Annotated in this window: 218 protein-coding genes, 1 tRNA gene, 3 rRNA genes, 3 pseudogenes and 1 riboswitch (2 of these 226 only partly in view); of the genes and pseudogenes, 115 read left to right on the top strand and 110 right to left on the bottom strand. The window is 71.3% G+C overall.

Annotated features, from left to right (window positions below; translation table 11 throughout):
- The 3 genes from DBP14_RS18180 to DBP14_RS18195 all read left to right on the top strand — a co-directional run.
- Window positions 1–749: the 3' portion of an asparagine synthase-related protein gene (locus DBP14_RS18180; RefSeq protein WP_129308233.1), read on the top strand. Its footprint begins 1420 nt before the window's first position; 749 of the gene's 2169 nt are visible here — the last part of the coding sequence; the start codon falls outside the window, past its left edge; it ends in the stop codon at window positions 747–749.
- Between the two features lie 435 nt (window positions 750–1184).
- On the top strand, window positions 1185–3422 hold the full coding sequence (locus tag DBP14_RS36100; protein WP_164992351.1) for an NEW3 domain-containing protein: 2238 nt from the start codon (window positions 1185–1187) through the stop codon (window positions 3420–3422).
- A gap of 861 nt (window positions 3423–4283) precedes the next feature.
- Window positions 4284–7598 carry a BTAD domain-containing putative transcriptional regulator gene (locus DBP14_RS18195; RefSeq protein WP_206739289.1) on the top strand — a complete coding sequence of 1105 codons (3315 nt, stop codon included), beginning with the start codon at window positions 4284–4286 and terminating at the stop codon, window positions 7596–7598.
- Here DBP14_RS18195 and DBP14_RS18200 read toward each other — a convergent pair.
- Entirely contained in the window at window positions 7595–9277 is a 1683-nt protein-coding gene (locus DBP14_RS18200) for a sigma-70 family RNA polymerase sigma factor (protein WP_241741255.1), read from the bottom strand. The two genes, DBP14_RS18195 and DBP14_RS18200, sit on opposite strands and share 4 nt — an antisense overlap.
- Before the next feature lie 141 nt (window positions 9278–9418).
- Here DBP14_RS18200 and DBP14_RS36105 point away from each other — a divergent pair, with 141 nt between their 5' ends.
- Complete coding sequence (locus DBP14_RS36105; RefSeq protein WP_164992352.1) at window positions 9419–9679, top strand: hypothetical protein; 261 nt, start codon at window positions 9419–9421, stop codon at window positions 9677–9679.
- A gap of 538 nt (window positions 9680–10217) precedes the next feature.
- On the opposite strand, the gene DBP14_RS18205 is transcribed toward DBP14_RS36105, so the two are convergent.
- Window positions 10218–11075 (bottom strand): helix-turn-helix domain-containing protein, encoded by an 858-nt coding sequence (locus DBP14_RS18205; protein ID WP_129308235.1) that lies wholly within the window; start codon window positions 11073–11075, stop codon window positions 10218–10220.
- 378 nt (window positions 11076–11453) lie between these two features.
- Between DBP14_RS18205 and DBP14_RS18210 the strand changes: the two genes are divergently transcribed.
- Both DBP14_RS18210 and DBP14_RS18215 read left to right on the top strand, forming a co-directional pair.
- Window positions 11454–12833 (top strand): NAD(P)/FAD-dependent oxidoreductase, encoded by a 1380-nt coding sequence (locus tag DBP14_RS18210; RefSeq protein WP_129308236.1) that lies wholly within the window; start codon window positions 11454–11456, stop codon window positions 12831–12833.
- 130 nt (window positions 12834–12963) lie between these two features.
- Window positions 12964–14700, top strand: a complete 1737-nt coding sequence (locus tag DBP14_RS18215) for a SpoIIE family protein phosphatase (protein WP_129308237.1) — start codon at window positions 12964–12966, stop codon at window positions 14698–14700.
- Between the two features lie 265 nt (window positions 14701–14965).
- Here the strand turns inward: DBP14_RS18215 and DBP14_RS18220 are convergent, their stop codons facing one another.
- Window positions 14966–16228, bottom strand: a complete 1263-nt coding sequence (locus DBP14_RS18220) for an MFS transporter (protein WP_206739455.1) — start codon at window positions 16226–16228, stop codon at window positions 14966–14968.
- 148 nt (window positions 16229–16376) lie between these two features.
- Here DBP14_RS18220 and DBP14_RS18225 point away from each other — a divergent pair, with 148 nt between their 5' ends.
- The 4 genes from DBP14_RS18225 (at window position 16377) to rrf (ending at window position 22742) form a co-directional block, all read left to right on the top strand.
- Window positions 16377–16925: a MarR family transcriptional regulator gene (locus DBP14_RS18225; RefSeq protein WP_129308239.1), complete on the top strand. Its 549-nt coding sequence runs from the start codon at window positions 16377–16379 to the stop codon at window positions 16923–16925.
- A gap of 662 nt (window positions 16926–17587) precedes the next feature.
- Window positions 17588–19115: ribosomal RNA gene (locus DBP14_RS18235) — 16S ribosomal RNA — on the top strand.
- Between the two features lie 283 nt (window positions 19116–19398).
- Window positions 19399–22536 (top strand): 23S ribosomal RNA (locus tag DBP14_RS18240).
- An 89-nt stretch (window positions 22537–22625) separates the two neighbouring features.
- A 5S ribosomal RNA gene (gene rrf / locus DBP14_RS18245) occupies window positions 22626–22742 on the top strand.
- Together the 16S, 23S and 5S rRNA genes form the textbook arrangement of a ribosomal RNA operon.
- Before the next feature lie 71 nt (window positions 22743–22813).
- Here rrf and DBP14_RS18250 read toward each other — a convergent pair.
- A complete protein-coding gene (locus DBP14_RS18250) occupies window positions 22814–23362 on the bottom strand; it encodes an isochorismatase family protein (RefSeq protein ID WP_129308240.1) in 549 nt (182 codons plus the stop codon).
- Between the two features lie 82 nt (window positions 23363–23444).
- Between DBP14_RS18250 and DBP14_RS18255 the strand changes: the two genes are divergently transcribed.
- Complete coding sequence (locus DBP14_RS18255; RefSeq protein WP_206739290.1) at window positions 23445–24005, top strand: GNAT family N-acetyltransferase; 561 nt, start codon at window positions 23445–23447, stop codon at window positions 24003–24005.
- A 29-nt stretch (window positions 24006–24034) separates the two neighbouring features.
- Here DBP14_RS18255 and DBP14_RS18260 read toward each other — a convergent pair whose 3' ends face one another.
- From DBP14_RS18260 to DBP14_RS18295, 8 genes are all read right to left on the bottom strand, one after another.
- On the bottom strand, window positions 24035–25582 hold the full coding sequence (locus DBP14_RS18260) for a type IV secretory system conjugative DNA transfer family protein (protein ID WP_129308241.1): 1548 nt from the start codon (window positions 25580–25582) through the stop codon (window positions 24035–24037).
- Between the two features lie 22 nt (window positions 25583–25604).
- A complete protein-coding gene (locus DBP14_RS18265; protein WP_129308242.1) occupies window positions 25605–27035 on the bottom strand; it encodes an ATP-binding protein in 1431 nt (476 codons plus the stop codon).
- Between the two features lie 6 nt (window positions 27036–27041).
- On the bottom strand, window positions 27042–28604 hold the full coding sequence (locus tag DBP14_RS18270) for an SCO6880 family protein (RefSeq protein WP_129308243.1): 1563 nt from the start codon (window positions 28602–28604) through the stop codon (window positions 27042–27044).
- On the bottom strand, window positions 28601–29932 hold the full coding sequence (locus DBP14_RS18275) for a hypothetical protein (protein WP_129308244.1): 1332 nt from the start codon (window positions 29930–29932) through the stop codon (window positions 28601–28603). The genes DBP14_RS18270 and DBP14_RS18275 overlap by 4 nt, the downstream gene beginning before the upstream one ends.
- On the bottom strand, window positions 29922–30755 hold the full coding sequence (locus DBP14_RS18280; protein ID WP_129308245.1) for a hypothetical protein: 834 nt from the start codon (window positions 30753–30755) through the stop codon (window positions 29922–29924). The genes DBP14_RS18275 and DBP14_RS18280 overlap by 11 nt, the downstream gene beginning before the upstream one ends.
- Before the next feature lie 156 nt (window positions 30756–30911).
- Complete coding sequence (locus DBP14_RS18285; protein ID WP_014673544.1) at window positions 30912–31220, bottom strand: hypothetical protein; 309 nt, start codon at window positions 31218–31220, stop codon at window positions 30912–30914.
- A 438-nt stretch (window positions 31221–31658) separates the two neighbouring features.
- Window positions 31659–32996 (bottom strand): S53 family peptidase, encoded by a 1338-nt coding sequence (locus DBP14_RS18290; protein ID WP_129311935.1) that lies wholly within the window; start codon window positions 32994–32996, stop codon window positions 31659–31661.
- A gap of 309 nt (window positions 32997–33305) precedes the next feature.
- A complete protein-coding gene (locus DBP14_RS18295) occupies window positions 33306–33908 on the bottom strand; it encodes a TetR/AcrR family transcriptional regulator (protein ID WP_129308246.1) in 603 nt (200 codons plus the stop codon).
- A gap of 62 nt (window positions 33909–33970) precedes the next feature.
- Between DBP14_RS18295 and DBP14_RS18300 the strand changes: the two genes are divergently transcribed.
- On the top strand, window positions 33971–34876 hold the full coding sequence (locus tag DBP14_RS18300) for an oxidoreductase (protein WP_129308247.1): 906 nt from the start codon (window positions 33971–33973) through the stop codon (window positions 34874–34876).
- Here the strand turns inward: DBP14_RS18300 and DBP14_RS18305 are convergent.
- Entirely contained in the window at window positions 34863–35312 is a 450-nt protein-coding gene (locus DBP14_RS18305) for a copper-binding protein (protein ID WP_129308248.1), read from the bottom strand. The genes DBP14_RS18300 and DBP14_RS18305 overlap by 14 nt on opposite strands.
- 181 nt (window positions 35313–35493) lie before the next feature.
- On the opposite strand from DBP14_RS18305, the gene DBP14_RS18310 reads away from it, so the two are divergent.
- Window positions 35494–36336, top strand: coding sequence for an SDR family oxidoreductase (locus DBP14_RS18310; RefSeq protein ID WP_129308249.1), 843 nt, complete (start codon window positions 35494–35496; stop codon window positions 36334–36336).
- 16 nt (window positions 36337–36352) lie between these two features.
- Here DBP14_RS18310 and DBP14_RS18315 read toward each other — a convergent pair whose 3' ends face one another.
- Window positions 36353–36661, bottom strand: a complete 309-nt coding sequence (locus DBP14_RS18315) for a hypothetical protein (RefSeq protein ID WP_241740961.1) — start codon at window positions 36659–36661, stop codon at window positions 36353–36355.
- The gene (locus tag DBP14_RS18320) at window positions 36655–36843 is read right to left on the bottom strand and encodes a toxin-antitoxin system HicB family antitoxin (RefSeq protein WP_129308250.1); all 189 of its coding nucleotides are present in this window, start codon (window positions 36841–36843) and stop codon (window positions 36655–36657) included. Before DBP14_RS18320 ends, DBP14_RS18315 begins: the two co-directional genes overlap by 7 nt.
- Before the next feature lie 185 nt (window positions 36844–37028).
- Here DBP14_RS18320 and DBP14_RS18325 point away from each other — a divergent pair, with 185 nt between their 5' ends.
- Both DBP14_RS18325 and DBP14_RS18330 read left to right on the top strand, forming a co-directional pair.
- Window positions 37029–38573 carry an MFS transporter gene (locus DBP14_RS18325; RefSeq protein WP_241741256.1) on the top strand — a complete coding sequence of 515 codons (1545 nt, stop codon included), beginning with the start codon at window positions 37029–37031 and terminating at the stop codon, window positions 38571–38573.
- A 22-nt stretch (window positions 38574–38595) separates the two neighbouring features.
- Entirely contained in the window at window positions 38596–38994 is a 399-nt protein-coding gene (locus DBP14_RS18330) for a nuclear transport factor 2 family protein (RefSeq protein WP_129308251.1), read from the top strand.
- 7 nt (window positions 38995–39001) lie between these two features.
- Here DBP14_RS18330 and DBP14_RS18335 read toward each other — a convergent pair whose 3' ends face one another.
- Both DBP14_RS18335 and DBP14_RS18340 read right to left on the bottom strand, forming a co-directional pair.
- The gene (locus DBP14_RS18335; protein WP_129308252.1) at window positions 39002–39328 is read right to left on the bottom strand and encodes a DUF397 domain-containing protein; all 327 of its coding nucleotides are present in this window, start codon (window positions 39326–39328) and stop codon (window positions 39002–39004) included.
- A gap of 11 nt (window positions 39329–39339) precedes the next feature.
- Window positions 39340–40182, bottom strand: a complete 843-nt coding sequence (locus DBP14_RS18340; protein ID WP_129308253.1) for a helix-turn-helix transcriptional regulator — start codon at window positions 40180–40182, stop codon at window positions 39340–39342.
- Between the two features lie 194 nt (window positions 40183–40376).
- On the opposite strand from DBP14_RS18340, the gene DBP14_RS18345 reads away from it, so the two are divergent.
- Both DBP14_RS18345 and DBP14_RS18350 read left to right on the top strand, forming a co-directional pair.
- Window positions 40377–40811 carry an ATP-binding protein gene (locus DBP14_RS18345; protein ID WP_129308254.1) on the top strand — a complete coding sequence of 145 codons (435 nt, stop codon included), beginning with the start codon at window positions 40377–40379 and terminating at the stop codon, window positions 40809–40811.
- Between the two features lie 176 nt (window positions 40812–40987).
- Window positions 40988–41761, top strand: a complete 774-nt coding sequence (locus DBP14_RS18350) for a serine protease (protein WP_129308255.1) — start codon at window positions 40988–40990, stop codon at window positions 41759–41761.
- Window positions 41762–41797: 36 nt separating this feature from the next.
- On the opposite strand, the gene DBP14_RS18355 is transcribed toward DBP14_RS18350, so the two are convergent.
- Window positions 41798–43201: a glycosyltransferase family 39 protein gene (locus tag DBP14_RS18355; protein ID WP_347239653.1), complete on the bottom strand. Its 1404-nt coding sequence runs from the start codon at window positions 43199–43201 to the stop codon at window positions 41798–41800.
- A gap of 528 nt (window positions 43202–43729) precedes the next feature.
- On the opposite strand from DBP14_RS18355, the gene DBP14_RS18360 reads away from it, so the two are divergent.
- A complete protein-coding gene (locus DBP14_RS18360) occupies window positions 43730–44674 on the top strand; it encodes a bifunctional lytic transglycosylase/C40 family peptidase (protein WP_277752709.1) in 945 nt (314 codons plus the stop codon).
- A gap of 174 nt (window positions 44675–44848) precedes the next feature.
- On the top strand, window positions 44849–45547 hold the full coding sequence (locus DBP14_RS18365; RefSeq protein ID WP_129308257.1) for a phosphatase PAP2 family protein: 699 nt from the start codon (window positions 44849–44851) through the stop codon (window positions 45545–45547).
- A gap of 299 nt (window positions 45548–45846) precedes the next feature.
- On the opposite strand, the gene DBP14_RS18370 is transcribed toward DBP14_RS18365, so the two are convergent.
- A complete protein-coding gene (locus tag DBP14_RS18370; protein WP_129308258.1) occupies window positions 45847–47412 on the bottom strand; it encodes an FAD-binding oxidoreductase in 1566 nt (521 codons plus the stop codon).
- A 277-nt stretch (window positions 47413–47689) separates the two neighbouring features.
- On the opposite strand from DBP14_RS18370, the gene pstS reads away from it, so the two are divergent.
- The 4 genes from pstS (at window position 47690) to pstB (ending at window position 51869) form a co-directional block, all read left to right on the top strand.
- Window positions 47690–48817 carry a phosphate ABC transporter substrate-binding protein PstS gene (pstS, locus tag DBP14_RS18375; protein ID WP_129308259.1) on the top strand — a complete coding sequence of 376 codons (1128 nt, stop codon included), beginning with the start codon at window positions 47690–47692 and terminating at the stop codon, window positions 48815–48817.
- 129 nt (window positions 48818–48946) lie between these two features.
- A complete protein-coding gene (gene pstC, locus DBP14_RS18380; RefSeq protein WP_129308260.1) occupies window positions 48947–50017 on the top strand; it encodes a phosphate ABC transporter permease subunit PstC in 1071 nt (356 codons plus the stop codon).
- Window positions 50014–51072, top strand: coding sequence for a phosphate ABC transporter permease PstA (pstA, locus tag DBP14_RS18385; RefSeq protein ID WP_129308261.1), 1059 nt, complete (start codon window positions 50014–50016; stop codon window positions 51070–51072). Before pstC ends, pstA begins: the two co-directional genes overlap by 4 nt.
- A 20-nt stretch (window positions 51073–51092) precedes the next feature.
- The gene (pstB, locus tag DBP14_RS18390) at window positions 51093–51869 is read left to right on the top strand and encodes a phosphate ABC transporter ATP-binding protein PstB (protein WP_129308262.1); all 777 of its coding nucleotides are present in this window, start codon (window positions 51093–51095) and stop codon (window positions 51867–51869) included.
- 125 nt (window positions 51870–51994) lie between these two features.
- Here the strand turns inward: pstB and DBP14_RS18395 are convergent, their stop codons facing one another.
- Together DBP14_RS18395 and DBP14_RS18400 are read right to left on the bottom strand one after the other, a co-directional pair.
- Entirely contained in the window at window positions 51995–52993 is a 999-nt protein-coding gene (locus DBP14_RS18395; RefSeq protein ID WP_129308263.1) for an inorganic phosphate transporter, read from the bottom strand.
- Window positions 52994–53000: 7 nt separating this feature from the next.
- Window positions 53001–53621 carry a DUF47 family protein gene (locus DBP14_RS18400; protein WP_129308264.1) on the bottom strand — a complete coding sequence of 207 codons (621 nt, stop codon included), beginning with the start codon at window positions 53619–53621 and terminating at the stop codon, window positions 53001–53003.
- A gap of 194 nt (window positions 53622–53815) precedes the next feature.
- On the opposite strand from DBP14_RS18400, the gene DBP14_RS18405 reads away from it, so the two are divergent.
- Window positions 53816–54139 carry a metal-sensitive transcriptional regulator gene (locus DBP14_RS18405; RefSeq protein WP_129308265.1) on the top strand — a complete coding sequence of 108 codons (324 nt, stop codon included), beginning with the start codon at window positions 53816–53818 and terminating at the stop codon, window positions 54137–54139.
- 331 nt (window positions 54140–54470) lie between these two features.
- Here DBP14_RS18405 and DBP14_RS18415 read toward each other — a convergent pair whose 3' ends face one another.
- A complete protein-coding gene (locus tag DBP14_RS18415) occupies window positions 54471–55334 on the bottom strand; it encodes a hypothetical protein (protein WP_129311939.1) in 864 nt (287 codons plus the stop codon).
- 115 nt (window positions 55335–55449) lie between these two features.
- On the opposite strand from DBP14_RS18415, the gene DBP14_RS36110 reads away from it, so the two are divergent.
- Window positions 55450–55590, top strand: a complete 141-nt coding sequence (locus DBP14_RS36110) for a hypothetical protein (RefSeq protein ID WP_164992210.1) — start codon at window positions 55450–55452, stop codon at window positions 55588–55590.
- 29 nt (window positions 55591–55619) lie between these two features.
- On the opposite strand, the gene DBP14_RS18420 is transcribed toward DBP14_RS36110, so the two are convergent.
- The 7 genes from DBP14_RS18420 to mshD all read right to left on the bottom strand — a co-directional run bounded on the left by DBP14_RS18420 (window position 55620) and on the right by mshD (window position 63448).
- Window positions 55620–56627 (bottom strand): CHAD domain-containing protein, encoded by a 1008-nt coding sequence (locus DBP14_RS18420; RefSeq protein ID WP_129308267.1) that lies wholly within the window; start codon window positions 56625–56627, stop codon window positions 55620–55622.
- Window positions 56608–58836: an RNA degradosome polyphosphate kinase gene (locus DBP14_RS18425; protein WP_241740962.1), complete on the bottom strand. Its 2229-nt coding sequence runs from the start codon at window positions 58834–58836 to the stop codon at window positions 56608–56610. The genes DBP14_RS18420 and DBP14_RS18425 overlap by 20 nt, the downstream gene beginning before the upstream one ends.
- A gap of 380 nt (window positions 58837–59216) precedes the next feature.
- On the bottom strand, window positions 59217–60077 hold the full coding sequence (locus tag DBP14_RS18430; protein ID WP_129308269.1) for a hypothetical protein: 861 nt from the start codon (window positions 60075–60077) through the stop codon (window positions 59217–59219).
- Window positions 60074–61138 carry an ABC transporter permease gene (locus tag DBP14_RS18435; protein ID WP_129308270.1) on the bottom strand — a complete coding sequence of 355 codons (1065 nt, stop codon included), beginning with the start codon at window positions 61136–61138 and terminating at the stop codon, window positions 60074–60076. The genes DBP14_RS18430 and DBP14_RS18435 overlap by 4 nt, the downstream gene beginning before the upstream one ends.
- Entirely contained in the window at window positions 61135–62037 is a 903-nt protein-coding gene (locus DBP14_RS18440; RefSeq protein WP_129308271.1) for an ABC transporter ATP-binding protein, read from the bottom strand. The genes DBP14_RS18435 and DBP14_RS18440 overlap by 4 nt, the downstream gene beginning before the upstream one ends.
- On the bottom strand, window positions 62034–62420 hold the full coding sequence (locus DBP14_RS18445; RefSeq protein ID WP_129308272.1) for a GntR family transcriptional regulator: 387 nt from the start codon (window positions 62418–62420) through the stop codon (window positions 62034–62036). Before DBP14_RS18445 ends, DBP14_RS18440 begins: the two co-directional genes overlap by 4 nt.
- Window positions 62421–62521: 101 nt before the next feature.
- Window positions 62522–63448: a mycothiol synthase gene (gene mshD, locus DBP14_RS18450; RefSeq protein ID WP_129308273.1), complete on the bottom strand. Its 927-nt coding sequence runs from the start codon at window positions 63446–63448 to the stop codon at window positions 62522–62524.
- A 105-nt stretch (window positions 63449–63553) separates the two neighbouring features.
- Here mshD and DBP14_RS18455 point away from each other — a divergent pair, with 105 nt between their 5' ends.
- From DBP14_RS18455 to DBP14_RS18470, 4 genes are all read left to right on the top strand, one after another.
- Complete coding sequence (locus tag DBP14_RS18455) at window positions 63554–63841, top strand: hypothetical protein (RefSeq protein ID WP_129308274.1); 288 nt, start codon at window positions 63554–63556, stop codon at window positions 63839–63841.
- On the top strand, window positions 63838–64236 hold the full coding sequence (locus DBP14_RS18460; RefSeq protein ID WP_129308275.1) for a hypothetical protein: 399 nt from the start codon (window positions 63838–63840) through the stop codon (window positions 64234–64236). The genes DBP14_RS18455 and DBP14_RS18460 overlap by 4 nt, the downstream gene beginning before the upstream one ends.
- Window positions 64237–64420: 184 nt before the next feature.
- On the top strand, window positions 64421–64771 hold the full coding sequence (locus tag DBP14_RS18465; RefSeq protein WP_129308276.1) for a DUF6247 family protein: 351 nt from the start codon (window positions 64421–64423) through the stop codon (window positions 64769–64771).
- Window positions 64768–65127: a hypothetical protein gene (locus tag DBP14_RS18470; protein WP_129308277.1), complete on the top strand. Its 360-nt coding sequence runs from the start codon at window positions 64768–64770 to the stop codon at window positions 65125–65127. The genes DBP14_RS18465 and DBP14_RS18470 overlap by 4 nt, the downstream gene beginning before the upstream one ends.
- Here DBP14_RS18470 and DBP14_RS18475 read toward each other — a convergent pair.
- From DBP14_RS18475 to DBP14_RS18500, 6 genes are all read right to left on the bottom strand, one after another.
- Window positions 65102–66559: a HAMP domain-containing sensor histidine kinase gene (locus tag DBP14_RS18475; RefSeq protein ID WP_129308278.1), complete on the bottom strand. Its 1458-nt coding sequence runs from the start codon at window positions 66557–66559 to the stop codon at window positions 65102–65104. The genes DBP14_RS18470 and DBP14_RS18475 overlap by 26 nt on opposite strands.
- The gene (locus tag DBP14_RS18480) at window positions 66556–67296 is read right to left on the bottom strand and encodes a response regulator transcription factor (protein WP_129308279.1); all 741 of its coding nucleotides are present in this window, start codon (window positions 67294–67296) and stop codon (window positions 66556–66558) included. The genes DBP14_RS18475 and DBP14_RS18480 overlap by 4 nt, the downstream gene beginning before the upstream one ends.
- A 125-nt stretch (window positions 67297–67421) precedes the next feature.
- Window positions 67422–67652 (bottom strand): hypothetical protein, encoded by a 231-nt coding sequence (locus tag DBP14_RS18485; protein WP_129308280.1) that lies wholly within the window; start codon window positions 67650–67652, stop codon window positions 67422–67424.
- Window positions 67653–67855: 203 nt separating this feature from the next.
- A complete protein-coding gene (locus DBP14_RS18490; protein ID WP_129308281.1) occupies window positions 67856–68875 on the bottom strand; it encodes a trypsin-like peptidase domain-containing protein in 1020 nt (339 codons plus the stop codon).
- A 207-nt stretch (window positions 68876–69082) separates the two neighbouring features.
- Window positions 69083–70102, bottom strand: coding sequence for a LacI family DNA-binding transcriptional regulator (locus tag DBP14_RS18495; RefSeq protein WP_129308282.1), 1020 nt, complete (start codon window positions 70100–70102; stop codon window positions 69083–69085).
- Window positions 70103–70209: 107 nt separating this feature from the next.
- Complete coding sequence (locus DBP14_RS18500; RefSeq protein ID WP_129308283.1) at window positions 70210–70989, bottom strand: response regulator transcription factor; 780 nt, start codon at window positions 70987–70989, stop codon at window positions 70210–70212.
- 93 nt (window positions 70990–71082) lie between these two features.
- On the opposite strand from DBP14_RS18500, the gene DBP14_RS18505 reads away from it, so the two are divergent.
- From DBP14_RS18505 to DBP14_RS18520, 4 genes are all read left to right on the top strand, one after another.
- Window positions 71083–71943, top strand: coding sequence for an alpha/beta fold hydrolase (locus tag DBP14_RS18505; protein WP_206739291.1), 861 nt, complete (start codon window positions 71083–71085; stop codon window positions 71941–71943).
- Window positions 71944–72024: 81 nt separating this feature from the next.
- Complete coding sequence (locus tag DBP14_RS18510; RefSeq protein ID WP_129308284.1) at window positions 72025–72279, top strand: MoaD/ThiS family protein; 255 nt, start codon at window positions 72025–72027, stop codon at window positions 72277–72279.
- A gap of 4 nt (window positions 72280–72283) precedes the next feature.
- Window positions 72284–73459, top strand: coding sequence for a hypothetical protein (locus DBP14_RS18515; RefSeq protein ID WP_129308285.1), 1176 nt, complete (start codon window positions 72284–72286; stop codon window positions 73457–73459).
- A gap of 112 nt (window positions 73460–73571) precedes the next feature.
- Complete coding sequence (locus DBP14_RS18520) at window positions 73572–74072, top strand: hypothetical protein (protein ID WP_129308286.1); 501 nt, start codon at window positions 73572–73574, stop codon at window positions 74070–74072.
- Window positions 74073–74098: 26 nt separating this feature from the next.
- On the opposite strand, the gene DBP14_RS18525 is transcribed toward DBP14_RS18520, so the two are convergent.
- The gene (locus DBP14_RS18525; protein WP_129308287.1) at window positions 74099–74482 is read right to left on the bottom strand and encodes a VOC family protein; all 384 of its coding nucleotides are present in this window, start codon (window positions 74480–74482) and stop codon (window positions 74099–74101) included.
- A 101-nt stretch (window positions 74483–74583) separates the two neighbouring features.
- On the opposite strand from DBP14_RS18525, the gene DBP14_RS18530 reads away from it, so the two are divergent.
- Genes DBP14_RS18530 through DBP14_RS18540 form a run of 3 tightly spaced genes read left to right on the top strand, consistent with a single transcriptional unit; the run spans window position 74584 to window position 76837 of the window.
- A complete protein-coding gene (locus tag DBP14_RS18530; protein WP_129308288.1) occupies window positions 74584–75519 on the top strand; it encodes an alpha/beta hydrolase in 936 nt (311 codons plus the stop codon).
- A gap of 10 nt (window positions 75520–75529) precedes the next feature.
- A complete protein-coding gene (locus DBP14_RS18535; protein ID WP_129308289.1) occupies window positions 75530–76294 on the top strand; it encodes a WYL domain-containing protein in 765 nt (254 codons plus the stop codon).
- Window positions 76295–76330: 36 nt separating this feature from the next.
- Window positions 76331–76837 carry a DUF4396 domain-containing protein gene (locus tag DBP14_RS18540; protein WP_129308290.1) on the top strand — a complete coding sequence of 169 codons (507 nt, stop codon included), beginning with the start codon at window positions 76331–76333 and terminating at the stop codon, window positions 76835–76837.
- Between the two features lie 22 nt (window positions 76838–76859).
- Here DBP14_RS18540 and DBP14_RS18545 read toward each other — a convergent pair whose 3' ends face one another.
- Genes DBP14_RS18545 through DBP14_RS18560 form a run of 4 tightly spaced genes read right to left on the bottom strand, consistent with a single transcriptional unit; the run spans window position 76860 to window position 81082 of the window.
- Entirely contained in the window at window positions 76860–77423 is a 564-nt protein-coding gene (locus DBP14_RS18545) for a 3'-5' exonuclease (RefSeq protein ID WP_129308291.1), read from the bottom strand.
- Window positions 77420–78700 (bottom strand): cation:proton antiporter, encoded by a 1281-nt coding sequence (locus DBP14_RS18550; protein ID WP_241740963.1) that lies wholly within the window; start codon window positions 78698–78700, stop codon window positions 77420–77422. The genes DBP14_RS18545 and DBP14_RS18550 overlap by 4 nt, the downstream gene beginning before the upstream one ends.
- Before the next feature lie 13 nt (window positions 78701–78713).
- Window positions 78714–79286, bottom strand: a complete 573-nt coding sequence (locus DBP14_RS18555; RefSeq protein ID WP_129308292.1) for a flavin reductase family protein — start codon at window positions 79284–79286, stop codon at window positions 78714–78716.
- Window positions 79287–79336: 50 nt separating this feature from the next.
- Complete coding sequence (locus tag DBP14_RS18560; RefSeq protein WP_164992354.1) at window positions 79337–81082, bottom strand: tryptophan 7-halogenase; 1746 nt, start codon at window positions 81080–81082, stop codon at window positions 79337–79339.
- A gap of 502 nt (window positions 81083–81584) precedes the next feature.
- Between DBP14_RS18560 and DBP14_RS18565 the strand changes: the two genes are divergently transcribed.
- On the top strand, window positions 81585–82577 hold the full coding sequence (locus tag DBP14_RS18565) for a LuxR C-terminal-related transcriptional regulator (protein WP_129308294.1): 993 nt from the start codon (window positions 81585–81587) through the stop codon (window positions 82575–82577).
- Window positions 82578–82590: 13 nt separating this feature from the next.
- On the opposite strand, the gene rsgA is transcribed toward DBP14_RS18565, so the two are convergent.
- From rsgA to DBP14_RS36115, 10 genes are all read right to left on the bottom strand, one after another.
- Window positions 82591–83712 carry a ribosome small subunit-dependent GTPase A gene (gene rsgA / locus DBP14_RS18570; RefSeq protein ID WP_129308295.1) on the bottom strand — a complete coding sequence of 374 codons (1122 nt, stop codon included), beginning with the start codon at window positions 83710–83712 and terminating at the stop codon, window positions 82591–82593.
- A complete protein-coding gene (locus DBP14_RS18575; protein WP_164992355.1) occupies window positions 83709–85064 on the bottom strand; it encodes an MFS transporter in 1356 nt (451 codons plus the stop codon). The genes rsgA and DBP14_RS18575 overlap by 4 nt, the downstream gene beginning before the upstream one ends.
- The gene (locus DBP14_RS18580) at window positions 85057–86088 is read right to left on the bottom strand and encodes a hypothetical protein (RefSeq protein ID WP_129308297.1); all 1032 of its coding nucleotides are present in this window, start codon (window positions 86086–86088) and stop codon (window positions 85057–85059) included. The genes DBP14_RS18575 and DBP14_RS18580 overlap by 8 nt, the downstream gene beginning before the upstream one ends.
- Entirely contained in the window at window positions 86085–86717 is a 633-nt protein-coding gene (locus DBP14_RS18585) for a class I SAM-dependent methyltransferase (RefSeq protein ID WP_164992356.1), read from the bottom strand. The genes DBP14_RS18580 and DBP14_RS18585 overlap by 4 nt, the downstream gene beginning before the upstream one ends.
- The gene (locus tag DBP14_RS18590; RefSeq protein WP_129308299.1) at window positions 86707–87540 is read right to left on the bottom strand and encodes a cupin-like domain-containing protein; all 834 of its coding nucleotides are present in this window, start codon (window positions 87538–87540) and stop codon (window positions 86707–86709) included. Before DBP14_RS18590 ends, DBP14_RS18585 begins: the two co-directional genes overlap by 11 nt.
- The gene (locus DBP14_RS18595) at window positions 87537–88721 is read right to left on the bottom strand and encodes a hypothetical protein (protein ID WP_129308300.1); all 1185 of its coding nucleotides are present in this window, start codon (window positions 88719–88721) and stop codon (window positions 87537–87539) included. Before DBP14_RS18595 ends, DBP14_RS18590 begins: the two co-directional genes overlap by 4 nt.
- Window positions 88722–88837: 116 nt before the next feature.
- Complete coding sequence (locus DBP14_RS18600) at window positions 88838–90043, bottom strand: arginase family protein (RefSeq protein ID WP_129308301.1); 1206 nt, start codon at window positions 90041–90043, stop codon at window positions 88838–88840.
- Window positions 90043–91242: a hypothetical protein gene (locus tag DBP14_RS18605; protein WP_129308302.1), complete on the bottom strand. Its 1200-nt coding sequence runs from the start codon at window positions 91240–91242 to the stop codon at window positions 90043–90045. The genes DBP14_RS18600 and DBP14_RS18605 overlap by 1 nt, the downstream gene beginning before the upstream one ends.
- Before the next feature lie 313 nt (window positions 91243–91555).
- Complete coding sequence (locus DBP14_RS37310; RefSeq protein WP_277752711.1) at window positions 91556–91687, bottom strand: hypothetical protein; 132 nt, start codon at window positions 91685–91687, stop codon at window positions 91556–91558.
- A gap of 2 nt (window positions 91688–91689) precedes the next feature.
- Window positions 91690–91851, bottom strand: coding sequence for a hypothetical protein (locus DBP14_RS36115; protein WP_164992357.1), 162 nt, complete (start codon window positions 91849–91851; stop codon window positions 91690–91692).
- A gap of 250 nt (window positions 91852–92101) precedes the next feature.
- Here DBP14_RS36115 and DBP14_RS18610 point away from each other — a divergent pair, with 250 nt between their 5' ends.
- Window positions 92102–94375: an FUSC family protein gene (locus DBP14_RS18610; protein ID WP_129308303.1), complete on the top strand. Its 2274-nt coding sequence runs from the start codon at window positions 92102–92104 to the stop codon at window positions 94373–94375.
- Between the two features lie 19 nt (window positions 94376–94394).
- Here DBP14_RS18610 and DBP14_RS18615 read toward each other — a convergent pair whose 3' ends face one another.
- Complete coding sequence (locus DBP14_RS18615; RefSeq protein ID WP_129308304.1) at window positions 94395–95681, bottom strand: transcriptional regulator; 1287 nt, start codon at window positions 95679–95681, stop codon at window positions 94395–94397.
- A gap of 169 nt (window positions 95682–95850) precedes the next feature.
- On the opposite strand from DBP14_RS18615, the gene DBP14_RS18620 reads away from it, so the two are divergent.
- Entirely contained in the window at window positions 95851–96615 is a 765-nt protein-coding gene (locus DBP14_RS18620) for a hypothetical protein (RefSeq protein ID WP_129308305.1), read from the top strand.
- On the opposite strand, the gene DBP14_RS18625 is transcribed toward DBP14_RS18620, so the two are convergent.
- The gene (locus DBP14_RS18625) at window positions 96581–96877 is read right to left on the bottom strand and encodes a DUF397 domain-containing protein (RefSeq protein ID WP_129308306.1); all 297 of its coding nucleotides are present in this window, start codon (window positions 96875–96877) and stop codon (window positions 96581–96583) included. The genes DBP14_RS18620 and DBP14_RS18625 overlap by 35 nt on opposite strands.
- Entirely contained in the window at window positions 96859–97701 is an 843-nt protein-coding gene (locus DBP14_RS18630; RefSeq protein ID WP_129308307.1) for a helix-turn-helix transcriptional regulator, read from the bottom strand. Before DBP14_RS18630 ends, DBP14_RS18625 begins: the two co-directional genes overlap by 19 nt.
- Before the next feature lie 188 nt (window positions 97702–97889).
- Between DBP14_RS18630 and DBP14_RS18635 the strand changes: the two genes are divergently transcribed.
- The 5 genes from DBP14_RS18635 to DBP14_RS18660 all read left to right on the top strand — a co-directional run bounded on the left by DBP14_RS18635 (window position 97890) and on the right by DBP14_RS18660 (window position 101103).
- Window positions 97890–98279 carry a hypothetical protein gene (locus DBP14_RS18635; protein ID WP_129308308.1) on the top strand — a complete coding sequence of 130 codons (390 nt, stop codon included), beginning with the start codon at window positions 97890–97892 and terminating at the stop codon, window positions 98277–98279.
- 105 nt (window positions 98280–98384) lie between these two features.
- The gene (locus DBP14_RS18640; protein ID WP_129308309.1) at window positions 98385–99122 is read left to right on the top strand and encodes a DUF2993 domain-containing protein; all 738 of its coding nucleotides are present in this window, start codon (window positions 98385–98387) and stop codon (window positions 99120–99122) included.
- Window positions 99123–99510: 388 nt separating this feature from the next.
- Window positions 99511–100356: a sulfurtransferase gene (locus DBP14_RS18650; RefSeq protein WP_129308310.1), complete on the top strand. Its 846-nt coding sequence runs from the start codon at window positions 99511–99513 to the stop codon at window positions 100354–100356.
- A gap of 81 nt (window positions 100357–100437) precedes the next feature.
- Window positions 100438–100725 carry a DUF1416 domain-containing protein gene (locus DBP14_RS18655; RefSeq protein ID WP_010351646.1) on the top strand — a complete coding sequence of 96 codons (288 nt, stop codon included), beginning with the start codon at window positions 100438–100440 and terminating at the stop codon, window positions 100723–100725.
- A gap of 120 nt (window positions 100726–100845) precedes the next feature.
- Window positions 100846–101103, top strand: coding sequence for a DUF3099 domain-containing protein (locus tag DBP14_RS18660; protein WP_129308311.1), 258 nt, complete (start codon window positions 100846–100848; stop codon window positions 101101–101103).
- A gap of 16 nt (window positions 101104–101119) precedes the next feature.
- Here the strand turns inward: DBP14_RS18660 and DBP14_RS18665 are convergent, their stop codons facing one another.
- Window positions 101120–101482 (bottom strand): DsrE family protein, encoded by a 363-nt coding sequence (locus DBP14_RS18665; RefSeq protein ID WP_129308312.1) that lies wholly within the window; start codon window positions 101480–101482, stop codon window positions 101120–101122.
- 117 nt (window positions 101483–101599) lie between these two features.
- On the opposite strand from DBP14_RS18665, the gene DBP14_RS18670 reads away from it, so the two are divergent.
- The 6 genes from DBP14_RS18670 (at window position 101600) to DBP14_RS18700 (ending at window position 106366) form a co-directional block, all read left to right on the top strand.
- On the top strand, window positions 101600–102355 hold the full coding sequence (locus DBP14_RS18670) for a hypothetical protein (RefSeq protein ID WP_241740964.1): 756 nt from the start codon (window positions 101600–101602) through the stop codon (window positions 102353–102355).
- Complete coding sequence (locus DBP14_RS18675; protein WP_241740965.1) at window positions 102352–103227, top strand: hypothetical protein; 876 nt, start codon at window positions 102352–102354, stop codon at window positions 103225–103227. Before DBP14_RS18670 ends, DBP14_RS18675 begins: the two co-directional genes overlap by 4 nt.
- The gene (locus DBP14_RS18680) at window positions 103224–104141 is read left to right on the top strand and encodes a hypothetical protein (RefSeq protein WP_241740966.1); all 918 of its coding nucleotides are present in this window, start codon (window positions 103224–103226) and stop codon (window positions 104139–104141) included. The genes DBP14_RS18675 and DBP14_RS18680 overlap by 4 nt, the downstream gene beginning before the upstream one ends.
- Before the next feature lie 219 nt (window positions 104142–104360).
- Window positions 104361–104936, top strand: a complete 576-nt coding sequence (locus DBP14_RS18690; protein ID WP_129308314.1) for an FABP family protein — start codon at window positions 104361–104363, stop codon at window positions 104934–104936.
- Between the two features lie 16 nt (window positions 104937–104952).
- Complete coding sequence (locus DBP14_RS18695; protein WP_129308315.1) at window positions 104953–105390, top strand: Fur family transcriptional regulator; 438 nt, start codon at window positions 104953–104955, stop codon at window positions 105388–105390.
- Window positions 105391–105400: 10 nt separating this feature from the next.
- A complete protein-coding gene (locus tag DBP14_RS18700) occupies window positions 105401–106366 on the top strand; it encodes a folate-binding protein YgfZ (protein ID WP_129308316.1) in 966 nt (321 codons plus the stop codon).
- Between the two features lie 394 nt (window positions 106367–106760).
- Here the strand turns inward: DBP14_RS18700 and dtd are convergent, their stop codons facing one another.
- Window positions 106761–107186 carry a D-aminoacyl-tRNA deacylase gene (gene dtd / locus DBP14_RS18705; RefSeq protein ID WP_129308317.1) on the bottom strand — a complete coding sequence of 142 codons (426 nt, stop codon included), beginning with the start codon at window positions 107184–107186 and terminating at the stop codon, window positions 106761–106763.
- Window positions 107187–107324: 138 nt separating this feature from the next.
- On the opposite strand from dtd, the gene DBP14_RS18710 reads away from it, so the two are divergent.
- The 3 genes from DBP14_RS18710 (at window position 107325) to DBP14_RS18720 (ending at window position 110536) form a co-directional block, all read left to right on the top strand.
- The gene (locus DBP14_RS18710) at window positions 107325–107978 is read left to right on the top strand and encodes an aerial mycelium formation protein (protein WP_129308318.1); all 654 of its coding nucleotides are present in this window, start codon (window positions 107325–107327) and stop codon (window positions 107976–107978) included.
- Between the two features lie 59 nt (window positions 107979–108037).
- Window positions 108038–109276 (top strand): GNAT family N-acetyltransferase, encoded by a 1239-nt coding sequence (locus DBP14_RS18715; protein WP_129308319.1) that lies wholly within the window; start codon window positions 108038–108040, stop codon window positions 109274–109276.
- A gap of 369 nt (window positions 109277–109645) precedes the next feature.
- Window positions 109646–110536, top strand: a complete 891-nt coding sequence (locus DBP14_RS18720) for a GntR family transcriptional regulator (RefSeq protein WP_241740967.1) — start codon at window positions 109646–109648, stop codon at window positions 110534–110536.
- Between the two features lie 9 nt (window positions 110537–110545).
- On the opposite strand, the gene DBP14_RS18725 is transcribed toward DBP14_RS18720, so the two are convergent.
- Complete coding sequence (locus DBP14_RS18725; protein ID WP_129308320.1) at window positions 110546–110734, bottom strand: hypothetical protein; 189 nt, start codon at window positions 110732–110734, stop codon at window positions 110546–110548.
- A 130-nt stretch (window positions 110735–110864) separates the two neighbouring features.
- Here DBP14_RS18725 and DBP14_RS18730 point away from each other — a divergent pair, with 130 nt between their 5' ends.
- The 6 genes from DBP14_RS18730 to DBP14_RS18755 all read left to right on the top strand — a co-directional run bounded on the left by DBP14_RS18730 (window position 110865) and on the right by DBP14_RS18755 (window position 119588).
- Window positions 110865–111743, top strand: coding sequence for a GntR family transcriptional regulator (locus tag DBP14_RS18730; protein WP_206739292.1), 879 nt, complete (start codon window positions 110865–110867; stop codon window positions 111741–111743).
- Between the two features lie 113 nt (window positions 111744–111856).
- Window positions 111857–112510: an HAD-IA family hydrolase gene (locus DBP14_RS18735; protein WP_129311945.1), complete on the top strand. Its 654-nt coding sequence runs from the start codon at window positions 111857–111859 to the stop codon at window positions 112508–112510.
- 536 nt (window positions 112511–113046) lie between these two features.
- The gene (locus DBP14_RS18740; protein ID WP_129308321.1) at window positions 113047–113520 is read left to right on the top strand and encodes a hypothetical protein; all 474 of its coding nucleotides are present in this window, start codon (window positions 113047–113049) and stop codon (window positions 113518–113520) included.
- A gap of 903 nt (window positions 113521–114423) precedes the next feature.
- Complete coding sequence (locus DBP14_RS18745; RefSeq protein ID WP_206739294.1) at window positions 114424–116826, top strand: phosphotransferase; 2403 nt, start codon at window positions 114424–114426, stop codon at window positions 116824–116826.
- A gap of 108 nt (window positions 116827–116934) precedes the next feature.
- Entirely contained in the window at window positions 116935–117519 is a 585-nt protein-coding gene (locus DBP14_RS18750; protein ID WP_241741257.1) for a TetR/AcrR family transcriptional regulator, read from the top strand.
- 41 nt (window positions 117520–117560) lie between these two features.
- The gene (locus tag DBP14_RS18755; RefSeq protein ID WP_129308323.1) at window positions 117561–119588 is read left to right on the top strand and encodes an AAA family ATPase; all 2028 of its coding nucleotides are present in this window, start codon (window positions 117561–117563) and stop codon (window positions 119586–119588) included.
- Between the two features lie 3 nt (window positions 119589–119591).
- Here DBP14_RS18755 and DBP14_RS36920 read toward each other — a convergent pair whose 3' ends face one another.
- On the bottom strand, window positions 119592–119804 hold the full coding sequence (locus tag DBP14_RS36920; RefSeq protein ID WP_241740968.1) for a hypothetical protein: 213 nt from the start codon (window positions 119802–119804) through the stop codon (window positions 119592–119594).
- A 171-nt stretch (window positions 119805–119975) separates the two neighbouring features.
- Between DBP14_RS36920 and DBP14_RS18765 the strand changes: the two genes are divergently transcribed.
- Both DBP14_RS18765 and DBP14_RS18775 read left to right on the top strand, forming a co-directional pair.
- Window positions 119976–120350, top strand: coding sequence for a VOC family protein (locus DBP14_RS18765; RefSeq protein ID WP_129308324.1), 375 nt, complete (start codon window positions 119976–119978; stop codon window positions 120348–120350).
- Window positions 120351–120709: 359 nt separating this feature from the next.
- Window positions 120710–121234, top strand: a complete 525-nt coding sequence (locus DBP14_RS18775; RefSeq protein WP_129308326.1) for a hypothetical protein — start codon at window positions 120710–120712, stop codon at window positions 121232–121234.
- 24 nt (window positions 121235–121258) lie between these two features.
- Here the strand turns inward: DBP14_RS18775 and DBP14_RS18780 are convergent, their stop codons facing one another.
- The 4 genes from DBP14_RS18780 to DBP14_RS18795 form a co-directional block, all read right to left on the bottom strand.
- Entirely contained in the window at window positions 121259–121669 is a 411-nt protein-coding gene (locus tag DBP14_RS18780; RefSeq protein ID WP_241740969.1) for a hypothetical protein, read from the bottom strand.
- Window positions 121670–121805: 136 nt separating this feature from the next.
- Entirely contained in the window at window positions 121806–122717 is a 912-nt protein-coding gene (locus DBP14_RS18785) for a GNAT family N-acetyltransferase (RefSeq protein WP_129308327.1), read from the bottom strand.
- 31 nt (window positions 122718–122748) lie between these two features.
- Window positions 122749–122943: a hypothetical protein gene (locus DBP14_RS18790; protein WP_347239654.1), complete on the bottom strand. Its 195-nt coding sequence runs from the start codon at window positions 122941–122943 to the stop codon at window positions 122749–122751.
- A gap of 62 nt (window positions 122944–123005) precedes the next feature.
- The gene (locus DBP14_RS18795; RefSeq protein WP_129308328.1) at window positions 123006–123686 is read right to left on the bottom strand and encodes a TetR/AcrR family transcriptional regulator; all 681 of its coding nucleotides are present in this window, start codon (window positions 123684–123686) and stop codon (window positions 123006–123008) included.
- A gap of 72 nt (window positions 123687–123758) precedes the next feature.
- On the opposite strand from DBP14_RS18795, the gene DBP14_RS18800 reads away from it, so the two are divergent.
- Complete coding sequence (locus DBP14_RS18800) at window positions 123759–124946, top strand: NAD(P)/FAD-dependent oxidoreductase (protein ID WP_129308329.1); 1188 nt, start codon at window positions 123759–123761, stop codon at window positions 124944–124946.
- A 36-nt stretch (window positions 124947–124982) separates the two neighbouring features.
- Here the strand turns inward: DBP14_RS18800 and DBP14_RS18805 are convergent, their stop codons facing one another.
- Window positions 124983–125501: an NUDIX domain-containing protein gene (locus tag DBP14_RS18805; RefSeq protein WP_241740970.1), complete on the bottom strand. Its 519-nt coding sequence runs from the start codon at window positions 125499–125501 to the stop codon at window positions 124983–124985.
- Between the two features lie 18 nt (window positions 125502–125519).
- Window positions 125520–126404, bottom strand: coding sequence for an aminoglycoside phosphotransferase family protein (locus tag DBP14_RS18810; RefSeq protein ID WP_129308330.1), 885 nt, complete (start codon window positions 126402–126404; stop codon window positions 125520–125522).
- A gap of 507 nt (window positions 126405–126911) precedes the next feature.
- Between DBP14_RS18810 and DBP14_RS18815 the strand changes: the two genes are divergently transcribed.
- From DBP14_RS18815 to DBP14_RS18825, 3 genes are all read left to right on the top strand, one after another.
- A complete protein-coding gene (locus DBP14_RS18815) occupies window positions 126912–127394 on the top strand; it encodes a helix-turn-helix transcriptional regulator (RefSeq protein WP_129308331.1) in 483 nt (160 codons plus the stop codon).
- A gap of 86 nt (window positions 127395–127480) precedes the next feature.
- Window positions 127481–128095: a hypothetical protein gene (locus DBP14_RS18820; RefSeq protein ID WP_129308332.1), complete on the top strand. Its 615-nt coding sequence runs from the start codon at window positions 127481–127483 to the stop codon at window positions 128093–128095.
- Between the two features lie 160 nt (window positions 128096–128255).
- The gene (locus DBP14_RS18825) at window positions 128256–128609 is read left to right on the top strand and encodes a DUF2516 family protein (RefSeq protein ID WP_129308333.1); all 354 of its coding nucleotides are present in this window, start codon (window positions 128256–128258) and stop codon (window positions 128607–128609) included.
- Window positions 128610–128818: 209 nt separating this feature from the next.
- Here DBP14_RS18825 and DBP14_RS18830 read toward each other — a convergent pair whose 3' ends face one another.
- From DBP14_RS18830 to DBP14_RS18840, 3 genes are all read right to left on the bottom strand, one after another.
- Complete coding sequence (locus DBP14_RS18830; RefSeq protein WP_129308334.1) at window positions 128819–130135, bottom strand: fused response regulator/phosphatase; 1317 nt, start codon at window positions 130133–130135, stop codon at window positions 128819–128821.
- 422 nt (window positions 130136–130557) lie between these two features.
- Window positions 130558–131673, bottom strand: a complete 1116-nt coding sequence (locus DBP14_RS18835) for a C40 family peptidase (RefSeq protein ID WP_129311950.1) — start codon at window positions 131671–131673, stop codon at window positions 130558–130560.
- 264 nt (window positions 131674–131937) lie between these two features.
- The gene (locus DBP14_RS18840) at window positions 131938–132732 is read right to left on the bottom strand and encodes a class I SAM-dependent methyltransferase (protein WP_206739295.1); all 795 of its coding nucleotides are present in this window, start codon (window positions 132730–132732) and stop codon (window positions 131938–131940) included.
- A gap of 1022 nt (window positions 132733–133754) precedes the next feature.
- Between DBP14_RS18840 and mshA the strand changes: the two genes are divergently transcribed.
- The 3 genes and pseudogenes from mshA to DBP14_RS36925 form a co-directional block, all read left to right on the top strand.
- Window positions 133755–135092 (top strand): D-inositol-3-phosphate glycosyltransferase, encoded by a 1338-nt coding sequence (mshA, locus tag DBP14_RS18845; RefSeq protein ID WP_129308336.1) that lies wholly within the window; start codon window positions 133755–133757, stop codon window positions 135090–135092.
- Between the two features lie 5 nt (window positions 135093–135097).
- On the top strand, window positions 135098–135598 hold the full coding sequence (locus DBP14_RS18850) for a YbjN domain-containing protein (RefSeq protein WP_129308337.1): 501 nt from the start codon (window positions 135098–135100) through the stop codon (window positions 135596–135598).
- A gap of 14 nt (window positions 135599–135612) precedes the next feature.
- A pseudogene (locus tag DBP14_RS36925) lies at window positions 135613–135850 on the top strand (hypothetical protein); the annotation flags it as partial.
- 70 nt (window positions 135851–135920) lie between these two features.
- Here the strand turns inward: DBP14_RS36925 and DBP14_RS18860 are convergent.
- Window positions 135921–136724 (bottom strand): AraC family transcriptional regulator, encoded by an 804-nt coding sequence (locus DBP14_RS18860; RefSeq protein ID WP_129308338.1) that lies wholly within the window; start codon window positions 136722–136724, stop codon window positions 135921–135923.
- 49 nt (window positions 136725–136773) lie between these two features.
- Here DBP14_RS18860 and DBP14_RS18865 point away from each other — a divergent pair, with 49 nt between their 5' ends.
- Window positions 136774–137223: a DUF2000 domain-containing protein gene (locus tag DBP14_RS18865; RefSeq protein WP_129308339.1), complete on the top strand. Its 450-nt coding sequence runs from the start codon at window positions 136774–136776 to the stop codon at window positions 137221–137223.
- Window positions 137224–137537: 314 nt separating this feature from the next.
- Entirely contained in the window at window positions 137538–137777 is a 240-nt protein-coding gene (locus DBP14_RS18870; protein WP_129308340.1) for a hypothetical protein, read from the top strand.
- An 83-nt stretch (window positions 137778–137860) separates the two neighbouring features.
- On the opposite strand, the gene DBP14_RS18875 is transcribed toward DBP14_RS18870, so the two are convergent.
- Window positions 137861–139141, bottom strand: a complete 1281-nt coding sequence (locus DBP14_RS18875) for an MFS transporter (RefSeq protein ID WP_206739296.1) — start codon at window positions 139139–139141, stop codon at window positions 137861–137863.
- A 516-nt stretch (window positions 139142–139657) separates the two neighbouring features.
- Between DBP14_RS18875 and DBP14_RS18880 the strand changes: the two genes are divergently transcribed.
- Both DBP14_RS18880 and DBP14_RS18890 read left to right on the top strand, forming a co-directional pair.
- Window positions 139658–140419, top strand: coding sequence for a phosphoglyceromutase (locus DBP14_RS18880; protein ID WP_129308341.1), 762 nt, complete (start codon window positions 139658–139660; stop codon window positions 140417–140419).
- Window positions 140420–140788: 369 nt separating this feature from the next.
- A complete protein-coding gene (locus DBP14_RS18890; protein ID WP_129308342.1) occupies window positions 140789–141136 on the top strand; it encodes a hypothetical protein in 348 nt (115 codons plus the stop codon).
- Between the two features lie 107 nt (window positions 141137–141243).
- On the opposite strand, the gene DBP14_RS18895 is transcribed toward DBP14_RS18890, so the two are convergent.
- Window positions 141244–142002 carry a hypothetical protein gene (locus tag DBP14_RS18895; RefSeq protein WP_129308343.1) on the bottom strand — a complete coding sequence of 253 codons (759 nt, stop codon included), beginning with the start codon at window positions 142000–142002 and terminating at the stop codon, window positions 141244–141246.
- A 179-nt stretch (window positions 142003–142181) separates the two neighbouring features.
- Here DBP14_RS18895 and DBP14_RS18900 point away from each other — a divergent pair, with 179 nt between their 5' ends.
- Window positions 142182–142634: a VOC family protein gene (locus DBP14_RS18900; RefSeq protein WP_206739297.1), complete on the top strand. Its 453-nt coding sequence runs from the start codon at window positions 142182–142184 to the stop codon at window positions 142632–142634.
- A 54-nt stretch (window positions 142635–142688) separates the two neighbouring features.
- Here the strand turns inward: DBP14_RS18900 and DBP14_RS18905 are convergent, their stop codons facing one another.
- From DBP14_RS18905 to phoU, 4 genes are all read right to left on the bottom strand, one after another.
- Window positions 142689–143000, bottom strand: a complete 312-nt coding sequence (locus DBP14_RS18905; RefSeq protein WP_241740971.1) for a cold shock domain-containing protein — start codon at window positions 142998–143000, stop codon at window positions 142689–142691.
- 72 nt (window positions 143001–143072) lie between these two features.
- Window positions 143073–143408 (bottom strand): hypothetical protein, encoded by a 336-nt coding sequence (locus DBP14_RS36420; protein WP_206739298.1) that lies wholly within the window; start codon window positions 143406–143408, stop codon window positions 143073–143075.
- Between the two features lie 50 nt (window positions 143409–143458).
- Window positions 143459–143995, bottom strand: a complete 537-nt coding sequence (locus DBP14_RS18915) for a DinB family protein (RefSeq protein ID WP_129308344.1) — start codon at window positions 143993–143995, stop codon at window positions 143459–143461.
- 503 nt (window positions 143996–144498) lie between these two features.
- A complete protein-coding gene (gene phoU / locus DBP14_RS18920; protein WP_129308345.1) occupies window positions 144499–145188 on the bottom strand; it encodes a phosphate signaling complex protein PhoU in 690 nt (229 codons plus the stop codon).
- A 249-nt stretch (window positions 145189–145437) separates the two neighbouring features.
- Here phoU and DBP14_RS18925 point away from each other — a divergent pair, with 249 nt between their 5' ends.
- On the top strand, window positions 145438–146793 hold the full coding sequence (locus DBP14_RS18925; protein WP_129308346.1) for an ATP-binding protein: 1356 nt from the start codon (window positions 145438–145440) through the stop codon (window positions 146791–146793).
- Window positions 146790–147470 (top strand): response regulator transcription factor, encoded by a 681-nt coding sequence (locus DBP14_RS18930; RefSeq protein ID WP_129308347.1) that lies wholly within the window; start codon window positions 146790–146792, stop codon window positions 147468–147470. The genes DBP14_RS18925 and DBP14_RS18930 overlap by 4 nt, the downstream gene beginning before the upstream one ends.
- 197 nt (window positions 147471–147667) lie before the next feature.
- On the opposite strand, the gene DBP14_RS18935 is transcribed toward DBP14_RS18930, so the two are convergent.
- A complete protein-coding gene (locus DBP14_RS18935; protein ID WP_129308348.1) occupies window positions 147668–148363 on the bottom strand; it encodes a DUF461 domain-containing protein in 696 nt (231 codons plus the stop codon).
- Window positions 148364–149237: 874 nt separating this feature from the next.
- On the opposite strand from DBP14_RS18935, the gene DBP14_RS18945 reads away from it, so the two are divergent.
- The 6 genes from DBP14_RS18945 (at window position 149238) to DBP14_RS18975 (ending at window position 155906) form a co-directional block, all read left to right on the top strand.
- Window positions 149238–149720: a CarD family transcriptional regulator gene (locus tag DBP14_RS18945; RefSeq protein WP_003953493.1), complete on the top strand. Its 483-nt coding sequence runs from the start codon at window positions 149238–149240 to the stop codon at window positions 149718–149720.
- Between the two features lie 343 nt (window positions 149721–150063).
- Window positions 150064–150912, top strand: coding sequence for a 2-C-methyl-D-erythritol 4-phosphate cytidylyltransferase (gene ispD, locus DBP14_RS18955; RefSeq protein WP_129308349.1), 849 nt, complete (start codon window positions 150064–150066; stop codon window positions 150910–150912).
- On the top strand, window positions 150902–151420 hold the full coding sequence (gene ispF / locus DBP14_RS18960; RefSeq protein ID WP_129308350.1) for a 2-C-methyl-D-erythritol 2,4-cyclodiphosphate synthase: 519 nt from the start codon (window positions 150902–150904) through the stop codon (window positions 151418–151420). Before ispD ends, ispF begins: the two co-directional genes overlap by 11 nt.
- 152 nt (window positions 151421–151572) lie before the next feature.
- Window positions 151573–152973: a cysteine--tRNA ligase gene (gene cysS / locus DBP14_RS18965; RefSeq protein WP_129308351.1), complete on the top strand. Its 1401-nt coding sequence runs from the start codon at window positions 151573–151575 to the stop codon at window positions 152971–152973.
- Between the two features lie 166 nt (window positions 152974–153139).
- The gene (gene rlmB / locus DBP14_RS18970; RefSeq protein ID WP_129308352.1) at window positions 153140–154081 is read left to right on the top strand and encodes a 23S rRNA (guanosine(2251)-2'-O)-methyltransferase RlmB; all 942 of its coding nucleotides are present in this window, start codon (window positions 153140–153142) and stop codon (window positions 154079–154081) included.
- 139 nt (window positions 154082–154220) lie between these two features.
- Entirely contained in the window at window positions 154221–155906 is a 1686-nt protein-coding gene (locus DBP14_RS18975; RefSeq protein WP_206739299.1) for a DoxX family protein, read from the top strand.
- 421 nt (window positions 155907–156327) lie between these two features.
- On the opposite strand, the gene DBP14_RS18980 is transcribed toward DBP14_RS18975, so the two are convergent.
- The 5 genes from DBP14_RS18980 to DBP14_RS19000 all read right to left on the bottom strand — a co-directional run bounded on the left by DBP14_RS18980 (window position 156328) and on the right by DBP14_RS19000 (window position 159944).
- Entirely contained in the window at window positions 156328–157059 is a 732-nt protein-coding gene (locus tag DBP14_RS18980) for a nucleotidyltransferase family protein (protein ID WP_129308353.1), read from the bottom strand.
- An 85-nt stretch (window positions 157060–157144) separates the two neighbouring features.
- Window positions 157145–157606, bottom strand: a complete 462-nt coding sequence (locus tag DBP14_RS18985) for a hypothetical protein (RefSeq protein WP_129308354.1) — start codon at window positions 157604–157606, stop codon at window positions 157145–157147.
- 259 nt (window positions 157607–157865) lie between these two features.
- Window positions 157866–159002 (bottom strand): sn-glycerol-3-phosphate ABC transporter ATP-binding protein UgpC, encoded by a 1137-nt coding sequence (gene ugpC / locus DBP14_RS18990; RefSeq protein ID WP_129308355.1) that lies wholly within the window; start codon window positions 159000–159002, stop codon window positions 157866–157868.
- A 347-nt stretch (window positions 159003–159349) separates the two neighbouring features.
- Window positions 159350–159655 (bottom strand): transposase, encoded by a 306-nt coding sequence (locus tag DBP14_RS18995; protein ID WP_241740972.1) that lies wholly within the window; start codon window positions 159653–159655, stop codon window positions 159350–159352.
- Between the two features lie 4 nt (window positions 159656–159659).
- Window positions 159660–159944: a helix-turn-helix domain-containing protein gene (locus DBP14_RS19000; protein ID WP_129308356.1), complete on the bottom strand. Its 285-nt coding sequence runs from the start codon at window positions 159942–159944 to the stop codon at window positions 159660–159662.
- Window positions 159945–160120: 176 nt separating this feature from the next.
- Between DBP14_RS19000 and DBP14_RS19005 the strand changes: the two genes are divergently transcribed.
- A tRNA-Thr gene (locus DBP14_RS19005) sits at window positions 160121–160196 on the top strand.
- A gap of 85 nt (window positions 160197–160281) precedes the next feature.
- Window positions 160282–160884, top strand: coding sequence for a HutD family protein (locus tag DBP14_RS19010; RefSeq protein ID WP_129308357.1), 603 nt, complete (start codon window positions 160282–160284; stop codon window positions 160882–160884).
- Between the two features lie 103 nt (window positions 160885–160987).
- Here DBP14_RS19010 and DBP14_RS19015 read toward each other — a convergent pair whose 3' ends face one another.
- Window positions 160988–162628, bottom strand: a complete 1641-nt coding sequence (locus DBP14_RS19015; protein ID WP_129308358.1) for an FAD-dependent monooxygenase — start codon at window positions 162626–162628, stop codon at window positions 160988–160990.
- Window positions 162629–162968: 340 nt separating this feature from the next.
- On the opposite strand from DBP14_RS19015, the gene DBP14_RS19020 reads away from it, so the two are divergent.
- The 7 genes from DBP14_RS19020 to DBP14_RS19050 all read left to right on the top strand — a co-directional run bounded on the left by DBP14_RS19020 (window position 162969) and on the right by DBP14_RS19050 (window position 168410).
- The gene (locus tag DBP14_RS19020) at window positions 162969–164060 is read left to right on the top strand and encodes a SchA/CurD-like domain-containing protein (protein ID WP_129308359.1); all 1092 of its coding nucleotides are present in this window, start codon (window positions 162969–162971) and stop codon (window positions 164058–164060) included.
- Window positions 164061–164266: 206 nt separating this feature from the next.
- A complete protein-coding gene (locus DBP14_RS19025; protein ID WP_129311956.1) occupies window positions 164267–164764 on the top strand; it encodes a cupin domain-containing protein in 498 nt (165 codons plus the stop codon).
- Entirely contained in the window at window positions 164761–166029 is a 1269-nt protein-coding gene (locus DBP14_RS19030) for a beta-ketoacyl-[acyl-carrier-protein] synthase family protein (RefSeq protein WP_129308360.1), read from the top strand. Before DBP14_RS19025 ends, DBP14_RS19030 begins: the two co-directional genes overlap by 4 nt.
- Window positions 166026–167291, top strand: coding sequence for a beta-ketoacyl synthase N-terminal-like domain-containing protein (locus DBP14_RS19035; RefSeq protein WP_129308361.1), 1266 nt, complete (start codon window positions 166026–166028; stop codon window positions 167289–167291). The genes DBP14_RS19030 and DBP14_RS19035 overlap by 4 nt, the downstream gene beginning before the upstream one ends.
- A gap of 22 nt (window positions 167292–167313) precedes the next feature.
- Complete coding sequence (locus tag DBP14_RS19040; RefSeq protein ID WP_129308362.1) at window positions 167314–167571, top strand: acyl carrier protein; 258 nt, start codon at window positions 167314–167316, stop codon at window positions 167569–167571.
- Between the two features lies 1 nt (window position 167572).
- The gene (locus DBP14_RS19045; protein WP_129308363.1) at window positions 167573–168061 is read left to right on the top strand and encodes an SRPBCC family protein; all 489 of its coding nucleotides are present in this window, start codon (window positions 167573–167575) and stop codon (window positions 168059–168061) included.
- 19 nt (window positions 168062–168080) lie between these two features.
- Entirely contained in the window at window positions 168081–168410 is a 330-nt protein-coding gene (locus DBP14_RS19050) for a TcmI family type II polyketide cyclase (RefSeq protein ID WP_129308364.1), read from the top strand.
- Window positions 168411–168514: 104 nt separating this feature from the next.
- Here the strand turns inward: DBP14_RS19050 and DBP14_RS19055 are convergent, their stop codons facing one another.
- Entirely contained in the window at window positions 168515–169543 is a 1029-nt protein-coding gene (locus tag DBP14_RS19055) for a methyltransferase (RefSeq protein ID WP_129308365.1), read from the bottom strand.
- Window positions 169544–169608: 65 nt separating this feature from the next.
- Complete coding sequence (locus DBP14_RS19060) at window positions 169609–170799, bottom strand: right-handed parallel beta-helix repeat-containing protein (RefSeq protein WP_129308366.1); 1191 nt, start codon at window positions 170797–170799, stop codon at window positions 169609–169611.
- 167 nt (window positions 170800–170966) lie between these two features.
- On the opposite strand from DBP14_RS19060, the gene DBP14_RS19065 reads away from it, so the two are divergent.
- Entirely contained in the window at window positions 170967–171632 is a 666-nt protein-coding gene (locus tag DBP14_RS19065) for a rhomboid-like protein (protein WP_206739300.1), read from the top strand.
- A 10-nt stretch (window positions 171633–171642) separates the two neighbouring features.
- Window positions 171643–173067 carry an FAD-dependent oxidoreductase gene (locus DBP14_RS19070; RefSeq protein WP_129308367.1) on the top strand — a complete coding sequence of 475 codons (1425 nt, stop codon included), beginning with the start codon at window positions 171643–171645 and terminating at the stop codon, window positions 173065–173067.
- 71 nt (window positions 173068–173138) lie between these two features.
- Here DBP14_RS19070 and DBP14_RS19075 read toward each other — a convergent pair whose 3' ends face one another.
- From DBP14_RS19075 to DBP14_RS19085, 3 genes are all read right to left on the bottom strand, one after another.
- Complete coding sequence (locus tag DBP14_RS19075; protein WP_129311958.1) at window positions 173139–174386, bottom strand: RNA-guided endonuclease TnpB family protein; 1248 nt, start codon at window positions 174384–174386, stop codon at window positions 173139–173141.
- A 180-nt stretch (window positions 174387–174566) separates the two neighbouring features.
- Window positions 174567–176000, bottom strand: coding sequence for an MFS transporter (locus DBP14_RS19080; RefSeq protein WP_277752714.1), 1434 nt, complete (start codon window positions 175998–176000; stop codon window positions 174567–174569).
- Window positions 176001–176278: 278 nt separating this feature from the next.
- Window positions 176279–177469, bottom strand: a complete 1191-nt coding sequence (locus DBP14_RS19085) for an NAD(P)-binding protein (protein WP_277752715.1) — start codon at window positions 177467–177469, stop codon at window positions 176279–176281.
- 101 nt (window positions 177470–177570) lie between these two features.
- Here DBP14_RS19085 and DBP14_RS19090 point away from each other — a divergent pair, with 101 nt between their 5' ends.
- On the top strand, window positions 177571–178278 hold the full coding sequence (locus DBP14_RS19090; RefSeq protein ID WP_129308370.1) for a pentapeptide repeat-containing protein: 708 nt from the start codon (window positions 177571–177573) through the stop codon (window positions 178276–178278).
- A gap of 123 nt (window positions 178279–178401) precedes the next feature.
- Here DBP14_RS19090 and DBP14_RS19095 read toward each other — a convergent pair whose 3' ends face one another.
- The gene (locus tag DBP14_RS19095) at window positions 178402–178806 is read right to left on the bottom strand and encodes an ATP-binding protein (protein ID WP_129308371.1); all 405 of its coding nucleotides are present in this window, start codon (window positions 178804–178806) and stop codon (window positions 178402–178404) included.
- Between the two features lie 203 nt (window positions 178807–179009).
- On the opposite strand from DBP14_RS19095, the gene DBP14_RS19100 reads away from it, so the two are divergent.
- The 5 genes and pseudogenes from DBP14_RS19100 to DBP14_RS19115 all read left to right on the top strand — a co-directional run bounded on the left by DBP14_RS19100 (window position 179010) and on the right by DBP14_RS19115 (window position 182885).
- Window positions 179010–179846: a helix-turn-helix transcriptional regulator gene (locus DBP14_RS19100; protein ID WP_129308372.1), complete on the top strand. Its 837-nt coding sequence runs from the start codon at window positions 179010–179012 to the stop codon at window positions 179844–179846.
- An 8-nt stretch (window positions 179847–179854) separates the two neighbouring features.
- A pseudogene (locus tag DBP14_RS36930) lies at window positions 179855–180022 on the top strand (DUF397 domain-containing protein); the annotation flags it as partial.
- A 21-nt stretch (window positions 180023–180043) separates the two neighbouring features.
- Window positions 180044–180478, top strand: a pseudogene (locus DBP14_RS19105) (NUDIX domain-containing protein); the annotation flags it as partial.
- A 7-nt stretch (window positions 180479–180485) separates the two neighbouring features.
- Window positions 180486–180956 (top strand): hypothetical protein, encoded by a 471-nt coding sequence (locus DBP14_RS19110; RefSeq protein WP_129308373.1) that lies wholly within the window; start codon window positions 180486–180488, stop codon window positions 180954–180956.
- A 342-nt stretch (window positions 180957–181298) separates the two neighbouring features.
- Complete coding sequence (locus tag DBP14_RS19115; protein WP_129311960.1) at window positions 181299–182885, top strand: M4 family metallopeptidase; 1587 nt, start codon at window positions 181299–181301, stop codon at window positions 182883–182885.
- Window positions 182886–182922: 37 nt separating this feature from the next.
- Here DBP14_RS19115 and DBP14_RS19120 read toward each other — a convergent pair whose 3' ends face one another.
- Window positions 182923–184332, bottom strand: a complete 1410-nt coding sequence (locus DBP14_RS19120) for a M1 family metallopeptidase (protein WP_129308374.1) — start codon at window positions 184330–184332, stop codon at window positions 182923–182925.
- Between the two features lie 66 nt (window positions 184333–184398).
- Here DBP14_RS19120 and DBP14_RS19125 point away from each other — a divergent pair, with 66 nt between their 5' ends.
- Window positions 184399–184896 (top strand): hypothetical protein, encoded by a 498-nt coding sequence (locus tag DBP14_RS19125; RefSeq protein ID WP_129308375.1) that lies wholly within the window; start codon window positions 184399–184401, stop codon window positions 184894–184896.
- 108 nt (window positions 184897–185004) lie between these two features.
- On the opposite strand, the gene DBP14_RS19130 is transcribed toward DBP14_RS19125, so the two are convergent.
- The gene (locus DBP14_RS19130; protein WP_129308376.1) at window positions 185005–185580 is read right to left on the bottom strand and encodes a TerD family protein; all 576 of its coding nucleotides are present in this window, start codon (window positions 185578–185580) and stop codon (window positions 185005–185007) included.
- A 188-nt stretch (window positions 185581–185768) separates the two neighbouring features.
- On the opposite strand from DBP14_RS19130, the gene arfB reads away from it, so the two are divergent.
- Window positions 185769–186206 carry an alternative ribosome rescue aminoacyl-tRNA hydrolase ArfB gene (gene arfB / locus DBP14_RS19135; protein ID WP_129308377.1) on the top strand — a complete coding sequence of 146 codons (438 nt, stop codon included), beginning with the start codon at window positions 185769–185771 and terminating at the stop codon, window positions 186204–186206.
- Between the two features lie 18 nt (window positions 186207–186224).
- Here arfB and DBP14_RS19140 read toward each other — a convergent pair whose 3' ends face one another.
- The 5 genes from DBP14_RS19140 to DBP14_RS19160 form a co-directional block, all read right to left on the bottom strand.
- Complete coding sequence (locus DBP14_RS19140; protein WP_129308378.1) at window positions 186225–188231, bottom strand: hypothetical protein; 2007 nt, start codon at window positions 188229–188231, stop codon at window positions 186225–186227.
- Window positions 188228–189046 (bottom strand): ATP-binding protein, encoded by an 819-nt coding sequence (locus DBP14_RS19145; protein ID WP_129308379.1) that lies wholly within the window; start codon window positions 189044–189046, stop codon window positions 188228–188230. The genes DBP14_RS19140 and DBP14_RS19145 overlap by 4 nt, the downstream gene beginning before the upstream one ends.
- A gap of 76 nt (window positions 189047–189122) precedes the next feature.
- Window positions 189123–189527 carry a hypothetical protein gene (locus DBP14_RS19150; protein ID WP_129308380.1) on the bottom strand — a complete coding sequence of 135 codons (405 nt, stop codon included), beginning with the start codon at window positions 189525–189527 and terminating at the stop codon, window positions 189123–189125.
- A 113-nt stretch (window positions 189528–189640) separates the two neighbouring features.
- Window positions 189641–190099: a GNAT family N-acetyltransferase gene (locus tag DBP14_RS19155; protein ID WP_129308381.1), complete on the bottom strand. Its 459-nt coding sequence runs from the start codon at window positions 190097–190099 to the stop codon at window positions 189641–189643.
- 84 nt (window positions 190100–190183) lie between these two features.
- Complete coding sequence (locus DBP14_RS19160) at window positions 190184–190756, bottom strand: flavin reductase family protein (RefSeq protein WP_129308382.1); 573 nt, start codon at window positions 190754–190756, stop codon at window positions 190184–190186.
- Between the two features lie 457 nt (window positions 190757–191213).
- On the opposite strand from DBP14_RS19160, the gene cdgB reads away from it, so the two are divergent.
- On the top strand, window positions 191214–192869 hold the full coding sequence (gene cdgB, locus DBP14_RS19165; protein ID WP_129308383.1) for a diguanylate cyclase CdgB: 1656 nt from the start codon (window positions 191214–191216) through the stop codon (window positions 192867–192869).
- Between the two features lie 129 nt (window positions 192870–192998).
- Window positions 192999–193967: a carbohydrate-binding protein gene (locus DBP14_RS19170; protein WP_129308384.1), complete on the top strand. Its 969-nt coding sequence runs from the start codon at window positions 192999–193001 to the stop codon at window positions 193965–193967.
- Window positions 193968–194081: 114 nt separating this feature from the next.
- Here the strand turns inward: DBP14_RS19170 and DBP14_RS19175 are convergent, their stop codons facing one another.
- The 3 genes from DBP14_RS19175 to DBP14_RS19185 form a co-directional block, all read right to left on the bottom strand.
- Window positions 194082–195020 carry a 1-phosphofructokinase family hexose kinase gene (locus tag DBP14_RS19175; protein ID WP_129308385.1) on the bottom strand — a complete coding sequence of 313 codons (939 nt, stop codon included), beginning with the start codon at window positions 195018–195020 and terminating at the stop codon, window positions 194082–194084.
- 131 nt (window positions 195021–195151) lie between these two features.
- Window positions 195152–196261 carry an N-acetylglucosamine-6-phosphate deacetylase gene (gene nagA / locus DBP14_RS19180; protein WP_347239655.1) on the bottom strand — a complete coding sequence of 370 codons (1110 nt, stop codon included), beginning with the start codon at window positions 196259–196261 and terminating at the stop codon, window positions 195152–195154.
- A gap of 104 nt (window positions 196262–196365) precedes the next feature.
- On the bottom strand, window positions 196366–197310 hold the full coding sequence (locus DBP14_RS19185) for an ROK family protein (RefSeq protein WP_241741259.1): 945 nt from the start codon (window positions 197308–197310) through the stop codon (window positions 196366–196368).
- 134 nt (window positions 197311–197444) lie between these two features.
- Between DBP14_RS19185 and DBP14_RS19190 the strand changes: the two genes are divergently transcribed.
- The 3 genes from DBP14_RS19190 (at window position 197445) to otsB (ending at window position 200034) form a co-directional block, all read left to right on the top strand.
- On the top strand, window positions 197445–198701 hold the full coding sequence (locus DBP14_RS19190; protein ID WP_206739458.1) for an extracellular solute-binding protein: 1257 nt from the start codon (window positions 197445–197447) through the stop codon (window positions 198699–198701).
- A 187-nt stretch (window positions 198702–198888) separates the two neighbouring features.
- Window positions 198889–199113, top strand: coding sequence for a DUF3263 domain-containing protein (locus DBP14_RS19195; RefSeq protein WP_129308389.1), 225 nt, complete (start codon window positions 198889–198891; stop codon window positions 199111–199113).
- Window positions 199114–199149: 36 nt separating this feature from the next.
- The gene (gene otsB, locus DBP14_RS19200; RefSeq protein WP_129308390.1) at window positions 199150–200034 is read left to right on the top strand and encodes a trehalose-phosphatase; all 885 of its coding nucleotides are present in this window, start codon (window positions 199150–199152) and stop codon (window positions 200032–200034) included.
- Window positions 200035–200115: 81 nt separating this feature from the next.
- On the opposite strand, the gene DBP14_RS19205 is transcribed toward otsB, so the two are convergent.
- Together DBP14_RS19205 and DBP14_RS19210 are read right to left on the bottom strand one after the other, a co-directional pair.
- Window positions 200116–201513 carry a trehalose-6-phosphate synthase gene (locus DBP14_RS19205; protein WP_129308391.1) on the bottom strand — a complete coding sequence of 466 codons (1398 nt, stop codon included), beginning with the start codon at window positions 201511–201513 and terminating at the stop codon, window positions 200116–200118.
- Between the two features lie 154 nt (window positions 201514–201667).
- Window positions 201668–202612 (bottom strand): glucosyl-3-phosphoglycerate synthase, encoded by a 945-nt coding sequence (locus DBP14_RS19210; protein WP_129311961.1) that lies wholly within the window; start codon window positions 202610–202612, stop codon window positions 201668–201670.
- A gap of 157 nt (window positions 202613–202769) precedes the next feature.
- Window positions 202770–202912: riboswitch (SAM riboswitch) on the top strand.
- Window positions 202913–202930: 18 nt separating this feature from the next.
- On the opposite strand from DBP14_RS19210, the gene thrC reads away from it, so the two are divergent.
- The 5 genes from thrC to DBP14_RS19235 all read left to right on the top strand — a co-directional run bounded on the left by thrC (window position 202931) and on the right by DBP14_RS19235 (window position 208661).
- Complete coding sequence (gene thrC / locus DBP14_RS19215) at window positions 202931–204232, top strand: threonine synthase (protein WP_129308392.1); 1302 nt, start codon at window positions 202931–202933, stop codon at window positions 204230–204232.
- Window positions 204229–204504: a MoaD/ThiS family protein gene (locus tag DBP14_RS19220; RefSeq protein ID WP_129308393.1), complete on the top strand. Its 276-nt coding sequence runs from the start codon at window positions 204229–204231 to the stop codon at window positions 204502–204504. The genes thrC and DBP14_RS19220 overlap by 4 nt, the downstream gene beginning before the upstream one ends.
- Before the next feature lie 467 nt (window positions 204505–204971).
- Entirely contained in the window at window positions 204972–205175 is a 204-nt protein-coding gene (locus tag DBP14_RS19225; RefSeq protein WP_009189266.1) for a cold-shock protein, read from the top strand.
- A 389-nt stretch (window positions 205176–205564) separates the two neighbouring features.
- The gene (gene groL / locus DBP14_RS19230; RefSeq protein WP_129308394.1) at window positions 205565–207187 is read left to right on the top strand and encodes a chaperonin GroEL; all 1623 of its coding nucleotides are present in this window, start codon (window positions 205565–205567) and stop codon (window positions 207185–207187) included.
- 310 nt (window positions 207188–207497) lie between these two features.
- Window positions 207498–208661 carry an NADH:flavin oxidoreductase gene (locus DBP14_RS19235; RefSeq protein WP_164992359.1) on the top strand — a complete coding sequence of 388 codons (1164 nt, stop codon included), beginning with the start codon at window positions 207498–207500 and terminating at the stop codon, window positions 208659–208661.
- Between the two features lie 38 nt (window positions 208662–208699).
- Here DBP14_RS19235 and DBP14_RS19240 read toward each other — a convergent pair whose 3' ends face one another.
- From DBP14_RS19240 to DBP14_RS19250, 3 genes are read right to left on the bottom strand one after another with little or no spacing between them, the layout of a single operon-like run.
- The gene (locus tag DBP14_RS19240) at window positions 208700–209269 is read right to left on the bottom strand and encodes a hypothetical protein (RefSeq protein ID WP_129308396.1); all 570 of its coding nucleotides are present in this window, start codon (window positions 209267–209269) and stop codon (window positions 208700–208702) included.
- A gap of 1 nt (window position 209270) precedes the next feature.
- Entirely contained in the window at window positions 209271–209951 is a 681-nt protein-coding gene (locus tag DBP14_RS19245; RefSeq protein ID WP_241740973.1) for a Uma2 family endonuclease, read from the bottom strand.
- Window positions 209952–210010: 59 nt separating this feature from the next.
- A complete protein-coding gene (locus DBP14_RS19250) occupies window positions 210011–210892 on the bottom strand; it encodes a hypothetical protein (RefSeq protein ID WP_129308397.1) in 882 nt (293 codons plus the stop codon).
- 252 nt (window positions 210893–211144) lie between these two features.
- Between DBP14_RS19250 and DBP14_RS19255 the strand changes: the two genes are divergently transcribed.
- Window positions 211145–211831 (top strand): class I SAM-dependent methyltransferase, encoded by a 687-nt coding sequence (locus tag DBP14_RS19255; RefSeq protein ID WP_129308398.1) that lies wholly within the window; start codon window positions 211145–211147, stop codon window positions 211829–211831.
- Here the strand turns inward: DBP14_RS19255 and DBP14_RS19260 are convergent.
- The 3 genes from DBP14_RS19260 to DBP14_RS19270 all read right to left on the bottom strand — a co-directional run bounded on the left by DBP14_RS19260 (window position 211815) and on the right by DBP14_RS19270 (window position 214135).
- Window positions 211815–212042, bottom strand: coding sequence for a hypothetical protein (locus tag DBP14_RS19260; RefSeq protein WP_129308399.1), 228 nt, complete (start codon window positions 212040–212042; stop codon window positions 211815–211817). The genes DBP14_RS19255 and DBP14_RS19260 overlap by 17 nt on opposite strands.
- Before the next feature lie 150 nt (window positions 212043–212192).
- Window positions 212193–213122, bottom strand: a complete 930-nt coding sequence (murQ, locus tag DBP14_RS19265; protein WP_129308400.1) for an N-acetylmuramic acid 6-phosphate etherase — start codon at window positions 213120–213122, stop codon at window positions 212193–212195.
- 113 nt (window positions 213123–213235) lie between these two features.
- Window positions 213236–214135 (bottom strand): MurR/RpiR family transcriptional regulator, encoded by a 900-nt coding sequence (locus DBP14_RS19270; RefSeq protein ID WP_129308401.1) that lies wholly within the window; start codon window positions 214133–214135, stop codon window positions 213236–213238.
- Between the two features lie 55 nt (window positions 214136–214190).
- Here DBP14_RS19270 and DBP14_RS19275 point away from each other — a divergent pair, with 55 nt between their 5' ends.
- The gene (locus DBP14_RS19275; protein ID WP_129308402.1) at window positions 214191–214571 is read left to right on the top strand and encodes a hypothetical protein; all 381 of its coding nucleotides are present in this window, start codon (window positions 214191–214193) and stop codon (window positions 214569–214571) included.
- 7 nt (window positions 214572–214578) lie between these two features.
- Window positions 214579–214863, top strand: coding sequence for a DUF4031 domain-containing protein (locus DBP14_RS19280; protein WP_129308403.1), 285 nt, complete (start codon window positions 214579–214581; stop codon window positions 214861–214863).
- A gap of 33 nt (window positions 214864–214896) precedes the next feature.
- Here the strand turns inward: DBP14_RS19280 and DBP14_RS37315 are convergent, their stop codons facing one another.
- The 3 genes from DBP14_RS37315 to DBP14_RS19295 all read right to left on the bottom strand — a co-directional run bounded on the left by DBP14_RS37315 (window position 214897) and on the right by DBP14_RS19295 (window position 217814).
- Window positions 214897–215916: a DUF2690 domain-containing protein gene (locus tag DBP14_RS37315; protein ID WP_164992360.1), complete on the bottom strand. Its 1020-nt coding sequence runs from the start codon at window positions 215914–215916 to the stop codon at window positions 214897–214899.
- 204 nt (window positions 215917–216120) lie between these two features.
- Window positions 216121–216492, bottom strand: coding sequence for a peptidoglycan-binding domain-containing protein (locus DBP14_RS19290; protein ID WP_129308405.1), 372 nt, complete (start codon window positions 216490–216492; stop codon window positions 216121–216123).
- 20 nt (window positions 216493–216512) lie between these two features.
- The gene (locus tag DBP14_RS19295) at window positions 216513–217814 is read right to left on the bottom strand and encodes a peptidoglycan-binding protein (RefSeq protein ID WP_164992361.1); all 1302 of its coding nucleotides are present in this window, start codon (window positions 217812–217814) and stop codon (window positions 216513–216515) included.
- Between the two features lie 489 nt (window positions 217815–218303).
- Between DBP14_RS19295 and DBP14_RS19300 the strand changes: the two genes are divergently transcribed.
- A complete protein-coding gene (locus tag DBP14_RS19300) occupies window positions 218304–218735 on the top strand; it encodes a peptidoglycan-binding domain-containing protein (protein ID WP_164992362.1) in 432 nt (143 codons plus the stop codon).
- Between the two features lie 25 nt (window positions 218736–218760).
- On the opposite strand, the gene DBP14_RS19305 is transcribed toward DBP14_RS19300, so the two are convergent.
- Together DBP14_RS19305 and DBP14_RS19310 are read right to left on the bottom strand one after the other, a co-directional pair.
- Window positions 218761–219855 carry a GNAT family N-acetyltransferase gene (locus DBP14_RS19305; RefSeq protein WP_206739459.1) on the bottom strand — a complete coding sequence of 365 codons (1095 nt, stop codon included), beginning with the start codon at window positions 219853–219855 and terminating at the stop codon, window positions 218761–218763.
- Window positions 219856–219917: 62 nt separating this feature from the next.
- On the bottom strand, window positions 219918–220517 hold the full coding sequence (locus tag DBP14_RS19310; RefSeq protein ID WP_241741261.1) for a hypothetical protein: 600 nt from the start codon (window positions 220515–220517) through the stop codon (window positions 219918–219920).
- A 393-nt stretch (window positions 220518–220910) separates the two neighbouring features.
- Between DBP14_RS19310 and DBP14_RS19315 the strand changes: the two genes are divergently transcribed.
- On the top strand, window positions 220911–221609 hold the full coding sequence (locus DBP14_RS19315) for a copper homeostasis protein CutC (RefSeq protein ID WP_129308408.1): 699 nt from the start codon (window positions 220911–220913) through the stop codon (window positions 221607–221609).
- 302 nt (window positions 221610–221911) lie between these two features.
- Here DBP14_RS19315 and DBP14_RS19320 read toward each other — a convergent pair whose 3' ends face one another.
- Window positions 221912–223001, bottom strand: partial view of a UvrD-helicase domain-containing protein gene (locus DBP14_RS19320; protein WP_129308409.1) — the 3' portion only. The gene runs 989 nt beyond the window's last position; only the last 1090 of its 2079 coding nucleotides appear in the window; its start codon lies beyond the right edge, outside the window — the gene reads right to left on this strand; it ends in the stop codon at window positions 221912–221914.

Raw genomic sequence — 223001 nt, forward strand, 5'->3', positions numbered from 1 at the left:
AGGCGCTCGCCGAGCGGCTGATGCGGCGCCGCTTCGACGAGCCGCACGGTGCGGTGGGCGCGTCCCTCGCCGCCCTGACCTGGGCGGGACCGGGTCCGGCCGCACGCTGGCTGACCGGGGAGGCGCTGGCTGAAGTATCGGTTCTGCTCCAGGGCTCGCTGAACCGGTCCGCGCTCGGCCCGGGACAGCGCCCCGGCGACTACCGCGCGCGGGCGGCCCTCGCCCGGTCCGCCGCCGACCTGCGCGTCCTGGAACAGGCCGCCGAGATCCGCTCCCAGCGTCTGCACTCGCCCTTCCTCGACAACCAGGTCGTCCGCGCCTGCCGCGCCCTCCCCGAGGCCCTGCGCGTCAAGCCCGGCGCCCGCTCCGCGATCCTCCGCACGGTCCTGCAGGGCGCCGGCGTCAGCGACCTCCCGCCCGGCTGGGGCACCCCGTCCCACGCGTCGTCGGCAGCGGCGGCACGCGCGGGCCTGCGGCTGGCCGCCGACACCCTGATGGACCTCTTCACCACGCCCCTGCTGGCGGAGGCCGGCCTGGTCGAGGCCCGCGTGGTCCGCCAGGCGGTACGGGCGACCGCCGACGGCGACCCGCTGCCCCACGACGGCCTCGCCGACCTCGTCTCCCTCGAACTCTGGCTGCGCCGCCTCCTCGCCCGCAGGGGCACCTGCTGGACCGGCACCCCGGCCCGCGCCCGAGCGGTCCCCTCCGGGATCACCCCGAGAAGGGGAGCGCTGGCACCGGGGGTGTGAGGGGCGCGTCCGCGGGTGTTGGAAGGGCGCCTCCGCGGGTGTCGGAGGGGCGCGTCCGCAGGTGTGAGGGCGCGTATCGGGCTGTGCCCGGGCCGCGTTCAGGAGTCCTGCCGCGCCCCCGAGCCGACGAAGCCTGCCCGGCGTCGGACCCGGGTGCCGCCCTGTCGGCGGAGCCTGCCCGGCGTCGGACCGGGTGCCGCCCTGTCGGCGGAGCCTGCCCGGCGTCGGACCCGGGTGCCGCCCTGTCGGCGGAGCCTGCCCGGCGCTGGACCGGTTGTCGGCCGTAACGGAGTCCGCGAGCCCCGAGCTGCACGTTGGCCACTTCATTCATGCTCGGTTCTGCGCGAAACGCGCTTGCTTATTGCATGTATGAGCGGCAGTGGAGCAGGATGTGGGCGCCATGTCGGTCCTGACGTGTCCCAGACGGGAGTTCCCGTGTTCGAGAGAGCCCGCACCACGCGCAGTCGTCCGCCCGCCCCGCCTCGCCCCGGCGCCGCGACACCGCCCCGCCGAACGGCCGGAGGCCGCCGGGCACTGGCGCTCGCGGCCGTCCTGTCCGCACTGACCCTCGGGGGCCTGGCCGGGCCGGCCGCAGCCGAGTCGCCGAAGGACGCCGCGTACCCGAACTTCGCACCGACGCCGCCCATGGGCTGGAACAACTGGTCGTACTACGGCTGCGACATCAGCGAGGCCACCGTCCTCGCCAACGCCCGCGCCCTGGTCTCCTCGGGACTGGCCGCCAAGGGCTACGACACCGTCACCACCGACGACTGCTGGATGAGCCACAGCCGGGACGCCGACGGCAACCTCGTCGCCGACCCCCAGCGCTTCCCGCACGGCATGGCCTACGTCGGCGAGCAACTGCACGCCATGGGGCTGAAGTTCGGCATCTACGAGGACGCCGGCACCTCCACCTGCGGCGGCTACCCCGGCAGTTACGGGCACATCCGGCAGGACGCCGACCTCTTCGCCGAGTGGAAGGTCGACTACCTGAAGCTGGACGGCTGCAACGTCCCCGTCCCCGCCGGGCAGAGCGCCGACGACGTGTACCACGGCATCTACGGCGACATGAGCCGGGCTCTGCTCGCCACGGGGCGCCCCATCGTCTTCTCGGTGTCCGCGCCCGCGTACTTCGAGGGCGGCAGCGACTGGCACCACGTCATCTCCTGGTCCGCGCAGGTCGGCAACCTGTGGCGGGAGGGCCGCGACATCGCCATGGAGCCCGGTTCGGCGCGCGGCAAGTGGTCGTCGATCAAGTACAACTACGGCTACAACGTCCAGCTGGCGGACCTGCAGAGTCCGGGCCGCTGGAACGACCCGGACTTCCTCCTCGCCGGCCAGTCCCGGCTCACCGGTGACGAGATCCGCAGCCAGATGTCCCTGTGGTCGGTGATGGCGGCCCCGCTCATCTCCAGCACCGATCTGACGAAGGCCTCGCCCGACGCCCTCTCGGTGCTCGGCAACGAGGACGTCATCGCGGTCGACCAGGACGCCAAGGGCCTGCAGGGCCGCATCGTGGGCCACGGCGACGGCTACGACGTGCTGTCCAAGCCCCTCGCGAACGGCGACCGCGCGGTCGCCCTGTTCAACTCCTCCGACGAGGCACGGACCATCACCACCACGGCCACCGAGGCGGGGCTGCCGGCCGGGACGTCGTACGTGCTCAAGGACCTCTGGTCGAAGAAGACCACGCAGACCACCGGCACCATCGCCGCGAACCTGCCCCCGCACGCCACCGCGCTGTACCGGGTCCACACCGGCACCGCGCACCGCGCGCAGCCCGCCACCGCGATCACCTGGACCCGGACCGGCGGGGACGGCACGGCCTCCACCTGGAAGGTGAGCCTCGCCGACCACGGCCCGACCGGTCTCACCCGGGCCAGGCTGACCGTGGACACGCCCGAGGGGTGGACCGTCAGCCCCTCGACGGCCTCCCTCGGCCGCGTCGCGCCCGGCACCGCGAAGAGCGTCACCGTCACCGTGACGGGCCCCGACGCCAAGCCCGGCACGACGGTCAGCACGCTGACCGCGAAGGCGGACTACCGCGCGGGCGGCGCCGGTACGGGGACCGCGTCCGGTCAGGCGTCCGTCGTCACCGACGTGCCCTACCCCAGCCTCGCCGCCGCCTTCGACAACACTGGCATCACCAGCGAGTCCGCGCCCCCGGCCCCGGGCAACTACACCACCGGCGACTTCGACGGGGACGGCGACACCTACTCGGCCCAGGCGCTCGCCGCGGCCGGTGCGACGCCGGGCGCCGAGATCAGCAAGAACGGTGTGACCTGGACCTTCCCCGACAGCGCGCCGGGCACCCCGGACAACGTCGCCGCCGCGGGGCAGTCCATCACCCTGACCGGCAGCGGCTCGGAACTGTGGTTCCTGGGCGCCGAGGCCGGGTTCACCTCCGGCCAGGTCAAGGTGACCTACACCGACGGCTCCACCAGTACCGGCAGCCTCGGCTTCCCCAACTGGTGCTGCACCGACGGCACGGAGTACGGCGCGACCACCGTCGTCACCACCGACCACCGCAACACCCCGGCCGGCCCGGCCAACTACGGCATCGGCTACAAGCTCTTCGGCAACCCGATCCCCCTGACCCCGGGCAAGACCGTACGCACCGTCACCCTCCCGGACGCCGACCAGATCCACGTGTTCGCGATCAGCGTGCGGTGAGGGGCACCTCGCGGTGAGCGGCCACCTGGCGGTGAGCGGCCACCTGGCGGTGAGCGGCCACCTGGCGGTGAGCGGCCACCTGGCGGTGAGCGGCCACCTAGCGGTGAGCTGAGCGCCGGGTGGTGAGCTGACCGTCTTGCCTCGGTGCCCCGGGTCCTCTGGATCGCAGGACGCCGGGGTGGCGGGTGGCCAAGGGGCGGCCAAGGGGTGGCCGAGGGGCGGCCAAGGGGTGGCCGAGGCGGGCAGCGGGCGGCCGAGGACGCCGTTACCCGCCGGACGGCCGGTATCCGTCCGTCCCCCGAGGCAGGCCGGACGGCCGTTCCCTCGCCGGACAGCCGTTCCCTCGCCGGACAGCCGGACAGCCGGACAGCCGGACAGCCGGACAGCCGGACAGCCGGACAGCCGGACAGCCGGACAGCCGGACAGCCGGACACCGGTATCCGGCGGACACCCCGGGCAGTCGGGCAGTCGGGCTGGACAGCCGGCCCCTCGCCCCCCGGCGGGCACCGGCCCCTCGCCCCGGGCGGGCACCGGCCCCTCGCCCCGGGCGGGCACCGGCCCCTCGCGCCGGGCGGGCACCGGCCCCTCGCGCCGGGCGGGCACCGGCCCCTCGCGCCGGGCGGGCACCGGCCCCTCGCGCCGGGCGGGCACCGGCCCCTCGCGCCGGGCGGGCACCGGCCCCTCGCGCCGGGCGGGTACCGGCCCCTCGCGCCGGGCGGGTACCGGCCTCGCGCCGGGCGGGTACCGGCCCCTCGCGCCGGGCGGGTACCGGCCTCGCGCCGGGCGGGTACCGGCCCCCGCGCCGGGACCCCCGCCGCAAACTCCCGTGCCCCATCCCCACCACCCGGTGACAATGGCCCCGTGCGGTACAGAATCCTGGGCGTGGCCCGAGCGACGGACGACCACGGCGACCCACTGTCCCTTGGCGGCCCCCGTCTCCGCGCCCTCCTCACCGCCCTGGCCCTGCGCCCCGGCCGCACCACCACGTCCGACACCCTGATCGACGAGATCTGGTCCGGCGACCCGCCCCAGGACGCCATCGCCGCCCTCCAGGCCCTCGTCGCCCGGCTCCGCCGTACCCTCGGCCGGGACACCGTCACCTCCACCCCGGGCGGCTATCGCTTCGAGGCCGCCGAGGACGACATCGACCTGCACGTCTTCGAACGCCTCGCCCGAACCGGCACGAAGGCCCTCGCCGCCGACGACCCGGCCACCGCCCACCGTGCCCTCACCGACGCCCTCGCCCTCTGGCAGGGACCGGCCCTCGCCGACCTCCCCGACCGCACGGCCGCCACCCGCCCCGAGGCGCTCCGCATGGAGGCGACCCGCGCGCGTGCCGCCGCGGCCCTCGACCTCGGCCGCGCCGGGGACGTCGTACCGGAGCTGACGGAACTGACCACGGCCCACCCCTACGACGAAGCCCTGCACGCCCTCCTCATCCGCGCCCTGCGGGACACCGGCCGGCCCGCCGACGCCCTCGCCGCGTACGAGTCCGCCCGCCGCACCCTCGCCGACGCCCTCGGCGCCGATCCCGGCCCGGAGCTCCAGTCCCTGCACGCTTCCTTGCTGCGCCCGCGGGCCCAGGGCACCCCCGCCGCCCCGCCGCTCGCCCCACCGCCCGAACGGACCGGCAATCTGCGTCCACGCCTTACCTCTTTCGTGGGGCGGGAACCCGAACTCGACGCCATTCGTTCCGATATGCACAGGGCCCGCCTCGTCACCCTCACCGGACCGGGCGGCTCAGGAAAGACCCGCCTCGCCGAGGAGGCCGCCGCAGGGCAGCCCCAGGCATGGCTGGTCGAGCTGGCCCCGCTCGACCGGCCTGAGGCGGTGCCCGGCGCGGTGGTCAGCGCGCTCGGTCTGCGCGAGACCGTGCTGCTGCCCCACGACCTGGCGACCCCGCAGGCCGACCCCACGGCCCTGCTCGTCGAGTACTGCGCAGCGCGCGGCCAGCTCCTGATCCTTGACAACTGCGAACACGTCATCGGCGCGGCAGCCGCCCTCGCCGAGACCCTCCTCACCCACTGCCCGGGGCTCACGATCCTCGCCACCAGCCGCGAACCCCTGGGCGTCCCCGGTGAGTCGGTGCGCCCGGTCGAACCTCTCGTCCCCGAGCAGGCGCACCGCCTCTTCACCGAGCGCGCCGCCGCCGTCCGTCCCGACGCCGAGGCCGTGCTCCGTGACACCGAGGCCGTGGCCGAGATCTGCCGCCGCCTGGACGGCCTGCCCCTCGCCATCGAACTGGCCGCGGCCCGGCTCCGGCTGCTCACCCCGCGGCAGATCGCCGACCGGCTCGACGACCGCTTCCGCCTCCTCACCTCCGGGAGCCGCACGGTCCTGCCCCGCCAGCAGACCCTGCGGGCCGTCGTCGACTGGTCCTGGGAGCTGCTCGACGAGCGGGAGCGCGGTGCGCTGCGCGAGGTCTCGGTGTTCGCCGGCGGCTGGGACCTCGCGGCGGCCGAGGCCGTGTGCACCGGCCCGGCGGCGGAGCTGATCGGCGCGCTCGTCGACAAGTCCCTCGTCGTCGCCGCCCCCGACGGCCCGGACAGCACCGGCGGCATGCGCTACCGCATGCTGGAGACCATCCACGAGTACGCCGCCGAGCGCGCGGCCGAACTCCCCGAGGCGTGCGCCGCCGCCGAACGGCGCCACCGCGCGTGGGTGCGCGCCCTCGTCGAGGAGGCGGAGCCCCGGCTGCGCTCGGCGGACCAACTGCCCTGGATCGACCGCCTGGAGAGCGAACTCGACAACATCCGCACGGCCCTGGACCGCGCGGTGCGCGACGGCGACGAGGCGGAGGCCGTCGCGATCGTCCTCGCCATGGGCTGGTTCTGGTGGCTGCGCAACTACCGCCAGGAGGCCGTGGAGTGGATCGACCTGGTGCTCCGCCTCGGCATCGCCCTGGACACCCGGCGCGGGCAAGCGCCCCCGGGGAGCTCGCTGTCGGAGCTGGTCGAGAGGGCCGACCAGGTCGGTGCCTTCCTCGCGGCGGACGACGATGCCGGTCATCCGCTGGCCGAGAGGCGCATGGACCTGCGGATGCTCTACCTCTTCATGACGTCCGAGACCGGCACCGCCGAACTGCTGAACGACCCGCGGGCCCCGGACTACATCGCGCGCGTGCGGGTCGCCTACGAGCGCGGCGGACCACAGGCCGCCCGGCTCCCGGGCATCGTCTGGCCGCTGACCGCCTACTACCTGGGCGGCCCGGCGGACGTCGGCCCCGACATGTCCGCGTCGGTCGCCAACTGCCGTACGCACGGCGGCGACTGGGAGGTCGGCGTCACCCTGATGTACCGCACGCACATGGTCGTCGACTCGCCTGGCAACCTGCGCGGCGTCGACGAGGACCTCGCCGAGCTGCGCTCGCTCAGCCGCCGCGTCGGAGACCGCTGGATGCGTGCCCAGGTGTGCAGCGCGGCCGGCGAGGCGGCCATGGCGCGCGGCAGGTTCGAGGACGCGCGTGGTGAGTACGAGGAGGCGCTGCGACTCGCCTACGAGGTGGGCGCGTACGCCGAGTCGCCGTTCCTGCTGGCCCGGCTCGCCGACGTGGCCCACCGCTCGGGTGACCGCCCGGCTGCCCTGGCCGCCCTGGACGAGGCGGGCTCGGCCGCCGACCGCTACGGGGTGGTGGAGTCCCGTGCCTTCGTCCAGCTGATGCGGGCGCGCATCGCCGTGCACGACGGTGACCTGCCGCTCGCGCGGGCGCTGTACGACGGAACCCGGGCGATGGCGGCCGCGGGCACGCCGCCCCCGCAGTTCGAGGCGGAGCTGTGCGGACTCGACGCCCTCATCACGGCCGGAGAGCTGGGCCCGGAACACGGTCTGTCCGTCGTGACCGCCGCGCTGCGGGGCGCGGTGGAGCAGCGGTGCGCCGAGGCGGTCACGGCGGCTCTGGCGGACATCGCGGCCGACCTGGTGGCCCGGACCGGCGATCTGCCGGGCGCGGTACGGCTGCTGGCGGCCGCCGACCACTGGCGGGACGGGAACCCGCGCCCCGAACCGGACCGCGCCCGTGCGGCCCGTGTTGACGCGGCAGCACGTGCGGCGATGCCCCCCGAGCGGTACGCGGCCGAACGCGCGCGCGGCACGGCGTCCGACCCGGCGGACGTCCTGCGGGACCTGGACCGTCCGGCGCCGCACCGGGCCGGCGGGGCGGCCGAGGACCGGCCCTAGCGGCAGGTGAAGCGGGAGTCGGCCCAGTCGGCGAGTGCCGCCCGGTCGAAGGCGTTGCTGTGCGGTGAGACGACGAGCGTCACGGTACGGCGACCGGTCAGGTCCACGTGCACCGGTACGGCCGGATCCCGGCCCTTGACCATGCCGGACTCCCACAGCCGCGCCCCGTCGGCGTACACGGAGAAGGAGACCTTGCCGAGCCCGAGGGTCATGTCGTCCACACCGGCGAGGGCGTCGTAGGCGGTGCACGAGCGGTTGAGATCGATGGTGACGGAGGAGTCGCCGCGGACGGTGACACCGCGCGCGTACTGCTTGCCGCCGATGGACATGCCGTAGCGCTGCCACACCCAGCTGCTCTCCCGCAGCCGCATCTCGGGCCGGGTCCCGTCACCACCGATGTCGTAGCGCAGGTCGCTCCACTGGTACACGGTGGGCGCCGGCGGGGGAGGCGGCGTCGGGGTCGGCGTGGGCGTGGGTGTCGGGGTGGGCGTGGGCTTCGGGGTCGGTGTCGGGGTGGGACTCGGGGTCGGCCGCGGCGTCGGCCTGGGCGGCGGGGTCGGGGTGGGCCGCGGGGCGAGGACCACCGGTTCGGGCCTCGGCGCGGCCTTCGGCGGGGCGGGCGGCTTCTTCGACGGCGTGGGCGCGGGGGGCGTCTGCCGGACGATCGGCGTGGGCGGCGCCGGCTCGGCCACCTTGGCCGGATGGCTGTCGTTCACCAGGGCCAGTGCCACCGCGGCGGCGGCCACCGTGACCACTCCGGCGGCGATGCCCGCCTTCACCGGCGCGCCCAGCGCCTCCGAGGCGACGGCACCGCCCGCGCCGCCGGCCCCGCCGGACGAGCCGCCGGCCGCGGCCGCAGCGCCCGCGGCGCCGACTCCGGCGCCACCGGCGACGAGCCCGAGCGCCTTCGCGTATCCGGCGGCCCCGAACCAGCCGATGACCGCGACCGGGACGACGGCGGGGATGCCGCTCGCCACTTCCTCGATCTGGGCGGCGGCCAGCCGGCACCGGGCGCATTCCTCCAGGTGCTTGCGCAGCCCCCGCTCGGCGCGGACGCGCAGCTTGCGACGGGCGTAGGTGCCGAGCTGGTCGGCGTAGCGGGCGCACTCCTCGTCGCCGGTGAGGGTGGCGCTGACGTGGGCCTGCAAATAGGCCTGTTTCAGGCCCTCGCGGGCGCGGCTGGCGAGCACGCGCGTGCCGTTGGCGTCCAGGCCGAACAGGACGGCGACCTCGCTCGGGGATTCGTCCTCCACCTCGGTGTGCCACAGCACGGCCTGCCAGCGTTCGGGCAGCGAGCGGAAGGCCCGCATGGCCATGGACTGCTCGGCCTCGTGCAGGGCGCGGACGTCGGCGCCGAGGTCCAGCGTGTCGTCGTCGGCCACCTCGGAGGGGCGGGTGGCCTGCTGGGCGAAGACGGCGAAGTCGTCGACGAGTTGTTCACGTCTGGCGGATTTCGTCCAGTGCGCGGCGACGCGGCGCACGGAGGTGAGGAGGTAGGCGCGCACGGCGTGCTGCGGACCGGATCCGCCGCGCACGGCCTGCAGCATGCCGGCGAAGACCTCGGCCGTCAGGTCGTCGGCGGTGTGCCCGTCCCGGCAGCAGGTGCGCGCATACCGCCGCACGGCGTCCGCGTGCCGCCGGTACAACTCCTCGTAGGCGGAGTCGTCCCCGCCCCGCATCCGCCCGACCAACTCCCCGTCCGCCGCCGGCACCTCCCGCGCCGGCGGCAACACACTCCCCTCCCGCTGAGCGGGAACACTCTCTTCCCCACTCCGACGAAGGGACTCCCGCCGCCCGGAGCCGCCTGGACCGAAGGAAGGTTGGTCATCGGCTGGCCCCCGCTGGCCGAAGGGGCGCTGGTCACTCGCAGGACCCTGCTCACCCGAAGGACGCCGGTCGTCCGCGGGACCCCGCTGACCGGAGACGGCACGGCCGTCGGCGGAATCCTGCTCACTGGAGGAACCGTGGCCATCGGCACGCTCCCGGGCACCGCCGGAGCCCGGTCCACGGGACGGTCCGCGTCCGCCCTGGCTGGGCACCTGCGGCGACCCCAGCCCGGATGCCTCACCCTCGCCGTGTGACTCGTCAACGCCCATCCCGGAAAGCCCCCGACACCGGCCCAGCCCAACCCATCACGGCTCAGCCTGCCACATCCCCCTCCCCCGGGACCCCCACTCCCACCCGCATCCACTCATCCGAGGACCCGCACCCCGCCCAGTACGGAAACCCACTCGAACGAGGACCCTCCGCCCGAAGCAGGCAGCCGCCAACGCCGCTCCCGCACCACGGGGGTCCCCGCACCCGCCCGTGAACGTCGCATCGCAACCGTCCCATGGGCACGCGGTCGCCGACGGACCGCCGTCCCCGAGCCGGCGGCCGCCGACGGCGTTCGCGCCCGGCAGGGGCCACCCGCACCCAACCGTGAGAGCCGCAACCGCCCCACGGGCTCGCCACGCCGACAGGCCGCCGTCCCGGATTTGGCAGCCGCCGAGATGCCGCCGTCCCCGAGCCGGCAGCCGCCGACGGTGATTGCGCCCCACAGGGGCCACCCGCACCCGACCGCGAATTTGCACGGGTGGTGCGGGTGGGAAACAGAATCCCGCCGAAGGCGGGCCGGCGTCAGGCGGGCCGGGACCGCAGGCCCTCCAGGAGGATGTCCAGGAGCCGTCCGGACGCCGCCGCCTGCTGCGCCGCATCCGGCAGGGAGGGCGCCGCCGTGGCGATCACGAGCAGCACGTCGGCCACGGACACGTCCGCCCGCAACGCCCCCGCGCCCCGAGCCCGGTCGACCAACTGCCCGACCACGTCGAGCAGCGCGGCGACCCCGCTGTCCTCGGCCTCCCCGCCCAGTTCCGCGCCGAGCACCGAAGGCTCCGGCACCAGCCGCAACTCGGCCGCCCCGGAAGCCCCCGGCTGCGACCGCTGCGCCGGCACCCGAGCCTCCTCGGCCCCGGCCTCGGCGCCCACCTCGGGCTCCGCCTCGGCGACACCGACCCGCAGCACCTGCGGCGGCAGCAACCGCCCCGCCCCCGACGCCACCGACGTCCGCAGGAACCGGGACAGCGCCGACCACGGCTCGTCCTCCTGCCCCAGCGCCGCCCGCGCCTGCTCGGTCAGCCGTGCGGTCTCCTCCTCGGCTATCCGCCGTACGAGGACGTCCTTGCTCGGGAAGCGCCGGTACACCGTGCCGACACCCACCCGGGCGCGCCGCGCCACATCCTCCATCGGCGCGCCGTATCCCAGCTCGCCGAACACCTCACGCGCCGCACGCAGCACGTGCTCCAGATTGCGCTGTGCGTCCACCCGCAGCGGCGTCGTCCGCGCGTCCGCGCGCCCGTTCCCCGCCGAGGCGACACCCGCCCCGGCGACTCCCGCCGAGGCGACATCCGCGGCGTGCACCGCCCGGCCGCCGCCGTCGCTCACCATGGCCGCCGTCGCCGTCGCGGATGCCCAATGCGTCGTGTCCTGAACATGCATGTGTTTCCCCCGGTACATGACGTCTCCCCCCGGAGACTCCCCGTCACTGAATCAGGGATGCGCGGAAAGCGGCATCGGTCCCGAGCGGATCCGCCCGTCGCGAACCCGTTCGACCACATTCCCTACACCCCGTCGACACACGAACATAGTTGAGAGGGGGTCAATTCAGAAGGGGGAGGTTCCGCACAGAGCGCCCCCCGATCGGAGTACGGGGCAGGTACGTCCCGATTCCACACCTTCGCTCCCCCTCGTCCGCCCCCGCTGACCTGCCCCCTTTCGTCCACCCCCGGCGCCCCGCCCGGCCACACGCACACACGCTCGCCGGTCACACAAATTGCCGGGGCTGTGGACAAACACCAGAGACGGGTGCGTCATGGGATGGTGAAGGAACGTGCGCGCATTCTCGTTGTCGGTGGCGGCTACGTCGGGATGTACACGGCGCTGCGGCTGCAACGGACGCTGAAGAACGAGCTCAGGCAGGGCACCGTCGACATCACTGTCGTCACTCCCGACCCCTATATGACGTACCAGCCGTTCCTTCCCGAAGCGGCCGCCGGTTCGATCTCCCCCCGCCATGTCGTCGTACCGCTGCGCCGCGTGCTGGACCAGTGCCACATCATCGTCGGCGAGGTGACCTCCATCGACCACGCGGTGCGCACCGCCGCCCTCAAGACACTCGCCACCGAGGAGGAGGGCCGGGCCACCGAGCTGATCACCTACGACGAACTCGTCCTCGCCCCCGGCTCGATCTCCCGCACCCTGCCCGTCCCCGGCCTCGCCGAGCACGGCATCGGCTTCAAGACCGTCGAAGAGGCCATCGGCCTGCGCAACCACGTCATCGAGCAGATGGACATCGCCTCCTCCACCCGCGACCCCGCGATCCGCGACGCAGCCCTCACCTTCGTGTTCGTCGGCGGCGGCTACGCCGGCGTGGAGGCGCTCGGCGAACTGGAGGACATGGCCCGCTACACCGCCCGCTACTACCACAACCTCCGCCCCGAGGACCTGAACTGGATCCTCGTGGAGGCCGCCGACCGCATCCTCCCCGAGGTCGGCGAGGAGATGGGCCGCTACACCGTCACCGAACTGCGCCGCCGCAACATCCAGGTCCTCCTCGGCACCCGCCTGGAGTCCTGCGTCGACCGGGTCGCCGTCCTCAGCGACGGCCGCCGCTTCCCGACCCGTACGGTCGTGTGGACCGCCGGCGTCAAACCGCACCCCCTGCTCGCCGCCACCGACCTGCCGCTCACCGACCACGGCCGGCTGAAGTGCACCGCCGAACTCACCGTCGACGGCGCCGCGCACGCCTGGGCCGCCGGCGACGCCGCCGCCGTCCCCGACGTCACCGCCACCGAGCCCGGCACGCTGACCGCGCCCAACGCGCAGCACGCCGTCCGCCAGGCCAAGGTCCTCGGCGACAACATCGCCCACGCACTGCGCGGCGAGCCCCTGGAGACGTACGCGCACAAATACGTCGGCTCCGTCGCCTCCCTCGGCCTGCACAAGGGCGTCGCCCAGGTCTACGGCCGCAAGCTGAAGGGCTACCCTGCGTGGTTCATGCACCGCGTCTACCACCTCAGCAGGGTGCCCACCTTCAACCGCAAGGCCCGCGTCCTCGCCGAATGGACCCTCGCCGGGCTGTTCAAACGGGAGATCGTCTCGCTCGGCTCACTCGAACATCCCCGAGCGGAGTTCGAACTCGCGGCCGGTGGAAAGCCTCCTCACAGCCCCTCGGACGACCCGAAGGGGTCGTCCTGACCGGACCGCGGAACTCCACGGCCCGCTGAGGCGTCTGACGGATGCCGCCGCGGCCCGCACCTGCCAGACTGCCCCACGACCTTGGACGGGCACCCGCCCGTTCCTCAGCACCCACGAGGCTTTCCCCACTGTGAACTTCACGCGCTGGAGCGCCCGGCTCCCCGGAACACAGCGCCGCGCCGCCGCGCGGACCGACGAGCAGGCGGTCCCTGCGGACCGGCGGGGAGAAGGCTCGGTACCCGCGGCCCGCGTCGAAAAGCTGACCGACATCGATATCGACCAGGGCGCCGGCACCGGCACCGCCATCGGCACCCTGCCGGCCGGTCCGGCCGTCGACCAGCTGCCCGCGCGCGACGTCCTCGACCGCGTACCCGCCCTGGTCGCCCTCGTCCACGGCCCCGACCACCGCATCGCCTACGTCAACGACGCCTACACGGCGGCCTTCGGCGTACGGCACCTGGGCGCGCCGGCCCGCGAGGCGCTCCCCGAACTCGCCGAACTCGGTCTGCTGCCGCTGCTCGACCAGGTGCTGCGCAGCGGCAAGCCGCGCACCCTGAAGTCCCGCAAGGCCGTCGACGGCCGCTCCTACACCTTCACCTGCACCCCCGCCGCCGACGGCACGGGCGGCACGGGCGGCACGGGCGGCGCCGGCGACAGCGGGGACCGGGCCGGGGGCGGGGCGGTGCTCGTCTTCGCCACCGACGTCACCGACCACGCCGAGGCCGCCGAACGCCTGCGCGCCAGCGAGCGCCGCCAGCGCGAGACGGCGGTCACCCTCCAGCGCTCCCTGCTCCCGCAGGAACTGGAACAACCCGACGACCTGCGCATCGCCGCGACCTACCAGCCCGGCGGCACCGAGGCCGCGGTCGGCGGCGACTGGTACGACGTCATCACCCTCGGCGGCGGCCGCACCGCGCTCGTCATCGGCGACGTCATGGGCCGCGGGGTGCGCGCCGCCGCGGTCATGGGCCAGCTCCGTACGGCGGTCCGCGCGTACGCCCGCCTCGACCTGCCCCCGCACGAGGTGCTCCAGCTCCTCGACGGCCTCGCCACCGAGATCGACGCCAACCAGATCGCCACCTGCGCGTACGCCATCCACGACCCCAACGAGGGCCGCCTGGTGTACGCCTCCGCCGGCCACCTCCCGATCCTCGTCCGCGACGAGAACGGCACGGTCCGGCGCGCCGACGAGCCCACCGGGCCGCCGCTCGGCACCGGGGGCTGGATGCACGCGTCCGGCTCGATCCCCCTCGGCCCCGGCGCGACGGCGGTCCTCTACACCGACGGCCTCGTCGAACGCCGCAACGAGGACCTGGACGAGGGCATCGCGGCGCTGGAGCGGGCCCTGTCGGGGGCGACGGGGAGCCCGCAGGTCGTCTGCGACCGGCTCGTCCGCTCGGCCGGCGTCACCGCCGACCACGACGACGACGTCGCCGTCCTCGTCCTGCAGCATCCCGCGCGGACCGGCCCCGAGGGCGAGCTGTTCCGCAACGCGGCGCTGGAACTCCTCGGCGGGGTGGAGGCGGCGCCGCGCGCGCGGGCGTTCGCCTCCGGCGTGCTGACCAGCTGGCGGTTCCCCGCCGAACTCCACGATCTGGGGGTGCTGGCCGCGAGTGAGCTGGTCGCCAACTCGCTTCAGCACGGGACGCCGCCCATGCGGTTGCGGCTCCGCCGCACCGATCGCCGTCTGATCATTGAGGTGACCGACGGCAACGATCATCTGCCCCGGCGCCGGCAGGCGGAACCGGCCGACGAGTCCGGGCGCGGGATCGCCATCGTCGCCACGATCGCCACCCACTGGGGTTCCCGCAGGACGCCTGGCGGCGGCAAGGCCGTCTGGTGCGAGTTCCTCCTGCCGAGAGCTTGACCACCCCGGGCGCGGATCCCTGCTCGGCCGCGGGCCCGTCGTGGCTTGTCGCGCAGTTCCCCGCGCCCCTGTCGGGGCGCTGCCCCGCTGGGTCCGTCCCCGGCTGCGGCACCGTCGTGGTCGCTCGCACAGTTCCCCGCGCCCCTTGAGGGGCTCGTCGTAGCTGCGGGCATGCGTGCCGCTAAGGGCGGCACGGGTGGGCGCAGCGGCACCTTGGCAGCGCCGGTAAGCGTTCCCACCCCCGGTCGGCACCGGCACCGGGTGCCTACGCCTCCGCGGTGACCGGTTCTGGTGCCGGGCCTCGGGCGATCACGCGGGTGCGGTGGTGCCAGGGCCTGTCCTGGGCCGGGGACAGGTGCCGCCCGAGGCGTATCGCGAGCGCGCTGATGCCCAGCGACACCAGCAGGAACGTCACGACGTACGGCCCGTGCAGGGATGCCGCCAGCGGACCCCCCACCGCCGGCCCCACGGCCAACGCCAACTGCTTGACCAGCGCGAACACCGAGTTGTACTGCCCGGCCAGCCCCTCCGGCGCCAGATCCGCCACCAACGGCGCGACCGTCGGAGACAACATCGCCTCACCCAGCCCGAACAACGCGTACGTCGACACGAACGCCGCCGTCGCCATCTCCTGGCTGCCGTGCCCGAGCCCCGCGTACCCCGCGGTCACCCAGGCCACCGCCCAGATCAGTCCCACACCGGCGATCACCCGCGACCGACGCCGCCGCTCGACGAACTTCAGCACCGCGAACTGCGCGACCACGATCATCATCGTGTTCGCCGCCAGCGCCGTCCCCAGCGCGGACGTCGATATCCCGGCCGCCTCGACCCCGTACGCGCTCAGACCCGACTCGAACTGGCCGTAGCACGCGAAGAACAGCACGAAGCCGAGCACACAGAGCTGCACCATCGCCCGGTTGCCGAGCAGCCGCTTCCAGCCGCCCTTCGCCGCCGACCCGGCCGGCGCGTCCTCGATCCGCGGCGAGTGCGGCATCCGCACCGTCGACATCACGACGACCAGCACCAGGAACATCGCCGCCTCGATCGCGAACAGCAGCGTGAAGGAGGAGACCCGCGTCGTGTCGACGAGGTGGCCGCCTATGAGCCCGCCCACGCCCAGGCCCAGGTTCTGCAGGAAGAACTGCGTCGCGAACGCCCGCGACCGGGTGTCCGCCGACGAGCAGTCCACGATCATCGTCGCGAGCGCGGGCTGCATCACGGCCTGCCCGGCCCCCAGCGCCGCCGCCGACAGCAGCACCGCCACGGCGTTCCCCGCGAGCCCCAGGCTCAGCGCACCCAGTGCGGCCAGGACCAGGGCGGCGAGCAGGACCGGCAGGGGGCCGCGCCGCACGATCGCCCGGCCGGCGAACGGCAGCACGATCAGCGCGGCCACGGCGAAGACGGCGAGAACCAGTCCCGCCGTCATGGCCCCCAGCCCCCGCACCTGCGCCACGTAGACGTACAGGTAGGGGACCGTGAAGCCGAGCCCGAAAGCGCTGAGTGCGTTGCCCACGTGGATCCGGCGCATCGCTGCGCCCATCGCCCTGGTCACGTTCACCTCTTCCACAAGTGAGTAGTGAAGCCTTAGGAGTGAAGACTTCAAAGCTAAAGTTCGAAGCTAAAGAGTACACACCGAAGGACTTCAAGGCAAAGTCGCCGCATGCGATACTTCGGCCATGGCCGAGACCCCCGGCGTCACGGAGCCGACGCTCGAAGAACAGATCGCCGCCTACCAGCGCGAGTTCCAGGACCTCGACCCCCAGGTCGAGAAGATCGTGTCGGCGCTGTCCCGCCTGAACCGCCGTATGAACGTCGCGTACGGCCGTCAGACCGCCGACCTCGGCATCAGCAACGCCGAGTGGGAGGTGCTCAAGGCCCTTGTGCTGTCCGGCGCCCCCTACCGCCTGGGTCCCAGCGACCTCGCCAAGCGGCTCGGCCTCACGCCCGCCGCCATGACGCACCGCATCGACCGCATGGTCACGGAGGGCCTCGTCACTCGTGAGCGCGACGAGTCCAACCGGGTCAGGGTCATCGTCGAGCTGACCCCGGAGGGCCGCGAGAAGTGGCTGGAGGCGATGCGCCTGGCGACCGTCTTCGAGGAGGACCTGCTCCAGGACCTGACCCCCGCCGAGCGCGCGGTCCTCGGCGAGGTCCTGACCAGGCTCCTGCGCCGCGTCGAGCACGCCCAGCCGGACGCCGGCGGGCGGCTCAGCGACCTGGACTGAGCCAGCGAAAAGATCTTGACAGGGGATGCTTGACACGCCTCTGCCTGATCCGTAGAGTTCTCCGGGTTGCCGCCGAGCCGTAACGGTTCTCCGGCAACACCTCCGCCGCATCGAGCGGCACCTCACACCATCAGCACGATCTCCCGACGGGATTGATTTCGGCGTGCCCGAATTCAATTCGAATAGGGAGCCGGCGGCCCGATTGGGAATCGTCGGCCGGATCCGCTAAGGTTTGAGACGTCGGAACGGCCCAACAGTCGCGAAGACAAGCCCCGCTGACTGGGGGTCAGGCCCGAAAGGATCTGATAGAGTCGGAACCGCCGGAAAGGAAACCGCGAGAGCGGAAACCTGGAAAGCACCGAGGAAATCGGATCGGAAAGATCTGATAGAGTCGGAAACGCAAGACCGAAGGGAAGCGCCCGGAGGAAAGCCGCGAGAGAGTCTCTCGGGTGAGTACAAAGGAAGCGACCGTTCCTTGAGAACTCAACAGCGTGCCAAAAATCAACGCCAGATATGTTGATACCCCGTCTCCGGTCATCACGACCGGGACGAGGTTCCTTTGAAATACACAGCGAGGATGCTGTGAACGGTCGGATCATTCCTCCGACTGTTCCGCTCTCGTGGTGCTCACCGGCTGAATTAATTTTCTGGCCGAGTAAACATTCACGGAGAGTTTGATCCTGGCTCAGGACGAACGCTGGCGGCGTGCTTAACACATGCAAGTCGAACGATGAACCTCCTTCGGGAGGGGATTAGTGGCGAACGGGTGAGTAACACGTGGGCAATCTGCCCTTCACTCTGGGACAAGCCCTGGAAACGGGGTCTAATACCGGATACGAGGTTCGGAGGCATCTTCGAACTTGGAAAGCTCCGGCGGTGAAGGATGAGCCCGCGGCCTATCAGCTTGTTGGTGAGGTAGTGGCTCACCAAGGCGACGACGGGTAGCCGGCCTGAGAGGGCGACCGGCCACACTGGGACTGAGACACGGCCCAGACTCCTACGGGAGGCAGCAGTGGGGAATATTGCACAATGGGCGAAAGCCTGATGCAGCGACGCCGCGTGAGGGATGACGGCCTTCGGGTTGTAAACCTCTTTCAGCAGGGAAGAAGCGAAAGTGACGGTACCTGCAGAAGAAGCGCCGGCTAACTACGTGCCAGCAGCCGCGGTAATACGTAGGGCGCAAGCGTTGTCCGGAATTATTGGGCGTAAAGAGCTCGTAGGCGGCTTGTCACGTCGATTGTGAAAGCCCGAGGCTTAACCTCGGGTCTGCAGTCGATACGGGCTAGCTAGAGTGTGGTAGGGGAGATCGGAATTCCTGGTGTAGCGGTGAAATGCGCAGATATCAGGAGGAACACCGGTGGCGAAGGCGGATCTCTGGGCCATTACTGACGCTGAGGAGCGAAAGCGTGGGGAGCGAACAGGATTAGATACCCTGGTAGTCCACGCCGTAAACGGTGGGAACTAGGTGTTGGCGACATTCCACGTCGTCGGTGCCGCAGCTAACGCATTAAGTTCCCCGCCTGGGGAGTACGGCCGCAAGGCTAAAACTCAAAGGAATTGACGGGGGCCCGCACAAGCGGCGGAGCATGTGGCTTAATTCGACGCAACGCGAAGAACCTTACCAAGGCTTGACATATACCGGAAACATCCAGAGATGGGTGCCCCCTTGTGGTCGGTATACAGGTGGTGCATGGCTGTCGTCAGCTCGTGTCGTGAGATGTTGGGTTAAGTCCCGCAACGAGCGCAACCCTTGTTCTGTGTTGCCAGCATGCCCTTCGGGGTGATGGGGACTCACAGGAGACCGCCGGGGTCAACTCGGAGGAAGGTGGGGACGACGTCAAGTCATCATGCCCCTTATGTCTTGGGCTGCACACGTGCTACAATGGCCGGTACAATGAGCTGCGATACCGTGAGGTGGAGCGAATCTCAAAAAGCCGGTCTCAGTTCGGATTGGGGTCTGCAACTCGACCCCATGAAGTCGGAGTCGCTAGTAATCGCAGATCAGCATTGCTGCGGTGAATACGTTCCCGGGCCTTGTACACACCGCCCGTCACGTCACGAAAGTCGGTAACACCCGAAGCCGGTGGCCCAACCCCTTGTGGGAGGGAGCTGTCGAAGGTGGGACTGGCGATTGGGACGAAGTCGTAACAAGGTAGCCGTACCGGAAGGTGCGGCTGGATCACCTCCTTTCTAAGGAGCACATAGCCGACTGCAAGCAAATGTCTTGCACGGTTGCTCATGGGTGGAACGTTGATTATTCGGCACCGGTCCTGAAATTCTCCTGCTAGTACTGCTTCGGCGTGGAACACAGAGGGAACGGACGGACGGTGCCGGGCACGCTGTTGGGTATCTGAAGGTACGGCCGATACGGCTGCCTTCAGCTGCCGGCCCCAGTGCACTCGAACCGTAAGAGTTCGGGGTGATGGGTGGCTGGTCGTTGTTTGAGAACTGCACAGTGGACGCGAGCATCTGTGGCCAAGTTTTTAAGGGCGCACGGTGGATGCCTTGGCACCAGGAACCGATGAAGGACGTGGGAGGCCGCGATAGTCCCCGGGGAGTCGTCAACCAGGCTTTGATCCGGGGGTTTCCGAATGGGGAAACCCGGCAGTCGTCATGGGCTGTCACCCACTGCTGAACACATAGGCAGTGTGGAGGGAACGAGGGGAAGTGAAACATCTCAGTACCCTCAGGAAGAGAAAACAACCGTGATTCCGGGAGTAGTGGCGAGCGAAACCGGATGAGGCCAAACCGTATGCGTGTGAGACCCGGCAGGGGTTGCGCGTGCGGGGTTGTGGGATCTCTCTTCTGTCGTCTGCCGGCGGCAGGACGAGTCAGAAACCGTTGATGTAGGCGAAGGACATGCGAAAGGTCCGGCGTAGAGGGTAAGACCCCCGTAGTCGAAACGTCAGCGGCTCGTTTGAGAGACACCCAAGTAGCACGGGGCCCGAGAAATCCCGTGTGAATCTGGCGGGACCACCCGCTAAGCCTAAATATTCCCTGGTGACCGATAGCGGATAGTACCGTGAGGGAATGGTGAAAAGTACCGCGGGAGCGGAGTGAAATAGTACCTGAAACCGTGTGCCTACAAGCCGTGGGAGCGTCGGAATGTGCTTGCACATTCTCGTGACTGCGTGCCTTTTGAAGAATGAGCCTGCGAGTTTGCGGTGTGTTGCGAGGTTAACCCGGGTGGGGAAGCCGTAGCGAAAGCGAGTCCGAACAGGGCGCCGTCTTTAATTAGACACTGAGTAGCACGCTCAAGACCCGAAGCGGAGTGATCTAGCCATGGGCAGGTTGAAGCGGAGGTAAGACTTCGTGGAGGACCGAACCCACCAGGGTTGAAAACCTGGGGGATGACCTGTGGTTAGGGGTGAAAGGCCAATCAAACTCCGTGATAGCTGGTTCTCCCCGAAATGCATTTAGGTGCAGCGTCGTGTGTTTCTTGCCGGAGGTAGAGCACTGGATAGGCGATGGGCCCTACCGGGTTACTGACCTTAGCCAAACTCCGAATGCCGGTAAGTGAGAGCGCGGCAGTGAGACTGTGGGGGATAAGCTCCATGGTCGAGAGGGAAACAGCCCAGAGCATCGACTAAGGCCCCTAAGCGTACGCTAAGTGGGAAAGGATGTGGAGTCGCAGAGACAACCAGGAGGTTGGCTTAGAAGCAGCCACCCTTGAAAGAGTGCGTAATAGCTCACTGGTCTAGTGATTCCGCGCCGACAATGTAGCGGGGCTCAAGCGTACCGCCGAAGTCGTGTCATTGCAGCATATACGCCCAACGGCGGCTGTGATGGGTAGGGGAGCGTCGTCTGCCGGGTGAAGCAGCACCGGAAGGTAGTTGTGGACGGTTGACGAGTGAGAATGCAGGCATGAGTAGCGATACAAACGTGAGAAACGTTTGCGCCGATTGACTAAGGGTTCCTGGGTCAAGCTGATCTGCCCAGGGTAAGTCGGGACCTAAGGCGAGGCCGACAGGCGTAGTCGATGGATAACCGGTTGATATTCCGGTACCCGCTGTGAAGCGTCAAACATCGAGCATCGTGATGCTAAGGCCGTGAAGCCGCCCTTGATCTCTTCGGAGTGATGGGGAGTGGTGGAGCCGCTGAACCAAGCGGTTAGTAGGTGAGTGATGGGGTGACGCAGGAAGGTAGTCCATCCCGGGCGGTGGTTGTCCCGGGGTAAGGGTGTAGCCCGAGTGGTAGGCAAATCCGCCACTCATGCAGGGTGAGACCTGATGCCGAGCCGATTGTGGTGAAGTGGATGATCCTATGCTGTCGAGAAAAGCCTCTAGCGAGTTTCATGGCGGCCCGTACCCTAAACCGACTCAGGTGGTCAGGTAGAGAATACCGAGGCGTTCGGGTGAACTATGGTTAAGGAACTCGGCAAAATGCCCCCGTAACTTCGGGAGAAGGGGGGCCACATCCGGTGACGAGTCTTGCACTCCGAGCTGGGGGTGGCCGCAGAGACCAGCGAGAAGCGACTGTTTACTAAAAACACAGGTCCGTGCGAAGCCGTAAGGCGATGTATACGGACTGACGCCTGCCCGGTGCTGGAACGTTAAGGGGACCGGTTAGCTCACTTTCGGGTGGGCGAAGCTGAGAACTTAAGCGCCAGTAAACGGCGGTGGTAACTATAACCATCCTAAGGTAGCGAAATTCCTTGTCGGGTAAGTTCCGACCTGCACGAATGGCGTAACGACTTCTCGACTGTCTCAACCATAGGCCCGGTGAAATTGCACTACGAGTAAAGATGCTCGTTTCGCGCAGCAGGACGGAAAGACCCCGGGACCTTTACTACAGTTTGATATTGGTGTTCGGTTCGGCTTGTGTAGGATAGCTGGGAGACTTTGAAGTTCACACGCCAGTGTGGGTGGAGTCGTCGTTGAAATACCAGTCTGGTCGTGCTGGATGTCTAACCTGGGTCCGTGATCCGGATCAGGGACAGTGTCTGATGGGTAGTTTAACTGGGGCGGTTGCCTCCTAAAGAGTAACGGAGGCGCCCAAAGGTTCCCTCAGCCTGGTTGGCAATCAGGTGTTGAGTGTAAGTGCACAAGGGAGCTTGACTGTGAGACCGACGGGTCGAGCAGGGACGAAAGTCGGGACTAGTGATCCGGCGGTGGCTTGTGGAAGCGCCGTCGCTCAACGGATAAAAGGTACCCCGGGGATAACAGGCTGATCTTCCCCAAGAGTCCATATCGACGGGATGGTTTGGCACCTCGATGTCGGCTCGTCGCATCCTGGGGCTGGAGTCGGTCCCAAGGGTTGGGCTGTTCGCCCATTAAAGCGGTACGCGAGCTGGGTTTAGAACGTCGTGAGACAGTTCGGTCCCTATCCGCTGTGCGCGTAGGAGTCTTGAGAAGGGCTGTCCCTAGTACGAGAGGACCGGGACGGACGAACCTCTGGTGTGCCAGTTGTTCTGCCAAGGGCATGGCTGGTTGGCTACGTTCGGGAGGGATAACCGCTGAAAGCATCTAAGCGGGAAGCCTGCTTCGAGATGAGGACTCCCACCCACTTGATGGGGTAAGGCTCCCAGTAGACGACTGGGTTGATAGGCCAGATATGGAAGCACCGTGAGGTGTGGAGTTGACTGGTACTAATAGGCCGAGGGCTTGTCCTCAGACGCTCGCGTTCACTGTGTTGGTTCTGAAACCACGAACAGCCCCATGCCTTTACCGGCATGGTGTGGCGTTCACAGTTTCATAGTGTTTCGGTGGTCATAGCGTGAGGGAAACGCCCGGTTACATTCCGAACCCGGAAGCTAAGCCTCACAGCGCCGATGGTACTGCAGGGGGGACCCTGTGGGAGAGTAGGACACCGCCGAACAAACTTTAAGAAAACCCCCGCATCGAAAGATGCGGGGGTTTTCTGCGTTTCAGGGGATTCGGGGAAACGTCTCAGAACGTCACCTCTGCCGTGTCCACTGTGCCGGCCTTGCGGCCCGGGGCCTCGTGCCATTTCCAGTACAGGTTGGTGTGCGCGATCACCAGGTCCGGGGACGGGGCGCCGTACTGGCTGAGATCCTCCGTGGTGTGGGCGTCGGCGATCAGCGTCGCGTCGTAGCCGCGGACGAAGGCGCCGTGCAGGGTGGAGCGGATGCAGACGTCCGTCTGGGCGCCGGTGACCATCAGCCGGCCGATCCCCCGCTCGGCCAGCACCGACTCCAGCTGGGTGTCCTCGAACGAGTCCGGGTAGTTCTTGTGGACCAGCGGCTCGCCGTCGTCGCGGACGAGTTCAGGGACGTACTCCCAGTTCTCCGTCCCCTCCTTCATCTCGTCGTCGGAGTGCTGGATCCAGATGACGGGTACGTCCGCCGCGCGAGCCTTGTCGACCATGGTGCTGATGTTCGCGATGACGCCGTCACGGTTGTGCGCTGAGGCCACCACCCCCTTCTGCACGTCGATCACGAGCAGTGCGGTGCGGGGTCGGTCAGGGAGCGTTGTCATACGGCCACAGTAGGACAGCCCTCCGACAACGGTCTCCGAATATGAGATGGAGGGGCCGCCCCACAGGGACTACCGTTCCTCCATGAGCACCCTGACCAGCGATGACTACGTCATCCGCGCCATACGGCCCGACGAGTGGACCGCGGTGAAGCAGCTTCGGCTCGACGCCCTGCGGGACCCGGTCGCGCACCTCGCCTTCCTGGAGACCTTCGAGAACGCCCAGTCGCAGCCGGACGGCTTCTGGCAGGACCGGGCCAAGGGTTCCGGTGAGGGCTCCACCAGCGCGCAGCAGTTCGTCGCCGAGACGGCCGACGGCTCGTGGGCCGGCACGGTGACCGTGCTCATCGAGGAGGCGGGGACGACCGACTGGGCCGGGGCTCCCGTCGAGCAGCGCCAGGGGCATGTGGTCGGTGTGTTCGTACGGCCCGAGCACCGGGGGAACGGGCTGATCAAGTCCCTGTTCGACGCCGGTGTGGCGTGGGCGTGGAAGCAGCGGGCCGAGCGGGTACGGCTGCTCGTGCACGAGGACAACGCGCGGGCGCAGGGCGCCTACCGGAAGATCGGGTTCGCGCCGAGCGGGGTGAGTGTGCCGCTCGCGTCGGACGAGGCCCAGAACGAGCTGGAGTTCGTGCTGATGCCGTAGCGTCCTCGGGCCGCCTGGAGGTCCTCCGCCTAGACCGGGAGTTCCTGGTTCGGCCAGCGGGAGCGGGCCTGTTCGCGGGAGCGGAGCAGGGCCAGGGTCGGCAGGCCCTGGGCGGTGCCCGTGGCGAGCAGCTCCGGGAGCTGGGGGATGGGGGCCACCGCGGCGATGTCGTCGAGGACGAGGGTGACTGGTGGGTCGAGCCGACCGGAGGATGACCGTGCGGCCATGCGCCGGCCGTGCTCGACCACGCTTGAGACGAGGGCCGTCAGGAGGGGCATCGCGCCGGGGTTGGTCCTGGGGTCCTCGATGGAATCTCCCACCACATAAAGCGTGCCCCCTTCGTGGACGAAGGAATCCAAGGCAAGGGCATCAGTTCGGTTGGGAGTGCATGCTTCGCGGATGTTGACCGTGAAGAGCGCGGCGAGGGCGCGTCCGGTCAACTCCTGTGCGATGTCCCGGCGTTCCGGGTGCGCGGTGAGAGCCGCTTCCAGCTCGCCGGCCGCGCCGGGGGCTGCCTTGGGGTGGGTGCGGAGGGTTCGTACGGCGTCCTGGATCTGGGTGCCCTGTGCCCAGCGGTGGACGTGCCGGATGGTGCGGGACTCCAGGGCGGCGGCGTGCAGGTAGCTGCGCAGGAGGATTATCGCCGTGTCGGCGACGGCCTGGTCGATCTTGGCGGTGGGCTGTACGGGGGTGAGAAGGGCGGTGGCTCTGGCGAGGGCCGTCGGCTTGTCCTCGCAGCCGGTCGTGGGGGACCAGTGGAGTCTGGCGGGGGTGTCGCAGCGGTGGGTGGGGTCGTAGAGGAGGGTGGGGCCGAGTTTGGCTCTGGCGTCCTTCGTGTCCTGCCAGAGGGCGGGGTTCGAGGTGACGACGAGGGCGGGGCCGGGGGCGTCCTGGAGGGCCTGGGCGGCGGTGGAGTGGCGGGCGGCGGGGGCGGCGGCGTAGAGGACCGCGGGGGTTTCCCACCTACCCACCCGTTCACCCTCGTTCGAAACCGCACCCGACCCCACCGGCACAGGCTCCGCCCGAGGCGCGGGCACCTCATGCGAAGCCTCAGGTACCTGCGCAGCCACCGCCACGTCTTGCTGGGGCTCGGGCATCCGCGCAGTCACCGGCACCTCCTGCTGGGGCTCCCGTGCCCGGACAGTCCTCGGCGTCTCCTGGGCAGGCCCAACGGCAGTGCCCTGGGCAGGTGCCGTAGCCGACGCCCGGCGTGCCCTCCCCGTTCTCCATCTCGTCAGTGCCCCCATCGTGAACAGGGCCGCGACGAAGAGGATCATGAGTTGGCCGATGAACAGGCCCCAGAAGAGGCCCCAGCCGGAGAGTTGGGCGGGTGGGGTGTCGGGCCAGGCGCCCGGCAGGTCGTGGGGTTCGCCGATGAGGTGGCGCATGGCCAGGGGCGTGCGGGTGAAGGTGACGGCGTCCGGCCAGCCGCCGTGGGCGAACCAGGCCGCCAGGCCCGTCGCCGACCACACCAGCAGGGTCATGCCGATCAGGAACGCGAGTATCCCGACCAGGAGGCCGTCAGGGATGCCGCCCTGGCTCTGGCCCTCCCGGCGGTCGCCGGTGCCCTGTCTCACCCGTGCCACCCTCCCCCTGCCCCTACGCCACCGTCGATTCGGAGTCGCCGAGAGGCTGTTCCATGTGCTGCTCCATGAAGGCCGCCGCCCGCTGCTCGGCCTCCAGTTCGGCGGCCCGCAGGGCGTCGTCGGCGGCGGCGAGGCGGTCGCTGGAGGACTCGGTCATCGCGCGGTCGGTGAAGACGAGGGGCCGTTCGGTCTCGGTGATGAGGTGTTTGACGACCTGGACGTTGCCGTTGACGTCCCAGACCGCGATGCCCGGCGTGAGGGTGGGGATGATCTCGACCGCCCATCGGGGCAGGCCCAGCACCCGGCCGGTCGCTCTGGCCTCGTCGGCCTTCTGGGCGTAGATCGTCCTGGTGGAGGCCATCTTCAGGATCGCCGCGGCCTCCTTGGCCGCCGCGCCGTCGACGACGTCGGACAGGTGGTGGACGACGGCGACGAAGGACAGGCCGAGCCGGCGCCCGAACTTCAGCAGCCGCTGGAACAGCTGGGCCACGAAGGGGCTGTTGATGATGTGCCAGGCCTCTTCGACCAGGAAGATGCGCTTCTTGCGGTCGGGGCGGATCCAGGTGTGCTCCAGCCAGACGCCGACGATGGCCATCAGGATCGGCATGGCGATGGAGTTGCGGTCGATGTGGGAGAGGTCGAAGACGATGAGAGGGGCGTCCAGGTCGATGCCGACCGTCGTCGGGCCGTCGAACATGCCGCGCAGGTCGCCGTCGACCAGGCGGTCCAGGACGAGGGCGACGTCGAGGCCCCACGCCCGTACGTCGTCTATGGCGACGTTCATCGCCTCGGCCGACTCGGGCTCCGGGTGCCGTAGCTGCTCGACGATGTCGGTGAGGACGGGCTGGCGGTCGAGGATGGTCTCGTTGACGTAGGAGTGGGCGACCTTGAGGGCGAAGCCGGAGCGCTCGTCCAGGCCGTGGCCCATCGCCACCTCGATGATGGTGCGCAGCAGCGCCAGCTGGCCCGTCGTGGTGATGGCGGGGTCCAGGGGGTTGAGGCGGATGCCGTGGTCCAGGGCGGCCGTCGGGTCGAGCCGGATGGGGGTTATCCCCAGCTCCTCCGCGATCAGGTTCCACTCGCCGACGCCGTCCTCGCCCTGTGCGTCGAGGACGACGACCTGGCGGTCGCGGAAGCGCAGCTGCCGCAGGACGTACGTCTTCTCCAGGGCGGACTTGCCGTTGCCGGACTCGCCGAGGACCAGCCAGTGCGGGGCGGGGAGCTGCTGGCCGTACAGCTGGAAGGGGTCGTAGATGTAGCCCTTCCCGGAGTACACCTCGCGGCCGATGATGACGCCGGAGTCGCCGAGGCCGGGGGCGGCGGTGGGCAGGTAGACCGCCTGGGCCTGGCCGGTGGAGGTGCGCACCGGCAGGCGGGTCGTCTCGACCTTGCCGAACAGGAAGGCCGTGAAGGCGTCGGTGAGGACGGACAGCGGATCCCGCATCAGGTCCTACCTCCGGATGCCGGTGGCGAAGGGCAGCGTGTTGACGAACGCGCGGTGGTGCTCACGGTCGCACCACTCCAGCTTGAGGTACGACTTTCCGGCGGAGGCCCTTATCGTCCGCTTGTCGCGGTTCAGGGCCTCGGGGGAGCGGGCGGACACGGTGATGTAGCCGACCAGGTTGACGCCGGCGGCGCCGCTGGCGAGGTCCTCGCCGCGCTGGTCGAGCCGGTTGTGCGCGGCGATGTCGCGCGGGTCGACGGTCCGGTTCATCTTGGCGGCGCGGGATGCCTCGGCCTCGTCGTTGGTCTTCTCGGTCAACATACGTTCGATGGCTACCTCGGTGGGTTCGAGATCCATCGTCACGGCGACCGTTCGGATGACGTCGGGGGTGTGGACGAGCAGCGGCGCCAGGAAGTTGACGCCGACTGGGGTCATCGGCCACTCCTTCACCCAGGCGGTGGCGTGGCACCAGGGCGCGCGGGTGCTGGACTCGCGGGTCTTGGCCTGGAGGTACGTCGGCTCCAGCGCGTCCAGTTCGGCCGGCCAGGCGTTGCGCTTGGTCATGGCCTGGATGTGGTCGATGGGGTGGTCCGGGTCGTACATGGAGTGGATGAGGGAGGACAGCCGGCCCTGGCCGAGGGGCTGGCGGACCCGGATGTCGGCCTCCTGGAGGCGGGAGCAGATGTCGGTCAGCTCGCGCGCCATGACGACGGCGAGCCCCGCGTCCTTGTCCAGCTTCCGGCCCGCCTGCGGGCGGGCCGCGCGGGCCATGGCGTGCGCCTCGGCGGCCAGGTCGCGGCTGTAGTGCATACAGGCGACGAGGTACGCGCGGTGCTGCTCACTGCTGGTGGACACCATCGACTGGAGCTGGTCGTAGGACCGGGCCAGCCAGTCGGGTGCCTTGTCGTCTCCGCGTACGGCGACGTCCTTGGCGTGCGCGTCCGGGTCGGCCGGCAGGGTGCGGGCGAGCATCTGGAGCCGGGTGACGAAGCCGTCGCCGTTGGCCACGTGCTTGAGGAGCGTGCCGAAGCGGTCGACGAGGGCTTCCTGGTCCTCGGAGTCGCGCAGGCCGACGCCCGGCCCCTCGATCTCGATCGCGGCCGTGACCGTACGGCGGTCGGCGTGCAGGAGTACGGCGATCTCGTCGGGCCCGAACGGGGCGGCGAGCCAGTTGATCCTGCCGATGCCGGGCGGCGGCCCGATCTCCACCTCTCGCCCGTCCAGGCTGGTGCCGGCCTCCATGACGGAGGAGCGGTAGACGGCGGCGCTGCCCTTGATGGTGCGCTTGTAGGAGCGGTTGATCTCGAACCACTTGTAGAACGTGCGGCGCTTGTACGGCACGTAGACCGCGGCCAGCGCGAGCAGCGGGAAGCCCATGAGCAGCACGATCCGCAGGCTCAGAACGGGGACGAGGAGCCCGCACATCATGCCGAGGAACGCGCCCGCGATGATCAGAACGATCTCGCCGGACTCGCGGTTGCGGCCGACGATCGCGTTCGGGCGGGCCCGGCCGATCAGATACGTACGGCGGGGCGTGACCGGATGGGACAGGTGGGACTCGGTCGTCAACGCCCTTCACCTCCCGAGCTGTTGGTGTTGCGGGTGTTGCTTGCGTGCGGGGTGTTGACGGGGCTGGGCGCGCGCGGCGCGGGCGCGGCGGAGGGGACGGCTCCACCGGCGGGCGCGGGCGCGGTCCCGCGGGTGCTGTGGGCGGCGACACCGCCGGAGAGGGGGTTGGCGGGCCGGGCACCGCCGCCGCTCTGGGCTCCGCCCCCGCCGCCGTTGTTGTCGGCGCGGGCGCTGTGCGTCTTGATGCCCTGGGCGACGAGGGAGGCGGGCGAGCTGATGACGGCCGCGGCCTTGCTCTCCGCGCCCTGCATGATGCGGTTGTTGCGGGAGCCGGCGATCTCGTCGCCGAAGCCGGGCACGAAGCGGTAGATCATCGCGCTGGCGAAGATGGCCAGCAGGATGATGGCGAGGCCGGAGACCACCGCCGAGAACGCGTCGGGGCCGTCGCCCGAGGACAGGGCGCCGGCCAGGCCCAGCACGATGACGATCACCGGTTTGACGAGGATCACCGCGATCATGATCCCGGCCCAGCGGCGGACGTGCCCCCACAGGTTCTTGTCGACCAGGCCCGCGTAGACGACCGTGCCGAGCAGCGCGCCGACGTACAGCAGGGCGGCGCGGATCACCAGCTCCAGCCAGAGGATGCCGGCGGCGAGGATGCTGACCAGGGAGACCACGATCAGCATGATCGGGCCGCCGCCGATGTCGTTGCCCTTGCTCAGGGCGCCGGAGAACGTACCGAAGAACGTGTCCGTCTGGTCGCCGGTCGCCTTCGCGAGCACGTCGGTGACGCCGTCCGTCGCCGAGACGACGGTGTAGAGGATCAGCGGGGTGAAGGCGGAGGCGAGGACGGTCAGCCAGAGGAAGCCGACGGCTTCGCTGATGGCGGTGGTGAGGGGCACGCCGCGTACGGCGCGCTTCGCTACCGCGAGGAGCCAGAGGAGCAGGGTGAGGATCGTCGAGGCCGCGAAGACCACCGCGTACTGCTGGAGGAACTTGTGGTTCGTGAAGTCGACGTTCGCGGTCTCCTTCACGGCGTCGCTCAGCTTGCCGATGGTCCAGGATGCGGCGTCGGCACAGCCCTTTCCCAGGGAGGAGAGGGGGTCGAGGGTGGAGGAGAGGGGGGTGTCGGGGGTGAGGGATTTATGGGAGGAGCCGCCTCCGCTGTCGCTCTCGCAGTACTGCTTGGCGGGGCCGACGATGAGGTCGCACTTGTTGGACGACGGTTTGGGGGCGGCGACGGCTCGCGTGGCCAGCAGGAGTACGGCGGTCTGTGCGGCGCCGACGGCTGCGGTGAGCTTGAGGACGCGGCGCGGGCTACCGGGCATAAGTGAAGCCTCCGAACTCCTGGACGGCCTTTGCCATCTGGTCGGCGCTGGATGCCTTGTCGTCACCGGGAACCGGGGCGGGGCCGTCCTTCTGCGAGAAGCTGTCGACCTTCCAGTCACCATCCGCCCAGCGCAGCTGCAGGGTCATGGTGAACCAGTCGCTGGTGACAGGGTTCGTCGTGTTCTCGCCGGCGGTTCCGAACACGCCGGTGCACCAGACTTCGACCGTGGCCGCGGAATCCGAGTAGCCCATGAGTTTGGTGCCGAGGGGGGCTGTGCGGGAGACATAGGTGTCCCCGGCAGGCGCGTTGCCGTTCTGGTCCAGGCCGATGCTGCTCAGGAACTGCTTGTCGTACGCCTTGTTGAACTTGTCCACCAGTGCCGCCTGCTTGTCGGCGACGAACACTTGTTTGATGACCTCGTTACGCCACACCGGTTTGAGAATGTCGGCCGACACCAGGACCACCGCGTAATTCGCCGCCGCACTTTGGGCACCCTGCCCACTCTGCGCGAACCCCGACGGGATCCCCCCGCTCTTCGTCTCCACGGGACGTGTCCCGGTCGCCGCGGTCGCGGCCGCCTTAGGCTTGTTCGCGGCGCTGGAGTCTCCTGACGAGCCGTCGGCGGACGATCCCCCCCTGTTCGCGAAGGCGATCGCGGCGATGAGGAGGACGACGACGCCGACCACGGTGACCAGGCTGCGGGGGGACGAGCGGCGGGGGCCCCGGCGGGGGGCGCCGCCGTAGGGGTCGTTCTCCGGCAGGCGGGTACGCGTCTGGCCCGAGTGGCTGTCGGTGTAGCCCTGCTCGTCTCCGGTGCTCATGCGGCGTACGCCCCTTCCCCCTCGTAGAGATACGACGGTAGCCGTGCTGGTTCCCGCGCGGGCGCGGTGTGGTGACTCGACATCAGGGAAACGCAACCTCAGCCGGTGGGCACGACGGGGAGAAGGGGGAGAGGAGGCAGGGGAGGAGACGGGGTGTCAGACCGCCATGCCGTACACGATCGTGAACAGGGTGCCGAGGGAGCCGATGATGAACACCCCGGTGAGGCCGGCGATGATCAGGCCCTTGCCCTGTTCCGCGCTGAACGTGTCGCGCAGCGCGGTCGCGCCGATCCGCTGTTTGGCCGCACCCCAGACCGCGATGCCGAGGCAGAGCAGGATGGCGACGGCCATCACCACCTCGATCATCACCTTGGCCTCGTTGCCCAGGCTGCCGAAGGGGCCCCAGTCCGGAGCGATCCCGCCGATGATGGTGTTGATGTCTCCCTTGTCGGCCGCAAAGAGCATGTAAGTCACCGCCCCTGATGGGTAGTTCCGCAACGGCCCCTGCGGCGTGCAGAGGTCAGGTCTCATTCTCGCCGACAACGTCGCCGTCGTATGTCGACTTGACGTCAATCACCGTCGGGTTTCGTACAAATGGCTTGTTCGGTCACTCTGTGTATCACGGCAGGTTACGCCGGGCAACGAGGTGGGAGCGGAACCTGTGTGTGGTTCCGTCGTTGACCTCTTTTACGACCCGCGCGGTTTCTGACGGCTGGTCGGGTGACGGTCGGTCCGGTCCGATGTTCTCACGCCGGGGTGACAGTGGAGCATGACGGAGGGGCCCCGGCGGTTGCCGGGGCCCCTCCTGTGTTGCCGCCGAGGGGACCCCACGTCCCCCTCATGCTGGCGGCTCCCCGTGACCCGACGGGGTGACTCGGTGTGCTGACCCGATGTGGTGACGGGTCAGCCGGTGAAGGCGCTGGTGCCCTCCGGGGTGCCTACGCCGGTGGGGCCGTCGTAGCCGGTCCGGGCGGTGCACAGGTAGCTGGTGGAGCAGGTGCCGTTGCTGCCGCTGGTGACGTCGTTCAGCGCGGCGGTGCCGGCGGCGGCGTACGGGTACTTGGCGGGGTAGTCGCCGCTGCCCGGGGTGCCGGCGAGGGCGTAGACGCCGGCGATGATCGGGGCGGAGGCGCTGGTGCCGCCGAAGGTGTACCAGCCGGCGGTGACGCCGTAGGAGTCGTAGACGGCGACGCCGGTCGCGGGGTCGGCGACGGCGGAGACGTCGGCGATGGTGCGCTTGGCGCAGCCGGTGTCGGTCTGCCAGGCGGGCTTGGTGTCGTAGGCGGAGCAGCCGGAGCCGGTGCCCTCGGTGGAACTGGTGTTCCAGACGGACTCGGTCCAGCCGCGGGCATTGGAGGAGGACTTCAGGGCGGTGCCGCCGACGGAGGTCACGTAGCGGGACGCGGCCGGGTACTCGGCGCCGTAGCCCTCGTCGCCCGCGGAGGCGGTGATGGCGACGCCCGGGTGGTTGTAGTACGAGGAGTCGTACGACGGGTCGGAGGATGACTCGGAGCCGCCGTAGCTGTTGGAGACGTACTTGGCGCCGAGCTTGACGGCCTCGTTGACGGCGGTGCCGAGGTTGGCGGTGGTCGCGGACTTGGCTTCGACCAGCGTGATGTGGCACTGCGGGCAGATGGCGGACGCCATGTCCAGGTCGAGGGACTCCTCCTCGGCCCAGCCGCTGTCGGCCCTCGGCAGGGAGGTGGTGGAGCCGGTCTGGCTCACCTTCTTGAAGCAGCCGTTGGCGGTCGTGCAGGCGGGCAGGCCGTAGTGGGAGCGGTAGGCGGCGAGGTCGGCGGCGGCGTTGGGGTCGTCGTAGGCGTCGACGATGGCGATGGTTCTGCCGGAGCCGTTGGAGGCCGCCGCGGAGGTGAGGCCGTAGGCGTTCTGGAGGTCGGCGGGGCCGTAGCCGGTGGGGCCGGCGGCGGCCGCGTCCGGGGTGACGGCCTGCGCCGTCCGGCCCGTCTTTGCGGCCTCGGCCTTCTGGAAGGCGGTGACGCCGCCGGTGACGCGGAGGGAGTCGCAGGCGAGTTCGCCCGTGTGCTTGGGGGTGGCGCAGGGGGTCGCCGTCCAGGTGGTCCTGGTGGGGGCGGTGGCCGCTCCTGTCGCGGCGGCTCCCGCGGCGTGCGCCTGGGCGGCGGTGCCGAGTCCGGTGAGCAGGAGTGCGGCGGTGGCCGCGGCGGCCCCGGCGATACGGCGCCGGGTGCGCGGGGCGCCGGATATGTGGGGGGAGGTGGGGATGGTCGGGGTGGTGGTGGGCAACGTACAGCCTCCTGTGAGGGGTGGGGAGAGGCCTGCGGTGTGGGGGACCACCGGTGGGTGACCGGCGGGGGCGGCGGCCCGCGACCGACCCTCGCTTGTTGAGTACGTGACAACAAGCAGGCTGATGGAATCCTGACTTCCGCATTACCGAAGGAGGTTGGTGTCTTACCGGGGGATGGGGAGGGGGTGGCGTCGCGGTGGGAACGGCTTGACCCGCGGCACAGGGCGGTCACAGTGAGGCGCGCCAGGTGGCTTGCGGGAAGGGGCGGCCGGGTGACCCTGTGGGCCCTATCGCGGCCGGAGTCCGTGCAGCAGCAGGTGGACGTGTTCCTCCAGGCCGGCCATGGCCTCGTCGGCGTCCAGGGCGCAGGAGGCGATGAGGGCGGCCAGCCCGTGCAGGCTCGCGGCCGCGACCATGGTGATCCGCTCGGGGTCGCCCGCGACGATCTCGCCCCGCTCCTGTGCCTCGGCCATCGTCCGCGTCAGTGAACCGAGGGAGCGGTCGACGGCTCCCGCGAGCTGGGCGGAGCTGTGCGGGTCGTGCTTGCGCGCGAACATCAGTTCAAGCAGCTCGGGGTGGTCGACGGCGAAGCCGAGGTAGGCGCGGGCGAGGGCGGTCATCCGCTCCTCGAAGGAGAGTCCGGGGCGGTCGGCACCGGACAGGGCCCCGTCGAGGCGGTCGTACCCGTCCAGCGCGAGCGCGTCGAGCAGGGCCTGCTTGTCCTTGAAGTGCCGGCCGGGCGCCGCGTGGCTGACGCCGACGTCCCGCGCCAGCTCGCGCAGCGACAGCGCGCCGACGCCCTTCTCCCGCAGGGTGCGCTCGGCGCTCTTGAGGAGGGCGGCGCGGAGGTCTCCGTGGTGGTAGGGGCGGGGAGGGGTCAGGCGCGGCATGCGGACCATCGTATCCCGATGTTGTCGTTGACAGCATTGTTGGCGTTGCCTACATTGGGGTCATGGCAACCAAGTGGAACGTGACCGACCTGCCCGACCTGTCCGGCCGTACGGCCGTGATCACCGGCGCGAACAGCGGCCTCGGCCTCGCCACCGCCCAGGCGCTGGCGGGCGCCGGCGCGCACGTGGTGTTCGCCGTACGGGACCTGGCGCGGGGCGGCGCCGCGGCGGCGCGGGTCGGCGGCAGCACGGAGGTGCGCCGCCTGGACCTCGCCGACCTGGCCTCGGTGCGGGAGTTCGCCGACGCCTGGGACGAGCGCCCGCTGGACCTGCTGATCAACAACGCGGGCGTGATGATGCTGCCGGAGCTGTGCACCAAGGACGGCTTCGAGATGCAGTTCGGCACCAACCACCTCGGGCACTTCGCGCTGACGAACCTGCTGCTGCCGTACGTCACGGACCGCGTGGTGACGGTGTCGTCCGGCCTGCACCGCAGCGGGGACGGGGTGATCAGCTTCGCCGACGTCAATCTGCGCGGCCGGTACAGCCCGACCCGCGCGTACGCCCAGTCCAAGCTGGCCAACCTGCTGTTCACGCTCGAACTCCAGCGCAGGCTGACCGAGGCCGGCTCACCGGTACGGTCCCTGGCCGCCCACCCCGGCTACGCCGCGACCAACCTGCAGAGCCACCACGCGAACCCCGTCGCGCGGGCGTTCCTGGGCCTCGGCAACAGGCTGCTCGCCCAGTCGGACCGCGCGGGTGCGCTGCCCACCCTCTACGCGGCGACGCGGGACCTGCCGGGCGCCGCGTACGTCGGCCCCGACGGCCTCGGTGAGATGCGGGGCGCGCCGGCGCTGGCGGGCCGCAGCGCGGCGGCGAGCGACCCGGAGGCGGCCCGCCGTCTGTGGACGCTGTCGGAGGAGCTGACGGGGGTGGACTGGGGGCTCGCCAAGGTCAGCCGACCGTGATGTGCTGGTCCATGCCGAGCTGTTTGTGGCTGTCGACGGGGCAGTAGATGTCGTAGTTGCCCTTCTTGAGGGTCACGGTCAGGGTGGCGTGCTGTCCGTGCTGGATGTTGCTGGTGTGCGCGTCCTCGACGCCGGGGCCGTCGATCGACAGGGCGTGTGTGACCTTGCCGGCGTTGTCGGAGACGAAGGTGTAGGTGCCGGGTGTGAAGTGGGACCGGGAGAGCTTGAGCGCGTACTCGGTCTCGGTGACCGTGACGCGGGTCCCGGAGACGTGCGCCTGACTGCTGCTGCTACTGCTGCTCTGGGTGCTGCCGCTACCGTTGTTGCTGTGGCCGCTTCCCCCGCCTCCGCCCCCGCCGCAGGCGGCGAGGGTGACGGCGGCGGTGCCGGCGACCGCCACCGCCCCGAGTGACCTGCGCAGTGCCGTAGGAACCATCCGACTCATCCCCTTACGAGCCTTCCAGGCGTGATGCCGCGGAATTCCGTCTTTGAGTGGTACGTGCGCGTACGCACCACCGTTCAGCGGTCCGGAGCCGACCGGATACGGTGACCTGCGGGACACCCGGACTCCGGGATTCCGCATAGGACCGAACCGAACCCTTTGGACGGCGGCAGGGATGGACGGCGTCGACGACGACGGCACGGGCGGCGACGCGGCCGGCGACGCGGGCCGGGGCACGGACGGGAGCGCAGGCCGCGCCGCGGCGCACGTGAGCTTCCGGCTGGACGGCCGTACGGCTCTCGTGACCGGCTCCGTCCGCGGCCTCGGCCTGGAGATGGCCCGGGGCCTGGCGCAGGCCGGCGCCCGCGTCGTCCTCAACGGCCGCAACCGCACCACGCTCGACGCGGTCGTCGCCCTGCTCCGCCGAGAGGGCTACGACGTGACCGGCGCGGCCTTCGACGTCACCGACCGGGAGGCGGCCGAGGAGGCGGTGAGCGCGCTCGGCGCCATCGACGTCCTGGTCAACAACGTCGGCCACCGCGACCGCCGGGGCGTGGCGGAGATGACCCCGGACGAGCTGGCCGCGATGCTCGACGTCCACCTGACCTCGGCGTACGCGCTGAGCCAGACGGTCGCCCGGGGACTGGCCGAGCGCGGCGTCCCGGGCCGGATCATCAACGTCTCCTCGGTGGTCGGCCAGCTCGGCCGCACCGGTGACGTCGCCTACGCCACCGCCAAGGCGGGCCTCGACGGCCTGACCCGCGCCCTCGCCGCCGACCTCGGCCCCAGCGGCACGACCGTCAACTCGGTCGCCCCCGGCACCTTCGCCACGGACGTCAACGAGGACCTGGTCCACGACGCCGACTGGACCCACTGGCTCCGCACCCGCACCGCCCTCGGCCGCTGGGGCCGCCCCGGCGAGATCGCGGGCATCGTCGTCTTCCTCGCGAGCGACGCGGCGTCCTTCATCACCGGCCAGACGATCCCGGTGGACGGCGGGATGACGACGACGTTCTGAACGTCGCCGCATCCGCTCAGAGGTCGAGGACCGCGCGCAGAGCCTGGTCGACGCGGGCGATCGCGTCCGGGCCGATGTTTCCGAGGTAGGTGCCGTCGTCGAAGCGGGCTGTCTTGAGCTGCGTGAGGTTGAGGGCCACGGCCACCGCTTCGACGGGCGCGGTCAGGCGGACGGACATGATCGTGTCCGGGTAGGCGCCCGGCGGATGCAGGACAAGGGCGAGGCAGGCGCCGAACGTCTCGTCCAGCCCGTCGAGGCTGACGACACAGACCGTCCGCTCGCCCTGCGCACCCTTCACCTGCCAGATGTCACCTTTGTTCACCACGCGTCGCCCTCACCGTCCAGATCCGGACGGTATCCGGCCGCCGCGAGCTGCTTCGCCGCGTCCAGGGTCATCTGCCGGCGGACGAGGCGGTCTATGAACGCGGATACGTTCCCCTCGGGGGCGTGAGCGCGAACGTAGCCGGCGGACACGTCGGACAGAGACACGGTGAGCTTCGTGGTCATACTCGCATCATACCCGAGTCATACCGCCGTGAGCTGGGGTGGTGGTCTGGCTCCCGGCCCCGGATGCGGGAGGCACCGCACGCTCGCAGACTGGTCGGATGAGTGCCATGCGCGCGGGACGTGAGCAGGGGGTCCGCTCGGTCGCGGGGCAGGGGCCGCCCCGGCAGACCCTGGCGCTGGCGGCGATGATGTTCGCCGTCGCCATGACGTTCATCGACCAGACGATCGTGGCCATCGCCACCCCCGACATCGTCGACGAACTCGGGCTGTCGACCTCCGGGATGCAGTGGGTCGTCAACGCCTACCTGCTGGCCCTCGCCGCCTTCTTCGCCCTCGGCGGGCGGCTCGCCGACCTGCTCGGCGCCCGCCGGATGGTCATGATCGGCACCCTCGTCTTCGTCGTCTCCTCGGTCCTGTGCGGCTGCGTACCCCGGGGCGGCTTCGCGCAGACCTGGCTGATCGTCTTCCGGGCCACGCAGGGCCTGGGCGCCGCCCTCCTCTTCCCGGCCGCCCTCGCCGTCGTCGTCGCCGTGTTTCCCGTCGACCGGCGCGGTCGCGCCCTCGCCCTGTTCTTCGGCATCTCCGGCGCGCTGACCGCCCTCGGCCCGCTGCTCGGCGGCTGGCTCACCGGCTGGACCTGGCGGGCCATCTTCTGGGTCAACGTGCCCGTCGCCCTCACCGCCCTGGTCCTCACGTATCTCGCCCGCATCCCCGACCGCCGCCGCGCGGAACGCCTGGACGTCGCCGGCGCCGCCCTCATCGCGGTCGGCATGGGCCTGAGCGTCCTCGGCTTCCAGCAGGCCTGGTCCTGGGGCTGGGACAGCGCCGCCACCTGGGGCTGCATCGCCGGCGGACTCCTCGTCCTCTACGGCTTCGTCCGCTACGAACGCGGCGTCCAGCACCCCCTGGTCAACCTGCGGATCTTCCGCGACAAGGCGTTCACCGCCGACACCGCGGTGCTGTTCTTCGCGATGCTCGCCTTCGTCCCCCTCTTCTTCTTCGCCTCCGTCTACGCCCAGATCTCCCTCAGCGCCTCCCCCAACCAGGCCGCCCTCTTCCTCCTCTACTTCTTCGCCGGGTTCGCCATCGCCTCCCAGTGGGGCGGCCGCATCCTCGACAAGCGGGGCGCCCGGCCCGCCCTCAAACTCGGCAGCCTCCTCGGCGCGCTCGGCTTCGCCCTGTGGGCCGGCCAGATGACCGACCTCTCCATGCACGACCAGTGGCCCTACGCCGCCCTCGCCGGCGCCGGCATCGGCTTCATCCTGGCCCCCGCCTCCACCGACGCGGTCAACCGGGCCATCGGCGCCTCCTACGGCGAGGTCACCGGCATCACCCAGACCGTCCGCAACTACGCCGCGAGCATCGGCCTCGCCGTCTACGGCACGATCCTCACCCACGTCACCAACGGCAACGTCGTCCACTCCCTGGAGTCCCGCGGCCTGTCCCCGGCCGTCTCCAAGGACATCTCCCGCCACATCACCGAGTCGATCACCGGCAGCGGCGACACCCGCGTCCCGCAGGGCAGCGGCCAGGCCGCCTCCGTCATGCGGGACACCATGAACACGATCCGCATGGACTTCGCCGAGGCCAACCAGTGGGTCTTCTACGGCATGGCCATCGCCCTCGGCCTCGCCTACCTCGCCGCCCTGCGCCACCCCGGCGGCCGGGTCACGGCACCCCCGGAAGCGGAGCAGCAGCGCGCCCCAGCGGAGGAGCAGCACCGCGTGTGACTCCCTCGGCTAGAGTCCGCCCATGTCCAAGGCCGAGATAGACGCGCTCACCGCCGAGTTCTTCGGCGCCTTCGACAACCGGGGCGGCCGGCCGGCCGACGTGGCGCGACTCCGCCGCCTGCTCCTCCCCGAGGCGGTCATCGTCGTCACCCGCCCCGACTTCACCGTCTCCACCCTCGACGAGTTCATCGAACCCCGCGAACGCCTCCTCGCCGACGGCCGGTTGACCGAGTTCTCCGAGTGGGAGACCTCCGAGCGGACCGAGATCGCCGGGGACGTCGCCTGCCGCGTCGCCGAGTACCGCAAGTCCGGCCTCATGAACGGCGAGCCCTACGAGGGCGGCGGCGTGAAGACCCTCCAATACGTCCGCACACCCGACGGCTGGCGGATCTCGTCCTTCGCCTGGTACGACCACCCCTGAGCAGCCGTCACCCCGCGAACCGGTCGAACTCCCCCGCCCGCACCCCGAGTACGAAGGCGTCCCACCGGGGGCGCGTGGTCGTGACGACTCCGCCGGCCGCTTTGAGCCGCACAGCATCCCCCTCGCCGAAGGCGACCTCGATGGGCGCGGGCGCCTGCCTCTCTCCCTTGAGTACGGCGAGAAGGGCGCCGAAGGCGGCGGGCGTGGCCGTGAGTATCGCTCCGCTGGGGTCGGCGGATTCGGTTATGTGGACTTCGTCGGGTGATTCGGCTACGTGGATGCAGGAGTTGCCTTCCGGGCAGTACGACGACTTCTGCCAGGTGAACAAGGGCATGCTGGGCTTCCTCACAGGTCCTTCAGGATGGTGTGGATGAAGTTCTGCGACTCCTCCGGGGTGAGGGCCGCCGCTTCGAGCCGGTCGAGTGTGACGCGGTACTTGCTCAACTGAGCCTCCGCGTCCAGGAAAACGGGGCCGTGCGACTGGTCGAGGTTCACCGTGTCGAGTTGCGGTACGGCGCCCTCGGCGTAGTAGACGGACTGGCCGGAACCGGCGAAGGTGCCCGCGGCGAACGGGATGACGTGGATCGCGACGTGCTCACGCTGGTTCATCTCCAGCAGGTGCGTGAGCTGGTTCCGGGTGACCCGGGTGCCGCCGAACCTCATCCGCAGCGCCGCCTCATGGATGATCACCTGCTGTGGTGTGGGTGGGTTCCGGAAGAGGACAGCCTGGCGCTTCACCCGGAACGAGACCCGGTGCTCGATGTCCGGCGGGGACAGGTCGGGGACGCCTTGACGGAAGATCTCGCGGGCGTAGTCGGTCGTCTGGAAGAGGCCGGGGATGTGCACGGTCACCGCTGTGCGCAGACGCGTTGCGTAGTGCTCCAGCTCGGCGAGATCCAGGAGCGCGGTGGGCAGTATCTCCCGGTACTCCTCCCACCAGCCGCGTGACCGCTCGCCCGTCATGTCGCACAGGGCATCGACGAGCCCGGTGTCCGGACAGTCGTAATGGGTGGCCATGGTCCGCATCCGCTCCGGGCTCACGCCCACCCGGCCGGCTTCAAGGTTGCTGACCTGCGCCTGCTTGATGCCGAGGAGTTGACCGGCCTCGGTGGAGCTGAGCCCCGCCCGTTCGCGGAGTTTGCGCAGCTCCGCGCCGAACCGCAGCTGGCGACCCGTTGGATTCCTCACGGGCTTGCCGCCTCCTTGCCGTCACTCACTCGGGTGGTAGTGAAGGAGATTCCCGCATAACAGTGAATACCTTCACCGAACGCCGCTACCTTACAACTGGGCCCCCGCCCAGAAGTGCCCCGCTCGACGGAGCGGCGACGGCCACTGGGCAACCGAAGCTGCACGCAACCCACTTCAGTGATCGGAGACTCGCCATGCCCACCGTATCCCCGCCCTGGACCTACACCCTCCAACTCCCGCGCGATCCACGCGCACCGGGGATCGCGAGGGCCACCCTCCGTACCGTCCTCGCGGCGCACGACCTCGGCACGCTCACGCCCACCGCCGAGCTGCTGGCGGCGGAACTGCTGGCGAACGCCCAGTTGCACACCACCGGTCCCTATGCCCTGCGGCTGCTCGGGCGGCAGTCGGGGCGGCTGACGGTGGCCGTGTGGGACACGGACCCGCGGGTGCCGCCGGGCTTCACGGCCGACGCGGCACCAGCCGACGTAGTGCCGGACGAGGACGCGGAGAGCGGGCGCGGGCTGCACCTGGTGAAGGCGTGCGCGGATTCCTGGGGCGTCTCGGTGCTGCGGCAACTGGGCGCGTCGCGGGGCGGGAAACTGCTGTGGGCCGACTGCCAGGGGTGATGACCTGGGGTGACGGATGAAGAGGCGGAGGTGAGGGCAGGACAGTACCGTGGAGGGATCGTCATATGAGATACGTGTTCAGGCTGACCTCTCCGTCCGCGCTCAGGGAGGTTCACAGGTAATTCTCAGTGAAGTCGGGGAGGCATTCTCACCTTCTTGCGACAGAGTGAGGCCTGATGAAGCGCAGCTCACGCATCTCGGTCAGCTCGCGTCCCGCGTTGCTCGGGGCGGTGATCATGCTGGCGCTGACGTCCGCGTCGGTGGCCGCCGCCGACGACGGGCGCGGGCCGCTCGGGGTCACCGTGGTGACCGGGGTGAGTCGGCAGAGCATGCGGGTGGGCGCGCTGTTCGGGACGGAGAACGCCGACGACCTGGCCGGCCACCACTTCTGCACCGCCTCCGTCGTGCACAGCCCGCAGGGCAATCTGATCGCGACGGCCGCGCACTGCGTGGGCGGGACCGAGGGCGACCGGGTCTTCGTGCCGGGGTACCGGGACGGGAAGGCGCCGTACGGGGTGTGGAAGGTGACGAAGCGGTTCATGCCGGACGCGTGGGCGAGCGGGGAGGACGAGGACAGCGACGTCGCCTTCGCCTACGTGGAGGAGCTGGACGGCGGGGGACGTCGGATCGAGGACCTGGTCGGCGCCAACCGGTTCGCGGCCGGGACGGTCACGGGGTCGACGCCGGTGACGCTCACCGGCTACCCGAGCTCCCTCGACGTGCCCATCAGGTGCACCAACAAGCCGGGCCGGCAGAGCCCTACGCAGCAGCGCATCGACTGCCCCGCCTTCACGAGCGGCACCAGCGGCAGCCCGTGGGTGAACGGAAGCGGACAGCTCGTCGGCGTCCTCGGCGGCCACGAGCGGGGCGGCTCGACCCCGGACGTCTCCTACAGCGTGGCTTTCGGCCGCCCGGCGGCGGAACTGTACGCGGACGCGACGTCGGGCTGAAGGGAGCTGTGGCGCAGGTGTCCGAGGTGCCGGTGTTCAACGCGCCGACGCGAGCCGTTCGTAGACCGTCACCCGCCGGCCGCGCACCTGCTGGTCGGCCACGGCCCGGAAGTACCTCTTCAGCACGGACGCCTTCATCCTGTCCCGCTCGGCTTGCGGGGGCTTTGCCACGCCGGTCGCGTCGGTGACCAGCAGGATGCGTGTGCGAGCCAGCATCGCCGCCCGTATTCGGTCCGGTGCGGATTCCACACCCTTGAGCGTTCCGGACTTCTCCGGACTCTCGGCCAGGGCGATATCCCGCAGACCCGAGAAGTCGGCCGGACAGACGGATTTGGTGTCCCGTCGGGCCGACGGGATGAAGAGCACGCCGTCACCCGTCTTCTTCATCCACCGCACATCAGAGGAGACCGCCAGGACGTCGTCCACCCGGCTTGAGGGAGACCGCTTGGCGAGCGACTGCGGCAACAGGGCTGCCGTCGCCACCGCGATCACGGTGGGGAGGACCCATATCGACGCCCCCGGGTGCCGCTGCCGCACGGCCGTGACGACGGCGCCGACGATCCTGCCGATGAGCAGGGCCAGACCCAGCATGCTGAAGAGGACGTACCGGTCCAGGAACAGCGGCTGGACCAGGGAGAGACCGATGAGGCCGGTCTGCGGCACCGCCAGCAGCGGCAGACCGACGGCGGCCACGGACAGCTCGCCTGCTCGGGGCCGGTCCAGGAGAGCACCGGCCCCGCCGATCGCGAGCAGGATCGCCGGGCCGATGAGCATGTGCCAGGTCAGCGGGGGTATCCACGACACCTGCGCGGACTGGGTTCGGCTGAAAAGGATCAGGGGCAGCACACAGGCCGTGGCCGCGCCGGAGGAAACCGCCCACCGAAGCCAAATCCGCCGGCTCGCCCGGGTCCAGACGAGAGTCGCGAGATGCGCGGGCAGCACCATGAGCGAGAGCCAGTTCAGCAGCCCGCTCAGCAGCACCGTGCTGCCGTAGAAGGCCCAGTACAGCGTGCGACCTCGGTCGCGCAGCAGCAGCTTGGTGAGGAGCAGGGTGGAGGCTGCGGCGCCGACCGCGACCAGTGCGTACGGGCGTCCTTCCTGGAGATAGAACTGCACGGCGGGAAGCAGCCCGAAGGCCATTCCCCCGGCCAACCCGGTCCAGAAACCCGCCAGCTGCCGACCGATGGCGCCGACACATCCGGCAGCGGCCGCCATGGCCAGGACCGACGGCAACCGCAGCGTCGTGGTACTGGGCCCGAAGGTCTCGAACAGGGCGTGCATCAACAGGTAGTAGCACCCGTGCACGACGTCGACGTGGGCCAGCATGTGCCAGATCTCAGCCGTGGACCGCTGGGCCACCTGCCACGTCGCGGCCTCGTCCCGCCACACGCTGTTCTGCCGCGACAGCCCCCACAGCCCGAGGCCCACGGTCCACAGCACGGGTATCAGCCACACCAGAGTCCGGCCGTGCCCACGAGGGACGGAAGACGCCTCGGAAGCCGTCCTCGTCCTCGCGCCCTGACGGCGCGACGACGACCGAAAAGCATGGGTCATAGGCATGAAGGAAAGCTTCCGCAAAGGCTGTTGATGACAGCCCCGTTGGAAGCTGACGCGACAAACAATGCCATCAGCGTATTCGGGTGTCGCACCGCTTTTCGCTCGAATTGAGTCAGTGAACGGCTGAAACGCGCGCAACCGAATTCCGCGTTTACCCGTCCGTGCGCACCGTGCACTACGCCCTGGTCGCGAGCATCGACGAGAATCCGGATGTCGCGACCGGGCTGCGCCGGCGCCCTGGCTCAGCCGCCGACCCACCGGCGTTGGCTGAAAAGAGCGCGGACACGGCGTGAAATGACGCCACATCACGCGAGGGTGCTGTCGAACCGGGCCTCGGTGAGGGAAAGTTGTCCCGTGCGGAAGGTATGGGTGTTCGGTGGGGCGGCTGTCGGGCTTGGGCTGAGTTTCGTCATGCTGCTGGTCGTCGGCGTGTACGTCGTCGCCGGGAACCTGCTGAACGGGGTCACCTCGGGGGGCCGGGGGCTGGCCAAGGGGGCGGTGCCGGCGGCGTACACGACGCTCGTGGCGCGGTGGGGGAACCTGTGCCCGGCGCTGACGCCGGCCCTGCTCGCCGCCCAGCTGTACCAGGAGAGCGGCTGGAATCCGACCGTCGTGAGTCCGGCCGACGCGCGCGGCATCGCCCAGTTCATCCCGAGCACCTGGGCGACGCACGGAATCGACGGGAACGGCGACGGCAAGCGGGACATCTGGGACCCGAATGACGCGATTCCGTCGGCCGCGTCCTATGACTGCGAACTCGCCAAGTACGTCAAGGACGTCCCTGGGAACACCTCCGACAACATGCTCGCGGCGTACAACGCGGGCGCCTACCGGGTCATCAAGGCGGGCGGTGTCCCGGCCATCAGCGAGACGCAGAACTACGTCAAGCGGATCCGCAGCCTGTCCAGGAGTTTCGCCGCGCCGAGCGGGCGGCTCAGCCCCAGCCGGCAGGCCGCCGGAGCCATCGCGTTCGCCCAGAAGAAGCTCGGCACGCCCTACCTGTGGGGCGGCGAGGGCACCGCTGACCAGGGAGGACGCTTCGACTGCTCGGGTCTGACCCAGGCCGCGTACGCGAGCGTCGGCATCACGCTTCCCCGGGTCGCCAACGACCAGTACAACGCCGGGCCGCACCCCTCGCGGGACCAGTTGCTGCCGGGCGACCTCGTCTTCTTCTCGCACGACCCGAGCGACTCCCGGGCGATCCACCATGTGGGCATCTACGTCGGCGGCGGGTACATGATCGACGCGCCCCGGACCGGGGCCGTGATCCGGTTCGACCCCATCGACGGCGCGGACTACTTCGGAGCGACCCGGGTGACCGAAGATGGCGCGAAAGCATTGCCCACAACGGTGTGAACCGTACGTGAACCTGCCCCCTGAGCTGCGAGAATGAGTCTCTCTTCGATAACGTCTGCGTGATCGTTCCGTGGAGACAGGAACGTATGGACAGGGGCCGTGCGTTCCTGTTGGCGGGGGCAGTAGCGACGCACACGAGGTGCGTCCGGTAGACGAGGAAGGAGCCGCAGCACCATGGCTGTACTCGCCGAATCCGGATCCAACCCCGACGTCGACCTGCTGTACGACATCAATGGCCTGGCCAAGGACGCGCCGCACTGGTTCGACCGGGTCATGGAGTTCGTCGGTGAGTACGGGCTGCTGGTCGCGATGGTGCTGCTGGTGGTGTGGTGCTGGTGGAGTGTGCGGCGGCGGGGGGACGAGAACGCGCCGTCCTCCGTGGCCGCGCTGGTGTGGGCGCCGCTCGCCGCGGGGATCGCGGTGCTGGTGAACGTGCCGATCCGGGGGTTCGTGGAACGGCCCCGGCCGTTCGTCGACCATCAGGGGCTCGATGTCCTCGTCTCCGGCAAGACGGACTTCTCCTTTGTGAGCGACCACGCGACCATCACCATGGCGTTGGGGGTCGGGCTGTTCGTCGCCAACCGGCGGTTCGGGTTGGTGGGGATCGGGCTGGCGCTGCTGGAGGGGTTCTGCCGGGTGTACATGGGCGTGCACTATCCGACTGATGTGGTGGGTGGGTTCGCGCTCGGTACGGCTGTTGCTCTGCTGTTGTCGCCGTTGGCCATGGCTCTGCTCACTCCGCTGATGCGGGCGGTGGAGCGGTCTTCCCGGGCCGGGTGGCTCGTGCGGCGCCGGTCCGTCCCTTCCGCCGACCCCGCGCTTCCCGGTGCCCGGCAGCCGGCGACCTCAGAGGAACGCGACTTGGCGGCGTAACCGGCGTCGGTGCGGGCCGGGGGGCGTTTCGCTTACCGGCGCTACCAGGGCGCCGCTGCGCCCACCCGTGCCGCCCCTAGCGGCACGCATGCCCGCAGCTGGGTGGGCAGGGTCGGCGCGTCGCCGTCTGCCGCCGGCTGGAACGCGCCCCAAAGGGGCGCGGGGAACTGCGCGAGTGGCCACGATGCGCCCGCAGTCGGCGACGGAGCTCGGGGGGCAGTGCCCCGTTAGGGGCGCGGGGAACTGCGCGAACGGCCCCCGCCGGGCCGCAGTAGGCGACGGGCCGTAACTGCCCCGGGCTAGACGCCCTGGGCGTAGGAGAAGAACCTCGTCGGGTCGTACTGCTTCTTCACTGCCGCCAGGCGCGACGCCCCCGCCCCGTAGTACGCCTTGCGCCAGTCCCGGAGGGTGGGGTCCGTGTAGTTCTGGTAGGCCGCGCCGGAGGCGTACCCGCGCATGGCGGTGTGGGCCGAGGTGAGCCAGGACTGGGCTGAGGTGCCGGAGGCCCCCGCCGGCCAGGAGGCTATGTACTGGGCCAGCATGCGCGAGCGGCGGTGGACGAAGGCCGTGGCCGTCGGGGAGACCCGGTTGACCGCGCCGCCGAGTGCGGTGAGGGCGATGCTGCCCGCACCCCCGCGCACGGAGCCGATCTGGTGGAGGAGGGTCTGGATGCCCGAGGGAGACAGGGAGCGGTCGAAGAAGTCCGAGCGGGCCGAGTATGTTTCGCGGCCGAGACGGCCCTGCGGGGAGCGGCCCGGGGTCGTGCCGGGCAGGTGGCACTGGGGTTCCGTGGCGAAGGACGAGCAGCCGGCGTAGATCTCCATCGCCTCCTCGTACCCGTGGCGGTGCAGCGAGACCGAGGACGCGTTGGCGCCGGCCGCGTGGGCCAGGCGGTCCACCGCGTTCTTCAAGTCGCCGTAGGAACCGAGGGAGAAGGTGGCCAAGGAGATCGTGGGAGTCCCGCCCGCGCTCGCCAGGTGGAGCGACGACCAGATCTCGTCCGGCTGGGACGGCCCCCACTCCTGCCACGCCTTGACGACCGCCGCCGCCTTCGACCACGGCCAGGTCAGGTACCCGGTCACCCCCTGTCGCAGCGGATGCGTCCGGAAGCGCAGCTCGGTGACGACGCCGAAGTTTCCGTTGCCGCCGCCGCGCAGCGCCCAGAACAGGTCGGCGTGATGGGTGGCGTCGGCGGTGAGCTGGGTGCCGTCGGCGGTGACGATCGTCGCCTGGGTGAGGCTGTCGCAGGTCAGGCCGTATGCCCGGGACGCGACCCCGTGGCCGCCGCCCAGCGTCAGGCCGGAGACGCCGACCGTGGGGCAGGAGCCCGCCGGGATCGTCACGCCCTTCGCGGCCAGCCCCCGGTAGACGTCGATCAGTTTCGAGCCGGCGCCGACGACCGCCTGCCCGCCGCTCACCCGGATCCGGTTCAGCCTGGACACGTCCAGGATCAGCCGGTGGTCCCCGGAGGAGTAACCCGCGTACGAGTGGCCGCCGTTGCGGATCGACACGGGTATGTGGTGGGCGTGGGCGTACGCCAGCGTCGTACGGATGTCGTCGGTGTGGGCGACGTACGCCACCGCGGCCGGTTTCAGGCCGTCGAAGCGGGTGTTGTACAGCTGGTGGGCGGTCTTCCAGGCCGCGTCGCCGGGGCGCACCAGCGTGCCGTCGAGGTCGCGGGCGAGGGCAGTCCAGTTCGCCGCGGCCGCCTGACTGGTCGTTCGCATCGCCGGCGCGGAGGAGCCGGCAGCAGCGGCCGGGGAGGGCGAGTCGGCGCCGGGCGAGCCGTCGCCGGCGCCGCACCCGGCCAGCGCCGTCGCGGCCAGGGCGGCCGCCCCGCCCGAGATGAACGTACGCCGTTCCATGTCCCTCGTCCCTCCACGCCCGCTCCGGACCCCGCACGGAAGCCCGGCTCTCTTCGTACGAGACGACGATGCGCCCGCGCGGGTTCCCCGCCGGTTCCGTGAGCGTTCCGTGACCTCACCGCACTGACGGCAGGGGTTCACTCCGCGTTCACTTCGGGCCATCGGCGGCTTCACCTGTTCTGCCTAGTTTCGGCCGTGCCCGGTGCGGCGAGGATTGCGCACCGACCTGACTTCGCACGCCGCCGACAGCGGCGGCTCCTGGAAGGAACACCCGAACGTGAAGCTTCAGCGCAAGAACCGGCTGCGCGCCCTGTCCCTCGGTGCTGTCGCCGTCTCCGGCGCCCTGGCCCTGACGGCGTGCGGCTCCGACGACACGGGCGGCAAGACGTCGGGCGGTGCCTCGTCCACCGCCAACGCGAGCTCCGTCAAGTGCGACGGCGCCAAGGGGCAGCTGCTGTCCGACGGCTCCTCCGCGCAGAAGAACGCGATCGACGCCTGGGTGAAGACCTTCTCCCAGGCCTGCGGCGTGCAGATCAACTACAAGGCGGGCGGCTCCGGCGCCGGTGTCACCTCCTTCACCCAGGGCCAGATCCCGTGGGCCGGCTCCGACTCGGCGCTGAAGCCGGAGGAGGTCACCGCCTCGCAGAAGGTCTGCAAGGGCGGCCAGGGCATCGACCTGCCGATGGTCGGCGGCCCGATCGCCGTCGGCTACAACGTCGAGGGCGTGGACAACCTGGTCCTGGACGCGCCGACCCTCGCCAAGATCTTCGACGGCAAGATCACCAACTGGAACGACCCCGAGATCAAGAAGCTGAACCCCAAGGCGAAGCTGCCCGACCTGAAGATCCAGGCGTTCCACCGCTCGGACGACTCCGGTACGACGGACAACTTCACCAAGTACCTGATCGCCACCACCCCGGACAACTGGAAGTACTCCGGCGGCAAGACCTGGCAGGCCAAGGGCGGCCAGTCCGCCGCGCAGTCCTCCGGTGTGGCCCAGCAGGTCAAGCAGACCAACGGCGCCATCGGCTACTTCGAGCTGTCCTACGTCGGCGACGGCGTCAAGGCGGTCAGCATCGACACCGGTGCCGCCGCGCCGGTCGCCCCCACCACCGACAGCGCCACCAAGGCCATCGCCGACGCCAAGATCACCGGCACCGGCAAGGACCTGTCGCTCCAGCTCAACTACAAGACCCAGGCGGACGGGGCCTACCCGATCACCCTGGTGACGTACGAGATCGTCTGCGACAAGGGCAACAAGGCCGACACGCTGCCCGCGACCAAGGCGTTCCTGCGCTACATCGCCTCCGAGGACGGCCAGAAGAACCTCAGCGGCATCGACTACGCCCCGATGCCCGAGGAGATCATCACCAAGGTCCGCAGCACCATCGAGGGCCTGAGCTGACCTGACCGATCCCGTGCGCGGCCCGTCCACCTCCTCCCGGGGCGGACCGGGCCCGCGCCGTCCGGTGCACCGCCGCCATGAGCCGTCGTACGCCCGGGAGGGCCGCGGCTCCGCAGACCGGAGAACCCGATGGACATACCGACGCAGACACCCGACGCATCCCCGCCCCAGCCGACACCCCAGCCGACACCCGCGCCGGCGCCGACACCCACGCCGTCGCCGGCCCCGGCGCCTGCGACCGGCCCCGACGAGCCCCGGCACGCCGCCGTCCGGAGCGTGACCCGCCCCGGCGACCGCGTCTTCCTCGGCCTCTCCCGTGGCTCCGGCATCCTGCTGCTGGTGATCATGGCCGCGATCGCGGTCTTCCTCACCTACCGCGCCTCACTCGCGATCAGCACGGACCACGGCAACTTCCTGACCGGCTTCGAGTGGAACACCAACATCGACCCGCCGGTCTTCGGCATCGCCGTGCTGGCCTTCGGCACGGTGGTCTCCTCGGTCATCGCGATGGCCCTCGCCGTCCCGGTCGCCGTCGCCATCGCGCTGTTCCTCACGCACTACGCCCCGCGCCGGCTGAGCGGCCCCATCGCCTACGTGGTCGACCTGCTCGCCGCCGTGCCGTCCATCGTCTACGGCCTCTGGGGCGCGCTGATCCTCGTACCGCACATGACCGGCCTCTTCGGCTGGCTCGACACCTATCTCGGCTGGACCGGGCTGTTCTCCTGGGAGGGCGGCGCGCCCCGGTCGATGCTCACCGTGGGCATCCTGCTCGCGATCATGATCCTGCCGATCATCACCAACGTCAGCCGTGAGGTGTTCCGGCAGGTCCCGCGCATGCACGAGGAGGCGGCCCTCGCCCTCGGCGCCACCCGCTGGGAGGTGGTCCGCACGGCCGTGCTGCCGTTCGGCCGCTCCGGTGTGATCTCCGCGTCGATGCTGGGCCTCGGCCGCGCGCTCGGCGAGACGATGGCCGTCGCCACCGTCCTGTCGCCGACGTTCGACATCCAGGCCAGCCTCCTCGACCCGGGCGGCGGCACCTTCGCGCAGAACATCGCCGCCAAGTTCGGCGAGGCCACCGAGTCGGGCCGGGACGCGCTGATCGCCTCCGGTCTCGTCCTGTTCGTCATCACCCTGCTGGTCAACGGAGCGGCCCGGGCGATCATCGCCCGCCGCGAGGAGTACTCGGGGGCGGCCGCATGAGCGCGATCACCGACAACGTGCCCGCGCGCGGCGGTAGCCTTCAGGGCGCCCGGCTCCCGAAGTGGTCGCCGTGGGCGATCGCCGCCGGGTCCGCGGCCGGCGCCGCCGGCATCGGGGTGGCGGCCGGGATGGACAGCAAGGTGGAGTGGGGGCTGATCGCCGCGCTCCTCTTCGTCCTCGGCACGTACGTCCTCGCCGCCCGCGTCGAGGGCCGCCGGCAGGCCAAGGACCGGATCGCGACCTCGCTGGTGTGGGTGGCGTTCCTGCTCGCCGTCGTGCCGCTGGTCTCACTGATCTGGACGACCGTGCAGCGCGGGGTGAAGGTCCTCGACGTCTACTTCCTGACCCACTCCATGGGCGTGGTCGCCGACTCCGAGCCGGGCGGCGGCATCTACCACGCCATCCTCGGCAGCCTGGAGCAGGTGGGCCTCGCGACCGCGATCGGCGCGCCGGTGGGGGTGCTCACCGCGATCTACCTCGTGGAGTACGGCGGGCGGGGACGGCTCGCCAAGGCGATCACGTTCTTCGTGGACGTCATGACCGGTATCCCGTCGATCGTCGCGGGCCTGTTCATCCTCAGCCTGATGCTGATGGCCGACATGCAGCCCTTCGGGTTCGCGGGCTCGCTCGCCCTGGCGATCCTGATGATGCCGGTCGTGGTCCGCTCCACGGAGGAGATGCTCAAGCTCGTCCCGAACGAGCTGCGGGAGGCGTCGCTGGCCCTCGGCGTGCCGAAGTGGCGCACCATCCTGCGGGTGGTGCTGCCGACCTCCGCCGGCGGCATCGTCACCGGCGTCATGCTGGCGATCGCCCGCATCGCCGGGGAGACCGCGCCGGTGCTGCTGCTGGTGTGGGGCAACCCGTTCATCAACGCGAACCCCTTCGAGGGCGCCCAGGCGTCGCTGCCGCTCTACATCTACCAGCAGTACTCGCAGAGTTCGGGCTCGACGGCGGCGTACGACCGCGCCTGGGCGGCGTCCCTCACGCTGATCGCCTTCGTGATGATCCTCAACCTGGTGGCCCGCGGCATCGCCCGCCGCAGGTCGCCGCGCTAGTCGGAAGTGACGTGACAATCATGGCCAAGCGAATCGACGTGAGCGGGCTGACCGCCTACTACGGCTCCCACAAGGCGATCGAGGACATCTCGATGACGGTCGAGCCGCGTTCGGTGACGGCGTTCATCGGGCCGTCCGGCTGCGGCAAGTCGACGTTCCTGCGCACGCTGAACCGCATGCACGAGGTGACGCCCGGCGGGCGCGTCGAGGGCAAGGTGATGCTCGACGCCGAGGACCTGTACGGCACGGGCGTCGATCCGGTGTCGGTGCGGCGCGAGGTCGGCATGGTGTTCCAGCGGCCGAACCCGTTCCCCACCATGTCGATCTTCGAGAACGTGGCGGCGGGGCTGCGGCTGAACGGCACCGCGAAGAAGAGCGAGCTGGGCGACATCGTGGAGAAGTCGCTGCGCGGGGCGAACCTGTGGAACGAGGTCAAGGACCGGCTGAACAAGCCGGGGGCCGGGCTGTCCGGCGGTCAGCAGCAGCGGCTGTGCATCGCGCGGGCGATCGCCGTGGAGCCGAAGGTGCTGCTGATGGACGAGCCGTGCTCGGCGCTGGACCCGATCTCCACGCTCGCCATCGAGGACCTGATCGGTGAGCTGAAGGAACGGTTCACGATCGTCATCGTGACGCACAACATGCAGCAGGCGGCGCGCGTGTCGGACCGTACGGCGTTCTTCAACCTGGCGGCCGTGGGGCAGCCGGGCCGGCTGGTCGAGATCGACGAGACCGCCCGGATCTTCGCCAACCCCTCGGTCCAGGCGACGGAGGACTACATCTCGGGCCGCTTCGGCTGAGCCACCTCCCTCGGCTGCCCCTCCCGGACTCCTCGCGGTGCTGCATGGCGGTGCCACCCCGGGGACCAGAAAGGCCCACCCCCCCCGCGCGGGGGGGTGGGCCTTTCCCGTACCGGACTACGGCGTCACAGCACGGCCAGGTCGATGATCCCGAAGGCCGCCGCCGCGACCAGGGCGGCCGCCGGCATGGTGATGAACCAGCCGAGGACGATGTTCTTGGCCACGCCCCAGCGGACCGCGTTGACCCGCTTGGTCGCGCCCACACCCATGATCGCCGAGGTGATGACGTGGGTCGTGGAGATCGGCGCCTTGAAGACGAACGCCGTGGTGAACATGATCGACGCGCCGGTCGCCTCGGCCGCGAAGCCCTGCGGCGGGTCCAGCTCGATGATCTTGCGGCCCAGCGTGCGCATGATGCGCCAGCCGCCCGCGTAGGTGCCCAGCGACAGCATCAGCGCGCAGACGATCTTCACCCAGACCGGGATCGGGTCGCCGTACGTCTCGTGGCCCGAGATGACCAGGGCCATCACCACGACACCCATGGTCTTCTGGGCGTCCTGGAGGCCGTGCCCGAGCGCCATGCCGGCCGCGGACACGGTCTGCGCGATGCGGAAGCCGCGCTTGGCCTTGTGCGGGTTGGCGCGGCGGAAGATCCACATGATCGCCGTCATCACCAGGTAGCCGACGATCAGGCCGACCACCGGGGACAGGAACATCGGGATGACGACCTTGTCGAGCACCCCGCTCCAGTGCACCGTCGTGCTGCCCGCCAGCGCGGCGCCCACCAGCCCGCCGAACAGCGCGTGGGACGAGGAGGAGGGCAGGCCGAAGTACCAGGTGGCCAGGTTCCAGACGATCGCGCCGACGAGCGCCGCGAACAGGATGCCCATGCCGGTGGAGCCGGACGGCGTCTCGATCAGGCCCTCGCTGACGGTCTTGGCGACCCCGGAGCCCAGGAAGGCGCCCGCGAGGTTCATCACGGCGGCCATGGCGAGCGCCGCCCGCGGGGTCAGCGCCCGCGTCGATACCGACGTCGCGATCGCGTTCGCCGAGTCGTGGAAACCGTTCGTGTACGTGAAGAAGAGCGCGACCGCGATGGTCACGACCAGGGCGAAGGTGTCCATCGACGCCTCAGGACTCCTTGACCGCGATGGTCTCCACCGTGTTCGCCACGTGCTCGAACGCGTCCGCCGCCTCTTCCAGGACATCCACGATCTGCTTGAGCTTCAGCACCTCGATGGCGTCGTACTTGCCGTTGAACAGGTGGGCCAGGAGCTTGCGGTGGATCTGGTCCGCCTGGTTCTCCAGCCGGTTCACCTCGATCCAGTACTCGGTGAGGTTGGCCATGGTCCGCAGGTTCGGCATGGCCTCGGCGGTCAGCTCGGCCGCCCGCGCGAGCACCTCGATCTGCTGCTCGACGCCCTTGGGCAGTTCCTCGACGTTGTAGAGGACGACCAGGTCGACGGCCTCCTCCATGAAGTCCATGATGTCGTCGAGGGAGCCCGCGAGGGAGTAGATGTCCTCACGGTCGAACGGCGTGATGAACGAGGAGTTCAGCTGGTGGAAGATCGCGTGCGTGGCGTCGTCACCGGCGTGTTCCGCGGCCCGCATACGCTCTGCGATCTCGGCCCGGGCGGAGGAGTCCGCCCCGAGCAGTTCCATCAGGAGCTTGGAGCCCGTGACGATGTTGTCCGCGGACGCGGCGAACATGTCGTAGAAGCTCGTCTCCCTGGGGGTCAGACGAAAGCGCACGTGGGGTCCTCGGGGTGCTTCGGTTTCGGTCAGGCTGATGCTAGGCGCATCATCCGGCCACGGCTATCGGGCCGCCAACCAGTGTCGCCCATCGGCCGCAGTGCTCGGCACGGGGGCAGGGCAAGAGGCGCCTACCGGGCAGAATTCGGTACCATATACCCACCAGGGGTATATGTGTCATACGGGAGGACGCGATGACGACGACCGAGGCCGGCGCGGCGCCCTCCGGGCCGACGACGCACGGTTACCACAAGCAGAAGGACGAGCACCTCAAGCGGCTGCGGCGGATCGAGGGGCAGATCCGGGGGTTGCAGCGGATGGTCGAGGAGGACACGTACTGCATCGACATACTCACGCAGGTGTCCGCGTCCACGAAGGCGCTGCAGTCCTTCGCGCTGCAGCTGCTGGAGGAGCATCTGCGGCACTGTGTCGCTGACGCGGCGGTCAAGGGGGGCGAGGAGATCGATGTGAAGGTGGAGGAGGCTACGAAGGCGATTGCGCGCCTGCTAAGGACGTAGGACGTGAGGGGCGGTACGGGTCGTTGTTCGGCTGCGGCGCCGTCGTGGCTGGTCGCGCAGTTCCCCGCGCCCCTTCGGGGCGCACCCTCAGCACCTCGTCGATGCTTTCCAGGCTCAGGCGGTCTTCTGCTTCGGAGGCGGCGATGATGAGTTCGCCGCAGAGTTCGATCTCGGCGAGGGCCACGTGGTCCTGTACCGCCGTGCCGCCGACCGGAGCCACTCGCCTCACCTCTCCTCTGCCGTCACCGACTTCCTAGAGTAGGGAGCGGTCTACACACCGCGCATGGCACGGACGGGCTAGTTCAGGGGTGGCGTCAAGCGGCCCGGCGGACTAGTGCGCGGGGTCGTCCGTCTCGTCTTCGGCGATGCGGCCGGCGTAGATGTCCCGGGGGTGCGGGAGCGTGATGTCGACGGGGGTGCCGAAGGCGTACAGCAGGGTGGTGGAGGCGACTGCCACCGGGGCCTTCTGGCGGCCGTTGACGAAGGCGAAGCTCTGCCGGAGCTTGCGGATGCGGCCCTCGTCGTCGAGGTAGGCGTCGAAGGGGACGTAGGCGGTGGCGAAGCCCTTGGCGGCCGCGCGGAGGGCGGCCCGGTCCTCCGCGGGGGCGCCGCGTGCCGCGAGGGCCAGGTCGGCGGTCCCACGGTAGTGCCGTACGTCGATCCCGCCGACCTCGGTCCGGCCCACGTACGTCGCCGTGTGCGCCCCGCGCAGGATCTCCGCCGCCTCGTACGGGTCGGTCGCGCCGCCGGTGACGAGATTGCCGTCGGAAAGGGTCGCGGTGTCCACCCGGACCCACTTGTCGGCGGGCACCCCGGCGCCGCGGTTCTTCATGTAGAGGGCGCCCGGGGCGAGGAGTTCGGTGATCGGGCGGTGCTCGGGAGTGCCGGCGGGGTCGTCGGGCAGGACGACGCTCAGTCGGCCGAGCCGGCGCCGGTAGTCGTAGACGCCCCGGCCGCGGATGGTGACGCGGGTGCCGCCGGTCGCCATCTCCATCGCCGTACTGGCCTTGGAGGTGCCCGCCGCGCGGAGCGCGCCCGCGGCCCGGTGCAGCGCGCCCACCGGGTCGGCGGCGCCGCCCGCGTCATCGGCGGCTGCGCCCCGGCCCGCGCACCCGGTGGCGCACACGCCGAGCCCGAACAGGATGCCCATCGCGACGACTGTTCTGCCCGCGCGCGTGTGCTGCCGCCGCTCCATCGCCTGCCTACCCCCAGCCGGTACGTCCGTCACGGGCCGTCTGTCGTTCCGGTTAACGACGGGTAGGAGGTGCCGTCACGCGGCCCGCCCGACCGGGCTCGGTACGGTGGGCGGCGTGGCGCAGGAGGAACACCGCACGACGACGGACGAAAAGGGCCGGTTCTGCGTGGCCCGGTGCAGCTGCGGCTGGCGCGGCCCCGCCCGCCGGGCCCGGAGCCAGGCCCGTACGGACGCGGAGCGGCACGGCGCGGGTTAGCCCGGCGGAGGCTGGGGTGCCGGGGGCGCTCAGTGGGGGGCCGGGGCCACCGGCCGCTGTCGCCAGGCCTGTTGGAAGGCGAAGCGGCACGCCTCGACCTCGTGGCGCTGGTCGGCATGGAGGACGCCGAGGGTGTAGGCCGTGGCCGGGGCGATGCGGGGGGTGCGGGCCGCCTGGGCCGCCGCGCCGGCCGCCTCGGCGGCGTCCCGGTGCCGGTTCAGGGCGAGGGCGGCGGTGCGGAGCCGGGGGTGGGGGGAGCCGTCGCCGTCGCTGTCCAGGACCTCCTGGGCGTACCGGTGCAGGCGCAGCAGCAGGCGGACCTGGTGCCAGGGCGTGTCCGAGAGGCCCTGCGGCGGGGGCTCGGTGGTGCAGGGGTGGCCCGGCGGGAGGACGGGGAGGGCCGCCACGGCGTCGGTGAGGCGTTCCTCGGCGGCGGCCGCGAGGGAGCGGAGGTCCGTGCCGTCGGGGGTGGTGGTCAGCGGGACGTCGCTGGCGAGTAAGGCGACCTTGTCGGCCACGGCGTGGAAGCGCGCGGAGCCGAGCGCCTGGAGGGCGGTGGAGTGGGCGCGGGTGCGGGCGAGGGTGAGCTGGCGTTCCAGCAGGGCGGCGGCCTTCGTCGCGCCGAGGTGGACGGTGGCGGCCGGGGCGCCCGAGCCGGTGCGCGGGGTGGGGTCCGCCCGTGGACCGCTCACGGTCGCGTACGCGGGGTCCGACAGGCGGGCCAGTGCCCCCAGCAGCCGGGTCAGGCGGGCCTCGTAGGTGTGTTCCGCGCCCAAGGTGCCCGACAACCAGGCCAGTTCGGGGTGGAGCTGGTCGGACCAGGCCGGGTTCAGGAGCGGGCGGTAGGTGTGGAGGATGGCGGTCAGCCGGCGGGCGGCCCGCCGCAGCGCCCGCGTGGACTCGGCGGGCGCCTCCCCGTGCAGGCGCAGGGCGCGGAGGAACTCCGTGGACTGGGCGCGCAGATAGACCGTGAGGGCGTCGTCGGGCGTGCGGGCCGGGGTGGAGGGGGCCGGGGGGTCAGGGTGTCGCTGTGCCACGCCGGCGCCTCCGGGCGTCTATGAGCATCTCCTGGATGTTGCGCAGGGGCTGGCCGTCCGCGTCCGTCGCGTGCCGGGTCCACTCGCCGTCCGGGCCGAGGTGCCAGGACGCGGTGGAGTCGGCCATGCCCGTGTCGAGCAGCCGGTTCAGGGCGGCGCGGTGGGCGGGGTCGGTGACCCGCACGAGGGCCTCTATGCGGCGGTCGAGGTTGCGGTGCATCATGTCGGCGCTGCCGATCCACACCTCGGGCTCGCCGCCGTTGCCGAACGCGAACACCCGGGAGTGTTCGAGGAACCGGCCGAGGACGGAGCGGACACGGATGTTCTCCGAGAGGCCGGCCACGCCGGGGCGCAGCGCGCAGATGCCGCGCACCCACACGTCGACCGGCACGCCCGCCTGGGAGGCGCGGTAGAGGGAGTCGACGACGGCCTCGTCGACCATCGAGTTCGCCTTGATCCGGATGAACGCGGGCCGCCCCGCGCGGTGGTGCTGCGCCTCGCGGTCGATGCGGGCGACGAGGCCGTCGCGCAGGGACTTGGGGGCGACGAGGAGCCGCCGGTAGGTCTCGCGGCGCGAGTAGCCGGACAGGCGGTTGAAGAGGTCGGAGAGGTCGGCGCCGACCTGCGGGTCGGCGGTGAGCAGGCCCAGGTCCTCGTAGAGGCGGGCGGTCTTGGGGTGGTAGTTGCCGGTGCCGACGTGGCTGTAGCGCCGCAGCGTGTCGTCGCCCTCCTGGCGGACCACCAGGGACAGCTTGCAGTGGGTCTTGAGGCCGACGAGGCCGTAGACGACGTGGCAGCCGGCCTCCTCCAGTTTGCGCGCCCACTTGATGTTGGCGTGCTCGTCGAAGCGGGCCTTGATCTCGACCAGGACGAGGACCTGCTTGCCGGACTCGGCGGCGTCGATGAGCGCGTCCACTATCGGCGAGTCGCCCGAAGTCCGGTACAGCGTCTGCTTGATGGCGAGCACGTCGGGGTCGGCCGCCGCCTGCTCCAGGAACGCCTGGACGGAGGTGGAGAAGGAGTCGTACGGGTGGTGCAGCAGGACGTCCCGGCTGCGCAGGGCGGCGAAGATGTCCGGCGGGGACGCCGACTCGACCTCGGCGAGGTCGCGGTGGGTGCCGGCGACGAACTTGGGGTACTTCAGCTCGGGCCGGTCCAGGCTGTGGATGCGGAACAGCCCGGTGAGGTCGAGCGGGCCGGGCAGCGGGTACACCTCGGCCTCGCCGATCTTCAGCTCGCGCACGAGGAGGTCCAGCACCTCGCGGTCGATGGACTCCTCCACCTCCAGCCGCACCGGCGGCCCGAACCGGCGCCGCATCAGCTCCTTCTCCAGGGCCTGGAGGAGGTTCTCCGCGTCGTCCTCCTCGACCTCCAGGTCCTCGTTGCGGGTCAGCCGGAAGGTGTGGTGCTCCAGCACCTCCATGCCCGGGAACAGCTCCTCCAGGTGGGCGGCGATGACGTCCTCCAGCGGGACGTACCGGCCCGGGGAGCTCTCCAGGAAGCGGGCGAGCAGCGGCGGCACCTTGACGCGGGCGAAGTGCCGGTGCCCGGTGACCGGGTTGCGTACGACGACGGCCAGGTTGAGGGAGAGGCCGGAGATGTACGGGAAGGGGTGCGCGGGGTCGACCGCGAGGGGGGTCAGCACGGGGAAGATGCGCTGCCGGAACAGGGTGAACAGGCGGGCCTGCTCCTTCTCCGTCAGCTCGTTCCAGCGCACCAGTTCGATGCCCTCGTCCGCGAGTGCGGGCGCGACGTCCTCGTGGTAGCAGGCGGCGTGCCGGGCCATCAGCTCGCGCGAGCGCGCCCAGATCATCTCCAGCACCTCGCGCGGCTGGAGCCCGGACGCGGACCGGGTGGCGACCCCGGTGGCGATACGGCGCTTGAGTCCGGCCACCCGGACCATGAAGAACTCGTCCAGGTTGCTGGCGAAGATCGCCAGGAAGTTCGCCCGCTCCAGGAGCGGGGTGTTCGGGTCCTCGGCCAGCTCCAGGACCCGCTCGTTGAACGCCAGCCAGCTGCGCTCCCGGTCCAGGAACCGGCCCTGCGGCAGCTCGCCGCCGTCCTCCGGCTCCTCGTACGCGTCGATGTCCGCGTCGATGTCGGGATCCAGGTCGGACAGGGCCGCGGCCACGGTGTGCGGGCGGTGCGCGGCGATGGAACCCACGGAGGGCTGGAGCTGGACCGGTGCCTGGGCGTCTGGCTGACTCATGAACCCATTCTTCCGCGTGACGAGCCGTACAGGCGCGTCGGAGTGCACGGCCGGGAGCGCGGCGGCGGGCCCCTCGGGGGGCGGGGAGGGCTCTGGCGCGGCGGGCTGCATGGGGCGAGCGTCGCAAGCCAGTCTGAATCAGCGGTTACGGCGACATGACGTCCGGGACAGCGGGGAGCGGCCCACGGGTGATCGACACCGGGGGACCGACACGGGGTGACCGATACCGGGGGACCGACACCCGGCGACAAACACGGGGAGGGCCCGCACGGTCCCGGCCCGCCGGGGTCGCCGGCCACTCGTCCCTCGGGGTCCGTACGCCCTTCCCCCCGTGGAAAGGGCGTACGGGAACCCCGGGCTCCGGGCCGCCCTCGGTTCGTTCAGGCGGCCCGGCGGCGCAGCACCGCGTACGCGGCGGCGGTGGCGAGTGCGGCGACGGCCAGGACGATGCCCGTCTCCACCAGGTGCAGTGGCCAGAAGTGGGACGCGGGGTGGTAGACGGCGAAATACCCGTGCGCGTTCCGCCCCTCGTTCACCTGCCAGGCGCTGCCCGGCAGCGTGAACCGCTGTGCCGAGGTCCGGGTCAGTGCCGGCCACAGGTCCGCGCGGCAGCGGCCGAGGGTGAAGTCGAGCAGCCACATCGCGGCGAAGGCGGCACCGAGCGCGGCCAGGGTGCGGCGCAGCAGCAGTGCGGTGAGTGTGCCGACGGCGAGGGCGGCGAGGCCGTACGCCACCACGAGCGGGCCCCGGGCCGCGAACACCTCGGTGTCGTACCAGTGGTCGCCCATGAGGTCCCGGTTGGCCGCCCAGCCCCAGCGGAACACCAGCACCAGGACGGTGCCGCCCACGGTCACGGCGAGCGCGGGCAGGGCCAGCTTGGCGGTCAGCCAGCGCACCGGCGTCACCCCCTGCGTCCAGGCCAGCCGCGCGGTGCCGGACTCCAGTTCGCGGCCGATCAGCGCGCCGCCCGCGAAGACGGCGACGGCGAGGAAGCTGAAGCAGATGAGGGTGCCGATCCAGCCGGTCGGCTCGCTGTAGGTCTGCTCGCCGAACACGGCTGTGCACGGGCCCTGGCGGCAGTGGGCCAGGGACGCGCGGGCGTGGTCGGCGGTGATCTCGTTCAGCCACACCAGCCAGCCGGACAGCCCGGCCACGACGGCGGTCCACAGCAGCAGGGACGTGCGGTGCAGCCGCAGCACCGTGCGGGGCAGCCCCCCGAGGCCGAGGACCCCGCCGCTCATACGGCGCCCCCGGCGCCCCGGGCGGCCTTGCCGGCCTTGGTGGCTTTGCCGGACCGGGGGCGGCCCGGTGCCGTACGGCGGGCCAGCACCCGGAAGGCGACGACGGTGAGCAGGGCGGCGACGGCCAGCAGCAGGGCGCAGCCCATCAGGTGCAGCGGCCAGAAGTGGGACTGCGGGTGGTAGTCCTTGTACCAGCTGACGGCGTGCAGCTTGGCGTAGAGCGCCTTGCAGGGGCCGTAGGTGCCGCTGCCGCAGCCCGGGTCGGTGATGCGGGCGCCGCTGGAGGTGATGAGTCCCTGGGCGACGGTGATGCCGCTGCCGCGCGGGCCGTCGCTGTCGAGCGCGGCGACGCTGGTCACGGTGGGCCACAGGTGGGGCAGGGCCTGCTGGACGCCGAACCAGAGGAGGCCGGTGCCGCACAGGGCGCCGCCCAGCGCGCCGAGCTGCCGCTTGACCAGCAGGCCGAGGAGGACGCCGGTCGCGAGGCCGGCCAGGGCCAGCGCCACGGCGACGGGGCCGCCCGCGTAGAACGTGGCGAGGTCGGACCACGGTTTGGCCGTGTCGATGCGGCCCTCGCCCGCCGTCCAGGCCCGGTGGTACAGCCAGGTCAGCAGCCAGGTGCCGAGGGCGATGGCGGCGGCCGGGGCGGCGAGCTTGCCGGCCAGCCAGCGGGCGGGGCGCACGCCCTGGGTCCAGGCGAGCCACGCGGTGCCGTTCTCCAGCTCGCGGCCGGTGAGGGCGGCACCCGCCCAGGCGGCGGCGAGGAAGGGGACGGCGAGGACGGCGTACGTCAGGTAGTTGTAGTAGTCCTTGTAGCGCAGGATCGACGTCTGGTCGTAGGCGCAGTGCGGGTTCATGCCGCAGGCGTCGAACTGCTGCCAGGCCGCGGCGGCGGAGTCGGTGAGGGGGCCGCCGAGCCACAGCAGCGCGGCGGCGAGGACGGCGACGAGGCCGGTCCAGACGAGCAGGGCGGGCCGGTGCAGCCGCAGCAGCCAGCGCAGTTGGCGCGGGCGGGCGGGGGCCGTCGCGGCCGGGGAGGCGGTGGTCGGGGCGGTGGTCATGCCAGGGTCTCCTGCGGGGCGGCGGTGAGGACGGGCGCCCCGGGGTTGCGCAGGTGGGCGAGGACGAGTTCCTCCAGGGACGGGGTGGCGGTGCGCCAGTCGCCGGCGAGCGGACCCGAGGGGCGGATCAGGGCGCTGAGCTGGCGTCCGGTGATCCGGGACTCGACGACGGTGTGCGCGTCGAGGCCGGTCTCGCCGGAGCCCGAAGTGTCCGCCGGGCCGCTGATCCGCAGGTGGGCGGCGAGCAGGTCGTCGATGTCGCCGGCCAGCCGGACCTGGCCGGCGCCGACGAGCAGCAGGTGGTCGCAGGAGTCCTCCAGCTCGGCGACCACGTGCGAGGACATCGCGATCGTCGTGCCGTACTGGGCGGCCTGCGCCATCAGCGTGCCCATCAGCTCGTGCCGGGCCAGCGGGTCGAGGTCGGCCATCGGCTCGTCCAGGAGCAGCAGTTCGGGGCGTTTGCCGAGGGCCAGGGCGAGGGCGACGCGGGTGCGCTGGCCGCCGGACAGCGACCGTATCCGGGAGGCCGGGTCCAGGTCGCCCGCCGCGACGACCTGGGCGGCGGTGTCCGCGTCCCAGCGCTCGGGGTTGAGGTCGGCGCCCATGCGCAGCGTCTCGGCGACGGTGAGCTGCGGGTACAGCGGCTTGTCCTGGGCGACGAAACCGACCCGGGTGCGGGCCTCGGCGGGCAGCGTGCCGAGCACGGTCAGCCGGCCCTCGGTGGGCGAGAGCAGTCCGGCGGCCAGCGCGAGCAGCGTGGACTTGCCGGCGCCGTTGGGCCCGACGACGGCGCACACGCGTCCGGCGGGCAGCCGGAACGCGCAGTCGCGCAGCGCCCAGCCGCCCCGGCGCCCGAAGCGCTTGCCGAGGCCGGTGGCCTCCAGTGCCGTGTCGGTCATGAACGTTCTCCCTGGAAGTGCTTGTCGAGTACGGCGGTGAACAGGGCCGCCACGTCGTCGCGGTCCCAGCCCGCCTGGACGGCTCTCGCCGCCCAGTCCTCCAGCTCGGCCCGCAGCGGCGAGTCGGCCGGGGCGGCGCCCAGCGAGCGCCGCACGAAGGTGCCGAGCCCGCGCCGGGCCTCCACCAGCCCCTCCCGCTCCAGTTCGCGGTAGGCCTTGAGGACGGTGTTGGGGTTGATGGCGGTGGCTTCCACGACCTCGCGGGCCGTGGGCAGCTTGTCGCCGGGCTGGAGCAGGCCCAGGCGCAGGGCCTGTTTGGTCTGCTGGACGAGTTGGACGTAGGTGGCGACACCGCTGTGCCGGTCGATGCGGTATTCGACCACGCGCTGAACCACCCTTTCACTAATTGAGTAGTGAAAGGGTGGTGCAAAGAAGGGGCGCCCGTCAACCCGGCCGCCCCTTGTGCGCTCTTTGCCCGCTTATCTCACGTCTCGGTGCGGTACATCAGATCGGTCTCGTACGTGCCGAACCCCAGCCGCTCGTACACCGCCACCGCCGCCTTGTTGTCGGCGTCGACGTAGAGCATCGCTGTGGGCAGGCCGAGCCCCGCGAGGTGGCGCAGGCCGATGGTGGTCAGCGCCTTGCCCAGGCCGCCGCCCTGCTCGCCGGGGCGCACCCCGAGCACGTACACCTCGCCGAGCCCCTCGGCCGCGTGCACCTTGGTCCAGTGGAAGCCGACCAGTTCCCCGCGCCGCTCGGCGAGGAAGAACCCGGCCGGGTCGAACCACGGCTGGGCCTTGCGGTCGTCCAGGTCGCGCTGGGTCAGCGAGCCCTGCTCGGGGTGGTGCGCGAAAGCGGCGGTGTTCACCGCGAGCCAGGCCGCGTCGTCCTTGCCCGGCTGGTACGGCCGTACGCTCACGCCCTCCGGCAGCACCGGGTCGGGCAGCTCCAGGCCCGCCAACGGCCGCCGCATCTGGCGCAGTTCGCGGAACAGGGTCAGCCCCAGCACCTGGGCGAGATGCCGGGCGGCGGCGTGCCCGCCGTGCGCCCACACCCGCAGCCGCTTGCCCGAGGCGGCCATCAGCGCCGAGCCGAGCGCCCGCCCGTGCCCGTGCCCGCGGTGCGCGGGGTGGACGACCAGCTCGGCGGCCGGCGCCTCCACCGGGTCCGTGTCCTCCAGCTGTGCGTAGCCGACGAGTTCGCCGTCGACCGACAGCAGCAGGTGCGAGACGCCCTCCCGGGCGCCGCCGCGCAACTGCAGCCGCCCCTGCTCGGACACCGGCTGCTGGCCGTCGCTCCGGCCGGCCTCGGCGACCAGGGCGAGCACGGCCTCGGCCTGCTCCGGGGTGAGCTCGGCGTAGGTCTCGATCGAACGGGAGGGAAAAGGGTGCAGGGCGTCGTCGCTGCTCATGGATATGAGGGTACGGCGACGGGGTGCGGGGGGAGGGGTGCCACGAACGGGTGAAGATGCCGGGATTTCGGCCGAGCGAAGCCGTGCCGACGCTATGGTTTAGATATGGCAGACAACACGACCATTCAGGTGTCCCGGCAGGCCCGTGACCACCTCGCCGAGGTGGCGAAGGAGCGTGGGAAGACCCTGGGGCAGCTGGTGGAGGAGCTGGCGCAGCAGCAGCTCACGGCCGCCCAGATCGCGGAACGCGTGGCCGCCACCCGCAAGGTTCTGCGGGAGCGCCTGGGCTGCACCCTCACGGACGAGGAGCTGGACAAGGGGCCGGACGTGCTGGCCAACATCTACGCGATGGCGGCGGAGAAGATGCACAACCAGCGGGGTCAGGCAGCGTGATCATCCTCGACACCACCGCGGTCCTCGCGCTCACGCAGGGGCACCGCGCCCTCCACCAGCTGGCCGACAACGTCGCCCACACTCCCGGCGACTGGCTGCACATCCCGGCGCTGTGCCTCATGCGCGCCGAAGCGAAGGACGCCGGGTCGGCCAGTGACGTCCTCGGCCTCGCGGGCCTCATGGTGGACCCGCTCAGCCAGGTGGCGGCGGCCACGGTCGGCGCCATGTACCGCGAAGGCTGGGGCGGACCCGACGTCTGCCATGCCCTCTACGTCGCCCAGCCCCACGTGGAGACGGGCGGCATGTCGATCATCCTCACGGGCCAGGAGGGGGAGTACCCGCCCGGCAGCCTCACGGTCGACATCGACTCCCCGGGCATGCTCGGCTACTACTGACCGTCACGGCCGAGGGCGGCCCGCGCACCTTCGGGTGAAGTCGCTCAAGTTCCCCCTTCGAAGCTCTGCCCCCTCCATCGTGGATCTCGCGGCCGGAAGACGCGGCCCGCTCACGGACTACTGATGCACGAGGTACGAGGCGGTTATGGTCGTAGACACGGCACGTCGAAGGAGGACAGTGAGCATGAGTGCGCACGCTGCGGAGCCCGGTCCCGTTGTCCCTCCCATGCCCGAGCGGACACCGAAGGCGCTGCGCGACGCCATCGCCGAGCACACGCCCGAACTCCTCCCGGACTTCGACCGGCACTGGAAGTGGGCCATCGCCGACGCCTACAACCTCGGTCCGGTGCCGGCGTTCATGGCTCGCTGGTGGGGCGAGTACGCCCTCGCCCGGGATCCCGAGCTGGATGATCATGTTCGCGATCTCGAACACCGGGCCGCGTACGAGTGCACCGACAGTGCTGAGGCCAAAGCGCTCCTCGAAGAGGCGGCCAAGATCCACTACCGGGTCCGAGAACTGGAGCCCGGCCAGTGACCGAGGGATTCATGGGGCCGCCCTGGCAGATGGACTGGCGGGTCGATGCCCTCGCCACCTTCGAGGGAGTGCCCGAGCACATCCGGGAACTGGTTCTCGAAGCGCGTGGCGAACTGGTCACGGCGAAGGACCCGTATTTCCGTGGCATCGACGCTGACGCCGGGCTTCCCGACGGCATGGGCGTCGAGCCGGCCCGTTCCACAGAGCCGAAGGGCCGCCACATCTGCTACTTCGATCACGGAAACGGCTGGCTGAAGTACACCTTCGTGCGCCGGGCCGAAGATCCCCAGATCGTGGTCGAAGAGGTTTTCTGGCAGGAGCCCGAACCTCCTACATGGCCTCCGGCGGAGCCGTAGGCGCACCCGGCAGCCGTACCGTCGCCACCGTCCCCCCGTCCTCCGCGAGGCCCAGTGCCACCTCGCCGCCCGCCTGCCGGACCGTGCGGGCCACGATGGAGAGGCCGAGGCCCGAGCCGGGGAGGGCGCGGGCGCTGGGGGAGCGCCAGAAGCGGTCGAAGACGTGGGGGAGTTCCTCGACGGGAATGCCGGGACCGTGGTCGCGGACCGTCAGCACGCCCCCGGTCAGCCGCACCTCGATCGTGCCGCCCTCGGGGCTGAACTTCACCGCGTTGTCCAGGATGTTGACGATCGCCCGCTCCAGCGCCGAAGGCTCCGCCCGCACGAACCAGGGCTCCAGGTCCGCCGTGATCGTCAGTTCCGGCCCGCGCAGCCGCGCCCGGCGCAGCGCCGCCTCCACCGTGTCCTGGAGCGGTGTCACCTCGACCCGCTCGCCCCGCTGGTTCTCCGAGCGGGACAGCTCCTGCAAGTCACCGATCAGCGCCGCCAGTTCCGTCATCTGCGCCTTCACCGAGGCGAGCAGCGCCTTGCGGTCCTCCGGGGGCAGCGGACGGCCCGTCTCCTCACTGCGGGTGAGGAGCTCGATGTTCGTCCGCAGCGAGGTCAGCGGGGTACGCAACTCATGACCGGCGTCCGCGATCAGCTGCTGCTGCATCTCGCGCGAGCTGGCCAGCGAGGAGGTCATCGAGTTGAACGACCGCGACAGCCGGGCCACTTCGTCCTCGCTGTCGTCGTCCACGGGGATCCGGATCGCGAGGTCCTCCGTCCGGGCCACGTGTTCCACGGCCTCGGTGAGCTTGTCGACGGGGCGCAGGCCCGCCCGGGCCACGGCGAGGCCCGCCGCCCCGGCCCCTATGACACCCACCCCGGAGACGAGGAGCAGGATCAGGGCGAGGTCGTTGAGGGTCTTCTCGGTGCTGCGCAGGGAGACGGCGTTGATGACGGCGGCCTTGACGAGAGAGTTGTCCGCGGTGTTGCGCAGCGCCTGCGGTACGACCAGCACCCGCACCGGGGTGCCGTCGGTGTCCGTGCTGTTGTGGAACTCCCCGTGGTCGTCGGAGGTCCCCGCCCGCTCGACCGCGTCCCGGTCGATGCCCGTGACCTTGACCCGGCCCAGCGAGCTGGTGAACAGGCACACGCTGCCGTCCGGCTTCACCACCTCCGAGTACGTGCTCCGGAAGCCGCCGAAGTACGGCGAGGGCTTCTGCAGGCACAGGGCCAGGGCGGAGTTCACCTGGTTCTCCAGCTGGTGCTGCGGTACGGCGACCGCCTTCTGCAGGTCCTGGTCCGCCTGGTCGTACAGCTTGCCCTTGACGATGAACCAGCACGTCACCGACACCGCCGCCACCGCGAACGCCACCGCCGCCGCGACCAGCATCGCCAGCCGGGCCCGGATCGGCAGGGCGCGGTAGCGGCGCAGGAGCCTCTTCACTCCGCGCCGCCCTGCCGCAGCACATAGCCCACGCCCCGCACGGTGTGCACGAGGCGCGGCTCGCCGCCGGCCTCGGTCTTGCGGCGCAGGTACATGACGTAGACGTCCAGGGAGTTGGACGACGGCTCGAAGTCGAAGCCCCAGACCGCCTTCAGGATCTGCTCGCGGGTGAGCACCTGGCGCGGGTGGGCCATGAACATCTCCAGCAGCGTGAACTCGGTCCGGGTCAGCTCGACCTGGCGCTCGCCCCGCGTCACCTCCCGGGTCGCGAGGTCCATCCGCAGGTCGGCGAAGGCCAGCGCCTCGTCCTCCTGGGCCTGCGCCGACACCGCCGCCGCGTAGGAGCTGCGCCGCAGCAGGGCGCGGATACGGGCGAACAGCTCGTCCAGCTCGAACGGCTTGACCAGGTAGTCGTCGGCGCCCGCGTCCAGCCCCGTCACCCGGTCGCCGACGGTGTCGCGGGCCGTCAGCATCAGGATCGGCAGTGTGTCACCGGCGCCCCGGATCCGGCGGGCCGCCGTCAGACCGTCCATCCTCGGCATCTGGATGTCCAGGACGATCAGGTCCGGCTGGTAGGCGCCGGTCTTCTCCAGGGCGTCCGCTCCGTCCACGGCCACCTCCGTGTCGTACCCCTCGAAGGCGAGGCTGCGCCGCAGCGCCTCCCGTACGGCCGGCTCGTCGTCGACGATCAGGATGCGCTGGGGGTCACGGTCGCGGTCGCCGTCGGCGGGGCTCATCGGTCGGGGTTCCTCGGGGTGGTGGGGGCGGGGGCGCCGGCCGGTGCCTCTCGGCACGTTCGGCGTCTTTCAGCGTCGCATGTTTCCCACGCGCAGGGCACGCACGCGCGGGGGCGGCGGGGGTGTCACACCGTGACGGTGCTCAGCCGGTTCAGCGGCACCCGGCGCCGGTGCGGGCGTGCGGCGCTCGTCCGCAGCCCCATCAGCTGCGGGAACCGGGTCACCGCGGGCTTCCCGGTGGCCTCGGCGGCGCGGGCCGCCGTGAGCGGCTCGTGCAGCGCGCCCGCCACCGCGAGGGCGAGGGCGATGTCCGCCGGACCCGTGCCGGGCACCTGATGCGAGACCTGCCTGGTCATGACGTACTCCTGTCGTCGGAGCGCCTGGGAGAGGGCCGCTAGTGCCCCAACAGGCAACGTTCGCCCCGTCGCGACGCCCGGCACGCCCTCTCGCCGCACCGGCCGAAAGCCCAAGTACATCCAGTACGAGGACTTCCGGCCGGCACACCGAGAGCACGCACCGGACGCCGCTCCTTCACGGGCAAACGTCGCCTGCCGGGGCACTAGTTGCCCGCGTCCGCCCGCAGGTGCGGGAGGTCGGACTTGACGGTGTTGATCGGGATCGCGAAGCCGAGTCCGATGCTGCCCGCGTCCGAGGACGAGGACGCCTGCTGACTCGACGCGTACATCGCGGAGTTGAGGCCGATGACCTGCCCGGCGGCGTTGATCAGCGCACCACCGGAGTTGCCGGGGTTGAGGGAGGCGTCCGTCTGGATCGCCTTGTACGTCGTCGTGGACGAGCCGGTGTCGCCGTTGAACTGCCGGCCGCCGAACTCGAACGGCCACTGGCCGTCGGAGCCGCCGCCGCCCTGGTCCTGGCCCTGGCCCTCGTCCGTGGGCACCGTGACATCGCGGTTGAGCGCGGAGACGATACCGCTGGTGACCGTGCCGGTCAGGCCCTCGGGGGAGCCGATCGCGACGACCGTGTCACCGACCTGCACGTCGGAGGAGTTCCCGAGCGAGGCCGGCTTCAGTCCGGACGCGCCCTGGAGCTTGATCAGCGCGAGGTCCTTGGAGCTGTCCGTGCCGACGACGTCGGCGGTGTAGCTCTTGCCGTCGCTGGTGCGCACCCTTATCGAGTCGGCGCCCGCGATGACGTGGTTGTTGGTGACGATCTCGCCGCTGCTCGTGATGATCACGCCGGAGCCGGTGGACGAGCCGTTGCTGAGGGTCGCGTTGATCTCGACGACGCTCGGGCTGACGGCGGTGGCGATCGCGGCGACGTCACCCTTCTTGCTCGACGGCACCACGTTGGTGCTCGCCGAGGCGGAGGCGACCGTGTCCTTGCCGGTCAGCTCCTGGAAGGCGTACGCGGTGCCGCCGCCCACCGCCGCCGCGACGATCGCGACCGCCGCGAGCAGGGCGACCGGGCCGCGGGTCCGCTTCGGCTTCGGCGCGGGGCCCGCCGGGGGGTCGAACGGCGGAGGAGGCGGCCACTCCGGGTTCACCGGAGCGGGGTGGGTGTACGTACCCTGCGGGTTCTCGTACTCGTGATCGCCGTTACGGCGCATGCTCTCGGTCATGACTGAAGCGTCCCCCGTGACCATGAGAGCTTCCTGAGTGCCGACTGAGAAGCCCGACAGAACCGCGTTTGCCCGATATAAAGAGCTGACTGGGGCTTTGGTCAGCCCTTCTCAGCCAACGTTCAGGGAAGCGCCCCGAAGGGGCGCGGGGAACTGCGCGACCAGCCACAACGCGCCCGCACGTTCAAAACGACCGGACCGCACCAGTCAGCATCCGCAGGACGTCCGCACCACCAACCGCGACGGAAACGTCTTCAGCCGCTCCCGCCGCGACCCGGCGACCCGCAACCCGTCGTCCAGCACCAGATCCACAGCGGAGCGGGCCATCGCCGACCGGTCGGACGCCACCGTCGTCAGCGGCGGATCCGCCAGCGCCGCCTCCTTGATGTCGTCGAAGCCGGCCACCGCCAGCTCCCCGGGCACGTCGATGCGCAGCTCGCGCGCGGCGCGCAGCACGCCGATCGCCTGGTCGTCGGTGGAGCAGAAGATCGCGGGCGGGCGGCGCGGCCCGGACAGCACCTCCAGGCCGACGCGGTAGGCGTCGTACCGGTTGTACGGCGCCTCGAACAGCCGGCCCTCGGTCGACAGCCCCGCCTCGTCCATGGCCCGCTTCCAGCCCTCGACGTGGTCGGAGACCGGGTCGCCGACGGCCGGGGTGTCCGCCGTGCCGCCGAGACAGGCCACGTACTCGTAGCCGTGCTCCAGCAGGTGGCGTACGGCGAGCTGGGCCCCGCCGAGGTCGTCGGTGACGACGGCGACGTCGTCGATGGCCTCCGGGCGCTCGTGCAGCAGCACCACGCGGGCGTCCCAGGCCTCTATCTCGGCGGCGGCCAGGTCGTTCAGCGCGTGGGAGACGAGGATCAGGCCCGAGACGCGCATGCCGAGGAAGGCGCGCAGGTAGTGGACCTCGCGTTCGCCGATGTAATCGGTGTTGCCGACGAGCACCATCTTGCCGCGCTCGGAGGCGGCCTGTTCGACCGCGTGCGCCATCTCCCCGAAGAAGGGCTGGCGGGCGTCGGGGATGATCAGGCCTATGAGGTCGGTGCGCCGCGAGGCCATCGCCTGGGCGACCCGGTCCGGCCGGTACCCCAGTTCCTTGATCGCCGCGAGGACACGCTCGCGCGTGGCCGGGGCGACCGGCCGGGGTCCGTTGTTGATGACATAACTGACGACGGCGGTGGAGGTCCCAGCCAGCCGTGCCACGTCATCCCGAGTCACCTTGGCCACGCGCGGAGTCTACGCGGATGGACCGTCCCTGGGCAGGGCGTATCACAGGGCGGCTGTGCGGAAGCAATGCCTCTCCGTGGAGCTTGTCTGCCCCTCCGGAGCCGTCGCTATGCCTCCGCCGCCACTTCCGCGCCGCCACGGACGGCGGAAGGGGATGACTTGCCCGGTTTTGACCGGTCCGCCTTGCCCTGGGGCTCCTCGCCGGACCGGTCGGACTTCTCGGGCGTAACGAATCGATAACCGACGTTCCGGACGGTTCCGATCAGCGACTCGTGCTCCGGGCCGAGTTTGGCGCGAAGCCGCCGTACGTGCACGTCCACCGTCCGGGTGCCGCCGAAGTAGTCGTAGCCCCAGACCTCCTGGAGGAGCTGGGCGCGGGTGAAGACCCGGCCGGGGTGCTGGGCGAGGTACTTGAGCAGCTCGAACTCCTTGAAGGTGAGGTCGAGGACCCGGCCCTTCAGTTTGGCGGAGTAGGTCGCCTCGTCGACGGACAGGTCGCCGTTGCGGATCTCCATCGGCGAGTCGTCGCCGACGAGCTGCTGCCGGCCCGTCGCCAGCCGCAGCCGCGCCTCCACCTCCGCGGGGCCCGCGGTGTCGAGGACGACGTCGTCGACACCCCATTCCGCGGTGACGGCGGCCAGGCCGCCCTCGGTGACGACGAGCACGAGGGGGCAGCCGGGGCCGGTGGAGCGCAGCAGCTGGCACAGGCTGCGGACCTGGGGCAGGTCGCGGCGGCCGTCGACGAGTATGACGTCCGCGCCGGGGGTGTCCACGAGGGCGGGGCCCTCCGCCGGGGCGACCCGCACGTGGTGCAGGAGCAGGCCGAGGGCGGGCAGCACCTCCGTCGACGGCTGGAGGGCGTTGGTCAGGAGCAGCAGAGAACTCATACGTCTTGTTCCTCCTCGGTCCAACGCTACCGAAAGCACAAAAGGACCCGGGGGCTTCGCTGCCCGAGTCCTCTGCCCAGCAGAATAGCCCACATGAGCAATCGTCCGGCAGGTTGTGTGGCGCGTTCCACGGACTGTCCGCATCCCGAGACGCCCGGTCGGGGCCCGCTCCGGACGTTCCTCCGCGCGGCCGACGGCACCCGCGTGGACGCCCTGTACCGGCCGAGGGACGAGCTGTACCGGCCGTCGGACGAGCCGTCGGACGACTCCGACGGCGGCCGTTCCGGCCTGGTCTTCGTGGTCGCGCACGGCTTCACCGGGGACGTGGACCGGCCGCATGTGCGAAGGGTGGCGGGCGTCCTCGCCCGTTACGGCGCCGTCGTCACCTTCTCCTTCCGCGGCCACGGCGCCTCGGGCGGCCGCTCCACGGTCGGCGACCAGGAGGTGCTGGACCTGGCGGCAGCCGTGGCGTGGGCGCGCGGCTTCGGGCACGCGCGCGTGGTGACCGTCGGCTTCTCCATGGGCGGGTCGGTGGTGCTGCGGCACGCGGCCCTGTATCCGGGCGCGGTCGACGCGGTGGTCGCGGTCAGCGCGCCCGCCCGTTGGTACTACCGGGGTACGGCCCCCATGCGCCGCCTGCACTGGCTGGTCACGCGTCCCGAGGGCCGCCTGGTCGGACGCTACGGCCTGCGCACCCGCATCCACCACCGCGCGTGGGACCCGGTGCCGCTGTCCCCGGTCGAGGCGGTGCCGCGGATCGCCCCGACCCCGCTCCTCCTCGTCCACGGCGACCGGGACGCTTATTTCCCCCTCGACCACCCCCGGATGCTGGCGGAAGCCGCCGGTGACCACGGGGAACTCTGGCTGGAGCCGGGCATGGGCCACGCGGAGAACGCGGCCCCGGACGCCCTGCTCGCCCGGATCGGGGACTGGTCGGCGGCGCGGGGGAGCTAGCCTGAACGTCACCCGTCGTTTGACGGTCCTTTGAAGTCCTGGGGCGTCCCGCGACGTCCTGCCGTTCGATTGAGGAACCAGATGCCCAAGGTCACGGTGCGCTACTGGGCCGCCGCGAAGGCCGCCGCCGGGGTCGCCGAGGAACCGTACGACGCGGTAACGCTCGCCGACGCGCTGGCCGCGGTGCGCGAGCGACACCCCGGCGAACTCACGCGCGTCCTGCAGCGATGCTCCTTCCTCATCGACGGTGACCCCGTCGGGACCCGCGCGCATGAGACGGTACGGCTGGCCGAGGGCGGCACGGTCGAGGTGCTCCCGCCGTTCGCAGGAGGGTGAGGCGATGAGCGACCAGCCGTACGAGGGCGGTTCCTACGAGGGGTACGACCCCTACGGGCAGCAGCACCAGCAGGCGTGGCAGGGGCCCTACCCCGGCGAGTACGACCAGGGGGGCTACGACCCCCAGCTCACCCTGCAGTGGCAGGGCCAGACCTGGGAAACCCAGACGCACGCCTCGCTGGGCGCACAGGCGCAGGCTTATCAGGAGCCGCAGCAGGCGTACCAGGAGCCGATGCAGGGCTACCAGCACCAGAACCAGCAGCCAGGAGCGGCGGCTCCCTACACCGCCCCCGTGCACCAGCAGCCGGCCCAGGCGTACGTCCCCGCACCCCAGCCCACCCCCGAGCCGGCACCGGCGGCGACACCAGAGCCCGAGCCCGACCCCGAGTACGGCCCGGCGACGCTGGCCGGCAATGCCCGGATCACCGACGCCCAGCGGGCCCGCCTGGAGGGCCGTTCGCCGGTCATCGAGCCCGGCATGCAGCCCGCGGCGCTCACCGCGCTGCTCGGCCTGCTCCTCGCGGCCACGGCGCCCGTCGCGTCGTACGCCCTGGTCGTGCCCCTCGTGGCGCTCCAGGCGGTGACGGCGGCGGGCTGGTTCCGGCTGAACGGGATGTGGCCGGCCCGGCAGGGCATCGCGCTGGCGTTCCTCGGCGCGCTCGTCGCCGACGCCGCCGTGCTCGGCGCCGGACGCGGGCACGCCCCGGCCGCGATCCTGGGCACGCTCGGCGTGTGGGTGCTGCTCAGCCTGGTGCTCCAGCTCCGCTCGCACGCGGACCCGGACGAGCGGATGTACGGCCTGATGGCGACGATCGCCTCGGCGGCCCTGGCGATCGTGGCGACCGGCTATCTCGGCGCCGGCCCGAAGGCGGTGTCGGTCGGCGCGGGCGCGGTCGCGGTGGCCGTCCTGGCACGGGCGCTGCCGCTGCCGACCCCGGCCTCGGTGGTCGTGTCCCTGCTGGCGGCGACCGGTGCCGGAATCGCGCTGGGCGGTGTCACGGGCCTGGGCGCGAAGGGCGCGCTGCTCGGCGCGGGCGCGGCGGTGTGCGCCCTGATCGGCCACCGGGTCGCGAGCTACGACTACCCGTCCCGCTTCGTGCACTTCACCGCCGGCGTCGCCCTCCCCCTCGCGGCGGCGGCACCGGCGGTGTACGTACTGGGCCGCGCCCTGGGGCAGTAGTCAGGAGCGCCCCGCGACCGGGGCGGCCCTCTCGGCCGTGGCCCTCCGCCGACGTCCCCCCGCACCAGGAAACAAGGTGCGCCCGTCCGACGGGCGGTCGCATACTCGGCGCATGGTTCTGCCCTCCCGCCGGTTCCGTGATCCGCGCAGCACCGCGTACGACTTCATCGACGCGGTCATGGTCAGATGCCCTGACTGTGAGAAGCCCGCGTACGTCATCCCGGCGCCCGGCGACTTCGGCGGCGGAGGCTGGTCACAGTCTCGGCCTCGGCGTCTGGTCTGCGGCGGCTGTGGGCTGGCCCGCGTGTGCAGCGGCCGTTCACTCACCTTCCGGTGGGGCACGGCGAACCCTGGCAGGGATCCGTATTTCGGGGCGCGGCTGTGGCTCCAGGCGGAGACCCGGCACGGGTGGTTGTGGGCGTACAACCTCGAACACCTCGACCTGATCCGCCGGTACGTCGAGGCGTCGGTGCGGGAACGGGCGCCCTGGTACGACACCGGGCGGAAGATGACTCTGGTGGCGCGCCTGCCCACGTGGATCAAGCGAGCGAAGAACCGCGACGAGGTTCTGCGGGCGGTCGACCGGATTCACGCCTCACTGGTGGCCCCCTGAGCCGAGTGCCAGCGGTTCGGCGCCGGTCAGGCTGGTGTGACTCGGGTGCGTAGGAGGCAGAACTCGTTGCCCTCCGGGTCGGACAGGACGTGCCAGGTTTCGGTGCCTGTTTGGCCGATGTCGGTGGGGGTGGCGCCGAGGGCGAGGAGGCGGGCCAGTTCGGTGGGCTGGTCGTGGTCGGTGGGGTTGACGTCGATGTGGAGGCGGAGCTTGGCGGGGCGGGGGTCGTCGCTGGGGCTCAGGACGAGCGTGGGCTGGGGGCCGCCGAAGCCGGTGCCGGGCGGGCCGATCTCGATGCTTCCGTCGTCCTCCCGGCCGAGTTCGACGTAGCCGAGGACCTCGCTCCAGAAGGCGGCGAGCCGCTCCGGGTCGGCGCAGTCGAGGACCAGTTCCGTGATGCGGCATGCCATGGCGGCCAGTGTAGGGAGACCGCGGCCGCCGGGGAGTTGTGACGCGGCTCACCAGGAAAGGGTGACAGGACGGTGTCGCGGACGGCTGCGACCGTCGACGCATGACGATCACCGATGAGGACTGCCTCGCCGAGACCCTCGCGTTCAACGAGCAGTTCGAGACCGCCGCCGCGAGCCGCCCGGCCCGCCAGGGCCCGCCGGACGCGGCCCTGCTGGCCACCCTTCGGCGCAACCGGCTCGGCGGCGACACACCGCCGGTGCGGCTGCCGCAGGGCCGGGACCGTGTCATCGAGGGCGTGAGGGTGAGGGTCTTCGTGCCCGCGCGGGTCGAGGGGGTGTACCTGCACATCCATGGGGGTGGCTGGGCCTTCGGTTCCGCGGACGGACAGGACGAGAGGCTCTGGCGGCTCGCCGAACAGACCCGGCTGGCCGTCGTCAGCGTCGACTACCGCCTCGCGCCCGAACACCCCTTCCCCGCCGCGGCCGACGACTGCGAGGCGGCCGCCCGCTGGCTGGTGCGGCACGCCGCGGCCGAGTTCGGCACCGGGCGGCTGCTGATCGGAGGGGAGTCGGCCGGCGCCCACCTGAGCGTCGTGACCCTGCTGCGCCTGCGCGACCGGCACGGCATCACCGGCGCCTTCCAGGCGGCCCACCTGCTGTTCGGCCCCTACGACCTGTCGATGACACCGAGTCAGCGAGCGTTCGGCTCCCGGCGGCTGCTGAGCAACACCGACACGCTGCGGCGGACCTACGAGATGTTCACCCCCGGCATGAGCCCGGAGCAGCGCCGCGACCCCGAGATCTCACCGTTGTTCGCCGACCTCGCCGGCCTGCCGCCCGCCCGGATCGTCGTCGGCTCCGAGGACCCCCTGCGGGACGACTCGCTGTTCCTGGCCCAGCGGTGGCAGGCGGCGGGCGCGCTCGTGCAGCTCGGTGTCGTCGCCGGAGCGATGCACGGCTTCACCCTGTTCCCCCTGACCATCACCGAGCGCGAACTGCGGCGCCAGCGCGACTTCCTGTCCACCGCGGGCCGGTAGCGTCGCCCGCATGAACCGCACCGCCCGCCTCTACGCGCTGGTGGAAGAGTTGCGCGCGACAGCGCCGCGCCTCCTGACGGTCGCGGCGCTCGCGGCACGCTTCGAGGTGAGCACGCGCACGGTCCAGCGCGACCTCCAGACGCTGATGGAGACCGGCGTCCCGGTGCGCGCCACCTCCGGGCGCGGCGGGGGCTGGACGGTCGACCCGGACATGACCCTGCCCCCGATCCGCTTTACCGCCGACGAGGCCTCGGCCCTGGCCGCTGCCCTCGCCGCCGCCGACGCCGGCGCTCCCTACGCCGGTGCGGCCCGTACGGCGGCCCAGAAGATCGCGGCGTCGATGACCGGCCCGGCCTCGGCGGCGGCCCGGCACCTCGCCGCCCGCATCGTCGCGCTGCCCCCGCCGTCCGACTCCGCGATCCGCACCGCGGTCGAGCAGGCTCTCACCGCCGGCACGGTGCTGCGGCTCTCCTACGTCGACGCGGCCGGGCGGGAGAGCGAGCGCGCCGTGGAACCGGCCGGGCTGCTCGTCGCCGACGGCCGCTGGTACCTCATCGCCTGGTGCCGCGCGCGCGAGGCCGGCCGGGGCTTCCGTCTCGACCGCATCACGGCGGCGGCGCCCACGGACGAGCGGGCCAAGCCCCACGACCTGGCCGCCCTCTTGCGCGGCTCGGCGGCGGACGGTGCGGCGAGGCCCGCCGCGCTGTCGGCCCTGGCACCTCCGGACGCCGCCCCAGAACATTCCTTGGAATACCCCAGGGGGGTATATCGTTGACCCTGTCGGCAGCCGACCCCGGAGGGGAGACCGACGATGGATCACAGCGTTCACCATCATCACGCACACGCACACGAACACGAACAGCAGCAGGAACACCAGCCGTCCGGCTCCTCCTGGCGGATGGCCGCGCAGGCCACCCTGCACTGCCTCACCGGCTGTGCCATCGGTGAGGTCCTCGGCATGGTCATCGGCACGGCCGCCGGACTGCACAACGGGGCCACCGTCGGCATCTCCATCGTGCTGGCGTTCGTCTTCGGGTACGCGCTGACCATGCGGGGCGTGCTGCGGGCCGGTGTCCCGTTCCGGCAGGCGGTCAAGGTGGCCCTCGCCGCCGACACCGTGTCGATCGCGGTGATGGAGCTGATCGACAACACGGTGATGGTCGGCGTGCCCGGCGCCATGAACGCGGGCCTCGGCCAGTGGCTGTTCTGGGCCTCGCTGGCGTTCTCCCTCGTGCTGGCCTTCCTCGTGACCACGCCGGTGAACCGGTGGATGATCGGCCGCGGCAAGGGACACGCGGTCGTACACGCCTACCACTGAGCCCGCGCGGCACCGGGATGCCTCAGCCCGCAGGCCAGTCCCCTCGGCCCGACACGTCCAGCACCAGCGCGGCGATGTTCCACGCGTCGTCGTCGCCCCGGTGGTGGCGGCCCTCCAGCGGGAGCCCGGCCACCGTCAGGGCCTGGGCCATGCCGGGGCGGCGGCGCAGGCCGTAGGAGGCGGTGAAGGCGGCCTTGGCGTTGGTGTGCCGGTGGCCGAACGGGTACGGCGCCTCCGTCCGCAGGCACTGGCGGGTGAACTGGTGACGGTCGTAGTCGCCCCAGCTCGCCCACGGCAGCAGCCCGGCCCGGTGCCGCGCCGCCAGCTCCCGGCACGCCTCCGCGAAGGACAGCCCCTGGTCGACCTCGGCCTGCGTCAGCCCGGTCAGCTCCGTACAGAAGGGGCTGACCGCCGACCGGGCCGGCCGTACCAGCACCCGGTGCTTGTCGAGCCGTTCGCCGGCCCGCAGGTCGACGACGGTGAGCCCGATCTCGATGATCTCGCTGACCTCACCGGGCGGCGGCTCCCCCTCCCAGCACGTCGCCTCGACATCGACGACGTTCAGCAGGTACTCGTGCGCGGTCATGAGCAGTGAGCGTAGGGACCGGCCCGCCCCTGCGGCACCCGAATTTCGCCGCGTGTGCCGGCCCCGCCGTCGTCCGCGTCGGCAAACGTTCGGCGAATCCATGACAGGGAAGGTGCGGTGAGCACGGTAGTGATCAGCGCCATGAGGACGAGCAGGCTATAGAGGGGCGTGCTGATCACACCGAGCTGAAGCCCGAGACCAAGCACGATCAATTCCGTCAGTCCACGACTGTTCATCAGTGCGCCGATGGACATCGCATCCTGCCAATTCTGCCCACACGCCCGCGCCGCACATGTACCTCCTCCCCATTTGCCGAGGACGGCGACACCCGTCGTGACCGGTGCCCAGACCCACAGTTCTGGTGTGCCGGCAAGGCGGGCGAAGTTCGTCTGCAGCCCGGCCCCCACGAAGAACAGGGGGAGGAGAAGGGGCAGGACGAAGGTGTGCAGTCCGGTCGTGGCCCGTTCCACGACGCGCGAGCGGCGCGGCATGGCCACGCCGAAGAGGAAGGCCCCGAACTGGGCGTGCACACCGATGCTCTCGGTGGTGAGCCCCGCCAGGCACAGGCCGCCGAACAGTATGACGAGGACCAGGTGGTCCATGGTCCGAGGGGCCCGGCGGACACTCCGGGCCACGAGCGGGCGCACCGCGTACAGCGTCACCAGGACGAATGCCGTCGTCAACGCGATGGTGACCAGGACACCGTGGAGCGAACCGCTGCCGGCCAGGGCGGCGATCAGTGCGAGCAGGAACCACGCGGCGAGATCGTTCACGGCCGCGGCGGCCATGGCAAGGGTGCCGACCGCGGTGCCGTGCAGACCGCGGTCAGTGAGAATGCGAGCGAGCACGGGGAACGCGGTGATGCTCATCGACACCGCTACGAACAGGACGAACGGAGTTCTGCCGGTACCCGGCGGGGCGAGCGACGTGAACATCGTGAGCGCCAGAACAGAGCCGAGAATGAGCGGCAGGAGAATACTCGCCTGGCTGACCGCGAGGGCGGTTCGGCTGTTTCCCCGCAGTGTGGTGACGTCGAGTTCGCATCCGATGAGGAACATGAAGACCAACAGGCCGACGTTTCCAAGTGCCGATATGGTCGGCAGGACCGAGGCCGGGAAGAGCAGGCTCTGCCCGGCCGGCCAGACGAAGCCGAGCAACGAGGGGCCCAGGAGAACACCGGTGAGGATTTCTCCGACCACCGGAGGCTGACCGATGCGGCGGAAAAGCAGGGAACCCGCCTGGCAGGCCAGGACGACGACCGGCATGGTGAGCAGCAAGGCGCGAAGTGGATCAGAGCACGACACGAGTGGCACTTTCCGCCAGTGGAGCACACGCGGATGCTGTCGTCGCGTCTGACCAACGGGCGTAACGGCGCCGTCCGTACAGCAGGGGCTCGGCGTCCTCATGGACCACCGTACGGTCCACCTCGGCGAATACGGCGACGTGGTCGCCGATGTGGATCGTGTGCCGCACCCGGCAGTCGGCGATGGCCAGTGCCTCCGTGGCCAGGTGCGGTCCGTGAGCCCCGACCGGCAGCCGCCACTCGACCTCCGAAAAGCGATTGGCGCCGCAGGAGGCGAACAACTGCGCCGTGGCTCGCGCCTCTTCATGCAGCAGGTTGACCGCGAAGTGCCCGGAGCGGAGCACCGCGCCCAAGGTGGGGCCGGCCGCACGCAGGCACACCATCAGCGTCGCGGGTGAGAGGGCGACGCTGGTCAGCGAGTTACACGTCATACCGCGCGGCTCGCCGTCGGGGGTGAGGGCTGTCACCACCGACACGCCCGTGGGAAACCGGGCCATCAGCGGGCGGATGTCGGCCGGCTGGTCGGCGGTCGCGCCATCCGGTACCGGGGGCCTTGCCATGAGGTTCTCTCCTGTCTGTGCACGCGAACTGTGTGTCACGAGCGGACGGTTCAGTTGATTCCCACGCTCATGTCACCGGGCGGCATGGCCCGCGGACCGGCCCAGCTGTCGTCGTCCTGGAGCAGTTCGCTGAGCATCTCCGGGTGAGAAGAGACGACCTGCAGGGCATCGTGCTGAGGCAGCGCGTGCCGGGTCAGCGTCTCGGCGGCCCGCCGTCGGGCATCCCAGTGCTCGGGCGGCTCGGTGGCGGGCAGGAGTCGGGCCGGCACCTGCTGGCCCAGCAGCAGCGTGTCGACTCCGCCGATGCCGAAGGGCGTCGGAGCGGCGTCGAGGATCAGCTGTTTCACCGACTCCTCGCGCCTCGCCAGCGGGGCGCCGTCCGCGAAGAGGTCGAGCAGGGGCTGCCAGCCGGAGACGTCCGTCAGCTCGCGGGCCTCCTTCCAGAACGGCGTGTCGAGCCGGGTGTTGAACCGGTAGTGGATGGCCAGGAACCAGCGCAGCGAATCCCACTTGCGGGCCAGGTAGGTGTTGACCATCGCCTGCGCATTGGGCCTGGCCCAGGATTCCGGAAGGGTGCTGAGCAAGGTCTGGACCGTCACGGTCATCATGTGAAGCGCCGAGGACTCCAGTGGTTCGACGAACCCGTAGGAGTTGCCCACAGCGATGACGTTGTTGCGCCAGACCTCGCTGCGGCGGCCGGACTTGAATCGGAGCTGCTTCAGCCCGGTGACGCCCGGGTAGCGCCGAGTCAGTTCGGCGGCGGCCTCGTCATCGGACATGGAAGCCGACGAATAGACGTAGCCCATGTGATCGCAGTCGGGTACGGGAATCGTCCAGCACCACCCGGAATTCATGGTGGTGGCGGTGGTGTAGGGCTTCAGATGACCACGGTGGTCCCGCTCCGCGGTGATCGCCGAGTCGGTGAACAGACTGCCGGCGTAGCTTTCGTACGGCACACCCAGCCCTTCGCCCAGCAGCTTCGAGCGGAACCCGGTGCAATCCACGTAGAGGTCGTAGCTCAGATCACGGCCGTCGACCGTGCGCAGCCGGTCCACCCAGCCCCGGCTGTCGAGAACGACGTCTGTGACCGTGGCGTCGACGTGCTGAATTCCGCGTCGCTCCGCGAGCTCCCGCAGATATCCGACGAAACCGCTGTTGTCCAGGTGATAGGCGAACGGCAAATGCTTGAGCAGCGACACCGGTTCCTTGCCCACGTTCAGGACAGGTGTCACATCGTTCTGCATCAGCAGCGAGGTGAGATTGAACGGATCGATGCCGCCGTGCTCGCGCAGGGCTCCCAGCATGCCGATCGAATGCTGTCCCCATCCGAAGGGGGCGGTGAATCCGTCCGGGTCGGCTCCCCAATCGAATTTGATTCCGAGCTTCCAGGCGGGGCGGACCCGCTCGTAGAATTCGGCCATGTCTATTCCGACCAGCTGGTGCAGGAACCAGAGCAGGTAGGGAACGGTGGCCTCGCCGACGCCGATGATGGGGATGTCGCGCGATTCGACGAGCTCCACCTGGAGCCAGGGGCGCTTGGCCTGCAGTGCCAGCGCCGTGAGATAGCCGGCTGTGCCTCCGCCGATGACGCCTACCCGTCGGATGGCCTGCGGATCGTCCGATGAGGGCCGCCGGCCGAGATCCACTGGCTCGTGGTCGGCGACGAGCGCGGCGTCATCGATCTGCCGGCCGCCCTTGCCGAGCCAGGCGCGCACCGCCGCCGCGTCGTCGGGTGCGAGCGAAGCGAGTACCCGCTCCATACGGCCTGAATCGAGGCCCGTGCCACTCTCGGTCATGGATGGCATCACGTTCATTCCCTTCCCGCGGCGCATTGCGCCGACGGGTCGTAGGTGTGGTTCAGGTATTCATGAGGCGGTCATGGAAAGCAGGAACGATCACTGCCTCGCAGCGCCCCAAAGTGAGCCCTGGAATTACTTGGCATCGTGCGAACGCCCGTCGGCAGAGGCGGTCGGCGGCCGCCTCTGCCTCGTTGAGCGAGTCAGCGACGACGAAGAGGCCGAGTACCGGCCCCCCCGGTCCCTCGGGGTGGGCCTTCACGCGCTGCAAACCGTCTGCGGGCACCGCCTCTTCGATGATCAACTCCGTTATGTCGCAGGGGAGTTCACAGTCCGTCGGTTTGACTTCTGCGTGAATTAGATACATGACCCTATTGGTGCGCATAGTCGGGATCGCCCCGCGGTGACTGGCGTTCGTGTGCGCCCCGCGGAAGGCGGATCTGCATCGATTAACATCGGATGGGCCCCTCGCGGGTCGCTCAACGTTCAGGGGGATTTGAATATGTTGCAGACGCTCGGGCTTGACGCGATGGCGGAGTTGGTTTATCGGGCGATGATCCGGCATCCGCAGGAGACCGTGGCCGACCTGGCCCGCCGGCTCGACGTGTCCCAGCAAGACGTGGGCGAAGCACTGGACCGGCTCAGTTCCCTGGCTCTGGTCAGCACCGCGACGGACCCCTCAGGATTCCGGGCGGTGAGCGCATCCCTCGGCATGGAATTGCTGTTGGCGCGCCAGCAAGCGGAGTTGCTGGCGCAGCAGCAGCGCATCGAAGCCTCTCGGGCCGCGGCAGCCCAGCTGATCGCGGAGTGCTCGGACGGGGGAACCGGAACCCGTAGCTCGGTGGGAGAAGAGATCCGCGGAATCGCGGATATCCGCCTCAAGCTGGAGGAACTCGGGGCTGGAGCGATGGACGAGGTGCTGACCCTGGCGCCGGGAGGCGCGCATTCGGCAGCGGACCTGGAGGCCAGCCGCGGCCCCAACTCCGAGCTGCTCGCTCGGGGTGTGAAGATCCGGACCATCTACCTCGACAGCGTGCGCAACGACCCGCAGACGCTGGCACACATCCAATGGCTCAGCGACCGCGGCGCCCATGTACGCACCGTCGCCGCACTGCCGGTCCGTCTGATCCTCATCGACCACCGGGTCGCGGTGCTGCCGACCAGCGCGACGGACGCGGCCCTCGGCGCGGTGGTCCTGCGCGGGCAGGGCACCGTGACCGCGCTGAACGCCCTCTTCGAGAGCATCTGGAACGGCGCCGGCCCCCTGGCCGAACCCGGAAGGCGTGACGCCCGCGGCCTGACGGCCCAGGAAGCCGAGACCTTGCGATTGCTCAGCCAGGGGCTGACCGACGAGGCCATCGCCCACCGCCTGGGCGTCTCGCCCCGGACCACCCGCCGCATCGTCAGCGGGCTGATGCAGCAGCTGAACGCCCGGAGCAGGTTCGAGGCCGGCAGCCGCGCCGTCCAGGACGGCTGGATCCCCCTGGCGCGGTGAGCCGGACGCCATGTCAGAAGCCCCGGCGCGGCACGGGCTTGCCCTTGGCGGCCGCCCGGGCCCGGCCCTCCTTGTACAGGCTGTGACTCCGCATGAAGTACTCCTGCTCCAGCCGGGGGTTGCCGCGGCGCTCCAGATAGTCGTTCTCCCGGAGTAGCTGCCGGTAGCTGTCGAGACGCCGGCTCTGGAGAGCCCCCGACTCGACCGCTGCCAGCACCGCGCACCCGGGCTCGTTGCCGTGCCCGCAGTCCGAGAAACGGCAGTCCTGCGCCAGCTCGGTGACGTCGGTGAAGGTGGCGTCCATGGCGTCGGCCGACAACCACACCGACAGCGCCCGCAGCCCAGGAGTGTCGATGACGGCACCGCCACCGGGCAGTGTCACCAACTCGCGCCAGGTCGTGGTGTGCCGCCCCTTGCCGTCGTTCTCGCGGACGGCGGAGGTCCGCAGGGTGCCGCCGCCGAGAAGGGCGTTGACGAGTGTGGTCTTCCCCGCGCCTGACGCACCGAGCACCGCGAGGGTCCGGCCATCGCCCAGGAGGTCGGAGGTGAGCCCGTCCAGCCCCTCCCCGGTGAGCCCGGACACGGCGAGGACGGGCACACCGTAGGCGATCCCGGCGATCTGCCGTACCGCCTCGTCCAGGACGCCGACGGGGGTCACGTCTGTCTTGGTCAGGACGACCGCAGGGGTGGCGCCGCTCTCCCACGACATGGCCAGGAAGCGTTCGAGCCGGGAGATCTGGATGTCCCGGTCCGCCGCGACCACGTTCAGGATCGTGTCCACGTTGGTGGCGAGTGCCTGCGGCTCGCCTCGGCTGCCGGGTGCGCGCCGCACGATGGCGCTGCTCCTCGGCAGCAGTGCGTCCAGCACCACGGTGCCTTCGCCGAGGCGGCGGGCTGTCGCCCAGTCGCCGACCGCGGGCACCCCGCACGCCCCGAAGCGCGCCATGGGGTGGCCCGTCGCCGTGGCGAGTTGTGCGCGGTCGCGTTCCACGCGGATGATCCGTCCGACCTCCAGGGCCGCATCGCCCCCGCGTCGGCTCCGGATCGCGGCCAGCTCGTCCATCGTGACGGAGGACGCGCCGAGACGGCGGAGCTCCGCGGATTCCTCCGAGGTCAGGTCCCTCGTGGCAGTCATGCCAACTCCATTTCCTTGGGATGCGCCGTGGCCGCGGGGTTTCGGTACGTCCTCGATCCACGCGCCAGCGGTACCAGGAGGTTCGCCACTGCCGTGGCCGCCGCCATGCCGATCAGCAGGTGCGACATGCCGATCAGGTCCGCTGCCGGCCCCGCGGCGAGGAGTCCCAGCGGCATGGGCAGGGTCGAGATGAAGGTGTCCAGGGCATCCACCCTCGCCATGGAATCCTCGGGAACCTGCGACTGGATGGCCGTGTCCAGGAGCACGGTGCCGAACACCATGCCGGCGATGGCCGTGCCCGAGGTGAGGACCAGCAGCACCCGGCCGCCCGAGGCGAGCGCCACCAGCTCGGCCGGTATCAGCAGGCCCATCAGCAGGTATCCCGTCACCAGCGGTTTACGGGGGTGCCAGCGGGACGCCACCATTCCGCCCAGCAGGCCACCGAGGGAGGCGGAGGTCCCCACCAGCCCCCACGTGGCCGCACCGCCGAGCCGTGCCTCGGTGGCCGCCGGACCCAGGACGAAGAAGGCCGAGGTCCCCACGTTGGTCACAGCAGAGGCCAGGAACGAGCTCCACATCCACGGGTGCTTGTTCACGACGGCGACACCCTCGCGGAAGCGTGCGAACTCCCGCTTGAGGAAGGACCCCTGCGCCGCGCCCGAGCGCACCGGCTCGCCCGTGAGGCCGGGCTCGTGGTGGGTGCCGGACTGCTCACGCGCCGGACGGGGACCCAGCGATCGGGCACGCGTCAAGAGGGTGAGGAAGACCGCGCTGGCGAGGAACGACGCCGAGTCGAGCGCGTAGGCGACGCCGTAGTCCCCCATGGCGGCGAGCAGCCCCGAGAAGGCCGGGCCCAGCATGACGATGAAGTTCTGGGAGATGGCGACGAGGGCGTTGGCTCGTTGCCGGTGTTCCTCGTCGACCGTCTCGGCGAGCAGACCCATGGAGGCCGGACCGAAGAGCGCCGAGGCCGCTCCGTAGAACGCGGCGCCCGTGGCCAGTTCCCAGATGGTGGCACGTCCGCTGAACAGAGCAGCGGCGACGACCCCCTGGACCGCGCAGCGGATCAGGTCCGACCAGACCAGCACCCGGACGCGGTCGAAGCGGTCGGCGATCTGGCCGGCGACGGGGGCCATGGCGAGGCGGGAGGCCCACAGCACTGCCAGTACCAGGCCGAGGAGGGTGACGGACCCGCTGATGCGCAGGACCGCGAAGGCGGTGGCCACGGGCACCATGGCGTCACCGACAGCGGAGATCGACTGCCCCAGGAAGAAGAACCGGAAGACGGGGTCCCGCAGCACACGGACGACGGAGGTGCGCTTCTCCGGCGGAGCGATGGCGTTGTCAGGCACCGTGCACCGCCACAGGCCGGACCGCCCTCAGGTCCAGGGCGAGCGAGAGGATCTGCTGAGCCGTCTCCGGCGCACCGGTGATGGCCGCGAGTTCGTGACGGCTGAAGCCCTGCGGGCGGCCCAGCAGGTGAAGGGCGTCCGGCATCCACGGGGTGTCGGGCAGGATGACCTGCCGCCCGCGCAGGAACGCGGCGATCCTGCCGCCCTGTTCGCTCCGCCATTCCGGCCGGCTTCCGCCCGGTGCGACGAACTCGACGGCGTCAGCGTCGCCGGGAGCGCCTGCGGACGGCCGAGCCGGGGGCGAGAGCAGGTATCCGTTGCTCCGCAGCGCGCGCTGCCGGTCGGGCGATGTCGTCGAGTCCGGTGGGAAGACGTCGAAACCGAGCGAGACCCCGAAGCCGGAGGAGCGCAACAGGTGATGGATGCCCGCCGGCATGAAGGCCACGTCGCCCGTCCGCATCACATGGTGGGTCGCCTGGGCCATCCACTCCTCCGCGGCCGATGCGTCGGAGCCGGCCGGCGCGGTGTCGGAATACCAGATCTCCTTGGGGTTCGGCCCGCAGTGGGCAAGGAAGATCGCCTCGTCGTCCTGGTGGATTCCGAACGGAGTGGCACCGACGTTGCCCAGGACGGCGTACACGTCCAGGCCGCCGACCACGCCCTCGGCAGAGGAGAGGGGACGCGCGAACGCCTCGTGGGCGAGGTCGTGCAGGCGTTCGTTCCAGGCGGACAGATGGCTGACGGAGACGTAGAACCGCTCGCCTCCGAGCCACAGCTTCAGGAACTCCTCAAGGGTGGAGGCGGCGAGCAGCTTCGGAGCGTGGATTTCCGGGATGAGCGCAGGCTTGACCTCCCCGTCCACAAAGGGTGTCATCGGCGGCTCGCCGTCCGGAGCGGCGGTCATGGACTTCAGCGTGTCCAGCAGCAGCCTCATCCAGTCATGCCGCTCGAACCCCTCGAACGATGTCCAGTAGGCGGGGCTCCGCAGCATGTTGGTCGCTTCCAGAAGGCTTTCTGCCGTCATTCCTTCTCCCCGGTGGATGTGATGATCAAGCTGGCGGCCGACCGCTGCGGAACGTGCCCGATGTATGCGTAGGTCCACGAGCGCTCTTCGCTCACCTCGAGCAGGGCCCGCAACTCGTGGTCCATGAAGTTGGGGTAGTTGTAGAGTTCGTCGAAGATCAGAACCGTCCCCGGCACCACGTAGTCCGCGATGCCGTCCAGCACGGTTCGCGTCGAGCTGTACAGATCGCAGTCGATGTGAGCCAGGGCGATCGGCTCACCGCGCGCGACGAAGAACTCGGAGACCGTGTTCTCGAACATCCCCTGCACGAGGCGCGCGTTGTCACGCAGCGCTTTCGGCTCACCGTGAAAGGCGCCGACGGGCCAGGAGCGCTTCGGGCTCAGTTCCCACTGCTCGGGCAGTCCGGCGAAGCTGTCGAAGCCGTACACCGGCCCTGAGGTCTCCCCGCACAGTTGCCAGAGGGATCCTCCGGTACTGACGCCGAACTCGCACCACAGCCCCTTCTCAGGAGCCCGGTAACCGGCATTGATCAGGTGGTGGTACTGGTCGATGTCCGGGCCGCGTTCCGAATCGTAGGCACGACTGGCCCTGATGCGCTTTTCGTCGGCGCGCATCTGTTCAAGCCGCATGCGTCCGGTTCCCTTCATCGTGCTCCAGCGCGCCCAGCACCTTCAGCCACGGTGCCCGGCCTCTCGTCTCCAGGTGGCGTCGGGCGAAGACGGCGTTCCCCCGGTTCACGAAGTTGCCGGTGGCGGCCACCGTGGTGTCGAGGTTGACCACCTCGTGGGCCCAGCCGCTGGGGATGATCACGAGGTCGCCCGCGTTCTGGGTGCACTCGAATTCGAGACGGTCCCGGTTTCCGACGAGGTCGAGGTACGGCTCGGGCAGCACGCCCGCACGTACCGACGCGGCCGGCGAGAGGAACCGCCAGCGTTTGGTCCCCGCCGCGAGTGCGTTCCAGGCGCTGCTCATCATCACGTCGACGTGCAGCTCGGAACCGGAACCACGCGGCCCCACGTAGATCCACTCCCAGGCGGGCCTGGCCGCCTGCGGCAGCCGCGCGAACCAGTTGCGCAACGAGGAGGGCATGTCCGCGGGGAGGAAGGCTCCGGGATCGGGCTCGGAGGCGACCGTCCAGTCCTTCACGTACCACGGCTCGCCGGCTGGACAGGGACTGCCGTCACCGCTCTCGCAGTACCGGAGGAACTCGCGCAGCGTCGTGCCCCAGACGGTTTCAGGCTCGGGCCCGTCCCCGGTCGCGGGAGCACGGCGTACCGCCGTCAACGTCCGCTGGCCGTGGTCGGCGATCAGCCTCCCCGAGGCGCACGTCCGGGTCAGCGGCCAGTCCGATGCCCCGGCACGGATGATGACGGGGCCCTCGTCGACACTCCACTCGACGGGCCGGCCGGGCTTCCTCTCAACAGGACGCCGGGCCAGGTTCGTTGATGTCATGACGTGCGTCCCTTCCGGCCCCGGTCCCCGCTGAGGGCGCGCAGGCCACGGTGCTGTACGGCGACCCGCAGCAGATGCCCCGCGATCTCTCTCAGTTCGTGTCCGTCGAGCCGGTTCACGGCCTCACGGCAGGTGAACGAAGCAGGGCGACCGGCCAGCCAGCCGAACCACTCCTCGATGCGCGGGTCGTAGCGCATGTCGAGCAGTCGCCCGTGCAGCGCCACGCACAGGCGGTCCTCGTGGCGCACGGTGAGGATCGGGAAGTCCTGCCGGACCTCCAACTCCTGGTCAGGGCCGAGTGCCGGCGGCGCCCCGGTCAGTACGGGCTTGTAGATGAGGTACCCGTTGCTGCGGAGCCGCTGAAGGTGGACAGCGGCGTACGAGGCAGTCCTGGCCGCGAGGTCGGAGATGTCCTTCAGCGATGTCATCACGTGCTGGCGCAGCGCGGGAACCGCAGTCGGCACCGGTGCGTTCGCGATCGGCGTCTCGGCGTCGTCGCGCAGCAGCAAGGCAACCGATTCCGCTACGACGGCCCCCAGGGTCGCGGGCATCAGGGACAGGCCGATGAACGCCGAGAACCCCGAATTCTCGAAGATGTGGAAGTCACCGGTGGGGATCAGCAGCGCGTCACCCGGCTCCATGACGAAGCGCTGGGCGTGCTCCGCGATGGCGGACGGGTCGAACCGGCGGTCGTCACGTTCGGCGTCGAACACCCGCCCCTCCGACTCGACGAGGCGCGCGTAGTCCTCGCGGCGCCAGATCAGGCACTCTTTGGCCGCCGGTCCGAGGTGCAGGAGCAGCGAGGGCTCACGATCGGCGTGCACACCGAAGGGCGTCTGCCCCGCGTTCGCCATGAAGGCGTAGAAGTCCAGGCCCCCGGCGGGTACGCCCCACGCTTCGACCAAGGGGCGCACCACACCCGCTGTCAGAACCTCGTGCAGGTCGTCGTCCCAACTGGGCACTCCGTTGAGGGCCAGGCAGAACGCGTCCTCGCCCAGCACCTGGGAGAGCCACTGCTCGAAGTCGAGTGCCGGATCCGGGTCGCAGTGCGAGAGCCGTTCCAGCAGATCGATGCGCTGGCCGTCACCGGCGAAGACCCGCGCGACCGGGCGCTGGGTGGAGAGCGCGAAGGCCTCCACCACCCTCCTGAGGCCGGCGGCGAGGGTATGGACGTCGGACACCGCGCTTTTGATCAGAGCGGGTTCCCGGAGTCCCGCCGAGGACAGCACAAGCTCCTCGACCCAGTTGTCCCGAAATATCACTTGACTCTCCTCGACCCAGCTCATGGGTTCAGCTCTCATCGGCCTGCGAGCAGGAGGGAACCCGCGCAGCCGGCCAGCGCCATGGCCGCCAGGTTGCGTGACTGCTCACTGGACGTCACCTCGACCAGGTCCGCGCCGATCACCTCGAATTCCTGGGTGACGAAGCGCAGTGCCGCGTCGATCTCGCGGAACGTCAGCCCGCCCATGACGGGCCAGGCCACCTCGGGGGCCACGACCGGGTCCAGCACATCGGCGTCGATGCTGACGTACACGGGGGACTCCCGCGGGATGTCCCCGAAGATCTCCTCGATGCCGGATCCCTCGATCACCTGCGCGGCACTGACGACGCGCGTCTTGTCCGTGGAAGACGGTGCTTCGTCCGAACCGGCGGCGTAATCGAATTCGCGGATACCGATCTGGAGCAGCCGCTGGACGGGACCGAGCGCCTCGACGTGGGACATGACGTTCCCGTTGGTCAGCCCGGACTGGTTGGCCTTCCGCGTGGCGTATCTGTCGGTGTGAGCGTCGAAATGGATGACACTGAAGGACTGGTGATGCTGTGCCACGGCCTGAAGCACGGGCAGGCTCAGCCAGTGCTCGCCGCCCAGCACCAGCGGCCGGCCGCCTGCGGCGAGTACTTCCCGTGCGGCGAGCCGCACCTTGCGCTCCACCACGTCCGCCGTGTCCGTGCGCGGGTTGTGGCAGATGTCGCCGAGGTCGAGCGGGAGGGCGTCGGACAGGTGGAAGCCCCGGTTTCGGTTCCAGTCCCAAAGGCTTCTGCCGGCGTCTCCGCCGGATGAGGACGAGAAGAGCCTGAGGGACGCCCGGATCGCGTCCGGGCCGCCGACCGGCGAGTGGGTGCGCGGGCAGTCGTACGCGACAGGCACACCGAACAGACACCACTGGCCTGCGAGTTCACGGGTGGAGAGTTCTGTCCAGGCGGCCGTCGTCCCCACGGATCGCCGGCTCTTCTTGAGGAGGCCCGACATCACGGTCCCGGCCTCCGAAGCGGGCACCAGGAGCTCGTTGCGCAGGAGGAAGCCCACGACGTCCGGGGCGAGTGACGGGGCTCCGGCATCCAGGGGCCGAGGCACGGCGAAGCTCTCCCAGACCGCGAGCAGTTGCGGTGAGGCCTCGATTCTGCGACCGGTCTCCACGTCCTCCACGACCACACCGCGCGGCCCTCGGACCAGTTCGAGCCGGGGGTTGCGGAGGTACGGCCGACTGGGCGACTGGGTCATCACCGCACCTCGACAGCGCTGATGCCGACCAGCTTGGTCAGAATGAGCTGGGCACGCTGCGAACCGGCACAGCTTTCCGCCTCGATGACCTCGTCGCCGTTCAGCGACTCGATCAGCCGCCTGATTTCCGGCTGGTCCGGACAGCTGATCAGGGTGCCTCGGGCGAAAATCTTGATGGTTCCGTCGTGACCCTCCTGGAGGATCACGGGGAACGGCGCGACACGGCGGACCGTCCTGCCCTTGAGGGAGGGCACCGCGACGCGCTGCGGCGTCGCGCGGAACCCGCAGTTGCTCCTGATCCTCAGCACATAGTCCGCGACTGCTTCGGTGACGTCGATGCTCGGGCCACCGGCAGCCGACGGCGCGACGGTCTGGCCGTCGTGCACCTGCTGAAGCAGCTCGCCGGGCAGCCCGATCTCCCGCGCCTGAGGCTTCATTTCGAAGGCGCGTGAGCGCATGGCTCTGCGGACCAGCCGCTCAGGGGCGTACTGGATCAGGGTGAGCACCATGGAGACGGAGAATCCGTGGTTCTCCGCAACGTGGTAATAGCGCGTGGCGGGGAGGAAGAACATGTCTCCCCGCTGGACCGAGTGATGCTGTCCGTGGTCGGAGAGTCGCTGCGTCTGATAATACGAACGGCGTCCCCCGGTCAGCGCTTCGAACCGCTCAGGCTCCCAGAGCGATATCCGCCGAGGCGAGGGTCCGAAGTTGAAGTGCAGGGCATCGGCGGCGTCGTCGATGTGGATGCCGAAGGGGGTGAAGCGTGAGTCCCCGATGAAATACAGCAGTTCAGCGTGCAGCAGGCGGTCAGGGATGTGCTGCTGGAGCTCCGACGTGAGGTCGGCTACCGCAGGCGCCACCGCGGGGAACCATTTCTCCGCCTTGTTGATGACGACGGTGTGTTCGGTAGCACCGAAAGCCGTGCGGCACGTGGTTTCGAGCTCTTCCAGATTCCTGCCCGGATCAAGGGAGAGGAAAGCCTCGGTGGCACGCGGTTCATGGGCGCCCCCTGTGTAGACGCGGAGGTCGTTCACCGCCGCGTCGCGCTGCGCGGAGTCGCGCATGGCACGGAGCGAGCCGAGCACGGCGTCCTCAAGGACCGTGCCGTGTAGTCCCCTCGTGTCGACGGTCGCGGGTGACCTCAGTCCCGCAGACTGCTCGAAGACGTCGCGGCCGGTCCGCCCGAACGGAAACGTCATGGAGTAATCCCCCCTTCTCCTGGCAAGAGCCTGACGCCCTCCGCCGGCCGGAAGCTCGGTGCCTCCGGCCGGCGGACGAGGCAGATGTCAGTGCCCGGCGGTCTGGACCGGACGCGCGACCAGCTCGGTGTCCTCCAGCTCGATGACCTTGATGTCCAGGTTCTCGAGGGAGATTTCCTGCTCGATCTTCTGGTCGTTGCCCATGATGTTTCTCCTCTTGGTGTTTTCATGAATCCCGAACCGGAGTCCCGGCAGGGAAGATCAGTTATGGCCGGCCGTTATTCACTGCCGGCCGCCGGTTACGGCCGACCCGCTACCGGCGGTCCAGGAATTCCTCGCCGTCCATCCTGGCAACCGGGGCGAACCACATGGTGAACGGCTGAGCGACGGGCTCGTCGAAAAGAGTGGGGGGCTTCTCCATGGACTTGTACGTGTCCTGTGTCATGACTAGCTTCCCCAGGTCAGGTCGACCGGCCTGACATGCGTGTCCGGAGCCGATGCGGTAGTGGGCGCAATGCTCGCGTGGCCGGTGATCGGTGCGGTTCCGAGAATGACGGCGCTCGCCACGACAGCGATAGCGGTAAAGGTTTTGATCACAGTCTTCTTCATGCCGGTGGAACCCATCTCCCCTGTCGTTCCGCTCTGTCTTTCGGAACCCCGATCTCGACAAGAGAGAGCTTGGCCGATAATCACCCCTTCCGGAAGAGGATCTTGCTGGACGCTCTATGCCATGACCTAGTCCGTCCACCTCCGCACGCTGAGGGTTTCGCGGCACGGGACACGCGGTCGTCCGCGCCTGCCACTGAGCCCGAGCGGTGCCGCGTGTGCCGGGAGCGCGGGCGTGGGCGATCCTGGGGCCATGGGTGATCTGCCCGGTCCGCACAAAGCCGGTCTGCGCAGCGCTGGTCCGCGCAAGGCCGGCTCGCGCAAGGCCGACCCGCGCGAAACCAGCCCGCGCAAGTCCGCTCCGCGCGAAGCCGGCCCGCGCGAAACCGGTCCCCGCACAGGCCGCGTGCCCGCCGCGTACGCCGAAGCGGCCCGCCGCTCGGCCCGCGTCACCCTCGCCGGCACCGCCGGCTTCTACCTCTTCCTCTACGGCCTCGACGCCCCCGTCGGCGCCACCTACGCGGTGTTCGCCGCCGTCTCCCTGGCGGGCCTCTCCCGCATCCCCGGCACCGGGCGGCAGCGCGCCGCCGTCGTGCTGCGGTCGCTGCCCGCCTGCTGGGTGCTGATCGTGCTGGGCACCTACTTGTCCGTACGGACCTGGAGCGCGGCCGTCGGCATGCTGGTCATCGGCTTCTCGCTGGCCTTCGTCGCCGTGGGCGGCCCGCGCCCGGCGGGAGCGGCGCCCGGCCTGCAGCTGATGTACATCCTGCCCTGCTTCCCGCCCTACGACCCCGGCGCCCTCGGTGAGCGGCTGACCGGCGCGACCACCGGCATCCTGCTCCTCGTCCTGGCCGAGGCGTTCCTGTTCCCCGAACCGCCGGCCGTGCCCTACCGGGAGCTGGCCGCCCGCGCCGCCGACCTGGCACGGACGTGCGCCGGCGAGCTGGCCGGGGAGCCGTACGCCCTCTCCGAGGACTCCGCGCGGGCCACGCGGGAGGCGAGCACGGGGCTGCGGGCATCCAAGGTGCCGCCCGCCGACCGCCCGGCCGGGCCGAGCGTGCGCCAGCGGGCCCTCGCCCAGACCGGGCTGGCCGCCCGCACCCTGCTCGGCGCACTGCGGAACCTGCCACCCGGCCACGCCGCCACCGGCCCCGGACCCGACCTCCTGCGGGCGGTGGCCATCGCGGCGGCCGAGACCGCGGACCTGCTGCGCGGGGCCGAGCCCCGCCGGGAGGCGCACGAGAACCTGCTGCGGGCCCGCGCGGCCCTGCTCGCCGGCCGGGACGAGGGGGACGCTCCGGAGGAACTGCGCCGCGACGCCGCCGTGCTGGAGGTGGCGGACGCCGCGCTCGCGATGTCGACCGCCGCCGACCTCGCCGTACGGGGGCGGGAGGCCGCGACGATGGCGGCGCCGGGCCGGTTCTGGTACACCGACGTGTGGGCGCCGCGCCTGTGGTGGCGGCGGCTCGCCGGGCACGCCGGGAGCAGGTCGGTGTTCTTCCAGAACGCGGTGCGGATCAGCCTGGCGCTGGCGGCGACCCGGGTGATCGCCGGGGTGGACACCCTGCCGCACGGGTTCTGGGCGCTGCTGGCGACCCTGACCCTGACGCGTACGACCGTCGGCGAGACCCGGTCCGCCATGCGGCCCGCCCTCCTCGGCACCCTGATCGGCGCGCTCGTCGCCGCCGCGCTGCTGACCCTGGCCGGCTCCGACACCGTCGTCTACGCGGCGATCCTGCCCCCGCTGATGCTGGCCGCGTTCACGCTCGGCCCGGTCAAGGGGGTGGGCTGGGCGCAGGGCCTGTTCACGGTGGTGGTCGCCCTGCTGTTCGCCCAGCTGTCGCCGGCGACCTGGCAGATCGCCGGGTTCCGGGTGCTGGAGGTGCTGGCCGGCAGCGCGGTCGGCGCCGTCTTCGGGCTGCTGGCCTGGCCCCGGGGCGCCCACGACGAGCTACGGCGGGCAGGGGCCGTACTGCTGCGCAGTGCGGCGGAGGTCGTGGTCGCCACCACGGCGCGCCTCGCCGTCGGCGGCACGCGGGAGCCGACCGCCACCGCGCCGGGTCACCGCTCGCTGAACCACGCCCTCGTGCTGGCCGAGTCGGCGTACGCGCAGTACCAGAGCGAACCCAAGGGCATGCGCGCCGGGGACGACGCCCCCGACTGGTCGGCCGTGCTCATCGTCGGACACCACGCCCTGTGGGGAGCGGACCGCCTGCTGCTGCCGCCCGAGCGGTCCGTCGTACCGCCCCTGGGCGCGACAGCGGCGGCGGCGCTGGACCGGCTCGGCGACCGGGTGGCCGGCCGGATGCTGCTGGTCTCCGCCCGCACCGACCCGACCGACGACACCCCGGAGCCCCCGGTACCCCTGCGGGACCCAGCCTTCGACGGCTTCATGGCCCAGCCCGACGGAGCACCCCGCCGCTACTACGCGGCAGCGGCCTGGCTGGACTCCCTCCTCACCGGCCTGGAACGCATCACGACGGACAGCCCAAGCCCGGCCGTCATCACCAAACCCGCCGACGCCTGACGCGACCCGCCCCCGCCGTTCACTCCACCGGGTCGGCCTTCGCCCAGGCCGAGCCGTCGTAGAAGTAGGCGGGGTCGTTCTTGAGGCCGGCGGTGCGGAAGGGCCTGCCGTGGTCGTCGACGCGCAGGGTGCCCTGGCGGTCGCCGCAGCTCCAGACCAGTTGGAGGTACCAGCTGACGACGCGGTCCGAGGTGTGCGCGTCCACGTCGAGGACCTGCGGGTCGTGGGTGGAGATCTGGTACGGGAAGTTGGTCGTGGGCGTCTTCCGGGCCCCTTCGAGGCCGGGCGCCGGCTTCGCGCGGGGTACCGGTACGTCGAGGTCCACGGCGAACGACGCCGGGGTCAGCCCGCCGCCGCAGCCGGAGCCCGGCGTGTAGGCGTTCTGCTTCGGCGCCGGGGTGCTGCTCACCACCCGCACGTACAGCGCGTGCAGCACCACCGGCTGCCCGTGCATGCTCTGCGCGGTCAACTGGAGCCGCAGATGCCCGCCCGGAATCCCGCCGAGCGCGGCCGCCCACGCGTTCGTCTCCTGGAGCGACGGCGGCGGCGGGACCTTGTCCGGAGTCTGCGGCAGCGCGAACCACTGCCCGCACTGCGTGTCCCAGTTGTCCGACAGCACGCTCACCTGCACCGGCGGTGCGCCGCCGCCGTCCTTCACCGGCGCCTTCGACGCGGCCCGGCCCGCCTCGGGCGCGGTGCCGCCACTCTTCCGGGAGGCGTGCGCTGAGGGGGACGCCGACGGCGTGCCGGACGCGGTGGCCTCCGCCGACCGCGCCGACGGGGTTCCCGCCGCGCTGACGTCGGCCACCCCCTGCCGGTGCGCCGCCGTCGGCCGGCCGCCGTCGGCCCCGAATCCCGCGTGCAGCCCCAGCGGCAGCGCTACGGCGAGGGCGGCGACGCCGCTGAGGAGGGCGGCGGCCTTGGTACGGCGGGGGCGGCGGGGGCGTTGCGGGTCCGGGTCCGGTTCCGCGCCCGGGTCCGGGACCGCACCCTCGGGGGTGGCCGAAGGTTCCTGTACCTCGGGTTCGGCCGGTGCCTCCGATGCCGGACGGCCGGGCTCGCGGCGGACCGAGTCCGCGAGGAGCCAGCGCCGGTGCAGCGCTGTCAGCTCTTCCCGAGTCGCCCCGCACAGCCGGGCGAACCGTTCCACCGGGCCGAACTCGGTCGGCACGGCCGCGCCGTGGCAGTAGCGGTGCAGCGTGGAGGTGCTGACGTTCATCCGGGTGGCGAGTGAGCCGTAGGTGCGCCCCGACCGCTCCTTCAGCTCGCGCAGCGCGTGTGCGAAATCCTCGACGTGCGTGGTCATTCCATCCCCCTCCGCGTCCCGGAATCACGTTCCAGGCAGCCTCATTCTCGCAGCTCAGATGGGTGGAACGGTTTCACTGTCCCCACCTGTGGCGAGACTGTGGCAAGCGGGACGGGGCAGCCCGCACAGTTGCGGCATCCCAATCGATCACCTCGGAAGGTGCACCGACATGTCCGTGAAGACCGCCCTCTCCTCCGCCGTCGTCCTGCTCGCCGGTACGGTCGCCCTCACCGCGTGCGGCGGGTCCGCCGACGCCGCGGGCACCCCGGCTACGGGCGGCCAGAAGACGCACGCCGCCGCCTCCACCCCGGGCGGCGCCAAGCCCACCCACTCGGCCCCGGCCAAGAATGTCTCGAAGGCGTCGGTGAAGGAGGCCGCGCACGGCAACGCCGGCGGCACCAGCACCTCGCACCGGGCCGCCTCCGCCCACCGCCGCTCCGGCGGCGGCCACGCCACCAGCGACAGCTGGGCCTGGACCCACCCCTGCACCAGCCGCGGCATCTCCGTGCACGTGGTCCGCCGGTCCGGCGCGCCCTCGCAGCGGGTCATCGAGGTCCGCAACCTCGGCTCCGACTCGTGCGGCCTGAGCTACTTCCCGCTGGTCAGCATCGACGACTCGCACGCTGCGAACGGCGGCACGGTCGTCAAGCCGCTCATCCCGGGCGGCCTCGGCGGCGCCCCCGCCTACCCGGTGTACGCCGGCCGCACCGCGTACGCGGTCATCGACCTCGACCCGAGCGGCGCGACCACGGGCACCGTGCCGGGCATGGACGAGCTGAACGTCCTCGCCAACGGCGACCACATGTCCAACGCCGAGACCCTGAACTTCTCCCTCGGCTCCGGCGCGCACGTCAAGAAGCCCAAGCTGGGGCTCTACCGCTCGACGGTCGCGGACGCCGTCACCTCGATGCGGAGCGCGGACACCCAGTCCTGACCCCCGCCACGAACGCCGCCCAGGCCCCCGCCCCGAACAGGAGGGCGCCTCGGGCGGCGTCCTTACTGTCCCGCACCGGAACGAGGGAGGGGACGCCGTCGGAGACTTCGAGGCAGTTGCCGCCGTCCTGGTTGCTGTAGCTGCTCTTGCGCCAGGCGGCGGTGTCGAGGAGGTCGTCGGTGACTTCCAGACACTGGCCGCCGTCCTGGTTGCTGTAACTGCTCTTGCGCCATGTCACGCTGCTCAGGTCGATGGCTCGCATGACGCTTCCTCCAACATCCGCCCGATGAACTGCCGCGATTCGCCCGGAGACAACGCCGAATCGCGTACACGATCGTATCGGAGCTGAAGCCGCTCAACGGCCGCTGATTCCTGGGCCAGTTCACCGGAGTAGCCGGTCTCGACCCAGGCCACGGTCTGCCCGCTCGCGTCCCGCAGGAACATCGTGTCGGTGTTCGTGAGGCCGAGGAGACCCGCCGAGAACGGCAGCACCTGGATGGTGACGTTGTGCCGGTTTCCCATGAGTTGCAGGTGTTGTAGCTGCGCTCGCCACTGACCGGGCTCCTGAAGCGGCGTGCGCAGCACCCCTTCGGAGAGAATCGTGCGGAATTGCGGAGCGTCCTCAGCCAGCAGCAACGCCTGACGCCCCACCCGCGCCTCGACCTGCGCGTCCAGATCCTCAGCCCTGAGCCCGCCGACGCTGAGCAACTCACGTGCGTATCCCGGTGTTTGCAGTACGCCCGGCAGATTGCACGTGGCGTAGTGCCACATACTCACCGCCTCGGCCTCCAGCGACATGTACCGGCGGTACCGCTCCCGGAACTGCGTAGGGTCCGCCATCGCCAGCTCCCACAGGGCCAGCAGCAGACCCGGAGTCCCGTAGTACTGGTCGAGTGCCTGGACGATCTCGGGACTGCCCAGGGAGTGGCCGTTCTCCATCTTCCCGAACTGGGACGGGTCCCAGCCGACCACTCTCGCCAACTCCCGGAGGGACACCCCTTTCTCCGACCGGAGTAACCGCAGCTCCTCCGCGAACCGCTGTCGTGGCTCCTGACTGCGCCCCGTGATCACCCGCCTCGGCGGCATCGCATCCTCCGCTCAACCCTGTGGAACAGCCTGTGGAATTTGTGGAACTAGCGCCGACCTCCGGCGAAGCACCCCTCCTCGGCGGCGTGCCGACCCCGCTCATGGGCCATGCTCCTGGTGACCCGGCAAGCACACAGAGTAGTGCAATTGCCGTATTTCAGGGAGAAGTTGGGAAAAGGAGCACAATCATGCAGGCCGAACCCGGAACGCTGTTCTACGACCCCGCCACCGACCGGGTCGGGGAGTACCGGGACCGCGTCGGGTCGTACGTCATGCTGCGGCCGGTCGGCGGGGGAGTGGAGTGGGAGGCCGATCCGGAGGCGCTGCGGCCGGCGACGGACCGGGAGCGGCTCAGTGCCGGGGTGCGGGCGGTCAACGAGCGTGCGGCGGGTGCGCCGGGGATGGCGCTGCCGCTGCCCGGTGATCCGAGCCGGGCCCCGCGGCCCGTGCCGGGCTGCGGCCGCTGTGCCGAGCTGGTGGAGCGCAGGGAGGCCGCGCGGGCGTCGTACGACCGGAGTGCCGAGACCGACGCGAACGTGCTGTTGCGGCAGCACCAGGGCAGCCGGCACCGGGCCTGAACTACCCGTCGGTCACAAGTGGTCGACAAAACTCCGGTGGGTCTTTGCCGCAGGGTTACGGTGGGTCCGCTGACCGCCGACCGGCCACGTGGGGGACCAAGAGCAATGCGCGCGCTTCGTATATCGCTGATCATCGTCGTGATCCTGGGCGGACTCTTCGTGCTCGCGGACCGCATCGCCGTGCACTTCGCGGAGGGCGAGGCCGCGGACAAGCTGAAGTCGACGGAGAACCTCGCCTCGACGCCGGACGTGGACATCAAGGGGTTCCCGTTCCTGACCCAGGTCGCGGGCGGCACCCTGGACGACGTCGAGGTCGGCATCGACGACTACGAGGCCGCCACCGGCACGGCGGGCGAGACGATCCGCATCGACCACCTGAAGGCCGACATGAAGAGCGTCGACTTCTCCAGTGACTACAGCTCGGCCACCGCCGCGAGCGCGACCGGTACCGCGACGATCGGGTACGACGACCTGATGAAGGCCGCGAAGTTCCGGCAGACCGAGGTCGCGCCCGGGGTGCTGGCCCAGGTGGTCGGGCTGTCGGACGGGGGCCACGGGAAGATCAAGGTGGCGGTGGAGTTCGAGATCCAGGCCCTGCACGTGAAGAGGACGGTGCCGGTCCTCAGCTCGGTGTCGGTGGCGAACAACAAGGTCAGCGTGCGCGCCGACGACCTCCCGCAGGTGGCCGGCGCGGCCCTGGCCGAGGGCAAGGTCCGCCAGATCACCGACTTCCAGCAGGCCATCGACCGGCTGCCCGGCGGGATCAAGCTGGACAGTGTGCAGGCGGCCGAGGACGGCGTCGACATCACCGTCAAGGGCACCGACGTCAAGCTGGCCGGATAGGGCCTGCGCAGGGGCCGAAGTCCGACAGGCGAGACGGGGGAGTCCGGCTCGTAGATGCGGGGGACGGTACAGGCGGGCGGGAGCCGCGTGAACACGGGCCGGACGGCCCTCCCGTCCCGCCATGTGGACCATCGCGTCTCAGGATGCGACACACCGGTGACATGTCCGCCCGGACATCCCTACGATCGAGCCTATGAAGCGACAGGCGGATCTCACGAAGCGGCGGGCAGTCGACCTGTGCCGCGTCGCCGCCATGCTCTGTCGCCGGTTCTGAGCGGACCGCTCCGCGTCCGCGTTCACCACCCTGCCCCGCTCGGGCACCCGTGCGCACTGAAGCACGCCCTCGCACTCGCACACGCCCCGCCGCAACTGCCCCGGAGGAGAAAGCATGAGCCGCAGCGACGTCCTGGTCGACGCCGACTGGCTCCAGGAGCACCTGGACGACCCGACCATCGCCATCGTCGAGGTGGACGAGGACACGTCCGCCTACGAGAAGAACCACATCAAGAACGCGATCCGCATCGACTGGACGCAGGATCTGCAGGACCCGATCCGCCGTGACTTCGTCGACCAGGAGGGCTTCGAGAAGCTCCTGTCCGGCAAGGGCATCGCCAACGACCACACGGTCATCCTCTACGGCGGCAACAACAACTGGTTCGCGTCGTACGCCTACTGGTACTTCAAGCTCTACGGCCACGAGAACGTCAAGCTCCTCGACGGCGGCCGCAAGAAGTGGGAGCTGGACGCCCGCGAGCTGGTCGCCGGCGACGACGTCCCCGAGCGCGCCGCGACCGACTACCAGGCCAAGCCGCAGAACACCGCGATCCGCGCCTTCCGCGACGACGTCGTCGCCGCGATCGGCTCGCAGAACCTGGTCGACGTGCGGTCCCCCGACGAGTTCTCCGGCAAGCTGCTCGCCCCGGCCCACCTGCCCCAGGAGCAGTCGCAGCGCCCCGGCCACGTGCCGTCCGCGAAGAACATCCCGTGGTCGAAGAACGCCAACGACGACGGCACCTTCAAGTCGGACGACGCCCTGAAGGAGCTGTACGCCGAGGAGAACGTCGACCTCGCCAAGGACACGATCGCCTACTGCCGCATCGGTGAGCGCTCGGCCCTGACCTGGTTCGTCCTCTCCGAGCTGCTGGGCGTCCAGAACGTCAAGAACTACGACGGCTCCTGGACCGAGTACGGCTCCCTCGTCGGCGTGCCGATCGAGCTCGGCGCCGCCAAGTAGGACCGGGCGAGAGCCCTCTCAGACCGACTCTCCGACTTCCCGACTTCCCGACCTTCTGGTCAGACCCCTCTGGAGAAAGACATGTGTGGAGCGAAGGCCGGCGGCCCCGACGCCTCGACGATCAAGCCCGGTGAGACGACGATCCAGGGCCAGGTGACCCGCGACGGCGAGCCGGTGACGGGCTACGTCCGCCTGCTGGACTCGACCGGCGAGTTCACCGCGGAGGTCCCCACCTCCGCCACGGGCCAGTTCCGCTTCTACGCGGCCGAGGGCACCTGGACGGTCCGCGCCCTCGTCCCCGGCGCCACCGCCGACCGCACGGTCGTCGCCCAGCAGGGCGGCCTCGCGGAGGTCGCGATCGCGGTCTGAGCGACGCCGGCTCCGGCCGGCCTCAGCACCGGCCGAAGGGCCGCACCCACGGGTTGGACGCCTCGGGTGCGGCCCTTCGGCATGCTCCCGTCCGGGGCCGGGCGGAATTACTCTGGAGTCATGTACGCACGGCGGCGTCGCCAGTACTTCGTCATGATGGGCATCTGCATCGGGATGTTCGTCCTGGCGTGGGGCGTCGTGCGCCTGTGGTCGGTGACCGCCGCCGTCGGCATGTGCGTGTTCGCCATGCTGATCCCGCCGGTCGCCGCGATGGTCGCCAACCGGCGCGGCCCCGACGACCGCTGGTGGGACGACCCGTCCGGCGACCCGAAGTCCGACGAGTGGTGGGACGAGCTGGACGGCAAGAAACGCCGTTGAGCGGCGTTTGCCTGTCTCAGTAGACGAGCGCCTGCGTCTCGTCCCCGAGCGCCTCCTGGACGAAGACCTGCGCGCCGGCGATCCGGACGCCCTCGACGACGTCCTTCTCCGTGATGTCCCGCCGGGCCGCGCACTGCGTGCACAGCGTGACGCGGCCCGCCGCGAGGATCGAGTCGATCAGGTCCGGCAGCGGGGCCGAGTGCGGCAGCTCGAACTCGGCGGCCCTCCCCGGCAGCGCGAACCACGCGGACTCGCCGGTCAGCCACAGGGACACGTCGACGCCGCTGGCCACGGCCACCGCCGCGACCGTGAACGCCTGCGAGCAGCGCTCCGGGGCGTCCGCCCCGGCCGTCACCTTGATCACGAGTTTCTTGGCCATGGCCGAATCGTAATTCGTTTGCCTACAACTCCATGCGCATGACATCAGTCTCCTGTGAGGCGCGAGTGAGGGAACTCGTGCCTCCGTTAGTGGGGAGACGTGGGAGAAGCCTTGGACGTGCCTGAAAGACCCGTACCCGACCGACCCGTGGAGGAGAGTCCGGCAACTCCCGCCACCCCGGTGCGCCGGCGTGGCCGTACCACGCTGATCGTCGCCGGCGCGGCCGCCCTCGGCCTGGTCGCCGGCACCTGCGCCGGCTACCTCGTGCAGGCCGGCCGCACACCGACGAAACTGCCCTCGCTGTCCCAGCCCGTCGTCCACCAGGCCAAGGGCTACGTCCAGCCGCTGACGGCCGCCCAGGACCACCGCGTGAAGACGGACGGCGACCTGCGCAAGCTGCTGCTGACGCGGCCGGGCGGGACGCAGAAGACCGATCGCACCAACAGTTGGTCGGACCTCGGCGATTACGTGGAGGACTTCGACGAGCCCGGCACGATCTTCGGACAGCAACTGGGCGACGAGTTCCGTCGCGTCGCTGTCACCGGTTGGCGGAAGGGCTCGACGGTCGTAGACATCCAACTCGTGCAGTACCGGCAGGACACCAGGCTGGCCGCGGCCGACAGCGTGGACTCCCAGCGGTACTACGGGGACCACGAGCCCAACACCCGGAGTTGGTCGCTGCCCGGCACCGGCGACGGCATGGTGTACGTGTTCGACACACCCAAGACCAAGTCCGGCTACCTGCCGCTGTACACCGCTGAGGCCATCGCCTCGCGCGGCGACATCTACATGGACATCTGGATCGCGTCGACCAAACGGGTCCCCAAAGACCAGATCATGAACCTGGCGAAGAAGCAGGTGGGCCGTCTGTGAACGAGTTCCCGAACCAGCGGCCCGCCGAGCCGGACCCGCTCACCGAGGCTCCCGTGGCGTTGGTGCCCGTGACGGACCCCGCCCCGCCGACCGAGGCCCCTGTCGTGTCGGACCCCGCTCCGGCTCCCGCTCGGCCGCGTCGGCGTCTGGGCCGCCGGCTGGGCCGTGTCCTCACCGGCCTGGTCGTGGTCGCCGCCGTCCTCGGCGGTGCCGGATACACCGCCGTGACCGTCGAGCACGCCGACCGGGACCCCGGCAAGCCCGTGTGGAAGTTCCCCGCCGCCCAGAAGGACCCGGGGGAGAAGGCGGCGAAGGGCCTGCGCGCCATGCTGCTGCCCTACGCGGACGGCCCCCTGAAGTTCCACCGCGGACCGGACATCGCCGAGTTCGGCTCGGACGCCGAACTCAGCGGCCGCCAGGCCACCGCCCTGCGCAAGCAGTCGATCCACGACCTCCCCCCGCAGACGCGGCGGAAGCTGGAGGACCTGATCGACAAGGAGCACATCAAGGGGATGGCGATGCGCAGCTACGCCTCCGACGACGCCTCGTACGGCGGCGTGACGGTGAGCTTCGAACTGGTGGAGATGGACCAGGGCTCGGCCCGGACACTCGCGCGGAGCCAGCGTGCCGTCTTCACCGCCCTGAAGATCTTCCGCAAGGGGCCGAAGATCAAGGGCCACCAGAACACGGCCTGCTTCCTGCCTCCGAAGGACCACGACGAGAAGATCGGCCGCATGGTCTGCTTCGGCTACGAGGGCGATGTGCTGGTCACCGCCGACGTGTCCGGGCGCAGCCCTGTCGACACCCACGCCCTCGCCGGTTTCATCGGCCGGCAACTCGACCGCATCAAGGACCCGGGGAAGGCCGTATGACCGAGGAGCACACGCCCGCGCCGATCCCGGCGCAGGCGCCCGAGGCCCCGCCCGAGCCCATGCCCGAGGCCCTGCCCGCGGACCCGTCGGCGGCCGTGCCCCCGCCGCCCTTCCCGCCCTCGGCGCCCGCGCCGCTTCCGCCGGTGAAGAAGGACCGCCGGGTCCTGCGTGCCGTGCTGCGCTGGACCGCGGCCACCGTCGTGTTCGCGGCGGTGGGCACGTCGGCGGCGTACGGCATCACGCAGATGAAGCGCACCGACGTACCCGGTCTCGCCACGCACTCGGACGGCCGCTGGGACTACCCGGAGATCGTCCGGCCGCCGCTGCCGTCGGGCAGCCCCGGCCCGTTCGCCGACCGCAACACCTCCGCGTCCCACTACGCCGACCTGCGCAAGCTGGTGCTGGCCGCGCCGAAGGGCGCCAAGACCGACAAGGCGCTGGCCGGCAAGGAGGGATGGCTGGACACGAAGACCTTCCTCGCGGAGTACGCCTCCGCGGGGGACCGGAACGAGATCCAGGACACCCTCCGCGACCGCGCGCTCCGGCACATCGCAGCCCGCGGCTGGACCATGCCCGACGGCACCCGCACCCGGATCTACCTGCTCCAGTTCGACACCGGGACGATGGCCGGCCAGGTCCAGGAGGAGCAGTTCTCCGGCTACGACGCCCCGCCGCACGCCCTGCGCGGGGCCCCCGCGATGCACCTGGACGAGTCGTTCCCGGACTCGTCGGACAGTTCCCGCGTGCTGCACTACGCGTACGTCGAGCCGAAGCCCTACGGCGCCGAGCAGGTCCGGCAGGCCGTGCTCTTCGCCGGTGACGTCATCGGCGTCGTCGTACAGTCCCGCAAGGGCGGCGCGAAGGCGGTCCCGTTCCAGCAGACGGTGGTGCTGGAGAAGCAGCTCCTGGGCTGACGTCCGCCACCGCCCCTCGCAGAGAGCCCCGGGGCCCGGCCGCGTAAGCTGGGCCCCGGCTCTGTGTACCGCCCACCCTCGCTCAAGGAGCATCCGTGGAGATCTTCTTCGAAACCCTGCTGGTCCTGGTCTGCGTCGGCGTCCTCGCCTTCGCCTACCTGACCGTGAAGAAGCTGTACCAGGGCCAGCGCTGACCACCCACCCCAGGAATCGCCGCTCATGATCGAGATCCCGTCCGACCTGCACAAGGACCTCGTCCCGCTCGCCTTCCTGCTCGGCAACTGGGCCGGCGCGGGCGTGCACGACTTCCCCGGTGCCGAGAAGTGCAACTTCGGCCAGGAGGTCACCTTCGGCCACGACGGCCGGGACTTCCTGGAGTACCACTCCCACAGCTGGGTGCTCGACCAGGACGGCAACAAGGTCCGCCCTCTGGAGTCGGAGTCCGGCTACTGGCGGATCGACGCCGACCGCAAGGTCGAGGTGACCATGGTCCGCGACGACGGCGTCGTCGAGATCTGGTACGGCGAGCTGGCCGACAAGAAGCCGCAGATCGACCTGGTCACCGACGCGGTCGCCCGCACGGCCGCCTCCGCGCCGTACACCGGCGGCAAGCGGCTGTACGGCTACGTCAAGAGCGACCTGATGTGGGTCGGCGAGAAGCAGACCCCCGAGGTCGAGCTGCGCCCCTATATGTCGGCGCACCTGAAGAAGGTCGTCACCCCGGAGGACGTCGAGCGCTGGGCCAAGGCCCTCCCCGACGACATGCCGGACGACGGGATCGCGTTCTTCAAGTAGTCCTAGACTCGGGGCTGTGGTGAGCACCGACTGGAAGAGCGACCTCAGGCAGCGCGGCTACCGGCTGACGCCGCAGCGGCAACTCGTGCTCGAAGCCGTGGACACCCTGGAGCACGCGACCCCGGACGACATCCTCGGCGAGGTCCGCAAGACGGCCTCCGGGGTCAACATCTCCACCGTCTACCGGACGCTGGAGCTGCTGGAGGAGCTGGGCCTGGTCAGCCACGCCCACCTCGGGCACGGCGCGCCCACCTACCACCTCGCCGACCGCCACCACCACCTCCACCTGGTCTGCCGGGACTGCGAGAACGTGATCGAGGCGGACGTGGCGGTGGCGGCGGAGTTCACGGCGAAACTGCGGCAGCAGTTCGGGTTCGACACCGACATGAAGCACTTCGCGATCTTCGGGCGGTGCGAGGACTGCAGCCGGAAGGGCCCGGCCGCCACGTCGTAGGCTGGCCCTCATGAAGAGCCCCCTGCTGTCCCTGCCCGGCGCCGTCCCCGCCGAGGGCGTGGACGAAGGCGTCGCCGCCCACTACGGCGACCTGTTCCGCGAGCAGCGCGCCCTCGCCGACGGCACCGGATTCGTCGACCTCTCGCACCGCGGGGTCGTCACGGTCACCGGCGAGGACCGGCTGAGCTGGCTGCACCTGCTGCTCACCCAGCACGTCAGCGAGCTGCCGGCGGGCGAGGCCACCGAGGCGCTGATCCTGTCCGCCCACGGGCACATCGAGCACGCGCTGTACCTGGTGGACGACGGCACGACGGTGTGGGCGCACGTGGAGCCGGGCACCCAGGAGGCGCTGATCGCGTACCTGGAGTCGATGAAGTTCTTCTACCGGGTCGAGGTCGCCGACCGCACGGCCGACACCGCGGTGGTCCACCTCCCGGCGGGTTCGATCGGGGAGGTTCCCGACGGCGTCGTGGTGCGCGAGACGGCGTACGGGCGTGATCTGTTCCTCCCCCGCGCCGATCTGGAGTCCTTCGCGGACCGGTCCGGTCCGGCGGCGGGGCTCCTCGCCTACGAGGCGCTGCGCGTCGAGCACCACCGGCCGCGGCTCGGCTTCGAGACCGACCACCGGACCATTCCGCACGAGCTGGGGTGGATCGGTACGGCCGTGCATCTGCAGAAGGGGTGCTACCGGGGGCAGGAGACGGTCGCCCGCGTGCAGAACCTGGGCAAGCCGCCGCGTCGGCTGGTCTTCCTCCACCTCGACGGCAGCGAGGTGCACCTGCCGGCGCCGGGGACGGGGTTGTTCCTGGCCGAGGAGGGGTCCGAGGGGCGTCGAATCGGCTTCGTGACGACGTCCGTACGGCACCACGAACTCGGCCCGATCGCTCTCGCGCTGGTCAAACGGAACATCCCCCTCGACGCGGTGCTCCTGGCCGGAGAAACAGCAGCGGCCCAGGAACCGGTGGTCCACCCGTAAGGGCGCGCCCCCCCGCAGCGCCGGGGACCCGCCCCCACCCGCGGCCACGGCCACACCGCGACTCGCCGCACAGTCGCCCCTGCTCCGTCGTCACCTGCGGGTCCGCCGTGGCTGGTCGCGCAGTTCCCCGCGCCCCTGACGGGGCACTGCGCCGCCTCCGCCTGCGGGCGCGCTGTGGCTGGTCGCGCAGTTCCCCGCGCCCCTGGGGAGTTGGCGTCGCGTCGGCTGCATCAGCCCCCCAGCCGCGGTGCTGCCCACTCAGCTGCGAGCCGCAGGCGGCGGCGTTCCTCTCCCAGCTGCGGGCATGCGTGCCGCTAGGGGCGGCACGGGTGGGCGCAGCGGCACCCGGCAGCGCCGGTGAGCGGCCCCCAGCCCCGGCCGGCACCAGCGGGGTTCAGATTTCGAGCAGGACCGTGAAGGGCCCGTCGTTCGTGAGGGAGACCTTCATCTGGGCGCCGAAGCGGCCTGTGGCGACCGTTGCTCCGAGGGCGCGGAGTTGGGCGACGACCTCGTCGACCAGGGGCTCGGCGACCGACCCCGGCGCCGCCGCGCTCCACGTTGGCCGGCGGCCCTTGCGCGCATCGCCGTACAGCGTGAACTGACTGATCACCAGCAGCGGCGCCCCCACATCACCGCACGACCGCTCCTCCGCCAGCATCCGCACGGACCACAGCTTCCGCGCCAGCTGCGCCGCCTTCTCCGCGGTGTCCTCGTGCGTCACCCCGACCAGGACACACAGCCCCTCGCCCTCGATCGCGCCGACGACCTCGCCGTCCACGACGACGCTCGCCCCGTCCACCCTCTGCACCACCGCACGCATGCGCACCATCATGCAACCCCCGCCTCACGGATCCCTAAACACCCATCTAGGGCCGTTCGGGGGCACTCGGTCACATAGTGGCCACCGGGGGTGGCACGATGCTGTTCACACGCCGGTCGAGGGGACGGTCACAAGACCATGAGCACACCGAGCACCGGGCGGCTGAGCACGCACCGGCCGCCCGCGCAGCGCAGCGACAGCCCGACCAGCCCGTCGCTGCCGGCGGAACCGCCCGCTGAACCGCCCGCTGAACCGCCCGCCGAGCCGTCCGCCGGACCGCCCGTCGAGCCACCCGCGCACGATCTGGGCCCGCTGAGCCTGCCCGAGCTGCGCGCCCTGCGCCGGGACGCCCAGCGGGACGAGGCGGACCTGAGTTACGTACGGCGCCTGCTGCAGGGCCGTATCGACATCCTGCGGGCCGAGCTGGCCCGGCGCGGTGGCGCGGCGTCCGTGCCGGCGCCGGCGGACGGCTCGGTCGTCGACCGGCTCCCGGAGATCCTGACCGACGCCCCCGCCCGCCAGCGCTCCTCGGCCCGGCACGTCACGCTCGGCACCCCGCACAACGAGGAGTACCGGCGGCTGGCCGCCGAGATGCTCGCCGAGGTGGAGCTGTCGGACCTGACGGCCCGCACGGACCTGGAGCTGAACACGGCGATGGGCCGGCTCACCCGGTACGAACAGGAGGTGTCCCGGCGCCGCCAGCACCTCCAGCGCACGGCCGACGACTGCAGCGGCGAGATCGCCCGCCGCTACCGCGAGGGCGAGGCCCAGGTGGACGACCTGCTCGCGTGACCCGCGAGGCCCCGGAAAATCCGGGCGACATCCGGCGCCACCGCGCCTAGCGTGACCCCATGACCGATGTACGAGCCATCACCGAGGCAGAACTCGCCGGGTGGCAGCGGGCCCTGAACACGGGGTTCCTGCGCTCCCCGGTGCAGGACGCGGAGTACCTCGATGCCCGTCGGCGCCTGTTCGAGCCGGGGCGGCTGCTCGGGGCCTTCGACGGCGACCGCTGTGTGGCGACGTACCGGTCCTTCGCGCAGGAGCTGACCGCGGTGGGCGGCACCCCCGTCCCCGCGAACGCGATCTCCAACGTCACGGTGAGCCCGACGCACCGCCGCCGCGGCCTGCTGAGCCGGATGATGCGGCAGGACCTGGCGGCGGCGAAGGAGCGCGGCGACGTCGTCGCCACGCTGATCGCCGCCGAGTACCCGATCTACGGCCGCTACGGTTTCGGCCCGGCCACCTGGACCACGGAGTGGACCGTCGACGTGCCCCGCGCGGGCCTCGACCCCCGCTGGTCGGGCCCGGAGGACGGCGGGCGGATCGACCTCGTCGACGCCGAGGACGTCCGCAAGCTGGGCCCCGAGCTGCACGAGCGGGTGCGCCGCGCCCAGCCCGGCGCGGTCAGCCGGCCCGAGCTGTGGTGGCCGATCGACACCGGTGCCCTGCGCCTCGGCCCCGGCTGGACCGAGCCGTTCTACGCCGCCTACCGCGGGCCCTCCGGCGAGGTCGAGGGACTGGTGTCGTACACGTCCGACGACACCTGGCACGGCAAGCAGCCGCACAACACGGCCGACGTGAACTGGCTGCTCGGCACCGGCCCGGCGGCCGAGCGCGCCCTGTGGCGGTACCTGTGCTCGATCGACTGGATCACCAAGGTCAAGAGCGGCCGGCGCGGTCCCGACGACCTGCTGCCGTACTTCCTGCCGGACGCGCGCGCGGCCCGCGTCACCGAGCAGGCGGACTGGCTGTGGGTGCGGATCCTGGACGTCGTACGGGCCCTGGAGGCACGGTCGTACGACGGGACGGGCACGCTCGTGCTGGAGGTGCTGGACGAGGGCGGGTTCACCGGGGGCCGGTTCCGGCTGGACGCCTCGCCCGAGGGGGCGTCCTGTGCGCCCGCGCCCGGAGAGACTGCCGATCTCACGCTGGGGATCGGGGAGTTGGGCTCGGTGTGGCTCGGCGGGGAGTCCGTGGCGCGGCTCGCGGCGCTCGGCCGGGTCCGGGAAGGACGTCAGGGCGCCGCCCGGTCGGCCGACGCCCTGCTCCGCACGTCCGGGCGACCGTGGTGCCCGGACCTGTTCTGACGGCTTCCGCTCCCTCCTGCCGACGGCGGTTGCCTGTTCATCCTGTTCATCGTGCTCATCCGTAGCGAGCTGTTCAGTTGTGGCTGTGCGCTGACCCTGTTCACTTGTGGCTGTGCGGGCCCTACCTGCCGGTACGGGCTGTTCAGTTGTGGCTGTGCGGTCGGCGGCCGTCCCCTGCCCGGGCTCCCGGCTCCCCTCCGGAAGGAAGCCCGCTCGGCCAACCACTGGGAAGTTTGACCATGTCGCGCAAGTTGGCGACCAACTTCACTGTACTTATCTCCGTTACGAAGCGACTCATAACCACCTTTCCATGAACTGCCGGAAGATGGCGGGAAGTTGTACCGTTCTGGTGTGGACCCGGAACACGCCTTGGCCAGTGGACGGAAGCCGTCCCAGCGCCCACCCGCGTCCCACCGCGAGGTGGCGGACGTCCTGCGTGCCCGGATCCGCTCCGGTGCGCTGCGGCCGGGCCAGCGCATGCCCACGCAGGCCGAGCTGGCCGACGAGTTCGGCGTCGAGCGCGGCGCCGTACGGCGGGCGCTGCTGATCCTGCAGTCCGAGCACCTGCTCGACCACGTGTCCAGGGGCAGCCCGTCCCGGGTGGCGGGGGCCGCGGTGCCGACGGGCCTGCCGGCCGGCCCGGGCGCGCCGCCGCAGCCCACCATGGCCGGGCTCGCCCCACGCGTCCTGGCCGCCTTCGCCGCGCCGCACGTGGAGATCGACGCCCTGTGCCTGACCTCGGTGTCGCTGACGATGGCGATCAGCGAGCCGCTCCGGCAGATCCACGCGGGACGGCTGAAACCGGCCAAGATCGACGTCCGGGTGCTGCTGCCCAGCAGCCGTATCGACCTCGCCTTCCCGGCGCCGGTGGACGCCGCCGACGGCGGCCTGCTGCACGGGCGCTGGTTGGAGCAGCGCAACGCGCAGGGCCAGGTGCTGCGGCACAACCTCCAGGCGCTGCGCACCACGCACGGCATTGACGTGCGCGTCTCCTTCCGCGCGCTGCCGTTCACCCCGCCGGTCAAGATGTACCTGCTGGGCGGCTCCGAGGCGCTGTTCGCGTACTACACGCTCACCCGCCGCGAGCGGGAGATCGACCACGAGCACCTTCAGCTGTACGACGCCGAGGGCACCCGGTCGATGCTGTTCGCCTTCGACCAGGCGGCGGGACCGCGCGACACCACCTTCGTCGAGCAGTCCCACCTGTGGTTCAACGCGCTGTGGGAGACGATCAGTTCGGAGCTGCGGCTCAGCGCGTAGCGATCTCGCTCAGAGCGCCGGGCCGGCGAGCAGCAGGGCGAGGAGCACCGCGCCGGCGGAGCTGACCGCCGGGCTCTTGGCCTTGACGCCGATGGTGAGCAGCAGGACGCCGACCAGGCCGGCGGCGCCATACTTCCACTGCACGAGCTGTTCGAAGCCGACCAAGAAGACGGCGGAGAGGAGAGCGATGGCAGGCATGGTGGTTCCCCCTTCGGCTCTGCCAACTTAGCCAAGTTGGCAACCAACCTCGTTTAAGTTGTTCCCACTTGGTCAATACTCATAAACAACTTCGCGACAACTCCCCTTAGATGGACCGGGGTTGTAGCGTTTGGTCGTGACCCAGGAGAACGTGGCAGTGAACGGCAGCACTCGGCTCACGCCGCAGGAGATCGCCGACGCCCTGCGGGGCCGCATCCGCACGGGCGATCTCAAGGCGGGCGACCGCCTGCCCACCCAGGCGGAACTGGCCGCCGCCTTCGGGGTGGAGCGCGGCGCCGTACGCCAGGCGATCAAGGTCCTGGCGGGGGAGGGCCTGCTCAGCCACGTCAGCAAGGGCAGCCCCCCGAGGGTCGCCGGACCGTCGGCCGCCCCCGACGAGCCCCAGCCGACGATGGTGGGCCTAGCCCCCCGCCTCACCGAGGCGTTCTCCGCGCCGCACGTCCGCGTCGACGCCGTCTGCCTGACCGCGCAGACCCTCATCCCGGCCCTCGGCGAGCCGCTGCGGCTGATCCACGAGGGCCGCATCCGCCCCGACCGGATCGACGTCCGCGTCCTGCTGCCGTCGCGCGACATCAACCTCGCGTTCCCGGTCTCCGTCGACGCCCACGGCGAGGACGACCCGGTGCACCGGCGCTGGCTCGACATGCGCAACGCCCAGGGCCAGGTGCTGCGTTACAACCTCCAGGCGCTGCGCTCCACGCACGACGTCGACGTCCACGTGACGTTCCGCGCGCTGCCCTTCACCCCGCCGGTCAAGCTGTATCTGCTCAACGGCGCCGAGGCGCTGTTCGCGTACTACATGGTGGCCCGCCGCGAGGAGCCGACCGACAGCGGCACGCTCGACATGTACGACACCCTCGGCTCCGAGTCCCTGCTGTTCTCCTTCGAGCAGCGGGCCGGACAGCGTGACGCGGCGTTCGTGGAGCAATCGCAGAAGTGGTTCGACGCCCTCTGGGAAACCATCACGACGGACCTGACACTCTCCTAGTGACCTCTGATGCGACTTCTGATGCGACCACTGACACCTCCGGTGCGGTTTCCGGTACGACTTCTGACGCGAAGGAGATCGAACAGGTCCGTGAACTGATCGGACGGGCGCGGGTGGTGCTGTGGGACTTCGACGGGCCGATCTGCCGGCTGTTCGCCCGGCACAAGGCCGAGCGGGTGGCCGCGGAGCTGGTGGAGTGGCTGGAGCTGCAGGGCCTGCACGGGCTGCTCAGCGACGCCGAGCGCGACACCCTGGACCCGCAGGTCGTGCTGCGGGCCGTGGACCGCCGGCACCCCGGCAGCGACCTCGTTGCCGAACTGGAGGAACGGCTCACCCAGGAGGAGCTGCGGGCCGCGTCCTCCGCACTGCCGACCGCCTACGCCGACCCGCTGATCCGCACGTGGGCCGCCGTCGGGGCCCGGCTGGCCATCACCACCAACAACTCCCCGCGGGTGGTCCGCGCCTACCTCGACGGCAGGGGGCTGACCGGCTGCTTCGCCCCGCACATCTACGGCCGCACCGCAGACCTGCACCTGCTCAAGCCCGACCCGCACTGCCTCAACCGCGCGCTGAACGGCATGGGTACGGCTCCCTCGGCCGCGCTGATGATCGGCGACTCCCCCTCCGACCTCGCCGCGGCGGACCACGCGGGCGTCCCCTTCCTCGGCTACGCCCGCACCGACCCCAAGCGCAAACTCCTCCACGAGTCCGGCGCCGCCCACGTGGTCACCTCCCTGGAACCCCTCCTCACCACCCTCCGCCACTGAACGGCCCCGCCGGTGTGGTGAGCCTCACGCGAATCCGCCGGCACGCGGGCGACCTGCGGTTTCCCGCGTGCCGTGCCCGGCATGCAGACTCCGGCGGTCCCATCCAGCGGGGCTGGGGACAAGGAGCCGCCGGGGGCTTTGTAGGGACCTGACAGGTACTCACTGGTTTGTGTGTTAACGGAAGTTCACGCGGGGGAAACGGAACCGTCATCCGGCGTTCATGGGCAGTACGCTTCCGGATACCTTCACGAAACGGCGGCGTTCGGACATCCCTACGCTGCCCACGCGCTAGCCTCACGCGCAGGAGCTGTAGATGGCCCCCGTCCCCATATTCCGCTCGTACCGCGGGCGTTGTACGCCCTCGACATGACTGTGGCCCCGGAAGTCCGTCCCGGGGCCACAGCGTTAGGCATACTCCCCGGCGCGCCAACGCCGCGGACATGCCGCATCCGAACCTCTCGTTCGCACTGCTCCGCTTCCGGCAAGGTCAGTCGGGGCAGTGCTACCGGTTCCGACGAATAGACAGGGTAATCGCCGTGCTCATTCCCGAGCTCTCCCCTCACAGCGTCTTTCTCGCGACGAACCTGGCCGGCGGCTTCGCCGGGTACAGCCCCTGGCTGGGCGCCGTACCGCCGCTGGGCGCGCTGGCCTACGGCGTCCACCGCACCTTCCGCGCCAGGGAGCGGACCCGGCTGGAGGGGGTCGAGACCGCGCTCACCAAGCTGCTGGAGGACGACCTCGACGCGGTCGTGGGGCGTGCGCTCGTCGCCGAGGACCTCGCGATGCTGCGGCGCCGGCACGCGACGTTCGAACGCTTCGCGCGCCTCAACAAGAAGGTGCGGCAACTCGGTGCCCTCGTGGAGGACTTCCGCTCGATCGCCGCGATCCCGCCGGCGGCCGACCCCGGCGACGAGCCCCGCCACCAGCAGGAGCTCGGTGAGGCCCTGGGCCGTCTCCGGTCCGGTGCGGAATCGGCTTACGCCGAGGTCCACCGCCGCCGCAACAGATAGTTCCGATCCCGGCCACGCAACGCCTGTCCACGCACTCCCCGCACCCTTACCGGTGCGCTGCCCCTTGGACGTCGTCTCTGTCTCCGGGCGCGTCGTACCTTGTCGCGCAGTTCCCCGCGCCCCTAGGGGGGCTGCCCCCCGAGCGTCGTCTCCATCCGCGGGCACGCGCCGGCCGTTCGCGCAGTTCCCCGCGCCCCTTCGGGGGCGCCTGCCCTGGGCAGCGCCGTCAGCGCCCCGCCAGGGGCGCGGGGAACTGCGCGACGAGCCACGACGCACCCGCGGACGAGCACGGCGCTTGGCGGGGCAGCCCCCTGGGGGCGCGGGGCACTGCGCGACAAGGCACGACGCACCCGCGGACGAGCACGGTGCCTGGCGGGGCAGCCCCCTGGGGGCGCGGGGAACTGCGCGACGAGCCACGACGCACCCGCGGACGAACGCGGCACCCGGCGGGGCACCCACCTAGGGGCGCGGGGAACTGCGCGACAAGGCACGACGCACCCGCGGACGAGCACGGCGCTTGGCGGGGCAGCCCCCTGGGGGCGCGGGGAACTGCGCGACAAGGCACGACGCACCCGCAGATGAACACGGTGCCCGGCGGGGCAATCTCCTAGGGGCGCGGGGAACTGCGCGACGAACCACCACCTGCCCGGAGGGGAACGCGGTGCCCGGGGCGGTAGCCCGCCGCGCCACGCTGGCCCCGTGAGACACCCCCGCCCCCCCACACCCCGTGCGCTAGCATGCCCGCACCGTCTGAGCGACCCCGCCCCCACCCCGGCCAGGGCCCAGCACAGATGAGTGGCCCACCACCCGTTCGGCTACTCCACCGAGCCCGAAGCCAGTGCCAACCCCCGGCCGGGAATACCGTTTCTCCTGTTCCACCCCACCCCACCCCCGGAGCGGCCCGTGGGCGCACCGCCTGTCCCCCGCGCCGCAGCCGGGAGACCCGCCCGCAGAGTCACGGCGGACGCCGTCGTCCGCGCCTTCCTCACGCGCGCCGTCGCCAAGGGGGACGCCCGCCCCGTCGGCACCTTCCCCCACCGCACCTACGTGCTACCCCTGTCCGAACCCCTGGCCGGCCTCCTGAACCGCCCCCCCGGCACCCCCGTGACCGTACGGCTGCGGCCCGCAGACGCCCCGCCCCTGGCGATCCGCACCTGGGACGGCGAACGGGAGATCCTGCGGGCCGTCCGCCGCGCCCTCCCCGACGTACCGGAGTGCCTCGCCGAGGGCGACGGCTACACCGTCCACAGCCATGTGGACGGCGGCACCCCACTCGCCCGCCTCTGCGCCGACGGCAAACCCGTCGGCGCCCTGTACCTGACCGCCGTCGCCGACCTGTTCGCCACCCTCGTCCAGGTGCGCGGCACCGCCCTCCCCCCGCTGCCCCCCGCGTGGCCCCGCAACCACACCGACTCCCAGGCCTTCCTGCGCACCCTCGCCCACCTCGCCGACCGCCAGGTCCGCCGCCCCAACTGGCCCCGTTTCGGCGGCCTGTTCACCGCCCTCGGGATCCCCGAGGACGCCCTGATCCGGCTCGCCGGCCGGGTCCCGGCGATGGCCCGGCGGCCGTACAGCCTGCTCCACGGCGACCTGCACCGCCACAACCTCCTCGTGCCGCCCGGCGGAGAACCGTCGCTGCTCCCCGTCGGCTGGGAGCCGGCCGGATACGGCGACCCCCTGCACGACCTCGCCGTCCACCTCGTCCGTATGCGCTATCCGGACCACCAGCGCGACGAGGTCGTCGATACCTGGGCCGACGCGGTGCGCCGGGTCCGGCCCGCGGCCGTCCACGGCCTGGCCCGCGACCTGCCGCACTATCTCGCCTTCGAACGCGCCCAGTCCGTCTACCCCGGCGTGATCCGGGCCGCCCAGTCGCTGGCCGACTCCCTCGACGAGCAGAGCCTCGACCGGGCCACGGCAGCAGTGCACGGCGCCCTCACGGCGGCCGCCGGACCCCTCGGCCTCGGCCGGGTGCCGGGCGAGCCGGAGATCGAACGCGTCCTGCTCCGCTGGCGGACCTCCGCCTGGGCGGCCCCCGCCACCAGCAACGGCCCCGCCCCCGGCACCCGTACCGGTACCAGCAACGGCCCCGCCCCCGCCACCAGCGACGGCCCCGCCCCCGCCACCCGCACCAGTACCAGCGACGCCCCCGCCCCCGGCACCCGTACCGGCACCAGCAACGGCCCCGCCCCCGGCACGATCACCGTCCGCTGGCGGCCCGACCGCCGCGTCCCCGAGCACCCCGACTTCCCCCACCGTGCCGTCCACGACGCCCTGCTCCGGGAGGGCGCCGCCCCCGCCGACCGCGTCTTCAAGGGCACCGCCCACCTCAACTCGGTGCTCCAGGTGCCCGGCGTCCCGTTCCCCGTCGTCGTACGCCGCCTGCTCCCCGGCGTCACCCGGCGCGAGCGCGGCCCCCTCAGCGAGCACGCCGTACTCCGCGCGATCGAACGCTCCGGCGCGGCGGTCGCCGCCCCCCGCGTCCTGGCCCTCGGCGAGAGCCACGTCCCCGACCTCCCCGGAGCCCGCGCCCACCCCGGCGACCGCTTCACCATCCACACCTACGAGGGCCCGCGCGACCCCGGCCGCGGGCCCGCGCACCCGGTGGGCGGGCTGCTCCCGCACGAGGCGGACGGCCTCGTCGACCAGCTCGCCGCGCTGACCGAGGTCGACCACGTCCAGGTCGACCCGGTCGCCGGCCGGCTCGGCTTCTACCACTGGCTCAGCGACCAGCTCGTCGCCCTCGTCGACGGCCTGCCCGCCGAGTCCCGCCGGCTCGCCCGCTTCCTGGGCCTGCCCGGCCCGCACCGGCTGCGCGAGATCCTCGCCCGGCACGACGTCACCCCGCGCGCCCCGGCCCTGCTGCACGGCGACCTCAACCCCTGGAACCTGGTCCGCCGCGACGGCGCCCTCGCCCTCACCCTCATCGACTGGGAGATGGCGCTGGTCGGCGACCCCCTCTACGACCTGGTCCGGCACATGCACCTCACCCCGACCCGGCCGGAGATCCGGGACCGCATGTTCCGCCGCTGGGAACGCACCCTGCCCGCCGGGCACACCCGCGACTGGCGGCACGACTGGCGGGTCTACCGCTGGATCGAGATCGTCCGCTCCGCCTACGTCGACCTCGACCGCCTGGTCACCGGGGCCGGCCTGGACGCCCCCAATGTGCGCCGCGCCCTGGAGTCGTACGCGATGACCCTGGCCGCCGCCACCGCCTCCCTCGGCCTGGCCGCCCCGCGCCGCAACCAGCCGCACCCGCTGTGGCCGGCGGGCGCACGGCACGCGACGCCCGGCGGACCGTAGGCTCGCCCCATGGGTGAGACGGCCATCGGCAGGACGGGCACGAGCAGCACAGGCACGGGCAGGACGGGCACGGGCGAGCCGGGCCTGCGCGAGCGCAAGAAGCAGCGGATGTACCAGGACGTGTCCGACATCGCCGTACGCCTGTTCCTGGAGCGCGGCTTCGACGCCGTGTCCGTGGCGGAGGTCGCCGCCGAGGCGGGCATCTCCAAGCCGACGCTGTTCCGCTACTTCCCCGCCAAGGAAGACCTCGTCCTGCACCGCATCGCGGACCACGAGACGGAGGCCGCCCGGATCGTCACCGCGGCCCCGGCCGGCCCGCTGGCCGCGCTGCGCCGCCACTTCCTCGACGGCCTCGACCGCGCCGACCCGGTCACCGGCCTCAACGACCACCCCCAGGTGCTCGCCTTCCACACCCTGCTCTACGGCACCCCCGCCCTGGTCGCGCGGGCGTACGGCCACCTGGAGCGCTCGGAGGCCGCGCTCGCCGAGGCCCTCGGCGGCGACCTGGACGCCAGGCTGGCCGCCGGCCAGATCATCGCCGTCCAGCGGATCCTGGCGCAGGACAACTGGCGGCGGATCGCGGCGGGGGAGGCGGTGGAGGCCGTACGTCCGGACGCGGTGCGGGCGGCTGAGCGGGCCTTCGACCGCCTGGAGGCGGGCTTCCCGCACCTGACCGCTTCTGAAACTGGGTAACTAATTTAACTCAGTCACGCTTTCTGGGTACGGTTGGCCTCATGACGTCAAGCCCACCCGTTTCCCCCGCAGCAGCGCTCCGCACCGAACGCGCGTACCACGACACCTGCCGTGGCGCCCTCACCGCGATGGTCGACGGCGCCGCCCACCAGGTCGTCACCGGCGAGGACGTCTCCGCCTCCGGCGCCGACGCCGAGGTCCTCGGCTACCAGCTCCGCAGCCGCGCCAAGGCCCTGCGCGAACTCCCCCCGGGCCCCCTGTTCTTCGGCCGCCTGGACTTCACGGACACGGACCCCGAGCACGGCGGCCAGAGCTACCACGTAGGCCGACTCCGCATCACCGAGGACCCGGCCGCCCCACCCCTCGTCGTCGACTGGCGGGCCCCCGTCTCCCGCGCCTTCTACCAGGCGAGCACCCGGACGCCTCAGGGCGTCGAGGTACGGCGCCGGTTCGGCTGGGCCCCGGGCAGTCGTGGCGACTCCGCCGACCTGACCGGCCTGGAGGACGAGCACCTCGCCGGTGCCGGCGAGGACCGGGACGGGCCCGTCAGCGAGATCGTCACCCAGGAGATCGAACGCCCCCGCGTCGGCCCCATGCGGGACATCGCCGCCACCATCCAGCCCGAGCAGGACGACCTCGTCCGGGCCGGCCTCGCCACCTCCGTCTGCGTCCAGGGCGCACCCGGCACCGGCAAGACCGCCGTCGGCCTGCACCGCGCCGCCTTCCTCCTCTACACCCACCCCCAGCGCATCCAGCGCTCCGGTCTGCTCATCCTCGGCCCCAACCGCACCTTCCTCTCCTACATCGCGGAGGTGCTGCCCGCCCTCGGCGAGACCAACGTCCGCCAGACCACGCTCCTCGACGAGATCGCCCGCCACCCGGCCACCGGCACCGACACTCCGTCCGCCGCGGCCCTCAAGCACGACCCGCGCATGGCCGAGGTGCTGCGCCGGGCCCTTTACGGGCGGGTCACGACCGACCGCGTCGCCGACCTCGCCGTGCCCGACGGCACCTACCGCTGGCGGGTGTCCGCCGACACCCTGACCCGCATCGTCCAGGAGGTACGCGCCGAGCAGCCGCCGTACGCCATCGGCCGCGAGCGCGTCCGCACCCGGGTCGTACGACTCCTGCGGCAGCGGGCGGAGCGGCGCGCCGGAACCGTGCCGGCCGCCTGGGTCCGCCGGATCGAGCGGGCCCGGGCGCTGACCGACCAATTGGACGTGGTGTGGCCGAAGGCGCGCCCGGAGGAGGTGCTCCACGAACTCCTCACGGACGCCGCCCGGTTGGCGCGGGCGGCCGACGGCCTGCTGGCCCCCGGCGAGCAGGCGGCACTGCAAGGGCACGCCCGCCCACCCCGCTCCTGCAAGTCCGCCCGCTGGTCACCCGCCGACCTCGTCCTCCTCGACGAGATCGCCGGACTGATCGAACACCCCGAGGGCTACGGCCACCTGGTCGTCGACGAGGCGCAGGACCTCTCCCCGATGGAGTGCCGGGCCATCGCCCGCCGCGCCGCCTTCGGCTCGCTGACCGTCCTCGGCGACCTGGCGCAGGGCACCACCCCCTGGGCGGCCCGCAGCTGGCAGGACCAGCTGCGTCACCTGGGCAAGCCGGACGCGCCGGTGATCCCGCTGACCACGGGCTTCCGCGTGCCGGCGGCCGTCCTGGACCTCGCCAACCGCCTGCTGGCCCGCCTGGGGGTGCCGGTCCCCGGCGCGACCTCCCTCCGCCGTGACGGCGAACTGACCCTCCGCCCGACGGGCGACGTCATGACGGCAACCGTGACCGCCGTACGCGAAGCACTCGCCCACGAGGGCTCGATCGGAGTGGTGGCGGCGGACACCGAAGTGGGCGCACTGCAAGCGGCGTTGAAAGCCGCCCGAGTCGATGCACCCCGGGTCTCCGTCGTGCCCGCGAGCCTGGTGAAGGGCCTGGAGTACGACCACGTGATCGCCGTCGAACCGGCCGCCGTGGCCGAGGCGGAGGAACGCGGCGCACACCGGCTGTACGTCGTCCTCACCCGAGCGGTCTCCCGCCTGGACGTGATCCACGCCAGACCCCTCCCGTTCTGAGGCTCAGCCACCCAGCAGCGGCACCAACTCCCGCTCCTCGTACTCCAGATGTGCCTCCAGTTCGCCCGCGAGCCGCTCCACCTCGGCCTGCGCGGCCGCCGCGTGTGGCGTCCGGTAGGTGGTGATGTCGATCGATGGTTGGTCACATAACCGCCTCTTCCGGGCTCGGCCCACGACCCGCACGTTGTCGTGATCGGCCAGATCAAGTAGGGTCACCCGACGTGAACACCGGACCGGCGCTACGCCACACACGGATTGGCCACCCGGTGGAGGGCTGATCACGCAGCGGGTGCGGAGAAGGCGCCCCCTCAGTTCGGCACGCGGACCTCCCAGTGCTCGTGCACCGCGAGTCCGTTTTTCGCATCGAACAATACTGAGGTCAGCCGAATGACAGTCACGTTCAACCACACCATCATCGCTGCCAAGGACCGCCACGAGTCGGCCCGCTTCTTCCGAGAGCTGTTGGAACTGCCGGAAGCGCCTTCCTGGGGCCCGTTCACCAACATTCAGCTCGCCGATGGTGTGCTGCTGCAGTTCGCCGAGCCGCCGGTGGAGATCCAGATGCAGCATTACGCGTTCCTGATCGACGACGAGCTGTTCGATCGGGCGTACCGGCGGCTCTGTGACCAAGGCATCGAGCACTGGGCCGATCCCCAGATGCGACGCTCGGGCGAGATCAACAACGAGCACGGCGGCCGAGGCGTGTACTTCAAGGACCCCGGCGGCCACGCGATCGAGCTGATCACCCGCCCATACCTGTAGCCGGGGCGGAGTCTGGTCGGGCACCCGAAATGTGGTGCCCGACCAGGCAATCGGCTGAGCCGAAACCACGGTGAGCCAGCCGCAGCCGGGGCTGCCGGTGGCCAACTACGGGTCGACAAACCGGCCAGCGGCGATCCGGTGCGCGACGCAATGACCTGCACCTTCCAGTTCCGCAGCGCCAGAACGGTGCGTCAGGTGCAGAGAGTTGGCGCCGGCCAATCCGGGCTTCGAGGTCGGCGACGCGGCGGTCTTGGAAGCGGAGGCTGGAGCGGGCGGCCTTGAGCCTTCCGTCGAGGGCGCGGATGCCGGCGATGAGCAAGGCCGACCCGGCAGTCATACCCCCACGCTACCGTCCGCCCATGCCCCCTCACCACCGCGTTCCCCTCCTGTTCCTGGACGTCGACGGCCCCTTGATCCCCTTCGGTGCACCGAACACGTACCGCTACCCCCTGTACGATCCGCCGGCCCCCTCGCCCAGCCCCTCCCACTCGCACCCACTGCTGCGCCGCGTCGACCCCGCCCTGGGCCATCGCCTGACCGTGCTGGGCTGCGAGTTGGTGTGGGCGACGGCCTGGACGGACGAGGCGAACACCACGCTCTCCCCGTGGCTGGGGCTGCCCCCGCTTCCCGTCGTGCGATGGCCCGACGAGGACGAGCCTCCGGCCCTGCTCCACTGGAAGACCCGTCCCCTGTCGACCTGGGCGGCCGGCCGCCCCTTCATCTGGCTGGACGATGAACTCACCCACCACGACCAGGCCTGGGTCGCCGCCCACCACTCCGCCCCCGCCCTCCTCCACCGCGTCGACCACCGCTACGGCCTGACGGGTGAGGACTTCCGGACCGTGCGGGAGTGGCTGGACGCGGGTTCGTGGCAGGGAAGGTGATGAGCGCCGGGGTGGCGAGGCGGCTCACAGTTGGTGGAGCCAGGCGTTGAGGAGTAGGGCTGCGAGGAGGGCGAGGGGAGGGGACAAGAACACGGGCCAGTTCGGGCGGCGTTCGCCGGGGGGTGGGGCGAGGGCTTGGTCGGCGGTGGCCGTGCCCCAGAGCGCGCCGATCGCGACCGCCACCACGGGTACGGCGACCAGGGCGTGCACCACCCAGGCCCCTATGAGGGTGGGGCCGCCCCATGAGTGCTGGTAGTCGTGCGCGTCGACCAGGGGGTACAGCAAGCCGTTGACCAGCCCCTGCCCCGCCAGCAGGGCCACGGCCCAGCCGAAGAGCCCGAGCGCGACACCGCAGCACGCTCGGAGTACTTGAACACCGCCGGGCTCACGGCCCCTTCCCGCCAACCTGCCGACGGACAGGGGGAGCAGGAGCATCCCCCTTCCCACACCCTGCCATACCGGAGGCCCACCGGCCCGACGCGTCCCGCGACGCTGATCCCTGTGCATACTGACAGCGAATCAACCGCCGTCCGACGGCTCGATCGTGCCAGCACGAGGAAGCGGGTTCGGATCATCCCCGGGGGCGGTTCAGCACCCGGTGATCGCCCGTCGGTACCGGTGGCAGGAAGTCGTAGACGGACCAGTCGGCGAGTGTCCGGTAGCCGAGGCGCTGGTAGAGGGCGTTGCTGGTGGGGTTGGCGAGGTCGGCGAACAGGACGACGTCCCTCGCGCCCGCGGCCAGCGCGGCCCGGCTCACCTCGGCCGTCACCGCACCCGCGTAACCATGGCCGCGGAGGTGGGCCGGGGTGTAGACGACGTCGACCTGGACCTGGCCGCTGATCAGCGGGTTCAGGCCCGCGACGGAGACGGGGGTGCCGTCCGGGGTCTCCCAGAGTGTGTACCGCTTGTCGGCGAAGCGGGTGCCGGCCCACGTGCCGGCGTCGATGCGGACGTCCTCCCCCACGGCCCTGGCGAACTCACCGCACCAGAACATGACGTCATCGAGGTCCTCTTCGCCCAGGACGCGGCCCCGGCCCGCCGGCATCGGCTCCGGCGGGGTGAGCGTGCCGAGGCGGTACAGGCGGAGCCGGGTGTCGCGGAGCCTCGCCACCACTCCGGTGTGCCGCCGCCAGGCCTCGGCGAACGTGGTGGCCGTGCCGTGGTCCGCGCTGACTCGGGACAGCGGGCGGCCGAGGGCGGCCAGCCGGGCGGCGAGGGAGTCGGCCTGTTCGGCGTCGAGCGGGGAGAGGCCCAGGGCCCCGGGGGTGAGCCGGTAGAACGTGGCCCGCACCCGCCCCGCCCGCTCCAGCACTCCGAACAGCGGCACTTCGGGCCCGTACGCCCCCGGCCCCCGCACGCGCACCCTCTCCGTCAGGGTCAACTGCATGACGTGCGCCCCGGGCCGCGACCGAAGAAAGCCTCCGGCCCGGCCGAGAAACTCGTCGACGTCTTCCGTGAGACACCAGTCATCATCCAGCCGCATGCCTCATCCTTCCCCACACCGAGGCTGCGACTCAGCGCCGGTGCGCGGCCGTCGCCGTCTCGGCGAAGGATCGGATCAACGGGTCGGCGTCGCCCTCGTTCCACGCCGCCACCACACGGCTCGGTGCCGTGTCCGTCAGCGGTACGACGGTCAGAGCGGCCGGCAGGTCGTGGTGGCCTCGCGGGGTCAGGCCGATCGTGCCGTTCCACCGGACGGCTGCACGCATTCCTGCACGGCGCGCACCACGGGCCCCTCACACGGGCTACGGGGACCCCGTCTGACCGCCGGTCAGGCGAGCCTGGCGGCCACCGCGTCCAGGACCCAGTCCAGGCCGGTCGTGAAGGAGGTCTCGGCGTCCACGTGCCTGCCGTCGTGCACGGCCTTGGCCAGGGCCGGGAAGCGGCCGGTGTCGAGCATCCTCGTCACGTGCGGACCGTGGGCGCGCTGCCAGTCGAGCTTGGAGAGGCCGGTGGCGCGCTCGGCGCGCAGGTTCGCGATCTCGCGCCGGACCGCGCCGGTGACGTACGCGCTGACGGTCTCCACGGCGCGCATGACGGTGTCGACGCCGGCGAGACCGTCGAGGGCGGCCAGCTTGGCCTCGGTCACGGCGAGGCCGTTCGGGCCCAGGGTCGGGCGGCCGCCGAGCAGGTCGGCGAGCCATTCGTGGCGGAGGGCCGCCTGCCGGGTCCGGTGGGCGAGGACGCGGAGCGCGTCCCGCCAGTCACCGGGCCGTTCCTCGGGGAGGATCTCGCCCTGCACCTCGTCCACCATGAGGTCGAACAGCTCTTCCTTGGTGGCGATGTAGCCGTAGAGCCGCATCGGACCGGCGTTCAGACGGGCGGCGACCTTGCGCAACGACACCGCCTCCAGCCCGCCCTCGTCCGCGAGAGCGACGGCGGCGGCGACGATCCGCTCCCGGTCGAGCGGCACCGGGCGACTCGGCGGCTCCGGCCGGTCCCACACAGTCATGTCCGCACCGTCCATACCGTCTACGCCGTTTCTGTTGCGAGGCATCGTACAAGGGCAATACGGTGTATCGACATGAGACATCGTATCGCTGTGGTCGGAGGCGGTCCCGGCGGCCTGTCGTTCGCCCGCGTCCTGCACCGCCACGGCCGCCCCGTCACCGTCCTCGAACGCGACGCCGGCCCCGATGCCCGTCCCCCGGGCGGCACGCTCGACCTCCATCTGGGGCTGGGCCAGCTCGCCCTGGAGAAGGCGGGGCTGCTGGACCGCTTCCGGGAGCTGTCACGGCCCGAGGGGCAGGCCATGCGCATCCTGGACACGGACGGGACCGTCCTGCGCGACTGGCGGCCCGGTCCGGACGAGCGGGCCAACCCCGAGATCGACCGCGGGCAGCTCCGCGACCTGCTGCTCGGCCCGCTCGACGTCCAGTGGGGCCGGGGCGTGACCCGGGTGGTGCCGGGCACCCCGAACGGCGTCCTCGTCCACTTCGACGACGGGCGGCAGGAGGCGTACGACCTCGTCGTCGGCGCGGACGGCGCCTGGTCCCGGGTCCGCCCCGCGGTCTCGACCGCGACCCCGCACTACACCGGCGTCACCTCGGTCGAGGCCTCCCTCGACGACCTCGACATCCGCCACCCCGATCTCGCCCGGCTGGTCGGCGACGGTTCCGTCGCGGTGTACGGCGCGAACCGCTCCCTCGTCGCCCAGCGCAACAGCGGCGGCCACGTCAAGGTGTACGCCAAGTTCCGCGCACCGCTGGACTGGCACACGGACCAGGGCCTGGACCTGGGCCGAGACCTGAATCCGGGCCTGAATCCGCATCTGGACCCGGACTTGGCTGACGCCGAGGCCGTGCGATCGAGTCTGCTGGCCCTGTTCGACGGCTGGACCGCTCCCGTCCTCGACCTCCTCCGCCACGGCACCGCCTTCGTGCACCGTCCCCTCCACGTCCTGCCCGTGGGCCACACCTGGACCCACGTCCCCGGCGTGACGCTCCTCGGCGACGCCGCCCACCTGATGCCCCCGCTCGGGGCGGGCGCCAACCTCGCGATGCTGGAGGGCGCCGAACTCGCCGAGGCACTCGCCGCCTTCCCTGCGGACGCGGGCCCCGAAGACCTGGACGAGGCCGTCCGCGCCTTCGAGGAACGGATGTGGGCACGGGCCGCCAGGTGGGCGGAGATCACGACCGCCGGCCTGGAACGCCTGGTCAGCCCGGACCCCGCCGAGGCCCTCGCCGTCTTCGACCGGGTTTCGTCCCACTGAGGGTGGCTCATGGCGAGGCCGTGGCCGACGAGCGGGTCAGGGTCGTGTGCTCCGGAACGCTAGGTACCTGCTGAATACTTCGTGGCTGTCGGGGGTGAAGCGCCACTCCAGCAGGGCCGACCGCAGCTGCGGCTCGGTGAGCCAGCCGTGCCAGGCGACCTCGCCGGGATCGGCGGTCACGGCGTCCGGCACCACGGCTTCGTGCACGCCGAGCCAGTGAGGGCTCAGACCACCGCGGTTGAGGAACGTGAAGAGCAGGCGCGGCCGCGCGCGCATGCCCAGCTCTTCGGCCAACTCCCGCGCGGCGGCCCGCTCGTAGGACTCGCCGACGTTCACGGCGCCACCGACCTCGACCTCATGCAGTCCCGGAAATCGCGATAGCCGCTCGGCCCGCCGATGGACGAGGATCCGTCCTCGCTCATCACGGCACACCGTCACGGCGACCCGGTGCAGCCAGCCCTCCCGGACGGCCTCCCGACGGCTGACCACCACCCCCAGCGTCCGGTCCTGATCGTCGACACGCTCCACCAGTTCGTCCTCGTCCACGACGGACACCCTGGCAGAGTCATCCGGTCATCCGGCCGGTTCCGCGAGAACCTCGGTGACGGCGCGGAGCCCCAGTTCGGCCATGGCGGGGTTGGTGTGGCGGTAGTAGTCGATCCCGCTGACGAAGGTGAGTGCCCAGCCTCGTCCCCGGGCCCAGGCGGCGTCGTCGAATCCTCCAGCCGCGCGGAAGGTCTTCCGGGTCTCCGCACCGAGCAGCGTCCAGGCGGCGACGGCATCGCAGGCGGGGTCACCGACGCCCGCGGTGCCGAAGTCGATCACCGCGCTGAGCCGATCGCCGTCCACGAGGACGTTGCCGGGGATGAGATCGCCGTGCGTCCACGTGGGCGGCCCGTCCCAGTCCGGCTGTTCGAGGGCGTGTTCCCAGGCGGACAGGAGGGCGGGGGCGTCGATGTCGTCCGCTGCCTTGGCGGTCCACTCCCGTACCAAGGCGTCGCGGGTGCGCAGGGGCACGCTCCGGTAGCCCGTGCGGGCCCCCGCGGTGCCGGCCTCACGCAGCGCCGTCACGAACCCCCCGAGGTCCCCGGCGAGCCGGTGCCCCTCGGGGGACCCGTCCGGCACGGTGGCGGGGTGCGAGCCGTCGATCCAACGGCTGATCGCCCACGGAAAGGGGTACCCCTGCCCCGGTCGTCCCACGGCGATCGGCTCGGGCACCGCAGCGGGGAGGCAGGGGGCCAGCCGTGGCAACCAGACCTGCTCGAACTCCACTTGGCCGACGGCCCCCTCCAACCGGGGCAACCGGACCGCGAACTCGTCGCCCAGCCGGTAGATCGCGTTCTCGGTTCCCGCGGACTCCACCGGTCTGATGGCCAGCTCCGCCCACTGCGGAAATTGCTCCACGAGAAGCCGCCGCACCAGCACGCCGTCGGTCGGAATCTCGTTCTCGTGCATCATCGGACCGAGAGCCTAATGAAGAGACCGGCCGCCGGGCACCGCATTTCCGCCGGGCTCCCGGGCGGATGCCTTACCCCGAGGGATCCCGGCCCCAGGGACGGTGCTGCCCCACAGGGCGACGCCGACGAGCCGACCACCCCCACGCCCCCCGGCGCCCTGCCTACCGGCAGCCGCACGGCCGCTCGTCGCCCGCCCCGGGCAACCGGGCCCCGCCCCCATGCCGCCGGCAGCCACTCGGCCGCTCGTCGCCCGCCCCGGGCAACCGGGCCCCGCCCCCATGCCGCCGGCAGCCACTCGGCCGCTCGTCGCCCGCCCCGGGCAACCGGGCCCCGCCCCCATGCCGCCGGCAGCCACTCGGCCGCTCGTCGCCCGCCCCGGGCACCCCGGCCCCGGCCGACGCCCTCACCGTCCTCGACGGGGTCCAAGGCTGAGCCGGTGGCGTGATGTGGTGCACTTTTGCAAGCGGGGTGCTTGCAATTGTTAGCGAGGGTGGGGCAAGGTGGAGGCATGGCATCGCTCAATGTCGGCAACCTCGGTGAGTACCTGCGCGAGCAGCGGCGCAACGCCCAGCTCTCGCTGCGGCAGCTCGCCGATGCCGCCGGGGTGTCCAACCCGTACCTGAGCCAGATCGAGCGCGGGCTGCGCAAGCCCAGCGCGGAGGTGCTCCAGCAGGTCGCCAAGGCGCTGCGCATCTCCGCCGAGACGCTGTACGTCCGCGCAGGCATCCTCGACGCCGAGCGGGACCGGGACGAGGTGGAGACCCGCGCGGTCATCCTCGCCGACCCCACGCTCAACGAACGGCAGAAGCAGGTCCTCCTCCAGATCTACGAGTCCTTCCGCAAGGAGAACGGATTCGGCGGGCCGGAGCAGGACCTCGGGGCGGACGACCCGGACGGCGACGACAGCCTGGAGAGCGGTGACCGTGCCGCCGGAAGCGGCGACCGTGCAGCCGCCGACGGCGATGCCGGTCCGCGGAAGACGGCCGGATAGGCCGGACCTCGACAATTCAGCCCCGCCCGCCCGCCGCGGACCCACACCAACCCTCAGCCGAACGCGAATCCGGGAGGACCATCACCATGGCCATCACCGACGACCTGCGCAAGACCCTCAGCGACCCGACCCCGCTCTACTTCGCCGCCGGCACCGCCGACCTCGCCCTCCAGCAGGCCAAGAAGGTGCCCGCCCTCGTCGAGCAGCTGCGCGCCGACGCCCCCGCGCGGATCGAGGCCGTACGCAACACCGACCCGAAGGCCGTGCAGGAGAGGGCCGCCGCCCGCGCCAAGGAGGCGCAGGAGACCCTGCAGACCAAGGTCAACGAGTTCATCGGGACCCTCGACCTGGACCTGAAGAAGCTCGGCGAGAGCGCCCAGGACCTCGCCCTGCGCGGTGTCGGCGTCGCCGCCGAGTACGCCGTACGCGCCCGCGAGACCTACGAGAAGGTCGCCGAGCACGGCGAGCAGACCGTGAAGACCTGGCGCGGCGGTGCCGCCGAGGAGATCGAGGACCTCGCGATCGTCGTCGAGGGCAAGCCCGAGCCGGTCAAGCCCGTCGAGGTCGCGCAGGAGAAGCAGGCCGGGCCCGCCGAGGCCAAGCCGGCGGACGCCGCCGCGGCCAAGAAGCCCGTCGCCAAGAAGACGCCGGCCGCCCGCAAGAGCACCACCGCCAAGAAGACCACCCCGCCGGCCAAGTGACTCGCGAGGCGCGTACGGGCCGGGCACCTTCGGGGTGCCCGGCCCGTTGTCCGGGTACGGTGACGGTGACCGTGTACGGCGTGTACGAGGCGTACGAGGCGTACGAGGCGTACGAGGCGTACGGGATCGTACGGATCGGAAGACTACGGGCGGTGGCAGCATGCTGATGTTGGGCTTCGCGGGGTTCCTGGGGATCTTGAAGATCGTCCTCATGGCCCTCGCCGCGTTCGGGCTGTTCGACGCCGCGTTCCGGCGCGAGGACGCCTTCCGCGCGGCCAACAAGCAGAACAAGGTGTTCTGGCTGATCATCCTGGGCATCGCCCTGGTCGTCAGCTACCTGTTCTCCATCCTCGGCATCCTGCCGATCGCCGGCCTCGTCGCCAGCATCGTCTACATCGTCGACGTACGTCCCGCCGTCAAGCAGGTCTCCGGCGGCGGCGACGGCGGGTGGGGGCGCCGGCGCGGGGGCAGCAGCAGCGACGGGCCCTACGGGCCGTACAACGGGCGCCGGTAGCGTCCCGCGGGTACTTCGCCGTCGCCGGGTGCGGGCAGTGCTTGGCCGTTCGCGCCCACGCGGCGGAGCCGCATATCGAGCACAGCCCCGCGCCCCTGGAGGGAGCTGCGGCTCGCCCACCCAAGGGGCGCGGGGAACTGCGCGACAAGCCACGATGGACCCGCACCCGGCGACGCACCCCGCACCCCCCTCCGCGCGCCCGGCAGAAGCTAGCGCACGCGATCCAGCAGGACCACCGCCACGTCGTCCGTCAACTCTCCCCCGTTGAGGTCCCGCACCTCACTCACCGCGGCCCGCAGCAGCTCCTCCCCGCGCAGCCCCTCGGACAGCTGGCGGCTGATCATCTCGACCATGCCGTCCTGGCCGAGCCGTTCCCCGTCGGGGCCGCCGACCCGGCCCTCGATCAGACCGTCGGTGTAGAGCATCAGGCTCCACTCCCGGCCCAGCTCCACCTGCATCCGCGGCCAGCGGGCGCCGGGCAGCAGGCCGAGGGCGGGGCCGTTGTTGTCGTACGGCAGCAGTCGTGGCGCCCGGCCGGGGCGGGCGATCAGCGGGGACGGGTGGCCGGCCAGGCACAGGCCGGCGCGGCGGCTGTCGGGCGCGATGTCGACCGTGCAGAGCGTCGCGAAGATCTCCTCGTCGCCGCGCTCGTGCTCCAGCACCTCCTGGAGCGTGCCGAGCAGCTCGTCTCCGCACAGGCCCGCCAGGGTCAGGGCGCGCCAGGCGATCCGCAGCTCGACGCCGAGCGCGGCCTCGTCCGGGCCGTGGCCGCAGACGTCGCCGATCATGGCGTGCACGGTGCCGTCGGGGGTGCGCACGCAGTCGTAGAAGTCGCCGCCGAGCAGGGCGCGCGAGCGGCCGGGGCGGTAGCGGGCGGCGAAGCGGAGGGGCGAGCCCTCCAGCAGGGGCGTGGGCAGCAGTCCGCGCTCCAGGCGCCGGTTCTCCTGCGCGCGCAGCCGGCCCTCGGCGAGCTTGCGTTCGGCGATGTCGGAGCGCTTGCGTTCGACGGCGTACCGGATGGCGCGGCTGAGCAGCCGGCCGTCCAGTTCGTCCCGGAAAAGGTAGTCCTGGGCGCCGACGCGCACGGCCTCCGCGCCGCGCTCGGCGTCGCTGGAGGCGGTCAGCGCGAGCACGGCGTGCCGGGGCGCCAGCCGCAGGATGTGCCGGAGTACGGCCAGTTCGTCGCCGTCACCGTCACCGGTGCCGCCGGGGGCGGCCATGGCGAGGTCCAGCAGGATGCAGTGGACGTCGTCCGTGAGCAGCCGCTCGGCCTCGGTGAGGTTGCGGGCGGTGCGGACGCGGATCGGCTTGCCGGCGGAGTCCCGCAGCTGGGGCACGATCGGCGAGCCCGCCGGGTCGTCCTCTATCAGCAGCAGGGTGAGGGTGGTGCTGTTCGCGCCGGTGGCGGGCGTGGCGGTGCGGTGGGCCTCTTCGGTGAGGGGGCCGCCGCCGGATGGGGACGCGGCCCGCGCCTGACCGCTCTCCGCGGCCGGGATCGCTCTCTGCCGCGGTACGGGTACGGGCATTGTCTCGGTTCCTTCCCTCCCCCCGAGGGCACGGCGGGGCGAGGGACCTCGACCCACCGACGGGGACCATAGCGGTACTGGCCACCGCAACGGAATGGTGTGAGCCCCGTCGCCCGGTCTCCCGCCGCTGTCATATGCCGCGATCCCTACCGCAGTTGGACAGGCCGCCCCACCGGCGGGGATGACGAAGCTCACGTCCTCCGGTGATTTGACCGGAGTTGGCCGTGTGGTGGGTCACATGGCCTGCGTCACGGGGGCACGGAGTATCGCGAACGGAGCATTTCGGGCGGGCGCATGCTGCGTGGCGGGCCGGATCGCGTGCCGCGCCACGTGCCGGATCGCGTGCCGTGCTGTGCCGTGCCGCGCCCCGTGTCGCACCGCGGCCCGGCGGAGCCGCCCTCACGCGCCCGGCGGAGCCGCCCTCAGGCGTCCGGGCGGACGACCCCCAGGATCGGCATGGAGCCCGCCCCCGCGACCGTCACCGTCCGGCCGGGACGCGGGGCGTGGATGATCGCGCCGTCGCCGACGTACATCGCGACGTGACTGGCGTCGCCGAAGTAGATGATGAGGTCGCCGGGGCGCATGTCCTTCACGTCGACGTGCTTGAGCTGCTTCCACTGCTCCTGCGAGGTGCGCGGAATGGGATGGCCGGCCGCCGACCACGCCTGGGAGGTCAGGCCCGAGCAGTCGAAGGAGGCCGGCCCCTCCGCGCCCCACACGTACGGCTTGCCGAGCTGGGCCGTGGCGTACTGCACCGCCTTCTTGCCCTGCGCGGACGCCTTGCCGTTGATCTCCTTGAGGATGCCCGTGTCCAGCCAGGCGGTCTGGGACTTGTACGCGGCCTGCTGCTCCAGCGCGGCGAGTTGCTCCTTCTCCTTCTTCTCCAGCTTGGATTGCAGCTTCTCGGCGGCCGCGATCTGCTTCTTGATCTTCTTCTTGGCGGCCGCCTTGGCCTTGCGGTTGGCCTCCAGCTTCACCCACTGCGAGGAGGCGTCGGCCGCGTAGTCCTTCAAGTCCGCCTGCGTCTGGGTCATTTCGCCGAGCAGGTTCTTCGTCGCCCGCTGGCCCTGCAGCACCCGGCCGGCCCCGTCCAGGAACTGCTGCGGGTCGTCGCTGAGCAGCAGCTCGGCCGTGGGCGGCAGACCGCCGGTGCGGTACTGGGACCGGGCCGCCGCGCCCGCCTGGTTCTTGAGGTTCTCCAGCTTCTGCTGTCCCTCGACGATCTTCTTCGCCAGCGCGACGATCTGCGCGGACTGCTTCTTCGACGCCTCCTCGGCCGCGTTGTAGGCGTCGGTGGCCACGGCCGCGTCGTGGTAGAGCCGGTCCAGTGTGTCGCGGATCTTCTCCAGCTTCTTGGCCGCCTCGGGGGTCGCGGAGGGGGCCGGGGCGGGGGAGGCGGCCGGGGTGGGGACGGGGCTCTGCGCCGCGTGGGCGGTGCCGCCGGCCTGCGCGAACGCCGTGCCCGGCGCCGCCAGGACGGTCACCGCGCAGACCACGGTCACGGCGGCCGTGAGCAGACCGCGCTTGCCCGGACCCATCCGCTTGCCCGGACCCATAGGTCGTCCCCCCACCTGATTTACCGTCAGTAACTTATGGTCGTCCGGGGGATCGTGCCACGGCCGCGCCCAAAACGACAGAGGGCGACAGGGGTGCCAGGAACGGCAAGGGCCGTACGACGATCTCCTCGACGGTGTGACGTACGGCGCACCGAGATCGTTCCCCCCGCCGGCACCAGCAGTTCAGCGCGACCTCGCGGGCCCCGTTCAGCCTCACCGGGCTCATCGAACCCACCCACTCGGTGCTCACCCGGCCGGTGCCAACGCCCCCCACGCCACGGTCACTTCCCCCTGCCGCCAGCGCGCCGGTCCGTCCGTCACCGGCCAGTCGGCCCGAAGGTCCCGTACCGCGCGGATCCAGCGCTGACGGGCGCCGTACGAGGCGTAGGGCGCGGCGGCGGACCAGGCGCGGTCGAAGTCGCGCAGGAAGGCGTGGACCGGCTCGCCGGGGACATTGCGGTGGATGAGCGCCTTGGGCAGCCGCTCGGCGAGGTCCGACGGCCGCTCCAGGGAGCCCAGCCGGGTCGCGAAGGTGACCGTCCGGGGCCCCTCCGGGCCGAGCGCCACCCATACGTGCCGCCGCCCGATCTCGTCGCACGTCCCCTCCACGAGGAGCCCGCCGCGAAACGCGCCGTCCGGGCCGTCCGGCGGGGCGAGCCGCGCGCACAGCCGCTGCCATACGGCGGCCACCTCGGACTCGTCGTACTGCCGCAGCACGTTGGCCGCCCGCACGAGCACCGGGCGCACCGGCAGCGGGATCTCGAAGCCGCCGTGCCGGAAGACGAGGCCGGCCCGCTCGTACGGCCGGGCGGCGGCCACCCGCGCGGGCTCGATCTCGACGCCCACGACCCGCGTGCGCGGGGCGACGGACCGCAGCCGGCCGAGCAGTTCGACCGCCGTCCAGGGCGCGGCGCCGTACCCGAGGTCGACCGCCACCGGATCGGCCGCCCGCCGCAGCTCGGCCCCGTGGGTAGCCGCGATCCAGCGGTCCATCCGGCGCAGCCGGTTGGGATTGGTCGTCCCCCGCGTCACACTGCCCACGACGCCGGCCCGCCCACCCGGACGAAGCCGGGAACGGGGGAGGGGAGCGGCGTGGGCACACATGTCTACGAGGGTAAACGCGCCCACACGCGGGCCGTACCGCCCGGCCTCGGCACGCGCCTCGCCGGGACCCGGCACGCGCCCCGGCCGTGACCTGGCACGCGCCTCGCCGGGACCTGGCACCTGCCTCGCCGGGACCCGGCACGCGCCTCGCCGTGACCTGGCACCTGCCTCGCCGTGACCTGGCACCTGCCTCGCCGTGACCTGGCACCTGCCTCGCCGTGACCTGGCACCTGCCTCTCCGGGACCCGGCACGCGCCTCGGCCGGGACCCGGCACGCGCCTCGGCCGGGACCCGGCACGCGCCTCGGCCGGGACCCGGCACCCGCCTCGCCGTGACCTGGCACCCGCCTCGGCCGGGACCCGGCACCCGCCTCGGCCAGGCCCCGGCACGCGCCTCAGCGGGACTGCCTCCGAGGCTGCCGGGACTCCGGCACTGCCGGACTGCCGGACTGCCGGACTACCGGTCCACCGAAACTGCGATCCCCCCTTGCGCCGCAGCGCCAGCACCGCCCCCCCCCGCCGGCCACCACCAGCGCCGCGGCGGCCCGGCGGACGCCAGGTGTGGTCGCCGGCGCCCGTCTCGGCAAGGTTGCTCCCCCCCCCCCGCCGGCCGGTGACGGCGTACCGCTCACGGCCGGCCCGGCGCAGCCGCTGGGCGCCGGGCTGGGAGTCGTCGAGCGCTCGGCCGAAGGCCGCGTGGAGGACGCACCGGAAGCCGATGCATCCCCAGCAGGTCAAAGCAAGGAGAAGGAATGGTCACGGGTGCCCCGTAAACGCCTCGGAAGGGCCCTGCGGACGCCACCCCCCTCGAACGGTTGAGCGAGTCAAGGTCAGGATTCGGTAAAGGCGCCGGTCCCGGAAGTGATCCGGAAATGCGCGGGCACCCGCCCGCTGTTGGAGTTCCCGGAGGGCGCGGTCGGTCCTCCGGCAGGCATGCCCGCAGCCAAGGAGGAACGCCACGTGAGCCAGTACGTCAGCAGGCTCGGGCGTCGCGCTTCGGCGGCACCCGCGCTGCTCCGGCTGCACCGCAGGCCACGCCGCGTCGCCATGCTCTCCGTGCACACCTCCCCGCTCCACCAGCCCGGCACCGGCGACGCCGGGGGCATGAACGTCTACATCGTCGAACTCGCCCAGCGCCTCGCCGCGATCAACATCGAGGTCGAGATCTTCACCCGGGCCACCTCGGGCGGACTCGAACCCACCGTCGAACTCGCCCCCGGCGTCCTCGTCCGGCACGTCGACGCGGGCCCCTACGAGGGCCTGGCCAAGGAGGAACTCCCCGCCCAGCTGTGCGCGTTCACCCACGGGGTGATGCAGGCGTGGGCCGGCCACCGCCCCGGTCACTACGACCTGGTCCACTCGCACTACTGGCTCTCCGGGCACGTCGGCTGGCTCGCCGCCCAGCGCTGGGGCGTCCCCCTGGTGCACGCCATGCACACCATGGCCAAGGTGAAGAACGCCAGCCTCGCCGTCGGCGACGCCCCCGAACCGGCCGCCCGGGTCATCGGCGAGACCCAGATCGTCGCCGCCGCCGACCGGCTCATCGCCAACACCGCCGAGGAGGCCGACCAGCTCGTCCGGCACTACGGCGCCGACCCCGCCAAGGTCGCCGTGGTGCACCCCGGCGTGAACCTCGACCGGTTCCGCCCCGGCGACGGCCGCGCCGCCGCCCGCGCCCGCCTCGGCCTGCCGCAGGACGCCCTCGTCCCCCTCTTCGCGGGCCGCATACAGCCCCTCAAGGCCCCCGACGTGCTGCTCCGGGCCGTCGCGGTCCTGCTGGACGAGCGCCCGGAACTCCGCTCGCGGATCGTCGTGCCCGTCGTCGGCGGCCCCAGCGGCAGCGGCCTCGCCAAGCCCGAGGGACTGCAGAAGCTCGCCGCGCGGCTCGGCATCGCCGATGTCGTACGGTTCCGGCCGCCGGTCGGGCAGGACCAGCTCGCCGACTGGTTCCGGGCCGCGTCCGTGCTGGTCATGCCGTCATACAGCGAGTCCTTCGGGCTGGTGGCCATCGAGGCGCAGGCGGCCGGGACGCCGGTACTCGCGGCCTCGGTCGGCGGGCTCCCGGTGGCCGTGCGCGACGGCGACACCGGCTTCCTCGTCCAGGGGCACGACCCGGCCGACTACGCGCGCGTCCTGGGCCGGCTCGCCGACGAACCCGCCCTGCCGGCCCGTATGGGCGAGGCCGCCGCCCGCCACGCCCGCTCCTTCGGCTGGGACGCCTCGGCCGCCGCCACCGCCGACGTCTACACGGCCGCGACCCAGTCCCACCGGCGTGCCGTACGCTCCCACCATGGGTGATGACCATGAGTGAGGTGGAGAAGGCCGCCGGCGTCGTCGAGGGTGTCCTGGGGGACGCCGAGCTGGAGTGGGAGAGCCCCGAGTCCGGCACGTACGTCGTGAAGCTGCCCGGCACCCGCAAGCTGTCGACGACCGTCTCCCTCCGCCTCGGCCGCCACTCCCTCTCCCTCAACGCGTTCGTCGTACGCCACCCCGACGAGAACGAGGCGGGCGTGCACCGCTGGCTCCTGGAGCGCAACCTCAAGCTGTACGGGGTGAGTTACGCCGTCGACCGGCTCGGCGACGTCTACGTCACCGCCCGCATCGCCCTCGCCTCCGTCACCGCCGAGGAACTCGACCGGCTCCTCGGCCAGGTCCTGGAGGCCGCCGACGGCGCCTTCAACACCCTGCTGGAGCTGGGCTTCGCCTCCGCGATCCGCAAGGAGTACGCGTGGCGGGTGTCGCGGGGGGAGTCGACGCGGAACCTGGAAGCGTTCAAGCATCTGACCGAACGCCCGACGGACTGACCCCACCCGCCGGTCAGGGCTCGCACGACAACCTGATCGAGGACTGCACCGTCGAGCAGCGCACGGTCCCGGCGCCGCCGGACACCCAACTGCACGGCATCAACGTCGAGGGCCTGTCCGGTCCACGAGTTCGGCCAGACCGACGTCCCCGACGTCCCCGGCGACCTCCACTCCCGCCTCCAGCTGTACGCCACGACGAACACGGTCCACCCCGGCAACCTGCACGAGGCCCAGCGCGCCCTCGACGAGTAGCGCCCGGGCGCACCGGTACGAGGCTCAGCGGGCCTTCGCCGAACCGTGCCTGGCGTCATCGGTACGGCGCTCAGCGCGCCCGCGAGCGGTAGCGGCCCGGCGTCACCCCGACCAGCTTCTTGAAGTGGCGGGTGAGGTGGGCCTGGTCGTAGAACCCGGTCTCGGCCGCCACCTCGGCCGGGTTCCGCCCCGCCAGCAGCAGCCGCCGGGCCCGCCCGACCCGGCGGGACATCAGGTACTGGTGCGGGGCGATGCCGTACGCACCGCTGAACGCCCGCACCAGGTGCACGGGATGGGCGTGCAGCAGCGTCGCCGCGTCGGCGAGGACGAGCCCGTCCACGACGTGCTCGTCGAGGAGTTCCCGCAAGGAGCGCGCGAGGACGGGATCCCGCCGGAACGCGCCCGCGCCGCCGGCCTCCCGGCGCCGCAGGTGCTCCCGCAGCCGCTCGGCGACGAGCGTCAGCCTGCTCTCCGCCTCCAGCTCGTCGCCGGGCCGGGCGAGCGCGCCGTGCACCTGGCCGACGCGGCGCCGCAGCACCGGGTCGCGCAGATCGGGGCCGTCGACGGCGGGCCCGATGAGATCGTCCCCGAGCCGGCTGCCGTCCAGGTACAGGACCCGTTTCCGGAAGCCGTGAGGGGTGGCGGGTGAGCCGTTGTGCGGCACGTGCGGGGGCAGCAGCGACACGGTGTCGTGCGGGGTGCCGTGCTCGTGCCGGTCGAGGTCGTACCGTACGGCCCCGTCGTCGACGATCAGCAGGGTCCAGGCGTCATGGACGTGCATCGGGTAGGCGTACTCGGTGAAGTGGGCGTGGAAGACCTCCACGACACCCGGGACCCGCGGGCGCCAGGCACTGACTTCCGCCTGCTCGGCCACGTATAGAACGTACAAGACGACGGCCGGCGGCGACCGGCAGTCTCACCGCATGAACACGCACAGCGACCCCCACGCCTCCGGGGAACCCGTCCGCTTCGACACGAAGATCGCCGTACTGCTGCGGGAGGACCTGGAGCCGTGGCAGCGGCTCAACGTCACCGCGTTCCTGGTCAGCGGCCTGGGCGGCCGGCTGCCCGAGGTGATCGGGGAGCCGTACGAGGACGCGGACGGCGTGCCGTACCTCCCGATGTTCCGGCAGCCGGTGCTGGTCTTCCAGGGCGCCAAGGAGACGCTGACCGCGGCGCACGCCAAGACCCTCTCCCGCGCCCTCCCCCGCGCGGTCTTCACCTCCGACCTCTTCGCCACGGGCAACGACCGCGACAACCGCGCCGCCGTGCGTGCCGTACCGACGGCCGAACTGGATCTGGTCGGCCTCGCGGTCTACGGACCGCGGAACGCGGTGGACAAGGTGCTGAAGGGGGCGCGGATGCATCCGTGACGGGATCTGCACAAGGTGTGCGTAACCGCCGTGCGGGCGTGTGCGGTTGGTCCTCGGTCGTCCGTTTCGGCGACGACCTGGCAAGAGGCGGCGGCCTGTCGCGTGGCACCGTTTCCGCGGAGGAATGTGGAGATGCTGCCCCCGATTGGTGGGCCCGCCCACACCTTCGTCGCCTCAGGGCCCCAACCGCTCGCCCGGTCACCGCGGTTGGCTGGATGCCCGGCACGCTCCGTGGTTTGATCCATGGCCGCGGCCCGCGCTCTGTCCCCGGCGGGGCCGCTCCACCCCCCCCAAGTGGACCTTCCGTCTCACCCATGACCATCCATGCGAAGGGCAGTCACGTCATGAACTCCGCTCCCCAGGTTCAGACCCTCGAGATCTCCGACGCCGACCTGGACACCGTCGCCGGCGGCCTGAGCCCGCAGGCCGGCATCGCCGCCGGGCCCACCGCGATCAACAGCGCGGACGTCCTGGCCAAGCTGGACACCGTCACGGACACGGTCGAGGGCGTGGCCGGCCGGTACGGCCGGGTCGGTGTCACGGTCGCGCTCTGACGCCCGGCCGCGTGAACCGCTGACGCGAACGCTCCGCAGGTCACCTGACCGCGGGGCGTCCGTCGTACTCACACATCCATCGGCTACTGGGCCGGGCTCGGTGCCGGCGCCGGCTCGGCGTGCGGCCGCTCCCCGTTCCCGTCCCTGCCGCCCGTCCCCGCCTCGTCCCCCATCGGCAGGCGCCGTAGCAGCAGGGCGTAGCCCAGCCCGGCCACCGTGCCGACGGCCGCGCACAGCCCCCACAGCCAGTCCGCGCCGAGGTGGTCGATGACCGCGCCGGACATCAGCGGGGCGATCAGGGCGGCGGCGGACCAGGACAGCGTGTACATGCCCTGGTAGCGGCCGCGCCCGTGGACCGGTGAGAGCCGGACGACGAACCCGGTCTGGGTCGGCGCGTTGACGATCTCGGCGAGGGTCCACACGCACACGGTGAGCGCGAAGACGCCGACCGACCCGGCGCAGGCGGTGAGCCCGAAGCCGTAGCCCGCGAGGACGGAGGAGACAGCGAGCAGGGTGCGCGGGTCGCGGTGCTCGATGAAACGGGTGACGGGGATCTGCAGGGCGACGATCAGGATGCCGTTCACGGCGATGGCCAGACCGTAGTCGGCGGGGGAGAACCCGGCGCGGCCCATGGCGACGGGCAGGCCGACCGAGCCCTGCTGGAAGACGAGGGCGACGAGGAAGGACAGTCCGACGACGGCCATGTACCGCCGGTCGCGCAGGACCGTGCCCAGCCCGATGTCCTCGCTCTTCCCCTTCGCCGAGGGCGCCGGGCGCGACTCGGGCAGCTTGGCGAAGACGACGATCGCGCAGGCCAGGGTCATGCCGGCCTCGATGAGGAAGCCGGCGCGGTAGCTGAACTCGGCGATGAAGCCGGCGGCCATGGAGGAGACGGCGAAGCCGAGGTTGATCGCCCAGTAGTTGAGCGAGAAGGCCCGCACCCGGTCCTCGGGCCGGACGATGTCGGCCATCATCGCCTGCACGGCGGGCCGGGAGGCGTTGGACGCCAGGCCGACGAGGAAGGTGACGCCGGCGATGGACACGGGATCGTGGACGAAGCCGAGCAGCGCGACGAAGACGGCCGTGCAGGTCTGGGCGATGAGCAGGGTGGGCCGGCGTCCGAGCCGGTCGGCCATGACGCCGCCGCCGAGGGAGGAGACGACCCCGCCGAGCCCGTGCAGCGAGGCGACGAGACCGGCGTAGGAGGCGGAGTAGCCGCGGTCGAGGGTGAGGTACAGCGCCATGAACGTCGCGACGAACGCGCCGAGCCGGTTGACGAGGGTGCTGGTCCACAGCCACCAGAACGCACGGGGGAGACCGGAGACCGTCTCCCGGGCGGCACCCCTCAGTCGGGCGACGGACATGACGGACCCCCACGATGCTCGGCGCCAGGGTACGGCGCTGTAAGCGGCTCAACCGGTGAGCACAACTTACAAGGGCGGGTATACGGAGTGCCAGCCGTTTAAGAGCCCGTCCGGAGCCCTGCCGAAGCCCCGCCGAAGTCCGTCCGGAGCCCCGCCGAAGTCCGTCCGGAGCCCTGCCGAAGTCCCGTCCGAGTCCGTCCGAAGTCCGTCCGGAGCCCTGCCGAAGTCCCGTCCGAGTCCGTCCGAAGTCCGTCCGGAGCCCTGCCGAAGTTCCCCGTCCGAGTCCGTCCGAAGTCCTGCCGAAGCCCCGCCGAAGCCCGTCCGGAGCCCCGCCGAAGTCCGGCCGGAACTCCGCCGAAGTCCGGCCGAAGCCCCGCCGAAGTCCGGCCGGAACTCCGCCGAAGTCCGGCCGAAGCCCTGCCTAAGCTCTGCCGGAGCCGTGCCGAAGCCGTGCCGGCTGTCCGCCCACCGGGCGGCCGACGCGGTGCCCCGAACGCGTGGATTACGCTCTGACACATGGCCGACGCACCGTACAAGCTGATCCTCCTCCGCCACGGCGAGAGCGAGTGGAACGCGAAGAACCTGTTCACCGGCTGGGTGGACGTGAACCTGAACGAGAAGGGCGAGAAGGAGGCGGTCCGCGGCGGCGAGCTCCTCAAGGACGCCGGTCTCCTCCCCGACGTGGTCCACACGTCCCTCCAGAAGCGCGCGATCCGCACCGCCCAGCTCGCCCTGGAGGCCGCCGACCGCCACTGGATCCCGGTCCACCGCAGCTGGCGCCTGAACGAGCGCCACTACGGCGCCCTCCAGGGCAAGGACAAGGCGGCGACGCTGGCCGAGTTCGGCGAGGAGCAGTTCATGCTCTGGCGCCGCTCCTACGACACCCCGCCCCCGCCGCTCGCCGACGACTCCGAGTTCTCCCAGTCCGCCGACGCCCGCTACGCGACGATCCCCCCGGAGCTGCGCCCCCGCACGGAGTGCCTCAAGGACGTCGTCGGCCGGATGCTCCCGTACTGGTACGACGGCATCGTCCCCGACCTCCTGGCCGGCCGCACGGTCCTGGTCGCCGCCCACGGCAACAGCCTCCGCGCCCTGGTCAAGCACCTCGACGGCATCTCGGACGCCGACATCGCGGGCCTGAACATCCCCACGGGCATCCCCCTCGCCTACGACCTCGACACCGACTTCCGCCCCCTCACCCCGGGCGGCAAGTACCTCGACCCGGAAGCCGCGGCGGCGGCGATCGAGGCGGTCAAGAACCAGGGCAAGAAGAAGTAGTCGCCCACGCGCAAGCCCCCTACCTGCGGTTTCTCCGCTGGGAGGGGGCTTTTCGCTGCCTCAGGGCCGTCAGGGCGATGGGGCCGCGTGCTCTTCCCGCGGGGCCCGCAGTCGATGAGCAGTACCTCGTGAGACGGGTCGTCGCAGAGCAGCGTGTAGTACTCGGTGGGCTCCTCGTCGGACACCTCGCCTTCCTGCCTCAGCGAACCGGAGCGTATGCACCCCCGACGACGGCGGCCACGCCTTTTCGGGACCGGCGATGGCCTGTGTCATACCGCCCATGCGCGGTCAACGGATTTGTGCGCAGGGCGTTGGCGCGACGCAGTCACCCCCCTTCCCTTCATCAGGAGCCGAACGGATCATTGGCTCATGGTGTCAAGCATCGTCGTTCAGTACACCGACCTCCTGAGGGCCGGCGACGACGACCCGTGGAGCCGGTTGCGGGAGCTTCTGAAGGGCCAAGGGCTCGACCCGGACCGAACGATCGTCGTCGACCTCTTGCAGGAGGGCCCCGACCACGAGGACGGCCAAGTCATCTCTGAAGACGGCAGGGTCTACAAGTTCACTGTCTTCTACGACCAAGCAGCAGAGCACGGCGCGCGCAGCGCCTGCCTTCACGGCTGGACCGACATCACCGATTCCTGGCAGACCAGATCGCTGGCTACCCGAACAGCAGACGCTTTCGCCTGGATGTCGTCGCCCACCGGGTCGGGTTGACCACCGGCGCCTGGGCGGTCAACCGCCGGCCGGCGCCGCTTGTGAGAAGCGCTTCAGCCGAAGGTCCGGGGCTTGTCCGATTTGCACCGGGACGAAAAAGCCCCAAGCTACAGGCCGTCGTGCTCGATGAGTGTGCCGTCAGGGCCGAGAGAGAAGATGCGCGGTGGGCCCATGGCTTCCACGGCCCTCTGCAGCGCCGCTTCTCGCTGGGCGGGATCAGGGCCGTGCGGGTCCCGGACCCGGAAGCCGTGCAGTCGGATGCTGTCCGTGTCGATGTCGTCCGGCTCGGGGCGGCCCTCCAGTACGAAGCCGCAGAGTGCGCGGAGTACGTCTTCGCCCAGTTCCAAGGGGTGGAACAGCAGTGGGTACGGTTCTTGGTCCTTGTCCGGCCAGGGAATGACGTCGGCCGGGCGGTCTCCGGCCCAGTAGGGCAGCTCGACGGAGAGCGGTTCGCCGATGTCCTCCATGATGCCGCTGCCCGGGGACAGGCTCAGAGAGCGGACGAGTCGGCCGTCCTCCCACACGGCGAACGCGAGCCAGTCCACGACGCTGTGCATCGCGTGCAGCACGAGCCGTCGGCCGGTGCTCGCCGCCACGAGGTGTTCCGGGAGCTGGGAAGGAAAGTCGATCATCACCCTCTGGTCGCCGATGACCTTGAGGCCGGGCCAGCTCGCCGCGTAGGCCGTCCCCTCCGGGGGATATACGCCGTCCGGGAGAGTCGAGCCCTCGCTCTCCTCTATCTCCCAGCCCGGGTAGAGCAGCCGCATCATGCTGACCGTGCGTGCGAGGTCCGCCGGCCCCGCTTCTCGTAGCAGCCCCGGTACGTCACCGTCGGCGTACACCAGAAAGCCCGTCTTGGCTCCCAAAGCCCCTCCCCAGGATGTGGCCTTCGTCGGCGGGTGCACAGTAACCACCCCCACTGACAACGCGAGATGACGAAGCCCGAGGGCCGGGCACCCCTCCTCTCGCCTCACCGATGAGTTCCGGCGGCCGGTCCGGTCTACCCCGGTGTACGTCATCGGACCTCGGCCCTTAGGAGCCCACCATGACCACTTCCGCACACGCCGGTCGCATGTTGTTCGTGAACATGCCCGTGGCGGACCTCGAGCGCAGTAAGGCGTTCTTCGCGCGGCTCGGGTTCGGTTACGACCCGAGGTTCACCGGTGAGGGGGCCGCCTGCATGCCGGTCGGTGAGCAGGCCTTCGTCATGCTGCTCGATCACGAGACGTTCGCGCGGTTCTCGAAGCTGCCGATGGGCGATCCCGCCACGCACGCGCTGGCGCTGTACTGCTTCAGCGTGGCGAGCCGGGACGAGGTCGACATGGTGGTCGAGGCCGCGCTCGCCGCGGGGGGAACCGAGGCGGACGGGCCCGAGGACCACGGGTTCATGTACTCGCGCAGTTTCTTCGACCTCGACGGCCACGGCTGGCAGGTCATGTGGATGGACCCGGCGAGCATGTCGGACAGCCCGGCATCCGCGGCTTCCGCGACGGCGTGATCCTGCCTGCCGTGCATGGTGACGCGGAGACCTGGTCGGTCGGCCGAGGCCGCGTCAGGAGTCGAACTCGATGTGCAGGTCGGACGAGAAGCCGGGCGGCGTGTCCGTATGGGGTGAGTGTGCTGCTCCGGCTTCGGGCCGGACACACACGGCGCGCCAGCGGTACTCGTCCTGTGGCGCCCGCTCGGCCGTGAAAGCGACGGACTGGCCGGCGGCCAGTTCGCGATATCCCTCGGCCTCGATGACGGAATAGTGGGCCCATACCCGGTCGGGGAGGGCGCCGGAGACGAGGACTCCCCAGCCTTCCTCGTTGTGCCACTCAAGCACGTGGCCGGAACACGTCTTGGTGGACGTGGTGTCGGACACTCCGCGTCCTCCCTCGAAGCATCGGTGGTGCGCCGTGCGGTGCGCGCTGCGGCCGTCAGCACCTCTATCGGCTTACCTCCGAACTCCGGGCCCTCTATGGCACGGCCGGCCTGCCCCTGTATGCGCCCGTGCTCGCTGGTGGCCGGCCGCGAACCGGGTTGCCACCGCCTGGAGTTCCAGGTTGGCGCGGAGGGTCCAGTCGGGGTCATGAACCGTGGCCGCTTCCCAGGGGCCGTAGCCCTCGGCCAGCAGCCACAAGAAGGCGTTGAGGCCGCTCGCTATGACGGCGGTCTCGCCCTCGGAGCCGAGGTCGACGCCCTCGCCGTCGGCGTAGTCGAACGGCGCCGCCAACGCGGCGGCGAGCGCGGGAGGGAAGGGAGGGGACTGGCGATCACCGGTGTCGGTCACGCGCACAGGCTAACGGCCACCGGTGTCGCCGGATGCTGCGCCGGCCGCCCTCAGCCCATGCTCTTCGCCCCGTCCAGGGACTCGCGGATGATGTCGGCGTGGCCGGCGTGCTGGGCGGTTTCGGCGACGATGTGGAGGAGGACGCGGCGGGCCGACCAGTGGGCGTCGGGCTCGAACCAGGGGGCCTTGGGGAGGGGCTGGGTGGCGTCGAGGTCGGGGAGGGCGGCGAGCAGGGAGTCGGTGTGGGCGGCCACGTCCGCGTAGGTGGCCAGGACGCCCTCCAGGGTCTCGCCCGGCAGCATGCGGAACTCGTCCGCGCGGCGGGCCCAGTCCTCCTCGGTCATGGCGGTGAAGTCGCCCATCGCGGACGGGCCCTCGACGATGAACGCGGCCCAGTTCCGCTCCACCGCGGCGACGTGCTTGATCAGGCCGCCCAGGCACAGCTCGCTCTTCGTCGTGCGCAGACCCGCCTCTTCGTCGGTCAGGTCCCGCGTGGTCCGGCGCAGCAGCTCCCGGTGCTTGGTCAGCAGCGCCAGCACGTCGGCGCGCTCGCCGGTGAGGGGGGAGGAGGTGGAGGAAGCAGCCATGGTGCGCCTTCTTTCTTGGTCCCTCGGTTCCCGGTTCGGGCCACCGCGTAAGAACAAGGTAGAAGGCATGTAGGACAGGTACTGACCTAGTGGGATTTGTTGGGAGAGGGGAAACGGTGAGGGGCCCGGTGCCGCTCGCAGGGAAGCGGTCGCCGGGCCCCTCGGTCGTACGTCTGTCTCTCAGCCCGTCACGGTCAGCCGCACTGGCACGGGGCGCCCGACTGGCACCCGCAGCCGCAGCCCGAGCCGCAGCCGCACGCGGCCACCAGCGGGAGACTCCTCGGCTCTGCGGGCTGGTCGGACTCGCGCTGCCGCGCGGGGTCGGGTGTGGTGCTGGGGGATTCGGCCATGGGTCCCTCCTAGACGCTGGGCATGGATGCATGCACGCCCTCATCCATTGCATGCCCGTTCCGCCGGGCGCATCAACGGCGCACAGAGGCGCCCACGCGCCCCCGCGCACAGCCCGCACGCCGCTAGCTGCGGGGACCATGAGGAACGAGGACCTACGCCCCCTCCGCCCCCGTCACCGGCTGGATGTCCGGCTGGAGTTCGTCCGCGTGTTCGCCCGTCACCAGATAGACCACCCGCTTGGCGACCGCCACCGCGTGGTCGGCGTACCGCTCGTAGTAACGGCCCAGCAGCGTGACGTCCACGGCCGTCTCGATGCCGTGCTTCCAGCGGTCGTCGATCAGGTGCTGGAAGAGCGTGCGGTGCAGCAGGTCCATGTCGTCGTCGTCCTGCTCCAGCTGGAGCGCCAGGTCGACGTCCTTGGTCACCAGGACCTCCGCCGCCTTCGCCATCAGCCGCTGCGCCAGCTGCCCCATCTCCAGGATCGTGGCGTGCAGGTCGTGCGGGACCGCCCGGTCCGGGAAGCGCAGCCGGGCCAGCTTCGCCACGTGCTGCGCCAGGTCGCCGGAGCGCTCCAGGTCGGCGGACATGCGCAGGGACGTCACGACGATCCGCAGATCTGTCGCCACCGGCTGCTGCCGCGCCAGCAGGGCGATCGCCCGGGCCTCCAGGTCGTGCTGCAGCTCGTCGACCTTCCGGTCGCCCTCGATCACGCTCTCCGCCAGCTTCAGGTCGGCGTCGAGGATGGCGGTCGTGGCGCGCCCGATCGCCGAGCCGACCAGCCGGGCCATCTCCACCAGACCGTCGCCGATCGAGTCCAGTTCCTCGTGGTACGCGTCCCGCATCTTCGGTTCCCTCTCGTACGTCGTCCTACGGGGTTCCGGGGCCGTCACCTCACCCGCGCGGCCGTGGTGAAGCCGGCGGTGTGAAGCCGACGTGCGAACCCACGCTCCCAAAGTTCCGTCCCGTACGCGTCCGTTTCCGCCCTCTCAAGTGAACCGGCACCAGCCCCCAGGTGAACTCTGGGCGACGAGTGTCCGAGGTCGCACCCGGACGGCTGGGGGCATGTCGTACCCCATGCCTAACCTGGAGGCATGGACGTGAACGCGGCGGTCGCCGCAGCTGCGGCGATCGCCGGGACGGTCACCGGCGTCATCGCCATGCTGGCGTTCCGCTGGAGCGAACGCGACCAGAAACGGCCGACCAGGACCTCCCTGCACACCGACCCCATGCTGCCGCCTGGCGTGGACACCGTCCTCTCCGTACTCCGCTCCTCGGCCGTCGTCCTCGACGAGGCCGACGCCGTCGTCAAGGCCAGCTCCGCCGCGTACGCCCTCGGGCTCGTCCGGGGCGGCCGGCTCGCCGTCGAGCCCATGCTGCAGATGGCCCGGGACACCCGGCGCGACGGGGAGATACGCCAGGTCGAGCTGGACCTGCCCCGGCGCGGCACCGGACGCGGCGAGGCCCTCGCCGTCTCCGCGCGCGTGGCACCCCTCGGTTCGCGGCTGGTGCTGCTCCTCGTCGAGGACCTCACCGAGGCCCGCCGGATCGAGGCGGTACGACGTGACTTCGTGGCCAACGTCAGCCATGAGCTGAAGACACCGGTCGGCGCGCTCTCCCTCCTCTCCGAGGCCGTCATGGACGCCTCCGACGACCCCGAGGCCGTCCAGCGCTTCGCCGGCCGTATGCAGATCGAGGCGACCCGGCTGACCAACCTGGTGCAGGAACTCATCGACCTCTCGCGCGTGCAGAACGACGACCCGCTGGAGGACGCCGAGCCGGTCCGCGTCGACGAACTCGTCGCCGAGGCCGTCGACCGCTGCCGCCACCAGGCCGGTGCGAAGCAGATCACGATGGCCGCCGGGGGCGCGGCCGATCTGCACGTGTGGGGCAACCGGGGGCAGCTCGCCGCCGCCCTCGGCAACCTCGTCGAGAACGCCGTGAACTACTCGCCCGCCCGCACCCGCGTCGGCATCGCCGCCCGCCGGGTCACCGCGCCGGGCGGGGACCTCATCGAGATAGCCGTCACCGATCAGGGCATCGGCATATCCGAGAAGGACAAGGAACGCGTCTTCGAACGCTTCTACCGCGTCGATCCCGCCCGCTCCCGCGCCACCGGCGGAACCGGCCTGGGGCTCGCGATCGTCAAACACGTGGCCGCCTCGCACGGCGGGGAGGTCACGGTGTGGAGCGCCGAGGGCCAGGGCTCCACGTTCACCCTGAGGCTGCCGGAGGCGGGCGCCGCCCGCGACCGCGCCGCCCAGCGACACACCGGCCCCGGCGAAGAGGCCGAGGGGGCAGAGGGGGCCGAGGCAACCGGCGGAGCCGACGGTGCCGACGGCCACACCGGCTCATCGTGGTCCTCGCCCTCTCCAGCCCCTTCATCTTCTTCGCCCGCTGCAACTCAATCCCCGTACGCATCGCTTCCCGCCCCGGAGGTCCTTCCGTGACCCGAGTGCTCGTCGTCGAGGACGAGGAGTCCTTCTCCGACGCCCTGTCCTACATGCTCCGCAAGGAGGGCTTCGAGGTCGCGGTCGCCGCGACCGGCCCGGACGGACTCGACGAGTTCGAGCGCAACGGCGCCGACCTCGTCCTCCTCGACCTGATGCTGCCGGGACTGCCCGGCACGGAGGTGTGCCGCCAGCTGCGCGGCCGCTCCAACGTCCCGGTCATCATGGTGACCGCGAAGGACAGCGAGATCGACAAGGTCGTCGGCCTGGAGATAGGTGCCGACGACTACGTCACCAAGCCCTTCTCCTCCCGCGAGCTGGTCGCCCGCATCCGGGCCGTCCTGCGGCGCCGGGGCGAGCCGGAGGAGGTCACGCCGGCCGCGCTGGAGGCCGGCCCGGTCCGCATGGACGTCGACCGGCACGTGGTGACGGTGTCCGGCTCCAAGATCGACCTCCCGCTGAAGGAGTTCGACCTTCTGGAGATGCTCCTGCGCAACGCCGGCCGCGTCCTCACGCGCATGCAGCTCATCGACCGCGTCTGGGGCGCCGACTACGTGGGCGACACCAAGACCCTCGACGTCCACGTCAAGCGCCTCCGCGCCAAGATCGAGCCCGACCCGGGAGCACCGCGCTTCCTGGTCACGGTCCGCGGCCTTGGGTACAAGTTCGAGCCGTAGAGCGCAGAACTTCCAGGCGGCCTCCACTGCAACACGCCCCAAAGGGGCGCGGGGCTGTATCGATGTGCGGCTCCGCCGGGGGCGCGATCAGCCACGACGCTGCCGCGTTCGCACGACTACGGACGCCCCTACGAACAAAGGGCGGCACCCTCACCAGAGAGGCGCCGCCCTTTGTCAGATACCGCTGCTCACCGCACTCACTGCCCCGCGGCAGACTGCGAAGCCGAGTCACTCGGAGTGACCCCGTTCGCCCCGCTCGACTGCGAAGCACTCCCACTCGGAGTACCGCTCGCCTTGCCCTTGGGCGCCTTGTCACCCGGCTTGCCCGAAGCCGAAGGTGTGGTGCCCGCCGCAGGCGACCCCGTCGGGGCGGTGGACGGAATCTGGCTCGGTCCCCAGTCGGTGAAGTAGCTGCTCGCCGGCACCACGAACGCCCGCAGACTCACCGTGCCGGCCTTGTCGAAGGTGAACGTGATCTTCTGGGCGTTGCCGTCCTGCACGGCCTCGCGCCCGCTCGGCAGCACCGCGGACGCGTTCCCCTTGCCGCCGAGGATCAGCGAGCTGTGCGCGGCGATCGTCAGGCTCTGCCCCTTCGCGGGCTTCAGCTGAGCGGACGCACCGCTGCCGTCGATGGTGATCGACTGGAGGGTCTCGGGCGTGCTGCCCTGGTTGAACAGGGTGCCGGAGACCACGGCCGGGCCGGTGGACTTCAGGTCGGGCTGGGTGATGACCAGCGCGTTCTGGATCTTGATGTTCCCGACGGTGGTCGCGGCGTTGTCGGGCTTGATCTCCAGGGTCTGCGAGTTGTTGCCGGCGCCGCAGGCGGCGAGCGAGGCGATCGAGAAGACGATGGCGGAAGCGGCGAGGGCGCCGCGTCGAAGGCTGCTGCTCACGGCGGCGGCAACTCCTTGAACGCATGGGCGGCTCCCTATAAAGCCACCCTGAGTGTCTGTCGGCGACCTCAGGTTACCGAGCGCTCCCTGTGCGGCCGCACCCGACCCTCCCCCAACGCCGGTCACTCCCTCCGGGCGGCGGTACCTGATCCGTGCCGTGGGGGGTCTCGCCCCCGCCGCCCCTTCCCTTCCCGTCCCTGGGGGCACGCCCCCAGACCCCCTTGCGCAGTTCCCAGCGCCCCTTGTGGGGCGCTGCCCCGCTCGCGCCGTCTTCGCCTGCGGGTGTGTTGTGGCTGGCCGCGCAGTTCCCCGCGCCCCTGAAGGGGCGAGGATGGCGAGCCCCCGGGCACCTTCGCGCGGTTCCCCGCGCCCCTGGAGGGGGCCGGGCGGTGCCCGGCGGCTTCACTTCCGTGTTGGTTCCGGATTGGTGGGGTGCTGGTACGGCATTCACATAACGCGCTCGCAAGAGCGTCGTCCGGATGCGTGCAACGGCCTCGGCGAATTTTCCGTGAAGGAATGCGCGGGCACCCCGGATATTGATCATCGGTCGCCCATCCGGCCCCTCGTGATCAATTCCGGATTCGTCTCGTATCCGGCTCGGACCACCGAACGGAGTAGCGGAAGTCGTACGCTTGGAACCGGACATATAGGGACGTTCGCCCGCCTGGGAGCGGTTCCGGAGGCCTGTGACGAGCCTGTTTCACTGTGTCCGGAGAGCCCCTCCGACCTGCGAATACCCGTCCCCGCGCGGCCCCCGCAGCACGTTCCTGTCGTTGTTGTCAAGCCCCGAGATATGCCCTGACCTGCGAAAACGCCATTCAGAACCGCTGGTTTCCGTGTTACCCTGGATAGCCACGGAAGGGGTACCTGTCACATGACGTTCAAGGTTGGCGACACCGTGGTCTATCCCCATCACGGGGCCGCGCTGATCGAGGCCATCGAAACTCGTCAGATCAAAGGCGTGGACAAGACCTACTTGGTGCTGAAGGTCGCCCAGGGTGATCTGACGGTGCGCGTGCCGGCGGACAATGCGGAGTTCGTGGGTGTGCGTGATGTGGTCGGTCAGGACGGACTCGACCGGGTCTTCGAGGTGCTGCGCGCGCCGTACGCCGAGGAGCCCACGAACTGGTCGCGCCGCTACAAGGCAAACCTGGAGAAGCTCGCCTCCGGCGATGTCATCAAGGTCGCGGAAGTCGTCCGTGACCTGTGGCGTCGCGAGCGCGAGCGCGGACTCTCCGCCGGTGAGAAGCGCATGCTCGCCAAGGCCCGCCAGATCCTGGTGAGCGAGCTGGCTCTCGCGGAGAACACCAACGAGGACAAGGCCGAGGCCCTCCTCGACGAGGTGCTCGCCTCCTGACGCACGGCGGACGGCGGCCTGGCAGCAGGCAGCAGCCGGTGTGCTCAGCACGCTCAGCACGATGAGAATGCCGCGGTGCCCGATGACACTGACCCTGTCGCCGGGCGCTGCGGCATATCCGTCGGCGGACACGTCCGCGGACAGCGCCGGACTCGTACGCGAGCCAGGGCGGACCGTCGTACCGCCTGGCGCACACCTTCGGGAGATTCCCCCGATACTTGACGTGCCGGGCCCGGGCAGAGGGCTCGACCAGGGTCACGGAAGGGTCCGGTCAAGGCGTCGCGCCCGGCACTCCTCCAGGCCATACCCACCTGGGTCGAGCACACAAACCTGACAGGAACCGATGTCTGACGATTCGCGCCCTTCGCCCGCGCAAGCCGGTCCCGCAGCCGGTGAGCACACCCGCTCCGAAGCCGGTGCGCCCACGCATGCCGAGGCCGGTGCGCCCTCGCACGCCGAGGCCGGTTCGCCCGCCCGCGTCGCCGCCGTGATTCCCGCCGCCGGCCGGGGCGTACGCCTCGGGCCGGGCGCCCCCAAGGCGCTCCGCACGCTGAACGGCACCCCCATGCTGATCCACGCGGTCCGCGCCCTCGCCGCTTCCCGGCACGTCACCCTCGTCATCGTCGTCGCCCCGCCCGACGGCGCCCCCGAGGTCAAGTCCCTGCTCGACGCGCACGCGCTTCCCGAGCGCACGGACTTCCTCGTCGTGCCCGGCGGCGAGTCCCGCCAGGAATCGGTGAAGCTGGGCCTCGACGCACTGCCCCCCGGCCACGGTGTCGTCCTCGTCCACGACGCGGCCCGCCCCCTCGTCCCCGTCGACACCGTCGACGCCGTCATCGAGGCCGTCCGCGACGGCGCGCCCGCCGTCGTCCCCGCCCTCCCGCTCGCCGACACCGTCAAGGAAGTCGAGCCGGCCGCGACTCCCGGCGACCCCGAGCCCGTCGTGGCCACCCCCGAGCGGGCCCGGCTGCGTGCCGTCCAGACACCCCAGGGCTTCGACCGGGACACCCTGGTCCGCGCCCACGAGACCGTCACCGACGACGTCACCGACGACGCGAGCATGGTCGAACAGCTCGGCCTCCAGGTCGTGACCGTCCCCGGCCACGAAGAGGCCTTCAAGGTGACCCGCCCCCTCGACCTCGTCCTCGCCGAGGCCGTCCTCGCCCGCCGGAGGCTCAACGATGGCTTCTGACAGCACCGCTCCCGCCGCCCCCGCCCCCGTCGCCCTTCCCCAGGTCGGCATCGGCACCGACATCCACGCCTTCGAGGACGGCCGCGAACTGTGGTGCGCCGGCCTGAAGTGGGAGGGCGAGGGCACCGGCCTGGCCGGGCACTCCGACGCCGACGTCGTCGCGCACGCCGCCTGCAACGCCCTCTTCTCCGCCGCCGGACTCGGCGACCTCGGACAGCACTTCGGCACCGGCCGCCCCGAGTGGTCCGGCGCCTCCGGGGTCACCCTGCTCACCGAGGCCGCCCGGATCGTGCGCGAGGCCGGGTTCGTCATCGGCAACGTCGCCGTCCAGGTCGTCGGCCCCCGCCCGAAGATCGGCAAGCGGCGCGAGGAGGCGCAGAAGATCCTCTCCGAGGCGGCCGGCGCCCCCGTGTCCGTCTCCGGTGCCACCACCGACGGACTCGGATTCCCCGGCCGGGGCGAAGGCCTGATGGCCGTCGCCACCGCCCTGGTCGCCCGCGCGGGCTGAGAAGGCGCGGGCTGAGAAGAGGAAGAGCCGAGAAGCGGACCCACCGGTCCGAGAAGCGGACCCCGCCGGTCCGGGAGACGGGACGAGAAACGCCGCCGGGGAACTCGTACGACCGGTGCGATCCACTGCCCCCGGCCCACTACCCTGGACTGGTGACTATTCGCCTGTACGACACCAGCGCCCGGCAGATCCGTGACTTCACCCCGCTCAAGCCGGGCTGCGTCTCGATCTACCTGTGTGGCGCCACCGTGCAGGCCGCACCGCACATCGGGCACATCCGCTCGGGCCTCAACTTCGACATCATGCGCCGCTGGTTCGCCCACCGCGGCTACGAGGTGACCTTCGTCCGGAACGTCACCGACATCGACGACAAGATCATCGCCAAGGCGGCCGACCAGGGCCGCCCCTGGTGGTCGCTCGGCTACGAGAACGAGCGCGCCTTCGACGCCGGCTACACGGCACTCGGCTGCCTGCCGCCGACGTACGAGCCCCGCGCCACCGGCCACGTGCCGGAGATGATCGAGATGATGCGGGGCCTCATCGAGCGCGGGCACGCCTACGCGGCCGACGGCAACGTCTACTTCGACGTACGCTCCCTGCCCGGCTACCTCGAACTGTCCCGGCAGGAGCTGGACAACCTGCTCCAGCCGTCCGGCGAGAACGAGACCGGCAAGCGGGACCCGCGCGACTTCGCCATGTGGAAGGCCGCCAAGCCCGGCGAGCCCACCTGGCCGACCCCGTGGGGCCCCGGCCGCCCCGGCTGGCACCTGGAGTGCTCGGCGATGGCCCACAAGTACCTGGGCACCGCCTTCGACATCCACGGCGGCGGCATCGACCTGATCTTCCCGCACCACGAGAACGAGATCGCCCAGGCCAAGGCCTACGGCGACGAGTTCGCCCGGTACTGGGTGCACAACGCCTGGGTCACCCTGACCGGCGAGAAGATGTCGAAGTCGCTCGGCAACAGCGTCCTCGTCTCCGAGATGGTCAAGACGTGGCGCCCCATCGTGCTCCGCTACTACCTCGGCACCCCGCACTACCGCTCGATGATCGAGTACAGCGAGGAGGCGCTGCGCGAGGCCGAGTCGGCGTTCGCGCGGATCGAGGGCTTCATCCAGCGCGTCATCGAGAAGGCCGGGGGAGTGGTCGAACCGGCCGCCGACGTACCGCCCGCCTTCGCCGAGGCGATGGACGACGACCTGGGCGTCCCGCAGGCGCTCGCCGTCATCCACACCACCGTCCGGCAGGGCAACAGCGCGCTGGCCGCCGACGACAAGGAAGCCGCCGTCGAACGGCTCGCGGAGGTCCGGGCCATGCTCGGCGTCCTCGGCCTCGACCCGCTAGACCCGCACTGGGCCGGCGAGACCGACCGGGGGGAAGACCTCCACGGTGTGGTCGACAGCCTCGTACGCCTCGTCCTCGACCAGCGCGAGTCCGCCCGCGCCCGCAAGGACTGGGCCACCGCGGACGCCATCCGTGACCAGCTGAACCAGTCCGGCCTCCTCATCGAGGACGGCCCCCAGGGCCCCCGCTGGACCCTCGGCCCGCGCTAGCCCGCCGCCGTCCTCCACCATCCGCAACCTTGATCGATTGTGCCGCCCGGCCCCCCGGGCGGCACACTGCATACACGCACGTACGACAATCGCGTACGGCAACCCGTACACCCCGTACACCGCGTACGCCCACCGCGTACGGCACCCCACGACAGACAGGTAGGTCATGGCCGCGAACAACCGCCGCATGTCCGGCAAGAAGGGCGCGCAGGTCGGCAGTGGCGGCCAGCGGCGCAAGGGCCTGGAAGGCCGGGGCCCGACCCCGCCGGCCGAGATGCGCAAGGGCCACAAGAAGAACCGCGTCGCCAACGCCAAGGCCAAGCAGAGCGCCCGCCGTCCCGCGCCCCGCGGCCGCGGCGGCAGGTCGGCGTCCGAACTCGTCGTCGGCCGCAACCCCGTCGTCGAGGCGCTGCGCGAGGGCGTGCCCGCGTCCACGCTCTACGTCCAGCAGTTCATCGACAACGACGAGCGCGTCCGCGAGGCCCTCCAGCTCGCCGCCGAGCGCGGTGGCATCAACCTCATGGAGGCCCCGCGCCCCGAGCTGGACCGCATGACCAACGGGCTCAACCACCAGGGCCTGGTCCTCCAGGTCCCGCCGTACGAGTACGCGCACCCGGAGGACCTCACCGAGGCGGCCTACGACGAGAGCGCCGACCCGCTGATCGTCGCCCTCGACGGTGTCACCGACCCGCGCAACCTCGGCGCGGTCGTCCGCTCGGTCTCGGCCTTCGGCGGCCACGGCGTCGTCGTCCCCGAGCGCCGCTCGGCCGGCATGACCGCCGGTGCCTGGAAGACCTCCGCCGGTACGGCGGCCCGTACGCCGGTCGCGCGCGCCACCAACCTGACCCGGACCCTGGAGTCGTACCAGAAGGCCGGTCTCACGGTCGTCGGCCTCGCCGCCGACGGCGAGCTGGAACTCGGCGACCTGGAGGCGCTGGCCGGACCGGTCGTCATCGTCGTCGGCAGCGAGGGCAAGGGTCTGTCCCGCCTGGTCGGCGAGACCTGCGACCACCGTGTCCGCATCCCGATGCCGGGCGGCGCCGAGTCCCTCAACGCGGGCGTCGCGGCGGGCATCGTGCTCTACGAAGCGGCCCGCAGGCGGGGCTGAACACCTGTCCGTCGGTTCACCCGCCCGGGGGAATTCCGGGGGCCATACGGCGTCCATCCGGGCCTCCGGGCGGGTTTGACGGGGTCCGGACACATCCGGGCGGTCAAGACAGTGTCCTAACACCACGTCACTCGGTTAGATGAGTGTGGACACCAGAACACCCCGCACACCCACGGGGGACCGCTCGGGATTCCAGTCCGGTCCCGACGAAGCTCCCGCGCTGAGCATGGTGAAGGTGCCGAGCGATCCGGCGCAGGTCATCGTCAATCACGCCAGCTTCCGCGTGCAGTTGGGCGCGTCGGCGAAGCGCGGCCAGTCCCCGCGGATCGCCCGCCACCTCAGCGCCACCCCGACCACCGCCCGCATGCCCGCCGGCGGCACCGCGGGCCACGCGGGCGCCGCCGCCGGCCGCCGCCGGCCCGTCGTCTGGAGCGGCAAGTCCGCGCCCGACGACACCGGCGCCCACCGCCTCCTCCAGGCCGTCCGGGGCAGCAGCGTCCGGCACGCCGACGAACCCCTCACCGAGCCCGGTGCCACGCAGGTCATCCCACGCGTCACCCCCGGCTACGCCGGCACCGGCGGCTACGCCGAGACGTACGACGCCCTCGACCAGACCGTCGAGTCCCCCGTCGTCGGCCACCAGCGCACGTCCCCCGACGACGGCACGCGCCTGCTGCCCCACATGCGCCAGGCGGTCAGCGCCTACGACGAACCGGCCTACGCCGAACCGGGTTACGCGGACGCCGGCTACGAGGACGACCAGCAGGACGCCGACGACGACTACGCGCGCCCCTCCAAGCGGCACGGCGACGACCCCGCCCGGCACGCGTACTACCCGGGCCGCCGCATGAACCTCGGCGTCGTCCTGCTCCCGTTGCGCATCTTCCTCGGCTTCATCTCCATCTACGCCGGCATGGGCAAGCTGTGCGACCCCGTCTACTTCGACGGCGGCAAGCGCGGCTCCATGGTCAAGTGGCTCAACACCCTGCATCCGTGGGAAGTCGCCGAGCCGCTGCGCCAGTTCGCCCTGCACCACCCGGTCGGCTCCGGCCTGGTCATCGCCTTCGCCCAGGTCGTCGTCGGTGTCCTGACCATCCTCGGCTGCTGGCAGCGCGTGGCGGCCGTCCTCGGCGGGCTGCTCTCCGCCGCGCTGATCGTCACCGTCAGCTGGAAGACCGTCCCGGCGTACGACGCGCCCGACATCATCTACCTGGCCGCCTGGTCCCCGCTGATCATCGCCGGCGCCCCCGTCTACTCCATCGACGGGCGCCTCGCGGGCGGTGCCTGGCGCACGCTCGGGCCCCGCGCCGACATCTGGGACCTGCGCCGGTACGTCCTGCGGCGCGGCGCCCTCGTCACCGTCGTCACGGTCGGGCTCACCCTGCTGGTCGGCTCCCTGCTGGGCAGCGCGGTCCGCGACTCCGGGCGTGTGGTCGTGCCCGGTCCCGGCGAGGCGCCCCGCAACAACCTCCCGGGTTCGCCGCTGCCCGGTGACTCCGCCACCACCCCGCGCAAGAAGACGGCGCCGTCCACGACGCCGTCCCACGGCGCCACGACCGGCGCGAGCCCCTCCGGGGCGGCCACGACGCCGGGTACGGCCCGCAGCACGGGCGGTACGACGACCACGCCCAGCTCGACCCAGGGCACGACCGGCCGCACCCCGCCCCGCCGCTCCTCCCCGACGGGCGGCGCCCCCAGCACCACGGCCGGCCCCACCAGCACCGGTTCCTCCGGAGGCAGCAGCACGTCCACAGGCGGCACGGGCACCTCCGGCGGCAACACCTCCACCGGCCAGCCGGGCCTGGTAGGCGGCCTCCTCGGCTGAAACCCCGGCAGGCGAAGGGCCCCGCACCTTTTACGGTGCGGGGCCCTTCACGCACCCCCCCGGCGGGGTTCCACTCACCCGCGCCCCCAAGGCACCCCCGCGCCCACCCGTGCCGCCCTGCGCCCCGCCTGCCCGCGGCTGAGGGGGAGATGCGCGCGGGCGAGCGGGAGGGCTCGGCGCGTGGTTGGGCGGGGGGACGTGGGAGGCTGGCGCGTGGCTGGGCGGGGCAGGCCGGTGCGTCGCGCGCAGGAGGGCGGTGCCGATCCGGCACACGGCAAGTGCCCCCACCCAGGGGCGCGGGGAACCGCGCGACAGGCCACGACGCACCGGCACCCGGGTCTCAGGGGCGCGGGGAACTGCGCGACAGGCCACGACGTGCCCGCACTTGGCAGCGCAGCCCTACCCCGCACCCGCGGAACTGTCAGCGACGCCCCGTGGACAGTTCCTTCGCCGCCTCCGTCAGATCCTTCGCCGTGTCGATGGCTCGCCAGTACGACCCCTGCGGAATCGGGAACCCGGCGAGTTGCCGCTCGCGGGCCAGCCGGGGGAACGTGGTCCGCTCGTGGTCCCCCCGCTCCGGCAGCATCCCGGCGAACTCGGCGGAGAACACGTACACACCCGCGTTGATCTCGAACGTGGACGGCGGCGCCTCGATGAAGTCGGTGATGTGCCCGAACCCGTCCGTCTGCACGGCCCCCCAGGGAATCCGCGGACGGGCCAGCGCGAGCGTCGCGACGGCGTCCCGCTCGGTATGGAAGTCGGCCATGTCCCGCAGCGAGAACCGGGTCCAGATATCGCCGTTCGTGGCGTACCAGGGCTGCTCGGGCCGGGGCAGGTGCGCGGCGGCGTACTTCAGACCGCCACCGCGGCCCAGCGGCTCGGTCTCCACGACGGTCGTGACCGAGACGGGCAGCTCCGCTGAGTCCAGCCACTTCTGCAGGACCTCGGCGAGGTGGCCGCAGGAGACCACCACGTCCGTCACGCCCTCCTCGGCGAGCCAGACGAGCTGATGGCCGATGATCGGGGTGCCCGTGCCGGGGATCTCGACCATCGGCTTGGGCCGGTCGTCGGTGTACGGACGAAGCCGTGAGCCCTGGCCACCGGCCAGGACCACGGCTTGAGTGGGGCGCGACGCGGCGTTCGGATGGGTCATGGACCGCACTGTACGTGGCGCCCCGCACGCTCCGGCCGCCGGCGGCGTCCTCTTAAGGAGCCGTTACCGACTTCCGAACGCGGTTTCAGCTGTGCGCGGCCAGCACCCCGGACGCGAACGACGTGTCGCACACCGGGCGGGCGTAGGACTGGGCCCGCGAGGCGCCGTAGATCCGCACCGCGGCCTTGCCCAGCGAGCGGGCGATCGACGAGCAGTGCTTCGCGAGACCCGGGTGCCCGTTGACGGCCTGCTGGAGGTGGGTCAGGACCACTCCCGGGTTCTTGTCCTGCAGCTCGGTCATCAGCCGGTCGCGCAGCACGTCCTGCGCGGGGCGGGACACCGTGTGCGAGGGGACCTCCGCCGAGGAGACGTCCGAGGCGGTCAGCACCGAGCTGCCGGGGCTCCCCGTCCAGTTGACCCGCGTGACGGCGAGGGTCCCGGAGAGCACCAGGACGACGGGCAGTACGAAGGCGAGAGTGCGGCCGATCCGGCGGGCAGGGCCGCCCCGGTGGCCACGTCGCGTCTGAAGGGTGGTGGAGTGCTTCACGCACGGGAGCGTAGCGCGTGGTAATGATTTGGCGACATTTGGTCACCGGTTCGGGGGACGAAGTGGTGCCCTTTTGGTGATGACGAGTTGACGCACGCTGCTCGAAATACACCCGCTTGCCGGGGTATTCACGCGTAACGCGGAGGGCCCCGCAGCGAACTGCGGGGCCCTTGACGTCAACCTGGGCGTTTTCACCCGAGACGAGGGTTTCGCTCGACGGTGTCAGCCGAGGGTGGGACAGCCGTCAGACGGAGAGCCGTCAGTCGGAGAGGCGCTCGCCCGTGGACGTGGAGAACACGTGGGTCTCGCCCGGCCGCGGCACGACGTGCAGCTGCGCGCCCTTCTCCGGCACCTGACGCCCGTTGACCCGGACGACCAGGTCCTTCGTCTCCCCGCCGACCTCGGCGGTGCCGTACACGTACCCGTCGGCGCCCAGCTCCTCGACGACGTTCACGGAGACGGCCAGACCGGCCGGCGCGTCCGCCGCGTCCTTGGACAGCGACGCGGCCGCACCACCGTTGTGCTCGACCACGTCGAAGTGCTCGGGCCGGACGCCGACCGTGACCGTACGGTCACCCTTGTCGGCGGCGGCCTTCAGCGCCTCCCGGTTGACGGGCACCACGCTGTTGCCGAACTTCACACCGCCGTCGGTGATCGGCACCTCGACCAGGTTCATGGCGGGGGAGCCGATGAACCCGGCGACGAACAGGTTGGCCGGACGGTCGTACATGTTGCGCGGCGAGTCGACCTGCTGGAGCAGACCGTCCTTGAGGACGGCCACCCGGTCGCCCATCGTCATGGCCTCGACCTGGTCGTGGGTGACGTAGACCGTGGTGATGCCCAGACGGCGCTGCAGCGAGGCGATCTGCGTACGCGTGGACACACGGAGCTTGGCGTCCAGGTTGGACAGCGGCTCGTCCATGAGGAACACCTGCGGCTCACGCACGATCGCGCGGCCCATCGCGACACGCTGGCGCTGACCACCGGAGAGCGCCTTCGGCTTGCGGTCCAGGTACTCGCTCAGGTCGAGGATCTTCGCGGCCTCCTCGACCTTCTGCCGGATCTCCGCCTTCGGCACACCGGCGATCTTGAGCGCGAAGCCCATGTTGTCGGCGACCGTCATGTGCGGGTACAGCGCGTAGTTCTGGAACACCATGGCGATGTCCCGGTCCTTGGGCGGCAGGTGCGTGACGTCGCGGTCACCGATGCGGATGGCGCCGCCGTTGACGTCCTCCAGCCCCGCGAGCATCCGCAGCGAGGTGGACTTTCCGCAACCCGACGGGCCGACCAGGACGAGGAACTCGCCGTCCTCGATCGCGATGTCGAGACCGTCGACGGCGGGCTTGGTGGAACCCGGGTAGATCCGGGTCGCCTTGTCGAACGTGACTGTGGCCATGGTGAATGGGCCCCCTTCTACCGGCAGGAACGTGCCGGACGATCCGTTGTAGGAAGGTGGTGTCTGGTGTAGTCCACCGGAGCGAACTGCCTCAGGACGCTACCTGCCGCCCCCCACATCTGTCAGCACCCACAGCCCTGTGAACTTCACGCAAATTCTCGGCGAGAGCATCCCACTTTTGACCGGCTAGGCAGGCAGAGCGGTGCACTTTTGACCTGCTTCGCTTCCTGCTTCATCGCCCACTGCCTGCCAACCACAGCCCTGACGAGCTGCGCCTGACCGGTCTTACACGGACTCCACAGGCATTCCGGCCGACGGCCCGTCGGTCCGTACCGCACCAGCCGCTCCTACGCGGCCAGCAGACACTCCTCAAGCTCGGACGCCTTGATCACCGTCGGCGTCTTCCTGCCCGGCGGCAGAGACGCCGCCACCAGCCAGTACAGCCGCATCCCCTCGTCCCGCAGGTTCACGGCGGCGTTGGTATCCCGGTCCTGGACCACCCCGCACTCGGGACACGACCACTCGCGGACCGACACATCCATCCGGGGCCCCAGCGAGTGGCAGGCCGAGCAGCGCCGCGTCGACGGGAAGAAGCGGTCCACGATCACCAGCGTCCGCCCGTACCACTCGCACTTGTACCGGAGCTGCCGCAACAGCTCACCCCACGACGCGTCCAGGATCGACGCGCAAGGCCAGCCCCTCGTTGTAGACCCACCGGCACGCCCCGAACGTCCGCGACAACTGCTCCGCCTGCTCCTCCGTCGGATAGAAGCGGAAGCGGTACAGACGATGGTGCGTGTCCGCCTCCTTGACGTGCCCCTTCAGCGGTGTCGCCGTACGCGTGTGGTGCTTCGTCCGGTCACCGATGCCGAGGGCCTCGCGCTTGATGCGCCGGGCCTCCTCGCCCTTCACCGCTTCCGGCTTCTCTGCCGCGTCCCCCATGAACCCCTCCCGACGATCCGATCTTCGGAACAGCACGTCAGACCGATCAACGAACGGGTGCACGGTTGGTTACGCGTAGTTCCAGATCCCGCCGAGTGGGCGGAACTTCGTGGCCGGAGGAATCAGGCTCTGTGTACAGTGGAGCCGCCTTCGCGTACGGCGTTGTAGTGCGCGATGCCTCCTTAGCTCAGCCCGGCCCAGAGCAGCGCACTTGTAATGCGCAGGTCGTCGGTTCGAATCCGACAGGGGGCTCCGGACACGTAGGGCCACCCGCACCGCACGGTGTGGGTGGCCCTCGTCGTTTCCGTCTGGCCGTCGATCCGGAGGGACACAGCACATGGCACCGCAGATCCTGCGCGCCGGGGACCGGGAGTCCGCGCCGTGGAAGAACGGGGGTGGGCTGACGGCACAGGTCGCGGTGCATCCGCCGGGGGCGGGGACGGACGACTTCGGGTGGCGGGTCAGTGTCGCCGACGTGGCGGCCGGGGGGCCGTTCTCCGCGTTTCCGGGGGTCGAGCGGATCATCACGCTCGTCGAGGGGGCGGGCATGGAGCTGGTCGTCGACGGGGTCGCGCACACGGTGCACGAGCCGTACGAGCCGTTCGTGTTCTCCGGTGACGCGGACACGGAGTGCCGGCTGCTGGGCGGGCCGATCGTGGACTTCAACGTGATGGTGCGGCGGGCGGTGGCGGCGGCGCGGGTCCGGGTGGTGCGTTCGCGTACGGCGGTGCGGGCGGCCCCGGGGATGGAGGTGCTGGTGGTTGTGCTGGAGGGGGCGGCCGTGCTGGAGCGGGCCGGGGTCCGGCTCGGCCGCCTGGACGCGGTGCGCCTGTCTGAGGGGGAGGGGGACGATCTCGGCGTGGAGGGGGTGCTGGCGGTCGTGGAGCTGGAGGAGCGGGATGGCGCTTGGCCGGGGGTGGGTCGCGCGGACCGGCGCTGACAGGTCGCCGCCCGCGCCCACCCCACCTGTGCCGCCCTGCGGCACGCCTGCCCGCGGGCCGGCGCCTCCCCGTCGAGGGCGCCGGCCGTTTCGGTGCCGTAGGTCAGCCGGTGCGGAGCAGGGTGCGCAGGACCTCCCGCAGGACCCCCTCCGGGTCGGGGGCGGCGTTCGGGGTGCGCCAGGCGACGAAGCCGTCGGGGCGGACGAGGACGGCGCCGTCGGCGGTGACGCCGTGGAGGCGGGCCCAGTCGGTGGTGTCGTCGTCGTAGGTGAGGTCCGCGTCGGCGCCGGGGCCGATGCGGTACGCGTCGAGGGGGATGCCGTCGGCCTCGGCGATGCGGCGGGCCGCGGTGTGCCAGCCGGCGTCGTCGGGGGCGTCGGTGAGGAGGACGAGGGAGCGCTCGTACAGGTCCAGGGTGGAGACGCGCTCGCCGGCGCGGCGCAGCCACAGGTGGGGGGCGCGGGTGCCGGGGCGGCCGGTGAGGTCGACGGCGTCGGGGACGACGGGCTGGTCGGGGTCGGCGCCGAGGACCGCGCCGTGGGGGTAGTGGTAGCCGAGGACGACGTTGAGGATGCCGCCGCGTTTGGCGCCGCCGACGCCGGGGGCGGGGGCGAAGCCGGGGTGGGCGTGTTCGACGGAGCGGGCGGAGGCGCGGGCGCTGGTGGCGAGGGCGACCGGGCGGCGTTCGGTGTCGTAGGTGCCGAGGAGGCCGGGGCCGGCCCAGCCCTGGTGGACGGCGGCGAGTTTCCACGCGAGGTTGTGGGCGTCCTGGATGCCGGTGTTGGAGCCGAAGGCGCCGGTGGGTGACATCTCGTGGGCGGAGTCGCCGGCGAGGAAGACGCGGCCGGCGGAGTAGGTGTCGGCGACGCGTTCGGCGGCGCGCCAGGACGCCATGCCGGTGATCTCGACGTCGAGGCCGGGGACGCCGACGGCGAGGGCGATGTGCCGCCCGAGGCGTTCCTCGGTGAACTCCTCCAGTGTTTCGCCGTGTTCGGGGTGCCAGGGGGCGTGGAAGACCCAGCGTTCCTTGTTGTCGACGGGGAGGAGGGCGCCGTCGGCCTCGGGGTTGGTGAGGTAGCAGCAGATGAAGCGGCGGTCGCCGACGACTTCGGCGAGGCGGGCGGAGCGGAAGGTGACGCTGACGTTGGCGAAGAGGTCGCCGGGGCCGCTCTGGCCGATGCCGAGGCGTTCGCGGACGGGGCTGCGGGGGCCGTCGGCGGCGACGAGGTGGTCGGCGTGGACGGTGAGGCGTTCGTCGGTGGTGCGGTCGCGGACGACGGCCGTCACTCCGTGGGCGTCCTGCTCGAAGGTCTCCAGTTCGTGGGAGTAGCGCAGGTCGCCGCCGAGTTCGCGGGCGGTGTCGAGGAGGACGGGTTCGAGGTCGTTCTGGCTGCACAGGCACCAGGCGGTGGGGCTGAACCGGGCGAGTCCGCCGCCGGGGTCGATCTCCTTGAACAGCCATTCGCCCGCGTCGCCGACGAGGGTGGGTGTCTGGAGGATGCCGTGGTTGTCGGCGAGGAGGGACGCGGCGGCCTTGATGGCGGGTTCGGCGCCGGCGACGCGGAAGAGTTCCATGGTGCGGACGTTGTTGCCGCGTCCGCGCGGGTGGATCGAGGTCCCGGAGTGACGTTCGACGAGCAGGTGCGGTACGCCGAGCCGGCCGAGGAACAGGGACATGGACAGGCCCACCAGTGAGCCGCCCACGATGAGGACGGGGACTCGGTGGTCGGCTTTTCGGTGCATCGGGCCTCCAGTGGCTTGGTGCGTGGGCGCCGTGGCGGTGGGGTGCGCGCGTGCGGGGGCACCTGTGTGTGTTCTTGCCCGGTGACGGTGGCTTCGGCCGTCCCGTCACTCGTGTGGTTCAGCGGCCGCGTCAAGCCCCGTCACCCGTGTGGTTCAGCGGCCACCTCACGTCCCGTCACCCGCGTGGTTCAGCGGTCCCTCGGGCCCCATCACCCGCGTGGTGCATACGAGTCGCGTGCTCGTGGGGGACCGGCACAGGATCGAGGAGCGCTGCCGGTGCGTCCGGTGCGGCCGGCGCGGCCCCTGTCCCGCCCTGTCCCGCGAAGGAGATGTGCCGAGGATGACGACCACGTCCGAACGTCTTTCTGAATCGCTGACACGTGAGGTGTCCAAGCGTGTCTCGCAGTCCGTGTTCGACGGCTCCCGGTTGCGGGTCGTCCTGCTGGTGGATGTCTACGACGGTGCGCAGCAGCAGTTCCTGGAGGCGTACGAGCAGCTGTGCAAGCAGGTGGCGTCGGTCCCTGGGCATGTGAGCGACCAGCTGTGCCAGTCGATCGAGAACCCGTCGCAGTGGCTCATCACGAGTGAGTGGGAGAGCGCTCCGCCGTTCCTGACGTGGGTGAACAGCGAGGAGCACGTGCGGATGGTGGAGCCGCTGCACAGCTGTGTGCGGGACACGCGGTCGCTGCGTTTCCACATCGTCCGGGAGACGGGCTCGGCGGCGTCGGTGGCCGAGGCGGGCGACGAACGGCGGTTGCAGGCGCATCCGCGGATCGGCGACGGGGTGATCCGGCACGCGCTGACGTTCACGGTGAAGCCGGGGACGGAGGCGGAGGTACGGCGGATCCTGTCGGAGTACGCCTCGCCGCGCGCCCGGGTGGACGACGCGACGCGGCTGTGCCGGACGTCGTTGTTCATGGTCGGCAACCGGGTGGTGCGGGCGATCGAGGTGCGCGGCGATCTGCTGGCGGCGCTGCGGCACGTGGCGCGGCAGCCGGAGATCCGGGCGTGCGAGGAGGCGCTGAACCCGTATCTGGAGCAGGACCGGGACCTGGACGACCAGGAGTCGGCGCGGATGTTCTTCACGCGGGCGGCGCTGCCGGCGGTGCACCACGTGACGGCGCACGAGCAGGCCGAGGGCGTACGGCGGGCCCTGTGCTATCCGGCGCGGCCGGGTGCGGGGATGCGGCTGGCGGAGCTGCTGGCGCAGCGGGACTCGGCGGCCGCGGACGATCCGGGCAGTGCGGTGCTGCGCAGCACGGTGTTCCAGCGGGACGACGTGGTGGTGCGGCTGCTGGATCTGCGCGGGGAGCGGGACGCGGAGGCGCTGCCCGGGGACGCGGGGCAGGTGGCTCAGTTGCGGAAGCTGCTCGCCGGGGAGCCCGCGCCCATGGACCTGATCACGGATCGCCGTTCGGCGGACGAGGACTGAGCACCTCTCGGCCGCACCCCGAGCACCGCACCCTGACCACCGCACCCCGGCCACCGCGCCCCGGCCACCGCGCCCCGGCCACCGCGCCCCGGCCACCGCGCCCCGGCCACCGCGCCACGCCCCGGCCACCGCACCCTGACCACCCCCCACTTCCCTCACGGAGGAATGTCGTGACGCAATCCCCCACCCCATCCCGGCCGAGAATCGTGGACCTCGGCGAGGTCGAGCCCAACACCCGGCGCGGCGGTGATCTGCGCGCCATGCTCACTCCGACGACGTGCGGTGCCACCAGCGGTTTCATGGGGCTGGCCATCGTGCGGCCCGGTGAGCGCATCGGCGAGCACTACCACCCGTACTCGGAGGAGTTCGTGTACGTGGTGTGCGGTGAGCTCCAGGTCGACCTGGACGGTGAGCCGCTGGCTCTGCGGCCCGAGCAGGGGCTGATGATCCCCAAGCACATGCGGCACCGGTTCCGCAATGTCGGCAAGGTGGAGGCGCGGATGGTCTTCCACCTGGGTCCGCTGGCGCCGGAGCCGCGGCTCGGGCACGTGGACACGGAGGGGCTGGCCGAGTCGGAGATCGCCGCGGCCGCCGCGGCGGTGACGGAGGCCGAAGCGGCGCTGAAGGGGTCCGCGGGAGCCGGGGCGGCGGTGGCGGCCGGGCCCACGGTCGCGGTCGCCGGCCGGGGGCAGGTGGGGTCATGAGCCGGCGGGTGGCGGTGACCGGCATAGGCATCGTCGCGCCGGGTGGCATAGGTGTGCCGGCCTTCTGGGACCTGCTGTCGGAGGGCCGGACGGCGACGCGGGGGATCACGTTCTTCGATCCGTCGGGGCTGCGGTCGCGGATCGCCGCGGAGTGCGATTTCGATCCGGCGGCGTACGGCCTCGGTCCCGAGGACGTCGAACGGGCGGACCGGTACATCCAGTTCGCGCTGGTGGCGGGGGACGAGGCGGTACGGGACGCGGGGCTGGACCTGGCCCGGGAGAACCCGTGGCGGGTCGGGGTGTCGCTGGGCACGGCGGTCGGCGGCACGACCCGGCTGGAGCACGACTACGTGCTGGTCAGCCATGGTGGTGAGCGCTGGGACGTGGAGGAGGGGCGGGCGGAGCCGCAGTTGCACCGGGCGTTCTCGCCGAGCACGGTGGCCTCGGCGGTGGCGGAGCGGTTCGGCGCCCAGGGGCCGGTGCAGACGGTGTCGACGGGCTGTACGTCGGGTCTGGACGCGGTCGGGTACGCGTTCCACACCGTGGAGGAGGGGCGGGCCGACATCTGCATAGCCGGGGCGTCGGACTCGCCGATCTCCCCGATCACCATGGCCTGCTTCGACGCGATCAAGGCGACCTCGCCGAACAACGACGACCCGGCGCACGCCTCCCGGCCCTTCGACAACAACCGTGACGGGTTCGTCATGGGTGAGGGCGGCGCGGTGCTCGTCCTGGAGGAGCTGGAGCACGCACGGGCGCGCGGCGCCCACGTCTACTGCGAACTGGGCGGCTACGCCACGTTCGGCAACGCGTACCACATGACCGGTCTGACCAGTGAGGGCCTGGAGATGGCCCGGGCGATCGACACCGCCCTGGACCACGCCCGGCTGGACCCGACGGCCATCGACTACGTCAACGCGCACGGTTCCGGCACCCGGCAGAACGACCGGCACGAGACGGCCGCCGTGAAGCGGGCGCTCGGGCAGCACGCGTACGGCACCCCGATGTCCTCCATCAAGTCGATGGTGGGGCACTCGCTGGGGGCGATCGGCGCGATCGAGGTGGTGGCCTGTGTGCTGGCGCTGGCCAGGCAGGTCGTACCGCCGACGGCGAACTACGAGGCCCCGGACCCCGAGTGCGACCTGGACTACGTGCCGCGTGTCGCCCGTGACCGGAAGCTGTCGAGCGTCCTGTCGGTGGGCAGCGGGTTCGGCGGTTTCCAGTCGGCGGTGGTCCTGACCCGGACGAGGGAGAGGTCACGATGAGCGAACCGCATGCGGACGGCGGCGCCGGGGACCGGCGGGCGGCCGTCACCGGTATCGGGGTGGTCGCGCCCAACGGCACCAGCACGGACACCTTCTGGAAGGCCACGCAGGAGGGCCTGAGCGTACTGGACCGGATCACCCGGGAGGGCTGCGGGCACCTTCCGCTGAAGGTGGCCGGCGAGGTCAGGTCTTTCGATCCGGCGGCGACGATCGAGGAGCGTTTCCTCGTGCAGACCGACCGGTTCACGCACTACGCGATGGCGGCGGCCGACTTCGCGCTGGACGACGCGGGCCTCGGCCAGGCGGACACCTCCGCCGATCCGTTCTCGGTCGGGGTGGTCACCGCGGCCGGTTCCGGCGGCGGCGAGTTCGGTCAGCGCGAGCTGCAGCAGCTGTGGGGCAAGGGCAGCCGGTTCGTCGGGCCGTACCAGTCCATCGCCTGGTTCTACGCCGCCTCGACCGGCCAGGTGTCCATCCGCCGGGGCTTCAAGGGGCCCTGCTCGGTCGTCGCCTCGGACGAGGCGGGCGGCCTGGACGCCCTCGCGCACGCGGCGCGGGCGGTGCGGCGCGGCACCGACACGATCGTGGCGGGCTCCACCGAGGCGCCGCTCGCGCCGTACTCGATGGTGTGCCAGCTCGGCTACGAGGAGCTGAGCCGGGAGACCGACCCCGACCGCGCCTACCGCCCGTTCACGTCCGCCGCCTGCGGGTTCGTGCCGGCCGAGGGCGGGGCGATGCTCGTCGTGGAGTCCGAGGGGGCCGCCCGCGCGCGCGGGGCGGCCGTACGGGCGCTGATCGCGGGACACGCGGCCACCTTCACCGGGGCCTCCCGGTGGGCGGAGTCCCGGGAGGGGCTCGCGCAGGCGATCCGGGGCGCGCTGGCGGAGGCGGGGTGCGCGCCGGAGGAGGTCGACGTGGTCTTCGCCGACGCCCTCGGCGTGCCGGAGGCGGACCGGGCCGAGGCGCTGGCGCTGGCCGACGCGCTCGGCGCGCACGCCGCGCGGGTGCCGGTGACGGCGCCGAAGACCGGCATCGGGCGCGGCTACTGCGCGGCGCCGGTGCTGGACGTGGCGGCTGCCGTCCTCGCGATGGAGCACGGACTGATCCCGCCGACGCCGAACGTGTTCGACGTCTGCCACGACCTCGACCTCGTGACCGGGCGCGCCCGGGTCGCCGAGCCCCGTACGGCGCTGGTGCTCAGCCGCGGGCTCATGGGGTCGAACTCGGCGCTCGTGCTGCGGCACGGCGCCACCGCGCAGTGAGCACAGCAAAGGAGGACACCACATGTCTGTCCAGATCACCGTGGAAGAACTGGCCGCGCTCATGAAGAAGGCGGCCGGAGTGACCGTCACCCCCGAGGCGCTGGAGGCCGCTTACGACTCCGGCTTCGACTCCCTCGGCGTCGACTCGCTCGGTTTGCTCGGCATCGTCGGGGAGCTGGAGAACCGCCACGACACCCCGATGCCGCCGGACGCCGAGCGCTGCAAGACGCCCCGGCAGTTCCTCGACCTCGTCAACAGCACACTGATGGCAGGAGCCTGACATGGCAGGACACACGCAGAACGAGATCACCGTCGCAGCCCCGCTCGACCTGGTCTGGGACATGACCAACGACCTGGAGAACTGGCCGAACCTGTTCACCGAGTACGCGTCGGTCGAGGTCCTCTCCCGCGAGGGCATGAAGACGACGTTCCGGCTGACGATGCACCCGGACGAGAACGGCACGGTGTGGAGCTGGGTCTCCGAGCGCGAGCCGGACCGCGACAGCCTCACCGTGCACGCCCGCCGGGTCGAGACCGGGCCGTTCGCGCACATGAACATCGTCTGGCGGTACGAGGAGGTACCGGCCGGCACGCGCATGGTGTGGACGCAGGACTTCGCGATGAAGCCGGACGCGCCGGTCGACGACGACTGGATGACCGACAACATCAACAGGAACTCGAAGGTCCAGATGGCGCTCATCCGCGACAAGATCGAGAAGGCCGCTGCGAAGAGCGCGAAGAAGCAACCCGCGCCGGCTGTGGCCGACTGAGCCGGGAAGGGACCGTACCGTGCACCAGGCCCTCATCGTCGCCCGCATGGCCCCCGGCTCCGCCCTCGACATCGCCAAGGTGTTCGAGGAATCGGACCGGGGTGAGCTGCCGCACCTCGTCGGTGTCCGGCGGCGCAGCCTCTTCCAGTTCGGCGACGTGTACATGCACCTCATCGAGTCCGAGCACGACCCCGGCCCGGCCATCGCGCAGGTGACCGAGCACCCCGAGTTCCGGGACGTCAGCGAGCGCCTGAAGGCGTACGTCAGCGCGTACAACCCGGAGTCCTGGCGGTCCCCGAAGGACGCCATGGCGCAGCGCTTCTACCTCTGGGAGCGCGACCGCGTCTGACGCGCGGGGTCTCCCGTTCCGGGCAGCCGCCCGGACGACCACCGGCCGCCGGGCCCGCAGCGTCGCGGGCCCGGCGGCCGGTCGTCGTGTGCTCCCGTGTCCGGTCAGCCGGGGACGTGGCAGTCGAAGGCGTGCAGGTACGGGTTGACCGGCTGGACCTCGTCGATGACGAGCCCGGCGCCGGTCAGCCGGCTCCGCATGCTGTCGGTGGTGTGCTTGGCGCCGCCGACGTTGAGGAGCAGCAGCAGGTCCATGGCGGTGGAGAACCGCATGGACGGGGTGTCGTCGACGAGGTTCTCGATGACGACGACCCGCGCGCCGGGACCGCCGGCCCGGGTGACGTTGCGCAGGGTGCGGGCCGTGCTCTCGTCGTCCCACTCCAGGATGTTCTTGATGATGTAGACGTCCGCCTCGACGGGCACGGCGTCGCGCACGTCGCCCGGCACGATCCGCGCGCGGTCGGCGAGGTCGCCGCCCTCGCGGAGCCGGGGCACCGCGTTCTCCACGACGCGGGGCAGGTCGAGCAACGACCCCTGCATCACCGGGTACTTGTCCAGCAGGCAGGCCACGACGTGCCCCTGGCCGCCGCCGATGTCGGCGACCGACTTGGCGCCGGACAGGTCCAGCAGGGCGGCGACGTCCCGCGCGGACTGCTCGCTGGACGTGGTCATGGCCCGGTTGAAGACGTCCGCGGATTCGGGGGCGTCCTCGTTGAGGTAGGGGAAGAACTCCTTGCCGTAGAGGTCCTCCACGACGTTCTTGCCGGTGCGCACGGCCTCGTCGAGGCGGGGCCAGGCGTCCCAGGTCCACGGTTCGGTGCACCACAGGGCGATGTCCCGCAGGCTGTGCGGGTCGTCCTCGCGCAGCAGCCGGGACATGTCGGTGTGCGCGAACGTGCCGTCCGCCTGCTCGGCGAAGACGCCGTAGCAGGACAGGGCGCGCAGCAGCCGGCGCAGCGGCTTGGGCTCGGCCTTCACCGTCGCCGCGAGGTCCTCGACGGCCATGGGGGTGTCCCCGAGGGCGTCGGCGACGCCCAGCCGGGCGGCGGCCCGCACGGCCGCGGCGCAGGCCGCCCCGAACACCAGCTCGCGCAGCCGCATGGGCGGCGGTGGGGCTGTCTCAGCGGCTCTCATCTGCCGTGCCTCCTTCTTGGGGTTCTTGGGCTTGCGTCGGTCCACGAGCGGCAGCGACCTGGCGGTCAGCACAGGCCCGAAGGCTTGGACGCCCGGCACGAGTTGTGCTCGAAGGCGTTGTTCTTGCCGCTGGTGTCGCCGTTGACGAGGTCGGCGGGGGAGTTGCTCTCCAGCGTGTTGTCGCTGATCTCGTTGTGGTCGCTGGTGGCGCCGACGAAGCTCTTGAAGAGCACGATGCCGCCGGACAGCGGGGAGCTGCCCGCGTTGCCGGTGACCAGGTTGTCGCTGACCAGGACCTTCTCGGTGCCGGTCAGCACGATGCCGGAGCCCTGCAGGGCGGGCAGCCGGTCGGTCTTCGGGCACGACTTGTTGTTGCCGGTGACGCGGTTGCCGGTCACGGTGAGGTCGCCGGCCTTGGGCTTGTTCTCGTCGCCGACGACGAACACGCCGGCGCAGTTGCCGGTGATGGTGTTGTGGGCGACGGTGAGGTCGCGCAGCCGGCGGACGGTGATGCCGATCCGGTTGTCCTCGACCCGGTTGTGCTCGACGATCGTCTGCCCGGCGTCGGTGGCGCCCGCCTCCTCCTTGATGGTGTTGGCGAGGAAGATGCCGGCGTCGCCGTTCTCGCGGGCGGTGTTGTGCCGGAACACGCCGTGCACCGAGCGCTCCTGGGCGATGCCCCAGACGCCGTTCTTGACGGCGTTCACGTTGCGGACGGTCATGGTGTCCGTCGCCATGCCGAACACCCCGGTCCGGCTGAACCCGGTCACGGTCAGGTCGGCGATGGTGACGCCCGCGACGTTCTTGTCCTTGGTGCCGACCACGCAGATGCCGTTGCCGCCGGCGGCGCAGCTCTTGGCGTCCTTGGCGGCCTTCGAGCCCTTGGTGTTCTTGGCGTTCTTGGCGGGCTTCTTCGTGGCGCTCGTGGTGTTGGTGCTGCTGGTGGTGCTCGTGGTGGCGGCGGGTTCGATGACGGTCCTCGGGCCCACACCCCGCAGGGTCAGTCCCGGGGTCATCACCTTGACGCTCTCGTGGTAGGTGCCGGGGGCGATGAGGACGGTGTCCCCGGCCTTGGCGGCGTCCACGGCCTGCTGGATCGACTGACCCGGACGGACCAGGTGGAACGCGTGGGCGTGGCCCGGCTGCGAGGACCCGGCCGGCAGGCCGGCGGAGGCGGTGGCCGCGGGGGCGGCGCCCAGTGACGCGCCGAGGAGGGCGGCGGCACACACGAGATACGAGATGTGGCATTTCGTCATATCGAGTACGGTATGACCGAGTCTGTCTCCGCCCCCCACGATCGGCCAACCAACGGCGTGTCACCCCTGGGCGCCCTCGCCCTCTCGCCCCCGTGCCCTCGCCCTCTCGGCCCACCGGGGCCGCCACCGGCCGGGCCGACGCCTCCCGTCCGCCGCATACTGGCCACGTGGACCTGGTCATACGAACCCGGCGCGGCCTGCGCACAGCGGCGGCCTACGTCCGCAGCGCCCCCGGCACCTACCTGTGGCTGGCCGTCCTCTTCGTCACCACGGTCGCCCTGCACCACATGTCCCCGCAGTTCGAGCAGCACTTCCTGCGGCAGCGCTCGACCAACATCCACGAGCTGTCCCAGAACCCGGTCCGCGTCCTCGTGGCCAGCGCGATGTGGATCCAGGGCGGCCACTGGCTGCCGTACGTCCTGCTGTACACCGTCTTCCACGCCCCCGCGGAGCGCTGGCTCGGCACCGCCCGCTGGCTCGCCGTCTGCGCCTCGGCCCACGTCCTCGCCTCCCTCATCAGCGAGCTGGCGCTGCTGGTGGCGATACACGACGGCATGGCCCCGCACTCGGCGGTCAACACCCTGGACATCGGCGTCAGTTACGCCCTGGCCGGAGTGATGGCCGTCCTCACGTACCGCATCCGCGCCCCCTGGCGGTACCTGTACCTCACGGCCCTCCTCGCCTACTACACCGTCCCCCTGGCCACCGACCGCACGTTCACCGACTTCGGCCACTTCCTGTCCGTACTGATCGGATTCGCCTGCTATCCATTGACCAGAGGCCCCGAAAAAGCACGGAATCCGAAGGAGACACCGGTCACCACCAGGGGTTAACGTCCCGCCCATGAGCAGCTGGGCAAGCAGTGCGGTGGGTACGGCCGGCGCGGTCAACGGCGGCGTCTCGTTCTGGTACGCGGACGACGGCCTCCCCGCCGTCCGGGAACCCCTCGCCGGGGACGCGAGCGCCGACGTGGTCATCGTCGGCGGCGGCTACACCGGCCTGTGGACGGCGTACTACCTGAAGAAGGCCGCCCCCTTCCTCCGCGTCACCGTCCTGGAGCAGAAGTTCTGCGGCTACGGCGCCTCCGGCCGCAACGGCGGCTGGCTCTACAACGGCGTCGCCGGCCGCGACCGGTACGCGAAACTCCACGGCCACGAGGCCGCCGTACGCCTGCAGAAGGCGATGAACGACACGGTCGACGAGGTGATCCGCGTCGCCGAGGCGGAGGGCATCGACGCCGACGTGCACAAGGGTGGCGTCCTGGAGGTCGCCACCACTCCCGCCCAGCTCGCCCGGCTGAAGGCGTTCCACGAGCACGAGCTGTCGTACGGCGAGAAGGACCGCGAGCTGTACGGCGCCCGCGAGACCGCCGAACGCATCCGCGTCGCCGACGCCGTCGGTTCCGCCTGGACCCCGCACGGCGCCCGCCTGCACCCGGTGAAGCTCGTCAAGGGACTCGCGGCGGCCGTGGAGGCCCTCGGCGTCACTATCCACGAGTCGACGCCGGTCACCGAGATCCGCCCCAAGCACGCCGTCACTCCGTACGGCACCGTCCGCGCCCCGTACATCCTGCGCTGCACCGAGGGCTTCACGGCCGCCCTCAAGGGCCAGAAACGCACCTGGCTCCCCATGAACTCCTCGATGATCGCCACCGAGCCGCTCACCGACGAGCAGTGGGCGTCGATCGGCTGGGAGGGCCGCGAGACCCTCGGCGACATGGCGCACGCCTACATGTACGCCCAGCGCACCGCCGACGGCCGGATCGCGCTCGGGGGGCGCGGGGTGCCGTACCGCTTCGGCTCCCGCACCGACAACGACGGCCGCACCCAGCAGGCCACCGTCGAGGCCCTCCACGACATCCTGACCCGTTTCTTCCCCGCCCTGGCCGGCGTCCGCGTCGCCCACGCCTGGTCCGGCGTCCTCGGCGTCCCGCGCGACTGGTGCGCCACCGTCACCCTGGACCGCTCCACCGGCCTCGGCTGGGCCGGCGGCTACGTCGGCTCCGGCGTCGCCACCACCAACCTCGCCGCGCGCACCCTCACCGACCTCGTCCAGCAGGACTCCGGCCAGTCCGGCCCCACCGACCTCACCGCCCTCCCCTGGACCAACCACAAGGTCCGCAAATGGGAACCCGAGCCCCTCCGCTGGCTCGGCGTCCAGTCCATGTACGCCACCTACCGCTCCGCCGACCAACAGGAACGCCGCCACCCCAGCACCACCTCCTCCCGCCTCGCCCAGGTGGCGGACCGGGTGTCGGGCCGCCACTGAAACCCCCGATCCTAGGCACGGGTTGCGTACGAGAAGGCACGAGATGGGGCCCGGCTTCGCGCTGTGGTTCGTCAACTGCCCGGGGCGGAAGTCCCGGGCTCGCACAACGTGGCATCACTGGCGGTGATGTCGCGTTTGCGTTCAGCCCCGGCCCGCGGGCGTGGGGCAGGGGCCGTTGGCTGGGCCCCGCTTCGCCACAACGTCCACGCGCGTGCGCGGATGTTGCGGGAGCCGTTCCGGTCCGCGTGATCAACGAATCCGCAGGTCCGGCACGCGAACCAGGCTTGCGAGACCCGGTTCGCCCTGTCGATGTGCCCGCACTCGGCGCAGGTGCGAGAGGTGTACGCCGGATCGACATACACCACCGGCACCCCCGCCCGCCGGGCCTTGTACGCGATGAACTGCCCCAGCTGGGCGAACGCCCAGCTGGAGTGGGTGGCCCGTTGGGGCTTTCGAAGCCGTACCCGCTCCCGGATGCCCGTCAGGTCTTCGAGGGCGATTCCGCGACCGGTGCGTTCAGCCTCGGCCACCACATGTTTCGCGATCTTGTGGTTGATGTCCCTGGCCCGCCGCGCCTCCTTACGGCGGCGTTTCTTCAGTCGGCGCTTGGCGGACGGGGTGTTCTTCTTCTGCAGCTTGGCGCGCAGGCCGCGCTCGCGAGTGCGGATCCTGTTGAGGTCGCGCCCGGCCATGATCTGCCCGTCGGAGGTCGTGGCGATGTTCACGATCCCGAGATCGATCCCGAGGAAGTCCACCGGATCGGTGTTCAGGGGCGTCTCCGGGACGTCGCAGGTGGCGTTCAGGAACCACTTGCCGTCCCGGCAGATGAGGTCGGATTCGCCCTTGCGGTGCAGCACGAGTGTGGCCAGTTGTTCCGGTGCGGCGGTGAAGGCCACGTTCTTCATCCGGCCGCCGGTGGTCCAGAGCGACACCGCGCGTTCCGCGATCTGCCAGGAGAGCATCCGGTCGTCGAACGGCTGCGCACCGCAGGGCCGGAAGACGACGGGCTTCCCCGTGGCATGGCGATATCGGGCCGAGCCGGGACGGCCAAGGCATCCTGACTTTAGGTTCGCCCTGAGCGTGGCGTAGGCGTCGCAGGTCTTCTTGATCACATGCTGGGCCGCCTGGGCGCCCAAGCTCCAACGCGACTTCACCTGCTTGTAAGTGCCCTTGCGTAGGGCGAAGTTCTTGAACTCCCCACACTCGAAGGCAACCTCACTCACCCACGTGGCCGCCTCGTTGCAGGCACGCAGGGTCGCCTCCAGAGCCGCCGCCTGCACGGGCGTCGGCAGCAGCCTGACCTGCACCACCAGCTTCACGATCACCGAGCCTAAACACCTATACGACACTCCACCGCACGTTCCGCAGTCACCACCCCATCGAGTGAAATCCGCGCTCCGAGGGCGAAGGACCCGGCCACTATGCGGCCGGACGTACAAAGTGAGATGCCGGGGACGGCCCGCTCGCCCAGCTGGGCCGGTCACACGACTGAGCGGTGCTCAGGGCACCGGTTCCGGCATCGGGGCGTCCGTCGGGGCCTCGTGTTTCGGGGCCTTCGCGGTGACCATCAGGCCCGCGACCAGGCCGGCCAGCAGCATCACGGCCGCCGCCCACCAGATGGCGACGGTGTAGCCGTGCACCACGCCCACCGGCACGACCGTGGCCCGGTCGGCCGGATTGTGCAGGTGGGCGGCGATGTACGCGGCGCTGCTGGTGGTGGCGATCGTGTTGAGCAGGGCCGTACCGATGGAGCCGCCGACCTGCTGGGCGGTGTTGACGGTCGCCGAGGTGACCCCGGAGTCGCGGGGCGCCACCCCGGCCGTGGCCGTGGCGAACACCGGCATGAAGGTCAGGCCCATGCCGAGGCCGAGCAGGAGCAGCGCGGGCAGGACCTCGGTCGTGTACGACGAGTGGACGGTCATCCGGGTCAGCAGGAGCAGGCCGCCCGCCGCGAGCAGCATCCCCGGCACCATCAGCAGGCGCGGTGCCACGTGGTGCAGCAGCCGGGCCGAGATCTGCGTGGACCCGATGATGATCGCGGCCGTCAGCGGCAGGAACGCCATGCCCGCCCGGACCGGCGAGTAGCCGAGGATGACCTGGAGGTAGTAGGTCATGAACAGGAACAGGCCGAACATGCCGATGATCGCGAGCATCATCGTCAGGAAGCAGCCGGAGCGGTTGCGGTCCCGGACGATGTGCAGCGGCAGCAGTGGGCTCGGCGCCCGGTTCTGCCACCACACGAACACGACGAGCAGCAGCACACCGGCCGCGAACAGCGCGAGCACCAGCGGGTCGGTCCAGCCGCGGGGCTGGGCCTCGCTGAAGCCGTAGACCACGGCGACGAGCCCGCCGCAGCCCAGCAGCGCACCGGGTACGTCCAGCCGGGCCTCGCGGTGGCCGGGGCGGTCGTGCAGCAGCGAGAGCGCGCCGAGGACCGCGATGACGGCGATCGGCACGTTGACGTACAGGCACCAGCGCCAGTTCAGGTACTCGGTGAGCAGCCCGCCGAGGATGAACCCGATCGCGGAGCCGCTGCCGGCGAGGGCGCCGTAGATCCCGAACGCCTTGCCACGTTCCCGGGGGTCGGTGAACGTCGTCGTCAGCAGGCTGAGCGCGGACGGCGCGAGGACGGCCGCGAAGACGCCCTGCAGCGCACGCGCCCCGAAGAGCATGCCGGAACTGTTCGCCGCGCCGCCGATCGCGGAGGCCACGGCGAAGCCGATGAGCCCGATGACGAAGGTGCGTTTGCGCCCGGCCAGGTCGGCGATCCGGCCGCCCAGCAGGAGCAGGCCGCCGAAGGCGAGGGTGTAGGCGGTGATCACCCACTGGCGGTTGGCGTCCGACATGCCCAGGTCGTGCTGCGCCGAGGGGAGCGCGATGTTCACGATCGTCGCGTCCAGGACGACCATCAGCTGGGCGAGGGCGATGACCACCAGCCCCCACCAGCGATGGGGATCGGCTCCTCCGTCCCGCGCCGCTCCGGCGGCATCCGCGGGCCCGGTGACCCCGTCGACAGATTCACCCGTTCGGCCGATTCTCACCTGGCCAGAAGACCACGAATCGGTACATATCGCCTCCCCGCTCGACCGGCGCCTGGTCATGGCTCCAGCACCTCCTTCTCCACACGTCGCGGGCTCGCGCTCCCGGGTTCCCCGGTGACGAGGGCGACTCCTGCCGTCTCCGGTGACGTCAGGCACGCCTGAGGGTGACCTCAGGCACGCCTGAGATCGAGGGCGGCCCGGCCGAGGATCAGCGACACGGCGGTGACGGCGCTGTTGAAGGACACCTCCGACAGCACACCGGGCGCCGCGACCTCGTCCCCGGCGAGATACACCCCGTCGCCCCGGTCGACCGCCGGCCGGTCCCGCCAGCTGCTGCCCGGCAGGTCCACGGCCCCCGTACGCCCGCTCGCCACCGACTCCCGCCGCCACACCACCCGCTCCCGCCACCCGCCGAACCCGAGGTCGAGCAGCTCCTCGGCCCGTACGACCCCGTCCTCGCGCCCCTCGCCCGGCCCGACGGGAATCTGCCCCTGGACCAGCTGCTCCCCGTCCGGCGCGAGGGACCGGTCCTGCGCGGTGAACCGCTCGATCCACCCCGGCGCGTCCAGATCGGAGACGACGAAGGCGTCCCCGCGCCGGGTGCGCAGGGCGAGATCGACCAGAACCGTCCGTCCCCCGATCCAGCGCAAGGAATCGTCGCCGAGCAACCGCCGGGCGGAGGCCAGGGAGGTGGCGACGACCACGGGCGCACCGGCCGGCACCTCGTCGACCCGCGCCAGCGTCTCGATCCGCACGCCCAGGTTCCAGGCCCGCGCGGCCATACGGTCGATCACGCTCGCCCAGCCCCCGAGCGGGTAGTGCGCCTCGGGCGGCAGCGAGGCGGCCCGGCGCAGCCGCTCCTGCACGAACGCGGCGGACAGCGCACCGGGGTCGTGGTGGAACAGGGCCACGGCCGCGTAGTTGGCGGCGGCCCGAGCCCCTTCCTCCCCCGCGATCCCGGTGGCCCAGCTCAGGAAATCCCGGTCGACCGGCGCCCGCTCGACCCTCCGGCGCAGCAGCTTCAGCATGGCGAACGGCGGGGTACGACGCAGCACCCCGTGGTGCCGCAGCCGGAACCGGCCGGCCTCCAGCGCCGGCACCCGCCCGACCGGCCCGACCAGCTCCCGCTGCCGCAGCCACGCCCAGTGCGGGCCGCGGTCGTAGAGCGCGTGCGGCCCCTCGTTCGTCCGGTACGGCCCCGGCGAGGTCCGGGCGCGGCCCCCGAGCGTGTGGTGCGCCTCGTACACGGTGACCTTGGCGCCGGCCTCGGCGGCGGTGATGGCGGCGGTGAGTCCGGCGAACCCGCCGCCGACGACGGTGATGCGATGCATGGCCTGAATCCCTCCTGGGCGCTTACGCATCTAGACCGCCCGACCCCACCGAAACGTGACATCGCCTACCCGCCTGAAGGAATCTCCGCAGGCCACAGCGGATTGTCAGTGCCGAAGGGCACGATGACCCCATGGCGAGACGAACGGCAGCACGACCGACGGCAACCTCGGCGAACACCGGACCGGCACAGGTCGCCCCGGCCCGCCGCCCGGAGCTGCGCCTGCCCCCGCCCTCCCCCTGGCCCGGCGCCGAGCTGGAACCGGACGGCGACTACGACGGCCTGGAGTTCCGGGACGCGGACCTCTCCGGCCACGACGGCGCGGGCGCCCGCTTCATGGACTGCGCGCTGACGGGCTGCGCCCTGGACGAGACGGCACTAAGCCGGGCCCGGTTCCTCGACACGGTCCTTACCGGCATCCGGGGCGTCGGCACGAACCTGGCGGAGTCGACGTTCCGCGACGTCGAAGTCCTCGACCCCCGCCTCGGCGGCACCCAACTCCACGGCGCCGTCCTCGAACGGGTCGTCATCCGCGGCGGCAAGATCGACTACCTGAACCTCCGCGAGGCCCGCCTCAAGGACGTCGTCTTCGACAACTGCGTCCTCGTCGAACCGGACTTCGCCGGCGCCCACCTGGAACGCGTCGAGTTCACCGACTCCGCCCTGCGCGGAGCCGACTTCGGCGGTACGACCCTGAAGGACGTCGACCTACGCGGCGCGTCCCCCCTGGACATCACCCGAGGCCTGGACCGCCTGAGAGGCTCGGCCATCACCCCGGCCCAACTACTGGACCTGGCCCCGGCCCTGGCAGCGGAGCTGGGCATCAAAGTCCTCCCCTGACCCCCCATGGGGAGTATTGGGCCAAACCCCGCGCCCGTGAACCAACGCCAAGAACGCAGCCAGCGCCTCGTGCCCGGAGTCGACCATCGGCTCTCCTTCCTGTGTGCCGGGATGATCAACGAGTTACGCGGCCGCGAGTTGTGCCCAGACGAACTTGCCCCGTTTGCCGAATCTTGCCGAGGGCTGCCAGCCCCAGTGGTCCGCGCACGCCTTGACCAGGCCCAGGCCCCGGCCGTCCTCCAGCTCGGCCAGCTGCGCGAGGGACTTCGGTGGCTCGGGAGGTGCCGGGTCGGTGTCCCACGCGCCGATCCACACCGCGCCCTCCTCCGTGCGGCGCACCCTGAGCGCGGCCGGCCCCTTCGTGTGCCGTACGGCGTTGGACACCAGCTCCGCGGCGAGCAGTTCGGCCGTGTCCACGAGCCCGATCAGACCGTGCAGGGTCAGGATCAGACGCAGGGTGCGGCGGGAGACGGTCACGGCTCTGAGGTCGTTGGGGATGTAGAGGGTGTAGTCCCAGGTTTCGGGCATGCGGCATCAACTCCGGTGGTGTGAGAGGGGAGAGGGCGCGCGGTGGCATTGCCGCGGCCGCCTTGGCAGGGCGGAGCGGTGCGCTTCCAGCGCGTGAGCAGTACGTCACTGACGGTAGATCTAAATATAGGGACGCAGCAAGCGGGTCCCGTAATCTGACCCCGAACGAGTCACGTGAGCCGGTGTGTTGGGAGACCCAATCGATGGTGAAGAGGCGTGAGCCGACGGCCCGCCAGATGCGGCTGGCGACCGAGTTGCGCAGACTGCGAGAGGCCGCGGGGTTCAACTCCCGGCAGGCGGCCGAGCTGCTCGGTGTGGCGCCCGCGCAGATCACCCACATCGAGTCCGGGCTCGCGGGCGTGAGTGAGCAGCGACTTCGGCGGCTTGCCTCTCATTACGCCTGTGCTGACAGCGAGTTCATCGAGTCCCTGGTCGCCATGACTACCGATCGGACACGCGGGTGGTGGGAGGAGTACCGGGGACTTCTGCCGACCTCGTTCCTGGACCTGTCCGAGTTGGAGTACCACGCTCGCTTCTTGCGGCACGTGGCCATCCTCTACGTGCCGGGCCTGCTGCAGACGGAGGACTACTCCCGGGCCGTCTTCTCATCCAGGTTGCCCGAGTTGACTGCTGACGAGCTTGAACTGCGGATCCAGCACAGAAAGCGACGCCAGCAGTTCGCCGTCCCCTATGAAGCCGTGATCCATGAAGCGGCACTGCGGATCAGGGTCAGCGACCGGTTGAGCGCCAAGACCCAACTTCTGCGACTCCTCGAACTCTCCGAAGCGGACCACATCACGGTGCGTGTCATCCCCTTCGACCTGGACGGCTTCTCCTGCGCCGGGAGCGCCATGACGTACGTGGGCGGCGCTGTGTCCAGACTCGACACCGTGGTTCGCGACGCGCTGCACGGCTCGGCGTTCATCGACTCCGAGGCTCAGCTCACCACCTATCGAACGAGTTTCCGTAAGGTGGAGGCCGCGTCACTCGACCCTGGGCAGTCGCGTGAATTCGTCCACAGGCTGGTGAAGGAGCTGTGAGGTCTCTCATGGGTAACTGGCGGAAGTCCTCCTACTCCGGCCCCGGCGACGGCAACGAATGCGTACAGGTCGCCCCCACCCCCACCCACATATCCCTCCGAGACTCCAAAGCCCCCGACCGGGCCACCCTCACCTTCCCCACCGCCTCCTTCGCCCCCTTCCTCGGCTTCCTCAAAGGCGCGCCCGGGACCTGCCTCCGTACCCCCCGTCGAGCCGCCCGCGTGGCCGTCGTGGACCCGGCGGGAGCCGTTCTGCTGTTCCGGTACGACAACGTGGAGGTCGGGGTTCACTGGTCGCTGCCCGGAGGCGGGCTGGAGGCCGGGGAGACCTCGCGCGAGGGAGCCCTGCGGGAGCTGGGGGAGGAGACCGGGTGGACCGACCTCACCCCCGGCCCACTCCTGTGCACCTGGGAACACGACTTCACGCACGTCGGCCTCCCCGTCCGCCAGCACGAGCACGTCTACGTCACCCCCGGACCGCACCGCGACCCCGCCGGGCCCGGTGTGGCGGCGGCCCAGGAGGCCGACGGCATCCTCACCTGGCGTTGGTGGAGCCGCGCCGAACTCGCCGAGGAGCGCGAGCCGGTGTGGCCGCCGGGGCTGGCGCGGCTGCTGGACGCGTGGGAGGGCTGAGGCGGCGGTGGAGTGGGGGGCGCTGGCCGGGACCGGGATCGGTGCGCTGGTCGGGGTCGGGTCGACGCTGCTCGCCGACCGGGTGCGCTGGCGGCGGGAAGACACCGACCGTGCCCGGCGGGAGCGGCGGGACATGTATGTCACGTGCCTGACCAAGTACCGGCTGGCCTATGAGGACATGCATGCGGCTGCCGGCGCCCACCGGGACGCCCCGTCGGCCGAGCGGGAGTCGGCGGTGCGTACGGCGTTCCGCGCCTCGGGCTGCGACGAGGTCCGGGAGACCGCGCTGATCTGCGCGCCGGAGGCGATGTCGGCGGTCATCGAGGACGTCTACGCCTCCCTGCGGGAGCTGCTGGAGGCGTTCGCCGCAGGGGAGCCCGCGCTCGGGCACACCGGAGTTCGAGGAGAGCCGGCTGCGGCACGCGCGGGCCGTGTGGGCGGCCCGCGCGGCGATGCGGGAGCAGCTCGCCCGGCGTGACGTGTGACGCCGTAGCGGTCGAGCGCGCTTAACCGGGTGGACACAGTGCGTACGCCTTACGCACACCGTTCGCATAACGGAATTCGTGTCGCGGCATTCGGACACGACAAGGTAAAAAGTTGTCGGGCCTCTGTCAATTCAATGCTCACCGGTGTCACTCTCTCCCCGCCGCCGCAACGAGTTGCACCCCCCTCCCACCTGTGTCTCGACACCCCACGAGACCGGTCCGAAGGAGATCGAGTGAGCCAGCAGCCCCACGCAGCCCACACCGCCCCCACCTCCCGCACGTCCCGCGGAACCGCGGCCCGCACCCGGGCCGCCGCCCTGATCGGCTCGGCCGCGATGGTCGTGCTCGCGCTGCAGAGCGGAGCCGCCGCCACCGCCGCCCCGGCGCCCACCCCCGGCGCCTCCACGCACACCCTCGGCGCCATGGCCGTACCGTTCACCGCGTCCGCGCGGGCGCACGCCGTCAAGGCGGCCCAGGACGCGGCCGGCGCGACCGCGCACACGCTCGGGCTCGGTGCCCAGGAGAAGCTCGTCGTGCGGGACGTCGTCAAGGACGCGGACGGCACGGTCCACACCCGCTACGAGCGGACGTACGCCGGCCTGCCCGTGCTCGGCGGCGACCTGGTCACCCACGTGGCCAAGAGCGGCCACCTCAAGAGCGTGACCAAGGCGACCACGGCCCGGATATCCGTGCCGACCACCTCCGCCGCCGTCACCGCGGCGAGCGCGAAGAAGTCCGCGCTGAAGGCCGCCGACACGGCGAAGCAGAGCGTCTCCACCTCCCGCAAGGTGATCTGGGCCGCCGGCGCGAAGCCCGCCCTCGCCTACGAGTCCGTCGTCAAGGGCGTCCAGGCCGACGGCACCCCGAGCGAGATGCACGTCATCACCAACGCCACCACCGGCAAGGAGATCTACTCCTACCAGGCGATCGACACCGACACCGGGACCGGCAGCAGCCAGTACAGCGGCACCGTCTCCCTCGGTACGACCGCCTCCGCCTCCGGTGGCTGGGACCTGATCGACGGCGGGCGCGGCGGCCACAAGACGTACGACCTGGGCGGCGGGACGAACGGCACCGGCGCCCTCTTCCACGACGCCGACGACACCTGGGGCGACGGCACCGTCAACAACCGCCAGACCGCCGCCGTCGACGCCGCCTACGGCGCCGCCGTCACCTGGGACTTCTACAAGGCGGCGTTCAACCGCAACGGCATCGCGGGCGACGGCCGCGCCGCCTACTCCCGCGTCCACTACGGCAACTCCTACGTCAACGCCTTCTGGGACGACAGCTGCTTCTGCATGACCTACGGCGACGGCTCGAACAACGCCGACCCGCTGACCGCCCTCGACGTCGCCGGCCACGAGATGAGCCACGGCCTCACCGCGGCCACCGCCGGCCTCAACTACCGCGGTGAGTCGGGCGGCCTGAACGAGGCCACCTCCGACATCTTCGGCACGGCGGTGGAGTGGTACGCCAACAACTCGTCCGACAAGGGTGACTACCTGATCGGCGAGAAGATCGACATCAACGGCGACGGCACCCCGCTGCGCTACATGGACAAGCCCAGCAAGGACGGCGGCTCCGCCGACTACTGGTCACGCAAGGTCGGCCGCCTCGACGTCCACTACTCGTCCGGCGTCGCCAACCACTTCTTCTACCTGCTGTCCGAGGGCAGCGGCGCGAAGACCATCAACGGGGTGAACTACAACTCCCCGACGTACGACGGGTCCACGGTCACCGGCATCGGCCGGGACAAGGCCGTACAGATCTGGTACAAGGCCCTGACCACGTACTTCACCTCGACCACCAGCTACGCGGACGCCCGCACCGGCACCCTGCAGGCCGCGGCCGACCTGTACGGGTCGGGCAGCGCCGAGTACAAGGCGGTGGCGGCGGCCTGGACCGCCGTCAACGTGAAGTAACCGCAGACAGCGCTCAGGAAAGCCGGGTCGCCCGTTCCTACGGGTGGTCCGGCTTTCCGTCGCCGTACAGCCAGTCCTTCCAGATCTCCTTGAAGTCCTTGCCGGGGGCCGCCTTCTCGACGTAAGCGGTGAAGTCGGCCGTGCTCGCCGTGCCGTGCCGGTGGGCGGCCGCCCAGCCCTGGATGATGTCGTAGAACGTGTCGTCGCCGACCTTCTGCCGGATCTTGTGCAGGACCATCGCGCCGCGCTCGTAGACCGGGCTGTCGGAGATGTGCGCCGCGCTCGACGGCTTCGCGGGCGGGAACGCCCAGATGGACTCGTCGTCGCCCTTGTAGTAGTCCATGAAGATCTGCTGGGCGGTGTCGCCGCCGTGGTCCTCGTCGTACAGCCACTCCGCGTAGGTCGCGAAGCCCTCGTTGAGCCACATGTCCCGCCAGCTCTTCGGCGTGACCGAGTCGCCGTACCACTCGTGGGCGAGTTCGTGCACGAGGTGGGCGGTGTCGGGGGCGCCGTGGAAGAACGGGCGGTTCTGGGTCTCCAGCGCGAACCCCGAGTCGTGCGGGCGGTCGATGATCGCGCCGGTGGAGGAGAACGGGAACGGCCCGAAGTTGTACTCCTCCCAGCCGATGATGTCCGAGATCTTCGCCACCGCCTTCTTGCCCGCCTCGGCCTGCGTCGGGTCGACGGCGCTGACGATCGGCAGGCCGTGCGGGCCGGTGGTGCGGCTGATCGTGAAGTGACCGATGTCGACCGTGGCCAGGTAGCTCGCCATCGGCTGCGGGGTGTGCCAGGTGTACGCCGTACGGCCGTGCTCCGTGTGCTGCTCGGTCAACTCCCCGTTGGACACCGCCTGGAGACCCTCCGGCACGGTGACCGTGAGGTCGTACGTCGCCTTGTCCGAGGGGTGGTTGTCGCACGGGAACCAGGCCATGGAACCGACCGGCTCACCAAGGCCGACGGCACCGTCGGCCGTGGGCAGCCAGCCCTCCTCGGAGTCGTCCGGGTCGGTGAGGGTGCGCGGGACGCCGGAGTAGCGGACGGTCGTACGGTACGTCTCGCCCTTGGCGAGGGCGTCGTGCGGGCGGACGGTGAGTTCCTGGCCGGCCCGGCTGAAGGCGGCCTTCCGGCCCTCCACGGTGACCGAGTCGACGTGCAGACCGGCGAGGTCCAGGTCGAAGGCGGACAGGTCCTGGGTGGCGCGGGCGGTGATGACGGCCCGGCCTGTCAGGCGGCGGGTGTCCGGGGTGTAGTCCAGGGTGAGGGCGTAGTGCGAGACGTCGTAGCCGCCGTTGCCCGCCTTCGGGAAGTACGGGTCGTGGACGCCCGCGCTGCCGGGCGTGGCGTGCACCACACCCCCGCCTCCGCTGCCGCCGCACGCGGTGCCGGTGAGGGCGAGGGCCAGGACGACGGCGAGGCGGGCGGGGAATCGACGGGTGGGTCTGGACATGTCAGTGATCTTAGGGCGGGGCCGGGGCGGGAGCCGAGCTCGCTGCGGCCGTGGCACCATCTCTGCGTGCTCGACATCGGCTACGCCCTCTCCAACCGCTTCCCGGACCCGCCGCAGACGGACTACCGGCGCGCGGACGTCCACACGCTGCGGCACGACCTGTTCAGCGGGGACGTCTACCTCGCGGACACCGAGGCCGACCGGGAGTTGTCCACAGCCTGGGGATGGGTGCCGGTGCTGGACTTCGCGTGGGCGCTGTGCGACATCGTGGAACACCTGGACCGGGACCCGATGGGCTCCCGCGCCTCCCGGCCGCAGCGGGCGGAGCTGGACTTCACCGAGTCCACCGACCGCATGCTGTTCGAGCGCCGGTTCGGCTGGGTCGACATCACCTCCGACTGGCAGCCGGCCGAGGAGTCCCCGCTCACCTTCTCCCACACCGAACTGCGCCGCGAGGCCCGCGACTTCCTGCACGATCTGCTCGCCGACCTGACCGACCTGCACGAGGACCTGTCGGAGAACCCGGCGATCTGGACCCTCCAGGCCCGCTTCCCGCGCGTCTGAGGCGCGGCCGGACAGGCGGGTAGGCGCGCAGGCGCGCACGCCGGTCTGGGCGGAGGCCCCCTGAGCAGCGCGGCTCAGGGGGCCTTTCCCACGGCTACGGCCGCCGTCTCAGACGTTCACACCGAAGTCCTGGGCGATGCCCACCAGGCCGGACGCGTAGCCCTGGCCGACCGCGCGGAACTTCCACTCCGCGCCGTTGCGGTACAGCTCGCCGAAGACCATGGCCGTCTCGGTGGCCGCGTCCTCCGACAGGTCGTAGCGGGCGATCTCGGCGCCCCCGGCCTGGTTCAGGATGCGGATGTAGGCGTTGCGGACCTGGCCGAAGTTCTGGCCGCGGTTCTCGGCGTCGTAGATGGAGACCGGGAAGACGACCTTGTCGATGTCGGCCGGCAGACCGGCCAGGTTCACGTTGATCGCCTCGTCGTCGCCCGCGCCCTCGCCCGTGCGGTTGTCGCCGGTGTGGACGATGGTGTTGTCCGGCGTCTGCTTGTTGTTGAAGAAGACGAAGTGGCCGTCCGAGTACACCTTGCCCTCGCCGTTCACCGCGATGGCCGAGGCGTCCAGGTCGAAGTCCGTGCCGGTGGTGGTGCGGACGTCCCAGCCGAGGCCCACGGTGACGGCGGTCAGGCCCGGAGCCTCCTTGGTCAGCGAGACGTTGCCACCCTTGGACAGGCTTACAGCCATGGGGGAGTCCTTCCTTAAGACAGAGAGATCTGTGCCGACGAAGCTACCGTCACCCGGAAGAACGTCGAGGGGGGTCCCGGTGGTTCCGGATGGCTTTACCTTTTTTACCCCGCGATGCCCGGGCGGCGGGGGGCGGCCGGCGGGGCGCGGGGAAAACCGGGTGACGTGGGCGGGGGCGGGCCGGGAACATGGGACACATGTCCGGTCCCTACGTCATCCGCGGCTCCGTCTCACTGCCCGAGGCCGAGCTGGTCTGGCGTTTCTCGCGGTCCTCCGGCCCGGGGGGCCAGCACGTGAACACCAGCGACTCCCAGGCGGAGCTGCGCTTCGACCTGGCGAACACGGGGGCGCTGCCCGCGGTGTGGAAGGAGCGGGCGCTGGCGCGGCTGGCCGGGCGGCTGGTCGACGGGGTGCTCGTCGTACGGGCCTCCGAGCACCGCTCCCAGTGGCGCAACCGGGAGACGGCTGCCGTACGCCTCGCCTCGCTCCTCGCGGAGGCGACGGCCCCGCCGCCCAAGCCCCGCCGTCCGACTCGGGTCCCCCGCGGGATCAACGAGCGGCGGCTGCGCGAGAAGAAGCAGCGGTCGGACACGAAGCGGGGGCGCTCGGGGCGCGGCTGGGGCTGACGGACGTTTCCCGGCCGGTCAGTCCGCGGCGTGCAGGGTGCGGCGGGCCGAGGAGGACGGCCCCTCCAGGGGACGCGTGGATCTCCGCCAGGCCCTCCCCACGAACAACGACGTGCCCAGGCACCACAGGAAGGCGGCCAGGGAGACGAACACGCTCACCGCGATCGTGGGCGCGGCGACCGCCGAGGTGACCGCCACCAGCGTGTTGGACTGGCGGAGCCTCAGGAGCCTGCGGCCGGCGTACACCTGCAGCGGTTCGATCGCCTCCTGGTGAAAGCCGTCCTTGGGCGTCTCCACGAACGCCACGATGGTCGCGATCACGGAACCGTAGAAGGTCGCCAGGCTGGTGCTGAAGATCAGCAGGAGCAGGGGCGGCAGCAGGGACGCCGCCATGCACAGGGCAGCCGTGCGCCTCGCGCCCCGGAACTCCCGGTCCGGCAGGTGGTAGCCCAGGTCGACGTGGATGCGGGCCGTGCCGTCCTCCTCGCGGTCCTCGGCCTCGACCTCGAACTGCTGCACAGCGGTGCCGGGACGCGCGCCGCGCACGGGCGTGAAGTGGACTCCCGGCGCCACCGGGGGGAAGACGGGTTCCAGCCCGTGGGGGGCGACGAACTCCAGCTGGTTGTGCAGCTCCAGGGGAAGGACGAGGGGGACCGAGACGACGGCCCGGCCGAGGCCGTCCCGGCGGACCGTGCACTCCTCCTGCTGCTCGTAGGACACCTCGGCGGGGACCCCCGGGTAGACGTCCAGCAGGGCCACGACGGGCGTGTAGCGCATCAGCTCGGCGGCGCGGTTCCTGAGCAGTTCCTCCACGTCGTCCGAGCGCCGGGTGCGATCGAGCAGATCGTGGAGTTCGTCCTCCCCGCCGAACCGGCCGAGCGAACTCAGCCGCTGGGACAGTTCGGCGCGGCCCGAGGCGCCCGAGGCGGGGCTGTCGGCGTCCAGCAGACGGCCGAGGCCCTGTGCCACGGTGCGGGCGGCGTCGGGCGCGCGGAGCACGTCCACGTTCCGGGTGCCCCGCTCGCTGAGCTTGAGGCTGTTGAGCTGGTGCCAGTTGTCCCTCGGCAGGACATCGACGAGCACGACGCCGCGGCCGGCCCGCCGGCCCTCGGTGGCGAGCGTGGTGGTGACCCGGTGCTCGGCCACCTTGCTGGACGGCAGCTCGACGCGGTGGACCCGGGTCCTGATGGTTCTCGCCGGGTGGGCCAGGTCCTCCAGCAGCCGCAGCTCGCCCCCGAGGACGGGGACGCCCCGCGCGTCGACCACCGCCGTGGCGTCCGGGGCGACCAGCGCGGTGAGGGGGGTGACCGGGTCCGGTCGTTCGGTGTAGTGGACGACGAGGTCCCGGGCGAGCAGCACGAGCCGGTTCGCCGCGGGGCCGGCGGGGGTGTAGCGGGTGAGGAGGTCGTTCAGCAGGACGACCGTGCCGTGCTCGACGTGGGCCGGGGCGTTCAGGATCTGCGCGATCGCCTCGACGATTCCGGCCAGCGCCTGGTCGTCGGCGGCCGGGGACCCGGCGGCCACCTCGGCGGCGGCCCGGCCCGCCGCTTCGGCGTACCCGGCGACGAGCGAGGCGTGGGCGAACGCCGTGAGCCGCTCGGCCGCCAGGCGGGGACGGCAGGCAGACAGATGCCGGATCTCGTTCACGTACCAGGTGAGCCGGTCCGTGCGCAGCGGCTCCAGCGGCTGGTTGTAGTAGGTGGCCGCGATGCGGTGCGCCTGCCGGTGGAGTTCGGGCCGCTCGGTCCGCATGCGCTCGTGCAGCGCGACGCGGAGGACGGAGCGGATGCCGTACTGTCTCTCGCCGGACGGTCCCGCCGGGAAGGGGACCCGGTCCTTGACGACGAAGGGCGTGGAGAATACCCCTTCGGGCGTGACGGCGACGGCGAGATCGGCCGCTGTGTGGGCGACGAGGCCCACCGTGAACCACTGGTGCACGGAGAGTGCCTCCAGCAGCAGCGCCTTGGGCGGGGGCAGCTCGTCGAAGCGGGCCAGGGCCTGTCGCGTGGCGGGGTCCCGCGTCATGCCTCACCGTCCTGGTCGCCCCCGGCGCCGGCCGGCTCCGGCTCTATGTGGCAGGCGAAGAACGCGGCGAGCAGTCCCGGCACGCCGCCGTGCGCCTGCTGGATCGTCACGGCCTTGTCCTGGAGGCTGGCCAGGCCGAGCGTCTCGATCCAGTCGTGCACGGCGCCCACGTCGAACGGCGGCAGCACCATCGTGTGCACGGCACGGGAGTACGGACGGGACAGGCTGGGCAGCTCCCGTCCGGCGACGAACACGCTGGCCTCGGGGCGGGTCAGCAGGTTCGGCAGCAGCTTCCGGCCGAGCCACTGCCGCATCGGCTGGGCGCACGCCTCGAAGGAGTCCAGGCAGATCACCGGCCTGCGCGAGTCGCTCATCAGGTTGTCCAGCAGGGCGTCGCTCAGCGCGTCGGTCTGTAATCCGCGGTCCTCGCTCTGGGTGAGCAGCTGTATCGCGGAGTTCCGGGCCCGTACGTTGCTGAGACTGACCTGGGTGGAGGCGGACTGCTCCGCGAACCGGTCCCGCGTGGTGCGGTAGCTCGGCACGTCGACGCGCTGGCTGCGCGCCTGCATCGCCAGTGCCTCCAGCACGTCCCGCTCCGTGGCGACGCGTGACAGGTCGACGAAGTAGACACCCTGGTCACCGTGGCGCTCGTAGATCTCCAGGAGCAGGGACGACTTGCCGATGTCCCCGGGCCCCTCGAAGAACATCGCCTGCCGGTCCTCGCCCCGGTGCGCGTCCCGTGCCGTGAGGCGTGCCACGCGCGCCAGTTGGTCGGCACGGTCGATGTGCCGGTGCTCTTCCCCCGGTTCGGGCACCCGGTCTCCCCGTCCCCTGATCTGCTTCGTCCCGTCGATCCCTCATGCCGTCGCGCGGTGGCGCGGCGGCGATGTGTCACGGCGTCGTGCGGTCCGGCTCGGTGTCCTCCTGGCCTCCCGGCGTCCCGGGGCCGCCGGAAGCGCCGGGGTTTCCGCGGGCGGGCGGGATCACGGGCTGGATGCTTCCGTCGTCGGGCAGGATCTGCACGGTGCTGTCGGTCAGCTTGGTCCTCTTGAGGGACATTTTCGCGCTCTTCACCGACACCAGGTGCGAGCGCTTGGCCTTGTATCCGTCCGTCTGAAGGGTCTGGTCGGCCAGCGGTGCGGGCTCCTGACCCCCCTTCACGTCCGCGCGCATGCCCATGCCCTGGAAGGACGCGCTCTTCAGCGAGCCGCGCCGCAGGCCGAGGACGATCAGCGCGACGACGGCCACCACGATGACGGCGACGATGACCAGTTGAGTGGGACTCAGTTCTGCCATGGACCGGATGCCTCCCCCCGCCGCCACGGTGCTGACGGCATGGGAGAACAGTCCCACAAAAGCTGCTTTCGGGGGAGAGGTGAGCGAAACGGCGTATGACCGCACCTCACACCTCACACCTCCCGCACCCCCACCGGCTGCTCCCCGCTCAGCTCGCCGGTTCGGCGGAAGCCCTGTCGGAGGTAGAACGCCTCGGGTCCGTCGGGCCCCGGGTGCCAGGTGACGTACATCTGGGGGGTGCCCCGGCGGCGGAGTTCGTTCGCGACCGCTTCGACGGCGAAGCGGCCGTACCCGCGGCCCTGTTCCTCCGCGGCGATGTTCAGGCGCCACAGGCCGGAGCGGCGGACGCTGCCGTCGCCGTGCCAGTCGATGTCGAGGAAGGCCATCAGGAAGCCGACCGGACGGTCCCCGTCGAGGATCAGGCGGGGCCAGGCGACGCCGGCGGGATGGACGTACGCCTCGGCCAGGGAGTGGGTGACGGGTTCCACCGCGTGTTCCTGGTCGGGGCGGATGCGAATGCGAACGGCGGACTCGAAGTTGTACGGCGTGATTTCTTCCAGACGGGGTGACATCCCGGCACCGTAGGACGCCGTTCACGATTTCGCGGCGGAATTCGTCGTGGCCCGCCAGACAGTCGACGGGGGCCCGATGGGAATTCAGCCCAACTGCCGGTAACGGCCCCGGAAATAGAGAAGCGGACCGCCGTCGGCGTTCGGCACGTGCGCGGTGAGGACGCGGCCGATGACGAGCGTGTGGTCGCCCGCCGTCACCCGCTGCTCGGTCCTGCACTCCAGCGTGGCCAGCGCGCCGTCCACCAGCGGGGCCCCGGACACCTCGCCCCGGGCGTACGGGATGTCGGCGAACAGCAGCCGGTCGCTGACGCGGCCCTTCATGGCGAAACGGCCGGCGATGTGCCGCTGGCTCTCGGTGAGGACCGAGACCGCCCACAGCGGCTGCTCGGCGAGGAGGTCGTCCATGCGGGACCCCTCGCGCAGGCTGACCAGCACCAACGGCGGGTCGAGCGAGACCGACACGAACGCGGTCGCGGTCATGCCGACGTCCTCCGTGGCGGGTGCGCCGGGGTCGTCCGGGTCCAGCGGCGGTTCCTGCGCGGTCACCAGGACGACGCCGTCGGCCAGCCGGGACATCGCGGCCCGGAACTCGTCGTTGCTCACCCCCTCAGCATGCCCGGAAGCGGCGGTGGCGGTGGGTGAGGGGGTCTTCAGCACGCCGGAAACGCTAGTCGCCGCCCCTCGCGGCCGGCATCGGGCCTCCGGCCGAACCGTGGCCCGGGCCCGGGACCTAGGACCCCGGGCGGGGCCGCGGCCAGGCACCGGACCAGGACCCGGGACCAGGCTCCGACCAGGGCCCCGGACGGACCCGGACGGACGTGAACCACTTCCCCCCGGCACCGATCGTGCATGATGTGCGCACACCCACAAACATTGCTTTCGGTAAACGCACAGGGAAAACGCGGAAACTCCACTCAATTGTTCACGTTCCCCTGTGACTTGAGTCACAAGGGGCAGGAATTGTTGACCCTGTGTACCGAGTGGGCAGCGCGCTGTGATTCAGTGGCGGAGGACCTGTAGGACGACCAAGAGAGAACCACCGTAGAGACAGCGCCGAAGAGAAGCGCCGAAGACAACCCTTGATTCGCTGCGAGGTCTCGGGGGGAGGGCGAGCATGGAGACCGAGTCGGAGCCGTACGTCCGCCTTGCGTCCCTGCGACAGCTGCACCAGGTCATGGCCGACATGAACACGGCCCGCAGCCTCGCGGACACACTGCAGACCGTCGCCGACGGCGCGGTGACCGCCCTCGGGTACGAGATGGCGGCCGTGAACCTCGTCCGCCCCGACGGCGACCTCGTCGTCGCCGCCTTCTCCGGCAACTCGGCCGCCGAGTCCCTGATCACCGGCCGGGCCGGCTCCCGCGACTCCTGGGACCGGCGGCTCGCGATGGGCGAGCGCTGGGGCGACCTGGTGTTCATACCCCACACCGAGGGCTGGGTCCTCGACGACGACGACGTCCCGCAGTGGTACACCGACGGCCCCGCGCCCCGCTTCGAGGACGAGTGGCACCCCTCCGACCGGCTGTTCGCGCCGATGTACACCCCCGGCGTGCAGGGCGGCGGCAGCGGCGAACTCCTCGGGGTCATCTCCGTGGACCGGCCGCGCAACGGCCGCCGGCCCGGGGCCTGGGGCCGCGAGGCCCTCCAGATGTACGCCTTCCAGGCCGCCATCGCGATCAGCAACGCCCGGCTGCGCTCCAACATGCAGCGCGCCCTGGTCCGCCTGGAGCGCGAGCAGCAGGCGCTGCGGGCCAGTGAGGAATCCTTCCGCCAGGCGTTCGAGTACGCCCCCTCCGGCATGGCCATCGCCGAGATGGGAGGCGACCAGCACGGCCGCATCCTGCGCACCAACGACGCCCTGTGCCGCCTGCTGGGCCGCCCCGCCTCCGCGATGCGCCGCTACTCCTTCTCCGACCTCGTCCACCCCGAGGACATCGGTACCCTCCTGCGGACCTCCGCCGAGGGTGGCCGCGCCGAGCTGCGCCTCGGCCGCCGCGACGGCAGCTACGTCTGGGTGTCGCTGCGCAACTCCGTCGTCGCCGACGCCGCCGACGGGCCCCGCTTCCTGCTCACCCACGTCGAGGACATCGAGGAGCGCAAGCGCCGCGAGCTGCAGCTCGCCCACCGCGCCTCCCACGACTCCCTCACCGGCCTGCCGAACTCCGCCGAGCTGCGCTCCCGGCTTTCCGCCCGGCTGTGCCACCGCCCGGCGCACGCCGGCGCGCTGGAGTCCCTGGACGCGGCCTACGGCCACCCCGCCTACGACACCCCCACCGCGCACGGCTTCGACTTCGCGCCGGGTGCGGAGGCGTACGACGGCTTCGACCACCACGTCCACACCGTCGCCCCCGAGGAGGGCCACGACGACGGCGCCAAGGGGCTCGCCGTCCTCTTCTGCGACCTGGACGGCTTCAAGTCGATCAACGACCGGTTCGGGCACAACGCGGGCGACGCCGTCCTCATCGAGGTCGCCCGGCGCCTGACCCGGGGGGTCCGCGACGGCGATACGGTGGCCCGGCTCGGCGGCGACGAGTTCGTGATCCTCGCCAACGGCCTCGGCAAGGCCGACGCCCAGGACCTCGCCGTACGCCTGCGCAACGAGATCATCCAGCCGATCCGCGCCGAGGGCCGGGCCGTCCGGGTGGGCGCCAGCTTCGGCATCGGCTGGGCGCACTGCGGCATGACGGCGGACGAAGTCCTGAAATCGGCCGACGAGCGGATGTACGTCGAGAAACGATCTCGTCCCAAACAGCACCGGCGCGCGGGCTGAGCGGCAGGTCAGCGGACCGATAGCGGACTCGTGCGATCCGGGTCACCCGTTTGGGGGTGCGGGAGCGGGTAGGCTCGCCATTCCACACCTGTTACCGCATCCGCCCGCAGCTGCTGAGGAGACCAAGGGATGACGCCCGGCGACAACGGCCCGAGCACGCCCGAGGACGACGACCCGTTCGGCTATCTGTACGCCGACGGCCAGGCCAGGGGAGCACAGCCGCCGTCCGGCGGTTACGGCTACCCGAACGCGGTCAGCAGGGTGCGCACCGTCGGCGAACGCCAGTACGGCCAGCAGCAGCCCGCGTACGGCCAGCAGCAGGGCATTCCGCAGCAGCAGGGCGCGCACGGCCCGCAGGGCGGCCCCGGCGGCTACAACCAGCCGAACGCCTACTACCAGGCCCCGGAGACCCTCCCGGGCGGCGCCCCGACCGCCCGCACCCCCATGCAGCCCGGCGGCGGCACCGGCCGGCGCGGCCCGAACACCAAGGGCCTGCTGATCGGCGCGGTCGCGGTGGTCGCCGCCGTCGTCATCGGCATCAGCATCGCGATGCTCAACGGCAACTCGGACAACGACAAGGCCAGCGGCCAGGTCGCCCCCAACCCGACCCAGTCCCAGAGCAGCGAACCGAGCCCGTCGGGCAGCAGCCAGGCGGCCGGGGCGCTGCCGAAGGTCGACGGCTCCAACAAGGTGCTCCAGCTGGCCGGCGGCGCCTCGGTCGCCTCGGACGTCACCGGGGCGCGCTCCGCCGACGGCAGCTACGTGGGCAACCTCAACCAGGTCGGCTCGTCGGTCACCTGGACGGTCGACAACATCCCCGACGACGGCCCGTACACCCTCTTCGTGAACTACAGCGTGCCCGGCCAGGACCAGTCGATGACGGTCACCGTCAACGGCAAGCCCTTCGGCAGCAAGCTGAGCCTGCAGAACTACGCGCACGCCAAGGACGGCGACTTCACCAAGGGCTGGACCAACTCCTATGTGTGGCCCACCCTCCAGAAGGGCCACAACACGATCTCCGTGTCCTGCCAGGCCGGCGACAAGTGCAATGTGCTGATCGACCAGATGTGGCTTAAGAAGGGCCAGGTCAAGGACTGATCAGGGGGCAGGCGGTGATCAAGGGCTCCGGGCCACGCCGACCTCCCCGGTCAGCGCGCCCCGCTGACGCCGACCTCCCCGGTCAGCGCGCCCCGCTGACGCCGACCTCCCGGGTCAGCGCGCCCCGCTGACGCCGACCCCGCCCGTCACCTCGACCCGCTCCACCAGGTCCTCGTACGCCGCTCGGTCGAACTCGCCCGCTGCGGGCGCCCGTACCGTCGCCGTCGACAGGGCGATCGCGCGGGCGAGGCGGGACGGCCAGGGGAGGTGTTCCACGAGGCCCGAGAGGAGGCCGGCGACCGCGGAGTCGCCCGCTCCGGTCGGGTTGCCGTGGACGGGGGCGACGGGGGCCGCCCGCCACTCGCCGTCCGGGGTCAGAGCCAGCAGACCCTGCGGGCCGAGCGAGGCCACCACCGCGTGGGCGCCCCGGCGCCGGGCGTCCCGGGTGGCACGTGACGGCTCGTGGGAGCCGGTCAGTTCGGCCAGTTCCTCCGCGTTGGGCTTGATGATGTCCGGCCGCGCGGCCACCCCGCGCCGCAGCGGTTCGCCGCTCGTGTCCAGCAGCACGGGGACGCGGGCCGCGCGGGCCGCGCGGATCAGGCCCGCGTACGCGCCCACCGGCACGCCCGGCGGCAGGCTCCCGCACAGGGCCACGGCACAGGCGCCGGACAGCAGGCCGTCGTACGCCCGCAGGAACGCGGCCCACTCGGCGGGCGCGACCTGGGGGCCGGGCTCGTTCAACTGGGTCGTATCACCGGCCAGTTCGTCCACCACGGCGATGGTGCGCCGGGTCGCGCCGGCCACCGGCACCAGCGCGTCCGTCACGCCGGGCACCTCGGAGAGCAGGGCCCGGACCGTCTCGCCGGTGGCGCCGCCCGTGAACCCGGTGACCGTCACCTCGTGGCCGAGGGCCGCCAGCACGCGCGCCACGTTCACGCCCTTGCCGCCGGGCCGTTCGATGACGTCCGTGACCCGGTGCGAGGCGCGCGGGCGCAGCGACCGTACGCGGTAGGTGAGGTCGAGAGCGGTGTTCAGTGTGACCGTGAGGATCACCCGGGCCGACCTCCCTCGAAGTCCCTGTGCCATCGGTTTCCGGGAGCCCTGATCATGCCAAAGAGACGGCGGTCGGCCCAGAGCCCGGCACGGCCGTCGTCTCCTCGTCGTCTCCCCGGTGGCGGGACGGATCAGGGCAGTCGGGGTGCGACCACCCATTCCCCGCGCCGCATGACGCCCTTGAGGTCGAAGTTCTCGTCCAGCAGCACCAGGTCGGCGTCCTTGCCCGGCTCCAGCGAGCCGATCCGGTCGGACAGGCCCAGCAGCCGGGCCGGGTTGGCGCACAGCGCCGCCACGGCGTCCCCCACGGCCAGCCCGTCGACGGTCACCGCCCGCTTGAACGCCCGGTCCAGGGTGAGCGTGGAGCCCGCGATCGAGCCGCCCTCCACCAGCCGGGCCACGCCGTCGCTGACCTCGACCTCCAGCGGGCCGAGCAGATAGCGGCCGTCACCGGCGCCGGCCGCGTCCATCGCGTCCGTGATGAACGCGACCCGGTCCGGGCCCGCGTGATGGAACGCCAGCTCCAGCGCGGCCGGGTGCAGGTGGGTGCCGTCGTTGATCAGCTCGACCGTGACCCGCTCGTCCTCCAGCAGGGCGGCGACGGGGCCGGGGGAGCGGTGGCCCAGCGTGGGCATCGCGTTGAACAGGTGCGTGGCGACCGTCGCCCCCGCGTCGATGGCCGCCACCGTCTGCTCGTACGTCGCGTCCGTGTGCCCGATCGCCGCGATCACGCCCTGCTCGGCGAGCAGCCGTACGGAGTCCAGGCCGCCCGGCAGTTCGGTGGCGAGCGTGACCATGACCGCCTTGCCGCGCGCCGCGTCGACCAGCTTGCGGACGTCCGCCGGGTCCGGGTCGCGCAGCAGCCCCTCGGAGTGCGCGCCCTTGCGGCAGGGCGAGATGAACGGCCCCTCGAAGTGGATCCCGGCCAGCTCCCCCTGCTCGGCGAGTTCGCTGAGCAGGCCGGCCTGGCGGACCAGCAGGTCCATCTCGTCGGTGACGGTGGAGGCGACGAGGGTGGTGGTGCCGTGCTCGCGGTGGGTGCGGATGGCTCGGAGGACGTCGTCGGGGGTGCCGCTGAAGCTGGAGCCGCCACCGCCGTGGTTGTGGATGTCGACGAAGCCGGGTACGAGCCAGTGGTTCGACACGTCGATGTGCGGGGCGTTTGCCGGTGCGGTTGCGGTGATGCGCTTGCCGTCCACGGCGAGGGTGCCGTTCTTCACCGGGCCGGTGGGGAGGACCACGGTCGCGCCCGTGAGTACCTGCGGGCCGGTGGGGGCTGGTCGCGCAGTTCCCCGCGCCCCCGAGGGGGCGCTGCCCCGGGCCGGGATTTCCCGTTCAGCGTCCATCAGGGGGTTACCTCCGGAGTCGTAGAAGAAGCTGCCAGCAGGTCCTGGGCGAGGAGTCCCGCGCCCAGGCAGCCGGCTGTGTCGCCCAGGGCGGCGGGGACGATGGTGGGGAGTTTCTGGAAGGTGACGCGGCGGCGGACGGCGGTGCGGAGGGGGTCGAAGAGGGTGTCGCCGGCCTCGGCCAGGCCGCCGCCGATGATCAGGGTGCGGGGGTCGAGCAGGGTGAGCGCGGTGACCAGGCCGTCGGCGAGGGCGTCGACCGCCCGCTGCCAGACCCGGACGGCGTTCGGGTCCCCGGACGTGACCGCCTTCGCGCAGTCCGCCGCGTCCGCCTCCGGGTCACCGCAGGCGGCGGCCCAGGCCTCGCTGACGGCGGAGGCGGAGGCGTACCGCTCCAGGCAGCCGCGCTGCCCGCACGGGCAGGGATCGCCGTCGGGCCGTACGACGATGTGGCCGATCTCGCCCGCGAAGCCGTGCGCGCCCGCCTCGACCCGGCCGTCGATGCCGATGGCGCCGGCGATGCCGGTACCCAGCGGGACGAAGAGGTAGCGGTCGGCGCCCCGGCCCGCGCCGAGGCGGCCCTCGGCGAGACCGCCGGCCCGCACGTCGTGGCCGAGCGCCACGGGCATGCCGAGCCGGTCGGCGAGCAGATCGCGCAGGGGTACGTCCCGCCAGCCGAGGTTGGCGGCGTAGACGGCGGTGCCGTGGGTGTCGTCGACGATGCCGGGGACCGCGATGCCGGCGGCCGCGGCGGGGGCGCCGTAGCGCTCGACGCCGTGGGCGCGCAGGTCGGCGGCGAAGCCGAGGATCGCCTCGACGACGGCGTCCGGGCCGCGCTCGCGGCCGGTGGCGCGGCGGGCGCGGTGCAGCAGTGCGCCGTCGTCGCCGACGAGGGCGGCCTTCATTCCGGTACCGCCCACGTCCAGGGCGATGACATGTCTCACCACGGGGCCTAGTGTGACCCCCGCACCCATGAGAGGTCTAGTCCACTCGCTTGGTGTAGACCATATGTTGTCCATATATTGAACGCTCGAACAGCAGGGTTGGGGTTTTGACGGTGGGTCGGCGTACGGCAGGAATGATCGCGGTGGTGTCCGCACTGGGCATGACAGCGGTCCTCGGGGGCTGCGGAAGCGGCGCGGGTTCGTCCGACGTGACCCTCAAGCTGGTCGCCGCCGACTACGGCGACTCCCCGGCGAACAGCTCGCAGAAGTACTGGGACGCGCTGGCGGCGGCGTACGAGGCGAAGCACCCCGGCGTGAAGGTCGACGTCAGCGTCTACTCGTGGAACGACGTCGACCGCAAGGTCAAGGAGATGGTCGACGCCGGGCACGCCCCCGACATGGCCCAGATCGGCGCCTACGCCGACTACGCGGCCCAGGGCAAGCTGTACCAGGCCTCCGACCTGCTCTCCATCGCCACGCAGGCCGACTTCCTGTCCACGCTGTCCGACGCGGGGCAGTGGAACCACCTGCAGTACGGCATCCCGTTCGCCGCCTCCACCCGGGTCCTCTTCTACAACAAGACCCTCTTCTCCCAGGCCGGCATCACGCCGCCCAGCGACTGGAGCGAGCTGGCGGCCGACGCGAAGGCGCTCAAGGCGAAGGGGGTGAAGTACCCGTACGCGCTGCCGCTCGGCCCGGAGGAGGCGCAGGCCGAGACCATGCAGTGGCTGCTGGGCGGCGGCGACGGCTACACCGACGACGTCGGCACCTACACCATCGGCTCCGAGCAGAACATAGAGACCTTCACCTGGCTGAAGGACGAGCTGGTCGGCAAGGGGCTGACCGGGCCGGTCGCCCCCGGCAAGCTGAACCGCGCGGCGGCGTTCGCCGCGTTCGCCGACGGGCAGGTGGGCATGCTGAACGGGCACCCCACGCTGATCCAGCAGGCCGCCAAGAAGGGCGTGAAGTTCGGGACGGTGCCGATGCCGGGGCGCGAGGGCAAGGCCAAGGCGTCCATGGGGGTCGCCGACTGGATGATGGCGTTCAAGCAGAACGGGCACGCCGAGCAGGTCGGCAAGTTCCTGGACTTCGTCTACAGCGAGAAGAACGTCCTGTCGTTCTCCCGCGAGTACGGGCTGCTGCCGGTGACCATGTCGGCGTCCACCGCGATGAGTGAGTCGGATGCGTCGCCGGACAAGCAGTTGCATCCGTTCCTGGATCAGTTGCCGTACTCCGAGCTGTATCCCGTGGGGAAGACGTCTTGGGCGGCGGTCAGTGCGGATGTGAAGAAGGAGATCGGTAAGGCCGTCAGCCCGACCGGCAGCCCGGCGGGCGTGCTGACCCGGCTCCAGGCGGAGGCGACCGCTGCGGACAGCGAGGCCTCGAACTAGCGGTTCGCCGGGTGCGTCTTCGGCTGGCGGCCGGTGGGGGCTTCTCGCGCAGTTCCCCGCGCCCCTTTGGGGCGGGGGTGCCGGCCGTTTTTGACTGCCGGCACGTGGGGGCTTCTCGCGCCCACGCGGCGGAGCCGCATGTCGGTACAGTCCCGTGCCCCTTGCGGGGCGCGTTACCTTTGCCGGTATGGAATTGGGTGAACGGGAGCAGGAGATTCTCGCTCTGGAGCGGCGGGGGTTTTCGGGGCCCGGGGCCAAGGAGCGGGCTGTACGGGAGGAGCTGGGGATGGCGCCCGTGCGGTACTACCAGCTGCTGAACGCCCTGCTGGACGACGAACGGGCGCTGGCGCACGACCCCGTGACCGTGAACCGGCTGCGCCGGGTGCGGGACGCACGCCGCTCCGAGCGCTGAGGAGTGAGCACGGCCCCCCGCGGATAGTGTCGCCGTATGGGCTCCCATACGACGGACTCGACGGACTCGGCCAACCCGCTGCCCGCCCCGGTGACCCGGGCCGGGCGGGACGGACTCGCCGCCCTGCTCGCCGCGCCGCGCACCGCGCTGATCGGCCTCGACTTCGACGGCACGCTGGCGCCGATCGTCGACGACCCCGAGCAGGCCCGCGCCCATCCCGGCGCCGTCCCCGCGCTGGCCGCGCTCGCGCCCCAGGTGGCGTCCGTGGCCGTGGTCACCGGCCGCCCCGCCGGGGTCGCCGTACGGCACGGCGGTTTCGCCGGTGTGCCCGGCCTCGACCACCTCGTCGTCCTCGGCCACTACGGCGCCGAACGCTGGGACGCCGTCTCCGGCACCGTCAGCGCGCCCGCCCCGCACCCCGGTGTCGCCGCCGTCCGCGCGGAGTTGCCGGGCGTCCTGGACCGGGCCGGCGCCTGGCACGGCACGTGGATCGAGGAGAAGGGCCGCGCCCTCGCCGTCCACACCCGCCGGGCCGACGACCCCGAGGCCGCCTACGACGCCCTGCGCGGCCCGCTCACCGACCTCGCCAGCCGGCACGGCCTGATCGTCGAACCCGGCCGCCTCGTCCTCGAACTCCGCCCGCCCGGGATGGACAAGGGCGTCGCCCTCCTGGACTACGTCCGCGAGATCTCCGCCGGCGCCGTCCTCTACGCCGGCGACGACCTCGGCGACCTCCCCGCCTTCGCCGCCCTCGAAAAACTCCGCTCCGACGGCCTCCCCACCCTTCTGGTCTGCAGCGGCAGCGCAGAGGTCGGAGAACTCGCAGAACGAGCAGACCTGGTCGTCGACGGCCCCGAGGGAGTCGTATCCCTGCTCCGGTCACTGGCGGAGAGGCTCAATACCAGCCCGTCCGGCGTTTGAGGACGAGGCCCGAAGGGCCGAAGCGGGGGTCTGGGGGCGCAGCCCCCAGGGACGGGAAGGGTAGGGGCGGCGGGGGCGAGATCAATCGTCCAGTGCCCCGAGCTGGTCCAGGAACCAGCGCGCCGGCGGCAACGCCGTAGCCGCGGCGGCCAGCCGCTTGCACCGCTCGGACCGCTCCCCCTCCCCCATGCTCAGCGCCGAGTGCAACGCCTCCGCCGTCCCCACCACGTCGTACGGATTCACGCACACCGCGTCCTCGCCCAGCTCCTCGAACGCCCCCGCCTCCCGCGACAGCACCAGCGCACACCCCGACTCCGACACGACCGGCACCTCCTTCGCGACCAGGTTCATCCCGTCCCGGATGGGGTTGACCAGCGCCACGTCGGCCAGCCGGTACGCCGCCAGCGACCGTGCGAAGTCGTCCTTGACGTGCAGCAGCACCGGACTCCAGCCCGCCGTACCGAACTCGGCGTTGACCGCCTCCGCCACCCGCTGCACCTCGGCGGTGTAGTCCCGGTACACCGCGAGGTCCTGCCGCGAGGGGTAGGCGAACGCGACGTGCACGACCCGCTCGCGCCAGTCGGGGTGCTCCCGCAGCAGGTGCCGGTACGCCAGCAGCCCCCGCACGATGTTCTTGGACAGCTCGGTCCGGTCCACCCGGACGATCGTGCGCCGCCCCTCGCCGATCTCCTCCCGGAGTCCCGCCATCCGCTCGTCCACGTCCGCCCGGTGCGCCCGCTCCCGCAGGAACTCGGCGTCGGCCCCCAGGCCGTGCACGCCGATCCGGGTCCCGGACGGGATGCCCGGACCCAGTACGGCGTGGCAGCAGGCGGTGAACGCGTCCGCCCACCGCCGGGTCAGGAACGCGGCCCGGTCGGCGCCCAGGATCCCGGTCAGCAGCTCCGCCGCGATGTCGTCGGGGAGCAGCCGGAAGTAGTCCGGCGGCGCCCACGGGGTGTGCGAGAAGTGGCCGATCCGCAGGTCGGGCCGCAACTGCCGCAGCATCCGGGGGGCGAGGGCCAGGTGGTAGTCCTGGATCATCACCGCCGCGCCCTCGGCGGCCTCCTCGGCCAGCGCCTCCGCGAACGCCCGGTTGTAGGCCCGGTACGACTCCCACTGCCGCCGGAACTCCGCGTCGAACACGGGCTCCAGCGGGGTCTGGTACAGCATGTGGTGGACGAACCAGAGCACCGAGTTGGCGATGCCGTTGTACGCGTCGGCGTGCACGTCGGCCGGGATGTCCAGCATCCGCACGCCCGGCTCGCCCTCACCGCGCCGCACCGCCTCGCGGTCGCCGTCGGAGAGCGCGGCGCACACCCACAGCGAGTCCGCGTCGGAGCCGATCGCCGACAGCCCCGAGACCAGCCCGCCCCCGCCCCGCTTGGCGCTCAGCGAACCGTCCTCGCCGACCGTGTACGACACCGGGCCGCGGTTGGACGCGACCAGCACCTGAGCCTTGGGAGCAGCGGTGGAAGCCATACGCCTGAACCTAGCCCGGCTCGTAACGCCTCAAACGTGTATACCGGCCGCCCAGGGACGGTATGCAGCCGTTCTCCCGGCGGTATGCGGCCGTTCTCCCGGCGCGCGCCGAGAGGCCCGCGCGGCCCGCACAGGGCGACCGCGCCGGCAGCGCCTACGCCACCCGCCGTGCCGCGTACTCCGCGATCTCCGCCATCGGCGGCCGCTCCTCCGTGTCCACCGAGTATGTGCGCGGCTCGAAGCCGTCCGTCCCGCGCTCGAACTGGGTCAGCGCCGGCCGGAGCAGATGCCCGCGGGCCAGCCGCAGCTGCGCGGTGCGGTAGATCGCCGCGGCCATCCGGCCGAGCGCCTGCCCGTCCTGGTGCCGGTGCTTGCGCACGCCGACGTCCACCTGGGCCAGCGCGTCCAGGCCCACCAGGTGCAGCGCGTCCACGAGCATGCCCAGCTCGACGCCGTAGCCCACCGGGAACGGCAGCTGCTCCAGCAGGCCGCGCCGCGCCGCGTACTCCCCGCCGAGCGGCTGCACGAACCCCGCCAGCTGCGGCCAGTGCATGTTCAGCAGGGGGCGGGCCATCAGCTCGGTGACCCGGCCGCCCTGCCCGGTGGCACCGGCGAGCGGGCGGTCGTACATGGCCTTGACCAGTTGCACGTCCGGATCGGTCAGCAGCGGGCCGACGATGCCCGAGACGAAGTCGGCGGAGAACTCCCGCAGGTCGGCGTCGATGAAACAGACGATGTCACCCCGGGTGACCAGAAGTGAGCGCCACAGCACCTCGCCCTTGCCGGGGACGGAGGGGATGCGGGGGAGGATCGCGTCCCGGTGGACGACGCGGGCGCCTGCCGCCGCGGCCACCTCGGAGGTGCGGTCGGTCGAGCCGGAGTCGATCACGACGATCTCGTCCACCAGCGGCGTCCGCTCCACCAGGTCACGGCGGATGACCTCGACGATCGCCCCGACCGTCGCCTCCTCGTTCAGCGCGGGCAGCACCACGCTGATCGACTGGCCCGAGCACCGCTTGGCGGCCAGTATCTTGTGCGGCGGACGGTCGGCCACGGACCAGGACCGGGTGGTCAGCCAGCGCTCGACTTCTTCCAGCACGGCCTGCGGCTCCTCACTCCTCGTGATCACGGTGCGTCACCGTGATCCATCTCGCGGTTCGGACGACTATCTCAACAGTCCTGGCCTTCGGTTACAGTCTTGAACAACGCCGACGACCGTCGCATGCCGGGGGTCGCAAGCGTCCACAACCGAATACCGCTCATCCAGAGGGGCAGAGGGAAACGGCCCGATGAAGCCCCGGCAACCCTCCAGCCGGCACTCGTCTTCGTGGCGAGGCTCCCGGCTAGGGAAGGTGCCAAATCCGTCTCACGGCGAAGTGCGTCGTGAGAAAGATGAGGAGAAAGGGCCTCGCCTCACATGGCTGCGCAGACAGTTGCAGACTCCAGCACCTCCGCCCCCGCCTCGACGTCCGCCGTCGACCTCGGTCCCGCCGCGGCCCTGAGCTGTCGCGAGTGCGGTCACCGCGTCCCGCTCGGCCCCCTCTTCGCCTGCGAGGAGTGTTTCGGCCCGCTGGAGATCGCGTACGACTTCTCCGCCTACGACACCGAGGAACTCCGCGCACGCATCGAGGCCGGCCCCGCGAACATCTGGCGGTACGCCCCGCTGCTGCCCGTCCCCGCCGACGTGGCCGACAAGCCGAACATCAACCCCGGCTGGACCAAGCTCGTCAAGGCCGACAACCTCGCCGCGGAGCTCGGCGTCACCGGCGGTCTGTACGTCAAGGACGACTCCGGCAACCCGACGCACTCCTTCAAGGACCGCGTCGTCGCCCAGGCCCTGGAGGCCGCGCGCGCCTTCGGCTTCACCACCCTGTCCTGCTCCTCCACCGGCAACCTCGCCGGCGCGGTCGGCGCCGCCGCCGCGCGGGCCGGCTTCCGCTCCTGCGTGTTCATCCCGCACGACCTGGAGCAGGGCAAGGTCGTCATGGCCGCGATCTACGGCGGCGACCTCGTCGGCATCGAGGGCAACTACGACGACGTGAACCGCTTCTGCTCCGAGCTGATCGGCGACCCGGCCGGCGAGGGCTGGGGCTTCGTCAACGTCAACCTGCGGCCGTACTACGCGGAGGGCTCCAAGACCCTGGCGTACGAGATCTGCGAGCAGCTCGGCTGGCAGCTCCCGGACCAGCTCGTGGTGCCCATCGCGTCCGGCTCCCAGCTCACGAAGATCGACAAGGGTCTCCAGGAACTGATCAAGCTGGGCCTGGTCGAGGACAAGCCGTACAAGATCTTCGGCGCGCAGGCCGAGGGCTGCTCGCCGGTGTCGACCGCGTACAAGGCGGGGCACGACGTCGTACGGCCGCAGAAGCCGAACACGATCGCCAAGTCGCTGGCCATCGGCAACCCGGCCGACGGACCGTACGTCCTCGACATCGCGCGCCGCACCGGCGGGGCCGTGGAGGACGTGACCGACGAGGAAGTCGTCGACGCGATCAAGCTGCTGGCCCGCACGGAGGGCATCTTCGCGGAGACGGCGGGCGGCGTGACCGTCGGCGTCACCCGCAAGCTGCTCAAGGAGGGCCTGCTGGACCCGACGAAGACCACGGTCGTCCTCAACACGGGCGACGGCCTCAAGACCCTGGACGCGGTGGCCGGGACCGGCCTCACCGCCACCATCCGCCCGAACCTGGACTCCTTCCGAGAGGCTGGCCTCGCATGAGCGTGACCGTTCGCATCCCCACCATTCTGCGTACCTACACCGGCGGGCAGGCCGAGGTCGCCGCCGAGGGCGCGACGCTGTCCGAGGTCATCGAGGACCTGGAGAAGCACCACACCGGGATCGCCGCCCGCGTGCTGGACGACCAGGGCAAGCTGCGCCGGTTCGTCAACGTGTACGTCAACGACGACGACGTCCGCTTCGAGCAGGGCCTGCAGACGGCCACCCCCGACGGCGCCGGCGTCTCCATCATTCCGGCCGTCGCCGGCGGCTGACCGAATGACCGAACATTACCTTCGGTAATGCCGGTCACTCATTGTTCATCCCCGCGGCGGCAGCCGCTAATGGGTGCAGTGCCCTCTCCGTGAGAGAAACGGAGGGGGCAATTCTGTGTGATTGAGCGCGGTAGAGTTGGGGAACGCGCTCCCGGACCGAGGGTCGGGAGCCTTGGAGTGGTGCCGCGGACCCGGCAAGAAATGGCCAAACTGTGTGGCCCTTTTGCGGCATTCACCCCCTTTGTTCGGCCCGACTTGCCCTGAATTCGGGCGAATTCTCACCACATTCCGGATCGGGCTCGTCCAGAATTCTCGTCCGATTGACCTGTTGCAGACGGCAGTTGGACAGATACATTCAGCCGCGGTCGACGCGTTCCGGCGCACGCCCCCGAACACTGGTGGGCGAGGTCTGACCCGGGTCCGCGAAGTGCGGATCTGTGCAAGGGCCAGTAATAGGGGAGTTAGGCATGGCTCAGGGCACCGTCAAATGGTTCAACGCGGAGAAGGGGTACGGCTTCATCGCGGTCGACGGTGGTGCGGACGTCTTCGTCCACTACAGCGCCATTCAGATGGACGGCTACCGCAGCCTTGAAGAGGGCCAGCGGGTCGAGTTCGAGATCTCGCAGGGCCAGAAGGGCCCGCAGGCCGACATGGTTCGCGTCACCGCCTGAAACGTAGCTGCACGAAGGGCCCGCACCTCCCGAGGTACGGGCCCTTCGGCATGCCCGGACCGGGGGCGTGCGCTCACCGTGCGGGGGAGGCGCACGAACCGTTTCGCCGACGGCGGAGGGCACGGCCGACCCCCGAGAGGCGCTTGCGCCCACCCGTCACCCGACCACCACCCCTCAACGAGCCCGCTTCGCGGGCGCACCTTGCACTCGACGGTGCCGAGTGCTAATCATTGGCGTTAGCACTCTGAAGGTGAGAGTGACAACGAAGGACCGGGTCGGTGAGGCCCGCAAGCCGGGTGGGGCAAGGAACCACGAGGCAGGCAGGCCGTCCGTCGCGGGCGCGGGCGCGGTCCGAAGAATCACCCCCAGTCCTGGAGGGACCACTTCACATGGCCAAGATCATCGCGTTCGACGAGGAGGCGCGGCGCGGCCTTGAGCGCGGTATGAACCAGCTCGCCGACGCCGTCAAGGTCACCCTCGGCCCCAAGGGCCGCAACGTCGTCCTTGAGAAGAAGTGGGGCGCCCCCACGATCACCAACGATGGTGTGTCCATCGCCAAGGAGATCGAGCTGGAGGACCCGTACGAGAAGATCGGCGCCGAGCTCGTCAAGGAAGTCGCCAAGAAGACGGACGACGTCGCCGGTGACGGTACGACGACCGCGACGGTGCTCGCCCAGGCCCTGGTCAAGGAGGGTCTGCGCAACGTAGCCGCCGGCGCCAACCCGATGGCCCTCAAGCGGGGCATCGAGAAGGCCGTCGAGGCCGTCTCCGCCGCCCTGCTGGAGCAGGCGAAGGACGTCGAGACCAAGGAGCAGATCGCCTCCACCGCGTCCATCTCCGCCGCCGACACCCAGATCGGCGAGCTGATCGCCGAGGCGATGGACAAGGTCGGCAAGGAAGGCGTCATCACCGTCGAGGAGAGCAACACCTTCGGTCTGGAGCTTGAGCTCACCGAGGGCATGCGCTTCGACAAGGGCTACATCTCCGCCTACTTCGCGACCGACATGGAGCGTATGGAGGCCTCGCTGGAGGACCCCTACATCCTCATCGCGAACTCCAAGATCGGCTCCGTCAAGGACCTGCTCCCGCTCCTGGAGAAGGTCATGCAGTCGGGCAAGCCGCTGCTGATCATCGCCGAGGACGTCGAGGGCGAGGCCCTGTCGACCCTGGTCGTCAACAAGATCCGCGGCACCTTCAAGTCCGTCGCCGTCAAGGCCCCGGGCTTCGGCGACCGCCGCAAGGCCATGCTCGGCGACATCGCCATCCTCACGGGCGGCGAGGTCATCTCCGAGGAGGTCGGCCTCAAGCTGGAGAACGCGACCCTGGACCTCCTGGGCCGCGCCCGCAAGGTCGTCATCACCAAGGACGAGACCACCATCGTCGACGGTGCCGGTTCCTCGGACCAGGTCAACGGCCGCGTGAACCAGATCCGCGCCGAGATCGAGAACAGCGACTCGGACTACGACCGCGAGAAGCTGCAGGAGCGCCTGGCGAAGCTCGCCGGCGGTGTCGCGGTCATCAAGGCCGGCGCCGCCACCGAGGTGGAGCTCAAGGAGCGCAAGCACCGCATCGAGGACGCCGTCCGCAACGCGAAGGCCGCCGTCGAGGAGGGCATCGTCGCCGGTGGTGGCGTGGCCCTGCTGCAGGCTTCCCAGGTCTTCGAGAAGCTGGAGCTCGACGGTGACGAGGCGACCGGCGCTCAGGCCGTGAAGCTCGCGCTGGAGGCCCCGCTGAAGCAGATCGCCGTCAACGCCGGCCTTGAGGGCGGCGTCGTGGTGGAGAAGGTCCGCAACCTCACCCCGGGTCACGGCCTCAACGCCGCGACCGGTGAGTACGTCGACCTGGTCGCCGAGGGCATCATCGACCCGGCGAAGGTGACGCGTTCCGCTCTGCAGAACGCCGCGTCCATCGCCGCGCTGTTCCTCACCACCGAGGCCGTCATCGCCGACAAGCCGGAGAAGGCCGCGGCGCCGGCCGGCGGCGGCATGCCGGGCGGTGACATGGACTTCTGATCGACCTCGGGGCTCCGGCTCCGGTTGATCAACGTCCTTGCCGAGGGCGGCACCCTTTGTTGCGAGAAATTCGCGACAAGGGGTGCCGCCCTCGGGCGTTGTCGGCGGCTGCGGGTGCGTGGGGGCTTGTCGCGCAGTTCCCCGCGCCCCTGAGGTAGGTGCAGTGGACGCCCCTTCAGGGGCGCGGGGAACTGCGCGAGCAACCACGAAGCACCCGCAGTCACCGGCGAAACAGAACCCCCTCCTCGGGAATGTGCCGTACGGCATAGGAGGTTGCTTAAGGAGCTGCAACAATGCGTGCGCACATACCATGCGGTATAAGCAGCCCCGTTCCCAAGGAGCCCTCCCCGTGACCGTCACCCCCATCGCCTCCCGAGCGGCAGCGATCCTCTCCCGCCCGATCACCCTCGGCGGCCTCACCGTCCCCAACCGGATCGTGATGGCCCCGATGACCCGCATGTTCTCCCCGGGCGGCGTCCCCGGTGAGGACGTCGTGTCGTACTACGCCCGCCGCGCCGCCGCCGGGGTCGGCCTGATCGTCACCGAGGGCACGTACGTCGGGCACGACTCGGCGGGCCAGAGCAGCCGCGTCCCGCGGTTCCACGGGGAGGACCAGCTGGCGGGCTGGGCGAAGGTCGCCGAGGCGGTGCACGCGGGGGGCGGCACGATCGTCCCGCAGCTGTGGCACATCGGCATGGTCCGCAAGGAGGGCCAGCCGCCCTTCGCCGAGGCACCCGCCGTCGGCCCGTCCGGGCTGCGCATCGGTGAGGACGAGGCCACCGGCAAGGCGATGACCCAGGCCGACCTGGACGCCGTCATCGGCGCGTTCGCCGAGGCCGCGGCCGCCGCCGAGCGCATCGGCTTCGACGGCGTCGAGCTGCACGGCGCCCACGGCTACCTGCTCGACCAGTTCCTGTGGGCCGGCACCAACCGCCGTACCGACGCCTACGGCGGCGACCCCGTGGCCCGTACCCGGTTCGCCGCGGAGATCGTCGCGGCCGTCCGCGAGGCCGTCTCCCCCGACTTCCCGGTCCTCTTCCGCTACTCGCAGTGGAAGCAGGAGGCCTACGACGCCCGTCTCGCCGAGACCCCCGAGGAGCTGGAGGCCATCCTGACCCCGCTCGCGGCGGCCGGCGTCGACGCCTTCCACGCCTCCACCCGCCGCTACTGGCTCCCCGAGTTCGACGACTCCGACCTCAACCTGGCCGGCTGGACGAAGAAGATCACCGGCAAGCCCACCATCACCGTCGGCTCGGTCGGTCTCAACGGCGACTTCATCAAGGCGTTCCAGGGGCAGGGCGCCGAGCTGGGCAGCCTGGACAATCTGCTGGACCGCCTGGAGCGCGACGAGTTCGACATGGTCGCCGTCGGCCGCGCCCTGCTCCAGGACCCGGAGTGGGCGGCGAAGGTCCTCGCGGACCGCTTCGACGAGCTGAAGCCGTACGACGCGGCGGCGCTGCAGACGCTGAGCTGAGGCGGGGCGGGGACGCCGGTGGGGGCTGTCCGCAGGTCCTACAGATTGCCCATCGGCTGGATGTCGACGTACACGGGCGTCCCCCACACCCGCAGCACCTCGTAGTCGGTGAACTCGTGCACCAGCCGGTACGCCATCGCCGGGCGGGAGCCGCGCCGCTGGGCGGCGAGATACGCCTCCGCCTCGCGCAGGTCGCGGCGCGGGGTGCCGCACAGCTGCCACTCGCGGCCGTTCCACTCCTCCGGCAGCCAGCGCTGCTGCGGCTGGGGCCGGTCGGCGCGGACGCCGTACCGGGACGGCACGGGTGCAGGGGCCTCGACGGCGGGCGCCCTGCCCCCGTGCTCCGCCCGCCGGGCGGCCCGGCGCCGGGTCTCGCACAGGAGGCAGCGGTCCACGGCGTCCTCGTCCACCGGCCCGTTCGGGTGCTCGGGGCACCGGGTGGCGGGCTTGTCCGCCTCGACGGCCTCGTCCAGCCGATCGAGGGCGCGCCGCAGATCGGCCTTGATCTCGTGCAGCCGGGAGTCCGGGGTGTCACCGGAGAGCTGCTCCCCGTGCTCCCCGAGGACACGGAGGGCCCGTCCGAGGGCGGTGAGCTGGGCGTGGTTCATGTCAGTCCGCGTACTCCTTGAGTTCCTGGGTGTCCAGGGTGAAGCCCAGCGGCTCGGGCAGATCCACGGGGGTACTCCAAGGGTAGGAGGGAGCCTGCTGGTACCGGCCGTCCTTCGGCTCGCTGAACACCGTGACCCTGCGGTTGTCGCGGTCGATGAGGAGGTAGAGGGGGATACCGGCCGTCGCATAGCCGACGGGCTTTTCCACGCGGTCACGCTTGTCCGTGTCCCGGTCGTGGGAGGTGATCTCCACAGCCATCAGGATGCCGTCGGTAGCCGACCACTCGCCGTGCCCGGTGAAATGTCCCTTGCGCGCGACGGCTCCGTCCGTGCGGGCTCGGCCCTTGCAGTAGGCCTCCGCCTTGACCCCGGACTCCGGGTAGACGCGCAGATCGGGCCGGTGCTGCATGCACTGCTCCTGGAGCCAGATGAGGATCTCCCGATGGTTGCCGTCCGGCACTGCCTTGACCTCGACTTTTCCGTTGATGTACTCCAGCCGCACGGTTTCCGGGGCGCTGGCCTCCAGCTCCTCGAACTCGTCGACGTCGAGCGGCCCGTGCCGGATGTACAGCCGACCGCCGAGGAACTCCAGCCGGTTGCGCAGCTCGCTCGGAGCCCTGCGGACGAGTTCTTCGAAGTCCTCGACGGACATCTGGGGGCGATCAGCGGTGTCATGGGTCATGGCGTTGCCTCCTTGCTCCCATGCTGCCCCGGTGTGGTGATGCCGGACCGTAGAAGCGGTCATCCGAGTCGCCCTTCTCGTCGTCGTTCCAAAATCACAGCACGCATGCCGGAGGCATAGTCACGGATGGCGGAGGGTGAAGGGGGCGCACTGGAGTGCGGCCGGTCGGCCGGGCGCGCGCCCCGGCAGCCCCGGCACAGCCCGCCCGGCAGCGCCTCCGGCCGTCCCGGCACACCGCACTCCGCGCACTCCAGGAGCCGGCGGGGAGGGGACTGCCGGGGAGGTTCGGGTGCCGCCGGTGCGGGCGGCAGCTTGTCGGTCAGCCGTCTGCGGACCAGCGCGGCCGGATGGTGGACGGGGCTGGGCAGCCCGGCGGTCAAGGCCCGTAGTACGTCCTCGTCCCGGGCGCCCCTCGCGAACCACTCCGCGACCAGCGGGGCGAGGGCCGCGCAGTCGGCTCCGGACAGGGACAGCACGGGGGCGGTGCGGCCGAGGGCGGCGAGGAGGACGTGGGCGCGCGAGCGGGTCGGCCGAGGGGACGAGAGGCTCTCGGCAGGTGCGTCTCCTCGTACGAACCCGGCCCACCAGTCATCGTCGCGCGCGTCGCGGGAGAACCACGATCGGGTGATCCAGCGGACGACGTCCGTGCCGGGCAGGCGTTCGCGTCCGCGCCGCAGATGCCCTTCCCGCTGCAACCGCCGTAGCGCGGTGCCGAGGGCGCACTGCCCGTACGGCAGCACCTTGGCCAGCGTCTTCACGGAGATGTCTGCGCCCTCGGGCAACCGGTCGAGGTAGGCGGCGATGGCGGCTTCGCGGGGCGGGAGGTGGGCGAAGTCGTCGTTCCGGCGAGTCGGTTGCCCCGGCACGGAACGCTTGCCGTAACCCGGCTTGGCGAGGGGGTGCGCGGAGGCGGGGGCAGCACTAAAATCGGCGTCAGCCATGGGATCGAAATCTTCCTTCGATCTTGTAGGTCAGGCCCTCGCACAGGTGTTGGCGCACCGGCGGGGGCCATTTACGTCTGACGGCACGTTAGAGCCCGGTGACTCTTCGTGGCAAGTCGAACGCGTCAAGTCAACACGCGGGGTGGGAGGGTGGGTTGAGACCCACCACCCACTCCACAGAAAGAGGTCTCGGACCTCGAAGCACGGAACTTGAGCTTCGGGCAGGGTTGCCGTCGGTGGTGGACTGGGACCGTGACGACGACTCTCCCGGACCGCCTCCTGAACGCCCTCAGCCGGTTCAACGCGGACCATCCGTGGGACCACAACGCGCACTATCACCCCTGGCTGCTACGGCAGTTGCCCCGCCGCTTCGGCCCGGCGCTGGACGTGGGGTGTGGGGGCGGTGACCTGGTCCGGGCGCTGGCTGGGCGGGCCGAGGAGGTGCACGGGATCGATGCGGACGCCGAAATCCTCGGGCGGGCCAGGGAGTTGACGTCCGACTCGGCCCCCGTCACCTACACGCCGGCCGACGCGGGCCGGGGGCTGCCCGTCGGACCGTACGACGTCATCACCTGTGTCGCCGTACTCCACCACCTCCCCTTCGCCGGCACCCTCGCCCGGTTCCGGGAGGAATTGGCTCCCGGTGGCACGGTGGTGGTCGTCGGCTGTGCCCGGGCCGAGAGTCCCCTCGATCATGTCCTGGGGCTCGTCGCCATACCGCTCAACGCGGCGACGGGGTGGCTGAAGAACCGGGGGCGGGCCGGGGCGCGGCCGGTCTCCATGACCGCTCGCGTGCGTGAGCCCGGAATGGGCTTCGCCGAGATCGCCGCCGAGGCCCGTCGGGTGCTGCCCGGTGTCCGGCTTCGGCGGCGGCTCTTCTGGCGCTACACGCTGGTGTGGCGGGCGCCGGAGCGGGCGCAGGTCAGCCCGCGCTGTTGATCAGGCTTCCGCTGCCGCAGGTGGGGGTGGGGGTGTCGGTCAGGGGGATCGGGGTGACGGCCTTGGCCACCGGCATCACGACCAGCTTGCCGACGCAGCGGCCGGTGTCCGTGGCGGTGGTGGTCCAGTGGGCGTCGTCGGCGTGGGCCGGGGCGGCCAGGGCGGCGGCGGAGACGGTGAGGGCGGCGGTGGCCAGCAGCTTCTTCATCATGCCTGGCGAACGACAGCCCCGGGCGTCCGTCACGCCCGTGTTCCTGGTGAGGGGTCCGTACGCCGGTTGGCCGGTGCTCCCGGGTGGTGTCCGTACGCCGGTTGGCCGGTGCTCCCGGGTGGGGGCGGAGACCGGTTGGCCGGGCCTTGCTCAGCCGGCTGCCCCCGCCCCCGCCAGCGCCGCGCGCAAATGGCCGTCGGACTCCTCCAGGAGGCGGGCGGCCGTCGTCGCGTCCACGTCGGCCAGGATCGCGAGGATCGCGTTCTTCACCTCGCCGCCCGTCTCGGTGAGCGCCTTCTCGATGTCCTCGTCGGAGGCCCCCGTGGCCAGCGAGACGATGCGGTGGGAGCGGGCGCGCAGCTTGTCGTTGGAGGCGCGGACGTCGACCATCAGGTTCCCGTACGTCTTGCCCAGCCGGATCATCGTGATCGTCGACAGCATGTTCAGCACCAGCTTCTGCGCCGTGCCCGACTTCAGCCGGGTGGAGCCGGTGAGCAGTTCGGGGCCGACGACGACCTCGATCCCGTGGTCGGCGGCTGCCGCGAGCGCGCTGCCCTCGTTGCAGGCCAGGCCGACGGTCAGGGCGCCCAGCGCGCGGGCGTGCTCCACGGCGCCGATCGCGTACGGGGTGCGCCCGGAGGCGGAGATGCCGACCACCGTGTCGGCCGGGGCCGTCTTCAGCGCGTCCAGGTCGGCGCGGGCCAGCGCGGGGGAGTCCTCGGCGCCCTCGACCGAGGTGACCATCGCCTCCGCCCCGCCCGCGATCAGTCCGACGACCTGGCCGGGGTCGGCGTTGAACGTGGGCGGGCACTCGGAGGCGTCGAGGACGCCGAGGCGGCCCGCCGTGCCGGCACCGGCGTAGATCAGCCGGCCGCCGCGCGCCATACGCTCGGCGATGGCGTCGATCGCGGCGGCGATGCGCGGCAACTGCGCGGCCACGGCGGCCGGCACGCCCGCGTCCTCACCGTTCATGAGGCGCGCCAGGTCGAGGGTGGGCAACTGGTCGATCCCGGCGAGCTCGGGCCGGAACGCCTCGGTGGTCAGGGATGCCAACTCGGACCGGAGATCATGCGACGTCATGGGGGGTGGCTCTTCCTGGGTCCTGCCGGATCCTGCCGGATCCTGCTGCGCGTACGGACGTACTACCTGCTCTGTCTGATGGCAGTGACGGGATACCGGTCACCGGCCGTCCGCTATCTGCTTCCGCTGCTGCGGTGCCGGTGGGCCAGTGCCTCGTAGGACGCCGCCAGGGCGGGCGCCGCGCTCTCGTACGTCCGCTGCGCCACCCCCACGAACAGGCAGTCCACCACCAGGAGTTGGCTGGTCCGGGAGGACATCGCGGCCGGTCGCAGCTCGGTCTCCCGGGAGGTGGACGTGGTCAGCACGTGGTCGGCGTACTGCGTGACGGGCGAGTCGGGCCGGCCGGTGATGGCGATGGTCGTCGCGCCGTGCTCGAAGGCGACCCGCAGCGGTTCGATCACGTCACCCGTCGACCCGGAGTGGGTGATCGCGATCGCCACGTCACCCGAGCGCAACTGCACCGCGTTGGTGACGGCGAGGTGCGGATCGCTGTGCGCGTGGGCTATGAGCCCTATCCGCAGCAGCTTCTGGGTGAGGTCCTGGGCGACCAGCCCGGACGCCCCGATGCCGTACACGTCCGTCCGCCGCGCCCCGGCCAGCGCGGTGACGGCCGCGCCGAGCTGGCCGGTGTCGAGGTTGGCGGCGGTGTCGGCGAGGGTCTGCTGCTCCTCGTAGGCGAGCTTGGCGACGACGTCGGCGATGGGATCGTCCACCGCGATGTCCGTCGTGATCGCGGGCGCCCGCCCGGACTGCTGCTGCGCGGCCAGGCCGGCGAGGGCGAGGCGCAGGTCGCGGTAGCCGGGGTAGCCGAGGATCCGCGCGGTGCGGACGACCGTGGCCTCGCTCGTGCCGGTGAGCTCCGCGAGTCCGGTGACGGTGAGAGCGGCGCAGCCGGCCGGATCGCCCGCGACGGCCTCGGCGACGCGCTGCATGGACCGGGTCATGGAGGGAGCGAGGGTGCGCACCTTGGCACCGAGGGCGGTTCCGAAAATTTCCTTCACGTCCTGGGTCACACGTGAAAGATATTTTCGGTTCGGTGTCGCGGTCAAGAGTGCGCACAATGGGGGCATGGACCCCATCAGCCCCCTTGAGCAGGCGCTGCACGCCGCGCGCGCCCTGGTGCTCGCCGATCTGGTCGCCGGCGAGGTCGCGGAGGCCGACGTGGTCTCGCTCGTCGAGGAGTCCGTCACGCACCGGCGCTGGTGGGTGGAGCAGTGGCCGGAGGGCGCCGCCTTCGTGGCGGGGCTGGTCGCGCAGGACGTCCAGGACGCGCTGCTGGAGCGGCGCGGCCGCTGGCCGCTGTGCCCGGTGTGCCCCACGGACCCACACGCGTTGGACGTGGAGCCGGAACTGGGCCCCGACCCGCACTGGGTGTGCGGCAAGGCGGGCGTGAAGGTCGCCGCGGTGGGCTCGCTGGGCCGGGCCACCGGCGCGACTCCGTCCTCGTGAGGCCCTGATGACGATATACGTCGACCCGCCCGCCTGGCCGGGCCACGGGCGCATGTGGTCGCACCTGGTGAGCGACGCGTCGTACGACGAACTGCACCTGTTCGCCGAGGCGTTGAGCGTGCCCCGCCGGGCGTTCGAGCGCGACCACTACGACCTCCCCGCGCACCGGTACGCGGACGCGGTGGCCGCCGGCGCGGTGGAGGTCAGCAGCCGCGAGGTGGTACGGCTGCTGTGGGGGGCGGGGCTGCGGCGCCGTAAGGGGTCCGGTTCCGGGACGACCGGCTCCCCCTGAGCCGGGGCGCGTCGGCCGCCGTCCGGTGGTGCCTCAGTGCCCGGCGGGGACCGGGCTGTGCACGGTGCACGTCCGGCTCTTGCCGTCCGGCTGGGTGCCGCAGGCCCAGGACGTCTGGTGCCCGCTGAGTTCGGCCATCGGGGAGTAGACGTCGTTGCCCCAGTGCACGGGGCTCGCCTCGCTGACACCGCTGGAGTTGTTCACATCGACGACGGCCTTGGGCTTGGTGTAGGTGATCCGCCCCCAGGTGGCGCCGCACTCCCTGCTGTACCGGAGTTCGATCACCATCTTGCCGTTGCGGATCAGGGCGAGCGTCTGACCGTCCCGGGAGCACCCCATGGTCATCGGGTCCTTGCCCGTGCAGCCGGCGTGCGTGCAGCCGACCGGGTCGGTGTGCGCGGAAGCGGGGCTCCCGGTGGCCAGGTTCGCGGCGGTGGCCCTGCCCTTGTCCGGGTCGTTCGAGGAGTAGTGCGCGATCGCGACACCGGTGGCCGTCAGGACGGCGCAGGACGCGACCGCCGCCGCGATCAGGGGCGGCGAGGACCATCGACGTCCCGTCCGGGGCGCGGGCCGCGGGCCGGCGCCGGGTACGCCGTCGGGGCGGGCACCGGGGTCGGCACCGGGCTCGCCGTCGGGGCCGGTTTCGGGCCCGCCCTCGGGTCCGGTGGCGGGTGAGTCCAGGGGGACGGTGACGGGTGTGGCGGCGGGGCCGGCATCGGGCGTGGCGGCGGGCGTTGTGTCGCCGGGCCGCTCCGTGTTCCGCTCGTCCGGCTCGTTGCCGCCCGTGCCCCGCGCCCGGTCGGCCCGGTCCCACAGGTCCAGCAGGGGCCCGGCGTCCGCGCGCGCGGCGCGGGCGAAGCTCTCCACGGCGTCACGGGGCGGGAACTGCTTGCCGTTGATCCAGCGTTCCCAGGAGGACTTTGAGTAGTGGGTGAGTGCGCTGATCCGGGCGTAGCTGAGCCCGGACCGCTGCTTCAGCGTGCCCAGTTCCGTGTGCAGCCCGGCACCGTCGCCAGGCTCAGGTCTGGATGCGGGGAGGTTTCTGTCGCTCAACGTCAGCCCGTTCGCTGATGGACCACCGGCCCGAGCCGAGGGCGCAGCGACGGACCGGCACGCGGCCGGCTCGCTTGGTGGTTCCCCCCGTCTCAGGCCCGGTGCTCCGGTCCTGAAATTCGAACGGAAGCATACCGCCGCCGCGGCAGCGCGCCGTGACGGCACGCTGCCGCGGCGGCGGCGTTCGAAGGGAGCAGTCCGTTGTCAGCAGATCCAGTTGGCCCTGGTGTCCCAGTCGCTCCAGACGTCCAGCTGCCGCCACGTCTTGGGGCCGACGATGCCGTCCTTGTCGAGGCCGGCGCAGCCCTGGAACTTGACGACCATGCTGCGGGTCTGCTTGCCGAAGATGCCGTCCTCGGCGAGGTTCGCGTTCCTCACGCTGCGGTTCAGCGCGCACTGCACGGCCTTGACCGCGTCACCGGTGTCGCCGTAGCTCACCTGGGGCTCACTGAGGGTGTAGCTGCTGCAGTAGTTGCCCCAGGAGAGCGCGGAGGCGCTGGTCGCGCCGCCGATCCCGGCGCCGAGGCCGGTGACCAGCAGGAGCCCCGCGGCGGCGGCCGCGAACTTGATACGCATGGATGTGTTCCTTCGGTGGGTCAGGCGCCGGCGGGGGAGACGATCGCGTAGGCGCCGCGCGCGGCCGGGTTGAAGTGGTGGCGGATCACCTGGTCGCTGGAGTTGCCCTCGATGGTGTCGACGGTGCCGTCCGAGTTGGCCTTCTCGATGATGCCGACGTGCACGCTGGTGCTGGTGCTCTGCGGGCCGCTGCCGAAGACGATGGCGTCGCCGGGCTGCGGGTTGCTCAGGCCGCTGTGCAGCGTGCCGTGGTTGCGCCCGTAGTAGTAGAAGTCACCGCTGAACGCCGTGCTGAAGTTGATGCCGGCCTGCCGCCAGGTCCAGCTGGCGAACAGGGCGCACCAGGCCTCGCACGGGCCGTACGGGTTGCAGTTGTTGCCCCACTCGTGGACGCCGAGCTGCGAGCGGGCGGCCTGCACGATCTTGTCGCGGACGCTGCCGGACAGCGGGGGGACGCTGGGCGTGCCACCGCTCTCCCCGCCCGAGCCGCTGCTGCCGCCCAGTTCGCGGGCGATGCCCATGGACGCCATGGTGAGCGGGCCGGCGATGCCGTCGGCGTCGAGGCCGTGTGCGCTCTGGTAGGTCTTCACCGCGCTGGTGGTGGCGGGGCCGTAGTCGCCGTCGGCCGGGGTGCCGGCCTTGCTCTGCACCTGCTTCACCTTCGTGGTGAGCGCGGCGTTGGTCTGCGGGCCGGCGATGCCGTCGACCTCCAGGCCGTTGTCGCTCTGGAAGGAGAGCACCGCGTCCTTGGTGGCGGGACCGTAGACGCCGTCCACGCCGCCCGCGCCCAGGTAACCGAGGCCGACCAGGTTGCGCTGGAGCAGCTTGGTGTCGCTGCTCGCGCCGCTGCCGCTGGAGGTGATGCGGTCGATGTTCATCGCGCCCATGGTCAGCGGGCCGGCGATGCCGTCGGCGTCGAGGCCGTGTGCGCTCTGGTAGGCCTTCACCGCGCTGAGGGTGCCGGAGCCGTAGTCGCCGTCGGCCGAGGTGCCGGCCTTGCTCTGCACCTGCTTCACCTTCGCGGTGAGCGCGCTCATGGTGGCGGGACCGGCGTCGCCGTCCACGGCGAGGCCGTTGTCGCTCTGGAAGTGGCGCACCGACGCGGTGGTCTGGCTGCCGTAGACGCCGTCGACACCGCTGAGCGGGGCGTAGCTGAGGCCGGCCAGGTCGCGCTGGAGCAGGCGCACGTCGGTCGCCGCGTGGGCCTGCGACGCGGCCGGTCCGAGCAGCAGGCCGACCAGCACCGCCGCGAGGGCGAGCGCCAGCGAGGTGGCGTAGGAGCCGCCCGCACGTCTGGGCGTGCGGAGGGTCGTTGTGGACACGTGAATTCTCTCCCTGATGTCCCGGAGCATGCCCGGGGAGGGACGGATGGAGTGGTGTGGGGGGAGGTGGGTGCCGGCCGGCGACGACCATCCTTGGCCACGGCATCACCGTCCCGCCAGCGCGAACGGCAGGGTTGGGATCCCTTGGGACGTCCCGCGCCGCTGACCTGCGGCTGGACCGAACGGTGGGACGGCGCTGGGGACATGGGGGCCGGCGGCCGGCCGGTGAGCGTCCCTCGTTCACCGGGAGCTGTCAGGGAAACAGCAGGTCAGAGCCGTGGGACGGTGACCGGTCGGTCGTGGGACGGTGCTCGGTCCGTCGTGGGACGGCAAGGCGTTGTCCCCTCGCTCCCCGCTGTGGAACAGTCCTGATCACCGCGGTGCCGCAGCGCGAGGCCCATGGACCCGCGCCCGACTCCTGGACCGTCTACGGCGGTTGAGTCCGGCCGGCTCGCGGCACACCGACACACCCCATACGAGGGAGCCCTCATGCCCAGAAGAGCCGCAAGCACCGCAAGCACCGCAAGCAACGCACGCACCGCAAGCGGTGGAACCACCCGGAGACTTCTCACGCTCGCGACCGCGACCGCCCTGCTCCTCGGTGGGGGTGTGGCCGGTGCCGGGACCGCCTCCGCCGCCTTCAGTTACCAGTACTGCGGGAAGCGGTACACCACCGCGGAGCCGGAGTTGAGCTACGGCGACACCGGGGCGGCGGTGAAGGAGCTCCAGTGCGAGCTGAATCAGAACGTCACCGGCGCCAACCTCACGGAGGACGGTGTCTTCGGCGGGCTGACGTACAACGCCGTGGTGAAGTTCCAGGGCTGCTTCAAACTGGACCAGGACGGCATCGTCGGCCCGAAGACCTGGAACGAGCTGGACGTCGTCAGCGACTTTCCCGTCCAGGCGGAGCATGCGTGCTGACGCCGCCGGGCGCCGGTGCCGCGCGTCAGGCTCGGCGGATGTAGAGCCGCAGGGCCGTGTCCAGGTCGTGCTCCGCGTGAGCCGTGCGCTCCTCCTCCACGGTCGCCCGGGTGAACCCCGCCCGGGCCACCACGCGCTGGGACGGAGCGTTGTCCGCCTCGATCGAGGCGAAGACCATGCTGACGTCGTCCCGGGCCAGCGCCCACTCCGCGAGCGCGTTCAGCGCCTCCGTGGCGTAGCCCTGGCCGCGAGCGCCCTCGACGAGGTCGTAGCCGATCTCGACGCGGCCGTCCTCGTCCGGCACGCCGTGGAAGCCCATGCCGCCGACCGCCCGCCCGTCCTCCCGCCGGACGAGGGCGAAGACCCCGAACTCGGGGCGGTGGACGCCCGCTTCGTACGCCTTGGTCATGAACCCGGCGGCCTGGCGCGTGCCGTCGTACGGGCCGCCCTCGATCCACTCGAAGCCGCCGTCGCCGCCGAGGCGCAGGTCACGGGCGGCGGCGGGGCGGATGCCGGTGAGGACGAGGCGCTCGGTCGGGAGGACGAGGTTGTTGTGCCAGCGCCACTCGGTGACCGGGGCCCGGCCGGGCAGCTCGCCGCGTCCGGTGGCCCACAGCAGGGTCGGCCAGGGGGCGGGTCCGGGCTGGACGTGCGGGAACAGCCACTCCAGCACGGCCTGGGCCAGCTCCTCGCCCGGCTCGTAGTCCAGGCCGAGGCCCTCGGCGATGTCATGGGTGTGCAGCAGCACCTCGGCGACGCCCATCGCGGCGAAGCCCTCGCGGTCGGCGCTGCGGAACGGGTAGGGGTGGAAGGCGCGGACGCCGGGCGGGGTGGTGCGGACGGCGGCGGCGAACAGGGCGCCGGTGGACTGGATGACGTGCAGCAGGCCGGAGTTGTCGGTGCCGTCGTCGAGGGTGATCTCGAAGGGGACGTAGTCGTCCTGGGCGCGGCCGGCCAGGTTGGCGGCGTAGGCGATCAGGTCCTCGGCGATGTGGAACGCCGTGGTGAGGCAACTCCATTCCACCCGCCCGGCGTTGACCGCGGTCCAGTCCCGGCCCACGGCGTCCCGCAGCACCGCCACGCATCCCGCGACGGCCTCGTCCACCTGATCCCCACCCATGGCAAGCATGCCCGAAGGGTAGGGGGCGCGGGCCGGGCGGGGCGACCCGATTTCCCCTCCCCTCAGGACGACAGCAGGTCCAGTTCGGCCGTGAGGTTGTAGCGGGCCGTGGCCTCCCAGTGCTCCTGCCCGTAGGGCGTGCGGAACAGCGCGGGCAGGGACAGGAGGTGGCGCAGGATCGCCGAGCGGCCCTCGCGGAAGGCGTCGGGCGGGACGAAGTGGTACTCCTCGCGGACCTCGGCCGTGTAGGCGGCGTACGCCGACGGAGGCGCGGCGAGGACGGCGAGGTCGGCGTCGCACAGGACCTGGCCGTTGGTGTCGGAGACGGCGGGGTCGTGGGTGACGGTCAGCCGGACCAGGCGGGCCACCTCGGCGGTGGCGGACGCGGGGACGCCGGCCTCCGGGAGGGCGCGTTCGGCGAGGTGGGCCGAGCGCTCCTCGTTCTCCGAGCGGTCGGGGAGATAGACCGCGTCGTGGAACCAGGCGGCCAGCCGGACGAGGTCCGGCTCCGCCGCGTACGCCTCCAGGGTGTCGATGTGGTCCAGCACCGCGGTCAGATGGGTCAGCGTGTGGTAGTGCCGCTGCGGCTCCTGCCAGCGGGCGAGGAGGTTGTCGGCGTACGGGAGGGGGTCGGGGTGCGGGGCGGGGGCGGGGTGCGACACGGGGGCATGGCTGGCGTGCGGCGCGGGGTCTGCGTGCGGTGCGGGGGCATGCTCGGTGTGCGGCGCGGGGTTGGGGGGCGGCAGCGGGTCGGGGTGCGGTACCGGGTTGGGGTCGGCGTGCGGCGCGAGATCGGCGTGCGGCCGCGAGGCCGGGGTGCCGCCGGGTGCGCGGGCGGCCTCCAGGGCGCGGACGAAGCGGGCGCGCAGGGCATCGGGGTCGGCCATCTCCCCATTCTCGGCCATGGCCCCCTTGGCGTGTGGTCACCGGCACCCGGGGCGTGGGGGCCGGTGCGGCGGGGCATAGTCTAAATTGGACTAGACCTGTAGTGCCTGCTGCCACTGTCACTGTCAATGTCACTGTCCTACCCGTGCCCGGCCGAAGAATGGGGTGCCATGAGCAAGCGTGCAGTCCTGGAGGTGATCGCCCTCGACATCGAGGACGCGGTGGCCGCCCAGGCGGGAGGCGCGGACCGCCTCGAACTGGTCACCGAGATGGCGGCCGACGGCCTCACTCCCTCGGCGCGGACCTTCGCCGGGATAAGGGCCGCCGTCGACATCGACCTGCGCGTGATGCTCCGGCTGGCGGACGGGTTCGCGGCGGGCGACGCCAAGGACCTCGACCGGCTGGTGGGCGTGGCCCGTGAGCTGCGGGACGCGGGGGCCGACCAGTTCGTGCTCGGCTTCCTCGACGCGGAGGACGGCGTGGACCTCGACGCCGTCGAACGGGTGGTCGCCGCGCTGGACGGCGCGCGCTGGACGTTCCACCGGGCCATCGACCGCGCTGCCGACCGCGAGGCGCTGCGCAAGCAGCTCGCCGACCTGCCGGGGCTGGACACCTACCTGACGGCGGGGGCGGCTGAGGGGGTGGACGGCGGCCTGTCCACGCTCACGGCGGAGGCGTGCCGACGGGGCGAACAGGGGTACGACCAGACGATCCTCGTCGGCGGCGGGCTGCGCCTTGAACACGTGCCGGCGCTTGTGGACGCCGGGCTCGACGCCTTCCACATCGGCGGGGCGGCGCGACCCCGGGGGTGGGAGGGGGCGGTGTCTGCGGGGGCTGTGGCGGAGTGGCGTGCGGTGTTGGACGGGTAGGTCTTTGCGCCGAGGGGGTGGCGGTGCGTGTTCGGGTGCGTTGTGGCTTGTCGCGCCCGTGCGGCGGAGCCGGATATGGGCAGAGCCCCGCGCCCCTTTCGGGGCGGCCCGGTCCTCCCTCGTGCGGGTCTCGTGTGGCTGGTCGCGCCCGCGCGGCGGAGCCGCATATTGGTAGAGCCCCGCGCCCCTTGCAGGGGCGCGCCCGTCTTCCCTCGTGCGGGTCGCGTGTGGCTGGTCGCGCCCGCGTGGCGGAGCCGCATATTGGTAGAGCCCCGCGCCCCTTTCGGGGCGCCCTGCTCGGCCTAGTCGGTCAGTTGCGGCGGCAGCGGGGTCGTGTGGGTGACCGTGAGGCCGGAGACCGCTCGGGTGAGGGAGACGTAGAGGCGGCGTAGGCCCGTTCGTTCGTCTGGTTCGGCGTCGACCACGGCCTGGGGTTCGTCCAGGACGACGTAGTCGTACTCCAGGCCCTTGGCGAGGGAGGCCGGGACCAGGGTGAGGCGGGTGTCGCGGGTCGTCTCCTCGCCGGGGGAGAGGTGGGAGATGCCGGCCGCCGTCAGGGCCTCGGCGAGCGCGGGGACGCGGGAGTCCGCCGCGATCAGGCCGGTCGAGCCCTCGTGCCGCAGCAACTCCTCGCAGGCGGCGACGACTTCGGCGGTCTCCGTCACCGTACGCACCTCGAAGAAGCCCGGGTTCTCCCGGACCGAGGCGACCGGGGCGAGGCCGGGCGCGATGTGGGGGAGGAGGCGGGAGGCGTAGGCGATGACGTCCGTGGGGACGCGGAAGCCGGCCGTCAACTCCTCGATGACACCCTCCTGTTTGCCCAGGTGGGCCAGCGCCTCGTCCCAACTCCGGGTCGCCCACGGCGTCGTACCCTGCGCCAGGTCGCCGAGGACGGTCGCGCTGCCCGTCGTGCAGCGGCGGCCGACCGCGCGGTACTGCATCGGGGAGAGGTCCTGCGCCTCGTCGAGCACGACATGGCCGAGGGAGTGGGTACGCCGGATCAGGTCGGTCGCCTCGTCGATCAGCACCGCGTCCGCGGCGGACCACTTGGCCGACTTCACGCTCCGCACGGGCTTCGCCCACAGGATCGTCTTCTGCTCGTCCTCGTCGAGGACCCCCTCCGCGTGCTCGGCGAGGAAGTCCGCGTCGGTGAGCAGCCGCAGCACCAGCTTGGCCGGATCGACGTCCGGCCAGATCGCCTTCACGGCCGCCTTCACCGCGCTGTTGCGGGCGACCGCGTCCTGCACCCTGTCGTCCGGCGCCTCCCCGGACCGCTCCATCTGTACCAGCACCGCGTGCGCGATCCGCTGCGGGAGGGCCTCGCGGGCGGCGCCGTAGCGGATGTCCCGGTCCAGCAACTCGCGGACGATGTCCTCCAGTTCGTACGCCGGG

It is taken from the genome of Streptomyces sp. L2 (genome assembly GCF_004124325.1).
Classification (GTDB): domain Bacteria; phylum Actinomycetota; class Actinomycetes; order Streptomycetales; family Streptomycetaceae; genus Streptomyces.

What these genes read in the sequence shown, in the direction of transcription:
- DBP14_RS18200 (WP_241741255.1), bottom strand. Translation starts at nt 9,277, where the DNA reads ATGCGGGGCGGGGACGACTCCGCCTACGAGGAGTTGTACCGGCGGCAC.
- DBP14_RS18205 (WP_129308235.1), bottom strand. Translation starts at nt 11,075, where the DNA reads ATGCATGTTCAGGACACGACGCATTGGGCATCCGCGACGGCGACGGCG.
- DBP14_RS18210 (WP_129308236.1), top strand. Translation starts at nt 11,454, where the DNA reads ATGGTGAAGGAACGTGCGCGCATTCTCGTTGTCGGTGGCGGCTACGTC.
- DBP14_RS18220 (WP_206739455.1), bottom strand. Translation starts at nt 16,228, where the DNA reads ATGCGCCGGATCCACGTGGGCAACGCACTCAGCGCTTTCGGGCTCGGC.
- DBP14_RS18225 (WP_129308239.1), top strand. Translation starts at nt 16,377, where the DNA reads ATGGCCGAGACCCCCGGCGTCACGGAGCCGACGCTCGAAGAACAGATC.
- DBP14_RS18250 (WP_129308240.1), bottom strand. Translation starts at nt 23,362, where the DNA reads ATGACAACGCTCCCTGACCGACCCCGCACCGCACTGCTCGTGATCGAC.
- DBP14_RS18255 (WP_206739290.1), top strand. Translation starts at nt 23,445, where the DNA reads ATGAGCACCCTGACCAGCGATGACTACGTCATCCGCGCCATACGGCCC.
- DBP14_RS18265 (WP_129308242.1), bottom strand. Translation starts at nt 27,035, where the DNA reads ATGCGGGATCCGCTGTCCGTCCTCACCGACGCCTTCACGGCCTTCCTG.
- DBP14_RS18275 (WP_129308244.1), bottom strand. Translation starts at nt 29,932, where the DNA reads ATGCCCGGTAGCCCGCGCCGCGTCCTCAAGCTCACCGCAGCCGTCGGC.
- DBP14_RS18280 (WP_129308245.1), bottom strand. Translation starts at nt 30,755, where the DNA reads ATGAGCACCGGAGACGAGCAGGGCTACACCGACAGCCACTCGGGCCAG.
- DBP14_RS18285 (WP_014673544.1), bottom strand. Translation starts at nt 31,220, where the DNA reads ATGCTCTTTGCGGCCGACAAGGGAGACATCAACACCATCATCGGCGGG.
- DBP14_RS18295 (WP_129308246.1), bottom strand. Translation starts at nt 33,908, where the DNA reads ATGCCGCGCCTGACCCCTCCCCGCCCCTACCACCACGGAGACCTCCGC.
- DBP14_RS18300 (WP_129308247.1), top strand. Translation starts at nt 33,971, where the DNA reads ATGGCAACCAAGTGGAACGTGACCGACCTGCCCGACCTGTCCGGCCGT.
- DBP14_RS18305 (WP_129308248.1), bottom strand. Translation starts at nt 35,312, where the DNA reads ATGGTTCCTACGGCACTGCGCAGGTCACTCGGGGCGGTGGCGGTCGCC.
- DBP14_RS18310 (WP_129308249.1), top strand. Translation starts at nt 35,494, where the DNA reads ATGGACGGCGTCGACGACGACGGCACGGGCGGCGACGCGGCCGGCGAC.
- DBP14_RS18320 (WP_129308250.1), bottom strand. Translation starts at nt 36,843, where the DNA reads ATGACCACGAAGCTCACCGTGTCTCTGTCCGACGTGTCCGCCGGCTAC.
- DBP14_RS18325 (WP_241741256.1), top strand. Translation starts at nt 37,029, where the DNA reads ATGATGTTCGCCGTCGCCATGACGTTCATCGACCAGACGATCGTGGCC.
- DBP14_RS18330 (WP_129308251.1), top strand. Translation starts at nt 38,596, where the DNA reads ATGTCCAAGGCCGAGATAGACGCGCTCACCGCCGAGTTCTTCGGCGCC.
- DBP14_RS18335 (WP_129308252.1), bottom strand. Translation starts at nt 39,328, where the DNA reads ATGCCCTTGTTCACCTGGCAGAAGTCGTCGTACTGCCCGGAAGGCAAC.
- DBP14_RS18345 (WP_129308254.1), top strand. Translation starts at nt 40,377, where the DNA reads ATGCCCACCGTATCCCCGCCCTGGACCTACACCCTCCAACTCCCGCGC.
- DBP14_RS18350 (WP_129308255.1), top strand. Translation starts at nt 40,988, where the DNA reads ATGAAGCGCAGCTCACGCATCTCGGTCAGCTCGCGTCCCGCGTTGCTC.
- DBP14_RS18360 (WP_277752709.1), top strand. Translation starts at nt 43,730, where the DNA reads ATGCTGCTGGTCGTCGGCGTGTACGTCGTCGCCGGGAACCTGCTGAAC.
- DBP14_RS18365 (WP_129308257.1), top strand. Translation starts at nt 44,849, where the DNA reads ATGGCTGTACTCGCCGAATCCGGATCCAACCCCGACGTCGACCTGCTG.
- DBP14_RS18370 (WP_129308258.1), bottom strand. Translation starts at nt 47,412, where the DNA reads ATGGAACGGCGTACGTTCATCTCGGGCGGGGCGGCCGCCCTGGCCGCG.
- pstC (WP_129308260.1), top strand. Translation starts at nt 48,947, where the DNA reads ATGGACATACCGACGCAGACACCCGACGCATCCCCGCCCCAGCCGACA.
- pstA (WP_129308261.1), top strand. Translation starts at nt 50,014, where the DNA reads ATGAGCGCGATCACCGACAACGTGCCCGCGCGCGGCGGTAGCCTTCAG.
- pstB (WP_129308262.1), top strand. Translation starts at nt 51,093, where the DNA reads ATGGCCAAGCGAATCGACGTGAGCGGGCTGACCGCCTACTACGGCTCC.
- DBP14_RS18395 (WP_129308263.1), bottom strand. Translation starts at nt 52,993, where the DNA reads ATGGACACCTTCGCCCTGGTCGTGACCATCGCGGTCGCGCTCTTCTTC.
- DBP14_RS18405 (WP_129308265.1), top strand. Translation starts at nt 53,816, where the DNA reads ATGACGACGACCGAGGCCGGCGCGGCGCCCTCCGGGCCGACGACGCAC.
- DBP14_RS18415 (WP_129311939.1), bottom strand. Translation starts at nt 55,334, where the DNA reads ATGGAGCGGCGGCAGCACACGCGCGCGGGCAGAACAGTCGTCGCGATG.
- DBP14_RS18425 (WP_241740962.1), bottom strand. Translation starts at nt 58,836, where the DNA reads ATGAGTCAGCCAGACGCCCAGGCACCGGTCCAGCTCCAGCCCTCCGTG.
- DBP14_RS18430 (WP_129308269.1), bottom strand. Translation starts at nt 60,077, where the DNA reads ATGAGCGGCGGGGTCCTCGGCCTCGGGGGGCTGCCCCGCACGGTGCTG.
- DBP14_RS18435 (WP_129308270.1), bottom strand. Translation starts at nt 61,138, where the DNA reads ATGACCACCGCCCCGACCACCGCCTCCCCGGCCGCGACGGCCCCCGCC.
- DBP14_RS18440 (WP_129308271.1), bottom strand. Translation starts at nt 62,037, where the DNA reads ATGACCGACACGGCACTGGAGGCCACCGGCCTCGGCAAGCGCTTCGGG.
- mshD (WP_129308273.1), bottom strand. Translation starts at nt 63,448, where the DNA reads ATGAGCAGCGACGACGCCCTGCACCCTTTTCCCTCCCGTTCGATCGAG.
- DBP14_RS18455 (WP_129308274.1), top strand. Translation starts at nt 63,554, where the DNA reads ATGGCAGACAACACGACCATTCAGGTGTCCCGGCAGGCCCGTGACCAC.
- DBP14_RS18465 (WP_129308276.1), top strand. Translation starts at nt 64,421, where the DNA reads ATGAGTGCGCACGCTGCGGAGCCCGGTCCCGTTGTCCCTCCCATGCCC.
- DBP14_RS18480 (WP_129308279.1), bottom strand. Translation starts at nt 67,296, where the DNA reads ATGAGCCCCGCCGACGGCGACCGCGACCGTGACCCCCAGCGCATCCTG.
- DBP14_RS18485 (WP_129308280.1), bottom strand. Translation starts at nt 67,652, where the DNA reads ATGACCAGGCAGGTCTCGCATCAGGTGCCCGGCACGGGTCCGGCGGAC.
- DBP14_RS18490 (WP_129308281.1), bottom strand. Translation starts at nt 68,875, where the DNA reads ATGACCGAGAGCATGCGCCGTAACGGCGATCACGAGTACGAGAACCCG.
- DBP14_RS18500 (WP_129308283.1), bottom strand. Translation starts at nt 70,989, where the DNA reads ATGAGTTCTCTGCTGCTCCTGACCAACGCCCTCCAGCCGTCGACGGAG.
- DBP14_RS18505 (WP_206739291.1), top strand. Translation starts at nt 71,083, where the DNA reads ATGAGCAATCGTCCGGCAGGTTGTGTGGCGCGTTCCACGGACTGTCCG.
- DBP14_RS18510 (WP_129308284.1), top strand. Translation starts at nt 72,025, where the DNA reads ATGCCCAAGGTCACGGTGCGCTACTGGGCCGCCGCGAAGGCCGCCGCC.
- DBP14_RS18515 (WP_129308285.1), top strand. Translation starts at nt 72,284, where the DNA reads ATGAGCGACCAGCCGTACGAGGGCGGTTCCTACGAGGGGTACGACCCC.
- DBP14_RS18520 (WP_129308286.1), top strand. Translation starts at nt 73,572, where the DNA reads ATGGTTCTGCCCTCCCGCCGGTTCCGTGATCCGCGCAGCACCGCGTAC.
- DBP14_RS18525 (WP_129308287.1), bottom strand. Translation starts at nt 74,482, where the DNA reads ATGGCATGCCGCATCACGGAACTGGTCCTCGACTGCGCCGACCCGGAG.
- DBP14_RS18530 (WP_129308288.1), top strand. Translation starts at nt 74,584, where the DNA reads ATGACGATCACCGATGAGGACTGCCTCGCCGAGACCCTCGCGTTCAAC.
- DBP14_RS18535 (WP_129308289.1), top strand. Translation starts at nt 75,530, where the DNA reads ATGAACCGCACCGCCCGCCTCTACGCGCTGGTGGAAGAGTTGCGCGCG.
- DBP14_RS18540 (WP_129308290.1), top strand. Translation starts at nt 76,331, where the DNA reads ATGGATCACAGCGTTCACCATCATCACGCACACGCACACGAACACGAA.
- DBP14_RS18545 (WP_129308291.1), bottom strand. Translation starts at nt 77,423, where the DNA reads ATGACCGCGCACGAGTACCTGCTGAACGTCGTCGATGTCGAGGCGACG.
- DBP14_RS18555 (WP_129308292.1), bottom strand. Translation starts at nt 79,286, where the DNA reads ATGGCAAGGCCCCCGGTACCGGATGGCGCGACCGCCGACCAGCCGGCC.
- DBP14_RS18560 (WP_164992354.1), bottom strand. Translation starts at nt 81,082, where the DNA reads ATGACCGAGAGTGGCACGGGCCTCGATTCAGGCCGTATGGAGCGGGTA.
- DBP14_RS18565 (WP_129308294.1), top strand. Translation starts at nt 81,585, where the DNA reads ATGTTGCAGACGCTCGGGCTTGACGCGATGGCGGAGTTGGTTTATCGG.
- rsgA (WP_129308295.1), bottom strand. Translation starts at nt 83,712, where the DNA reads ATGACTGCCACGAGGGACCTGACCTCGGAGGAATCCGCGGAGCTCCGC.
- DBP14_RS18580 (WP_129308297.1), bottom strand. Translation starts at nt 86,088, where the DNA reads ATGACGGCAGAAAGCCTTCTGGAAGCGACCAACATGCTGCGGAGCCCC.
- DBP14_RS18585 (WP_164992356.1), bottom strand. Translation starts at nt 86,717, where the DNA reads ATGCGGCTTGAACAGATGCGCGCCGACGAAAAGCGCATCAGGGCCAGT.
- DBP14_RS18590 (WP_129308299.1), bottom strand. Translation starts at nt 87,540, where the DNA reads ATGACATCAACGAACCTGGCCCGGCGTCCTGTTGAGAGGAAGCCCGGC.
- DBP14_RS18600 (WP_129308301.1), bottom strand. Translation starts at nt 90,043, where the DNA reads ATGACCCAGTCGCCCAGTCGGCCGTACCTCCGCAACCCCCGGCTCGAA.
- DBP14_RS18605 (WP_129308302.1), bottom strand. Translation starts at nt 91,242, where the DNA reads ATGACGTTTCCGTTCGGGCGGACCGGCCGCGACGTCTTCGAGCAGTCT.
- DBP14_RS37310 (WP_277752711.1), bottom strand. Translation starts at nt 91,687, where the DNA reads ATGACACAGGACACGTACAAGTCCATGGAGAAGCCCCCCACTCTTTTC.
- DBP14_RS36115 (WP_164992357.1), bottom strand. Translation starts at nt 91,851, where the DNA reads ATGAAGAAGACTGTGATCAAAACCTTTACCGCTATCGCTGTCGTGGCG.
- DBP14_RS18610 (WP_129308303.1), top strand. Translation starts at nt 92,102, where the DNA reads ATGGGTGATCTGCCCGGTCCGCACAAAGCCGGTCTGCGCAGCGCTGGT.
- DBP14_RS18615 (WP_129308304.1), bottom strand. Translation starts at nt 95,681, where the DNA reads ATGACCACGCACGTCGAGGATTTCGCACACGCGCTGCGCGAGCTGAAG.
- DBP14_RS18620 (WP_129308305.1), top strand. Translation starts at nt 95,851, where the DNA reads ATGTCCGTGAAGACCGCCCTCTCCTCCGCCGTCGTCCTGCTCGCCGGT.
- DBP14_RS18625 (WP_129308306.1), bottom strand. Translation starts at nt 96,877, where the DNA reads ATGCGAGCCATCGACCTGAGCAGCGTGACATGGCGCAAGAGCAGTTAC.
- DBP14_RS18630 (WP_129308307.1), bottom strand. Translation starts at nt 97,701, where the DNA reads ATGCCGCCGAGGCGGGTGATCACGGGGCGCAGTCAGGAGCCACGACAG.
- DBP14_RS18635 (WP_129308308.1), top strand. Translation starts at nt 97,890, where the DNA reads ATGCAGGCCGAACCCGGAACGCTGTTCTACGACCCCGCCACCGACCGG.
- DBP14_RS18640 (WP_129308309.1), top strand. Translation starts at nt 98,385, where the DNA reads ATGCGCGCGCTTCGTATATCGCTGATCATCGTCGTGATCCTGGGCGGA.
- DBP14_RS18650 (WP_129308310.1), top strand. Translation starts at nt 99,511, where the DNA reads ATGAGCCGCAGCGACGTCCTGGTCGACGCCGACTGGCTCCAGGAGCAC.
- DBP14_RS18655 (WP_010351646.1), top strand. Translation starts at nt 100,438, where the DNA reads ATGTGTGGAGCGAAGGCCGGCGGCCCCGACGCCTCGACGATCAAGCCC.
- DBP14_RS18660 (WP_129308311.1), top strand. Translation starts at nt 100,846, where the DNA reads ATGTACGCACGGCGGCGTCGCCAGTACTTCGTCATGATGGGCATCTGC.
- DBP14_RS18665 (WP_129308312.1), bottom strand. Translation starts at nt 101,482, where the DNA reads ATGGCCAAGAAACTCGTGATCAAGGTGACGGCCGGGGCGGACGCCCCG.
- DBP14_RS18680 (WP_241740966.1), top strand. Translation starts at nt 103,224, where the DNA reads ATGACCGAGGAGCACACGCCCGCGCCGATCCCGGCGCAGGCGCCCGAG.
- DBP14_RS18690 (WP_129308314.1), top strand. Translation starts at nt 104,361, where the DNA reads ATGATCGAGATCCCGTCCGACCTGCACAAGGACCTCGTCCCGCTCGCC.
- DBP14_RS18700 (WP_129308316.1), top strand. Translation starts at nt 105,401, where the DNA reads ATGAAGAGCCCCCTGCTGTCCCTGCCCGGCGCCGTCCCCGCCGAGGGC.
- dtd (WP_129308317.1), bottom strand. Translation starts at nt 107,186, where the DNA reads ATGCGTGCGGTGGTGCAGAGGGTGGACGGGGCGAGCGTCGTCGTGGAC.
- DBP14_RS18710 (WP_129308318.1), top strand. Translation starts at nt 107,325, where the DNA reads ATGAGCACACCGAGCACCGGGCGGCTGAGCACGCACCGGCCGCCCGCG.
- DBP14_RS18715 (WP_129308319.1), top strand. Translation starts at nt 108,038, where the DNA reads ATGACCGATGTACGAGCCATCACCGAGGCAGAACTCGCCGGGTGGCAG.
- DBP14_RS18725 (WP_129308320.1), bottom strand. Translation starts at nt 110,734, where the DNA reads ATGCCTGCCATCGCTCTCCTCTCCGCCGTCTTCTTGGTCGGCTTCGAA.
- DBP14_RS18750 (WP_241741257.1), top strand. Translation starts at nt 116,935, where the DNA reads ATGTACCAGGACGTGTCCGACATCGCCGTACGCCTGTTCCTGGAGCGC.
- DBP14_RS18755 (WP_129308323.1), top strand. Translation starts at nt 117,561, where the DNA reads ATGACGTCAAGCCCACCCGTTTCCCCCGCAGCAGCGCTCCGCACCGAA.
- DBP14_RS18765 (WP_129308324.1), top strand. Translation starts at nt 119,976, where the DNA reads ATGACAGTCACGTTCAACCACACCATCATCGCTGCCAAGGACCGCCAC.
- DBP14_RS18775 (WP_129308326.1), top strand. Translation starts at nt 120,710, where the DNA reads ATGCCCCCTCACCACCGCGTTCCCCTCCTGTTCCTGGACGTCGACGGC.
- DBP14_RS18780 (WP_241740969.1), bottom strand. Translation starts at nt 121,669, where the DNA reads ATGCTCCTGCTCCCCCTGTCCGTCGGCAGGTTGGCGGGAAGGGGCCGT.
- DBP14_RS18785 (WP_129308327.1), bottom strand. Translation starts at nt 122,717, where the DNA reads ATGCGGCTGGATGATGACTGGTGTCTCACGGAAGACGTCGACGAGTTT.
- DBP14_RS18790 (WP_347239654.1), bottom strand. Translation starts at nt 122,943, where the DNA reads ATGCGTGCAGCCGTCCGGTGGAACGGCACGATCGGCCTGACCCCGCGA.
- DBP14_RS18795 (WP_129308328.1), bottom strand. Translation starts at nt 123,686, where the DNA reads ATGACTGTGTGGGACCGGCCGGAGCCGCCGAGTCGCCCGGTGCCGCTC.
- DBP14_RS18800 (WP_129308329.1), top strand. Translation starts at nt 123,759, where the DNA reads ATGAGACATCGTATCGCTGTGGTCGGAGGCGGTCCCGGCGGCCTGTCG.
- DBP14_RS18810 (WP_129308330.1), bottom strand. Translation starts at nt 126,404, where the DNA reads ATGATGCACGAGAACGAGATTCCGACCGACGGCGTGCTGGTGCGGCGG.
- DBP14_RS18815 (WP_129308331.1), top strand. Translation starts at nt 126,912, where the DNA reads ATGGCATCGCTCAATGTCGGCAACCTCGGTGAGTACCTGCGCGAGCAG.
- DBP14_RS18820 (WP_129308332.1), top strand. Translation starts at nt 127,481, where the DNA reads ATGGCCATCACCGACGACCTGCGCAAGACCCTCAGCGACCCGACCCCG.
- DBP14_RS18825 (WP_129308333.1), top strand. Translation starts at nt 128,256, where the DNA reads ATGCTGATGTTGGGCTTCGCGGGGTTCCTGGGGATCTTGAAGATCGTC.
- DBP14_RS18830 (WP_129308334.1), bottom strand. Translation starts at nt 130,135, where the DNA reads ATGCCCGTACCCGTACCGCGGCAGAGAGCGATCCCGGCCGCGGAGAGC.
- DBP14_RS18835 (WP_129311950.1), bottom strand. Translation starts at nt 131,673, where the DNA reads ATGGGTCCGGGCAAGCGCGGTCTGCTCACGGCCGCCGTGACCGTGGTC.
- DBP14_RS18850 (WP_129308337.1), top strand. Translation starts at nt 135,098, where the DNA reads ATGAGTGAGGTGGAGAAGGCCGCCGGCGTCGTCGAGGGTGTCCTGGGG.
- DBP14_RS18865 (WP_129308339.1), top strand. Translation starts at nt 136,774, where the DNA reads ATGAACACGCACAGCGACCCCCACGCCTCCGGGGAACCCGTCCGCTTC.
- DBP14_RS18870 (WP_129308340.1), top strand. Translation starts at nt 137,538, where the DNA reads ATGACCATCCATGCGAAGGGCAGTCACGTCATGAACTCCGCTCCCCAG.
- DBP14_RS18875 (WP_206739296.1), bottom strand. Translation starts at nt 139,141, where the DNA reads ATGTCCGTCGCCCGACTGAGGGGTGCCGCCCGGGAGACGGTCTCCGGT.
- DBP14_RS18880 (WP_129308341.1), top strand. Translation starts at nt 139,658, where the DNA reads ATGGCCGACGCACCGTACAAGCTGATCCTCCTCCGCCACGGCGAGAGC.
- DBP14_RS18890 (WP_129308342.1), top strand. Translation starts at nt 140,789, where the DNA reads ATGGTGTCAAGCATCGTCGTTCAGTACACCGACCTCCTGAGGGCCGGC.
- DBP14_RS18900 (WP_206739297.1), top strand. Translation starts at nt 142,182, where the DNA reads ATGACCACTTCCGCACACGCCGGTCGCATGTTGTTCGTGAACATGCCC.
- DBP14_RS18915 (WP_129308344.1), bottom strand. Translation starts at nt 143,995, where the DNA reads ATGGCTGCTTCCTCCACCTCCTCCCCCCTCACCGGCGAGCGCGCCGAC.
- phoU (WP_129308345.1), bottom strand. Translation starts at nt 145,188, where the DNA reads ATGCGGGACGCGTACCACGAGGAACTGGACTCGATCGGCGACGGTCTG.
- DBP14_RS18925 (WP_129308346.1), top strand. Translation starts at nt 145,438, where the DNA reads ATGGACGTGAACGCGGCGGTCGCCGCAGCTGCGGCGATCGCCGGGACG.
- DBP14_RS18945 (WP_003953493.1), top strand. Translation starts at nt 149,238, where the DNA reads ATGACGTTCAAGGTTGGCGACACCGTGGTCTATCCCCATCACGGGGCC.
- ispD (WP_129308349.1), top strand. Translation starts at nt 150,064, where the DNA reads ATGTCTGACGATTCGCGCCCTTCGCCCGCGCAAGCCGGTCCCGCAGCC.
- ispF (WP_129308350.1), top strand. Translation starts at nt 150,902, where the DNA reads ATGGCTTCTGACAGCACCGCTCCCGCCGCCCCCGCCCCCGTCGCCCTT.
- rlmB (WP_129308352.1), top strand. Translation starts at nt 153,140, where the DNA reads ATGGCCGCGAACAACCGCCGCATGTCCGGCAAGAAGGGCGCGCAGGTC.
- DBP14_RS18975 (WP_206739299.1), top strand. Translation starts at nt 154,221, where the DNA reads ATGAGTGTGGACACCAGAACACCCCGCACACCCACGGGGGACCGCTCG.
- DBP14_RS18980 (WP_129308353.1), bottom strand. Translation starts at nt 157,059, where the DNA reads ATGACCCATCCGAACGCCGCGTCGCGCCCCACTCAAGCCGTGGTCCTG.
- ugpC (WP_129308355.1), bottom strand. Translation starts at nt 159,002, where the DNA reads ATGGCCACAGTCACGTTCGACAAGGCGACCCGGATCTACCCGGGTTCC.
- DBP14_RS19000 (WP_129308356.1), bottom strand. Translation starts at nt 159,944, where the DNA reads ATGGGGGACGCGGCAGAGAAGCCGGAAGCGGTGAAGGGCGAGGAGGCC.
- DBP14_RS19010 (WP_129308357.1), top strand. Translation starts at nt 160,282, where the DNA reads ATGGCACCGCAGATCCTGCGCGCCGGGGACCGGGAGTCCGCGCCGTGG.
- DBP14_RS19015 (WP_129308358.1), bottom strand. Translation starts at nt 162,628, where the DNA reads ATGCACCGAAAAGCCGACCACCGAGTCCCCGTCCTCATCGTGGGCGGC.
- DBP14_RS19020 (WP_129308359.1), top strand. Translation starts at nt 162,969, where the DNA reads ATGACGACCACGTCCGAACGTCTTTCTGAATCGCTGACACGTGAGGTG.
- DBP14_RS19030 (WP_129308360.1), top strand. Translation starts at nt 164,761, where the DNA reads ATGAGCCGGCGGGTGGCGGTGACCGGCATAGGCATCGTCGCGCCGGGT.
- DBP14_RS19035 (WP_129308361.1), top strand. Translation starts at nt 166,026, where the DNA reads ATGAGCGAACCGCATGCGGACGGCGGCGCCGGGGACCGGCGGGCGGCC.
- DBP14_RS19040 (WP_129308362.1), top strand. Translation starts at nt 167,314, where the DNA reads ATGTCTGTCCAGATCACCGTGGAAGAACTGGCCGCGCTCATGAAGAAG.
- DBP14_RS19045 (WP_129308363.1), top strand. Translation starts at nt 167,573, where the DNA reads ATGGCAGGACACACGCAGAACGAGATCACCGTCGCAGCCCCGCTCGAC.
- DBP14_RS19055 (WP_129308365.1), bottom strand. Translation starts at nt 169,543, where the DNA reads ATGAGAGCCGCTGAGACAGCCCCACCGCCGCCCATGCGGCTGCGCGAG.
- DBP14_RS19060 (WP_129308366.1), bottom strand. Translation starts at nt 170,799, where the DNA reads ATGACGAAATGCCACATCTCGTATCTCGTGTGTGCCGCCGCCCTCCTC.
- DBP14_RS19070 (WP_129308367.1), top strand. Translation starts at nt 171,643, where the DNA reads ATGAGCAGCTGGGCAAGCAGTGCGGTGGGTACGGCCGGCGCGGTCAAC.
- DBP14_RS19085 (WP_277752715.1), bottom strand. Translation starts at nt 177,469, where the DNA reads ATGCGTAAGCGCCCAGGAGGGATTCAGGCCATGCATCGCATCACCGTC.
- DBP14_RS19090 (WP_129308370.1), top strand. Translation starts at nt 177,571, where the DNA reads ATGGCGAGACGAACGGCAGCACGACCGACGGCAACCTCGGCGAACACC.
- DBP14_RS19095 (WP_129308371.1), bottom strand. Translation starts at nt 178,806, where the DNA reads ATGCCCGAAACCTGGGACTACACCCTCTACATCCCCAACGACCTCAGA.
- DBP14_RS19100 (WP_129308372.1), top strand. Translation starts at nt 179,010, where the DNA reads ATGGTGAAGAGGCGTGAGCCGACGGCCCGCCAGATGCGGCTGGCGACC.
- DBP14_RS19115 (WP_129311960.1), top strand. Translation starts at nt 181,299, where the DNA reads ATGGTCGTGCTCGCGCTGCAGAGCGGAGCCGCCGCCACCGCCGCCCCG.
- DBP14_RS19120 (WP_129308374.1), bottom strand. Translation starts at nt 184,332, where the DNA reads ATGTCCAGACCCACCCGTCGATTCCCCGCCCGCCTCGCCGTCGTCCTG.
- DBP14_RS19130 (WP_129308376.1), bottom strand. Translation starts at nt 185,580, where the DNA reads ATGGCTGTAAGCCTGTCCAAGGGTGGCAACGTCTCGCTGACCAAGGAG.
- arfB (WP_129308377.1), top strand. Translation starts at nt 185,769, where the DNA reads ATGGGACACATGTCCGGTCCCTACGTCATCCGCGGCTCCGTCTCACTG.
- DBP14_RS19140 (WP_129308378.1), bottom strand. Translation starts at nt 188,231, where the DNA reads ATGACGCGGGACCCCGCCACGCGACAGGCCCTGGCCCGCTTCGACGAG.
- DBP14_RS19150 (WP_129308380.1), bottom strand. Translation starts at nt 189,527, where the DNA reads ATGGCAGAACTGAGTCCCACTCAACTGGTCATCGTCGCCGTCATCGTG.
- DBP14_RS19155 (WP_129308381.1), bottom strand. Translation starts at nt 190,099, where the DNA reads ATGTCACCCCGTCTGGAAGAAATCACGCCGTACAACTTCGAGTCCGCC.
- cdgB (WP_129308383.1), top strand. Translation starts at nt 191,214, where the DNA reads ATGGAGACCGAGTCGGAGCCGTACGTCCGCCTTGCGTCCCTGCGACAG.
- DBP14_RS19170 (WP_129308384.1), top strand. Translation starts at nt 192,999, where the DNA reads ATGACGCCCGGCGACAACGGCCCGAGCACGCCCGAGGACGACGACCCG.
- DBP14_RS19190 (WP_206739458.1), top strand. Translation starts at nt 197,445, where the DNA reads ATGATCGCGGTGGTGTCCGCACTGGGCATGACAGCGGTCCTCGGGGGC.
- DBP14_RS19195 (WP_129308389.1), top strand. Translation starts at nt 198,889, where the DNA reads ATGGAATTGGGTGAACGGGAGCAGGAGATTCTCGCTCTGGAGCGGCGG.
- otsB (WP_129308390.1), top strand. Translation starts at nt 199,150, where the DNA reads ATGGGCTCCCATACGACGGACTCGACGGACTCGGCCAACCCGCTGCCC.
- DBP14_RS19205 (WP_129308391.1), bottom strand. Translation starts at nt 201,513, where the DNA reads ATGGCTTCCACCGCTGCTCCCAAGGCTCAGGTGCTGGTCGCGTCCAAC.
- thrC (WP_129308392.1), top strand. Translation starts at nt 202,931, where the DNA reads ATGGCTGCGCAGACAGTTGCAGACTCCAGCACCTCCGCCCCCGCCTCG.
- DBP14_RS19220 (WP_129308393.1), top strand. Translation starts at nt 204,229, where the DNA reads ATGAGCGTGACCGTTCGCATCCCCACCATTCTGCGTACCTACACCGGC.
- DBP14_RS19225 (WP_009189266.1), top strand. Translation starts at nt 204,972, where the DNA reads ATGGCTCAGGGCACCGTCAAATGGTTCAACGCGGAGAAGGGGTACGGC.
- groL (WP_129308394.1), top strand. Translation starts at nt 205,565, where the DNA reads ATGGCCAAGATCATCGCGTTCGACGAGGAGGCGCGGCGCGGCCTTGAG.
- DBP14_RS19235 (WP_164992359.1), top strand. Translation starts at nt 207,498, where the DNA reads ATGCGGTATAAGCAGCCCCGTTCCCAAGGAGCCCTCCCCGTGACCGTC.
- DBP14_RS19240 (WP_129308396.1), bottom strand. Translation starts at nt 209,269, where the DNA reads ATGAACCACGCCCAGCTCACCGCCCTCGGACGGGCCCTCCGTGTCCTC.
- DBP14_RS19245 (WP_241740973.1), bottom strand. Translation starts at nt 209,951, where the DNA reads ATGACCCATGACACCGCTGATCGCCCCCAGATGTCCGTCGAGGACTTC.
- DBP14_RS19250 (WP_129308397.1), bottom strand. Translation starts at nt 210,892, where the DNA reads ATGGCTGACGCCGATTTTAGTGCTGCCCCCGCCTCCGCGCACCCCCTC.
- DBP14_RS19260 (WP_129308399.1), bottom strand. Translation starts at nt 212,042, where the DNA reads ATGATGAAGAAGCTGCTGGCCACCGCCGCCCTCACCGTCTCCGCCGCC.
- murQ (WP_129308400.1), bottom strand. Translation starts at nt 213,122, where the DNA reads ATGACGTCGCATGATCTCCGGTCCGAGTTGGCATCCCTGACCACCGAG.
- DBP14_RS19275 (WP_129308402.1), top strand. Translation starts at nt 214,191, where the DNA reads ATGGACCCCATCAGCCCCCTTGAGCAGGCGCTGCACGCCGCGCGCGCC.
- DBP14_RS19280 (WP_129308403.1), top strand. Translation starts at nt 214,579, where the DNA reads ATGACGATATACGTCGACCCGCCCGCCTGGCCGGGCCACGGGCGCATG.
- DBP14_RS19290 (WP_129308405.1), bottom strand. Translation starts at nt 216,492, where the DNA reads ATGCGTATCAAGTTCGCGGCCGCCGCCGCGGGGCTCCTGCTGGTCACC.
- DBP14_RS19300 (WP_164992362.1), top strand. Translation starts at nt 218,304, where the DNA reads ATGCCCAGAAGAGCCGCAAGCACCGCAAGCACCGCAAGCAACGCACGC.
- DBP14_RS19305 (WP_206739459.1), bottom strand. Translation starts at nt 219,855, where the DNA reads ATGGGTGGGGATCAGGTGGACGAGGCCGTCGCGGGATGCGTGGCGGTG.
- DBP14_RS19315 (WP_129308408.1), top strand. Translation starts at nt 220,911, where the DNA reads ATGAGCAAGCGTGCAGTCCTGGAGGTGATCGCCCTCGACATCGAGGAC.